251 protein-coding genes, 1 tRNA gene, 1 pseudogene and 3 riboswitches (1 of these 256 cut by a window edge) are annotated in these 230,686 nt (G+C 36.2%); of the genes and pseudogenes, 160 read left to right on the forward strand and 93 right to left on the reverse strand.

Annotated features, from left to right (window positions below):
- Positions 1-243 (reverse strand): helix-turn-helix domain-containing protein (locus LMF89_RS02935; protein ID WP_229533828.1); only part of this gene is annotated, 243 nt, incomplete at its 3' end.
- Positions 244-462: 219 nt separating this feature from the next.
- Between LMF89_RS02935 and LMF89_RS02940 the strand changes: the two genes are divergently transcribed.
- From LMF89_RS02940 to LMF89_RS03155, 44 genes and pseudogenes are all read left to right on the forward strand, one after another.
- Positions 463-903: a CD1247 N-terminal domain-containing protein gene (locus tag LMF89_RS02940; RefSeq protein WP_229533829.1), complete on the forward strand. Its 441-nt coding sequence runs from the start codon at positions 463-465 to the stop codon at positions 901-903.
- A 171-nt stretch (positions 904-1,074) separates the two neighbouring features.
- A complete protein-coding gene (gene spoIIIAA, locus LMF89_RS02945; protein ID WP_229533830.1) occupies positions 1,075-2,076 on the forward strand; it encodes a stage III sporulation protein AA in 1,002 nt (333 codons plus the stop codon).
- Complete coding sequence (gene spoIIIAB, locus LMF89_RS02950) at positions 2,070-2,588, forward strand: stage III sporulation protein SpoIIIAB (RefSeq protein WP_229533831.1); 519 nt, start codon at positions 2,070-2,072, stop codon at positions 2,586-2,588. The genes spoIIIAA and spoIIIAB overlap by 7 nt, the downstream gene beginning before the upstream one ends.
- A 64-nt stretch (positions 2,589-2,652) precedes the next feature.
- A complete protein-coding gene (gene spoIIIAC, locus LMF89_RS02955) occupies positions 2,653-2,850 on the forward strand; it encodes a stage III sporulation protein AC (RefSeq protein ID WP_007934040.1) in 198 nt (65 codons plus the stop codon).
- Positions 2,851-2,862: 12 nt separating this feature from the next.
- Complete coding sequence (gene spoIIIAD / locus LMF89_RS02960) at positions 2,863-3,249, forward strand: stage III sporulation protein AD (RefSeq protein WP_007934042.1); 387 nt, start codon at positions 2,863-2,865, stop codon at positions 3,247-3,249.
- A gap of 12 nt (positions 3,250-3,261) precedes the next feature.
- Entirely contained in the window at positions 3,262-4,422 is a 1,161-nt protein-coding gene (spoIIIAE, locus tag LMF89_RS02965; protein WP_229533832.1) for a stage III sporulation protein AE, read from the forward strand.
- Between the two features lie 19 nt (positions 4,423-4,441).
- Positions 4,442-5,038, forward strand: a complete 597-nt coding sequence (spoIIIAF, locus tag LMF89_RS02970; RefSeq protein WP_229534015.1) for a stage III sporulation protein AF — start codon at positions 4,442-4,444, stop codon at positions 5,036-5,038.
- Positions 5,039-5,051: 13 nt separating this feature from the next.
- The gene (locus LMF89_RS02975) at positions 5,052-5,657 is read left to right on the forward strand and encodes a SpoIIIAG-related protein (RefSeq protein ID WP_229533833.1); all 606 of its coding nucleotides are present in this window, start codon (positions 5,052-5,054) and stop codon (positions 5,655-5,657) included.
- 10 nt (positions 5,658-5,667) lie between these two features.
- Positions 5,668-6,198 carry a SpoIIIAH-like family protein gene (locus tag LMF89_RS02980; protein WP_007953480.1) on the forward strand — a complete coding sequence of 177 codons (531 nt, stop codon included), beginning with the start codon at positions 5,668-5,670 and terminating at the stop codon, positions 6,196-6,198.
- A gap of 125 nt (positions 6,199-6,323) precedes the next feature.
- The gene (locus LMF89_RS02985) at positions 6,324-6,725 is read left to right on the forward strand and encodes an Asp23/Gls24 family envelope stress response protein (protein WP_229533834.1); all 402 of its coding nucleotides are present in this window, start codon (positions 6,324-6,326) and stop codon (positions 6,723-6,725) included.
- 38 nt (positions 6,726-6,763) lie between these two features.
- Positions 6,764-7,303, forward strand: coding sequence for an alkaline shock response membrane anchor protein AmaP (gene amaP, locus LMF89_RS02990; protein WP_007953477.1), 540 nt, complete (start codon positions 6,764-6,766; stop codon positions 7,301-7,303).
- A gap of 41 nt (positions 7,304-7,344) precedes the next feature.
- On the forward strand, positions 7,345-7,575 hold the full coding sequence (locus LMF89_RS02995; RefSeq protein ID WP_007934055.1) for a DUF2273 domain-containing protein: 231 nt from the start codon (positions 7,345-7,347) through the stop codon (positions 7,573-7,575).
- An 83-nt stretch (positions 7,576-7,658) separates the two neighbouring features.
- Positions 7,659-8,063 (forward strand): transcription antitermination factor NusB, encoded by a 405-nt coding sequence (gene nusB / locus LMF89_RS03000; RefSeq protein ID WP_007934056.1) that lies wholly within the window; start codon positions 7,659-7,661, stop codon positions 8,061-8,063.
- A 142-nt stretch (positions 8,064-8,205) separates the two neighbouring features.
- Positions 8,206-8,343, forward strand: coding sequence for a hypothetical protein (locus LMF89_RS03005; protein WP_229533835.1), 138 nt, complete (start codon positions 8,206-8,208; stop codon positions 8,341-8,343).
- Between the two features lie 136 nt (positions 8,344-8,479).
- The gene (gene xseA, locus LMF89_RS03010) at positions 8,480-9,694 is read left to right on the forward strand and encodes an exodeoxyribonuclease VII large subunit (RefSeq protein WP_229533836.1); all 1,215 of its coding nucleotides are present in this window, start codon (positions 8,480-8,482) and stop codon (positions 9,692-9,694) included.
- Positions 9,681-9,947, forward strand: a complete 267-nt coding sequence (xseB, locus tag LMF89_RS03015; RefSeq protein WP_229533837.1) for an exodeoxyribonuclease VII small subunit — start codon at positions 9,681-9,683, stop codon at positions 9,945-9,947. Before xseA ends, xseB begins: the two co-directional genes overlap by 14 nt.
- Positions 9,941-10,819: a polyprenyl synthetase family protein gene (locus tag LMF89_RS03020; protein ID WP_229533838.1), complete on the forward strand. Its 879-nt coding sequence runs from the start codon at positions 9,941-9,943 to the stop codon at positions 10,817-10,819. Before xseB ends, LMF89_RS03020 begins: the two co-directional genes overlap by 7 nt.
- A gap of 10 nt (positions 10,820-10,829) precedes the next feature.
- A complete protein-coding gene (locus LMF89_RS03025) occupies positions 10,830-11,288 on the forward strand; it encodes a divergent PAP2 family protein (RefSeq protein ID WP_229533839.1) in 459 nt (152 codons plus the stop codon).
- Positions 11,289-11,361: 73 nt separating this feature from the next.
- On the forward strand, positions 11,362-13,245 hold the full coding sequence (gene dxs / locus LMF89_RS03030; protein WP_229533840.1) for a 1-deoxy-D-xylulose-5-phosphate synthase: 1,884 nt from the start codon (positions 11,362-11,364) through the stop codon (positions 13,243-13,245).
- 5 nt (positions 13,246-13,250) lie between these two features.
- A complete protein-coding gene (locus LMF89_RS03035; protein WP_229533841.1) occupies positions 13,251-14,063 on the forward strand; it encodes a TlyA family RNA methyltransferase in 813 nt (270 codons plus the stop codon).
- Positions 14,064-14,182: 119 nt separating this feature from the next.
- Positions 14,183-15,052 carry an NAD(+)/NADH kinase gene (locus tag LMF89_RS03040; RefSeq protein WP_229533842.1) on the forward strand — a complete coding sequence of 290 codons (870 nt, stop codon included), beginning with the start codon at positions 14,183-14,185 and terminating at the stop codon, positions 15,050-15,052.
- Positions 15,039-15,632 (forward strand): tRNA 5-(aminomethyl)-2-thiouridylate-methyltransferase MnmM, encoded by a 594-nt coding sequence (gene mnmM / locus LMF89_RS03045; RefSeq protein ID WP_229533843.1) that lies wholly within the window; start codon positions 15,039-15,041, stop codon positions 15,630-15,632. The genes LMF89_RS03040 and mnmM overlap by 14 nt, the downstream gene beginning before the upstream one ends.
- Positions 15,610-16,062 carry an arginine repressor gene (gene argR, locus LMF89_RS03050; protein WP_007934069.1) on the forward strand — a complete coding sequence of 151 codons (453 nt, stop codon included), beginning with the start codon at positions 15,610-15,612 and terminating at the stop codon, positions 16,060-16,062. The genes mnmM and argR overlap by 23 nt, the downstream gene beginning before the upstream one ends.
- Before the next feature lie 18 nt (positions 16,063-16,080).
- On the forward strand, positions 16,081-17,796 hold the full coding sequence (recN, locus tag LMF89_RS03055; protein ID WP_229533844.1) for a DNA repair protein RecN: 1,716 nt from the start codon (positions 16,081-16,083) through the stop codon (positions 17,794-17,796).
- A 237-nt stretch (positions 17,797-18,033) separates the two neighbouring features.
- Positions 18,034-19,392 carry a SpoIVB peptidase gene (gene spoIVB / locus LMF89_RS03060; RefSeq protein ID WP_229533845.1) on the forward strand — a complete coding sequence of 453 codons (1,359 nt, stop codon included), beginning with the start codon at positions 18,034-18,036 and terminating at the stop codon, positions 19,390-19,392.
- A gap of 321 nt (positions 19,393-19,713) precedes the next feature.
- Positions 19,714-20,484 carry a sporulation transcription factor Spo0A gene (gene spo0A / locus LMF89_RS03065; RefSeq protein ID WP_007934073.1) on the forward strand — a complete coding sequence of 257 codons (771 nt, stop codon included), beginning with the start codon at positions 19,714-19,716 and terminating at the stop codon, positions 20,482-20,484.
- A gap of 278 nt (positions 20,485-20,762) precedes the next feature.
- Positions 20,763-21,290: an NUDIX hydrolase gene (locus tag LMF89_RS03070; protein WP_229533846.1), complete on the forward strand. Its 528-nt coding sequence runs from the start codon at positions 20,763-20,765 to the stop codon at positions 21,288-21,290.
- Positions 21,291-21,509: 219 nt separating this feature from the next.
- Positions 21,510-22,151 (forward strand): stage II sporulation protein M, encoded by a 642-nt coding sequence (gene spoIIM / locus LMF89_RS03075; protein ID WP_229533847.1) that lies wholly within the window; start codon positions 21,510-21,512, stop codon positions 22,149-22,151.
- Positions 22,152-22,664: 513 nt separating this feature from the next.
- Positions 22,665-23,552 carry a site-specific tyrosine recombinase XerD gene (gene xerD / locus LMF89_RS03080; protein ID WP_007934077.1) on the forward strand — a complete coding sequence of 296 codons (888 nt, stop codon included), beginning with the start codon at positions 22,665-22,667 and terminating at the stop codon, positions 23,550-23,552.
- 334 nt (positions 23,553-23,886) lie between these two features.
- A pseudogene (gene deoA, locus LMF89_RS03085) lies at positions 23,887-24,240 on the forward strand (pyrimidine-nucleoside phosphorylase); the annotation flags it as partial.
- 44 nt (positions 24,241-24,284) lie between these two features.
- Positions 24,285-24,794 (forward strand): hypothetical protein, encoded by a 510-nt coding sequence (locus LMF89_RS03090; protein ID WP_229533849.1) that lies wholly within the window; start codon positions 24,285-24,287, stop codon positions 24,792-24,794.
- A gap of 91 nt (positions 24,795-24,885) precedes the next feature.
- Positions 24,886-26,061: a D-alanyl-D-alanine carboxypeptidase family protein gene (locus LMF89_RS03095; protein ID WP_229533850.1), complete on the forward strand. Its 1,176-nt coding sequence runs from the start codon at positions 24,886-24,888 to the stop codon at positions 26,059-26,061.
- Positions 26,062-26,183: 122 nt separating this feature from the next.
- Positions 26,184-26,519: an anti-sigma F factor antagonist gene (spoIIAA, locus tag LMF89_RS03100; RefSeq protein WP_007953444.1), complete on the forward strand. Its 336-nt coding sequence runs from the start codon at positions 26,184-26,186 to the stop codon at positions 26,517-26,519.
- 10 nt (positions 26,520-26,529) lie between these two features.
- Positions 26,530-26,961, forward strand: a complete 432-nt coding sequence (gene spoIIAB / locus LMF89_RS03105) for an anti-sigma F factor (RefSeq protein WP_007953442.1) — start codon at positions 26,530-26,532, stop codon at positions 26,959-26,961.
- Between the two features lie 10 nt (positions 26,962-26,971).
- Complete coding sequence (sigF, locus tag LMF89_RS03110; RefSeq protein WP_229533851.1) at positions 26,972-27,703, forward strand: RNA polymerase sporulation sigma factor SigF; 732 nt, start codon at positions 26,972-26,974, stop codon at positions 27,701-27,703.
- A 55-nt stretch (positions 27,704-27,758) separates the two neighbouring features.
- Positions 27,759-27,923, forward strand: coding sequence for a hypothetical protein (locus tag LMF89_RS03115; RefSeq protein WP_229533852.1), 165 nt, complete (start codon positions 27,759-27,761; stop codon positions 27,921-27,923).
- 108 nt (positions 27,924-28,031) lie between these two features.
- Positions 28,032-28,232: a dodecin family protein gene (locus LMF89_RS03120; RefSeq protein ID WP_229533853.1), complete on the forward strand. Its 201-nt coding sequence runs from the start codon at positions 28,032-28,034 to the stop codon at positions 28,230-28,232.
- A 162-nt stretch (positions 28,233-28,394) separates the two neighbouring features.
- On the forward strand, positions 28,395-28,871 hold the full coding sequence (gene spoVAC / locus LMF89_RS03125; protein WP_229533854.1) for a stage V sporulation protein AC: 477 nt from the start codon (positions 28,395-28,397) through the stop codon (positions 28,869-28,871).
- Between the two features lie 12 nt (positions 28,872-28,883).
- Positions 28,884-29,891: a stage V sporulation protein AD gene (gene spoVAD / locus LMF89_RS03130; protein ID WP_229533855.1), complete on the forward strand. Its 1,008-nt coding sequence runs from the start codon at positions 28,884-28,886 to the stop codon at positions 29,889-29,891.
- A 41-nt stretch (positions 29,892-29,932) separates the two neighbouring features.
- Entirely contained in the window at positions 29,933-30,280 is a 348-nt protein-coding gene (gene spoVAE, locus LMF89_RS03135; protein ID WP_071882488.1) for a stage V sporulation protein AE, read from the forward strand.
- Positions 30,280-30,672 (forward strand): hypothetical protein, encoded by a 393-nt coding sequence (locus LMF89_RS03140; protein ID WP_229533856.1) that lies wholly within the window; start codon positions 30,280-30,282, stop codon positions 30,670-30,672. Before spoVAE ends, LMF89_RS03140 begins: the two co-directional genes overlap by 1 nt.
- Positions 30,673-30,682: 10 nt before the next feature.
- Entirely contained in the window at positions 30,683-31,339 is a 657-nt protein-coding gene (locus LMF89_RS03145) for a hypothetical protein (protein ID WP_229533857.1), read from the forward strand.
- 1 nt (position 31,340) lies between these two features.
- Positions 31,341-31,946 carry a stage V sporulation protein SpoVABEA gene (spoVAEA, locus tag LMF89_RS03150; protein WP_229533858.1) on the forward strand — a complete coding sequence of 202 codons (606 nt, stop codon included), beginning with the start codon at positions 31,341-31,343 and terminating at the stop codon, positions 31,944-31,946.
- Positions 31,924-33,417 (forward strand): spore germination protein, encoded by a 1,494-nt coding sequence (locus tag LMF89_RS03155; RefSeq protein ID WP_007953420.1) that lies wholly within the window; start codon positions 31,924-31,926, stop codon positions 33,415-33,417. The genes spoVAEA and LMF89_RS03155 overlap by 23 nt, the downstream gene beginning before the upstream one ends.
- 26 nt (positions 33,418-33,443) lie before the next feature.
- Here LMF89_RS03155 and LMF89_RS03160 read toward each other — a convergent pair whose 3' ends face one another.
- A complete protein-coding gene (locus tag LMF89_RS03160; RefSeq protein WP_229533859.1) occupies positions 33,444-34,187 on the reverse strand; it encodes a DUF4363 family protein in 744 nt (247 codons plus the stop codon).
- A 229-nt stretch (positions 34,188-34,416) separates the two neighbouring features.
- On the opposite strand from LMF89_RS03160, the gene LMF89_RS03165 reads away from it, so the two are divergent.
- The 6 genes from LMF89_RS03165 (at position 34,417) to ytfJ (ending at position 38,493) form a co-directional block, all read left to right on the forward strand.
- Positions 34,417-35,037, forward strand: coding sequence for a site-2 protease family protein (locus tag LMF89_RS03165; RefSeq protein WP_007953418.1), 621 nt, complete (start codon positions 34,417-34,419; stop codon positions 35,035-35,037).
- A gap of 18 nt (positions 35,038-35,055) precedes the next feature.
- The gene (gene trpS / locus LMF89_RS03170; protein ID WP_007953417.1) at positions 35,056-36,045 is read left to right on the forward strand and encodes a tryptophan--tRNA ligase; all 990 of its coding nucleotides are present in this window, start codon (positions 35,056-35,058) and stop codon (positions 36,043-36,045) included.
- Between the two features lie 2 nt (positions 36,046-36,047).
- Entirely contained in the window at positions 36,048-36,755 is a 708-nt protein-coding gene (locus LMF89_RS03175) for a segregation and condensation protein A (RefSeq protein ID WP_229533860.1), read from the forward strand.
- 8 nt (positions 36,756-36,763) lie between these two features.
- The gene (scpB, locus tag LMF89_RS03180) at positions 36,764-37,279 is read left to right on the forward strand and encodes an SMC-Scp complex subunit ScpB (protein WP_007953412.1); all 516 of its coding nucleotides are present in this window, start codon (positions 36,764-36,766) and stop codon (positions 37,277-37,279) included.
- Between the two features lie 99 nt (positions 37,280-37,378).
- On the forward strand, positions 37,379-38,029 hold the full coding sequence (locus LMF89_RS03185) for a DUF2953 domain-containing protein (protein WP_229533861.1): 651 nt from the start codon (positions 37,379-37,381) through the stop codon (positions 38,027-38,029).
- A gap of 17 nt (positions 38,030-38,046) precedes the next feature.
- Positions 38,047-38,493 carry a GerW family sporulation protein gene (ytfJ, locus tag LMF89_RS03190; protein WP_007953408.1) on the forward strand — a complete coding sequence of 149 codons (447 nt, stop codon included), beginning with the start codon at positions 38,047-38,049 and terminating at the stop codon, positions 38,491-38,493.
- A gap of 114 nt (positions 38,494-38,607) precedes the next feature.
- Here ytfJ and LMF89_RS03195 read toward each other — a convergent pair whose 3' ends face one another.
- Positions 38,608-38,796: a hypothetical protein gene (locus LMF89_RS03195; protein ID WP_007953406.1), complete on the reverse strand. Its 189-nt coding sequence runs from the start codon at positions 38,794-38,796 to the stop codon at positions 38,608-38,610.
- Between the two features lie 207 nt (positions 38,797-39,003).
- Here LMF89_RS03195 and LMF89_RS03200 point away from each other — a divergent pair, with 207 nt between their 5' ends.
- From LMF89_RS03200 to LMF89_RS03315, 24 genes are all read left to right on the forward strand, one after another.
- Positions 39,004-40,155 carry a D-alanyl-D-alanine carboxypeptidase family protein gene (locus LMF89_RS03200; protein WP_229533862.1) on the forward strand — a complete coding sequence of 384 codons (1,152 nt, stop codon included), beginning with the start codon at positions 39,004-39,006 and terminating at the stop codon, positions 40,153-40,155.
- Positions 40,156-40,252: 97 nt separating this feature from the next.
- Positions 40,253-40,846, forward strand: a complete 594-nt coding sequence (locus LMF89_RS03205; RefSeq protein WP_229533863.1) for a nucleoside recognition domain-containing protein — start codon at positions 40,253-40,255, stop codon at positions 40,844-40,846.
- A 5-nt stretch (positions 40,847-40,851) separates the two neighbouring features.
- A complete protein-coding gene (locus tag LMF89_RS03210; RefSeq protein WP_229533864.1) occupies positions 40,852-41,388 on the forward strand; it encodes a spore maturation protein in 537 nt (178 codons plus the stop codon).
- A 151-nt stretch (positions 41,389-41,539) separates the two neighbouring features.
- Positions 41,540-42,820 (forward strand): FAD-dependent oxidoreductase, encoded by a 1,281-nt coding sequence (locus tag LMF89_RS03215; protein ID WP_229533865.1) that lies wholly within the window; start codon positions 41,540-41,542, stop codon positions 42,818-42,820.
- Between the two features lie 12 nt (positions 42,821-42,832).
- Positions 42,833-43,801 (forward strand): hypothetical protein, encoded by a 969-nt coding sequence (locus tag LMF89_RS03220; RefSeq protein WP_229533866.1) that lies wholly within the window; start codon positions 42,833-42,835, stop codon positions 43,799-43,801.
- A 19-nt stretch (positions 43,802-43,820) separates the two neighbouring features.
- Positions 43,821-44,543 carry a pseudouridine synthase gene (locus LMF89_RS03225; protein WP_229534016.1) on the forward strand — a complete coding sequence of 241 codons (723 nt, stop codon included), beginning with the start codon at positions 43,821-43,823 and terminating at the stop codon, positions 44,541-44,543.
- A gap of 70 nt (positions 44,544-44,613) precedes the next feature.
- Positions 44,614-45,858, forward strand: a complete 1,245-nt coding sequence (locus LMF89_RS03230) for a BaiN/RdsA family NAD(P)/FAD-dependent oxidoreductase (protein ID WP_229533867.1) — start codon at positions 44,614-44,616, stop codon at positions 45,856-45,858.
- A 135-nt stretch (positions 45,859-45,993) separates the two neighbouring features.
- A complete protein-coding gene (locus LMF89_RS03235; protein WP_229533868.1) occupies positions 45,994-46,524 on the forward strand; it encodes a DUF5359 family protein in 531 nt (176 codons plus the stop codon).
- A 114-nt stretch (positions 46,525-46,638) separates the two neighbouring features.
- The gene (aroA, locus tag LMF89_RS03240) at positions 46,639-47,940 is read left to right on the forward strand and encodes a 3-phosphoshikimate 1-carboxyvinyltransferase (protein ID WP_229533869.1); all 1,302 of its coding nucleotides are present in this window, start codon (positions 46,639-46,641) and stop codon (positions 47,938-47,940) included.
- 28 nt (positions 47,941-47,968) lie between these two features.
- A complete protein-coding gene (gene cmk, locus LMF89_RS03245) occupies positions 47,969-48,643 on the forward strand; it encodes a (d)CMP kinase (RefSeq protein WP_229533870.1) in 675 nt (224 codons plus the stop codon).
- A 1-nt stretch (position 48,644) separates the two neighbouring features.
- On the forward strand, positions 48,645-49,235 hold the full coding sequence (locus LMF89_RS03250) for a lysophospholipid acyltransferase family protein (protein WP_229534017.1): 591 nt from the start codon (positions 48,645-48,647) through the stop codon (positions 49,233-49,235).
- 145 nt (positions 49,236-49,380) lie between these two features.
- A complete protein-coding gene (locus tag LMF89_RS03255) occupies positions 49,381-51,348 on the forward strand; it encodes a bifunctional 4-hydroxy-3-methylbut-2-enyl diphosphate reductase/30S ribosomal protein S1 (RefSeq protein ID WP_229533871.1) in 1,968 nt (655 codons plus the stop codon).
- A gap of 12 nt (positions 51,349-51,360) precedes the next feature.
- Complete coding sequence (gene fni, locus LMF89_RS03260; RefSeq protein ID WP_229533872.1) at positions 51,361-52,425, forward strand: type 2 isopentenyl-diphosphate Delta-isomerase; 1,065 nt, start codon at positions 51,361-51,363, stop codon at positions 52,423-52,425.
- 75 nt (positions 52,426-52,500) lie between these two features.
- Positions 52,501-53,256 carry a DUF1614 domain-containing protein gene (locus LMF89_RS03265; protein WP_007953379.1) on the forward strand — a complete coding sequence of 252 codons (756 nt, stop codon included), beginning with the start codon at positions 52,501-52,503 and terminating at the stop codon, positions 53,254-53,256.
- Positions 53,249-54,409 (forward strand): stage II sporulation protein P, encoded by a 1,161-nt coding sequence (spoIIP, locus tag LMF89_RS03270; RefSeq protein WP_229533873.1) that lies wholly within the window; start codon positions 53,249-53,251, stop codon positions 54,407-54,409. Before LMF89_RS03265 ends, spoIIP begins: the two co-directional genes overlap by 8 nt.
- Before the next feature lie 221 nt (positions 54,410-54,630).
- Complete coding sequence (locus tag LMF89_RS03275) at positions 54,631-55,938, forward strand: DUF512 domain-containing protein (protein ID WP_229533874.1); 1,308 nt, start codon at positions 54,631-54,633, stop codon at positions 55,936-55,938.
- A 4-nt stretch (positions 55,939-55,942) separates the two neighbouring features.
- Positions 55,943-56,479, forward strand: coding sequence for a cob(I)yrinic acid a,c-diamide adenosyltransferase (locus LMF89_RS03280; protein ID WP_007953375.1), 537 nt, complete (start codon positions 55,943-55,945; stop codon positions 56,477-56,479).
- 37 nt (positions 56,480-56,516) lie between these two features.
- Entirely contained in the window at positions 56,517-57,839 is a 1,323-nt protein-coding gene (gene der / locus LMF89_RS03285; protein ID WP_007953374.1) for a ribosome biogenesis GTPase Der, read from the forward strand.
- A gap of 26 nt (positions 57,840-57,865) precedes the next feature.
- A complete protein-coding gene (plsY, locus tag LMF89_RS03290) occupies positions 57,866-58,480 on the forward strand; it encodes a glycerol-3-phosphate 1-O-acyltransferase PlsY (protein ID WP_229533875.1) in 615 nt (204 codons plus the stop codon).
- 233 nt (positions 58,481-58,713) lie between these two features.
- Positions 58,714-60,192, forward strand: a complete 1,479-nt coding sequence (gene spoIVA / locus LMF89_RS03295; protein WP_007953372.1) for a stage IV sporulation protein A — start codon at positions 58,714-58,716, stop codon at positions 60,190-60,192.
- A 174-nt stretch (positions 60,193-60,366) separates the two neighbouring features.
- Positions 60,367-60,813: an ACT domain-containing protein gene (locus LMF89_RS03300; protein WP_007934159.1), complete on the forward strand. Its 447-nt coding sequence runs from the start codon at positions 60,367-60,369 to the stop codon at positions 60,811-60,813.
- A gap of 17 nt (positions 60,814-60,830) precedes the next feature.
- Entirely contained in the window at positions 60,831-62,126 is a 1,296-nt protein-coding gene (locus tag LMF89_RS03305; protein ID WP_229533876.1) for a homoserine dehydrogenase, read from the forward strand.
- Between the two features lie 31 nt (positions 62,127-62,157).
- Complete coding sequence (gene thrB / locus LMF89_RS03310) at positions 62,158-63,066, forward strand: homoserine kinase (protein WP_229533877.1); 909 nt, start codon at positions 62,158-62,160, stop codon at positions 63,064-63,066.
- Positions 63,067-63,113: 47 nt separating this feature from the next.
- A tRNA-Pro gene (locus LMF89_RS03315) sits at positions 63,114-63,190 on the forward strand.
- Positions 63,191-64,015: 825 nt separating this feature from the next.
- On the opposite strand, the gene LMF89_RS03320 is transcribed toward LMF89_RS03315, so the two are convergent.
- The gene (locus tag LMF89_RS03320) at positions 64,016-64,159 is read right to left on the reverse strand and encodes a hypothetical protein (RefSeq protein WP_158453459.1); all 144 of its coding nucleotides are present in this window, start codon (positions 64,157-64,159) and stop codon (positions 64,016-64,018) included.
- Positions 64,160-64,403: 244 nt separating this feature from the next.
- On the opposite strand from LMF89_RS03320, the gene LMF89_RS03325 reads away from it, so the two are divergent.
- From LMF89_RS03325 to LMF89_RS03660, 68 genes are all read left to right on the forward strand, one after another.
- A complete protein-coding gene (locus LMF89_RS03325) occupies positions 64,404-64,601 on the forward strand; it encodes a hypothetical protein (RefSeq protein ID WP_229533878.1) in 198 nt (65 codons plus the stop codon).
- Positions 64,602-65,035: 434 nt separating this feature from the next.
- Positions 65,036-66,037 carry an HD-GYP domain-containing protein gene (locus tag LMF89_RS03330; protein WP_229533879.1) on the forward strand — a complete coding sequence of 334 codons (1,002 nt, stop codon included), beginning with the start codon at positions 65,036-65,038 and terminating at the stop codon, positions 66,035-66,037.
- Between the two features lie 149 nt (positions 66,038-66,186).
- Complete coding sequence (gene larB / locus LMF89_RS03335) at positions 66,187-66,939, forward strand: nickel pincer cofactor biosynthesis protein LarB (protein WP_229533880.1); 753 nt, start codon at positions 66,187-66,189, stop codon at positions 66,937-66,939.
- Positions 66,940-66,943: 4 nt separating this feature from the next.
- Positions 66,944-68,158, forward strand: coding sequence for a nickel pincer cofactor biosynthesis protein LarC (gene larC, locus LMF89_RS03340; protein WP_229533881.1), 1,215 nt, complete (start codon positions 66,944-66,946; stop codon positions 68,156-68,158).
- A gap of 154 nt (positions 68,159-68,312) precedes the next feature.
- Entirely contained in the window at positions 68,313-68,993 is a 681-nt protein-coding gene (queC, locus tag LMF89_RS03345; RefSeq protein WP_007956342.1) for a 7-cyano-7-deazaguanine synthase QueC, read from the forward strand.
- A 3-nt stretch (positions 68,994-68,996) separates the two neighbouring features.
- Positions 68,997-69,785, forward strand: coding sequence for a GTP cyclohydrolase FolE2 (folE2, locus tag LMF89_RS03350; protein WP_007956344.1), 789 nt, complete (start codon positions 68,997-68,999; stop codon positions 69,783-69,785).
- A gap of 139 nt (positions 69,786-69,924) precedes the next feature.
- Positions 69,925-70,779 (forward strand): ChbG/HpnK family deacetylase, encoded by an 855-nt coding sequence (locus LMF89_RS03355; protein ID WP_229533882.1) that lies wholly within the window; start codon positions 69,925-69,927, stop codon positions 70,777-70,779.
- Positions 70,772-71,752, forward strand: coding sequence for a lysylphosphatidylglycerol synthase transmembrane domain-containing protein (locus LMF89_RS03360; protein WP_229533883.1), 981 nt, complete (start codon positions 70,772-70,774; stop codon positions 71,750-71,752). Before LMF89_RS03355 ends, LMF89_RS03360 begins: the two co-directional genes overlap by 8 nt.
- Before the next feature lie 16 nt (positions 71,753-71,768).
- Positions 71,769-72,680, forward strand: a complete 912-nt coding sequence (locus LMF89_RS03365) for an NAD-dependent epimerase/dehydratase family protein (RefSeq protein ID WP_229533884.1) — start codon at positions 71,769-71,771, stop codon at positions 72,678-72,680.
- A 136-nt stretch (positions 72,681-72,816) separates the two neighbouring features.
- Positions 72,817-74,358 carry an ArnT family glycosyltransferase gene (locus LMF89_RS03370; protein ID WP_229533885.1) on the forward strand — a complete coding sequence of 514 codons (1,542 nt, stop codon included), beginning with the start codon at positions 72,817-72,819 and terminating at the stop codon, positions 74,356-74,358.
- Between the two features lie 137 nt (positions 74,359-74,495).
- Positions 74,496-74,670: riboswitch (cobalamin riboswitch) on the forward strand.
- A gap of 81 nt (positions 74,671-74,751) precedes the next feature.
- On the forward strand, positions 74,752-75,852 hold the full coding sequence (gene cbiD, locus LMF89_RS03375) for a cobalt-precorrin-5B (C(1))-methyltransferase CbiD (protein ID WP_229533886.1): 1,101 nt from the start codon (positions 74,752-74,754) through the stop codon (positions 75,850-75,852).
- On the forward strand, positions 75,837-76,463 hold the full coding sequence (gene cbiE, locus LMF89_RS03380; RefSeq protein WP_229533887.1) for a precorrin-6y C5,15-methyltransferase (decarboxylating) subunit CbiE: 627 nt from the start codon (positions 75,837-75,839) through the stop codon (positions 76,461-76,463). The genes cbiD and cbiE overlap by 16 nt, the downstream gene beginning before the upstream one ends.
- Positions 76,460-77,041 (forward strand): precorrin-6Y C5,15-methyltransferase (decarboxylating) subunit CbiT, encoded by a 582-nt coding sequence (gene cbiT, locus LMF89_RS03385; RefSeq protein ID WP_229533888.1) that lies wholly within the window; start codon positions 76,460-76,462, stop codon positions 77,039-77,041. The genes cbiE and cbiT overlap by 4 nt, the downstream gene beginning before the upstream one ends.
- Before the next feature lie 42 nt (positions 77,042-77,083).
- Positions 77,084-77,839 (forward strand): precorrin-4 C(11)-methyltransferase, encoded by a 756-nt coding sequence (gene cobM, locus LMF89_RS03390; RefSeq protein ID WP_007956366.1) that lies wholly within the window; start codon positions 77,084-77,086, stop codon positions 77,837-77,839.
- Complete coding sequence (locus LMF89_RS03395; RefSeq protein WP_229533889.1) at positions 77,836-78,897, forward strand: cobalt-precorrin 5A hydrolase; 1,062 nt, start codon at positions 77,836-77,838, stop codon at positions 78,895-78,897. Before cobM ends, LMF89_RS03395 begins: the two co-directional genes overlap by 4 nt.
- A 26-nt stretch (positions 78,898-78,923) precedes the next feature.
- Positions 78,924-79,622: a precorrin-3B C(17)-methyltransferase gene (gene cobJ, locus LMF89_RS03400; RefSeq protein ID WP_007956371.1), complete on the forward strand. Its 699-nt coding sequence runs from the start codon at positions 78,924-78,926 to the stop codon at positions 79,620-79,622.
- Positions 79,619-80,392 (forward strand): cobalt-precorrin-6A reductase, encoded by a 774-nt coding sequence (locus tag LMF89_RS03405; protein ID WP_229533890.1) that lies wholly within the window; start codon positions 79,619-79,621, stop codon positions 80,390-80,392. Before cobJ ends, LMF89_RS03405 begins: the two co-directional genes overlap by 4 nt.
- Positions 80,380-81,006, forward strand: a complete 627-nt coding sequence (locus LMF89_RS03410; RefSeq protein ID WP_229533891.1) for a precorrin-8X methylmutase — start codon at positions 80,380-80,382, stop codon at positions 81,004-81,006. Before LMF89_RS03405 ends, LMF89_RS03410 begins: the two co-directional genes overlap by 13 nt.
- A gap of 36 nt (positions 81,007-81,042) precedes the next feature.
- Entirely contained in the window at positions 81,043-82,434 is a 1,392-nt protein-coding gene (locus LMF89_RS03415; RefSeq protein WP_229533892.1) for a cobyrinic acid a,c-diamide synthase CobB, read from the forward strand.
- Between the two features lie 23 nt (positions 82,435-82,457).
- Positions 82,458-83,039, forward strand: coding sequence for a bifunctional adenosylcobinamide kinase/adenosylcobinamide-phosphate guanylyltransferase (cobU, locus tag LMF89_RS03420; protein ID WP_229533893.1), 582 nt, complete (start codon positions 82,458-82,460; stop codon positions 83,037-83,039).
- Positions 83,032-84,552, forward strand: a complete 1,521-nt coding sequence (locus tag LMF89_RS03425) for a cobyric acid synthase (RefSeq protein WP_229533894.1) — start codon at positions 83,032-83,034, stop codon at positions 84,550-84,552. The genes cobU and LMF89_RS03425 overlap by 8 nt, the downstream gene beginning before the upstream one ends.
- Positions 84,552-85,502 carry an adenosylcobinamide-phosphate synthase CbiB gene (cbiB, locus tag LMF89_RS03430; RefSeq protein ID WP_229533895.1) on the forward strand — a complete coding sequence of 317 codons (951 nt, stop codon included), beginning with the start codon at positions 84,552-84,554 and terminating at the stop codon, positions 85,500-85,502. Before LMF89_RS03425 ends, cbiB begins: the two co-directional genes overlap by 1 nt.
- Before the next feature lie 65 nt (positions 85,503-85,567).
- Positions 85,568-86,314: an adenosylcobinamide-GDP ribazoletransferase gene (cobS, locus tag LMF89_RS03435; protein ID WP_229533896.1), complete on the forward strand. Its 747-nt coding sequence runs from the start codon at positions 85,568-85,570 to the stop codon at positions 86,312-86,314.
- Positions 86,315-86,382: 68 nt separating this feature from the next.
- The gene (locus LMF89_RS03440) at positions 86,383-87,279 is read left to right on the forward strand and encodes a GHMP family kinase ATP-binding protein (RefSeq protein ID WP_229533897.1); all 897 of its coding nucleotides are present in this window, start codon (positions 86,383-86,385) and stop codon (positions 87,277-87,279) included.
- Positions 87,257-88,354 (forward strand): threonine-phosphate decarboxylase CobD, encoded by a 1,098-nt coding sequence (cobD, locus tag LMF89_RS03445; protein WP_229533898.1) that lies wholly within the window; start codon positions 87,257-87,259, stop codon positions 88,352-88,354. Before LMF89_RS03440 ends, cobD begins: the two co-directional genes overlap by 23 nt.
- Positions 88,354-88,974, forward strand: a complete 621-nt coding sequence (locus tag LMF89_RS03450; protein WP_229533899.1) for a histidine phosphatase family protein — start codon at positions 88,354-88,356, stop codon at positions 88,972-88,974. Before cobD ends, LMF89_RS03450 begins: the two co-directional genes overlap by 1 nt.
- A 230-nt stretch (positions 88,975-89,204) precedes the next feature.
- Positions 89,205-92,870, forward strand: a complete 3,666-nt coding sequence (locus tag LMF89_RS03455) for a PolC-type DNA polymerase III (RefSeq protein ID WP_229533900.1) — start codon at positions 89,205-89,207, stop codon at positions 92,868-92,870.
- A gap of 250 nt (positions 92,871-93,120) precedes the next feature.
- A complete protein-coding gene (gene rimP / locus LMF89_RS03460) occupies positions 93,121-93,579 on the forward strand; it encodes a ribosome maturation factor RimP (protein WP_007956390.1) in 459 nt (152 codons plus the stop codon).
- A gap of 28 nt (positions 93,580-93,607) precedes the next feature.
- Positions 93,608-94,645: a transcription termination factor NusA gene (gene nusA, locus LMF89_RS03465; RefSeq protein ID WP_007956392.1), complete on the forward strand. Its 1,038-nt coding sequence runs from the start codon at positions 93,608-93,610 to the stop codon at positions 94,643-94,645.
- 9 nt (positions 94,646-94,654) lie between these two features.
- Entirely contained in the window at positions 94,655-94,921 is a 267-nt protein-coding gene (gene rnpM / locus LMF89_RS03470; RefSeq protein ID WP_007956394.1) for an RNase P modulator RnpM, read from the forward strand.
- Positions 94,918-95,226: a L7Ae/L30e/S12e/Gadd45 family ribosomal protein gene (locus LMF89_RS03475; RefSeq protein ID WP_007956395.1), complete on the forward strand. Its 309-nt coding sequence runs from the start codon at positions 94,918-94,920 to the stop codon at positions 95,224-95,226. The genes rnpM and LMF89_RS03475 overlap by 4 nt, the downstream gene beginning before the upstream one ends.
- Before the next feature lie 42 nt (positions 95,227-95,268).
- On the forward strand, positions 95,269-97,833 hold the full coding sequence (gene infB / locus LMF89_RS03480) for a translation initiation factor IF-2 (RefSeq protein WP_229533901.1): 2,565 nt from the start codon (positions 95,269-95,271) through the stop codon (positions 97,831-97,833).
- Between the two features lie 15 nt (positions 97,834-97,848).
- Positions 97,849-98,205 carry a 30S ribosome-binding factor RbfA gene (gene rbfA, locus LMF89_RS03485; protein ID WP_229533902.1) on the forward strand — a complete coding sequence of 119 codons (357 nt, stop codon included), beginning with the start codon at positions 97,849-97,851 and terminating at the stop codon, positions 98,203-98,205.
- Between the two features lie 3 nt (positions 98,206-98,208).
- Positions 98,209-99,162 carry a DHH family phosphoesterase gene (locus LMF89_RS03490; protein WP_229533903.1) on the forward strand — a complete coding sequence of 318 codons (954 nt, stop codon included), beginning with the start codon at positions 98,209-98,211 and terminating at the stop codon, positions 99,160-99,162.
- Entirely contained in the window at positions 99,159-100,037 is an 879-nt protein-coding gene (truB, locus tag LMF89_RS03495; protein WP_229533904.1) for a tRNA pseudouridine(55) synthase TruB, read from the forward strand. Before LMF89_RS03490 ends, truB begins: the two co-directional genes overlap by 4 nt.
- Before the next feature lie 85 nt (positions 100,038-100,122).
- On the forward strand, positions 100,123-101,058 hold the full coding sequence (locus LMF89_RS03500) for a bifunctional riboflavin kinase/FAD synthetase (protein WP_229533905.1): 936 nt from the start codon (positions 100,123-100,125) through the stop codon (positions 101,056-101,058).
- 154 nt (positions 101,059-101,212) lie between these two features.
- A complete protein-coding gene (rpsO, locus tag LMF89_RS03505; RefSeq protein ID WP_007934234.1) occupies positions 101,213-101,479 on the forward strand; it encodes a 30S ribosomal protein S15 in 267 nt (88 codons plus the stop codon).
- Between the two features lie 156 nt (positions 101,480-101,635).
- Entirely contained in the window at positions 101,636-103,729 is a 2,094-nt protein-coding gene (locus LMF89_RS03510; RefSeq protein WP_007956406.1) for a polyribonucleotide nucleotidyltransferase, read from the forward strand.
- A gap of 115 nt (positions 103,730-103,844) precedes the next feature.
- Positions 103,845-104,561 (forward strand): polysaccharide deacetylase family protein, encoded by a 717-nt coding sequence (locus LMF89_RS03515; RefSeq protein WP_229533906.1) that lies wholly within the window; start codon positions 103,845-103,847, stop codon positions 104,559-104,561.
- Between the two features lie 114 nt (positions 104,562-104,675).
- Positions 104,676-105,911: a glycosyl hydrolase family 18 protein gene (locus LMF89_RS03520; RefSeq protein ID WP_229533907.1), complete on the forward strand. Its 1,236-nt coding sequence runs from the start codon at positions 104,676-104,678 to the stop codon at positions 105,909-105,911.
- 22 nt (positions 105,912-105,933) lie between these two features.
- Positions 105,934-106,803, forward strand: a complete 870-nt coding sequence (locus tag LMF89_RS03525) for an N-acetylmuramoyl-L-alanine amidase family protein (RefSeq protein ID WP_229533908.1) — start codon at positions 105,934-105,936, stop codon at positions 106,801-106,803.
- 230 nt (positions 106,804-107,033) lie between these two features.
- Entirely contained in the window at positions 107,034-108,287 is a 1,254-nt protein-coding gene (locus LMF89_RS03530) for a M16 family metallopeptidase (protein WP_229533909.1), read from the forward strand.
- The gene (gene dut / locus LMF89_RS03535; protein ID WP_007956411.1) at positions 108,268-108,720 is read left to right on the forward strand and encodes a dUTP diphosphatase; all 453 of its coding nucleotides are present in this window, start codon (positions 108,268-108,270) and stop codon (positions 108,718-108,720) included. Before LMF89_RS03530 ends, dut begins: the two co-directional genes overlap by 20 nt.
- A gap of 111 nt (positions 108,721-108,831) precedes the next feature.
- A complete protein-coding gene (locus tag LMF89_RS03540) occupies positions 108,832-109,152 on the forward strand; it encodes a hypothetical protein (RefSeq protein WP_007956412.1) in 321 nt (106 codons plus the stop codon).
- Between the two features lie 4 nt (positions 109,153-109,156).
- Positions 109,157-109,438: a YlmC/YmxH family sporulation protein gene (locus LMF89_RS03545; RefSeq protein WP_007956413.1), complete on the forward strand. Its 282-nt coding sequence runs from the start codon at positions 109,157-109,159 to the stop codon at positions 109,436-109,438.
- 65 nt (positions 109,439-109,503) lie between these two features.
- Positions 109,504-110,118 (forward strand): general stress protein, encoded by a 615-nt coding sequence (locus LMF89_RS03550; RefSeq protein ID WP_229533910.1) that lies wholly within the window; start codon positions 109,504-109,506, stop codon positions 110,116-110,118.
- A gap of 104 nt (positions 110,119-110,222) precedes the next feature.
- A riboswitch (Lysine riboswitch) is annotated at positions 110,223-110,400 on the forward strand.
- Between the two features lie 163 nt (positions 110,401-110,563).
- Complete coding sequence (dapB, locus tag LMF89_RS03555; protein ID WP_007956425.1) at positions 110,564-111,358, forward strand: 4-hydroxy-tetrahydrodipicolinate reductase; 795 nt, start codon at positions 110,564-110,566, stop codon at positions 111,356-111,358.
- 182 nt (positions 111,359-111,540) lie between these two features.
- Complete coding sequence (locus LMF89_RS03560; RefSeq protein ID WP_229533911.1) at positions 111,541-112,572, forward strand: aspartate-semialdehyde dehydrogenase; 1,032 nt, start codon at positions 111,541-111,543, stop codon at positions 112,570-112,572.
- A gap of 10 nt (positions 112,573-112,582) precedes the next feature.
- Positions 112,583-113,803, forward strand: coding sequence for an aspartate kinase (gene dapG, locus LMF89_RS03565; RefSeq protein ID WP_229533912.1), 1,221 nt, complete (start codon positions 112,583-112,585; stop codon positions 113,801-113,803).
- A gap of 19 nt (positions 113,804-113,822) precedes the next feature.
- Positions 113,823-114,704: a 4-hydroxy-tetrahydrodipicolinate synthase gene (gene dapA / locus LMF89_RS03570; RefSeq protein WP_229533913.1), complete on the forward strand. Its 882-nt coding sequence runs from the start codon at positions 113,823-113,825 to the stop codon at positions 114,702-114,704.
- 236 nt (positions 114,705-114,940) lie between these two features.
- A complete protein-coding gene (locus LMF89_RS03575) occupies positions 114,941-116,605 on the forward strand; it encodes a ribonuclease J (protein WP_007956434.1) in 1,665 nt (554 codons plus the stop codon).
- A 138-nt stretch (positions 116,606-116,743) separates the two neighbouring features.
- Positions 116,744-117,517 (forward strand): ClpP family protease, encoded by a 774-nt coding sequence (locus tag LMF89_RS03580; protein WP_007934257.1) that lies wholly within the window; start codon positions 116,744-116,746, stop codon positions 117,515-117,517.
- Positions 117,514-117,741 (forward strand): YlzJ-like family protein, encoded by a 228-nt coding sequence (locus tag LMF89_RS03585; RefSeq protein ID WP_229533914.1) that lies wholly within the window; start codon positions 117,514-117,516, stop codon positions 117,739-117,741. The genes LMF89_RS03580 and LMF89_RS03585 overlap by 4 nt, the downstream gene beginning before the upstream one ends.
- A gap of 344 nt (positions 117,742-118,085) precedes the next feature.
- Positions 118,086-118,826 (forward strand): helix-turn-helix domain-containing protein, encoded by a 741-nt coding sequence (locus tag LMF89_RS03590; protein ID WP_229533915.1) that lies wholly within the window; start codon positions 118,086-118,088, stop codon positions 118,824-118,826.
- Positions 118,827-119,017: 191 nt separating this feature from the next.
- Positions 119,018-120,937 (forward strand): YgiQ family radical SAM protein, encoded by a 1,920-nt coding sequence (locus LMF89_RS03595; RefSeq protein ID WP_229533916.1) that lies wholly within the window; start codon positions 119,018-119,020, stop codon positions 120,935-120,937.
- A 226-nt stretch (positions 120,938-121,163) separates the two neighbouring features.
- Positions 121,164-122,201: an extracellular solute-binding protein gene (locus LMF89_RS03600; RefSeq protein WP_229533917.1), complete on the forward strand. Its 1,038-nt coding sequence runs from the start codon at positions 121,164-121,166 to the stop codon at positions 122,199-122,201.
- A gap of 31 nt (positions 122,202-122,232) precedes the next feature.
- Positions 122,233-123,567 (forward strand): 30S ribosomal protein S12 methylthiotransferase RimO, encoded by a 1,335-nt coding sequence (gene rimO / locus LMF89_RS03605; RefSeq protein ID WP_229533918.1) that lies wholly within the window; start codon positions 122,233-122,235, stop codon positions 123,565-123,567.
- 85 nt (positions 123,568-123,652) lie between these two features.
- Positions 123,653-124,894: a competence/damage-inducible protein A gene (locus tag LMF89_RS03610; protein WP_007956450.1), complete on the forward strand. Its 1,242-nt coding sequence runs from the start codon at positions 123,653-123,655 to the stop codon at positions 124,892-124,894.
- A gap of 31 nt (positions 124,895-124,925) precedes the next feature.
- A complete protein-coding gene (locus LMF89_RS03615; protein ID WP_007956452.1) occupies positions 124,926-126,506 on the forward strand; it encodes a DEAD/DEAH box helicase in 1,581 nt (526 codons plus the stop codon).
- A 263-nt stretch (positions 126,507-126,769) separates the two neighbouring features.
- On the forward strand, positions 126,770-127,822 hold the full coding sequence (gene recA, locus LMF89_RS03620) for a recombinase RecA (RefSeq protein ID WP_007956458.1): 1,053 nt from the start codon (positions 126,770-126,772) through the stop codon (positions 127,820-127,822).
- On the forward strand, positions 127,815-128,270 hold the full coding sequence (locus LMF89_RS03625) for a regulatory protein RecX (RefSeq protein WP_007956459.1): 456 nt from the start codon (positions 127,815-127,817) through the stop codon (positions 128,268-128,270). Before recA ends, LMF89_RS03625 begins: the two co-directional genes overlap by 8 nt.
- 318 nt (positions 128,271-128,588) lie before the next feature.
- On the forward strand, positions 128,589-130,112 hold the full coding sequence (gene rny / locus LMF89_RS03630) for a ribonuclease Y (RefSeq protein WP_071524645.1): 1,524 nt from the start codon (positions 128,589-128,591) through the stop codon (positions 130,110-130,112).
- Positions 130,113-130,254: 142 nt separating this feature from the next.
- Positions 130,255-130,773 carry a hypothetical protein gene (locus tag LMF89_RS03635; protein ID WP_007956461.1) on the forward strand — a complete coding sequence of 173 codons (519 nt, stop codon included), beginning with the start codon at positions 130,255-130,257 and terminating at the stop codon, positions 130,771-130,773.
- Positions 130,774-130,815: 42 nt separating this feature from the next.
- Entirely contained in the window at positions 130,816-131,601 is a 786-nt protein-coding gene (locus LMF89_RS03640; RefSeq protein ID WP_229533919.1) for a TIGR00282 family metallophosphoesterase, read from the forward strand.
- Positions 131,602-131,710: 109 nt separating this feature from the next.
- A complete protein-coding gene (locus LMF89_RS03645) occupies positions 131,711-131,971 on the forward strand; it encodes a stage V sporulation protein S (RefSeq protein WP_007934279.1) in 261 nt (86 codons plus the stop codon).
- A gap of 106 nt (positions 131,972-132,077) precedes the next feature.
- On the forward strand, positions 132,078-133,577 hold the full coding sequence (locus LMF89_RS03650; RefSeq protein WP_229533920.1) for a leucyl aminopeptidase: 1,500 nt from the start codon (positions 132,078-132,080) through the stop codon (positions 133,575-133,577).
- Positions 133,574-134,413 (forward strand): PHP domain-containing protein, encoded by an 840-nt coding sequence (locus tag LMF89_RS03655; RefSeq protein ID WP_229533921.1) that lies wholly within the window; start codon positions 133,574-133,576, stop codon positions 134,411-134,413. The genes LMF89_RS03650 and LMF89_RS03655 overlap by 4 nt, the downstream gene beginning before the upstream one ends.
- Before the next feature lie 221 nt (positions 134,414-134,634).
- Complete coding sequence (locus LMF89_RS03660) at positions 134,635-135,459, forward strand: Asp23/Gls24 family envelope stress response protein (RefSeq protein ID WP_229533922.1); 825 nt, start codon at positions 134,635-134,637, stop codon at positions 135,457-135,459.
- Between the two features lie 9 nt (positions 135,460-135,468).
- Here the strand turns inward: LMF89_RS03660 and LMF89_RS03665 are convergent, their stop codons facing one another.
- Together LMF89_RS03665 and LMF89_RS03670 are read right to left on the reverse strand one after the other, a co-directional pair.
- Positions 135,469-135,882, reverse strand: a complete 414-nt coding sequence (locus tag LMF89_RS03665; RefSeq protein ID WP_229533923.1) for a DUF6173 family protein — start codon at positions 135,880-135,882, stop codon at positions 135,469-135,471.
- Positions 135,883-136,002: 120 nt separating this feature from the next.
- Positions 136,003-136,974 (reverse strand): site-specific integrase, encoded by a 972-nt coding sequence (locus LMF89_RS03670; protein ID WP_229533924.1) that lies wholly within the window; start codon positions 136,972-136,974, stop codon positions 136,003-136,005.
- Positions 136,975-137,162: 188 nt separating this feature from the next.
- On the opposite strand from LMF89_RS03670, the gene LMF89_RS03675 reads away from it, so the two are divergent.
- From LMF89_RS03675 to LMF89_RS03685, 3 genes are all read left to right on the forward strand, one after another.
- Positions 137,163-137,402, forward strand: coding sequence for an AbrB/MazE/SpoVT family DNA-binding domain-containing protein (locus LMF89_RS03675; RefSeq protein WP_229533925.1), 240 nt, complete (start codon positions 137,163-137,165; stop codon positions 137,400-137,402).
- 39 nt (positions 137,403-137,441) lie between these two features.
- Positions 137,442-137,825 carry a PIN domain-containing protein gene (locus tag LMF89_RS03680; protein ID WP_229533926.1) on the forward strand — a complete coding sequence of 128 codons (384 nt, stop codon included), beginning with the start codon at positions 137,442-137,444 and terminating at the stop codon, positions 137,823-137,825.
- A 149-nt stretch (positions 137,826-137,974) separates the two neighbouring features.
- Positions 137,975-138,148, forward strand: coding sequence for a hypothetical protein (locus LMF89_RS03685; protein WP_007956479.1), 174 nt, complete (start codon positions 137,975-137,977; stop codon positions 138,146-138,148).
- A gap of 92 nt (positions 138,149-138,240) precedes the next feature.
- Here LMF89_RS03685 and LMF89_RS03690 read toward each other — a convergent pair whose 3' ends face one another.
- Positions 138,241-138,549, reverse strand: a complete 309-nt coding sequence (locus LMF89_RS03690) for a LysM peptidoglycan-binding domain-containing protein (protein ID WP_229533927.1) — start codon at positions 138,547-138,549, stop codon at positions 138,241-138,243.
- 192 nt (positions 138,550-138,741) lie between these two features.
- Between LMF89_RS03690 and lexA the strand changes: the two genes are divergently transcribed.
- Positions 138,742-139,362, forward strand: coding sequence for a transcriptional repressor LexA (gene lexA / locus LMF89_RS03695; RefSeq protein ID WP_229533928.1), 621 nt, complete (start codon positions 138,742-138,744; stop codon positions 139,360-139,362).
- Between the two features lie 79 nt (positions 139,363-139,441).
- Here the strand turns inward: lexA and LMF89_RS03700 are convergent, their stop codons facing one another.
- The 15 genes from LMF89_RS03700 to LMF89_RS03770 form a co-directional block, all read right to left on the reverse strand.
- Positions 139,442-140,689, reverse strand: coding sequence for a methionine gamma-lyase family protein (locus LMF89_RS03700; protein ID WP_229533929.1), 1,248 nt, complete (start codon positions 140,687-140,689; stop codon positions 139,442-139,444).
- Positions 140,686-142,485, reverse strand: a complete 1,800-nt coding sequence (gene hflX, locus LMF89_RS03705; protein ID WP_229533930.1) for a GTPase HflX — start codon at positions 142,483-142,485, stop codon at positions 140,686-140,688. Before hflX ends, LMF89_RS03700 begins: the two co-directional genes overlap by 4 nt.
- Before the next feature lie 241 nt (positions 142,486-142,726).
- On the reverse strand, positions 142,727-144,103 hold the full coding sequence (locus tag LMF89_RS03710; protein WP_229533931.1) for a VanW family protein: 1,377 nt from the start codon (positions 144,101-144,103) through the stop codon (positions 142,727-142,729).
- 124 nt (positions 144,104-144,227) lie between these two features.
- The gene (locus LMF89_RS03715) at positions 144,228-145,001 is read right to left on the reverse strand and encodes a PRC-barrel domain-containing protein (RefSeq protein ID WP_229533932.1); all 774 of its coding nucleotides are present in this window, start codon (positions 144,999-145,001) and stop codon (positions 144,228-144,230) included.
- A 262-nt stretch (positions 145,002-145,263) separates the two neighbouring features.
- Positions 145,264-145,352: riboswitch (cyclic di-GMP riboswitch) on the reverse strand.
- A gap of 98 nt (positions 145,353-145,450) precedes the next feature.
- The gene (locus tag LMF89_RS03720; RefSeq protein ID WP_229533933.1) at positions 145,451-146,524 is read right to left on the reverse strand and encodes a tetratricopeptide repeat protein; all 1,074 of its coding nucleotides are present in this window, start codon (positions 146,522-146,524) and stop codon (positions 145,451-145,453) included.
- Between the two features lie 136 nt (positions 146,525-146,660).
- Positions 146,661-146,879: a hypothetical protein gene (locus LMF89_RS03725; protein ID WP_007956494.1), complete on the reverse strand. Its 219-nt coding sequence runs from the start codon at positions 146,877-146,879 to the stop codon at positions 146,661-146,663.
- Positions 146,879-147,460 (reverse strand): UbiA prenyltransferase family protein, encoded by a 582-nt coding sequence (locus LMF89_RS03730; RefSeq protein ID WP_229533934.1) that lies wholly within the window; start codon positions 147,458-147,460, stop codon positions 146,879-146,881. The genes LMF89_RS03725 and LMF89_RS03730 overlap by 1 nt, the downstream gene beginning before the upstream one ends.
- Positions 147,441-148,046: a GTPase domain-containing protein gene (locus LMF89_RS03735; protein WP_007956496.1), complete on the reverse strand. Its 606-nt coding sequence runs from the start codon at positions 148,044-148,046 to the stop codon at positions 147,441-147,443. Before LMF89_RS03735 ends, LMF89_RS03730 begins: the two co-directional genes overlap by 20 nt.
- Complete coding sequence (locus tag LMF89_RS03740) at positions 148,043-148,516, reverse strand: AAA family ATPase (protein WP_229533935.1); 474 nt, start codon at positions 148,514-148,516, stop codon at positions 148,043-148,045. The genes LMF89_RS03735 and LMF89_RS03740 overlap by 4 nt, the downstream gene beginning before the upstream one ends.
- 703 nt (positions 148,517-149,219) lie before the next feature.
- Complete coding sequence (locus tag LMF89_RS03745; RefSeq protein WP_229533936.1) at positions 149,220-149,579, reverse strand: NUDIX domain-containing protein; 360 nt, start codon at positions 149,577-149,579, stop codon at positions 149,220-149,222.
- A gap of 652 nt (positions 149,580-150,231) precedes the next feature.
- Entirely contained in the window at positions 150,232-150,621 is a 390-nt protein-coding gene (locus LMF89_RS03750) for a hypothetical protein (RefSeq protein WP_229533937.1), read from the reverse strand.
- 163 nt (positions 150,622-150,784) lie between these two features.
- Positions 150,785-151,000, reverse strand: a complete 216-nt coding sequence (locus tag LMF89_RS03755) for a LysM peptidoglycan-binding domain-containing protein (RefSeq protein ID WP_007956499.1) — start codon at positions 150,998-151,000, stop codon at positions 150,785-150,787.
- A gap of 397 nt (positions 151,001-151,397) precedes the next feature.
- The gene (locus tag LMF89_RS03760; RefSeq protein ID WP_229533938.1) at positions 151,398-151,724 is read right to left on the reverse strand and encodes a hypothetical protein; all 327 of its coding nucleotides are present in this window, start codon (positions 151,722-151,724) and stop codon (positions 151,398-151,400) included.
- Positions 151,725-152,150: 426 nt separating this feature from the next.
- Positions 152,151-152,351 carry a P-loop NTPase family protein gene (locus LMF89_RS03765; RefSeq protein ID WP_229533939.1) on the reverse strand — a complete coding sequence of 67 codons (201 nt, stop codon included), beginning with the start codon at positions 152,349-152,351 and terminating at the stop codon, positions 152,151-152,153.
- Between the two features lie 588 nt (positions 152,352-152,939).
- Positions 152,940-153,113 (reverse strand): hypothetical protein, encoded by a 174-nt coding sequence (locus LMF89_RS03770; RefSeq protein ID WP_200897017.1) that lies wholly within the window; start codon positions 153,111-153,113, stop codon positions 152,940-152,942.
- Positions 153,114-153,464: 351 nt separating this feature from the next.
- Here LMF89_RS03770 and LMF89_RS26135 point away from each other — a divergent pair, with 351 nt between their 5' ends.
- The 4 genes from LMF89_RS26135 to LMF89_RS03790 all read left to right on the forward strand — a co-directional run bounded on the left by LMF89_RS26135 (position 153,465) and on the right by LMF89_RS03790 (position 155,598).
- Positions 153,465-153,650, forward strand: coding sequence for an ImmA/IrrE family metallo-endopeptidase (locus LMF89_RS26135; RefSeq protein WP_369412557.1), 186 nt, complete (start codon positions 153,465-153,467; stop codon positions 153,648-153,650).
- Positions 153,574-153,774: a hypothetical protein gene (locus LMF89_RS03780; protein ID WP_229533940.1), complete on the forward strand. Its 201-nt coding sequence runs from the start codon at positions 153,574-153,576 to the stop codon at positions 153,772-153,774. Before LMF89_RS26135 ends, LMF89_RS03780 begins: the two co-directional genes overlap by 77 nt.
- Positions 153,775-153,794: 20 nt before the next feature.
- A complete protein-coding gene (locus LMF89_RS03785; RefSeq protein WP_229533941.1) occupies positions 153,795-154,898 on the forward strand; it encodes an SAP domain-containing protein in 1,104 nt (367 codons plus the stop codon).
- Positions 154,899-155,199: 301 nt separating this feature from the next.
- Complete coding sequence (locus tag LMF89_RS03790; protein WP_229533942.1) at positions 155,200-155,598, forward strand: hypothetical protein; 399 nt, start codon at positions 155,200-155,202, stop codon at positions 155,596-155,598.
- 616 nt (positions 155,599-156,214) lie between these two features.
- Here the strand turns inward: LMF89_RS03790 and LMF89_RS03795 are convergent.
- The 3 genes from LMF89_RS03795 to LMF89_RS25640 form a co-directional block, all read right to left on the reverse strand.
- On the reverse strand, positions 156,215-156,487 hold the full coding sequence (locus LMF89_RS03795; RefSeq protein ID WP_229533943.1) for a hypothetical protein: 273 nt from the start codon (positions 156,485-156,487) through the stop codon (positions 156,215-156,217).
- Positions 156,488-156,559: 72 nt separating this feature from the next.
- The gene (locus LMF89_RS03800; protein WP_229533944.1) at positions 156,560-156,916 is read right to left on the reverse strand and encodes an ATP-binding protein; all 357 of its coding nucleotides are present in this window, start codon (positions 156,914-156,916) and stop codon (positions 156,560-156,562) included.
- Between the two features lie 109 nt (positions 156,917-157,025).
- Positions 157,026-157,157 carry a hypothetical protein gene (locus LMF89_RS25640; protein WP_255710914.1) on the reverse strand — a complete coding sequence of 44 codons (132 nt, stop codon included), beginning with the start codon at positions 157,155-157,157 and terminating at the stop codon, positions 157,026-157,028.
- Positions 157,158-157,989: 832 nt separating this feature from the next.
- Between LMF89_RS25640 and LMF89_RS03805 the strand changes: the two genes are divergently transcribed.
- Positions 157,990-159,519, forward strand: a complete 1,530-nt coding sequence (locus tag LMF89_RS03805; protein WP_229533945.1) for a recombinase family protein — start codon at positions 157,990-157,992, stop codon at positions 159,517-159,519.
- Positions 159,520-159,564: 45 nt separating this feature from the next.
- Here the strand turns inward: LMF89_RS03805 and LMF89_RS03810 are convergent, their stop codons facing one another.
- The 7 genes from LMF89_RS03810 to miaB form a co-directional block, all read right to left on the reverse strand.
- The gene (locus LMF89_RS03810; RefSeq protein ID WP_229533946.1) at positions 159,565-160,128 is read right to left on the reverse strand and encodes an AAA family ATPase; all 564 of its coding nucleotides are present in this window, start codon (positions 160,126-160,128) and stop codon (positions 159,565-159,567) included.
- A 97-nt stretch (positions 160,129-160,225) separates the two neighbouring features.
- Positions 160,226-160,492, reverse strand: coding sequence for an RNA chaperone Hfq (gene hfq / locus LMF89_RS03815; protein ID WP_007956510.1), 267 nt, complete (start codon positions 160,490-160,492; stop codon positions 160,226-160,228).
- A 25-nt stretch (positions 160,493-160,517) separates the two neighbouring features.
- On the reverse strand, positions 160,518-161,471 hold the full coding sequence (miaA, locus tag LMF89_RS03820) for a tRNA (adenosine(37)-N6)-dimethylallyltransferase MiaA (protein WP_229533947.1): 954 nt from the start codon (positions 161,469-161,471) through the stop codon (positions 160,518-160,520).
- 3 nt (positions 161,472-161,474) lie between these two features.
- The gene (locus LMF89_RS03825) at positions 161,475-162,260 is read right to left on the reverse strand and encodes a class I SAM-dependent methyltransferase (protein ID WP_229533948.1); all 786 of its coding nucleotides are present in this window, start codon (positions 162,258-162,260) and stop codon (positions 161,475-161,477) included.
- 83 nt (positions 162,261-162,343) lie between these two features.
- Positions 162,344-164,161 carry a DNA mismatch repair endonuclease MutL gene (gene mutL / locus LMF89_RS03830; RefSeq protein ID WP_229533949.1) on the reverse strand — a complete coding sequence of 606 codons (1,818 nt, stop codon included), beginning with the start codon at positions 164,159-164,161 and terminating at the stop codon, positions 162,344-162,346.
- Positions 164,158-166,752 carry a DNA mismatch repair protein MutS gene (mutS, locus tag LMF89_RS03835; protein ID WP_229533950.1) on the reverse strand — a complete coding sequence of 865 codons (2,595 nt, stop codon included), beginning with the start codon at positions 166,750-166,752 and terminating at the stop codon, positions 164,158-164,160. Before mutS ends, mutL begins: the two co-directional genes overlap by 4 nt.
- Positions 166,753-166,818: 66 nt before the next feature.
- The gene (miaB, locus tag LMF89_RS03840) at positions 166,819-168,195 is read right to left on the reverse strand and encodes a tRNA (N6-isopentenyl adenosine(37)-C2)-methylthiotransferase MiaB (protein WP_229533951.1); all 1,377 of its coding nucleotides are present in this window, start codon (positions 168,193-168,195) and stop codon (positions 166,819-166,821) included.
- 440 nt (positions 168,196-168,635) lie between these two features.
- Here miaB and LMF89_RS03845 point away from each other — a divergent pair, with 440 nt between their 5' ends.
- Together LMF89_RS03845 and LMF89_RS25645 are read left to right on the forward strand one after the other, a co-directional pair.
- A complete protein-coding gene (locus LMF89_RS03845; RefSeq protein ID WP_229533952.1) occupies positions 168,636-168,977 on the forward strand; it encodes a hypothetical protein in 342 nt (113 codons plus the stop codon).
- Between the two features lie 150 nt (positions 168,978-169,127).
- Positions 169,128-169,250, forward strand: a complete 123-nt coding sequence (locus tag LMF89_RS25645) for a hypothetical protein (protein WP_255710916.1) — start codon at positions 169,128-169,130, stop codon at positions 169,248-169,250.
- Between the two features lie 181 nt (positions 169,251-169,431).
- Here LMF89_RS25645 and LMF89_RS03850 read toward each other — a convergent pair whose 3' ends face one another.
- From LMF89_RS03850 to LMF89_RS03945, 20 genes are all read right to left on the reverse strand, one after another.
- The gene (locus tag LMF89_RS03850; protein WP_229533953.1) at positions 169,432-170,358 is read right to left on the reverse strand and encodes a patatin-like phospholipase family protein; all 927 of its coding nucleotides are present in this window, start codon (positions 170,356-170,358) and stop codon (positions 169,432-169,434) included.
- 175 nt (positions 170,359-170,533) lie between these two features.
- Positions 170,534-171,811 carry a sensor histidine kinase gene (locus LMF89_RS03855; RefSeq protein WP_229533954.1) on the reverse strand — a complete coding sequence of 426 codons (1,278 nt, stop codon included), beginning with the start codon at positions 171,809-171,811 and terminating at the stop codon, positions 170,534-170,536.
- A complete protein-coding gene (locus LMF89_RS03860) occupies positions 171,811-172,482 on the reverse strand; it encodes a response regulator transcription factor (protein ID WP_229533955.1) in 672 nt (223 codons plus the stop codon). Before LMF89_RS03860 ends, LMF89_RS03855 begins: the two co-directional genes overlap by 1 nt.
- Positions 172,483-173,046: 564 nt before the next feature.
- Positions 173,047-173,622 (reverse strand): phosphate propanoyltransferase, encoded by a 576-nt coding sequence (gene pduL, locus LMF89_RS03865; protein ID WP_229533956.1) that lies wholly within the window; start codon positions 173,620-173,622, stop codon positions 173,047-173,049.
- 77 nt (positions 173,623-173,699) lie between these two features.
- Positions 173,700-174,047 (reverse strand): ASCH domain-containing protein, encoded by a 348-nt coding sequence (locus LMF89_RS03870; protein WP_036681013.1) that lies wholly within the window; start codon positions 174,045-174,047, stop codon positions 173,700-173,702.
- Positions 174,048-174,326: 279 nt separating this feature from the next.
- The gene (locus tag LMF89_RS03875) at positions 174,327-175,616 is read right to left on the reverse strand and encodes an amidohydrolase (RefSeq protein ID WP_229533957.1); all 1,290 of its coding nucleotides are present in this window, start codon (positions 175,614-175,616) and stop codon (positions 174,327-174,329) included.
- Between the two features lie 143 nt (positions 175,617-175,759).
- Complete coding sequence (locus LMF89_RS03880) at positions 175,760-177,001, reverse strand: adenosylhomocysteinase (protein WP_229533958.1); 1,242 nt, start codon at positions 176,999-177,001, stop codon at positions 175,760-175,762.
- 1 nt (position 177,002) lies between these two features.
- Complete coding sequence (gene mtnA / locus LMF89_RS03885; RefSeq protein ID WP_229533959.1) at positions 177,003-178,052, reverse strand: S-methyl-5-thioribose-1-phosphate isomerase; 1,050 nt, start codon at positions 178,050-178,052, stop codon at positions 177,003-177,005.
- A gap of 15 nt (positions 178,053-178,067) precedes the next feature.
- Complete coding sequence (gene mtnP / locus LMF89_RS03890; protein WP_369412556.1) at positions 178,068-178,877, reverse strand: S-methyl-5'-thioadenosine phosphorylase; 810 nt, start codon at positions 178,875-178,877, stop codon at positions 178,068-178,070.
- 70 nt (positions 178,878-178,947) lie between these two features.
- Positions 178,948-179,223 carry an HAD-IA family hydrolase gene (locus LMF89_RS03895; RefSeq protein ID WP_369412558.1) on the reverse strand — a complete coding sequence of 92 codons (276 nt, stop codon included), beginning with the start codon at positions 179,221-179,223 and terminating at the stop codon, positions 178,948-178,950.
- Complete coding sequence (locus tag LMF89_RS03900; RefSeq protein ID WP_229533961.1) at positions 179,174-179,587, reverse strand: HAD hydrolase-like protein; 414 nt, start codon at positions 179,585-179,587, stop codon at positions 179,174-179,176. Before LMF89_RS03900 ends, LMF89_RS03895 begins: the two co-directional genes overlap by 50 nt.
- A gap of 83 nt (positions 179,588-179,670) precedes the next feature.
- Positions 179,671-180,084 (reverse strand): TIGR04086 family membrane protein, encoded by a 414-nt coding sequence (locus LMF89_RS03905; protein WP_007934368.1) that lies wholly within the window; start codon positions 180,082-180,084, stop codon positions 179,671-179,673.
- Between the two features lie 139 nt (positions 180,085-180,223).
- Positions 180,224-180,979, reverse strand: coding sequence for a 5'/3'-nucleotidase SurE (surE, locus tag LMF89_RS03910; RefSeq protein ID WP_229533962.1), 756 nt, complete (start codon positions 180,977-180,979; stop codon positions 180,224-180,226).
- Between the two features lie 13 nt (positions 180,980-180,992).
- The gene (locus LMF89_RS03915; RefSeq protein WP_229533963.1) at positions 180,993-181,730 is read right to left on the reverse strand and encodes a 7-carboxy-7-deazaguanine synthase QueE; all 738 of its coding nucleotides are present in this window, start codon (positions 181,728-181,730) and stop codon (positions 180,993-180,995) included.
- On the reverse strand, positions 181,730-182,107 hold the full coding sequence (gene queD, locus LMF89_RS03920) for a 6-carboxytetrahydropterin synthase QueD (RefSeq protein ID WP_229533964.1): 378 nt from the start codon (positions 182,105-182,107) through the stop codon (positions 181,730-181,732). Before queD ends, LMF89_RS03915 begins: the two co-directional genes overlap by 1 nt.
- Positions 182,108-182,189: 82 nt before the next feature.
- Positions 182,190-183,473, reverse strand: coding sequence for a glycosyltransferase family 2 protein (locus LMF89_RS03925; RefSeq protein WP_007956583.1), 1,284 nt, complete (start codon positions 183,471-183,473; stop codon positions 182,190-182,192).
- Between the two features lie 208 nt (positions 183,474-183,681).
- Positions 183,682-184,359, reverse strand: a complete 678-nt coding sequence (pssA, locus tag LMF89_RS03930; protein WP_007956585.1) for a CDP-diacylglycerol--serine O-phosphatidyltransferase — start codon at positions 184,357-184,359, stop codon at positions 183,682-183,684.
- A complete protein-coding gene (locus LMF89_RS03935) occupies positions 184,356-184,994 on the reverse strand; it encodes a phosphatidylserine decarboxylase family protein (RefSeq protein WP_007956586.1) in 639 nt (212 codons plus the stop codon). Before LMF89_RS03935 ends, pssA begins: the two co-directional genes overlap by 4 nt.
- 50 nt (positions 184,995-185,044) lie before the next feature.
- The gene (locus LMF89_RS03940; RefSeq protein ID WP_007956587.1) at positions 185,045-185,770 is read right to left on the reverse strand and encodes a WecB/TagA/CpsF family glycosyltransferase; all 726 of its coding nucleotides are present in this window, start codon (positions 185,768-185,770) and stop codon (positions 185,045-185,047) included.
- A gap of 69 nt (positions 185,771-185,839) precedes the next feature.
- Positions 185,840-187,813, reverse strand: a complete 1,974-nt coding sequence (locus tag LMF89_RS03945) for a transglycosylase domain-containing protein (protein ID WP_229533965.1) — start codon at positions 187,811-187,813, stop codon at positions 185,840-185,842.
- A 143-nt stretch (positions 187,814-187,956) separates the two neighbouring features.
- Here LMF89_RS03945 and LMF89_RS03950 point away from each other — a divergent pair, with 143 nt between their 5' ends.
- Positions 187,957-188,856 carry a polysaccharide deacetylase family protein gene (locus LMF89_RS03950; protein WP_229533966.1) on the forward strand — a complete coding sequence of 300 codons (900 nt, stop codon included), beginning with the start codon at positions 187,957-187,959 and terminating at the stop codon, positions 188,854-188,856.
- A gap of 31 nt (positions 188,857-188,887) precedes the next feature.
- Here LMF89_RS03950 and guaB read toward each other — a convergent pair whose 3' ends face one another.
- From guaB to LMF89_RS03980, 6 genes are all read right to left on the reverse strand, one after another.
- Positions 188,888-190,342, reverse strand: coding sequence for an IMP dehydrogenase (gene guaB / locus LMF89_RS03955; protein WP_229533967.1), 1,455 nt, complete (start codon positions 190,340-190,342; stop codon positions 188,888-188,890).
- A gap of 224 nt (positions 190,343-190,566) precedes the next feature.
- Positions 190,567-190,752: a 2-hydroxymuconate tautomerase gene (gene thmT, locus LMF89_RS03960; protein ID WP_007934389.1), complete on the reverse strand. Its 186-nt coding sequence runs from the start codon at positions 190,750-190,752 to the stop codon at positions 190,567-190,569.
- A gap of 95 nt (positions 190,753-190,847) precedes the next feature.
- Positions 190,848-191,513: a TVP38/TMEM64 family protein gene (locus tag LMF89_RS03965; RefSeq protein ID WP_229533968.1), complete on the reverse strand. Its 666-nt coding sequence runs from the start codon at positions 191,511-191,513 to the stop codon at positions 190,848-190,850.
- Positions 191,514-191,696: 183 nt separating this feature from the next.
- Entirely contained in the window at positions 191,697-191,915 is a 219-nt protein-coding gene (locus LMF89_RS03970; protein WP_229533969.1) for a hypothetical protein, read from the reverse strand.
- 177 nt (positions 191,916-192,092) lie between these two features.
- On the reverse strand, positions 192,093-194,141 hold the full coding sequence (gene recG, locus LMF89_RS03975; RefSeq protein ID WP_255710921.1) for an ATP-dependent DNA helicase RecG: 2,049 nt from the start codon (positions 194,139-194,141) through the stop codon (positions 192,093-192,095).
- Positions 194,142-194,218: 77 nt separating this feature from the next.
- The gene (locus LMF89_RS03980) at positions 194,219-194,416 is read right to left on the reverse strand and encodes a DUF1858 domain-containing protein (RefSeq protein ID WP_229533971.1); all 198 of its coding nucleotides are present in this window, start codon (positions 194,414-194,416) and stop codon (positions 194,219-194,221) included.
- Positions 194,417-194,606: 190 nt separating this feature from the next.
- Here LMF89_RS03980 and rpmB point away from each other — a divergent pair, with 190 nt between their 5' ends.
- A complete protein-coding gene (gene rpmB / locus LMF89_RS03985) occupies positions 194,607-194,798 on the forward strand; it encodes a 50S ribosomal protein L28 (protein ID WP_007934404.1) in 192 nt (63 codons plus the stop codon).
- A gap of 242 nt (positions 194,799-195,040) precedes the next feature.
- Here rpmB and LMF89_RS03990 read toward each other — a convergent pair whose 3' ends face one another.
- The 22 genes from LMF89_RS03990 to LMF89_RS04095 form a co-directional block, all read right to left on the reverse strand.
- Positions 195,041-198,148, reverse strand: coding sequence for an efflux RND transporter permease subunit (locus tag LMF89_RS03990; RefSeq protein WP_229533972.1), 3,108 nt, complete (start codon positions 198,146-198,148; stop codon positions 195,041-195,043).
- A complete protein-coding gene (locus LMF89_RS03995; RefSeq protein ID WP_229533973.1) occupies positions 198,149-199,279 on the reverse strand; it encodes an efflux RND transporter periplasmic adaptor subunit in 1,131 nt (376 codons plus the stop codon).
- Positions 199,280-199,346: 67 nt separating this feature from the next.
- Positions 199,347-200,447, reverse strand: coding sequence for a 3-dehydroquinate synthase (aroB, locus tag LMF89_RS04000; protein WP_229533974.1), 1,101 nt, complete (start codon positions 200,445-200,447; stop codon positions 199,347-199,349).
- Positions 200,434-200,964 (reverse strand): shikimate kinase, encoded by a 531-nt coding sequence (locus LMF89_RS04005; protein WP_007956605.1) that lies wholly within the window; start codon positions 200,962-200,964, stop codon positions 200,434-200,436. Before LMF89_RS04005 ends, aroB begins: the two co-directional genes overlap by 14 nt.
- 272 nt (positions 200,965-201,236) lie before the next feature.
- On the reverse strand, positions 201,237-201,821 hold the full coding sequence (locus LMF89_RS04010; RefSeq protein ID WP_229533975.1) for a type IV pilus inner membrane component PilO: 585 nt from the start codon (positions 201,819-201,821) through the stop codon (positions 201,237-201,239).
- Positions 201,818-202,354: a PilN domain-containing protein gene (locus LMF89_RS04015; RefSeq protein WP_007956608.1), complete on the reverse strand. Its 537-nt coding sequence runs from the start codon at positions 202,352-202,354 to the stop codon at positions 201,818-201,820. Before LMF89_RS04015 ends, LMF89_RS04010 begins: the two co-directional genes overlap by 4 nt.
- Positions 202,351-203,418: a type IV pilus assembly protein PilM gene (gene pilM, locus LMF89_RS04020; RefSeq protein ID WP_229533976.1), complete on the reverse strand. Its 1,068-nt coding sequence runs from the start codon at positions 203,416-203,418 to the stop codon at positions 202,351-202,353. The genes LMF89_RS04015 and pilM overlap by 4 nt, the downstream gene beginning before the upstream one ends.
- A gap of 17 nt (positions 203,419-203,435) precedes the next feature.
- Entirely contained in the window at positions 203,436-203,699 is a 264-nt protein-coding gene (locus LMF89_RS04025; RefSeq protein WP_229534019.1) for a late competence development ComFB family protein, read from the reverse strand.
- A 14-nt stretch (positions 203,700-203,713) separates the two neighbouring features.
- Complete coding sequence (locus LMF89_RS04030) at positions 203,714-204,166, reverse strand: pilus assembly PilX N-terminal domain-containing protein (RefSeq protein ID WP_007956611.1); 453 nt, start codon at positions 204,164-204,166, stop codon at positions 203,714-203,716.
- 18 nt (positions 204,167-204,184) lie between these two features.
- On the reverse strand, positions 204,185-204,694 hold the full coding sequence (locus LMF89_RS04035) for a PilW family protein (RefSeq protein WP_229533977.1): 510 nt from the start codon (positions 204,692-204,694) through the stop codon (positions 204,185-204,187).
- Positions 204,695-204,721: 27 nt separating this feature from the next.
- The gene (locus LMF89_RS04040) at positions 204,722-205,126 is read right to left on the reverse strand and encodes a hypothetical protein (protein WP_229533978.1); all 405 of its coding nucleotides are present in this window, start codon (positions 205,124-205,126) and stop codon (positions 204,722-204,724) included.
- A 10-nt stretch (positions 205,127-205,136) separates the two neighbouring features.
- Entirely contained in the window at positions 205,137-205,598 is a 462-nt protein-coding gene (locus tag LMF89_RS04045) for a prepilin-type N-terminal cleavage/methylation domain-containing protein (protein ID WP_229533979.1), read from the reverse strand.
- Positions 205,599-205,607: 9 nt separating this feature from the next.
- Complete coding sequence (locus LMF89_RS04050; protein WP_229533980.1) at positions 205,608-206,351, reverse strand: prepilin peptidase; 744 nt, start codon at positions 206,349-206,351, stop codon at positions 205,608-205,610.
- A 64-nt stretch (positions 206,352-206,415) separates the two neighbouring features.
- Positions 206,416-206,814, reverse strand: a complete 399-nt coding sequence (locus LMF89_RS04055) for a type II secretion system protein (protein WP_229533981.1) — start codon at positions 206,812-206,814, stop codon at positions 206,416-206,418.
- Positions 206,815-206,863: 49 nt separating this feature from the next.
- Positions 206,864-208,084 (reverse strand): type II secretion system F family protein, encoded by a 1,221-nt coding sequence (locus LMF89_RS04060; protein WP_229533982.1) that lies wholly within the window; start codon positions 208,082-208,084, stop codon positions 206,864-206,866.
- Between the two features lie 25 nt (positions 208,085-208,109).
- Positions 208,110-209,159 carry a type IV pilus twitching motility protein PilT gene (locus LMF89_RS04065; RefSeq protein ID WP_229533983.1) on the reverse strand — a complete coding sequence of 350 codons (1,050 nt, stop codon included), beginning with the start codon at positions 209,157-209,159 and terminating at the stop codon, positions 208,110-208,112.
- A complete protein-coding gene (locus LMF89_RS04070; protein ID WP_229533984.1) occupies positions 209,159-210,700 on the reverse strand; it encodes a GspE/PulE family protein in 1,542 nt (513 codons plus the stop codon). The genes LMF89_RS04065 and LMF89_RS04070 overlap by 1 nt, the downstream gene beginning before the upstream one ends.
- A gap of 231 nt (positions 210,701-210,931) precedes the next feature.
- Positions 210,932-212,155 (reverse strand): type II secretion system protein GspD, encoded by a 1,224-nt coding sequence (locus tag LMF89_RS04075; protein ID WP_229533985.1) that lies wholly within the window; start codon positions 212,153-212,155, stop codon positions 210,932-210,934.
- Complete coding sequence (locus LMF89_RS04080) at positions 212,155-212,712, reverse strand: pilus assembly protein PilP (RefSeq protein ID WP_229533986.1); 558 nt, start codon at positions 212,710-212,712, stop codon at positions 212,155-212,157. The genes LMF89_RS04075 and LMF89_RS04080 overlap by 1 nt, the downstream gene beginning before the upstream one ends.
- Before the next feature lie 194 nt (positions 212,713-212,906).
- On the reverse strand, positions 212,907-213,752 hold the full coding sequence (locus LMF89_RS04085; RefSeq protein WP_229533987.1) for a shikimate dehydrogenase: 846 nt from the start codon (positions 213,750-213,752) through the stop codon (positions 212,907-212,909).
- 15 nt (positions 213,753-213,767) lie between these two features.
- Positions 213,768-214,304 (reverse strand): YqeG family HAD IIIA-type phosphatase, encoded by a 537-nt coding sequence (locus LMF89_RS04090; protein ID WP_229533988.1) that lies wholly within the window; start codon positions 214,302-214,304, stop codon positions 213,768-213,770.
- 46 nt (positions 214,305-214,350) lie between these two features.
- A complete protein-coding gene (locus tag LMF89_RS04095) occupies positions 214,351-214,836 on the reverse strand; it encodes a magnesium chelatase subunit ChlI family protein (RefSeq protein WP_229533989.1) in 486 nt (161 codons plus the stop codon).
- Between LMF89_RS04095 and LMF89_RS04100 the strand changes: the two genes are divergently transcribed.
- Positions 214,827-215,282 carry a helix-turn-helix domain-containing protein gene (locus tag LMF89_RS04100; RefSeq protein WP_229533990.1) on the forward strand — a complete coding sequence of 152 codons (456 nt, stop codon included), beginning with the start codon at positions 214,827-214,829 and terminating at the stop codon, positions 215,280-215,282. The two genes, LMF89_RS04095 and LMF89_RS04100, sit on opposite strands and share 10 nt — an antisense overlap.
- Before the next feature lie 71 nt (positions 215,283-215,353).
- On the opposite strand, the gene LMF89_RS04105 is transcribed toward LMF89_RS04100, so the two are convergent.
- Complete coding sequence (locus LMF89_RS04105) at positions 215,354-215,812, reverse strand: CRISPR-associated protein Cas4 (protein WP_229533991.1); 459 nt, start codon at positions 215,810-215,812, stop codon at positions 215,354-215,356.
- 2 nt (positions 215,813-215,814) lie between these two features.
- Complete coding sequence (locus tag LMF89_RS04110; RefSeq protein WP_229533992.1) at positions 215,815-216,201, reverse strand: CFI-box-CTERM domain-containing protein; 387 nt, start codon at positions 216,199-216,201, stop codon at positions 215,815-215,817.
- A 329-nt stretch (positions 216,202-216,530) separates the two neighbouring features.
- Between LMF89_RS04110 and LMF89_RS04115 the strand changes: the two genes are divergently transcribed.
- On the forward strand, positions 216,531-216,959 hold the full coding sequence (locus tag LMF89_RS04115; RefSeq protein WP_229533993.1) for a TP0624 family protein: 429 nt from the start codon (positions 216,531-216,533) through the stop codon (positions 216,957-216,959).
- A 218-nt stretch (positions 216,960-217,177) separates the two neighbouring features.
- Here the strand turns inward: LMF89_RS04115 and LMF89_RS04120 are convergent, their stop codons facing one another.
- Positions 217,178-217,417, reverse strand: coding sequence for a hypothetical protein (locus LMF89_RS04120; RefSeq protein WP_229533994.1), 240 nt, complete (start codon positions 217,415-217,417; stop codon positions 217,178-217,180).
- A gap of 380 nt (positions 217,418-217,797) precedes the next feature.
- On the opposite strand from LMF89_RS04120, the gene LMF89_RS04125 reads away from it, so the two are divergent.
- Together LMF89_RS04125 and LMF89_RS04130 are read left to right on the forward strand one after the other, a co-directional pair.
- Positions 217,798-218,262, forward strand: coding sequence for a phosphoglycerate mutase family protein (locus LMF89_RS04125; RefSeq protein ID WP_229533995.1), 465 nt, complete (start codon positions 217,798-217,800; stop codon positions 218,260-218,262).
- 23 nt (positions 218,263-218,285) lie between these two features.
- A complete protein-coding gene (locus LMF89_RS04130) occupies positions 218,286-220,328 on the forward strand; it encodes a hypothetical protein (protein WP_229533996.1) in 2,043 nt (680 codons plus the stop codon).
- Positions 220,329-220,687: 359 nt separating this feature from the next.
- On the opposite strand, the gene LMF89_RS04135 is transcribed toward LMF89_RS04130, so the two are convergent.
- The 8 genes from LMF89_RS04135 to LMF89_RS04170 all read right to left on the reverse strand — a co-directional run bounded on the left by LMF89_RS04135 (position 220,688) and on the right by LMF89_RS04170 (position 228,005).
- Positions 220,688-221,635, reverse strand: coding sequence for a hypothetical protein (locus LMF89_RS04135; RefSeq protein WP_229533997.1), 948 nt, complete (start codon positions 221,633-221,635; stop codon positions 220,688-220,690).
- 293 nt (positions 221,636-221,928) lie between these two features.
- A complete protein-coding gene (locus tag LMF89_RS04140) occupies positions 221,929-223,230 on the reverse strand; it encodes a hypothetical protein (RefSeq protein ID WP_229533998.1) in 1,302 nt (433 codons plus the stop codon).
- Between the two features lie 313 nt (positions 223,231-223,543).
- Positions 223,544-224,107: a gp53-like domain-containing protein gene (locus LMF89_RS04145; protein ID WP_229533999.1), complete on the reverse strand. Its 564-nt coding sequence runs from the start codon at positions 224,105-224,107 to the stop codon at positions 223,544-223,546.
- A gap of 854 nt (positions 224,108-224,961) precedes the next feature.
- Positions 224,962-225,462: a hypothetical protein gene (locus LMF89_RS04150; protein WP_229534000.1), complete on the reverse strand. Its 501-nt coding sequence runs from the start codon at positions 225,460-225,462 to the stop codon at positions 224,962-224,964.
- A 745-nt stretch (positions 225,463-226,207) separates the two neighbouring features.
- The gene (locus LMF89_RS04155) at positions 226,208-226,771 is read right to left on the reverse strand and encodes a YfgM family protein (protein ID WP_229534001.1); all 564 of its coding nucleotides are present in this window, start codon (positions 226,769-226,771) and stop codon (positions 226,208-226,210) included.
- Position 226,772: 1 nt separating this feature from the next.
- Positions 226,773-227,351: an N-acetylmuramoyl-L-alanine amidase family protein gene (locus LMF89_RS04160; protein WP_229534002.1), complete on the reverse strand. Its 579-nt coding sequence runs from the start codon at positions 227,349-227,351 to the stop codon at positions 226,773-226,775.
- A gap of 2 nt (positions 227,352-227,353) precedes the next feature.
- Entirely contained in the window at positions 227,354-227,692 is a 339-nt protein-coding gene (locus LMF89_RS04165) for a hypothetical protein (RefSeq protein ID WP_229534003.1), read from the reverse strand.
- 1 nt (position 227,693) lies between these two features.
- A complete protein-coding gene (locus LMF89_RS04170) occupies positions 227,694-228,005 on the reverse strand; it encodes a hemolysin XhlA family protein (protein ID WP_229534004.1) in 312 nt (103 codons plus the stop codon).
- 488 nt (positions 228,006-228,493) lie between these two features.
- On the opposite strand from LMF89_RS04170, the gene LMF89_RS04175 reads away from it, so the two are divergent.
- On the forward strand, positions 228,494-229,159 hold the full coding sequence (locus LMF89_RS04175) for a class I SAM-dependent methyltransferase (RefSeq protein WP_229534005.1): 666 nt from the start codon (positions 228,494-228,496) through the stop codon (positions 229,157-229,159).
- Positions 229,160-229,185: 26 nt separating this feature from the next.
- Here the strand turns inward: LMF89_RS04175 and LMF89_RS04180 are convergent, their stop codons facing one another.
- On the reverse strand, positions 229,186-230,262 hold the full coding sequence (locus LMF89_RS04180; RefSeq protein WP_229534006.1) for a hypothetical protein: 1,077 nt from the start codon (positions 230,260-230,262) through the stop codon (positions 229,186-229,188).
- Positions 230,263-230,265: 3 nt separating this feature from the next.
- On the reverse strand, positions 230,266-230,686 hold the 3' portion of the coding sequence (locus LMF89_RS04185; protein ID WP_229534007.1) for a putative phage tail protein. It continues 197 nt past the right edge of the window; 421 of the gene's 618 nt are visible here — the last part of the coding sequence; the start codon falls outside the window, past its right edge; it ends in the stop codon at positions 230,266-230,268.

Raw genomic sequence — 230,686 nt, forward strand, 5'->3', positions numbered from 1 at the left:
TCCTTTTCCACTCAGATAGTCATTAACCGCATTCATCTTTAACGTTTTTGAATAACTTCGGTTCTTGGTTTGATTAAGCAATCCGATAGGACCTTCTGCTTTATATATTCGCACCCATCTCTGCACACTTTGGTAGGCTACGTTTGCAATTCTTCCCGCTTGTCTAATGCCAATTTTGCCATTCAGGTATCGTTCAACAATTTTTACTTTTTCTACTGGATCAATCTTACTTTTTCTAGACATAGAAATACCCCCATACAGGACTTTTATATTTCAGTGTCCTATATAGGGGTAGCATATCAAAGAATACAGTTTCTTTTTTAATTCAAGAGAGTAATTATTTGTATAAAAATAATTTTAAAGAAGCAATATGATAGTTTAAAACAGCAAGAATGAACTATTTAAAAAATGGGTATAATGACAATATCGTAATAACTATACTTTAGAGGGGGCTTTATGTCTATGGGAAATATTAAAGAACGAGTAGCTTATTTACAAGGATTAACACAAGGGCTTAATGTCAATGAGCGTTCGGCTGAAGGGAAGTTGTTAATAAATATTATAGATGTCCTTGATGATATGGCAGAAGAATTTAATAATATTCAAATGGTACAAGAGGATTTAGAAACATATGTAGAAAGTATGGATGATGATTTAACAGATTTAGAAGATGAAGTTTATGAAGACATTGATAACGAAGAATTAGTGGAAGTTCAATGTCCCTCCTGCCATGAAACAGTTAGCTTTGAATCTAGCTTATTAGAATCTGATGATGATCTGGAAGTTTCATGTCCTCATTGCGGTGACATCGTATATGATAGCACTTTAGAAATTGAAGTCAGTGATAATGGTAATAGACAAGTTAATTCTGATTTTAGATATGGCATTCATCCAGGAATTTGATATTAAAACGTACACATAGTTTTCGGCGATGTAGCAAGAAGGACAAACCTTCTTGCTTCTTACTTTTTAATTATACCAACAAAAAAAAAATCTCGAATATCGAGATTTTTTTTATTGTTGGTATAATTTTCTTTTCGCACCATATCTATGTAAAGAAAGGAAGTAGTAGATATGACTGATAATAAAAATATTTTGATCAAAAAGATATTAGAACAATCAATTTATCCAGTTTTACCTGAACAGTTAATTTCCATGATTAGTGCCGTATCTCTAGAGCACCTGAGGGATTTGACGGAAATCCGTTTACGAATTAATCAACCCTTATTACTTGTTTTGGGAAATCAGGATATTACGGTAAATCCCATGGGAAAAGTTGTTGTGAATTATAATGAAGCATACTTATGTAATCAAGATGATATTCAAAGAACATTGCAGCTTATGAGTAAAAATTCATTATATGCTTTTGAGCATCAACTAAAAATGGGCTTCTTAACAATTGATGGTGGACATAGAATCGGATTGACAGGACAAGCAATTATTGATGCTGGGGAGGTCAAAACACTAAGAAGTATCAATGGTCTTAATATTCGTTTAGCAAGAGAAGTAAAAGGCTGTGCTGATCAAATTATACCCTATATTATTACAAAAGAAGGACAGGTTTTAAATACTTTAATTATTTCGCCGCCTCGTTGCGGCAAAACAACTATTTTGCGAGATTTAATTCGGCAAATTAGTATGGGATCTAATATATATAAAGGTTTACCGGTGGGGGTTGTTGACGAGCGCTCAGAGATAGCAGCCTGCAAAAGTGGCATTAGTACAGTTGATTTGGGCATCAGAACAGATGTACTTGACAATTGTCCCAAAGCAATGGGCATGCTTATGTTAATTCGTTCCATGTCACCTGCGGTTGTAGCTACTGATGAATTAGGAAGAGCCGAGGACATACATGCTGTACGTGAAGCTTTGAATGCTGGTGTAAGTGTAGTAACAACAGTTCATGGTAAAGACCTTAGCGAATTATTACATAGGCCCTACGTCGGAGAGCTGCTAGAAAATAAGTATTTTCATCGATATATTCTGCTAAGTGATGACCCTCGCGTTGGTACAATTAAGAAAATTATAGATAGTAACAATAATAAAATCTTATGGGAAGGAGCAAAAAAATGTTGAAATTGATAGGCAGCCTTTTAGTTTTGCTCGTAAGTTCATATATTGGATTTAAAATGGCATCTCGTTGTCAAGAAAGGCCTCGTCAACTCAGACAAATCATAACTTGTGTTGGATCATTGAGATCCCATATAATTTATTCCTGTTTACCTTTACATGAAGCTATCGCAAATTCTACGAATGGTATATACGGACCAGTAGCTGAATTTTTTCAACAGGTTGCTAATTTATTAGAAAAGAATGCTTCCCTTACACCTCAAGAAATTATTAAAAAAGTGTTAAGCGAGATGGAAGGAAGTCTGATTTTAAAAAGACCAGAAATTGAAGTACTCTATGTTTTAGGGGGAAATCTAGGCGTTATGAACTGTAAGGAACAAGAAAAATATCTGTCTTTAGTCATTGAGCAATTAGAACGATTTGAAAATGAGGCAACACGATTACGGGATCTCAATACAAAGATGTATAGATATTTGGGCATATGTGGAGGATTAGCGATTGTAATTATTCTGGTTTGATATAAATATTTCCATTAAAAAGATCTGCAAATTACATATATCGTGAGTGTGAAGGGGGAGGAAAATGGGCCTGGATATATTATTTAAAATTGCTGGTGTTGGAATTCTGGTTTCTGTTTTTCATACAGCACTAAAGCAGGCAGGTAAAGAAGATATGGCACATTTATGTACTTTGGCTGGATTTACTGTAGTATTGCTTTGGGTTGTACAATTATTGGGCAAGTTATTCAACACTGTACAGGATGTTTTTAAGCTATTTTAAGGGGTGCAGGGTGTGGAAATTATTCAAATAGTTGGGTTGGGGTTTATTGTAACCCTACTTATCTTAATCATTAAGCGAGAAAAGCCTGAAATTGCTGTGCAGTTAAGTTTAACCTTAGCAAGTATTATTTTTCTGCTAATACTTACTAAAATAACAGTTGTGTTAAATTTATTTCGTGATATGGCGGAAAAGGCTAATATTAGTCAAATGTATTTAAATACTATTTTAAAGATTATTGGCATTGCCTATATTACAGAATTTGGTGCTCAGGTTTGTCGAGATGCGGGCGAAGGAGCCGTAGCAGGTAAGATTGAATTTGCTGGTAAAGTAATGGTGATGGTAATGGCCATTCCGATTATCGCTTTAGTAATGGATACTATTGTGAGATTGATTCCATAAGGTGGTATATAAATGAAAATCTGCGTATTAATTATAATCTTGTTGCTGGTCAATACCATAACTGTTATGGCTGTTCCACTAAGTAGTTCTGAAATTGAGCAACAATTACTAGAAACCATATCCACTGATCATGTGAATCAATTTATTAGCAAAGTGAATCAAGAACTCAATGGCGATATACCGTTATTAACAAGTGACACTATTCACACAATAGCTACAAATGGCATACATGTCAGTTGGCAAAGCATGTGGCAAGCACTGGTTCATAATTTCTTTCGTGAAGTTACGTTGAATACTCATTTGATGGGAAAACTATTATTTTTGGCTGTATTGTGTGCCGTGTTAAAAAATTTACAAAATTCATTCGAACAATCAAGTATATCTATATTATCGTATAGTGTTTGCTTTATTTTTATGTCATCGATTGCACTTACTGCATTTTATAATGCTTTAAAATTAGCTAGCCAAACAGTAGAATATATGGTTGGATTTATGGAATCCTTATTACCTCTTCTAATTTCCCTATTGGCAGGCGTAGGAGCTTTAACTTCTGCGAGTTTATTTACACCGTTAATGTTATTTGTCATAAGTAGCATGAGTGTGATTGTAAAAGACATCGTTTTACCACTGTTATTTCTAACAGCTGCTCTTGAATGCCTAAATTATTTATCAGATACATATCGTCTAAGTAATCTATCCGGCGTTTTAAAGCAGTTAAGTATGATTGTTCTTGGTTTTTCTATGGTAATTTTTATTGGTATTATTACCATTCAAGGTGCAGCAGGCAGCATTGCTGATGGTCTTGCTCTACGGACAGCCAAGTTTGCAACGGCAACCTTTATTCCAGTTGTGGGAAAGATGTTTGCTGATACTGTGGAACTCGTTATGGGGGCCTCTTTATTATTAAAAAATGCTGTTGGAATTTTTGGCGTTATCGTAGTATTTATGATTTGTGTCTTTCCTATTATTAAATTATTATCTTTAATCTTAGTTATAAAAATTTCTGGTGCACTAGTACAACCTTTAGGCGACGAAAAAATGGCAAAATGTCTTGATGCAATGGGAAATAATTTGTTACTGGTTTTTGGTGCAGTATTAACAGTTGCGCTAATGTTCTTTTTAGCAATTACTATGATTATTGCTGCAGGTAGTGCAGCTATGATGCTAAGGTAGGTGTGTTTTATTGCTTACAATGTTAACGGATTGGATTAAAAATATTATTTTTGTTGTATTATTTGCTTCATTTCTCGAATTACTGTTACCAAGCAGTAGTATGCAACGCTTTGTAAGAGTAATTATGGGGTTATTTATAATGTTGGCAATATTGAATCCAATCATTGGTGCAGTGCAGCACTTGACCTCCAAAGATCAACTCCCTACTTTTGCTGCAACTTCTGGAGACTTGAATGTCATAACAAATGAAGTAAACCATGTTACTAATGATCGCAACGCTTTATCACTTGAACTATATAAGAAAGAATTAAGTCAACAAATTAGAATTTTAGTTATGGCGATAGATGGCGTGGCTGATGCGAATGTAGTGGTAGAGATTAAGAAGGACAATGCGAGTACGTTAGCAATGGGGGTTAACCATATTATCGTATATGTTAAGCCTGGTATATCTACTAAAAGTGAAAAAATAGTAAGTATAGCAAAGGTTAAGATTGATAAGGAATTTAATAAAACAGAAGAAACACATACAGATTTAAAGCAAAGAATTACAGACATGATCATGGAACTATATCAGATTCCAAAAGAAAAGGTAGAAATAAAAATGTTGTATTCATAAAGGAGTGTTGACCATGAGTAGTATGGAAAGCTTTCTCACTTATACTAAAAAAATATGGCCTAAACAATTATTAAAAGATGGGGTTATAAACACACGTTTAATTTGGCTAGGGCTTCTAGGAGTGATCTTATTGGTGATGGGAGGAGTGATTGATCGTCAAACCGTAAATCCTAGTCCAAAGGTTAGCAATGAACCTTTAAAAGTCCCTGCAGCAGCTAATCTTAGTTATGAAGAAGCTGTAGAGGGAAAGCTAACACATACGTTGTCTCAAGTAAAGGGTGCTGGAACCGTTGTTGTTAATATAACTTGGGAAAATAGTACCACTCAGGAACATGCCAGAAATATAACCAAGGAAAGCAAAATCATTCAAGAAAAAGATACTGCAGGAGGAGTGCGTAGTACGACTGAAACAAAAGAAAGTACACAAATTCTAGTCAGTAAAGAAAACAATATGGACCGTCCAGTTCTTGTTAGAGAAATTAAGCCAATGATAAAAGGAGTGCTGGTTATTGCTGATGGTGCATATGATTCAAATATAAAGGCTATTTTAACAAAGGCAGTTGAAGCAGGCCTCGGTATTCCTTCTTACAAAATTACCGTATTAGCTCAAAAAAAGTGAGGAACATATTATGAAAATATTTACCTTCCACAAAAAAAATAGATATGTTGTATTTGCTGCTGTATTAATGGTTAGTATAGTTATAATGATGGTAATAGCCAATATTGAATCAATGCTGCAAGCAAAGGTTAATCATTCTAATGCTATGCAAGTTGCGACTATGAGCGTTGCGGATCCTCTTATACCAGCTAGCAGCCCTGATTTTTTTATCGAATATCGATTAGAAAGAGATAAAATTCGTAGTGAACGCTCGGATTTATTACGAGAAAGTATTAAAAATGCCAAAACGGATGATAGCAGAAACCAAGCACAAGATACTGTCTTGAAAATGATTGCAGAAAAACAAAAGGAAGCGGAAATGGAGAGTCTAATCAAATCCCGTGGCTTTACAGATGCTTTAGTATTCGTAAGAGAAAATTCAGTAAGCGCAGTTATAAAAACCACTTCACTTTCTCATGAAGAAGTTATTCAAATAGCTGATGTCATTACAAGGATATCAGGTGTAAAAGCCGAAAATATATCAATTAGTGCTAAACCTTAACATAAGTTTGAAATTTATTTTGTCCTAAATTGTAAAGAAGGAAAATATTTGTTATAATAATATAGTTATAGAAAAGTTATTACCTGTCATATGGTATTATAATTTTTTGGAATGGGGGGTTGTTAGTGGATAAACGAGATGACAATGAAAAGTTTGAAAACAACGATGTTGGGTCAATTCGAATTGCTGATGAAGTTGTAGGTATTATTGCTGGCATGGCAGCTACTGAAGTTTCTGGTGTAGCTGGAATGAGCGCTGGTTTAGTAGGCGGCATTGCAGAAATGCTTGGTAAAAAAAACTTAGCAAAAGGTGTTAAAGTAGAGGTTGGCGAGCGTGAAGCCGCAGTGGATTTATACATAATTGTAGAATATGGTGTACGTATACCTGATATAGCATTAAGAGTGCAGGAAAATGTAAAACGCGGTATTGAATCTATGACAGGATTAGATGTTGTAGAAGTAAACGTTCATGTTCAAGGTGTTGGATTTGGTCAAGACGGTAAAGAAGAAGATCTTCGTGTGCGTTAAAAGATATGTTGTAGCAGCCGCCTAGAAAGGAGTAAGGTATGGGAATTTTTGATCGTATCATCTTATCTATTTACACATTGTTGTTGGCACTTTTATCATTGGGCGTAGTGTTGCTATCTGTACGCCTTATTTCTTTGGAATGGGTTTGGACAGGCATTTTACATATTAACGGCCGATGGGAAGCCGGTTTGCTGGGGATGGTGTTTTTCTTGGTGAGTCTTCGATTATTATTGGCAGGAATTCGTACTCGCCGTGTAAAAGATACGATTGTACATCATACAGATATGGGTGATGTACATATATCTCTTGAGGCCATAAAAAATTTAGTCGAAAAAACTGCGAGACACACGCGTGGTGTACGTGGAGTGAAAGTTCGCGTTAACCATGATGGACAAGGATTAAAGGTTGTCTTAAAAGCTGTAATCAGTCCAGAAAATAATGTACCAAATGTTTCAGAAGAATTGCAAAAGAAAGTACATGAATATATAAAGAATACAGTTGGAGTTCAACTAGTTGATGTCCAAATAATAGTTGAGAATATATCTAATGATTTTAAGAGTAAACAGCGTGTAGAATAATACAATATAACCATGTTCTAGTAAAAGAAAGGAGCAGGAATATGAAAACCGAATTACTAGCAGAAATATGGCAGCATCATAGCGGTAAGATTACAGGAATGTCTATAGGACTATTGGTTGGTGTATTTATTCTTGTATTTGGTTTTTTCAATACTATGTTTGTAATGATATGTATGATGGCCGGTTATATTGTCGGTAAGCGGATTGATGAGAAAGAGGATATTATGGATATATTAGGAAGGTTATTACCTCCTGGATATCATCGACAATAGAGTTTATAAATAGAATAGACGAATCACATAATTTAAATATGATAGGAATACTTTAGAGTGAAGCAATAGAAAAGAGGTAATTTATGAGTCGTAGAAAAGCCCGGGAAATGGCACTTCAGACTTTATTTCAATTAGATTATAATAGTAAGGGTAAAGATGAAGCATTAGAAATCGTACTAAGTGAATATAGTAATATAGCTGAAAATACCAAAGAATACGCAGAAAATCTCGTTAGTGGTACTCAAGCACATATAACAGAAATTGATACTCTTATTGGTGAAATATCAAATGAATGGAAAATCGATCGTATGCCTGGAATTGATCGAAATATTGCTAGAATAGCCATTTACGAAATGCGTTTTGGAAATGAGGCACTACCGCCTAATGTAGTTATTAATGAAGCTGTTGAATTAGCCAAATTGTTTGGTACAGAGGAATCCAGCCGTTTTGTTAATGGCATCTTAGGGTCTTTAGTGAAGAAAAAGTAACAAAAGTGGCTTATATATAGTTCTACTTGCCCTTAAGATATTAGTTTTTTGTAGACAATTACTGATCTTGGTTAATGGTACCATTCTATATTCCTTTGCATATGATACATAAAAAAATCATATGTGAAGGGAGGCTTTTATCTTGGGGTATATATTATTAGGAGCAACAATTGGTGCAATGATAGGCTATCTCATTCCTCCAGGGAGCTTTTTCTGGTTTATATTAGGTGCAGCTAGTGGATATATAGCACGTCCATATATCGATCAGCGCCGATATTGAAGGAGACTACCCAGACTTTTGTCTGGTTTTTTTTGTACTCTTGTTATATGATAAAGAAGACTTAATTTATGCAGTGTTCCTATCTTTCATCAAAATATTTAAAGCAATAAATTACATTTTCAAGCAAAGGTGATTTATGAATATCTTTAGTGTAAGTGAAATTACAAAATATATAAAACAACTTTTTGAATATGATTCTAAAGTTAGTTCTGTATTCATACGTGGAGAAATATCAAACTTTAAGAAACATTACTCTGGCCATTGCTATTTTACGTTAAAAGATAGCAATGCCACAATTAAAACCGTAATGTTTAAAAGTCGCGCCCAATTTTTAAAATTCGAACCTAAAGATGGTATGAAAATAATTGTTGGGGGACAAATAACAGTATTTGAGCGAGATGGGCAATATCAGTTATATGCGAATCAATTAGTACCTGACGGCATTGGAGAGTTAAGCTTGGCTTATGCTCAGCTTAAAGAAAAACTCGAAAATGAAGGCTTATTTGCTGATGCGCTAAAAAAAGACTTGCCTGTATTGCCTAAAGTTGTAGGTATTCTTACCTCAGCTACAGGCGCAGTAATAAAAGATATTATGATCGTAGCAAAGCGGCGGCATCCAGGAATTTTATTGAAACTTTATCCTGTGCAGGTACAAGGACCAGAGGCGCCTATGCAGATTGTACATGGAATTGAAGTCTTTAATGAGTTGAATAACGTAGACGTTATTATTGTCGGGCGTGGTGGTGGCTCTATTGAAGAATTATGGGCATTTAATGATGAAAGAGTGGTACGGGCCATTGTTGCATCACAGATTCCTATTGTATCAGCCGTAGGTCATCAAACGGATTATACTTTGGCAGATTTTGCTGCTGACCGCAGAGCAGCTACTCCATCCCAGGCGGCAGAATTTGTTGTACCAGATGTTAGAGAATTGTATAAATATGTATCAACCTTGCATAATATGTTAGAAAGTAATATACGTAATGTATTACAACATCATTTCAGACGACTTGAACAATCTACTCTGAATAGAGTTTTTACCTATCCTTATGAAGTGTTAGCAGATCGGCAGCAAACCTTAGACAATTGTATGCAACGCTTAGAGCAGGCAATAAAGGTAATTGTTCGAGATAAAAAACATACGTTTACGATTACTGCAGAAAAATTAGCGATGCTTAATCCTCTGGCTGTATTAGCGAGAGGTTATAGTATTGTACATACTTTAGATGGTCAGGTGGTTAAAAACACTGCTGCATTGCAACCCGGCCAAACGATTGAGATTATGTTAAATCGAGGAAGGGTAGAAGCTGAGATAATTCATATACAGGAGGAGCATCATGGTAAGAGCTAAGAAAAAGGAAGACCAGTATGAAATTAGTTTTGAACAAGCTTTAGAAAAGCTAGAGGCTATTGTTAAACAATTAGAAAAAGGTGAATTGCCTTTAAATGAGTCTTTAGAACATTTTGCTGAAGGTATAAACTTATCAAAAAATTGTTTGCAGAAATTAAATTTTGCGGAACAGCAAATTGATAAAATTTTATCAGAAGAAAAGGGGAAAATAATAGAAAGGCCTCTACAATTACAGGAGGACGGTTCATGTTAAAACAATATTGTCAAGAAAAAGGTAAGATTGTTGACCATGCATTGGCTGCATTTGTTCCTAGTGAAAATGTATATCCACCAAAGATTTTTGAAGCGATGCGCTACAGTTTATTTGCTGGTGGCAAACGATTGCGTCCCATTCTACTTATGGCTGCTGCTGATTCCATAGGTGGAAAAGGTAGTGATTATCTAAATGTAGCTTGTGGCTTAGAGATGATTCATACTTATTCTTTAATTCACGATGATTTACCAGCAATGGATGATGATGATTATCGGCGGGGAAAATTGACCAGTCATAAAGTTTTTGGTGAGGGCATGGCAATTTTAGCTGGTGATGGATTATTAACTGCAGCCTTCACGGTTATGCTTGCTCAACCTGGAGTTCAAGCAGATGTGTTAATAAAAGTAGTTGGAGAAATCAGTAATGCAGCTGGTGCTTTGGGGATGATTGGAGGACAAGTAATCGATTTATCTTCCGAGGGAGAAAAAATTGACATTGATACTCTCAGTTATATGCACCAAGCGAAAACGGGAGCTTTATTTAAAGCGGCTGTAAGAGCCGGAGCGCAATTAGCCGGTGGAGAAGAGTGGCAGGTTGCATCATTAACCGAATATGCTAAGCAGTATGGTCTGGCTTTTCAGATTACAGATGATATTTTGGATGTGACAGGAACGCAGGAGAAAATTGGTAAACCTGTTGGAAGTGACGTTAAAAATCATAAAGCAACCTATGTTACCTTATATTCTTTAGGTGAGGCTCAAGATATGGCAAATCAAGCTGTAACCAATGCTCTACAAGCATTAAAACAGTTCGGCCAGGAAGCAGATATTCTAAGAGAGTTGGTAAGGGCTTTATTAACACGCGATAATTGAGGTGTTTGTTGTGGCAGATTTCATTGTTATCCTTGGACAAAATATTATATTGGCCACCGCTTTGTCTGCTTGGTTTTGTGCTCAGATACTCAAGACTTTGACTTCTTATTGGAAACATGGTGCCTTAAATTTTGAACGTTTAGTTGGAGCTGGCGGAATGCCTAGCTCTCACACAGCATTGGTTATGAGTTTGGCCTGGGCTGTAGGACTTCATGATGGTTTTACATCTTCCTTATTTGCGGTAACCATTGTATTAGCAAGTATTGTAATGTATGATGCCGCTGGAGTACGTAGAGCTGCAGGAAAACAAGCCAAAGTGATAAATAAATTAGTACGTGAACTCCGAGCAGAGCATACGATTCGTGATATTCGATTAAAAGAATTATTAGGACACACTCCACTAGAAGTATTAGCAGGTGCTATACTGGGAATTTCAATAGCCTACGGTTTTAAGAATTTCGTAGGTTAATTACTGCAATAGTAAGAAAAATAATATTGTAAATTCATAAATTGTGGATTACGGGGAACGGGGGTTGTTATATTTGAAGACAATACTTGAGGCCATTAACAAGCCCCAAGATTTAAAAAAATTATCACATGAACAGATCAAGTTGCTGGCAGAGGAAATACGCCATTTTCTAATATGTTCTGTTTCAAAAACAGGAGGACATTTAGCGCCAAATTTAGGCGTCGTGGAATTAACTCTTGCGATACATAAAGTATTTAATAGTCCGATTGATAAGATCGTCTGGGATGTTGGGCATCAGTCCTATGTACATAAGGTTTTAACAGGCAGACGAGATGGATTCGCGACTTTACGCCAATTTGGCGGTATTAGTGGCTTTCCGAAAATTAGTGAGAGTGTACATGATTTCTTTGGCACAGGACATTCAAGTACTTCTATATCTGCTGCTTTGGGAATGGCGCTTGCCAGAGATATTGCAGATGATAAGGAACATATACTGGCCGTTATCGGTGATGGCTCACTAACTGGAGGACAGGCATATGAGGCATTGAACCATGCTGGTCATACAGGTACTAATATGATCGTTATTCTTAATGATAATGAAATGTCAATTGCTAAAAATGTGGGCGCTATGTCAGAATATTTGTCCAAAATACGAACAGAACCTAAATATACAAAAATAAAGCAAGACATCGAATTCTTATTGCGCCGCATCCCTGCAATTGGTGAAAGTGTAGCAAAAACAGTAGAACGTGTTAAAGATAGTTTACGCTATCTATTAGTCCCTGGTGTTCTTTTTGAAGAATTAGGATTTAATTATATCGGTCCCATTGATGGACATAATTTTGAACTATTAAGTGAAGTACTAGAAAAAGCTAAAAAAATGCAGGGACCAATACTCATTCATGTTCTTACTTGCAAAGGAAAGGGATATAAACCTGCCGAATGTAATCCTGATAAATTTCATGGTGTTGGTCCCTATTGCATTGAATCTGGCGAAGTTATAAAAAATGGGAATACACCAACCTATACTGCTATTTTTGGCGAGACACTACTTCATTTAGCCAAACAGGATAAGCGGATTGTTGCAATAACAGCTGCAATGCCAGAAGGAACGGGACTTAAAAAATTTGCAGCTGAGTTTCCCAAACGTTTCTTTGATGTAGGTATTGCGGAACAAAATGCTGTTACTATGGCAGCGGGTATGGCTACCAAAGGAATGAGACCAGTTGTAGCCTTGTATTCTACCTTTGCTCAAAGGGCATATGATCAAATCTTACATGATATTTGCTTGCAGAAGCTTCCTGTATTATTTGCTTTGGATCGTGCTGGAATCGTAGGTGAGGATGGGCCGACACATCATGGATTATTTGATTATAGCTATCTACGGCATATTCCTAATCTAACAATTATGGCACCTAAAGATGAAAATGAGTTACGGCATATGGTATTCACCGCACTTAATACGAATGGACCCGTAGCGATTCGTTATCCTAGGGGAAGTGGATTAGGCGTACCGATCGATCAATCATTGCAACAACTTACAATTGGCGTTGCAGATGAAGTGAAAAATGGCACAAATGTAGCATTTTTAGCGGTTGGTTCTATGGTTGAGACCTGTATAGAAGCAAGAGAAATTTTAGCTTCAGAAGGTATATTGGCAAGTGTTATAAATGCTAGATTTATAAAGCCGCTAGATGAACAGATGATAAGAAAGGTGTGTAAAAATTTTGTAATCATCATTACAGTTGAAGAAAATGTTTTAGCTGGTGGTTTTGGCTCTAGTGTATTGGAATACATACATGATCAAAACATTGGTGGTGTAAATGTTTTACGGCTAGGATTCCCAGATCAGTTTATAGAACAAGGTGCACGCAAGCAAATTTTAGCAAAATATGGATTACATGCAGCCGGCATTGCTTCTACTGCAAAATCATATGTCCAAAAAATTAAGGTGTGATGCTAATGGGTAAAATCAATAAAGAACGATTAGATGTTTTACTACTACATAAAGGCCTAGTTTCCAGTCGGGAAAGAGCTAAATCCTATATCATGGCAGGCTTAGTTTTTGTTGATGGACAAAAGATAGATAAAGCAGGCACTTTAGTACCCGTTGAAAGTAAGATACTGATCACAGGAGATAATATTGGCTATGTTAGCCGAGGTGGCTTGAAGCTTGCCAAAGCTTTGGAGTATTTCAATATAAATCTTAAAGACAAGATTATGGCTGATATTGGTGCTTCTACGGGCGGATTTACAGACTGTGCCTTGAAGAATGGTATTCAGAAAGTTTATGCTGTTGATGTTGGTTATGGACAATTAGCCTGGTCCCTTCGAACGGATAGTCGAGTCATTAACATGGAGCGTACTAATATCCGAAATGTGACCTTAGAGCAGTTAGGAGAAACCTTAGACTTTGTTTCAATTGATGTAGCATTTATATCTTTAACTAAAGTACTGCCGGTTATCAAACCGTTATTGTCTTCAGATGGTACCGTTGTCGCTTTGATTAAACCACAATTTGAAGCTGGACGTGAAAAAGTTGGCAAAAAAGGAGTCGTTAAAGACCCTTTAGTGCATAAGGAAGTTATTTTTAATATTATTGAGCATGCATGTACTGTTGGTTTTATGCCTCTTGGTCTTACTTATTCTCCTGTAAAAGGACCTGAAGGAAACATAGAATATCTTGTTTACCTATCAAATTTTCCAGCAGATATAAACGTTACGCTTGAGACGATTGAAGAGGTTGTAAAAGAAGCTCATGCTAATGCAGTATAAAATTTAAAATATAACAGAGGAATTGACCATTTATAGGTGAATTCTATAATAGAGATACATTAGGGCAGGCGATTTTATATCACCTGCCTATGGTGTACTTAATTAATGGGGGATTGCTTGTGTTGACAGTAGGTCTATTTCCTAATATTAATAAACAAAGTGTTGTCACCGTACTAATCCAAGTGATACAGCATTTGCAAAAACGCAATGTGCAGATAGTATTACTTAAAGATGTTGCGGAGAAAATTGGCTATCCAGAATTAGGCTGTAGCCAGCAAGACATGATAAAAAAAATAACTGTAGGCTTAACGATAGGTGGAGATGGGACGTTATTAAACACCGCAAGAGAAATCTCTGCTATGGGTATACCTCTTTGTGGAGTTAATATGGGCAGGCTTGGATTCTTAACAGAGATAGAACTTCCTGATTTGAATGCATCATTAGATAAGCTTATTGATAGAAAGTATCAAATTGAAGAGCACTTAATGTTAGATGCAATGATTCTTCGCCAAAATAGACTCATTCATGTATCATCTGCTCTTAATGATGTTGTTATAAGTAAAAGTGGTGTCTCACGCATGATTAAGTTTAATGTATCTCTAGATAATGTACTAACCGCAAATTATGCTGCTGATGGCTTAATTATTGCTACAGCTACTGGCTCTACAGGATATTCTTTATCCGCTGGCGGTCCAATCATTAATCCATTATTAAAAGTTATGGTGTTAACACCTATTTGTTCTCATACATTGCATGTTAGACCATTAGTTGTTTCTGAAAAAGAGGAAATTAAAGTTGAGATGACAGGAAACCAAGAAGATGTCGTTCTAACTATTGATGGGCAAACAGTATATAGTTTAATCGCAAATGATACAGTACTAATAAAGCAATCTCCTTTTAGTGCTCAATTTATACGTTTGAATAACAGAAGTTATTATGAGACCTTACGGATAAAATTGTGGCGGAGTGAGAAAAATGCAAACCTTTAATGCTATAAAATTGGCACAACAGTTATTAAGTGATAAAGTAAATAGGGCCAAATTTTTAGTAGATACTACAGCTGGTAATGGAAAAGACTCTTTATTCCTAGCACAAAACTCACCTATAGATGCGATGGTTTGGAGTTTTGATGTTCAACAAGCAGCAATTATAAAAACAAAAGAATTATTGTCGAAATATAGTTTAGATGATAAAGTAAAATTGATAATAGACAGTCATGCAAATATAGATCAGTATTTTAATAGAAGAATTGATGTAGCTATGTTTAATCTTGGGTATTTACCTAACGCTCAGCACAAGATTACAACGCAATGTCAATCTACAATAGCGGCTTTACAAAAAATACTAGGCTTACTCTCTACAGGAGGGGTAATTTCTATCATAGCTTACTCTGGTCATCAGGAAGGATATCTGGAAAACAAAGCAGTACAGGAATTACTTACATCATTGCCTTCAAATATCTTTACGGTTGGCTGTTGGTCAATGATAAATCATAGTAATAACCCACCAATATTATATATAGTTGAAAAAATGAGGGGGGAAGCATATGAAAGTACGGCGCCACAGTAAGATTAAAGAAATTATTGAAGATAATGTGATTGAAACCCAAGAAGAATTAGCTGTCGCATTACGTAAACAAGAAATTGAAGTCACTCAGGCTACGGTATCGAGGGATATTAAAGAATTAATGCTTATTAAGGTGCCTGCAGGTGATGGACGTTATCGCTATGCTTTTCCTGTAGAACAAAATGCTGCATTTTTGCAACCTCGTATGGAACGTATTTTCCAGGACTCTGTTGTTGATATCGACTATAGTGAAAATATTATTGTTATAAAAACCTTGCCTGGAACTGCTCAAGCAGTCGCTGCGGCCATTGATAATACAAAATGGCCTGATATTATTGGTACAGTAGCCGGTGATGATAATATTTTGGTTGTTGTTAAACCGACTGATGCTGTACCTAAGGTAATTGCAAAATTGCAGACATTATCACAGTAGTGTTAGGAGCGAATTAATGTGTTAAAATCATTGACTGTTACTAATTTTGCATTAATTGAACAAGCCGTGGTGGAATTTGATGAAGGGTTAAATATACTAACTGGAGAAACAGGCGCAGGAAAATCGATCCTAATTGATGCTTTAAGTATCATTTTAGGAAATCGAGCTTCTGTTGATTCGATTCGAACAGGCTGTGATTTCTTTAGAGTTGAGGCAGTATTTGATATTTCTAAATTAACTTCTATTTATAAAATAATCGATGAGCAAGGCATTACTCTTGAAGATGATGCAGTAGTAATTATTAGCCGTCGTTTCTCTAGACAAGGTAAAAATAGCATTTTAATTAATGGCTGTCATGTTACCGTAAATACATTGCGACAGATTGGTGAAAAACTTGTTGATATGCATGGTCAACATGAAAATCAAGCCTTATTACGCCCAGAATCTTATTTATTCCTACTAGATGCTTTTGATGAAAAAATTAAAATAGAATTGGAAGAGTATCGTCAAATATATCAAAGGTGGCTTGAAGTAATAAAGCAGCAAGCAGTACTTGAACAAAACTCTCGAGAAAGAGCTCAACGCATTGATATGTTAAGTTGGCAAACCAAAGAAATAGCGTTAGCCCAATTAAAACCCGGTGAAGATGAGGAGATTGAGCGGCAAATCCCCGTATTGGCAAATGTTGAGAAAATTACAACTGCAGTCAATCGGTCCTATATTTTATTGGAACAAGGTACTGCTGGAGTACAAGGTATTTTACCAGCTTTGGCTGAAGTGAAGCATGAATTAGAAGTGATTGCCCGTTATGATAATCGCATACAGGAACAGTTAACTGCTGTAAGTGATGCGTTATATCAATTAGAAGAAAGCTGCACCGATTTACGTGTATATGGTGATGAAATTGATTTTGATCCTCATAAATTAGTTACATTACAAGAACGTATGGATGTAATTTATAAATTAAAGAAAAAATATGGAACAACCATTATAGAAATATTGCAATATTACGAAAAATCTCTTGCTGAGCTGGAAGATATACATAATTATGATCAGACAATCGCTAACTTAAATCAACAACAAAAGACTTTAGAAGAGAAGCTAAATTCTTACTGCGAAAAACTTCATGCTCTAAGGAAGCAATCATCTAAGATATTATCAGAGCAGATCAGTAAACATTTAGCGGATTTAGGAATGACAAATGCGACATTTGATATTAAAGTCATACCTCGTCCAGATTTTACTTTTCATGGTGCTGATGAAGTAAGTTTCTTATTTTCTGCCAACCTTGGTGAGCAAACTAAACCGCTATATAAAATTGCGTCTGGTGGAGAACTTTCCCGCATTGCTCTAGCAATAAAAACAGTTTGTGCATATCGTGATGCTGTTGGTATTATGGTCTTTGATGAAATTGATGCAGGAATTGGCGGACAAGCTGGACATATGGTAGCCGAAAAGGTAGCTAAAGTAGCTTGTGCCAGACAAGTATTGTGCATTACTCATTTGCCTCAGATTGCTTGTATGGCTGATCGCCATGTGTATATAAAGAAACAAATTGAGGGTGAGAGGACAAATACAATCATTACGGTTCTCACAAAAGAGGAGCAATTATTGGAATTAACGCGAATGATTTCAGGCAATGAGATTACACCAATTGCATTGGAAAATGCGAATCAAATATTTAAATCTGCATTGATAAAAAAAGAAAAATGGAAAAATAAAGCGCAAGCATAAGCTTGGGCTTTATTTTTCGCTGAATTAGCTGAAAATCAGATTTCAAGAGATTATACGCTGTTAATTGAGAATAATCGCTTTAAAAAACGGGAATGTTTAAAGTTAGAAGAGAAAGTGATAAGTAATAATTTGATAATTTGCTGTAAATTCCAGACCTTTTCAAAATGCGTAACTTGAAAGATAACTGAATTTCTTATGATAAATTTAGCACTAGATGAAAAGGGGGAATGCAAAAACATGAGGAATAGTAAGTGTCGTTCCTTCATGGGAATATGTATTGCAGCGTTAATTATTGCATTTAGTTTTTCACCACAATTTCGTACTGTTTATGGATTACCGCCTCATATGCGCATTATTGAAGGAGAAGTCGCGTTATTTAATGTTAATTTTCCCTTAACCCTCACGATTCATCCAGATTTAGAAAAAAATATCAAAGAAGAATCTCCTTTATCAAAGTATGCATTGTCAAGGTCAGTCTTTTTAGAAAGTTTAAAGCTAGGAAAATCTACTGTTGAGTTTAAGCTTTTAGGTATAATACCCATACGAACCGTACAAGTGGATGTACTGCCGCCCATTGAATTAGTACCTGGAGGGCATTCTATCGGTGTTGTGTTGCATTCTCGCGGAGTCATTATCGTTGGACATTCTCCAGTTCCAATTGGTAATGAAGAATATGTAACTCCAGCTAAGGATGCAGGTATTAATATTGGTGATGTTATTATGAGTATTAATGGTATTTCCGTTCAAAGCGATAGCCAAGTAGCCGAAATTATTGATAGCAGTGGTAAGGAAAAAGAACAACTCGATATTTTATTGAAACGTGGAGAAGAACAAATTCATATTAACTTAGCACCAATATTATGTAATGATACCAAAAGATATAGAATTGGCTTATTTGTACGTGATAGTGCAGCTGGAGTTGGAACATTATCGTTTTATGATCCCAAATCCCATGCTTATGGTGCTTTAGGGCATATAATTACAGATAGTGATACTAATCAGCCCATTGACTGTGAACAAGGAAAGATCGTATCTGCATCAGTATCGGGAATACAGCATAGTAAACGTGGTCAACCAGGAGAAAAGATCGGCATTTTTATAAACGAAGATCATTTGTTAGGTAATATTGATAAAAACACAAAATTTGGAATATACGGAAAATTAGTTGACGAAGTTCCAAATGAGCTTTATTCTGAAGCAATACCAGTAGCTTCTATGAATCAAATTCAAACAGGTTATGCAGAAATATTGACTGTAGTAGATGGACAAACCATTAAACGTTTTAGTATTGATATCCAGAAAGTGAACTTACAAGAAGCTCCAGAAGGTAAAGGACTCGTTATTAAAGTGACGGATCCTGTATTATTAGAAAAAACAGGTGGAATCGTGCAAGGCATGAGTGGCAGTCCAATTATTCAAAATGGTAAGTTAGTAGGTGCAGTGACTCATGTATTTGTCCATGATCCAACTAGAGGATATGGATGTTTTATTGAATGGATGTTAATTGAAAGTGGAATCGTACCTAAAGCAGGGAAACAATCTGCCAGAAAACTTTTTACGTTTTCTGGTTTTTTCTTTTATAATGAGACTGTGTAATATATAGCTTTATTATTAAAAAATAAATCGAGAAATATGCAATGATCGTAATTTTGATCGAACTGGACGAATTTTGATGCGTAAAGGGAGTAAATAATTATTTAAGAACTTTTCACATCTGCTATTTTTTATAGAATTAATTTCGATTTTTAACAGAAATTTGATACATAATGATTTTTTCTGTAAAATTTCATAAAAAATGTAAATTTCTATCAATAAATAATAAAATATAAATGTATTTTTTTTCCAAAAGAGGAAGGGATTTATATAGCTTTGTCGAACAGTTATTATTATAGAAAATAGCAGGGAGAGGATTATAACGTGATTAAAGAAACAATTAAAGTAGCTATTGCTGATGACAACCGAGAGTTTGTTGGAATTGTTCAGGAATATCTTACTCAACAGGTGGATTTTCAATTGGTTGGCATAGCATATAATGGGGAACAAATCTTATCAATAATTGAGGAGAAAAGTCCTGATGTGGTAATTTTAGATATTATAATGCCGCATCTTGATGGTATCGGTGTGTTAGAACGTCTTAATACATTATCAGCTAAGCGTCCTAAAATAATTATGCTTACCGCATTTGGTCAGGAAAGTATCACTCAGCGTGTAGTAGAGCTGGGCGCTGATTATTATATATTAAAGCCATTTAATATGGATGTACTGGCCAGTAGAATCAGACAATTAGCTACTACGATTACGGCTCAACGTCCAGTAGTAGCTCAAGCTATAAAAGCTCGGCCTATAGACGTAGAGGTCACTAATATCATTCGTGAAATTGGTATCCCCGCCCATATTAAAGGTTATCAATATTTACGTGATGCAATCATGATGATAATAACAGAAATTGATTTATTGGGAGCTGTAACCAAAGTACTCTATCCTATGATTGCTGAGAAATATGCTACTACACCTAGTCGGGTAGAAAGAGCTATTAGGCATGCCATTGAAGTAGCGTGGAGCCGTGGTAATATGGACATGATTAACCGTTTATTTGGCTATACTGTTAAACTTGAAAAAGGAAAACCAACAAATTCTGAATTTATGGCGATGATTGCTGATAAATTGAGAATGGAGATGCGAGTATAAGTTCTTTAAGTCTGAAAATTTAATTTTTACAAATTTGTAACTGTAAAGCTCTATAAAACTGGTTAAACTAGTTTATAGAGCTTTTTTAGCAAGGTATGCAAATGAGTAGTAGTTTTATAATAATGCAGGACTTTTGCAAAGAAAACTGAATAAATATTGTTAAGATCTCTGATGACTAATTTGAGCATACAACACTAGAGATCGTGTGTAAAAATTCTTTCTTAGTACAAATATATGTAATTAGCACTAAACTATGTCAATTTATTGGGGGAATGATTATGAGTAACTTAATAGAGAAATCCTTAGTTTCAAAAGTAGTTTTTAAAGGTAATTTACTTAATGTATTCTCTGATCAAGTAGAATTGCCAAATGGTAAAAAAGCATCACGAGAATATATTAAACACCCAGGAGCAGTTGCAGTTGTGCCAATTACACAAGAAGGAAATATTGTATTAGTTAGGCAATACCGTTATCCGATTGGAAAGTTGCTATTGGAAGTACCTGCTGGGAAATTAGATAAGGGTGAACAACCTGATGAATGTGCATTGCGAGAGTTGGAAGAAGAAACGGGTTATGTAGCTAAGAATATAAAGAAGATCGCATCCATTTATACAACTCCCGGTTTTACTGACGAAATAATACATCTTTATCGTGCTGAAGATTTGATATTATCTAAGCCATCTCCAGATGAAGATGAGTTCTTAGATGTAGAAATCTATACCAAAGAAGAAATAAAACAGATGATTGCCGATGGAAGAATCAATGATGCGAAAAGCATGCTGGCATTATTATTAGCAGGAATATAATTAAAAGTTGCTTTACAGATTGGCAATTCTTTTAGACTAAAATTCAGTTGTTTTTTAAACTTAACTGAATTTTAGTCTTTTTTGTGATAAGGAAGAAAGAATATAATCTTACTCATATTTGACGCATCAATATTGTAGAAGAGAGTATGTGGACAAATATGGTATAAAGTTTGCTGCCTTATCATATATCATAACAGAACAAACAGGGAGGACGGTTGCATGCTAGCTTATTTTCGTCAAAACTTTAGTGTTTATTTAAAAGCAAATATAGTTGCGTATTTCTTTATGATTCTTATATTGGTCATTGGGATAGTAATAGGCGCATTAGCTGTAAAAATACTTCCTGATGACCAAAAGGGCGAGCTTATTAATTATCTTCATATGTTCTTTACCGGATTATCGCAAGGAAATGATGATGCTTCCTCCAATAATATGATAGGCATGGTCATGTTTAATAATGTCAAAACGGTTGTATTAATGTGGATATTAGGATTTACTATCATTGGCATCCCCTTTGTTCTATTCATTTTATTTACGCGAGGTTTTATTATTGGATTTACCGTAGGATTTCTAGTAAATGAATATGTTATGAGAGGATTGTTATTTGCTTTTGCTTCGATATTACCCCACAATCTCTTCGCAGTTCCAGCCATACTAGTATTAGGGGTATCTGCCACAACATTCTCACTCATGCTAGTACGCCGCAAAACCTATGACAAAATTAATATATGGTATGAAGCGGTGCGATATTCTATGGTGTGCATAATGGTATTGGCTGTCATGTTGGTTGCAGCTTTACTAGAAGTATATATTTCACCAGTATTTATGAAATTAGCTGCAACGTTCTTAACAAAACACTAACAGCTGAGTCATAGAAGCAAACTCGTTATTAACCATCATTTTAGTTTCAATAATGATGAGGACTGTAAAATTTACAGTCCTCATTTTATTTATAGTTGAATAAACCAGATAGATAGTGAATAAGCATAATATTAAGTTAAGCTAATTAGGAGGTGGTAAGAAAATGGTAATTAACTTTTCAGGACACAACATAATAAAAAAATGTAAATTATATACTAAAATCATAATTCTGTTAATTATAGTTTTCTATATTTTACCTAAGTTATTAAGTATTTTATGGTATTTAAGTCCTCCAGAAGAGAAAATACGCCAAGAGCATCTGATTGAGAAGCCAATGAGGGTAAGTGAGGACCTTATAAAATCAATGTAACGGGAGTTGACAAAAAAATATATTCCAATAGATGGATTTTGTTAATATTAGACAGGAAAAGTAAATATTATGTGGAATAAAGGAATTAGAAAGAAAAAGATTTTCGTGAGCATTATTGCAAAAGTAAAAAAAGGGTGGTAAAAATGGAAGGTTATGTTAATGAGTTTATTAACTATCTTGCAGTTGAACGAGGTTTAGCGCAAAATACGCTAGAATCATATGGACGTGATTTACATCAATTCCAAATGTATTTACAAAACGGTAACATGGAAATTTTGAAGGACTCAAATCGCACTACCATCCTCAGTTATTTAAGTAGTCTTCAATCGAAAGGTCGGGCAGTTTCCACGATCTCACGTAACCTTGCTGCCATAAAATCCTTTTATCAATATTTGGTACGTGAGCGTTATTTAGAAAAGGATCCTGCTGCTAATCTTGAGTCGCCTAAACTTGAGAAGAAGTTGCCAAAAGTCCTTAGTATTACAGAGGTTGAAGAACTTCTAAAACAACCGAGTGGTTTTTTACCTACAGGACTAAGGGATAAAGCAATGTTAGAACTTTTATATGCAACAGGAATTCGAGTATCAGAGTTAATCTCTTTAAATATTTCAGATGTTAATTTAGATATGGGATATATAAAATGTTATGGTAAAGGCGCAAAAGAGCGGATCGTACCCTTAGGGTCCATAGCTGCTAAATGTGTGCAAGATTATATCGGTAAGGGACGTTCTAAATTAATACGTACATATGAAGAGGCTGCTCTCTTTGTCAATCATCATGGAAATCGACTTACGAGACAAGGTTTTTGGAAAATAATTAAGAAATATGCGCAAGAAGCTGATATTAATAAGGCAATTACTCCCCATACGTTACGTCATTCTTTTGCAACACATTTATTAGAAAATGGTGCTGATTTACGATCGGTACAAGAAATGCTTGGTCATGCCGATATTTCTACCACACAGATTTATACTCATGTTACTAAAAACCGTTTAAAAGAAGTGTATGATAAAACGCATCCGCGAGCATAATAGTTGGCAACCAAACGATTTGATCATGTTCAATGCATGATTGCTATAGCAATTGACAGTAGGAGTTGGTGCCTTGTCTAATGCAGCGTACTATAGGAATTTTGATGTAGATACGCCAGAAACAATTACTGGCTGTAAAGGAGTTCTTTCGTCTATATGGAAAAATAGGATTAGGGCTCGATCCATTAAATTCATTCTTGAGCAAAAGCCTTTTTACAAAAAAAAGATGTCTAGCTATCCCTCTTCCTGTTTATCCAGATGAATGATTTTAAATTACGATAAAAGCTTTTATGTAGTTCACGTCGAGCACATGCTTCAAGTTTAGTATTTGCACATTTTTTTAGATGTCATTACAAAAAAGCGTGATGGCCTTATACTTACAGATTTGGAAATTAAGTATTTGATCCATGCCTACACCAATAATGAAATACCTGACTATCAGATGGCGGCATGGCTAATGGCAGTCTTTTTTAAAGGGATGACCATGGAAGAAACGGCATCCTTAACTATGGCTATGTCAGGTAATATGATTGATTTGAGTGCTGTATCCGGCATTAAAGTAGATAAGCATAGTACGGGTGGTGTTGCCGATGCTACGACCTTAGTTTTAGCGCCTTTAGTGGCTGCAGCCGGAGTCCCTGTTGCAAAAATGTCTGGACGCGGATTAGGTTTTACAGGTGGAACCATTGGTTAAGGCATGTATGCCTATTTTTAGGGGCTCAAGTGCTGAATATGGCAGGCCTTGAATCAGATGTGAAAGTTGGTTATGAAACATTAAATGCGTTAATAAAAAATAAAGCGGCACTACATAAATTTAAAGAATTTATAATTGCCCAAGGTGGAAATGTGGATGTTGTCAGCAACCCAAAAGCATTGCCACAAGCAAAAATAGAAACTAAGGTGATCTGCTCTGAGGAAGGCTACATACAAAAAATTGATGCTGCAAAACTTGGTTATTGTGCTATGAGACTAGGAGCAGGCCGTGAATATAAAGGACAAGAAATTGATTTATCTGCTGGTATCATGCTGAAGAAACGCGTAGGCGATCGTATTGAAAAAGGTCAACGCCTTTGTACAATTTATGCCAATAATGAAGCAAAAGTAAAAGAAGTACAATCATTATTGGTAGATGCAATAAAAATTGATAATAAGCAAGTACCAAAAACAAACCTAATTTTAGGCGTAGTTGATCATATGGCTTTAAAGCTACATAAATTAATAAATAGTTATCAAAAAGACTAGTTTAGCTAGTCTTTTTTTTATTGTTAATTTCCAGTGTAATTGCTTTTTATCTTGGAGAAGCTAAAAAAAAGATGAAAGGAGTGTTTTAAATATGTTTCGATTCATCCAATCTAAAATAGTAATGATTCTTATGTGCCTACTGGTGTTATTGAGTACTTGTAATCCCATCTTACAAGCAGCTGAAAACAAGAAAGTATCAGGTGCAGGACTAGAGACAATTGCGCAATCGGCTGTTTTAATGGATGGCAATGGGACTGTTTTATTCGAAAAAGATTCACATAAACGTTTACCTCCAGCAAGTGTGACAAAATCAATGACGTTGTTATTAGCAGTAGAAGCTGTTGAACAAGGAAGGGTGAATTTAACAGACCGAGTATCCATTACAGAAAATGCTTGGCACCAAGGTGGCTCGCAGATATGGCTAGAACCTGGCGAACAGCTGACTTTGCATGAATTAATGATTGCTATGGCTGTAGTTAGTGCCAATGATGCTGCAGTTGCTGTTATGGAACACATCTATGGCAGTCAAGCAGCTGCTGTAGAAGCTATGAATCAGCGCAGTACTGCTTTAGGCCTTAAGGATACTCATTTTGCAAATGTAAATGGTTTACCAACTCCAGATCATTATATGAGTGCCTTTGATACAGCATTAATTGCTAAAGAGGCAGTGAAACATCCTTTCTATATGGAACTATGTAGTATTAAAGAATATTGGTTGCGAGATGGGAAAAATTGGCTAGTAAATACGAACAAATTATTATGGTGGTATAAAGGTGCTGACGGATTAAAGACAGGTTGGACGCAAGAAGCTCAATATTGCTTTGCTGGTACAGCAAAACGTGATGGATTACGATTGATTTCTGTAGTTTTTGCTACACCTGAGCCAAGATCACATTTAAGAGAAAGTATGAAGCTGCTTGACTGGGGATTTGCTAATTTCGCAGCAATGCCAATTATCAATTCAGGTGCAGTAGTAGAACGAGTAAAAGTAAGTAAAGGAATGGAAAAGGAACTCCAATTAGTAGCTTCTGAAGATTTAACATTATTATTAAGCAAGGGAGAAAATAAGAATTTACAAAAGCAAGTAGTTACTGATCCAACTATAACGGCTCCAATCGTGCAAGGCCAGAAATGTGGGGAATTATTAGTATTGCGAGATGGTAAAGAAATCGGCAAAGTCGATTTAGTGGCAGAAAAAAATATTGAAAAAGCAAGTTTAATGAAGACATTGCAAAATATGTTTACTAATTTATTTTCTATAACATAATTCAACATAGTAGATTTAAAATAAAAAAAGCGGAAATTATTCCGCTTTTTTTATTTTCAGGCAGGAAAAATTTTCCTATTGAAGAATATTAGTAGCAGAGTCACAAAGAGGAGGAAAATATATTGAATATAGTCACTTCACTGAAACGAGGTGTTTTGTTAGTAAGAGTCGAAGGGGAGTTGGACATGCATGTTGCTACTGAGTTTAGAGAAACCGTAGATCATGCATTAGAATTAAGCGGGGTAAAACACGTTTTGTTTAATTTAGAAGCGGTAAAGTTTATTGATAGTTCTGGTTTAGGTGTTTTATTAGGACGTTACAAAAAAATTAGTGGTTTAGGTGGTATTATGTCTGCCACTCAGATTCAGCCACAAGTATTACAGATTTTTGAATTATCTGGGCTCTTAAAGATTATTAAACTATACCATTCTGAAAAAGAAGCACTAGAATGCTTATGAGGAGGGCATCATGGCAATAAAAAATCAGATTACTATGAGTATTCGAAGTCTTAGCGAAAACGTTGGTATTGCCAGGGTGAGTACTGCTGCTTTTGCAGCTCAGGTGGATTTTACTTTAAATGAGATCGAGGAAATAAAGGTTGCTGTATCAGAAGCAGTTTCCAACGCTGTCATACATGGATATGAATACCAAGATGGAGAAATCCAAATCAAGATGACTTTATATGAGGATCAATTAGAGTATATTATTGTAGATCATGGCAAAGGTATCGCTGATATTGCATTAGCACGTCAGCCGTCCTATTCTAGTGATCCAGAACGTATGGGTTTAGGCTTTGCTTTTATGGAGTCTTTCATGGATGAACTTTATATTGAGTCGGAAGTTAATAAGGGAACACTAGTGAGAATGGTGAAAAAAACTTTGCTTAAGACAGAGCATTAGGTGGGATACCATGCTTGAAGATGAAGAAATCAAAAATTTACTACATAAAGCACAAGCTGGTGATCAAATTGCTAAGGAATATATTTTAGAGAATAATATCAATTTGGTACGAAGTGTGGTGCATCGCTTTACAAACCGCGGCTATGAATGGGACGATTTATTTCAATTAGGCTGTATCGGTTTGGTCAAAGCAATTGAACGTTTTGACACTAAATTTAGTGTTAAGTTTTCAACTTATGCAGTGCCAATGATTATTGGAGAAATCCGACGATTTATCCGAGATGATAATCCAGTGAAAGTTAGCCGCCCAGTAAAAGAATTGGCATATAAAGTGCACCGTACTCAAGAAAGATTGCAGGGCTTATTAGGACGAGATCCAACCATAACGGAAATTGCAAAGGAGCTGAGCCTAGCACCGCAAGAAGTCGTGGCTGCTTTAGAAGCAATTCAGACACCGACATCCTTATATGCTAATGTTTTTCATGATGATGGTGATCCAATACTGTTGTTGGATCAAATGAAGTATTGTGAGGAAGAAGATAGCGCTTACTTTGAAAAATTAGCATTAAAAGAAATTGTATTACGTCTACCAGAAAAAGAGCGTCTTGTAATTCATTTACGTTTCTTTGCTGATAAAACCCAAGCAGAAGTAGCCCAAATAATAGGATTATCTCAAGTACAAATATCTAGAATTGAAAAACAAGCTTTAAAACTCATGAAAGAATTTATGCAGACCTCATAAACAGAGGTCTTATTTTTTTATAAAATAGGCATAATAAGATAAAGAGGTGGTAATTATGTCTGGCAAAAGAAAATATATTATTTGGGCTGTGATTGTCGCTCTAAGTAGCAGCATATTTACTTGGCTATTTCTTTATAGTAATTTTCCCCAGCGCTCGCCAATGGGAGCAAAGCAAGTTTTCTATTTGAATAAGGTAGAATCAATTGACTTAACATGTTGATAAAGATTCTATCTAAAAAGATCAAGTAGTCGCTACGCAATGAGTATAATACCAATCGTTATGCGCAAACTATTGGAGAATCCTATAATTAATCAAGGAGGTAATGGCATGGTTGTAAAAGTAATTGAGTTAGTTGGCACATCTAGCCATAACTGGACAGATGCAGTAGACAACGCGGTAATGGAAGCTTCTAGATCGATTGATGATATACTAGGCGTCGAAGTAACTAACTTTACTGCTAATATTGACAATGGACATATTGCAGAATACAAAGCTGATGTAAAAGTTGCATTTAAAGTGAGTCATTAAAGTATGATCACAAAAGAAAGAGTACCCTTTGTGGTGCTCTTTTTTATAAATAAAGTTTTCTTTTTGAAAAATGCATATTTCAGATTTGAGTGGTCAAAATAAGAAAAGGCTAAGGTATGCATTGTTTTAAGTAAGAATTATAATTTTACAAAGGGTGACAATATGCCTAATGAAATGAATAAGAAACAACAAGAGATTAAAGAAAAAATGCAGCAACAAAAATATCAAAGTAAGGTAGATAATGTTACGCCCACCCCCCCGTTACTTAAGAATATTTGCTGGGCCTTTGTCGTTGGTGGACTTATTTGTACTTTAGGGCAATTATTTACAGATTATTTCTTGGGGCTAGGTTTACCAAAAAAAGAGGCTTCTGCTTGTGCGACAGCTGTATTAGTCTTTTTAGGAGCGTTTTTTACAGGGATTGGTGTTTATGATGACTTAGGCAAGCGAGCTGGGGCAGGTTCAATTGTCCCTATAACAGGATTTGCAAACTCCATTGTAGCGCCAGCTATGGAGTTTAAACGTGAAGGCTATGTATTTGGTGTTGGAGCTAAAATGTTTGTTATTGCCGGACCGGTATTAGTATATGGAATGGTAACTGCATTTATAATTGGCTTAATCTATTGGATCAGACAATAGGAGGTAGATTAAATGAATAAAAAACAAGGTATGCAAAGTGTTGTTTTTACAAATCCTCCAATCATAACGAGCACAGCAAATATTGTTGGCCCTATGGAAGGAAAAGGGTTATTACAAGGATACTTTGATTATATTATGCCGGATAACCTAAATGGTTTGGCTAGTTGGGAGCAATGTGAATCGTATTTGATGGAATATGCGATAAAAAAAGCGATAGAAAAAGAAAGTAGCACGATGGAAGAGGTTGACTGTGTCTTTGCTGGTGATTTGCTGAATCAGTTAATGAGTACTCATTTTGCAATGAAAAATTTAAAAAGACCATTCTTAGGCTTATATGGAGCATGCTCTACTATGGTAGAAGGCATGCTGTTAAGTGCTACATTACTAGATGGGGGATTTTTTAATAAAATTGTAGCGGCTGCTTCTAGCCATCATGATGCTGCAGAGCGACAATATCGTTTTCCTAATGAAATGGGTGTACAACGGCCGCCTGGAGCTCAATGGACAGTAACAGGATCGGGAGCTGTAGTTGTTTCTACCTCGGGTAGTGGTCCGCGTATTACTACAGGAACAATTGGTAAGATTGTTGATTATGGTATAAAAGATCCGAATGCAATGGGACCAGCTATGGCACCAGCTGCAGTTGATACCATATGGCAACATCTTCAGGATATTGGAAGAACGCCAGCTTATTATGACATGATCTTTACTGGAGATTTAGGAAGTGTAGGAAGAGATTTAGTCATACAGCTGCTGCAAGAAAAAGGAGTAGATATTTCCAATAACTATCAAGATTGTGGCTGTATGGTTTATAAGGAGAATCAAGATGCTCATGCAGGTGCTAGTGGATGCGCCAGCTCCGCAATCGTGTTATGTGGGTACATTTATAAAAGATTACTACAGGATAAATTGAAAAAAATACTTTTCTTGGGAACAGGTAGTTTACATAGTACAACATCTTATCAACAAAAGGAATCGATTCCTTGTATTGCCCATGCTGTATCAATAGAAATACCATAAACATTTATAAAAAGGAGGGGTTTATCACGTCTTTGTATATAATGGTATTTGTTGTGGGAGGAGGTTTATGTGTGATTGGACAATTACTAATGGATTTAACTCCCTTAACACCTGCTCATGTTTTAGTTTTATTTGTGGTATTAGGGGGAATACTAAGCGGTGTAGGTTTATATCAGCCTTTAGTAGATATTGCAGGTGCTGGTGCAACAGTTCCTTTATTAGGCTTTGGTCATGCTTTGGTAGCAGGGACAATTGAAGATATTAATAGCTTTGGCTTTCTCGGAATTTTTAGTGGTGCTTTAAAAGCAACAGCAACCGGAATCATGGCTGCCGTAGTCTTTGGCTTCTTCATGTCAGTATTATTTAATCCTAAAGGCAAGGGTGGCTGATGTTAATTATCGATTTTATTGGTATAGTCGCCACAATTTGTCTAATTGGCATACGTTACCCCCATTATGTTTTACTTGCGATTAGCTTGCATGAACTAGGGGAGATTGTAATGGCAGTTCTTTTTAATGGACAAATTGATACCATTGTAGCAGCTGGTGCTTTTGGGACAATTGCAGTTAGTAATTATAATACAAGTCTAATAGGAACTTTATTACTTTTTAGCGGATCTTTAGCTAATTACATTGCAAGTTCCCTTGCAGGAGGTATTGCTTTTGAACCTACATCTCGCTTGTTGAATCCGCTGAGTACTCTTAAGTATCCTTTTGCAGTAGTTAATTTTCGTTTATTTGTTTTAGCATGTTTAATTAGTCTATGGAAGATTTTTGTGTGAGGTGAAAAAGATGGAGAGAAGAACTGCACGACGTTCTATGCATTATGGAAGAACAATTGAGGAACGACCAATAAAAGATGATAACGACTATAAGAATAATGGTGATACAAATAACTTAATTGCAGATATGGCTCAAGGATTTATCCAAGCTCAAACTAAAGTGGATAGTGGTAATGATAAAGAAATTATTTCCTTATTAGAAAAGCTTAATAGTAATTTAGAGGAAATGAAAAGTTCAAATGATGATAGTAAAAAAAATACTTCTTCTGATGCTGGAAAGAATACTGATGGTTCTCTAAGTAAAAAACTTCTTCAAGCAAAACTATCTGAACAACTGTTACAAAGTGGCAGCACCGAACAAGGGGATAAGGAGTTATTACAAGAATTAAAAACCTTGGTAAGTACAATGCTGCAAGGCAAGAGCAATAGTGAGGACAATTCTTCAAATCCACAAACTGATGACACTAAAAAATCTGATATGAAACAGCAGCAACAGGATTCTATGGCTGTTCAGACTGTTAGTCAGGTCTTAGCCCAAACACAATACGAATTGGCTAACGAACTAGAAACTAGTTTGCAAAAACTTAAAGAAGTCATTAGTAAAAGTGAAAAAGTGGCGACAAATATTAGCCATTTATTAAGTAAAGAAACTAAAAAAAAATCATGAGGTGAAAATATTGTCCGAAAAAATACGAGTAATCTTAGTTACAGATGGCGATAGAGTTGCACAACATGTAGTGGAGGATATTGCTATATCCTTAGGTCTTCGTTGTATATCAGCATCAGGCGGTAATCCCACTCCAATTAGTGGAAAAGAAATCGTAAAATTGCTAAAAACAGTTCATCATGATCCCGTACTTGTTATGTTCGATGACCGGGGAAGTCGTCACAAAGGTAACGGAGAAGTTGCAATGGAATATGTTGCTTCCCACCCTGATATTGAAGTATTGGGTGCAGTCGCTGTTGCATCGAATACTACGGGTATAGTTGGAATTGCAGCTGATGAGTGCATAACCAGTAGTGGTGATATCGTAAATCATTCGGTCGATAAAAACGGTGTTTGCAAGAAGACACATGAAAAAAAATCTATTATTACTGGCGATACCGTAGATGTACTAAATTATGTAGACATACCTTTTATTGTCGGCGTGGGAGATATTGGGAAGATGGACAGAGCGGATGATATTGGGCGGGGTGCGCCTATTACACGTAAAGCAATTGAAGAGATCTTAAAACGGAGTGGTATTGAATATGGAAGAACAAAAGAAAATTGAGAAAGATATCGATCATAATATTAATTATCTAAAAGATTTTTTAGGAGTAGGAGAAAGTTTTGATATTATTTTTCGTGAATATAAAATAGGTCGCAAACGAGCAGCATCTTTTTCCATTAATGCAATGACGAATGATATACTCCTTACTAATGTTATTCAGGATATGCTTACCCTACATCCTGATGAGTTAACAATTAATACACTGCAGAAGCTATTTTATACTAGAGTTACTCATTCACAGGTAAAATTAATGGGCAATATGAATGACGCAGTTACGAGCTTGTTATCAGGTGAATTATTGTTCTTAGTAGATGGCGAAGAAGAACTAATCATTATTGATGCTCGCTCATATCCAGCTAGAATGCCTAGTGAATCTACAATTGAAAAAGTGACGAGGGGTTCGAGAGATTCTTTCGTTGAAACATTAGTTTTTAACACGGCTTTAATTAGAAGACGTCTTCGTGATCCACAGTTGCGGTTTGAAATTGTTAAAATAGGAACTCGCTCACAAGGTGATATTGCAGTCGCATATATTAAAGACGTAACGGATCCTAAATTAGTTGATATCGTGAAAGAACGGCTAAATAACATTAATATTGATGGCATACCCATGGCAGAAAAAGCAATCGAAGAATTTATCGTAGGTGGAAGTAAATGGAATCCTTTACCTAAGGTGCGTTATACAGAGCGTCCAGATGTAGCAGCTGTTCATTTATTAGAAGGTCATGTCTGCTTAGTGATTGACACTTCACCTAATATTATGATTTTACCTACAACATTCTGGCATCATGTACAACACGTCGAAGAATTTCATCAACATGTTGTTGTTGGTTCCTACCTTCGTATGGTACGATTATTAGGAGTTTTTTTATCCTTATTGTTGCCACCATTATGGTTGGCATTGGTATTACAACGTCATTTGCTGCCTGAATCTTTGGCCTTTCTTGGTCCCCGAGATCCAGGAATTATTCCTCTTGGATTTCAGTTCATTCTAGCAGAGCTAGGGGTAGAATTGGTGCGTATGGCTACTGTACATGTACCATCGGCCCAGTCTACGGCTCTTGGTTTTATAGGTGCTTTTATGATAGGTGAGTTTGCTACTAAAGTAGGGTTATTCGGTAATGAAATCATCTTTTACACTGCAGTAGCAGCTGTTGGCGCTTTTGCTACACCAAGTATAGAATTTGCTATGGCAATACGATTCTTCCGAGCGATATTATTAATATTAGTTATCTTTTTTAAATTGCCAGGCTTATTAGTTGGCTTACTTGGTATTTTCATTGTTATCGCTACTACAAAATCTTTTGGTATTCCTTATTTGTGGCCTCTATTACCCTTTAATCTTGGAGGTATGAAAGACGTATTATTACGTTTGCCGTTACCGAGCAAAATATTACGTCCTGCTGCATTAAAACCGCAAGATAAAGATCGTTTAGACAATGAAGGTGAAGAAAATAAGAATGGTAAATAATAAATCCTCGCAGATGCGAGGATTTATTATTTACCATGGTAGTACTCTCTTATGATTCCCATACTCGCATTAATATTGGCTATTTGCTCTTCGGCTGCTCCTTTATTTTCTGCTTCAACAGCATCTTTCAATTGTTTGACAGCCGAATGGGTTTTTGTTATTTCACTAAGTATACCGACTTTTTCCATGCTCGGTTTAGCCTGCCCCCAAGCTCCTTCTAACTCTTTCATTTTTGCTTTTGCTTTATCCCAGTCTTTTTCTTGTACATAGAAGCTAACATTTCGAATGGTGTTGCCAATTGCGACAATATCCGATAACGGAGATAATTTATATGATTTTCCTACATCGCTAACACTTGCCATAAATTTAATAAGACTTTCATAGGAAGCACTACTGCTTTGTTTATTGATATCTGTTTCTAATGTTGTGAGTGCCTCATCGGCATCTTTAATTCCTTTTTTATTGCCAGCTAAATCTTTAATTTGCGGCCATAGGGTTTGCAATGTAGCAACACCACGCTCTGCTTGTACCCAGTCTTTTTTATTGATTCCTTGAAAAATGACACCAGCAGTAGCTTCCAAATCATAGAGCTCTTTAGGAGGCGATTCGAATCGTTGACTGATAGGTGGATTTGATTTTGTTTCCACAGGGCTGCCAGCAGGTCCTATTTCAGGTTTCTTTAGTGGAGTAAACATGTTACAACCACTTACTAATAAAGTAAGGCTAATAACACTAACTAACTTTAAAGTTGAATAATTTGAATATGTCAATGTAGCTCCTCCTTTTGATAATAGCATCTGCTAGTAGCATCTTATTTATTCTAGAAATATAATAAAACAACACTTCATATCTAATGCAATATCGTGAGAAACTTAAGTATAATCTAGTTAGAACTTCTTCATTTTAGTTAATATTTTGCTTTAGCTAAAATTTTCTAGTATAATGAGGTTACTATTTGCTGTTTTACGGTCAATGATATTAGCTTAAGGAGGAACACTAGTGTTTGGTTTTGATGAAAATATGATATTTAGAATTCCGGCATTGCTTATTGCATTAACCATACATGAATATGCTCATGCCAGAGTGGCGGTTTGGATGGGAGATAATACTCCTAAAATGATGGGACGATTAACATTAAATCCAATTTCTCATCTTGATCCTTTTGGGCTTATTATGTTATGGTTGTTTAAGTTTGGTTGGGCTAAGCCTGTACCAATTAATCCTAACAATTTTGATAATTGGCGAAAGGGAACTCTCTTAGTTGCTATAGCAGGACCAGTTTCAAATGTAATTATGGCTTTGATGGCTGCGATTCTTTATGCTATTTTAGCTAAGATGCAGCTGTTATCCACTGGATTAGCTATGGTGTTAAACTTCACATATAGCTATAATATCATTTTTGCAGTATTTAATATGATTCCATTGCCTCCTTTGGATGGTTCAAAGGTTTTGATGAATATATTGCCGGCACGTCAAGCATATATGTTAGAAAAAATTGAACCGTATGCACCATTTATTTTATTGGCATTAGTTTATTTTAATGTAATTCATGTTTTTATAACACCTTTTTATAATGCCATTAGTTTTTTTATTAATCAAATCGTGAAGATAATTCTTTAATCAGGAGGAAATTTAAAAATGACCAAAGGACGAATTTTTAGCGGCATGCAGCCATCAGGTAAATTTCATTTAGGAAATTATATGGGAGCTTTGGAAAATTGGGTAAAATTACAGCATGAATATGAATGCTTTTTCAGTATAGTAGATTGGCATGCACTTACATCTTCTTATGAAGATACTAGCAAAATACCTGAACGCATTCATGAAATGGCCTTAGATTGGTTAAGTGCTGGTTTAGATCCCGAAAGGAATGTTATTTTTGTACAATCTCATGTAAAAGAACATGCAGAGTTACATTTATTATTATCAATGATGACTCCATTATCTTGGTTAGAACGTGTACCAACTTATAAAGATAAATTGCAACAATTAGGAATTCAAGGCAAGGATATTAACACCTATGGTTTTTTAGGATATCCAGAGTTAATGACAGCTGATATTATTTTATATAAAGCTGACACCATTCCTGTAGGGGAAGATCAACTTCCACATTTAGAATTATCACGGGAAATTGTAAGAAGGTTTAATAACTTATATCAACCTATATTTCCTGAACCAAAACCAAGTTTAAGTAAATCTGCTATATTACCTGGTATTGATGGCAGAAAGATGAGCAAATCCTATGGGAATGAAATTCCCTTTGCTGCGAGTCCAGATGAACTTCGAGCCAGAATTCGTCTAATGATAACAGACCCCAATCGGGTAAAGCGTACAGATTTAGGTAATCCTGATGTATGCACAGTGTATACATTTCATAAAACTTTTAATGCAGAACAATCTAATGAAATTGCTCAGTCCTGTCGTCAGGCAACGATTGGCTGCGTCGATTGCAAGAAATGTTTAGCAGAAAAAATGGTTAATAGCTTAGCTGATATACATGTGCGTCGTCAGGAACTGGAAAAAAATCCAGGGCGGGTTAAAGAAATTTTAGTGTTTGGTGGTGAAAGAGCAAGAACCGTTGCTGCCAAGACAATGGACGAAGTTCGCCAAGCTATGAATCTTGCTTAGCTATGCCAGATTATAAAATTAAACTAGAAATTTTTGAAGGTCCAATGGATTTATTAATGCACCTAATTGAAAAAAATCAAATTGATATTTATGATATACCGATTGCAGTGGTAACAGAACAATACATGACCTATCTTAAAGCATTAGAGGAGTTTAACATTGATATTGCCAGTGGGTTCTTACTTATGGCAGCAACTTTATTGCAGATAAAGTCCCGTATGTTGTTGCCGCGTCCTTCGCAAATTGTAGAATTAACGGAGGAAGAAGATCCTCGCCAGGAATTGGTTGACAGGCTGTTAGAGTATCGAAAATTTAAGGATATGTCGGTAGTAATGGAAGAAATGCTAAAGCAAAGAGAACATTTTTTTACTCGTTTGCCAGAAGAATTTCCTATAAAGATTCCGTTGCCTTCGGGGTTAAATATTAATGATTTAGTGGTAGCTTTTGCAGCCGTATGGGAAAGTAGTATTGATGATTACGAATTAGTGTCTCGTGAAGAATTTAGTATCCAAGATAAGATGTATGATATTATTCATCTATTATATAAATATAAAGGTACAATTGAGTTTCATCAGACGTTAATTCGCAAGGGTACCAAATCTGAAGTAATAGCAGCTTTCTTAGCGTTATTAGAATTGGTAAAATTGCAAAGAGTGCTCATTTCCCAACAAGGACGGTTTTCGACGATTTACATTACATTGAAAGAGTGAATAGCAAAATGTTTTATTTAAAGTATAAGAAACATATAGAAGCTTTACTTTTTGTTAGCGGCGACCCTATTACGATACATAAAATAGCTCAAATCCTTGAGATACCTGAAGAGCATATTCTATCATTAATAGAGGAACTGATCCAGGATATGGCTGAAGAGCATCGGGGACTGACGATTATAAAAGTTGCTGCTGGTTATCAGTTATGTACTAAACCTGAATTATCAACAACTTTAGAAAAATTAGGACAAGTTCAAGATAATAAATTGTCTGCTGCCGCCATGGAAACATTATCGATTATCGCTTTTAAGCAGCCAATTACAAAGATTGAAATTGAAAATATTCGTGGTGTGAAAATTGATCGAGTTCTTGCTACACTAAATGAGCGACAAATGATAAAGGAAATTGGACGAAAAGAGACGATTGGACGACCGATTTTGTATGGAACAACTGAAAATTTCTTGAAGTGTTTTGGTCTGAATGGTCTACAGGACTTACCTCCTTTAGCTGAACTTCTACCATAATATGCAGCCTTAGGGCTGCTTTTTTTTGCATAGATTGAGATCATTAGGCTAACAATAAAAATATAGTAAGAGAAATAAATGATAAAAAGAGGCAGTACTATGGAATTTGGATTAACGTTTATCGTGGCAACGTTAATAATCGTTTTTCTAATTTCTTTTAGCAAGATTTATATAGAAGTAACATATAAACGAAATGACGAGAACGATTATGTAGCAGTAAATGTTTATGCATTAAAAAAGCTAATCTCCTATACGATGCAAGTTCCTATGGTTAGAATTGTAGAAAAATCAGGTGAGTTTAAGTTGGAATCCACCGTAAGGACTGCAGTCAGTCAGGAAAAGACCGATCCCCTCCGAGATGAAAAAATGATAAAAAAAACTGATCAGCTAGTTAAGAAACACCCTCGAAAAATAAAATATACCATTCAAAAGTTTCATCATTATACAAAAAAATATTGTAAAATAATTGAAAAATTATTAAAATTGGTAGTTTGTGAAAAACTGTATTGGAAAACAAAGTTTGGATCAGAAGATGCAGCCTTGACAGGTGCTCTAGTCGGATTATTATGGGCTTTTAAGACATTGTTAATGAATCAATTAAAAAGAAGAATTTTTTCAATTGGGACGTTAGATATTGAGGTTAAGCCAATTTTTGGATCTAATCAATTTGAGATAGACTTTCAATGTATATTCAGTATAAGACTTGGCAATGTTATAAAAGCATTCAGAAGTATATATAACATTAAATAGTAAAGGGGAAATAGAAAGTGTCTGACCATCCAATTCAAGGTTTAATGAAAACTGCTATGGAAAGTATTAAAGATATGGTAGATGTGAATACAATTGTTGGAGATGCAGTTGAAACTCCTGATGGTACTGTGATCCTGCCCATTTCTCGAGTTTCCTTCGGCTTTGCGGCAGGCGGAGGCAATTGTGAACCTGATGAAATAGGTCAGGGTCAATCTCAAAAAAATTATGCTTTTGGTGGCGGCAGCGGTGCAGGTGTGAGTGTCAAACCAGTAGGTTTTTTAGTGTGTTCGCCTGTGCATGGTGTTCGTTTTATGCCAGTAGAGGGAAATCTAATTTACGATAGAATAATAGATTTAGTACCTAAAGTGTTAAGTAAGCTTCAAGATATGTTAGATGGCAGTAAAAAGGATACAACTGATGATATGGATGAGCTGGCAAAAACAGCTGAAACCCAGAATAGTTAGGTATTAAAAAATTGTTGAATCAAAAGATGCTAATAAAAGAAGAAAGTGCTATACTTATGGTATGTAAAAGCCGCACATAATTGTGCGGCTTTTTACATATAATGTAATACTGGGTTAATGTAATTGGTCTAGCTGCTCTTTTATTTGAGTAGCTTGCAATGCTTCTGCCTCAGCAAAATGACTATACATTTTAGAAACGTTAGCGTTGTTGATTTGCTTAGCGAAACTTTGATAATCCCGTACCAGCTCTTGTTTGTGCGTTAAAGTATTACGCAGCGTTGTTGCTATATCTAATGATTCCATATAACTTCACCTCCTAAGATTTAATAGGATAGGAAGCAGATTAGTAAAAATCATAGCTTATTGCTACGTTTTCTATGCTCCTTAGGTAGTATTATTTCCGGTACTACTTGTAATAATGTATCTTTATTTTGACGAGTTGTCAGAAGATCGTTATAATATAAAAGTATTGTTCTAAAACCAGCACACCTAAGAAAGGGATAATTAGTCATGATTAAAAAAAAGAAGATTGGCATATCGACAGTTGTTTTAATGCTTTTTATAACAACAAGTACAGTTTTTGCAGCGGCCAATTATCCAAATGTCACAGCAAAATCAGCTATTGTAATGGATGCAGCTACAGGAAAAGTTATCTACAGTAAAGCAGCTAAAGAACGACGTTACCCTGCGAGTACAACTAAAATGATGAGTTTAATTGTAGCTCTTGAGCATGGTAACCTTGATGATGTAATTACTGCAAGTCCTAATGCAGCGAGTACAGAAGGCTCAACTTTGTGGTTAACACAGGGAGAGCAGATGACGATGACTGATCTATTATATGGCATTATGCTTATCTCAGGTAATGATGCTACTGTAGCTGTTGCTGAACATGTATCAGGAAGTGTACAGAAATTTGCTGAATTAATGACAGAGAAGGCACATGCTATTGGTGCCAGGGATACTAATTTTACTAACTCTAGCGGTTTACCTGATCCTAACCATTACACCACTGCTCATGATCTAGCTAGAATTGCGGCATATGGTTATAAAAATCCATTGTTTACACAAATTGTGAGCACAGAACATAAAATCCTTCCTCCTACTGTCAAGGGAGATATTCGTGATTTGTATAATGAAAATAAAATGCTTTGGTTTTATGAAGGGGGCAATGGTGTAAAAACAGGTTATACAGATGCTGCTGGTCGTTGCTTGGTTTCAGGCGCAAAACGCGATAATATACAACTTATTGCGGTGGTTTTAGATAGTGAAACCATGTGGGATGATTCCAAAACTCTATTAGATTTTGCATTTAGTCAGTTAAAGCCAGAAACAGTATTTAATCAAGGTGATATATTAAAAACCACGAGGGTAGCAAATGGTAAATCTGAACTTCTGAAATTAGTTGCAAATACAAGCATCATCCTTCCAGTTTCAGAAAAAGATAAAGATGAATTTAGTACAGTCATTGATGCTCCAATGATCTTAGAAGCACCGATAACAAAAGGACAGAAACTGGGTGTGGCAAGAGTTTTCTATAATAATACTGAAGTGGCCGTGGTTGATTTAGTAGCAGACGAGAGTGTTGAACGAAAATCTTTTTTTGGTACATTAGTTGCTTCAGCTTGGAATATTGTAACGTTTTTTCTTAAAAATTTTGCTTAAAAGTGAGACTAAGTTCTCACTTTTTTCTTTTTTAAAACTCGGCATGTATTTGTTCTAGTGATAAGACATACAACATACCCTCATAGGGGGTGTGTATATGATTAATTTAATCTGGTTATTTTTAATGGTAACGGGTATACTTTATGCCGGTTGGCAGGGAAGAATAGAAGTGGTAACCCAAGGAGCGATTAGTGCTGCAGAAGGAGCTGTAGGCCTATCATTTAAGTTAATTGGAGTTATGTGCCTGTGGTTGGGGGTTATGAAAATTGCTGAATTAGCAGGTATCATACGATTTTTTTCAAGAATATTAAGTCCACTAATTTGTTTCTTATTTCCTAGTGTACCTAAAAATCATCCTGCTATGGGAGCAATCATCATGGTTCTTAGTGCAAATATGCTAGGTTTGGGAAATGCAGTAACTCCTCTTGGTATAAAAGCGATGCAAGAATTGCAGAGCATTAATAAAGAAAAAGAAAAAGCTTCTGATGCAATGTGTACGCTATTAGCATTATGTACAGCTGGATTTACGTTGGTGCCTGCGACTATTATTGCAATTCGATCCGCTGCTGGATCAATCAATCCTACAGAAATTGTTGGTGCCACCCTAATTGTAAGTTTGGGGGCCACAATGAGTGTGATCATCGCAGATCGTCTTTGCCGAATGTATTATCAGATTCGTGTGAGGAGGTAAACAATATGTTTAGCCTGCTTACCGAGCAGTTATCTCTTTGGGTAATACCTATTATTTTACTTCTGGTTCCTATCGTTGGCTATTTTCGCCGTGTTAAAGTATATGAAGCTTTTGTCGAAGGAGCATCAGAAGGATTTCATACTGCCATTCGTATTATGCCATTTTTGGTGGCAATGATGGTAGCTATAAATATCTTTCGGTTATCAGGGGCCATGGATGTATGGGTTGATGCTCTAAAACCAATATTAGAGTTTTATGGCGTACCAGCAGAATTGGTTCCTTTAGCGATTATGCGTCCTTTATCAGGTACAGGAGCTTTAGGGATAACCACGGAAATATTAAACACTCATGGACCTGATTCTATGCTTGGACGTATTGCTTCTACTGTTTTAGGAAGTACGGATACAACTTTTTATATTTTAACAGTTTATTTTGGGGCTATTGGTATAACGAAACCGCGCTATTCTGTATTTGTAGGTTTATTAGGCGATTTAATTGGTTTTGTAGGTTCTATCTACATCTGTACAAAATTATTTGATTAATTATTTTAGAAAACCACTCTCACTAACAATATAATGACATTAGATTAGGTGATTTTATAAATCGCCTATTTTTTATTTACCTATCGAGTGGCACTTAGTAAGGGCGAGAATAGACTGTAGTGTGATAGCAGAATGATATGGAGGGATGTTTATGCTAAAAGTGGTCGTGGTTGGAGGGGGATGGGCAGGTTGTGCCGCAGCACTATCAGCATCTAAAGCTGGGGCACAAGTACTGTTATTAGAGCGTACTGATTCACTACTGGGCACTGGCTTAGTAGGAGGTATATTTCGTAATAATGGAAGGCATACTGCAGCAGAAGAAGCTATTGCAATGGGGGGCGGGGATATTTTTGTTGCAATGGATGCAAATGCAAGACATAAAGGTATTTCATTTCCTGGCCATAATCATGCTTCCACTTATGATGTAACAACAATGGAACCTTTAGTAAAAAAGATTCTACAAAATTATGGAATTGAGATTAAAACAAATACAAGGGTAGTCGATGTGTTAAAACATGGAAAAAGAATACATACATTGATTATAGATGGTGGGATTGAAATAAAGGGTGATGTATTTGTAGATGCAACTGGTACTGCGGGATCTATGGGAAATTGCCTTACCTATGGTAATGGGTGTGCTATGTGCGTAATGCGTTGTCCATCATTTGGTCCTCGCGTTAGTGTTACGGCTAAGGCAGAGATAAAAGAACTAATGGGAAGAAAATCAGATGGATCCTTTGGTGCAATGAGTGGGTCGTGTAAATTATGCAAAGAATCTCTTAGTATCGAAATCAAAGATTCTTTAGATCGGGATGGTGTTGTAGTATTACCGTTACCAGAAAGATTACAGAAAAGTAGTTCATTAGGTAAAAAGGCTTGTACTCAATATGCTTTAAATGAATATGCCGTTAATTTAGTACTGCTAGATACTGGGCATGCCAAATTAATGACGCCATATTTTCCCTTGGAAGATTTAAGAAGCATTCCAGGCTTAGAAAAAGCGCGCTATGAAGATCCTTATGCTGGTAGCATGGGGAATTCTATACGATATTTAGGAATTGCACCATGTACAAATTCATTGAAGGTTGAGGGGTTGGACAATCTATTTTGCTGCGGTGAAAAATCAGCAATTCTTGTAGGGCATACAGAAGCAGTAGTAACAGGCTTGCTTGCAGGAAATAATGCGGTTCGGCACTGCTTAGATATGAAATATTTAGAATTGCCAACCTCAATAGCTTCTGGTGATTTTATTGCTTTTGTACATGAACAGATGAAATTAGAAGCAGGCCTAAGTATACGGTATACCTTCTCTGGATCTGTATATTTTGAGCGAATGAAGACGTTATCTTTATATTCCATGAATCGAACTGAGATACACGATAGAGTAGCTCAGGCTGGATTTAAAGATATTTATAGCGTTTGCCTAGTATAAGGAGGTATAAATATGGATAGAAATATCTCCCAATGTATTGATATTAATTCAAAATATTGCCCTTGTTTGTTAGCTGAAGCAAATCAATGTACTTTTTGCAGTCATTTAAAAGGAGAGGCAACTTGTAATTGTAATTGGGCGGGTGTATGTATATTATATGAGAAACATTGGCAGTATAAAAAAATACAGCAATGTGAAGAAAGTATAGCAACAAGGATGGAGGAAGAGGTTTCCTTTACCGTAAAAGAACAGATTAGCGATAATACATATAGACTGGAAATGCAAGTGAGTAATACATTTGCAGAACCTTTAATGAAAATTGGTTCTTTTGTATTCTTAAAAAGACCTAATGATCCCGCCTTTTTTTACTTTCCTGTTAATATTATGAGTGTGCAAGGAAATATGTTAGACGTAGTCATTGAGGCGATTGGACCGAAATCAATTAGGATCATAGCAGAAAATAATGATAAATTAGTAGTGCGTGGACCTTATTGGAATGGAGTTTTAGGTCAACCCTGGATTGACAATCTTACTTATGGTAAGATAATATTAGTAGCTGGTGGTATTGGGCAAGCTCCTGCGCTGCCCCTCGCAGTTAATTTGAAAAAAAATAATAATCAAATTACAGCGGTTTTGGCTCCTGGAAAAGTAGGAAAGATTTTTATAAAAGAACAACTAACTGAATTAGGTGTGACAGTACATATCGTGTCTTCCTTACGTAAAAATGGCCTCTCTATGTTGAAAGAGGGGTTATATCAAAAACCTGATTTAGTGGTAAGCGCTGGTCCTGATAATCAGCATTACGCAATTATTAGAACCATGCAAGCGGCAGGTGTTAATATACCTATGGTGGCTACGAATAATGCGACTATGTGCTGTGGCGAAGGTATTTGTGGTAGCTGCATAAAAAAGGTGCAGGGCAATACAGAAATTAGACTGTGTAAGCAACAAATTGATTTTTCAAAAATTGTTGAAGATTAATTATTAAAAGGAGTTTATGATGTTAGAACGTTTGCAGAAAATTATCAGCCAAGCTGGAATTGCTTCCAGAAGAGAATCGGAGAAAATTATACAGCAAGGTCGGGTATCGGTAAATGGTAAAGTAGTTACCGAGTTAGGTACTAAAGTCATTCCTGGTAAAGATCGGGTTGCCGTGGATGGTAAACTTATTGCAGGAGAAAAACTGGTATATATTTTACTATATAAGCCAAAAGGAATCCTAACCACATTAAAAGATCCCCAAGATCGTAAAACGGTGGCATCATTGGTCACTGACATCACACAGCGTATTTACCCTGTAGGTAGACTTGATTATAACACGGAAGGCTTACTGCTACTAACTAATGATGGTGCACTAACCAATGCTCTAATTCATCCTAGCAAAAAAATTGATAAAACATATATTGCCAAAGTTGCTGGTAGACCTTCTCAAGAAAAAATTGATTTACTGCGAATTGGTATTCGATTAGAAGATGGTGTGACAGCTCCTGCGATAATTGATGAAATGGAATTTGATCGAGAAAGAAATCTAACCAGTTTGAGAATTACCATTCATGAGGGAAAGAATCGTCAAATTCGCCGTATGTTTGAAGCTATTGGCTCTGATGTAAAACAACTCAAACGGGTTAAATTTGCTTTTTTAACACTAGAAGGGTTACGCCGAGGAGGGTATAGGCATTTATTGCCTCAAGAAGTGGAAGCATTACAGAACATTAATAAATGAGTGTGCGAGCCCTTATTGTGTAATATAATAAGGGTTTTTTGTTTTACTAAAAAATGAAAAAGGTGATAAGATGAAGAACATTATTGTAGTTGGCGGTGGTGCTGCCGGTATGATGGCTGCAGTTAGTGCTAGTCAAAATGGTGGTAAAGTCATTGTTTTGGAAAAAATGGCTTCTTTAGGCAGAAAATTATCAATTACTGGTAAAGGTAGATGTAATATTACTAATATTGCTGAAAAAGAGATTATTATTAAAAACATTCCAGGAAATGGAGCTTTTATTTATAGCTCTTTACATAAGTTTGGTAACCAAGATATTATAGATTTTTTACATCATTATGGTGTTATGACTAAAATAGAAAGAGGTGGGCGGGTTTTTCCGGTTAGTGATCAGGCCAAAGATGTAGTAGGTGCCTTTTTAAGGGCCTTTAAAGATCTAAATATTGAAGTAGTAACGGGGCAGCAGGTAAAAAGAATCCTTACACATAATGGCAAGGTAACAGGAGTGCTTGCTAATAATAATGTGAAATATGATGCCGAAGCTGTAATTGTGGCCACAGGTGGTTCTTCTTATCCGGGAACCGGTTCTTCTGGTGATGGGTATCGTATGAGTGAGGTCGTTGGACATACTATTATTCCATTAAAACCATCATTAGTGCCACTGGAAGTAGGAGAAGATTGGATTCGTGAATTACAAGGGCTTTCCTTAAAAAATGTCTCAGCTAGTGTCATCTTCGCAGGAAAAAAAGTAGCGGAGGATTTTGGCGAGATGTTATTTACTCATTATGGTTTATCTGGTCCCATTATTTTGTCATTAAGCAAAAAGGTAGCTGAACTATTGAATCATCATCCTAATGAAGAAATACTGATGGAAATTAACTTAAAGCCGGCCTTATCAGCAGAAATACTTGACAAGCGCATCCAACGAGATTTTGAAAAATTTGCTCGTAAGCAATTAAAAAATTCTCTTGGTGAGTTATTGCCAGCCAAATTAATTAATGTTGTTATCGATTTGGCTCATCTTGATCCTGATAAATTTGTACATCAAATTACTAAAAGTGAACGTGTACGTTTGCAAGAGCAGATTACTAAATTAACTTTTACGATAACAGCGACACGACCAGTTAGTGAGGCAATTGTTACAGCAGGCGGGGTCTATGTAAAGGAGATAAATCCTAAAACAATGGAATCAAAAATTGTAGAAGGATTATTTTTTGCTGGTGAAGTAATTGATATTGATGGTTATACTGGTGGTTTTAATTTACAAGCTGCCTTTTCTACTGGTTATGTAGCAGGTTACAATGCAGCCGAGATATGATTACATAAGGGGTTCTATCTTCTATAGGGGAAGCCTGTGATAATTATATCCAGAAATACGAGTTGGGCAAGGTATGTACGGTATAAAATAGCGCATAATATAGGCTAAATGACAAAAAAGCAGGTGGCATCTTTCGTGGATAAATCAAAAGACAATTGGATGATACGTAGCGAAGCTATTTTATTACGCATCATAGTTATTTGTATGATGATATTAGTTTTATCCCAACTATTGTTGTTTAAAGAAGAAACACGATCTTACTTATCAAAAGTTGACAAAATGGAAGGTGAACAACTTAATACTGCTATGCCTTTATACGCAGATACCCCCTTGCAAATTAAAGAAGAAACTACCGCCGTTAAAAATTATCAAAGTATGTTGCGAAAAAGTAAAGTTATTCTTCTCCATATGGTAAAACCATCTGAAAATGCAAAGGTTTATGTGGTTGTAAATGGAAAAAGAGCCAGTGATTTTATTAAAGGAAATAGTAAAGTTACCGTGTATGATGGTGATTATCTTGAGATTGATGCTACTGAATTAGAACAGCCAATCCAATTTATTATTAAAATTCCGGAAAAAGATTTACTTTCTCCCGTAGATGGTTTAATAGTAGAAGGAAGTAAGGGCATTTTGACTATTGGCAAAATAAAATTTAAGAATGAATAGTAAAAAGGATAATGGCTTTTTTCGGTGAATTATAAATAAATAAATATGTTTTTCATAACTAATCGAAAACTCTATTTTATTATTTTGTTACCTAAAATATGGAGGAGAATTTATATGTTAGAGAATATAACGATAAGTCCCAAAGGTGGTTTATCTGGTAGTATAAACATTCCAGGAGATAAATCCATTTCTCATCGAAGTGTTATGTTTGCAGCACTTGCATCTACACCTGTAATTATAAAAAACTTTTTATATGCAGAAGATTGTTTATCAACGGTTAGTTGTATGCAAAAATTAGGTGCTAAAATCGAAAAAGATGAAGAGAATAATTTGCATGTATTGGGTCAAGGACTATACGGTCTGAAAGAGCCCGAAGATATTCTTGATGCTGGAAATTCTGGAACCACATTACGCTTATTGTCAGGTATTTTAATTGGACAACCTTTCTTTAGTGTGTTGACCGGTGATGCCTCTTTACGCAGCAGACCTATGGCTAGGGTTGTAACTCCTCTGACGATGATGGGTGGGGAAATCACCGGACGCCAAGATACAAAATACGTACCCATTTCAATTGTTAAAAGTAAAAAAAAGAAAATTAATGGTATAGAATATACTATGCCAATGGCTAGTGCACAGGTAAAATCGGCGATCTTGTTGGCAACCTTATTTGCGAGCAGCCCTAGTACCATTACCGAACCCTATGTATCTCGTGATCACACTGAGCTGATGTTGGAAACTTTTGGAGTAAAGGTAGCGAGACAGGGAACGAGTGTAAGTATTAACCCTGCATCCCAATTACATGCGCCAGGTGAAATAAACGTACCTGGAGATATAAGTTCAGCAGCCTTTTGGTTAGTAGGGGCAACCATCATTCCTGATAGTCATTTAACTCTTATAAATGTCGGAATAAACCCGACACGTACAGGAATCCTGGATGTTCTTAAAGAAATGGGCGCAAATATTTCAATCGAAAATCAACGTTTTAGTGGTGCAGAACTTGTAGCTGATCTTGTTGTAAAATCTGCGAAATTAAAAGGTACCACAATTGATGGCGCAATTATTCCAAGATTGATTGATGAAATACCGATCTTGTCTGTTGCAGCATTATTTGCAGACGGAAAAACGATTATTCGTGGTGCAGAAGAATTAAGAGTAAAAGAAACAGATCGACTAAAGGCAGTCGCCAGCGAATTAGGAAAAATGGGAGCTATTATGACGGAAACAGATGATGGTCTAATTATTGATGGCCCTCAAAAGATGCAATTTGCTAATTGTGACTCTTATCATGATCACCGAATAGCAATGGCACTCGCTATAGCAGGTGCTGCATCTTTGGGAGTAAACATTCATAAGCATAATTGTGCTAATATTTCTTATCCTAATTTTTTTGCAACTTTAGATAGTATTAGAAAATAATATTTGGATTTTGTATATGGGGGCAGTTATGAAAAAGTTAATTATTGCTATAGATGGTCCTGCAGGAGCAGGAAAGAGTACTGTAGCCCAAATTCTAGCTCACCGTCTTCATTATAATTATATTGATACTGGAGCTATGTATCGTGGAATTGCCTGGAAAACAATAAAAAGTGACGTTTTAAATGATGCATTAGCCATCGGAAACATCGCTCAGGATATTAATATTCGATTATATTATGTTGATGGTAAAACCACAGTATTCGTTGACGGTTGTGATGTCACTGCTGAAATTCGTACACCTGAAGTTTCTCGTGTCGTATCAGAAATTGCTCAAATTAAATCAGTGCGCGATGCTATGCTCAAATTACAACGCGAGATGGCAGGCTGTGGCGGAGTTGTTATGGATGGTCGTGATATTGGTACTCATGTATTACCTAATGCAGATGTAAAGATATTTCTAACGGCATCAATTAAAGAGCGGGCAGAGCGTCGTTGGCGAGAGTTAACGGAAAAGGGCTTTAAGGTAAATCTAGAAGAACTTGAACAAGAAATTATGGCTCGCGATAAAAATGATTCTGAACGTGAATTCGCTCCTTTAATACAAGCGTCAGATGCTGTGTTAATTGATACTACCACTCTTTCCATACAAGAAGCAGTGGCGGCAATCACAAAACTTTGTGAGGAGAGAAAAGGCCTTGTATAGTGTGATTAGAGTTTTTTTGCATTATTTTTTTAAAATCTTTTTTCGCTGCAGAATCATCGGAATTGAAAATATTCCAGTGGCAGGAGGGGCTATTATAGCCTCTAATCATGTGAGTCTCTTTGATCCACCCGTTGTAGGAACTGCTTTTACAAGATCAATTCATTTTATGGCTAAAGAAGAGTTATTTGCTGTACCGTTTATTGGATGGATTTTAAAGAATTTAAACGCCTTTCCCGTACGACGCGCTACAGCTGATCGTACTGCCATTAGGCATGCTATCAATTTATTAGAAAATGGGGAGTTGCTTGGTCTTTTCCCAGAAGGAACACGTAGTCTAACTGGTAAATTGGGTAAACCTGAAACTGGTCTTGCAATGATCGCCTTGAAAGCTGGTGTGCCAATTATACCCACTGCGGTTATTGGTACAAATAAAGTATGGAAAGAGGGGCAGTTATTTCCTCGCTTCATTGTTAAATTTGGCAATCCTATTATTGTAAATCAGGGAAAAGCTGATAAAGAAACGATGGAAAACCTCAGTACTAAAATCATGCAAGAAATTTCTTTGTTGTTAGAGGAGAAGGTAAACTTTTAAGATAGTTTACCTTCTTTTTATCCGATGATCAATCACCTTGACTTTAAATATATCCTTTTTTATTTTTCACATCAAAATAAAAGGAATAATTATTATTTATAGGGAATATCACTATAAGTAATTTACAATCTATAGGAGGTAACGTATGAAGATAATTGCGGCTGAACACCAAGGTTTTTGTTATGGTGTTAAACGCGCAGTGGCAATGGCTCAAGAATGTATAGGTATGGAAGGCAATATACATACTTTGGGACCCATTATTCATAATCCACAAGTAGTTAAGCGCTTTTCAGATAAAGGTATTGAAGTAGTAAACGACTTATCTTCTGTTGATGATGAAAGTACAGTGATTATACGTTCTCATGGAGTAGGTCCTGACATATATGCGAAAGCCCAGACTAAAAAGTTAACGGTTGTTGATGCTACTTGTCCCCATGTGAAAAAAGCACAACAAGCAGCTTATGAGTTATTACAGGATGGTTTTGCTGTAGTAATCGTTGGTGAGAAACACCATCCAGAAGTAAAGAGTATTTTAGAATGGTCAAACAACCAGGGAATCGTAGTCGAAACAGTCGAAGAAGCAATGCAGTTACCTCTTATACCGAAATTAGGTGTAGTGGTACAAACTACTTTTTCTGGAGAAGTTTTTCAAACTATAGTTAATGTATTGCAAACGAAATGCAACGAAATGCAAATTCGTCGCACAATCTGCACTGCAACTGATCTTAGACAACAATCAGCATTAGATATCGCAGCAAAAGTAGATGTAATGTTGGTAATTGGTGGTAAAAATAGTGCAAATACTTCAAGGCTAGCTCAATTATGTCATGATGCTGGTAGCCGGGTATATCACATAGAAACAGCTGCGGAGTTGAGAGTTGAAGATTTTTCTGGGGTAGAAACTGTTGGAATTACAGCAGGTGCATCCACTCCAGATTGGTTAATAGAGGAGGTTTATCAAAAAATGCAAGAATTCAATCAATTGTTAGACAATGAAGTAATCAAACTTGAACAAGGCAGTATTGTCAAGGGTAAAATCGTAGGTATTCGTAAAGATGAGGTTTTTGTTGACATTGGCTATAAAGGAGAAGGAAGCATATCCTTAGCTGAATTAGCATATCCAGCACCAGAGAATGCCGCAGAAGTAGTAAGCGAGGGGCAAATCATTGACGTGCTTGTATTAGATTTAGAGAGCAATGATGGTATAAAACTGTCTAAGGTAAAAGCTGATGCAATAGTAGCATGGGACGTATTAGAAGAAGCCTTAGAGAATAAAAAACAAGTTGAAGCTAAGGTTTTGGAAGTTGTAAATGGTGGTTTAAAGGTTTCTGTTTTGGGAATTCATGGTTTTGTTCCTGCGTCTCAAGTAGAATTACGCTTTGTAGAAGATTTATCACCTTTTAAAGGCCAAACATTAACTTTTCAACCGATTGAAGTTGATCGTATAAAAAAACGAGTAATTTTGTCTCGTAAGGTTATATTGCAAGAACAGCGCCGCATCCTTGAAGAAGAAACCTTTTCAAAGTTAGCCGTGGGACAAATTGTATCAGGAACGGTACGACGTATTGTTGATTTTGGTGCCTTTATTGATATCGGTGGTATCGATGGGTTAGTGCATATCTCAGATTTGTCATGGCATCGTGTAAAAAGCCCTCAGGAAATTGTAGCTCTAGGAGATCAGGTAAAGGTACTCATTTTAAAAATTGATAATGAGGCAAAGAAGATCTCCCTTAGCTTAAAAGAAGTTGGGCGTGATCCATGGCTGGACTTAATCGAACAATATTCAGTAGGTGCAATTGTAAAAGGGAAAGTTACTAAGATTACTAAATTTGGAGCATTTGTAGAATTAGTTCCAGGAATAGAAGGTCTGGTTCATATGTCAGAACTATCCGATGAGAGAATCAATAAGGTCGAGGATGTCGTAGCAATTGGACAGGAAGTAACTGTAAAAATACTGGAGATTAGTAAAGAAAATAAACGTATTTCTCTTAGTATTAACAAAGCGCAACAGGATGCTGAGCGGGTAGAATATCAATCGTATTTGGATAAGCAAGAAGGAACCGGATCGACAATTGGTGATAAACTCGGACACCTATTTAAGAAATTTGAGTAGGGAGATGACAGGGTGCGCCAATCACGTAAATTAGATCATTTAAAATATTCATTAGCATTACATGATGGACCTAATGCTAGCGGATTTACCGACATTTCTTTAATACACAATTGCCTTCCTAATTTATCCTGGAATGATATTGATGTTTCATCTTCGCTGGCTGGTATATCCCTTGCCCATCCTCTTATTATTAATGCAATCACTGGTGGAGCTAATGATGTTACAGAAATTAATGAGCGCATTGCTGATTTTGCCAGTTTGACCAATACAGCAATGGCAATTGGTTCTCAATATGCGGCCTTGGAGCATTCTGAAGTGCAGCACTCTTACAAAGTTGTTCGTAAAAAAAATCCTCATGGAGTAATTTTCGCAAATTTAGGTGCATATGTTACTCCACAGCAAGCTCAGATGGCAATAGATATGATTGATGCCCAAGGCATTCAGATTCATTTAAATGTTGCTCAAGAAATGATGATGACTGAAGGAGATCGAGATTTTACAGGATATCTGACAAATATCACTAACATTGTTAATAAAGTGAAGGTTCCTGTAATCGTTAAAGAAGTTGGCTGCGGAATTGCCAAGGAACAGGCAAAATTATTATCCGAAACTGGCATTAAGGCAATTGATGTTGGTGGTACTGGTGGGACAAACTTTCTAGCAATTGAAGCTGCTCGTCGTCAGTTAGATGTTAATCAAGAAACTTTATCTTGGGGAATTCCTACGGTTATAAGTGCTGTTGAAACTATGTCAGTATTGCCTAAACAAATGGATATGATGGTTTCTGGTGGAATACGTACTTCTCTAGATGTGGTGAAATCTCTTGCATTAGGCGGTGTTGCTACAGGTATGGCAACACCAATAGTAAGAATGTTATGTGAGAAAAATGTAGATTCTGCTGTTAATTGGTTTCAAGAGTTTTTGCATGAGATTCATTGTTATATGCTGCTGTTGGGAGCTGCCAATGTAAGAGAGCTAGAATGTGTTCCTCTAATTATTTCTGGCTATAGTAAAGATTGGCTGATAACTAGGGAAATTGACATAAGTAAATATGCTGTTAATAGAAAGCATGGCTGATGCCATGCTTTTTTTGTATGTTTTGCTTCTTAAAGGGGCAAGATAAACCATAAAATATAGTAGAGGTGAATAAATATGAATATGCCAATAGGAATGATTATGCTATTGGTTGTTGGTGTTTTGGTTTATTTTGGTGTAGCCCATAGAATTCTAGATAGAATGCGCTTAACCGATAAACAGGCTTTACTTTTTATCGGTGCAGTAATTGTAGGTAGTTTTATTGATATTCCTATTATGAGCACTCCCGTTGAAGTAAGTATTAATGTTGGGGGAGCCTTATTGCCAGCTTTATTAGCCATTTGGCTAATTTTTAAAGCCGATGAAACGGCAGAAAGAGTACGAGCTATACTGGCAGCTATTTTAGTAGCTGTAGCTGTATCCCTAGGGTCTCGCTATTTACCCTATGAGCCAGAAAATATGTTTTTAGATCCTAAAATTATATATGGCATATCTGCAGGTCTAATTGCCTATTTAGCTGGTCGTTCTAGGCGAAGTGCTTTTGTAGGTGGAGTATTGGGCATTGTCTTAAGCGATATTGTCCATATGGTTACGATTATAGGACTAGGTATACCTGGCACAACGGATATTGGCGGTGCAGGTGCTTTTGACGTAGTTATGATTGCAGGAATTATAGCAGTGATGGTTGCAGAATTAGTTGGAGAAACTAGAGAGAAGATGCAAGGTGGTCCAATGCTTGGCAGGTATCGACCAGAAGGATTATACGAATTTAGCAAAGAGCTTTCCCATAATAATCGAAAAGGTAAAATTCATAAACAAAATGAAAAGCTTGAAAGTAAGGAAGAAAAGGATAGAGGTGAAGATCATGAATAAACTGTGGGGGGCAGTTATAGCACTATTATTGGTATTCTGCATAACCATGCAAGGGTATACACATGAGCGAACAGATGGGGGATATTATACTTTAGTCGATGAAAATGGTAATACCGTTTATATAACAGGCTGGGGCGTCGACGTAGGTGATCAGTTTCTTACTGAGAACAATAAACGTTATGAAGTAATTAGCATCTCAGGAGATATTGCCCATAGTAAATTTTTAGGTAATGTCAACCTAAGTAAATACGCTAATCCAGAAAAAAATATTTTTTTTAGTATACTGCACCCGTCTATAGCATGGGCTGAAGCCAGTGGTAAAGTTGCTGTTTATCATACTCACTCTGATGAATCCTATGTACCTACCGACGGCAAAGATAGTATCTTAGGAGCTGGCGGTATTTACAAAGTAGGAAATGCTTTTACGAGTGCCTTACAAGGTAAGGGATTAGAAGTTTTTCATTCCGAAGCTAAACATGATCCTCATGATAATATGGCTTATGAGCGTTCTCGTCGTACAGTTACAGAACTCTTGAAAAAACAACCAGATGCTATTTTCGACATCCACCGTGATGCAGCTCCACCAGAAGTCTATAAGGGTAATATCGATGGTAAAGACATTACTAAGTTGCAATTAGTTGTTGGAAAATATGGACCTACGGGAAAACAAATTGAAGATTATGCTTTACAAATTAAAGCAAATTCAGACACACAACACCCAGGTTTAATTAAAGGTATTTTCTTTGCTAAAGGCGGCGATTATAACCAAGATTTACACCCCCGTTCTATGTTATTAGAAGTCGGCTCGGAGACCAATGATCGTGAATCTGCCGAAAGAGGTGTTGCCTTGTTTGCGGATGTCATACCAACAATCCTAGGTAGAACCTCCGCTTCTCCTAGTAATTCAGAAGGGGCAGCTGGAGTAGGTACAGAGCAAACAGGACCTTCAGGTGCAAGTAAAGCAATTGGTTGGATTGTAGGTTTTTTGGTTGTTGGTGTTGTTGCCTTTTTGTTTTTGAGTACAGGCAGTATGAAAGAAGCAAAAGGAAAACTGAAACAGTTTACTACAACAGAGTTTGCTAATTTCTTAGGACCTAAATCAAAAGATAAAAAAGATAATATTAAGCCGAATCATGAAAAAGAAAAAGAATAAATAGGAAAGAAATACTTTTTTCATAATATAAATAGTATTTCTTTGCAATTTATAGTATGATATAGAATGCAATAGGGATTTTATAATATGAATGCATTATAAAATCATTCTTTAAAAAGGATCTAAATAATGTTTATTTAGAGTGATGCTCTTCCATCACTCTTTCTTTTATTGCAGGAAATATAGAAAAAAAAAGGAATATAGCATGAGAGGTGACGTTGATGGCATATAGTGGTATTATTTCAAAGGTTATGCCAGAAAGTATTGCAGATGAAATAGGCTTGGAACAGGGTGATCGTCTGCTTGCTGTTGATGGAGAAAATATTCGAGATCTTATTGGTTTGAGCTTTGCTTTAGCGGATGAGTGTATAGAACTTTTGATTGAAAAGAAAAATGGAGAACAAGAAGTTTTTGAAATAGAAAAAGAATACGACGAAGATTTAGGCATTGAGTTTGAAAGCGCAGTTTTTGATGGTGTTCGTCGATGCGCCAATAAATGTATATTTTGTTTCGTGGATCAAATGGCACCTGGTATGAGAGAAAGTTTATACGTAAAAGATGATGACTATCGTCTATCTTTTTTATATGGTAATTTTGTTACTCTAACGAATCTTGGGCCTCGCGATATTAAGAGAATTAGCCAGCTTCACTTATCACCTTTATATATATCAGTCCATACTACAAATGGTATGCTACGTGAAAGAATGTTAAATAATAAAGTTGCAGGTAACATTATGGAGCAATTACATACGTTAATTGACAATGGTGTTGAAATGCATACGCAGATCGTATTGTGCCCGAATATTAATGATGGTGACGAGCTGGAAAGAACAATCGGTGAGTTATATGCATTACATCCAAATATACTATCAATGGCAATCGTCCCTGTTGGATTGAGTCGTTTTCGAGATAATTGTTATGAGTTAGAAACTTTTACACCAGAGAAAGCCCTTACTGTTGTTGAGAAGATAAATAGCTGGCAAGAAAAATGCCGGAAAGAGAATGGAACATCTTTTGTCTATTTATCAGATGAATTTTATCTTGCAGCGAATCAGCCTATCCCGGATTATGAGATGTACGATGGTTTTCCTCAGCTTGAAAATGGAATTGGTCTTGTGCGAAACTTCCTATTTGAATGGCAGGAAGAACCAATAGTAGCGCAAGGATATTCTGAGCCTCATTATCTGGATGTGGTATGTGGCGTATCAGCCAAAAAAATCCTAGGACCATTATTAAAAGATATTACCATTCCCAATTTAACAATTCGTGTTTTGTCCGTTGAAAACATATTCTTTGGTACTGACATAACTGTAAGCGGTTTACTGACGGGGCAAGATATAATTAGAACTTTGACAGCAAATGAGGGAAAACGAACAGGCGTCATCATACCTGGAGCAGCATTAAAAAAAGGTGAGACTGTCTTTTTAGATAATATGACTTGTGAGCAATTAGAAGATCACATAGCAGTTCCTGTACGTGCAGCCTATGGTGCTAAGGATTTAAGAGAATTATTACAAGCCTGGAGGTAATTTCGTGGCTAATTTAGGATTAGTGCAAGTATATACTGGTGATGGAAAAGGGAAAACTACTGCTAGTTTAGGTTTAGCATTCAGAGCCTGTGGACACGGTTTTCAAGTTTGTATGATTCAATTCATGAAAGATAATACAGAATATGGTGAATTTAAGTCTAGTATCAATTTACCTGGTTTTACGTTGCTTCAGGTTGGTCGCAATGATTTTGTAAATTTGGAAAACCCCGAAGAGATTGATAAAAAATTAGCCCAAGATGGATGGAATAAAGCAAAGAATGCTATAGCTTCTGGTAAATATGACATCGTTATTCTCGATGAAATCAATGTAGCAATAGCATGTAAAATACTAGATGTACATTCTATAGTCAGTTTTTTAACTGAAGATCGTATGGTATTACCAAAAATTCCGGAAATTATTTTAACAGGCAGATATGCGCCGCCTGAAATTATTAACATTGCTCATTTAGTAACAGAAATGAAGGAAATTCGTCATAATTATTCAACTGGAATGGAATCACGCCAAGGTATTGAATTTTAATTTATAAAAAATATATAAATACGTATAGGAGATAAATATGAGTAAACCAATTTTAGCTATTGTTGGACGCCCTAATGTGGGTAAATCTACGTTATTTAATTATATTGGACAGAAAAGAGTATCCATCGTTGAAAACATCCCAGGCGTTACCCGAGATCGGATTTATCTTGATGCAGAGTGGCTTGACCGTGAATTTACGATGATTGATACCGGTGGCATTGAAATAGAATCTAGCGACAAAATGTTAACTGCAATGCGATATCAAGCGAAATTAGCAATTGACGAGGCAGATGCGATTTTATTTATCGTAGATGGAAAGGTTGGTTTAACTTCAGCCGATGAAGAAGTTGCTATTATTCTGCGTAATACTCGTAAGCCAGTGATCGTAGCCGTAAATAAAGTTGATAACATGCAAAAAGCAAATGAAATATATGAGTTTTATAATTTGGGACTTGGTGATCCAATTGCCATTTCTGCTGCAAATGCTCTAAATATTGGTGATTTGCTGGATGAGGTTGTTAAACGTTTGCCTAATGATGAAGTTGTGGAAGAGGATAATGAAACAATTAAAGTTGCGGTTATTGGTCGTCCTAATGTAGGAAAATCTTCATTGGTAAATCGATTAGTTGGTGAAGAACGAGTAATTGTAAGCGATGTAGCAGGTACCACTCGCGATGCGATTGACACTCACTTTACAAAAGATGATACATCTTTCGTTTTAATTGATACGGCTGGAATGCGACGTAAAGCTAAAGTCGAGCTTCCTGTTGAAAGATACAGTGTCATGAGAGCATTGCGAGCGGTGGATCGTTCTGATGTGGTTTTAATTGTGATTGATGCTGTAGATGGTGTTACAGAGCAGGATAAAAAAATCGCAGGCTATGCCCATGATGCAGGTAAGGCTTCTGTTATTATCGTGAATAAATGGGATCTGCTTGAGAAAGACGGCAAAACGTCTCTAAGATATACGGAGAATATTCGTACGGAATTAGCCTTTATGCAATATTCACCCGTACTATTCATTTCAGCTCTTACGAATCAAAGAGTTTCTCGTGTTACTGAATTGATAAAATTTGTAGCAGAGCAGCATACCATGCGTATCGCTACCAGTGTTTTAAATCAAGTCATTGAAGATGCAGTTTCAATTAATCCTCCGCCGTCACAGTTTGGCAGACGCTTAAAAATCTATTTTACTACTCAGCCTAATGTAAAACCTCCAACATTTGTTCTTTTTGTTAATGAACCCGAAATAATGCATTTTTCCTATTTGCGCTTCTTAGAGAATCGGCTTCGAGAAAGCTTTGGTTTTGAAGGAACACCACTAAAACTTGTGGTGCGTGGACGTAAAGAGGAAGAATAATATGATGGGGAGAAGATAGTGATATAATGAATTATTTACTTATCGCTGTACTTGGTTATTTGATTGGTTCTATTCCAAACGGATTGCTTATTGGAAAAAACATATATAATGTGGATTTACGACAATTTGGCAGTAAAAATATTGGAGCCACAAATGCATTTCGAACGTTAGGTCTATGGCCGGCTTTTTGGGTATTTTTTACTGATGCAGCCAAAGGAGTTATTGCAGTATATGCAAGTGATTTTTTTATAGGCACGCCAATCGCATTATTAACGGGCGGCATCGCTGCTATTATTGGTCATAATTGGTCAGTGTTTTTGAGATTTACAGGTGGACGCGGCGTTGCCACGGGTTTAGGTGTCATAGCTGTATTAGTTCCTCAAATTACTGCAATCATATTTTTAATATGGGCAATTATAGTATATATTACTCGTTATGTATCATTGGCATCCATTGTATCTGCTGTATTAGTACCAATCTTCATGTGGCTTTGGGGTGAAAAAATTGAATTCTTATATTTTGGTATTCTTGCCGCCTTGTTTGTCGTCGGCAGGCATAAGCCAAATATTGAAAGGCTATTGAAAGGTACAGAATTAAAAATTAAAGTAGGTAGTATGAGTGTTAATTCTAAAGAAAAATAAAGTAAGAAAAAAGACTGGGCTTAGGCTCAGTCTTTTTTCTTACTTTGTAATAATATTGCTGGCATGTCATATATTTATAATGATTAATTGACTACTATTTAGTTAATTTTAAAATACTATTTCATTTCATTTCATTCGATTCTTATTTTTTCATTAAGGGAGGGATGGTTTGCGAGTGTAGAATATACGCTAGTATTTTCCATAAAGCATAGCTGTAGGGAGGGAAACGGTAAATGGAAAAATTCGATTTATTTCGGGATATTGCCGAACGCACTGGTGGTGATATTTACATTGGTGTTGTAGGTCCAGTCAGAACAGGAAAATCAACGTTTATTAAACGATTCATGGAAACGATGGTTTTACCTAACATGATTGATCCATATGAGAAAGAAAGAGCTAAGGATGAACTGCCACAAAGTGCCGCTGGCAAAACAATTATGACAACGGAGCCTAAATTTATTCCAAATGAAGCTGTTGAAATTAGTGTTAAAGATAATATAAATGTTAGAGTCAGAATGGTTGATTGCGTGGGCTATACTGTCGATGGTGCATTAGGATATGAAGAGCAAGATGGTCCCCGTATGGTACTTACACCTTGGTTTGATCATGAAATTCCATTTCAAGAGGCCGCAGAAGTTGGTACAAAGAAAGTAATTGATGAACATTCTACAATTGGTTTAGTAATTACTACTGATGGCAGTGTAACAGACTTACCCCGCGAAAAATATGTACCTGCTGAAGAGAGAGTTATTAACGAATTAAAAGCATTAGAAAAACCATTCTTAGTCATATTAAATACATGCCGGCCAACTTCAAAAGAAACCCGTGAATTAGTAGCAAAGTTAGAAAATGAATATGATGTTCCTGTTGTACCTGTTGATTGTATTCAACTTAACCAAGATGATATTTATGCTATTCTACAAGAAGTTTTATATGAATTTCCAGTAAAAGAAGTAAATATTTCTTTGCCGAAATGGATTGAAGAATTGGAAACTGATCATTGGCTTAGAGAAAAATTTGATGGTGCAGTACGCGAAGTAGTCCAATATGTAAGAAGACTTAGAGATATTGATCGAGCCATTGATGATTTATCAGGTTATGATTTTATTGCAGATGTAATTTTGCACGATATGGACCTTGGAAATGGGATTGCAGTAATTGAGATTACAGCCAGAACTGATTTATTCTATCAAGTATTAGAAGAATTGACAGGCTTTACTATTTCAGGTGAACACCATTTATTGCGTCTAATGCAAGACTTATCTGTTGCAAAGCGTGAGTATGATAAAATAGCAAGTGCGTTAGAGCAAGTTAATTTAACTGGATATGGCATTGTATCACCACAGCTAGATGAAATGGTCCTAGAGGAACCAGAAATTATAAAAACGGGGAATCGCTTTGGTGTGAGATTAAAAGCATCTGCACCGTCATTACATATTATTAGAACAGATGTTCAGGCTGAAATATCACCTATTATTGGTAGCGAAAAACAAAGCGAAGAACTCGTTCAATATCTCATGAGAGAATTTGAAGGAGAACCAGAAAAAATATGGCGGACAAATTTATTTGGTAAATCACTAAATGCTTTAGTACGGGAAGGCATTCAAAATAAACTTGCTGGTATGCCAGAAAATACACAGGTAAAATTACGTGATACTCTACAAAAAGTTGTAAATGATGGGAGTGGCGGATTAATATGTATCATTTTTTAAATAAAACTTATAAAAAACAAAAGCGATAGCTAAGAAATTGATAAAAAATGGTCAATCTGTACAGATTGACCATTTTTTTTATTAATAATACTTGTTTTTTGTAGTGTAGTAGTGCTATACTGTCTACTGAGAATAGATTATTATCCGCATGAGTAATACTAAGGGGGTATAGTAGTGATAGGACAAAAATCTGTATTTTTTCTAGTTCGTGAAGAAATATTACCTGAAGCGATAAAAAAGACAATTAAAGTAAAAGATATGTTAAAACGTGGTGAAGCACGTACAATTAATGAGGCTGTAGAAAAAATGGAATTGAGTCGCAGTGCTTACTATAAATATAAAGATTATGTCTTTCCTTTTTACGAAGCAAGTAAAGAAAAAATAGTAACATTAGCACTTTTGCTTGAACATAAACAAGGTGTTCTATCAAGGGTGTTAAATACAATTGCCAATGAACGTGGCAGTGTGCTAACGATTAACCAAGGTATACCTCTTCAAGGTGTAGCCAATGCTACTATTTCTATTGAAACAGCTGAATTAGTAATTGATTTAGAAGCTTTACTAGATAAAGTAAGAATGGTTGAAGGCGTTAAACGCTTAGAAGTGTTAGGTCAAGCTTAAAAAGGAGCGAAACAATAATGAGAAAGACAATTACTATCGGTTTACTTGGCATGGGAACTGTCGGAACTAGCGTTGTTAAAATACTTACCGAAAATGCTAATGATATTTCACAAAAGGTTGGCATACCTGTAAATATAAAAAAAATAATGGTCCGTCAACTTGATAAAACTAGAAATATAGATGTCGATGCTGAATTTACCACTACAATTGATGATATTATTAATGACCCAGATATTGATATTATAGTGGAAGTCATGGGTGGCATGAATCCTACTAAGGACTATATTGTTCAAGCATTAATCGCTGGTAAACATGTAGTAACTGCCAATAAAGATGTTGTAGCAAAATACGGTCAGGAAATATTTGAAGCTGCTGATAAGAGTAAGGTAGACTTCTTATTTGAAGCCAGCGTTGCTGGAGGAATTCCTATTATTCGCCCTTTAAAGCAATGTTTGGCAGCAAACAAAATTAGCGAAGTTATGGGAATCATTAATGGTACAACAAATTACATGCTCACTAAAATGGCAAATGAAGGTCTGGATTTTAATAGTGTCTTATCCGAAGCTCAGGCTAAGGGATACGCTGAAGCTGACCCTACTGCTGATGTAGGAGGGTTTGATGCTGCTCGCAAAATTGCAATACTAGCTTCGATTGCCTTCGGTAGCAGAGTATCTATCGATGATGTTTACATTGAGGGTATTACTACTATTTCCACAGAAGATATTACTTATGCAAAAGAACTTGGATATGTAATTAAATTACTGGCAATTGCTAAAGATGATGAGCGTGGTATTGATGTACGTGTACACCCAGCCTTTATCCCTGCAAAGCACCCGTTAGCTTCAGTTCACGATGTTTTTAACGCTATTTATATTAAAGGTGATGCGGTAGGAGAAACTATGTTTTATGGACGCGGTGCTGGCGGCATGCCTACAGCTAGTGCTGTAGTATCTGATATTATTGATGTAGCTCGTAATATTACCCATAATGCCAACAGCCGTATTCTTTGTACTTGTTTTTCGCAAAAAAGTTTTTGCCCTGTACAAAATACAGAATCACCTTATTATATTCGATTACTAGTGGCAGATAAGCCTGGTGTATTAGCTGCAATCGCTGGTGCTTTTGGCGCACAGCAAGTAAGTTTACACTCTGTAATTCAAAAACGAAAAGTAAATAACTCTTCTGAACTGGTATTGATTACTTACCAAGTATCTGATGCTAATCTACGATTGGCTATTAATACAATTTCCGGCATGTCAGTAGTAAATAAAGTAAGTAATGTAATTCGAGTAGAAGCAGAAGACTTTGCATAATACTCCACGATAATGAGATGGGAGATACTATATGTCGATTACAGTTAAAGTTCGTGTGCCAGGAACTACTGCTAATTGTGGACCTGGTTTTGACACGGTGGGCATAGCTTGTACTATTTATAGTGAGCTCGAATTATCTTTAAGTGATGAAGGAACTTTAAGGATTGAGATAGAAGGTGAAGGTAAAGGGCGTATTCCAACTGATAGGAATAATATTATTTACCAAGCTGTGCAGGTAGTGTTAGATAAAGTAGGAAAGCCCTATCAAGGAATATACCTTAAGTTATATAATAAAATTCCTCTAGCCCGTGGTTTAGGCAGTAGCGCTGCTGCTATTGTAGGTGGACTTATAGCAGCAAATCAAGCAACGGGGAATACATTAACTCAAGAAGAGATATTCTCCATGGCTACTATAATAGAAGGCCATCCAGATAATGTAGCACCTGCAATTTTTGGAGGAATTACCATAAGTGTAATGCAAGGTAATCAACCTGTCTATTTACGTTTTATGCCTGGAAAAAAGCTCAATATGGTAGTAGCAATCCCTGAGTTTAATTTATCTACGCATACAGCACGTCAGGTATTACCAGATACAATAACAATGAAAGATGCCGTCTTTAATATTAGCAGGGTGGCGTTGTTAATTGGAGCATTGTGTAAAGGAGAATTTCATCATTTGCAATATGCACTTGAAGATAAAGTTCATCAACCTTATAGGCTGCAGCTTGTTCCTGGTATGCAGCAGGTATTTGATGCAGCTGTAGCTAAAGGTGCGTATGGTGCAGCTTTAAGCGGTGCTGGCCCTTGTTTAATTGCCTTTACAGAGTCTAATTGCGATAGAATAGGTATGGCTATGGTTCAAGCTTTCGCTAAGTGTGACGTAAAAGCCGAATATATTACGCTTAGCATTGACACTGAGGGCGCAAAAGTTATTGAATGAATTTATTGACATACTACCTAAAAAAGGGTACAATAAATTCTGTCAGTCGGGGCGTGGCTCAGTTTGGTAGAGCGCTACCTTGGGGTGGTAGAGGCCGTGAGTTCGAATCTCGCCGCTCCGACCAGCACAACATAGTAAATTTAAGGGTTCGCATTTTTTTGCGAACCCTTTGTTTATGTAAAAGTGTTTCTGAGGGATTTTTACGTAAACAAATTAAAGAATGTTTATATATGAAGGGATAGACTTAATCGTGAAGGATCATTATGATGATGTGATTGGTGAGGTCAATTTACTGGTTATTAGGTTCATCCTGATTTTCCTTGTTTAGCGGTTTACGGATTGCAGGCTGCACATTAGGCATAGATACTAATCCATGCTGTCCTTCTTCCCCATATCTGGTATCCGTAGTGCAGTAGTAATGAATAATATTTGTGAGTAAGATAAATAAACTTCCCAAACACCACGTTGAACAAATAAATCAATCAGGAAAAAGATCAAGATAAAATCTAAAATGATATTTGTGGTAATGAACAGCCAGAAACGTCCATAAGTATATTTGAAAATCTAAATTGTGCCGATAAGATAAGCACCATAAAGAAATATTGGCAAATTTACAAGAGGGAAAAAGGGTTCTTTTACTGCCCACCAATGTAGGGTAATACCAGCCTCAAAAATAAAAGCGAGAGTAAGCATGCAGAATAAAGAAACAGGCATATCGCCTTAAATCTTTTTTCCTTAGTAATAGGGTAGATAACCAAGATAGTATTAAACTCGCCCAGATTAAAGTTTGATTACTCATATATACCATCTCCAACTAAGCGGATGATATAAGTATGCTTGATATTAGCTAATTATGTATGACGACGGGCTAGTGGCTAGATAAATACATTCCTTACACGAGGAATAAGGCAATAAAAATAGGTGACAAATATCACCTATTTTTATTGCCTTATAATTTCTTATGTAGTAATATATCGATTGTCTTCAGATTCTTCAAGGCTTGTTGTTGCTTATCCCATTCATTCGTGCGATCCGGATAGAAATTTTTACTCCACTTGACAGCCCAATCAATAGTGCGATTAAAACGTCTCAAAATATCGCCTCATTTTAAATTATTTTTGTGGATATTTTTAGTATAGCTTTGTGAAACTAATAAAGTCTATTGGTAAGATATGGACAGATGCTATGCCTTCCGCATTGTCTGGTCATATTTAGTTATTCTTCTAGGTTGTTTCTATAAAAGTTAAGTTGTCCTAGAAGTGATTAACTTTGCAGGGAATCATGTCCTTTTGCAGAAATATAAAATTAAGAATTTAGTAAAAAAGGGAGCTGTATACATGGAAGCCGAAATTACTCAATTTTGGTGTGGTAATAATTTGAAAGAACATATTATAATGTCAAATGGTGAATTTATTTTAACAGATGCAAAAATAAGAAAAGTTGCTAATCTTGGAAAAACCATAAGAGATGCTAAACGAAAAATTGAAGAACTTGGTAAAAATAATAATTTTCTAGACTTTTGCAGACAAGATTAATTATCTTATAGATAATTTTCTTTTATCAGATTTTTAGAGTAACTATTAGGGGTAACTAATAAGATAGTTAGAAAATGAAAAGTCAGAGAAATTTTTGAGAAATAGACAATTTGTATTATGAAACGCCCTGGAATTGATCGCTTAGCTTTCTAAAGTTAATTTCACGTTTAATATTTCCTGAGGAAAAATGTAATTCCAATAAAATGTATACTTGATTATGTGATCCTATGCCTTCCTTTTTGCGAGGATGTCACAACATTTATTTTAGAACCATATAATATTATATCCAATATTTTCTTTAGATCTAGAAGGGAAATGTTAAATTTGTGTAGAATTATCATAAAGCAAGCTGGGTTTACTACATAAGGAGAACATGCCCTGGATAGGAGGTAACAAAAATTCAGCAAATGTTGTTAAATGATGTCAAGGAAAATATGATTTTAGCACAAGATATAGTCGATAGATATGGTAGGACACTCGTAACAGCAGGTATGCCATTAAAGCAGGAATTAATCAATTTACTTAAAAAGCATGAAATCTTTTCTATTTCTGTGCGTGATGATAAAACTAGTAATTATGAAATTAGTAAAGCACATGATTTAATCAATATGGATACTAGGTTAAAATTAATTTCAAATGTTGAAGATGCTTTTAACAGCACTGATGGTTTAGTTCGACATTTAACACAATTGCAGAATTATGTAAATGATATTGTATCTACATTAGCGAAAAATAAAAATGTTCTCATGTATTTAGATAACGTTAATTCTACAAGTGATTATTTAATTATGCATAGCGTTAACGTGGGTCTGTTTTCTATTATTATCGGTATTGCGATGGATTTACCTTATGATGAATTATGCCTTTTAGGTATGGGTGGATTGTTGCATGATTTTGGAAAAACTAGAATTACAAAATATATTTTGGATAAGCAAGGTCAATTAACACCAGAAGAGTTTAACGAAATTAAAGAACACGCTGCTCTCGGCTATAATATTCTTAAAATAGATACTTACCTAGATTACCGTGTTACATTTATGGCATTGCAGCACCATGAACGCTGCAATGGCAGTGGATATCCCTGGGGAATTTCAGGGCTTCAGATACATCCATTAGCACGAGTTGTAGCTGTTGCAGATGTTTATGATGCGTTAACTACAAATCGAGTATACCGCTCACGCCTGAGCTCTTTTGAGGCAATGGAAATTATCAATAAAGGCAATGAGATTCATTTTGATTCAACTGTAATAAAAGCATTTAATCGTATTGCTATTCCTTATCAAATTGATAGTAATGTCAAACTTACGAATGGTATAGAAGGTAAAGTTCTTAGACTTAACAGTAGTAATTTAGCACGACCATTAATTACTACTCCAGCTGGCATAGTAAATCTATTACACGAACCAGATATTGCTATTATTGCTACAAGTTACTAAAAACTTGGCTAAGGCCAAGTTTTTAGTATTATATATTTATAAAATAGAAAACTAATCTATAAAAAGTATATATTTAGAAAAAGTGATATAATAGAAAGCAATCTTATCAATATTCGATTGAACTAAAACTATTAATTAAGGAGACAAGCATGGATATTAATAATTTACGCAATGTATTGCAAGACTTTCAAGCAAGTCGTTTATCTTTAGATGAAGCAATAGATAAGCTTAAAATTTTACCATATGAAGACTTAGAATTTGTAAAAATTGATCACCATCGTATGATCAGGCAAGGGTTCCCTGAAGTGATTTTTTGTCAAGGGAAAACCGCAGAACAAGTAGCGACAATTATGAAAAGTTTAGCTGTACATAATCATAGTATATTAGCTACTCGGGCAACTGAGGCTATGTATGCAGTGGTAAAGGTCGTACTGCCAGAAGCACAGTTCTACGAAATACCTAAAATAATTTATGTTAAACGTGATACGATAGAACCTGATAGTCAACGATTTGTTCTCGTTATGTCTGCGGGTACAAGTGACATACCTGTTGCTGAAGAGGCCGCTGTTACAGCAGAAATCATGGGAAATAAAGTAGAGCGCGTTTATGATGTTGGCGTTGCTGGTATTCATCGATTATTTGCGCATCAAGATATTATTCAAAATGCTAATGTAATTATTGTAGCTGCAGGTATGGAAGGCGCCTTGGCTAGTGTCGTTGGAGGTATGGTTGCTAAACCAGTAATTGCATTGCCTACCAGTATCGGTTACGGTGCTAGTTTTAATGGCTTAGCAGCTTTATTAAGTATGTTAAATAGCTGTGCAGCTGGAATATCTGTGGTAAATATTGACAATGGGTTTGGAGCAGGACGATTAGCGAGTATTATTAATAAAATGAGGTGATATCATGAAAACCCTTTATTTAGATTGTTTCTCCGGCATTAGTGGTAACATGTTATTAGGAGCATTATTACATGTAGGATTACCAGAGGAAGTATTAAGAAAAAATTTATCACTCTTACCTGTTCATGGTTATGATTTAATCGTTACAGAAGTAAACAAATGTGGTATTAGTGCCATTTATGTAGACGTGAAACTCAATGATGACCATCATCATCATGACGATCATGACCATCATCGTCATCTATCAGATGTCTTTCAGATCATTGATGATTCTCGATTATCCCCTAAAGTTAAAGCTGATAGTAAGAAAATTTTCTTATTATTAGCTCAAGCAGAGGCTAAGGTACATGGTGTAGGTGTAGAAGAAATTCACTTTCACGAAGTAGGAGCTGTTGATGCAATTGTTGATATTGTAGGTACAGCGATTGGTTTAGATTATTTAGGAATTCAGGCTATTTATACTTCTGCATTACAAGTTGGCAAGGGCTTTGTAAAATGCGCTCATGGGCTAATGCCAATTCCAGCACCAGCTACTGCAGAGTTATTAAAGAACATCCCATACTATAGCGGAGAAACGAGTAAGGAATTAGTAACACCTACAGGAGCGGCTGTAATTGCAGCACTAAGTACAGGACATGGAAATATGCCAGCTAACTTTCTTAGTAAAACAATTGGTTATGGAGCAGGAACATGGGATTTAGAAATTCCTAATGTGCTAAGAATGCATGTAGGCGAAATAAAAGAAGAAAGTGTGATAGCAAAAACTTTTGTTGTGGAGGCCAATATTGATGATTTAAATCCTCAGATTTATCCATATGTTATGGATAAATTGCTTAAAATGGGTGTTTTTGATGTTTGGCTCACCCCAATTATTATGAAAAAAAATCGTTCTGCCACGATGTTGTCTGTGTTAGTAAATGATTCATTATTGGATCAAGTTATTGCGCTTATCTTTGAGCAAACATCTACTATTGGATTGCGATATTATGCAACCGAAAGAAAAATCGCGATGCGGGAAATGATCGATGTGAAACTACCTTGGGGTAAGGTCAAAGTGAAAGTAAGCGCATATGAAGGAAAAATATGCAGCATAACTCCTGAATATGAAGATTGTAAAATCATAGCAGACGAATATAAAATTCCTCTGAAAAAAGTACAGCAAGCTGCTTTAGAAACAGCATCTATTATTATCAAAGGAGATGCGATTCCAGAAACTTAACTCTCTCTTTATGTGAGGAGCCCTTTGGGAAGAAAGTCCTTCTTGCTACTTCCTTGTGTTGGGATAAGTATAGAGTATCTTGACCATCGGATAAAATAACTATAGTGTATAAGTATTTGAATAAAAATATACAAACTTAGGAGTGTTTCATAGCGTGAAAGCAGTTGTATTATTGTCAGGTGGATTAGATTCTACAGTATGCATGGCCGTAGCCCATAGTAAAGGTTATGAGCTTTTTCCTATCAGCTTTAATTATAATCAGCGTCATGCTCGTGAATTAGAAAGCGCTGAAAGCGTAGCTCAATATTATAATGTTACTAAACATATTATTATTGAAACCAACATGAATGTAATCGGCGGCAGTGCTTTAACCGATGAGCAATTGACTGTACCTACTGGTAATATCGATAGCCATCAAATTCCTGTAACTTATGTGCCTGCTAGGAATTTGATTTTTTTAAGCTATGCTTTGGGTTATGCAGAGGTAATGGGAGCGGACAAGATTTTTATTGGTGTGAATGCTCTTGATTATTCAGGTTATCCTGATTGTCGCCCTGAATTTATCAATCTCTTTCAGCAAGTTGCCGATTATAGTACAAAAGCTGGGGTACAGGATCATCGAAAAATAGTAATAGAAACTCCCTTATTGCAATTAACTAAGAAAGATATTGTTTTGTTGGGAAAGAACTTAGATGCTCCTCTTCAATTTACTACCAGTTGCTATAATGGAGAGTCAGTTGCCTGTGGAGAATGTGATAGTTGCCTTTTGCGTTTAAAAGGTTTTGCTGAAGCAGGTACAATAGATCCTATTATTTATAGAACTAGGAGTGAATAAGATTTGAAAGACGTTCAAAATATCTCCGACGATCGTGGCATCGCAATTCAAAATGTAGGTGTTAGCGATGTACGCTTGCCGTTTCTTATAAAGACGAAGGCAGATTCTCTTCAGTCTGTTTTAGCAACGATAAGCCTTACTGTTAATTTACCAAAAGAATATAAAGGTACTCATATGAGCCGCTTCATCGAAATTTTGAGTGAGTGGAGTCAAAAGCCTGTCTCTTACCGAGAAATGGAATTGATCTTAATGGATACTGTCAATAAACTTGATGCTGAGCATGCACAAATGGATATTTATTTTAAATACTTCATTGAAAAAACTGCTCCTATTAGCGGCCTTAAAAGTATGCTTGATGTTGATTGCCTGTTTTCAGCTCAGCTAACCAAAGGCAAACCATTAGATTTTATCTTAGGTGTTGATGTTCCTTTTACCTCCTTATGTCCTTGCAGTAAAGAGATTTCAGCATATGGTGCACATAACCAGCGGGGATTGATGAAAGTAAAAATCAAAAATACAAATGGACAGTTTATTTGGATTGAGGATTTGGTGGCTTTAATGGAGGCAGAAGGAAGCTGCCCAATTTATCCTTTATTAAAGCGTGAGGATGAGAAGTACGTAACAGAGCATGCTTATGAAAATGCAAAATTCGTTGAAGATGTCTTAAGGGATTTGGTTTTATCTTTACGCCAGCAAAAATCAATTCGATGGTTTGAAGTACAATGTGAAAATTACGAGTCTATTCATAATCACAGTGCTTATGCCAAACATGTTGAACATCTGAAAGCTTAATACAAATACAGGAGCCTAATCTAGGCTCCTTCCTCTTTGTGCTTGAACTTTTATATAAATTTATTCAAGCACAAATTGCCATATCTCCTTATACGTGCTACCATATATAGTTGAGGTGTATAATAAGGAGTTGTTCTCTATGCGACAATTAATCATAAATGCTGATGATTTTGGCATTAACGAAATGGTAAACCTAGGCATTATTCAAGGATATGTAAATGGTATCATTACCAGTACAACCATTATGCCCTCAGGTAGTGCTTTTGATCATGCTATAACGCTAGCTTCAGTTAATAAAGAATTAGGAATTGGTATACACTTAACATTAGTAGGTGAAACACCACTTTGTGATCCTCAGACGATACCCTCTTTAGTAAATAATGAAGGATGTTTATCACTTCATTACCCTGAGTTCTTACGACGCTATTGTTTAGGAAAAATAAAACTCAATGATATTCATAAAGAACTTACTGCTCAGGTACAAAAAGTAATGGACTCTGGAATAGCGGTTACTCATCTGGATAGTCATCAACATATGCATATTGTACCTGGGATCATTGATGTTACAATTGACATTGCTAAAAGTTTTGACATAAAAAAAATACGTATTCCCGCTGAGCCTTTTTCATTTTTAGGTGGTTATCCATTCCAAACAGCACGAATTATAGCACGTGGCGGTCTAACCTTTTTAGCTGAAATAGCACGGCGGAAGATACAAAAGCAAGGATTTGTTGCCCCTGAACATTTTTTTGGAATGTTAGCTGGAGGAAATATGCATGAGGAATATTTATTACGCATATTAACCTCTTTACCAGAAGGCACCTCAGAAATTATGATTCACCCAGGAACGAACGATTCGATTTTACAAAAAATGTATAACTGGAATTATCACTGGCAAGCTGAATTAAATTCAGTAACCAGTTCAAAAATCTCTCAACATATCATAGACCACCATATACAATTAATTTCATTTAGGGAGTTAGAACATGATTAAGTTTTATCAACGGCTGATTCTCTTATTACTGTTCGTAGGTAGTATTTCCAGTATTGTAATCTATTTTACTGTTGATATTCATACCTTACGCCACCTTGATAGTTTTCAGCCTTGGTCTTTAGTTTTAGCTTTTGTTTTCTTAATAATTGGTTTATACTTTGATGGAATTCGTCTTATGCATCTTGTATCCATTTCAGGGGAAAAGATTCGCCTGATTGAAGCTGTTCATGTTGTCTTTGGGAATTATTTTTTGGCTCTCCTAACGCCTGGAGCTGCAGGCGGTGCAGTGGCGCAGGTCATGTTTTTGCGAAAAGCAGGAGTACCTACTGGTAAAGCGACTGTATTAATAGTTGTTAGAACATTGTTATCTATTATTTTTTTAGTGCTTTGCCTGCCAGTTATTTTTTATTATGATCCAGGGATTATGCCAGGTCTTTCAGATGATATCCTTACGATTGGTTTTGCCTCACTTATTGCCATTATTCTTGGTTTGATCTGGTTATTTCGTACTAGTTTGCCTTACTATTGGTTAGTGACACTTACAAAGAAATTTAGTCATCGTAATCGTCGTCGGATTTTTCTTCTCTATCGTGACGTTAGAGGTGCTGTATTCATGCTATCATCTTCCCCCTTAAGCATGGGGAAAGTATTTATTGAATCAGCTATCAGTTTACTAGCTTTATATAGTGTTGTACCAATATTGTTTATGGGAATGGGCATAACAGTTAATATTCCCCAAATTATGGGGAGGATGATTTTATTAAACATTTTACTATACTTTGCTCCTACACCAGGAGGATCTGGTATTGCTGAAGGCGGTTTTGTCCTTTTATTTAGTAGCTTTCTGCCATCAGGAACTGTAGGAATAGTAGCTGTAGCCTGGCGAATTATTGTCGAGTATCTACCTTTTGTTATTGGTTTATATTTTACGATTAGAGTGTTTGGACATAAATTTTTTAGCCAATCATATTAAATAGGAGGAATGTAGAGTGAAAGTATTAGTAACTGGCGGAGCTGGTTTTATCGGCTCACATGTTGTTGATAAATTAATACAAGAAAAATGTCAGGTAGTGATTATTGATAATTTGAGTACTGGATTAAGGGAAAACATCAATCCGGCCGCTACTTTTATTCAGTTAGATATTCGTAGTGATGAAATTTTTACTATATTTATGACTGAAAAATTTGATTTTGTAATTCATCTTGCTGCTCAGACTATGGTACATAAATCTTTAGAAATGCCAGACTATGATTGTGATATAAATATATTAGGTACTGTGAATATTTTAGAAGCGTGCCGAAAAATGAATGTAAAGCGTATTGTTTTTTCTTCTACAGCCGCAGTATACGGTAATGTAACAACACTACCTGTAGTGGAAACAAGTCAAAAAGCACCTACTTCTTTTTATGGGTTGAGCAAGTTCACTTGTGAAAATTATTTGTCATTATACAAGGAAGTCTACGGTCTTGATTATATGATATTACGGTATGCCAATGTATACGGAGAGCGTCAAGGTGATGGGGGCGAGGGTGGTGTTATTAGTATTTTCGCTCGCAAGATTCGTCAAGATCAACCAGTATTGATTTTTGGTGACGGCAGCCAGACAAGAGATTTTATTTACGTCGGAGATGTCGCCAATGCTAATTATCAATCATTATTAGTCGATCATGCTAACAAAATATGCAATATTAGTACGCAAACAGAAACAAGTGTTAATATGTTAATCGATTATATGGGAAATGTCGCTGGCAAGGTGGTAACGAGAAACTATAATGAAAAACGTGAAGGTGATATTTATAAATCTTCTTTATCAAATGCTATAGCACGAAAAAATTTAGACTGGCAACCACATATGATACTTTTAGAGGGATTAGCTAAAACATATCGCTCTCTTATCTAGATCTTAAAATTTTCTTTAGGATATATTATTATTAACACGCAAATAAATGACCAGCGTTGTTATATAATAATATATCCATTACTCTTATAAACCTTACTCGTCTTAATTAATTCAACTTTCGGAGGTTGCAGACCAAATGTTTAAAAAGTTAGGAACTGGTTTTTGGCTGGTGGCTATAATTACAATATTAATAGTATTTTTTAATTTGGGCGGAGTCCCTTTGTTAGATCCTGATGAACCTGTATATGCAGAAACACCTAAAGAAATGTTTAGCTTTAATGAATTTCTTTCTCCTCGTATTTATGGGGAGTATTGGTATGATAAGCCTCCCATGTATTATTGGTTAGTAGCTGCATCTTATAAACTTTTTGGTATGAATGAATTTGCCGCTCGCTTTCCATCTGCGATATTAGCTGTTGCTTGTACATTACTAGTCTATCAATCGGGTCGGCGCTTATTTAATGAACGAGCCGGTGTTGCGGGAGCGTTAGTATTAGCTACCAGTATTGAATTCTTTTATTTGGGAAAGGCTGCCGTAACTGATATTACTTTACTTTTTTTTCTTTCTGCTTCTTTATTGGCTTTTATAGAGAAAAAATATTATATTACCTATCTATTCGCTGGGTTAGCTACATTAACGAAAGGACCTATTGGATTATTATTTCCTGGAGGAATTATCTTTTTTTATTTACTTGCTACACGTAACTGGGCACTATTAAAAAGTATGAAAATATTCTCAGGATTGTTGATCTATGCTGCAATAGCTACACCTTGGTATATCTTGATGTATAATATTCACGGAAGTATCTTTGTCGATACTTTCCTTGGTTTTCATAATATTACAAGGTTCACGTCTCCAGAGCATCCTGAGGGTGTACTCTGGTATTATTATGTTCCAGTTCTTATTCTGGGTTTCTTTCCCTGGACAGGGATCATGATTCAATCCATATGGGATTCTCTAACGAAAAGTACATACGATTTTTCAACGCTATTATTTCTAAATATATGGTCATTGTTTATTTTTGCCTTTTTTACTATTTCCCAAACAAAGCTGGTATCCTATATTTTACCTATGTACCCACCATTAGCCATGATTGTTGGTTGGTATATCGATCGTCTTTGGACATCACATGGTAAAATTCATTTTACAAGCTGGTCTATAGGTTTAAGTATAGTAACAATATTATTTATAGGGATTATGTTCATCGGGCTTAAAGCTATGCCGATATTGGCAAATGGCATATATATATCCGCCATAATCTTTGCTTTAATGTCTTCCTTGGTAGCATATTTTGCATGGAAAAACGATATCCTTCGCGCTTTTTGGACTAAAATCATATCGATGGCTTTATTTTCCATGGTTCTAACTGCTATACTTTTTCCCATTGCAGCGCCTATGCTCACAACTAAAAATATTGCTCAAGAATTTAACCGTCAGTACGATGGCAAATCTCCAGTGTATGTGGTAAAATTCTTACGTCCTGGTTTTGCTTTCTACACCAACGCTTATGGCAAAGAGATCGTACTAGGCACCGATTTTAATAAGTTGATTCAAGAAAGCCAGCGTTCCTATTTTCTAATCAGACAATCTGAATATGATCGTTTAACAGTTACAAACCGACAATCTATTATCATTTTATCCTGCATTAGTGACAAAATGTTGTTGCTAAAAGAGTGATCCTAAAAATGTGGTCGAAAAATGTTCTCTACTATCAAAATAAAGTTAACTTTTATATTTAATCAAAGAATAGCAGGAAATTTTTATTTGCTAGTGGAATACATACAACATAGAAGTTTAGAATATAACAATAATTTAATAGCTCTATGGGAATAGGTGCTTACGCTTAAAAGGGAAGACTGGTTAGAAGCCAGCGCGGTCCCGCCACTGTATTGGGGAATGCAACTAAGATACACCACTGGGGAATCCCCGGGAAGGTTTAGGTGTGTAATGAGCCAGAGTCAGGAGACCTACCTATTCTAACACACCATTATGACCTACGAAGGATAGGCAGGTGGTAGAATAAATTATTCAATTGGTTTATTGTACCCCCTGTCTGCAGGGGGATTTATTTTGTCAAAAAAGATGAAATCTGGAATTACTACAGGTACTTGTGCAGCTGCTGCCACTAAAGCAGCCTTATTAGCATGGAAAGGTGAATTACCTAAAATGGTTGATGTTGCGTCACCGCAGGGACATATGATTCAAGTGAAAATTGCAACGAGTCAGCGTCTAAGTTCTGGTGGAAAAGCCAGTGTAATAAAAGATGCTGGTGATGATCCCGACGTAACACATGGCACAACTATATCTGCCGAAATAGAAATTAATACTGCGAATGAAATAATCCTACAAGCTGGTATAGGAGTCGGTATTGTAACAAAGCCAGGTCTATCTGTAGCAGTTGGACAACCTGCAATTAATCCTGGTCCCCGCAAGATGATTATGCAGGCCATACAAGATGTATTACCTGCTGGGCATGGCGTAACGGTTACCATTTCGATACCTGAAGGTGAAAAATTAGCAAAGCGTACTTTAAATTCTACTTTAGGCATTATCGGCGGTTTATCTATTATAGGTACTACAGGCATTGTTGAGCCAATGTCAGAGGAAGCCTTTAAAAATTCGTTGTCACCGCAAATATCAATGGTGAGAGCCTTAGGGTATGACGAAGTAGTCTTTGCCCCCGGGAAAATTGGCCAGGATATTGCTATTAACCAATATCATCTGCCAACAGAAACAGTAATCCAAACTAGTAATTTTATAGGACATATGTTAGAAAGTGCTGTGCAATATGGTATGAAACAAGTATTAATTTTTGGGCACTTAGGAAAGCTCGTAAAAGTAGCTGCTGGAATTTTTCATACTCATAACCGTGTAGCTGATGCTCGCTTTGAAACTTTAGCCGCCTACATGGCTGCCCTTGGTGCTCCACAGCAAGCTATACAAGAAATATTAACGTGCAATACTACAGAAGCCGCTATGCCCATAATTGCACAATTTAAATTAAATGATGTTTATCGTGTAATTGCTGAAAGAGTCAGCATTCGGGCTGAACGATATGTATTTGGTGATTTAAAAGTAGGTACCGCAATGATCACTCTGCAAGGTGATTTATTGGCGGTTGATGATACGGCACGAGAAATTGGAGGCAAGTTAGGATGGAACATAAAATAATAGTTGTAGGAATAGGACCAGGTTCACCTGATTACATCTTGCCAGTGGCTAGCCGCATCATTGCAGATGCAAAGGTGATAGCAGGCAGTAAGCGTGCTCTTGCAACTTTTGCTCCTGATCATGTGATTACTAAGGTAATTGACAATGACCTAAAAGGGGTATTAACATTTATCGCTACCTCCCTAATGGATAACGATGTAGTTGTAATGGTTTCCGGTGATCCTGGCTTTTATAGTTTTTTAGCTACCCTTAAAACCAAATTTTCCTCGGCACAGATTACGGTTATTCCTGGTATTAGTTCGATGCAGTTAGCTTTTGCCAGGATCACTGAAATTTGGCAGGATGCAGTTTTGATTAGTATGCATGGACGACAAGCCAAAGATATTGATCTGAATTATGATCCTGAAAAAAAGCTTGGCATATTAACTGATTTTGAACAAAATCCTTTATATATTGCAAACGTACTCCTTGAGCATGGTTGGCCATTACATTCAAAGGTATGGTTATGTGCTAATTTATCTTATGAAAATGAAAAAATTAAACACTTAACATTAGGTGAAATCAAAGAAGTCGATGGATTTACTCATTGTGTAATGGTGGTGACAATATGACATATTTTCCAGGTATTAGCGATGATGAATTTCTGCGGGGCGACATACCAATGACGAAGCAGGAAGTTCGTATCTTAGTTCTGAATAAAGCTAAGATACGCCCCACCGATATTATTATAGATATTGGTGCAGGTACTGGATCTCTTTCAATTGAAGCTGCACTTCAGGCTCCCCAAGGTACTGTATATGCTATAGAGCGTCATCCAGAAGGAGTTGATTTAATTCGTGCTAATGCTGTAAAATTTGGTGCGGCTAATGTTGAAGTCATTTCTGGAACTGCTCCAACAGCATTACAGAACATTCCAAAGGCTGATGCAATTTTTATTGGAGGCAGCGGTGGTCATTTACAGGAAATCTTAAAGCAAAGTAATTATTTATTAAAATCAAATGGACGATTAGTAATTACGGCAATTACCGTTGAAACTTTATATGAAGCCTTACATACTATGCAAGCTAAACCTGAATTTACCGTAGAAGCTTTCGGTATGCAAGTAACACGTATAAAACATATTAAAACAAGTAATATGCTGCAAGCTTTAAATCCAATCTATCTTATTACATCCACTAAGAATATCTAACTCTATTCGTTAGAGAATTTTAATTAATCAGGAGGTTCATTCATGCATGTATCATTTGTAGGAGCAGGTCCGGGGGACCCTGAGCTTATTACTGTAAAAGGACAACGCTTATTAGGTGAGGCAGATGTTATTATTTATGCAGGTTCGTTAGTAAACCCAGCCTTGCTGTCGCTAGCAAAGCAGGGAGCCTCTATTTATAATAGTGCCTCTATGACTTTGGATCAAGTTATAGAAGTTATGGAGAAGGCCACAGAACGTGGCCAAAAAACGGTTCGATTACATACTGGAGATCCAAGTATTTATGGGGCTATTCAAGAGCAAATGGATGCTCTAGATAAGAAGAATATTTCTTATGAAGTGATACCTGGCGTCAGTTCTTTCTTGGCAACTGCCGCAGCTTTACAACGTGAATATACGTTACCTGATGTCTCGCAAACGGTTATCATTACACGTCTTGAGGGCCGTACACCAGTACCCGAAAAAGAAAAACTAGCTTTATTGGCCAGTCATAATGCTACTATGTGTATCTTTTTGAGTGTACATATGATAGACAGCGTTATGAAAGAATTAATAGATGGTGGTTATCATCAAGATACTCCAGTAGCAATCGTGCAAAAAGCATCGTGGCCTGATCAAAAAATCTTTAGAGGTACAGTTTCTACAATTGGAAAAATTATCACTGATGCGAAGATTGATCGCACAGCGATGATTGTTGTAGGGCGCTGTTTAGACAGTCAATATGCACTTTCTAGATTATATGCTCCCGAATTTGGACATATGTACCGAGATGCAAAATGAAGTTAGCAATCATTTCCGTAACAAACCAGGGCGCATTACTGGGTAATGCATTAGCAGAAAAACTAGCTAAACTTGGAAAGAAAGCGGATGTTTTTGCTAAAACAGGACGCAATCCACTGAAATCAATATCCTATGATTTATTAAGCAAGCTAATCGGTGATATATTTTCTAAATATGATGGATTTGTGTTTATAATGGCAACAGGTATTGTGGTAAGAGTGATAGCTCCCTATATTTCTGATAAACGTGTTGATCCAGCTATTGTGGTTATGGGGGATAATGGAAAGCACGTAATTAGTTTATTGGCAGGACATATTGGTGGAGCCAATGAACTTGCTCACTTAATTGCAGAGATTTCAGATGCTGAGCCTGTCATTACCACAGCTACCGATCTTGCACAAAAACCAGCAGCAGATATGTTGGCCGTAAAACTGAATTTAAAGCTAGAACCATTTACACAATTAAAAACAATTAATTCTGCTATTGTCAATAATGATACTGTCAAGTTTTTCTTAGATAAAACATTGATCAATCAAAATCTATATGATCAAGAATCAGCAAAACAAGGTGTTATTTTTAAAGATTTATCTCAATTACCTAATGAAGAATATGATGCCGCTGTTATTATTACTGATCAATTATTGCCCATCAACAAGAATCAATTATATTTACGTCCCTTGACTCTTGCAGTTGGTATAGGTTGCAGACGCAATACTAGCAGGGAAGAAATCTTAGCAGCAATGAAAGATGCTTGTACTCAAATTGGACGTAGTATAAACAGCATTTCGATTATTGGCAGTACGATTGTAAAACAGGATGAAGAAGGATTATTATCAGTCATTCAACAGTTGAATGTACCCAGTATTTTCTTCGTTAACGAGCAATTGCAGGAGTGTATTGAAACATATCAATTAGAAGAATCAAATTTTGTCAAAAAAGAGATAGGAGTGGGAAATGTATGTGCAGCAGCAGCAATCTTAGCGGGACAGTCGAACAAACTTCTTCTTCCAAAGACCAAGTACAAGAATGTAACGGTGGCCATTGCCCCGGTCAAATAGCAGTAATTGGAATAGGACCAGGCAGTTTGCTTGACATGAGTCCTAGAGCCAGAGAAAGTATTGAAAATGCGGATGTAATCGTGGGTTATAATACCTATGTTCAATTAGTTTCTGAATTATTAACTAATAAAAAAATTATTGGCACTGGTATGATGCAAGAAATTGAACGCTGTCAAAGTGCTGTTGATCAAGCCTTAGCAGGAAAAAAGGTTGCGGTTATTTCTAGCGGCGACCCAGGTGTATATGGTATGGCCGGTCTGGTTTTAGAATTAGCCATGAAATACGAAGCAGATATTCGCCCAGAAGTAATTATCATACCAGGAATAAGTGCTGTGGGAGCTTCTGCTGCCGTATTAGGAGCACCTCTCATGCATGATTTTGCTGTAATTAGCTTAAGCGATCTATTAACTCCTTGGGATGTTATTAGAAAGCGGGTAGAAATGGCAGCAGCAGGAGATTTTGTTATTGCCCTATATAATCCGAAAAGTAAACGTCGTACCAGCCAAATTAGAGAAGTGCGAGAAATTGTATTAAAACATCGAACAGCAGGCACTCCTGTAGGAATTGTCCATCATGCCACTAGGGAAGGCGAAAATATGGTCATATCGAATCTTAATGACTTTACCAAAGAATTCATCGATATGTTTTCTTTGGTAATTATCGGAAATAGTCAAACCTATGTACAAGAAAATCGTATGATTACACCTCGTGGATACAAGTTATGATTTTAGTTCTTGGGGGAACAAAAGATGGACGGGAGCTGGCAGCCTTAATAACCGAAAAGGGATACCCAGTCGTAGTATCAGTTTTTAGTGATTATGGTCGTGATTTGATACAACTTGATAAAGAATTAGTGCATACTGGTCCTCTAGATACAGATGGGTTTATTTCTTTTATCGGCATGAATCATATTCATTTAATTGTAGATGCTAGCCACCCGTATGCCATTAATGTTTCCCAAAATGCAATGAAAGCCTGTCAATCTACTGGCATATCCTATGTTAGGTATGAACGTCCTAAGGCCCCTTTGCCAGCATATCATGGTCTACATGTTGTCCATGATTATGATGAAGCTGCAAAAATGGCATCCGTCTTAGGCAAGGTTGTCTTTCTCACCACTGGCAGTCGCCACCTCAAACTCTTTAAAAACACAAGCTGCCTACAAAATCACAGGTTAATTGCCCGTGTATTACCCGAACCAAGTGTATTAACAGAGTGCCTATCTTTAGGCTTTAAACCGAAAGATATCGTAGCAATGCAAGGTCCTTTTTCTCATAATCTGAATATCGCATTATTTCAAGAATATAACACCGAGGTAATTATAACAAAAAATAGTGGACAAATTGGCGGTAGCGATACTAAAATTACTGCTGCCATGTCACTAAATCTGCCTTTAGTAATGATCGATAGACCAGTTATTCCATATCATAATGTAGTATATGATATAGAAGATGTAATAAAGTTTATTGGGGGGGTACACAAGTGCACTATATAACAGAACCTATGGCTATAGAAGAGCGCAGTATGGAAATCATTGCTCCTTATTTGGCTGAACTAAATTTGACACACGAAGAAGTAAAGGTTTTTTCACGTATCATTCACGCAGCGGGTGACCCGGAATATTCGAAAGTTATTGAAATTCATAAAGATGCTATTCAGGCAGGATGTGCTGCATTAGAGGCCGGATGCAATATTTTCTGTGATGTGGAAATGGTGCGTACTGGCATAAATAAGCGTCGTTTGGCAGACAATGGCGGAACTGTCCATTGTTTGATTAGTGATGAAAAGGTCGCATCTACAGCAAAAGAGCTTGGTATAACCCGATCAATGGTAGCTATGCGTACGTTCGGTGAACGTTTGCACGGCTCGATTGTAGCTATCGGAAATGCACCAACTGCTTTATTTGAAGTACTTAATTTGATGAAGGAAACAACAATCAGGCCTGCCCTTATTATTGGCGTTCCTGTAGGCTTTGTTGGTGCCAGTGAATCCAAGGACTTTTTAGCCGAAACCTCACCTGTTCCATATATTACAGTCAGGGGTAACAAAGGTGGTAGTCCAATCGCTGCTGCAATCACAAATGCTCTATTGTATATGCATAAAAGATAAAAATACCCGACAACGTACTAAGAAGGGAGGGGAACTATGTCCCACTTTAAGATCCCACGTATCATTATTGCCGGTACAAATAGCGGCGTGGGGAAAACCACGATTGTTACAGGAATTTTAGCGGCTTTAAAGCAAAAAGGTCTTACTGTTCAATCTTATAAAGTAGGACCTGACTATATTGATCCAGGATATCATCAATTAGCAAGTGGAAAAGTCGCACATAACTTAGATACTTGGTTAATCCCGACCGATAAGTTAGTACCTATTTTTGCTAAAACAGCTCTTGATAATGATATCGTTATTATTGAAGGAGTAATGGGCTTATATGATGGAGGCCGTACAGGTATAAGCAGCACAGCAGCTATAGCAAAACTGCTCGAGGCTCCCGTCATTTTAGTGATTGATGCAAAATCTATCGGTGAAAGTGCGGCAGCCATTGCACTAGGCTTTAAAATGTATGACCAATCGGTTAATTTGGCAGGAGTCATCATTAACCGATTGGGTTCAAAAAATCATCAGAATATGATCTGTGAAGCCTTAGAAAAAATAAAGATCCCCGTGTTAGGTTGTATTTATCGTAATGAAGCCTTACATATGCCAGAAAGACATTTAGGCTTAACTCCAGTTACAGAACATGACGCTCATGGTATGATGAGTCAATTGCAAGAGCAAATTTCTGCTCAAGTTGATCTAGAAGAACTTTTGAAAATCGCATATCAGTCCTCAATCTTAAATACAAAATCAGAAAAGACAACTACTTTTCATCACTCACCACTACATGTACGTATTGGTGTCGCACAAGATGAAGCTTTTTCTTTTTACTATCCAGAAAGTCTTGATCTTCTAAAAGTTTTGGGAGCAGAAATTATCCCCTTTAGTCCGATCAAAGATAGTACACTTCCTCCAGTTGATGGTTTGATATTTGGCGGTGGATTTCCCGAAATGTTTGTCAATGAATTAACTAAGAATACAAGCATGCATGAATCCATTCGGCAAGCCTGCAAAGAAGGTATGCCTCTTTATGCTGAATGTGGTGGTTTTATGTATTTGACTAAAACGATTATTGATTTTAAAGGGCAAGAATATGATATGGTGGGAGTAATACCAGCCAAATGCAATATGCAATCTAAATTGCAAACGGTGGGTTACGTAGAAGCAACTGCGTTGACTGATAGTGTCTTATGTGCTGCAGGAGATGTCTTGCGAGGTCATGAGTTTCATTTTTCACAGATGACTCATGACGATATTCATGAACCATTTCCCTGGGCTTTTGAGTTTAAGAAAACGCGTACAGGAGCAGTTTATTCTGGTGGCTATGCTGAGAAAAACATAGTTGCATCTTATCTACATATGCATTTTGCTGGCAATGAGCAGAATGCCCTTCGTTTTCTTACTAAATGTATGGAGTTTAAGCAAGGAAGAAAATAACGATCCTTGGGAGATTGATATAAATGCAAGGAAAAATTGTACTTATTACAGGTGGTACCAGAAGTGGGAAAAGTGTTTTTGCTGAGCAATATGCCGCTGCACAATCCGATCAAGTAGCGTATATTGCTACTGCTCATATTTATGATCAAGAAATGCAAAGTCGCGTAAATCTGCACCGTAAACGTCGGCCAGATACGTGGCAAACATTTGAAGCACCATATCATGCTGACCAAATATTCCTGGAGGCCGCTAAAAAGGCGGATGTTATCTTATTCGACTGCTTGACATTATATACGAGTAATTTGTTATTATCAGATAGTACGCCCGCTAATCGAGAAGAAAGGTATCAATACATCATGGAAGAAATTGATAAATTATTGTATTCTTCTCGTGAAAGTCAAGCTACAGTAGTATTTGTTACAAACGAAGTAGGTATGAGTATTGTGCCAGAAAATGCGCTGGCGCGTGAATATCGAGATGTCGCAGGTATGGTTAATCAAAAGATAGCTGCCGGATCAGATGAAGTATACTTGGTCATTTGTGGTTTGCCTGTCGAATTAAAAAAAATAGCTTTGCAGATTACTAAGGAGGTGCATCATGGCTAAAACCATTATGCTACAAGGAACAAGCTCACATGTGGGAAAAAGCATAATAACAACCGCTTTATGCCGCATCTTCTTGCAAGATGGACAAAAGGTAGTACCCTTTAAAGCACAAAACATGGCTTTAAATTCATATGTAACTAAAACAGGTGGCGAAATGGGCCGAGCTCAAGTTGCTCAGGCAGAAGCTGCTGGTTTGGAACCTGTAGTAGAAATGAATCCAGTTTTATTAAAACCAACGGGTAATTCTTGTTCACAGGTTGTTTTAATGGGTAAGGCTATCGGCAATATGACAGCTAAAGAGTATCATACTGGTTACAGTCTCAAGGCATTAGGTGTTATTAAAGAGTGCTTGGACCATTTAGGTACTGAATTTGATGTTATCGTAATTGAAGGAGCTGGCAGCCCAGCAGAAGTAAATCTAAAAGCAAATGACATTGTGAATATGCGCATTGCAAAAATGCTGACAGCACCCGTACTATTAATTGCTGACATTGATCGTGGAGGCGCTTTGGCATCTGTTGTTGGCACCTTGGAATTATTAGATCCTGACGAACGTGATTTAGTTAAGGGGATTATTATTAATAAGTTTCGTGGCGATATCGATCTATTAAAACCAGCTTTAGAATTTTTAGAAGAAAAAACGGGGAAACCTGTAGTAGGTGTAGTACCACATCTTGATCAATTAGGCATTGACGATGAAGATTCAGTATCTCTTGATGATAAACAAATAATGAGTACCCGCGAACTTGAGATCGTAGTCATTAGAACACCTAAAATATCTAACTTTACAGATTTTGCGGCCTTTGCCAGCGAAATAGATGTTAATGTTCGTTATATTAAACAAGGCGAATCCATTGGTAAACCTGATCTTATACTATTACCAGGAAGCAAAAATACGATTGAAGATTTATTATATATACGCCAACAAGGATATGAAGAACAAATCCTTGAATTAGTAAACTCAGGTACACCTCTGATTGGTATTTGCGGTGGGTATCAGATGTTAGGGAAAAAAATAGCAGACCCCGAACATACGGAGTCGAATTTAGATAGTATTGCAGGTATTGGTCTGTTAGATATTGCCACAACATTTACACCTAGTAAAGTAACTCACCAAGTAACTGCTAGCTGTAATAATAATGGTTTCTTAGACGTAAAATTTAGCTGCGAGCATTTGACAGGATATGAAATTCACATGGGACGTACTGAGTTTTTGGATAATCTCCAAAACGCCTTTACGATCACTAGTCGATCAGACCAGCCACTAATATCTGTTGATGGGGTGGTACGTTCGGATGGCTTAGTCATGGGAACTTATATTCATGGTATTTTTGATAATGATGAATATCGCCGTAACCTACTGAATGCCTTAAGAATACGTAAAGGTTTAGCTCCTATTGAATCAGTGAATGACACTCATACCCGAAAAGAAAATAGTTATAATCGTTTAGCAGATACAGTGAGGAATAGCCTTAATATGGAATTAATTTATACACTTCTGGGTTCAAAATAATGGAGCAATATTTGCCCCTAGTTGCTATATTAATTGATACGTTTCTCGGTGACCCTCGTTCCTCTCTGCATCCTGTAGTAATGATTGGTAATTGTATTGCTTTTTGGGAAAGAAAGTTATTAAACCCTCGATATTCCCATACATTAAAAAAAATAACTGGTATGCTACTTGTAATCTTAGTTTTAGGGATAACTTATAGTATTACTTGGTGGATATTAAAACTCTTATCTCAAATTCATCCCTGGGCCGAATTCCTTGGAGGAGCTCTTTTGTTGAGCCTTACAATTACACCTAATAGTTTAGCTAAGGCAGGAAATGAAATTTACCATTACTTAGTATCTGGTGATTTAAAACAAGCTCGATTTAAAGTAGGCTGGATTGTTGGACGAGATACAGATAAACTTACTGTTCCAGAAATTACAAGAGCAACAGTAGAAACCATCGCAGAAAATATTGTTGATGGCGTTATTTCACCCCTCTTTTATTTTATAGTTGGTGGAGTTCCATTAGCGTTTTTATATCGAGCAGTAAATACTCTGGACTCTATGGTAGGATACAAGAACGATAAATATAAGGATTTCGGCATGTGCGCAGCTCGTGTTGATGATCTCTTTAATTATATTCCAGCGCGTTTAACAGCGCTCTTCATTTTGCTAGCTATAATTGTGCTGCGCTTTAATTTTATCGGAGCAAGTAAGGCAATTTGGAAAGATGCAAAAAAACATCCCAGTCCTAATAGTGGACTATCAGAAGCAGCTGTCGCTGGCGCGCTAGGTATCCGCTTAGGTGGTTTAAATTTTTATGGGGGAATCGCTTCACAACGTGCTTATATGGGAGAAGCAAAATTTCCCCTAATTCCAATTCATATCAAACAGACAATTCATATCATGTACATAACAACGGCTTTTTTTATTGCGATTTTATTCATCTATTCTAAGCTGATGGTATAATATTTTTAAAGCAGTGCTAAAAATGACAATGTTGGAGGATAGCGTACTTACGCTATAGAATAAAAATGAATAATTTTATAACCGGATTACAGTTTTTAACGCGAATTCAAGTTGCTAAACAATCGGAATGGTCACCTGAAAGCTTTGGTCGAAGTGTCAAATATTTCCCCTTAATAGGTGCTATCCTTGGGATTATTCTCGTGCTAGTACATCATGTATTGGCTGAATTCCTCCCTTATATTGGGATGTATCTACCACCCCATATATTAGCAATTTTTTTGATCATTTCTAATGTTTTACTTACTGGTGGTCTAACTTGTGATGGTTTCATGGATACTATGGATGGCATTTTTTCTGGTCGATCTAAAGACAGAATGTTAGAAATAATGAAAGACAGCAGAATTGGAGCTAATGGTGTGATGGCTTTTGTATTGCTTGCCATACTAAAGTGGTCACTCATTATGGACATTCCTCCCCAAGGGCTTCCTACAGCCTTATTTATGATGCCATTATTAGGCCGATTTGCAATGGTCGTTGGAATCACTGTATTTCCCTATGCTCGCCCTGATGGTATCGGTAAAGCTTTTGCTCAATATGCAGGTAAATACACTTTGTGTATTGCCACTGTACTCACCTTACTATTTGTAATACCTTTGGGTAAACAGGCTATTGTGAGCCTATTTGCTGTGATTGTTGTTACTCTACTATTTTCTAATTATGTAAAAAAACTAATCGGTGGTTTGACTGGTGATATCTATGGTGCGATTACTGAAATAACCGAAATAGTTTTGCTCCTCGTATTTTTGTACTAATTAGTAGATATTGTAAATTTTCAAATGTAATCTGCACTAAAATAATAACTTCATTGGAGAACAATTGTATGAGGATAACAGTCAAAGCTCCTGGGTCTTGTGGTGAATTAGCACAAGGTACAATTGCTGGAAGAAACTTTTTGATTACTTGTCCTATTGATCTATATTCTGAAGTTACAGTAAAACCATGTGAGGGTACGGCATCATTGAATGTTGGTAATAAGGTTATGTCCGCTATCGAGAAAACACTCCATTATTTACAAATTACTGATAACTTTTATGTCAATCTAAGGTCAGAATTACCAATTGGTAAAGGGATGGCTTCCAGCAGTGCAGATATTAGTGCCACTTGCCAAAGTATTGCTTTAAGTACCGGAAAAATTTTATCGCCTGATGAAATAGCAGATATTGCTTTATCGATAGAACCTACCGATGGTATATTTTATCCGGGTATTGTATTATTTGACCATATACAAGGACATATTCGTCAGTGCTTAGGAAATGCAATTCCAATGTATATTGCAATTTTTGATGTTGGAGGAGAAATAGATACCCTTTACTTTAATCAACGCAATGACTTAGAAAAATTAAACCAAGCTAAAGAGTTACAAGTACAAGAGGCCATGAATTTAATTGTTAAAGGACTTACTACAAATGATCTCTCTCTTCTCGGTAAAGGAGCTACCCTTAGTGCATTAGCGAATCAGAAAATATTGTTTAAACCCTATTTAGAAGAAATGATCAGCATTAGTTTATCCTGGGGAGCAGTGGGAGTAAATATTGCTCACAGCGGTACTGTGGTTGGAGTCCTATTTCCGCCAAATCAACTGCAGCACTGCTCGCCTTGTATCGAAGAGATCAATAGGCACTGTAATGGTGTTAAATTTTTGCGTATTGTAAAATTTATTTCTGGTGGATTAATGAAACAAGAAGGTGATAGTAATGAGTGGAATCAATGCTTTTGAACATGGTGGTAATTTGTATGCTAAAATACGAGAGACAGGTGGCGGTTCCTCTGAAATATTAGATTTTAGTGCTAATATTAATCCCTTAGGTATCTCAGATAAAATTCGACAAACATTACATGAGTCTCTAGAATCCATTATCCATTATCCTGATGCGCAAGGTTATGCTTTAAAGAATGCAATCAACCAACATTATCGAGTAGACTCTGCATCAATAACAATAGGTAATGGAGCGGTAGAGCTGATGTATATTTTATGTCATATGCTAGCCCCCAAACGAGTATTAGTAACTGCACCAACGTTTAGTGAATACGAACGTGCAGCAAGAGCTAGTGGAGCAAATATCGAATATTTTTATCTTGATGAGCGAGATAGTTTTGAGATTGATATAGAAAAACTAATGAAACGATTCACTGATATTGATGTAATATTTATCTGCAATCCTAATAATCCAACTGGTACCTTATTGACAAATAAACAGCTAGAAAAGCTATTAGAAGTCGCTAAAATACAGAATACCTATGTAGTCATTGATGAGTCATTTATCGACTTTTTACCCAATGCAGATACTTACACTTGTCGTCATTTATTAACGCAATATGAAAACCTTATCATTTTGCATTCACTTACCAAGTTTTACGCCATACCAGGGCTACGACTTGGTTTTAGTCTAGCCAGCCCTAGAATTACCATAATGTTACACGCAGGAAAAGATCCTTGGAATGTTAATACTTTGGCACAAAATGCTGGTGTTGTTGCATTATCCGATAATGATTATCAACAACTAAGCCAAGACTATGTTGCAGAAGCAAAAATAGAGTTATATAATAACTTATTAGCAATAAAAAATTTAAAACCATACTTACCATCTGTTAATTTCATTTTAATAAATATTAAAGAGACAGCTATGACAGCAAAGCAATTACGGAACGTTATGGAAAAGCATAATATTTTAATTCGTGATTGCAGTAATTACCCAGGATTATCTTCAGAATACATCCGGGTAGCTGTAAAACATAAGGAACAAAATCGTATTTTAATCGATACATTGAAAAGGCTATTAGGAGGAATTTAATGACAAAAGTGATTTTAGTCCGTCATGGACAAACACAGTGGAACTTAGAAATGAAATATCAAGGACATTGTGATGTAGCTTTAACCGAAGAAGGCATACGACAAGCTAATTTGGCAGCAAATAGTCTAGCAGAAGAATCCATTTCTGCTGTATATGCTAGTGATTTATGCCGTGCTTTTACAACCGCTGAATGCATTGCAAAAAAGCATCAACTACAGGTTAAAACTATACCTGAATTTAGGGAAATTAATTTTGGCAAATGGGAAGGACTAACCTACGCTGCTATCAATAATCAGTGGTCAGATCTGATGACTAAGCTTCTCACTCATCCTGATGAAATTGAGATCCCAGAGGGTGAAACCTTTAGAGCAGTAAAAGAAAGATCTACCATTGCCTTAACAAAATTGGTAGAAAAGCATCCAGATCAAACGATTGTTGTTGTTTCTCATGGAGGAACCATACGTACTATTTTATGTACAGTGCTTAATATTCATTTGAACTATCTCTGGAATATAAAACAAGATAATACCGCGATTAATATACTTGAGTATTATGACAATCAAGTATTGGTTTCATTAGTAAATGGTACGCATCATTTAAAGGTTGGTTCAATAGAATAGCAATGTTATTTAAACCTATACCCCTTGCTAGTAGAGAAAGTATACACAAAAAGAATTAGGATTTCTTTTTGTGTATACTTTCTGCTGATATATACTAAGTCTTCAATTACACTCTCTATTTTATAAAAACTATGTTAAAATAAAAGAATGACAAAATATCAAAATTCTCTTATTCCTTATTAAAGCTTATATTTCTAAAGAGTGTTTGATCACGAAAGAGGTTTGTGACAATGTATAGTTATTGTATTATACCTGATAATCCTGAAAATTTCTTGTCTTTCCTTTCACAATTACCAATGAAGGCTGAAGATAAAGAACTAATTAAATATTGTAAAATTACCAAGGTTGAAGTTCATACTACGCTAAGTACTTGGGATATATTTATAACGGTACCAAAAGAATTATCCAAAAACATGTTAATAGTAGCGGAAGAAAAATTCTGTACTGATTGTGGCTTAAAAAAAGTAAATTTTATTCAACGTATTAGAGTATTAGAAGATTATTTAGTGCATAATTGGTTAGATTTTGTTGCTCGAATCTCGAATAATATACATTCTGTTAAACATTTACTTACAAATGCTAAGTGGAACTTTGATGGTCAAACATTAACGATTGAAACCGTCGGTGATTTAGCTGCTGAAATCTTTTCCACCCATGGAACTATACAAAATATGCAATCCTTTATATTGGCTGAGTTTAATCGAAACTGCACCGTCAAATGTATCACTACAGCTATTACTGAAATCACTCGCCACGAAGACTTATTAACTCCTGAATATTTAGAAGCATTAACCGAACATAAATCACCGAGTGAGGCAAAGGCCGACAATCCCATTATTTTTGGCAGAAATATTAAAGCTGATCCAGTGCCTATGAGTAGTATTCAAGATGAAGCTCGTAATATTGTAGTAGAGGGTCAACTGGTAAATTTTGAGTTGCGCGAATTGCGTTCAGGAAGACAGCTCTTAACTTTTGATATGGGTGATTTAACAGATGGTCTTAGTGGCAAAGTATTCTTTGAAGATAAAGATAAAGAACAGTTTGCTAAAGTCTCTGCAGTTTTGAAAAAAGGGATGACAGTAAAAGCGAAAGGTACTGTTCAATTTGATAAATACAGCAATGAATTAGTTCTCTATGCTGACAGTATGTGCAAGGTTAATATTGTCACACGCATGGATAATGCTCCAACAACACGAATTGAATTACATGCTCATACACGCATGAGTAATATGGATGCTATGGTATCAGCCAAAGATCTTATCAAGACTGCTGCTAACTGGGGCCACTCTGCGGTTGCAATTACTGATCACGGTGTAGTCCAAGCATTCCCAGAAGCTCACGAAGCCGCCCTCAAAGCAGGCATTAAAGTAATTTACGGTATGGAAGGCTACCTAGTTGACGAAGATCTAAAGAAAGCTCGTCACATTATTATATTGGCCCAAAATAGCATTGGTTTGCGAAATTTATATCGTTTAGTTTCATTATCCCACATAAAATATTTATATAGAACACCTCGTGTTCCTCGCAAAATACTAATGGAGTATCGAGAAGGTTTATTATTAGGATCAGCCTGTGAAGCAGGCGAGTTGATTCAAGCTATACTGCGTGGAGAAAATGACGAGGAATTACTTAGAATTGCTGAGTTTTATGATTATTTGGAAATCCAGCCTATCGGCAATAATTCTTTCTTAATCCGAGAAGGGATGGTCGCAAATGAAGAGGGGTTAAGACAAATTAATCGCAAAGTCTGCGAAATTGGTGCTAAGCTTAATAAACTTGTGGTAGCAACCTGCGATGTACATTTCTTAAACCCCGAAGACGAAGTATATCGACGAATCATGATGGCTGGTAAAGGCTTTAGTGATGCTGATCAACAACCGCCCTTGTATTTTCGTACTACAGAAGAAATGATGAATGAATTTGTATATCTTGGCAATGACAAGGCCTATGAAGTCGTTGTAGAAAATCCACGACGTATTAACGAGCTAATTGAAATAATTAAACCGATTCCTGATGAGCTTTACTCACCACAAATTCCTGGTGCTGAAGATCAGATCCGATCGATGTCCTATCATAAGGCAGAACAATTATATGGCAATCCATTGCCACCAGTGGTAGCAGAGCGATTAAAATATGAATTGGATGCCATTATTAATAACGGTTTTGCTGTTTTGTATCTTATTGCTCATAAATTAGTAAAGAAATCATTAGACGATGGCTATCTGGTAGGTTCAAGAGGTTCTGTTGGCTCTTCTTTTGTTGCCACTATGACAGATATAACGGAAGTTAACCCTTTGCCTCCACACTGGAGCTGCCCGAGCTGTAAATATAGTGAATTTGTTACGGATGGCAGCTATGGAGGCGGATTTGACTTGCCTGACAAAATTTGTCCACAATGCAATACTCCTACGGTAAAAAATGGCCATGATATTCCATTTGCTGTTTTTATGGGTTTTCATGGTGACAAGGTTCCTGATATTGATTTAAACTTTTCTGGACATTATCAGCCTACTGCTCATAAATATACAGAAGAATTATTTGGCAAGGACAATGTATTTCGTGCGGGAACGATTGCTACTGTAGCAGATAAAACAGCATACGGTTATGTGAAAAATTATTTTACTGATAAAGGAATTACCCCACGCAATGCTTACATTAATGCTTTGATTAATGGCTGCACTGGAGTAAAGCGAACTACTGGACAACATCCAGGGGGTATTATGGTTGTACCAAGGGATATGGATGTTCATCATTTTACGCCCATACAGCACCCTGCCGACGATAAGACTTCTGGAACAATTACCACTCATTTTGATTATCATTCCATTAGTAGCCGTTTAGTTAAGCTTGATATTCTCGGTCATGACGATCCAACGGTTATTCGAATGTTAGAAGACCTAACTGGGATTGATGCGCAAACGATCTCACTAGATGATACGGAAACGATGAGCTTATTTTCCTCAACTACTGCATTAAATTTAACACCTGCACAATTAGGTAGTACTGTTGGAACATTTGGCATTCCCGAATTTGGAACAAAATTTGTGCGACAAATGTTAGACGACACCAAACCCAAAACATTTAGTGAATTAGTACGGATTAGTGGTTTCTCCCATGGAACAGATGTATGGTTAAATAATGCTCAAGACTTGATTAAAGCAGGTACAGCCAAATTATCTGAAGCTATTTCAGCCCGTGATGATATTATGATGTACCTTATTCACAAAGGTGTTGATCCTTCTTTGGCCTTCAAAACTATGGAGGGTGTACGTAAAGGAAAAGGCATAAAGCCGGAGGATGTCACAAAATTGCGTGAGAAGAATGTACCAGAGTGGTATATTGAATCTTGCCAAAAAATTAAATATATGTTTCCAAAAGCCCATGCAGTTGCTTATGTTATGATGGCCTTTCGTATAGCGTATTGCAAAGTTCATCACCCTTTAGCTTTTTATGCTTCTTATTTTACGGTAAGAGGTACTGATTTTGATGCAGAACTTGTGTTACAGGGAGAGGTTGTATTACGAAATAAGTTAAATGAATTTGAATCAAAAGGAAATAACATAACTGTTAAAGAAAAGGGACTCGTTACTATTATTGAAATGGCTTTGGAAATGTATTTGCGTGGTTTTACTTTTCAAAGAGTTGACCTATATAAATCTGATGCAACTAAGTTCTTAGTTGTAGATAATGGACTCTTACCGCCCTTATCCTCCTTACAAGGTGTGGGAGAAAATGCAGCGCATAATATTGCCCTTACACGTAAAGGAATTCCCTATTCATCTATGGAAGACCTAAGGAATCGAGCACGTCTATCAAAAACAGTAGTGGATATATTAAAAACCCACGGTTGCCTCACTGACTTACCTGAATCGGATCAAATGATGCTTTTCGGATAATGAATAACAACTAATTAATGCGAAACCGATTCTAAATTCCTTGTTTAAAACAAAATGTTATTGTAAATGCCACTATATAATGATATACTAAGTGGTAGTATAAATGTTTTTTTTGCGCTGAAAGAGTGGGTATAATACCCACTCTTTCAGCTTAGTGGTTATTTTAGCCTACCAAATATAGGGTATAAGCTTACATATTTTTAGGCAAGACTAAGATAATAGAAAAATATACTTAGGTAGGAGGTTTTGTATGTCAAAAGAGCATATTGAGAATTTGATAGAGAATATTGTTCAAAATATTGTTGCTAACAGTCTAATTGAATTAGTAGATGTAGAATATATCAAAGAACGCGAATGGTATCTTCGCATCTTTTTAGATAAAGAAGGCGGTATTGAGATTGAAGACTGCCATTGGGTAAGTGAGCAGCTTGAAGCAAAATTGGAAGAACTTGACCCCATTAAAGAAAGTTACTATTTAGAAGTTTCTTCGCCAGGACTGGATCGTGCACTAAGAAAAGATAGGGATTTTGTCCGTCACATTGGCGATAAAATTGAAATTACTACATTTGCACCAATTAATGGTCAGAAACGTACTGTAGGTACATTAAACAACTTAAATAATGGTAATATCAGCATTGATATTGATGGTGTTGAAATGATCATTCCACGCAATCAAACTTCACAAGTTAGGTTATTTGTTGATTTTTAATACGCAAAATTGAATAGGAGGAATTTAGGTGAACGCAGAATTTATGCAGGCTTTTGAACAATTAGGCAAGGAAAAGGGAATTGCCCCTGAAGTCTTGTTTGAGGCAATAGAAGCAGCACTTATCTCAGCTTACAAAAGAAACTTTAGCTCAGCTCAAAATGTACGGGTATCATTAGAGCGAACAACAGGTGAAATTCATGTTTATGCCCGTAAAGCAGTTGTTGAGGTAGTAACCGATTCACGTCTGGAAATCGATCTCACTGAGGCAAGATTATTAGATATACGCTATGATTTAGAAGATATTGTCGAGGTCGAAGTTACACCGAAAAATTTTGGCCGAATTGCAGCTCAAACAGCCAAGCAGGTAGTAGTGCAACGTATTCGGGAAGCGGAACGTGGCATTATTTATGATGAATTTTCAAATAGAGAAAGTGATATTCTAACTGGTATTGTTCAACGTATTGAACAAAAAAATGTTTTTATTGATCTTGGCAAAGCAGAAGCTATTTTAGCTCCTTCTGAACAAATTGCAGGGGAAGTCTATAAACATGGTGATCGATTAAAAACGTACATAATTGAAGTGAAGAAAACAACGAAAGGACCTCAAATATTAGTATCCCGGACACATCCAGGATTATTAAAACGATTATTTGAATTAGAGGTTCCAGAAATTCACGATGGAATTGTTGAAATAAAGTCTGTGGCTAGAGAACCAGGTTTACGTTCGAAATTCGCAGTATATTCACGTGATGAAAATGTTGATCCGGTAGGCGCCTGTGTTGGTCATAAAGGCATGCGTGTACAATCAATCGTTAATGAACTAAAAGGTGAAAAGGTTGATATTGTAAAATGGAATACTGATCCTGCTAAATATATCGCTAATGCATTAAGCCCAGCTAAGGTAGTCAGTGTAGAAATTAATGAAGTTGAGAAAATATCGAGAGTGGTAGTGCCTGATTATCAATTATCGTTAGCAATTGGTAAAGAAGGTCAAAATGCTCGTCTAGCTGCAAAACTTACTGGTTGGAAAATTGATATTAAAAGCGAATCTCAAGTTGGTTCTTAGGAGGATTTTATGGTTATACAGAAAAAAACTCCTCAACGTATGTGTGTTGGTTGTCAAGAAATGAAAAATAAAAAAGAGTTATTACGAATTGTCCGCACTCCTGATGATGATGTTATTTTAGATACAACTGGTAAAAAATCAGGAAGAGGCGCATATCTTTGCTGTAATGAACAATGCTTGGCAAAAGCGTTTAAAGAAAAAAGATTAGAACGAGCATTAAAAAGAGTAGTCAATCCTGAAATATATGAACAATTACGATCTGGTATTATAACATGATCAAAGAAGAAAAGATAATTTCATTACTCGGTTTAGCACAAAAAGCAGGGAAAATTTCTTCAGGAGAATTATCTGTTGAAAAGGCAATAAAATCGGGTAAAGCTAAACTTCTTATCATTGCCATAGACTGCTCGGATGCTACAAAAAAAAGTTATAATGATATGGCTGCCTATTATGAAGTTGATCTTTATGAAATATTTTCAAAAGAGCAATTAGGACAATGTATCGGAAAAGTATATCGTGCTGCATTAGCAATAACAGATACTGGATTTACAAATGCAGTTAAAAAATTACTCAATAGTTAAGTAATACAATTCACTATTGAAAAAGAAAATGGGGGTAGATGAATGTCCAAATATAGAATATATGAATTAGCCAAAGATTTTAATACAACAAGTAAAGTTATTATTGATATTTTAAACCGTAACAATATGGAAGCAAAAAATCATATGAGTAGTGTGGATGATGATGCCAAGAATGTTATTACCCGGACCTTTGCGCATAAAATAACTTCCACACCTACATCAGGAACCTCAACTATTGAAAATAAACCAAGAACTCAAGAACAACCAACGCAAACAACACGTTCTATTGGAAGCGATGGTAGGCAACAACCGTTGAGTAATAGTGGGGAACAGCGTCCTGCTTCTAATCCTCAACCACAACGTTCTTGGCAAAATCAATCTAACCAAAACAGACCTCAACAAAATCAGCAACGTCCGCCACAGGTGCCTTTCCAAGGGCAACGTCCACCACAACAAAATACCCAGAATCAACAACGTCCACCGCAAGCACCTTTCCAAGGACAACGACCACCACAAAATACCCAGAATCAACAACGTCCACCGCAAGCACCTTTCCAAGGACAACGTCCACCACAAAATACCCAGAATCAACAACGTCCACCGCAGGCACCTTTCCAAGGACAACGTCCACCACAACAAAATTTTCAACCAAGGAATGCAGGAACCCAACAACCTCCTGTACAATCTAGACCTGCTGCTCCTCCTAATAAATTTCAATCAAATAACAACCGCTCTACTAACAATAATAACGCCCAACGAAACCAAGGGGGAGGAAATTTCAATAGACGGCCGCAAGCAAATCGCGGTTTCCAATCCCGTGGTGCCGCACCAGCTGTTAAAATTGAACCACCAAAACCTAAAAGCGTTAAATTAGGTGAGTCTATCACAGTTAAAGAACTGTCGAGCAAATTGTGTCGTGATGTTGGTGAAGTAATCAAAAAACTTATGATGCTTGGTGTTATGGCTACGATAAATCAAGATCTTGATTTTGAAACGGCTTCATTGTTAGCAACAGAATTTGGAGTTGAAGTACTAGAATTACCACCTGAAGAAGACCCCACTGAAATTGCGGAAATTGAAGATGATCCTTCCAGCCTTGTTCTTAGACCACCAGTGGTTACCGTTATGGGACATGTCGATCATGGTAAAACCTCTTTATTAGATTCTATCAGGCAAACACATGTAACTTCTCAAGAAGCTGGTGGAATTACGCAACATATTGGTGCATATAAAGTAACTTGCCAAGGTAAAAAAATTGTTTTTCTCGATACTCCTGGACATGAGGCTTTTACAGCGATGCGAGCTCGCGGAGCACAGGTAACGGATATTGCAATTTTAGTAGTAGCGGCAGATGATGGGGTCATGCCACAAACTATTGAAGCTATCAATCATGCTAAGTCTGCTAATGTTCCCATCATCGTAGCGATTAATAAAATGGATCGTCCTGGTGCGAACCCTGATCGAATCAAGCAACAGCTATCTGATTACGGTCTTGTTGCTGAGGACTGGGGCGGCGAAGCCATCATGGTACCAGTTTCTGCACAGAAGAAAACTGGTATAAATGAGCTTTTGGAAATGATATTATTAGTAGCGGAGATGCAAGAAATTAAAGCAAATCCGAATCGTCAAGCCTATGGTACAATTATTGAAGCAAAGCTTGATAAAGGACGCGGTCCAGTCGCTACTGTATTAGTGCAAAAAGGAACTCTGCATATCGGTGACACTATTATTGCTGGAATTGCCTATGGTAAAGTTCGAGCTATGGTAAATGATCGTGGTGAGAAAGTGAAAAAAGCTGAACCTTCTACTCCTGTAGAGGTACTTGGCTTGGCTGATGTACCACAAGCAGGTGATGTTCTGGTTGCAGTAGATGAAAAAATAGCAAGAGCGGTAGCAGAAAAACGTATTGCTAAACGACGTACAGATGAATTAATGCAATCACAAAAAGTTTCACTTGATGATTTATTTAAACAAATTCAAGATGGAAATATCCAAGATCTTAATATTGTTATTAAAGCCGATGTTCAGGGCTCTGTTGAAGCATTACGTCAGTCATTGCTAGCCTTAAATGCTAATAACAAAGAAGTAAGAGTGAACATTGTGCATGCTGGAGTAGGTGCTATTAATGAATCTGACGTAATGTTAGCTTCTGCTGCTAATGCATTAATTATAGGATTTAATGTCCGTCCAGATGGTAATGCCCGTAAAGCTGGCGAATCTGAAAAGATAGACATTAGACTATATCGTGTCATTTATGAAGCATTACATGATGTGGAAGCTGCTATGACAGGTATGCTGGCACCAGAATACAAAGAAGCACTTCAAGGTCGTGTAGAAATACGTCAGTTATTTACAATTTCAAAGGTTGTTATTGCTGGTGCTTATGTATTAGAAGGAAAAATACTCAATTCGTCTCAAGTCCGTGTAATCCGTAATGGCATTGTGATTCATGAAGGTGAATTAGAATCCTTACGACGCTTCAAAGATGATGTAAAAGAAGTAGCTGCAGGCTATGAATGTGGTATTACAATTGATAAATTCCGTGATATTAAAGAAGGCGATATCATTGAAGCTTTCACTATGGAAGAAATAAAACCTAAAGGTTAAAGGCGGAGGATATATATGAGCCAGCTCCGAGTTGAAAAAGTTCAGGAGTTTATAAAGCAAGAAATCAGTAAAATTATTTTAACCGAATTAAAAGATCCACGCGTCGGTTTTGCGACTATTACTCAAGTTGAGGCAACTGGTGATTTGCGTAGTGCAAAGATCTATGTTAGCTTAATGGGCAGTGATGAGCAAAAAGCTGATACTTGGAAAGGATTGCAAAGTTCTTTAGGCTACATGCGCAGCGAAATTGGTAAGCGTATTCGAATGAGAATCACTCCTGAATTATCGTTGCACCTTGATGAGTCCTTAGATTATAGCGCTCATATTCAAGAATTATTAATTAAAATCAAGCAGGAAGAGAGCAATCAATAAATTATGGATTTTTCACTTAAGCAGATTGCTGAACTTTTACAAAATAGCAGCACTATTATTATTACTGCTCATGTTCATCCAGATGGTGACTGTTTGGGATCTATGTTGGCGCTAAATGAATATCTTACCGCACGAGGAAAGAGTGTAAAAATGGTGCTTGATGATGAAGTACCTGCATTATATAATTTTCTTCCTGGCTATGAAACGATTGGTAAACCAACAACTAAAGTAATTAGTGCTGATTTATTAGTAGTACTTGATGCCAGTGATATTGAACGTATTGGTAAAGTGAACGAGCATGTAAATGCCCCCATCTTAAATATTGATCATCATATTTCTAATACTAAGTTTGCTGACTTTTGGTATATCAATAGTCAATCAGCAGCAACTGGAGAAATCATTTTAGAATTGCTATACTTATTAAATGCAAAAATGACTCCTACAATAGCAACCTGTTTGTACACTGCTATAGCTACTGACTGTGGTTTTTTCCGTTATGCGAATACATCAGTGCAAACCATGCGTTACGCTGCTGATTTGATGGAATACGGAGCTAATCCAAATTCTATATCAGAATATATGGAAACCAAGCCACTCGAAAGTATTTTAACTTTAGCAAAAGTATTAGAAACGCTTGAACTGCATCATCATGGTAAAATTGCTACGATAACTGTATCACCAGATACTCTTGATAATTTGGATAGTACTGAAGGCTTTATCAATTATCCTCGGATTATTGAAGGTGTTGAAATTGCTATCATGTTTAAAATCATGAATGAAGATACTATCAGAATTAGTTTCCGTTCAAAAACAGTAGATGTAAGTCGCCTAGCATTTTCCTTTGGCGGTGGTGGACATATACGTGCAGCTGGTTGTGCTATCATAGGTAAAATTGAAGACGTTAAGAAAAGAGTCCTTGATTCTGCCATAAAACAATTAGCAGAGACACTGCTATGACTAGTGGTTTGATAAACGTTCTAAAACCACCTGGCATGACCTCACACGATGTTGTTTCTTTCATTCGCAGAACCTATCATCTAAAGCGTGTAGGTCATGCTGGTACTTTAGATCCCGCAGCGTCGGGTGTTCTGCCAGTTGCATTAGGATCAGCTACACGATTACTTGAGTATATGACAGATACTGATAAAAGTTACCGTGTTGAACTCACTATTGGCTATGAAACGGATACTGGTGATGATACTGGTACGATTCTAAATAATGCTGTTTGTGCTATGCCTGTTAAATCAGAAATTGAAAAGGTATTATCATCATTTATTGGTACGATTGAACAAATTCCTCCTATGTACTCAGCTATAAAAATACAAGGGAAAAAATTATATGAATTAGCAAGGGCCGGTATAACAGTAGAACGCCAGCCACGCATTATTACGATTCATAATATAACTTTATTACATATAGATGACACACGCATCCTATTTGATGTAACCTGCTCCAAAGGAACATATATTCGATCTTTATGTTCTGATATAGGACAAAAAATAAATTGTCCTGTTGTTATGTCTTTTCTAGTGCGTACTCGTGTAGGAGATTTTTCTTTAGAGAATTCTTTTACATTACAAGAAATTGAAAGCAATTCTCCCATTGCTCTTCTACCTCTAGATTATGCTCTTGGATATATGCCTAAGGTAATACTGACTCCAGAAATAGTACAGGCATTTCAATATGGCCAAAGTATTATAAATTCTACTCTTACTGTTTCTAAACAAACATTCTTGCGAATATATGATCAAGAACATTCATTTATTGGAATCGGGCAAATAAATACTGATGCTGCAGTGATTACGCCAATAAAAGTAATCAAATTAGAATAATCAAAATGAAATCTATCTAAAGAGCTTTCTAATCGAGTTCCATAGATAGATTTTCTGATATTATTGTTATTGTGTGGTGGAATATATGGAAGTATTAAATCAAATGACAACTTTAAAAGATCAGTATCCTAGAATTACAGTTGCCTTAGGAACTTTTGACGGCGTACATATTGGTCATCAAAAAGTAATTTCTCGTTCTGTAGAGTCAGCCAAGCAACTAGATGGAACAAGTGTCGTTTTCACTTTTAGTAATCATCCTTTATCCATTATTGCTCCTGAAAGATGCCCTTTACAAATCATTACGCAAGATGACAAAGTTGAATTAATTGAAAAATTGGGTGTAAATATTTTATTAAATATCCCTTTTACTGCAGAGTTTCTGAAATTATCAGCATCTCAATTTATTCGTTTATTATTAGACCAATTAAATCCAAAGCATATTCTAATCGGTCCAAACTATTTTTTTGGATATAAGCGTTGTGGTACTCCCGAACTTTTACAAAAATCCGGGCTACAATATGGGTTCACAACAGAAATTAACCCCACAGTATACGTAGATGATGTTATGGTTAGCAGTACATTAATTCGCCAAATGATTACAGCAGGTCAAGTGGACCAGGCAGCAACTCTTTTAGGTAGACCAGTAACGCTAAAGGGTAGGGTCATCCACGGTGCTAAGCGAGGTCGCTTATTAGGCTATCCAACAATTAATCTAGGAATTGCCTCAGGCCTTGCTGTCCCTCAGAATGGGGTATATGCTGTTGAACTTATTATCCAAGATGATCAATATAATGGGATCGCCAATGTTGGCACGAATCCTACCTTTCATGATATAGGACGTCGTATTGAAGTTCACATTCTGGATTTTTCTGGAGATTTATATGGAGAAGCTGTTACCGTAAGATTCTTGAATCATATTCGAAATGAACAAACCTTCTCCAATTCTGAAGAACTTAAGTCACAAATCGCAAAAGACATCGTGGCTGCCCAAAAATATTATCAAACTTCTCAGGGAAAATAGTACTTATTATTTACAATTGCATTGATTTATGATAAACTATATTTTGTTGATGTTTGACGAAAGTCTTCATTGAAAGTAACCATAGCGAGGATATTCGATTCTCCAACGATTGTCTTGGCTAATGGGGATCATTTATAAAAAGGAGGTGCCCATTTTGTTAACACCAGAATTAAAACAATCTCTGATTGAAAAATACCGTACGCATGAAGCTGATACTGGATCACCAGAAGTGCAAATAGCTATTTTAACTGAACGTATCAACTACTTAACAAATCATTTAAAAGAGCATAAAAAAGACCATCATTCTAGACGCGGTCTTTTAAAAATGGTTGGTCAGCGTAGAGGATTATTGAACTATGTACGCAACAACGATATCGAGCGTTATCGTTCTATTCTTGAGAAATTGAATCTTAGAAAGTAACAAGTGGGGACTTGGCACAAGCCAAGTCTTTTCTTTTTATTGCAAGAAGTATTTTTTTATAGATTAACTGTTAATAATAAAGGAAATACTAAAAAAAATGTCGAAGTGTTAATCTTTGGTAGAGAGAGTAAGGGTTACAGAGGAGGAATGCCATATATGTATAAAATCGAAATGCAACTTGGAGATAGACCCCTGATTATAGAATCAGGCAGAATGGCCAAACAAGCTGGTGGATCAGTGTTCGTCAGATATGGAGATACTGCAGTATTAGTAACTGCTACAGCATCAGCAGAACCAAGGGATGGTATTGATTTTTTCCCACTGACAGTTGATTATGAAGAAAAATTATATTCGGTAGGTAAAATTCCGGGTGGCTTTATTAAACGTGAGGGACGTCCTAGTGAATCCTCTATTCTTGCAAGCCGTTTGATCGATAGACCCATTCGACCATTATTTGCTAGCGGTTTTCGCAATGATGTACAAATCGTAGCGACCGTATTATCAGTCGACCAGGATAATTCACCAGAAATACCAGCGATGATCGGCGCATCATGTGCTTTATCAATTTCAGATATTCCATTTAACGGACCAATTGGCGGCGTCAGAGTTGGTTTGATTAATAATGAATTCATTACGAATCCAACTGTTGAGCAGCAAAAATTAAGTGAACTTAATTTAGTCGTCGCAGGTACAAAAGATGCTGTACTTATGGTAGAAGCCAATGCTAACGAATTAAGCGAAGATACTATCTTACAAGCAATTAGCTTTGGACATGACATCATTCGTAATCTAATTGCTATCCAAGAAAAAATGATTGTTGAAATTGGTAAACCTAAACGTGAAATAAAACTATATGAAATACCTGCTGAGATCAGTAGTGCCATACGTGATTATGCTACAGAAAAACTTACAACGGCAGTTAGAAATTCTGATAAATTAACCCGAGAAGAAAATATAAAACAAGCTAAGAAGCAAGTTGCAGAACATTTCGAGGCTATATATCCTGATAATGGTAAAGACATTCAAAATATGATGCAAAAAATTATTAAAGAAGCAGTTCGTAGAATGATAACTGTTGATAAAATACGTCCAGATGGTCGTCAATTAGAAGAAGTACGACCTATTAGTTGTGACATTGGTTTGTTAGCACGTACACATGGTTCTGCCTTATTTACTCGTGGACAAACCCAAGCATTAACGATCACAACTCTTGGTGCAATGGGAGACGAACAAATACTTGATGGCTTAGGTGTCGAAGAATCGAAACGTTATATGCATCATTATAATTTCCCATCATTTAGCGTTGGTGAAACAAGACCATCAAGAGGACCAGGACGAAGAGAAATTGGTCATGGTGCCTTAGCAGAGCGTGCATTAGTTCCAGTTATTCCTTCAGAAATTGAATTTCCTTATACAATTCGCTTGGTTTCGGAAATTTTAGAATCAAATGGTTCTAGTTCCATGGCTAGTGTCTGCGGCAGTACCTTATCTCTTCTTGATGCAGGTGTACCGATCAAACGCCCAGTATCTGGAGTTGCTATGGGTTTAGTTAAAGAGGGAGAAGATTTTTCTATACTAACTGATATTCAGGGCTTAGAAGATGCATTAGGCGACATGGATTTTAAAGTTGCTGGTACAACATCTGGCATTACAGCCATTCAAATGGATATTAAAATTGCTGGTATTACAGAAGAAATCTTATCTGCAGCGCTTTCTCAAGCTCATCGCGGCAGAATGCACATCATGAGTAAAATTGTAGAAGTGATTCAGGAACCTAGGGCTGAGTTGTCGCCTTTTGCTCCTCGTATTATTACAATGGAAATTCATCCAGATAAGATTCGAGATGTAATTGGACCTGGTGGTAAAACAATTAAAAAAATTATCGAAGAAACTGGTGTTAAAATTGACATTGAAGATGACGGGAAAGTATTTATTGCTGCTGTAGATATGGAAGCAGGACAAAAAGCTGTAAAAATCATTGAAACGCTGGTTAGAGAAGTAGAAGTAGGCAGCTCTTATACGGGCAAAGTTACACGTTTAATGAATTTTGGTGCTTTTGTCGAGATTCTCCCAGGTAAAGAAGGACTTGTCCACATCTCTCAATTAGCTCGTGAACGAGTGGAAAAGGTAGAAGATGTTGTAAAAGTTGGAGACGAAATTCTAGTTAAAGTTACAGAAGTCGATCGCCAAGGACGTATTAACCTTTCACGTAAAGAGCTTTTACCTGTGGAATCTGAAAAAAAAGAATAATATAAATAAAATTTTTTAAACATAAACCACTTGGTTTATGTTTTTTTGTTTCATAAAATCACTTCTTAATTAATAGATTAAATAAAGAATAGTATGAAGTTAGAGGTGATTCCCTTTGAAATGGTGTTTTGTTATTCGAATTCAACAATGGTATGTGCTGTTTTCTGCTGGAGTTTTTTTTGCCATTATTATTTTGTCAGGATTATTGCAACCCATTTTTAATAATACACAACCTGTAAATAAGCCAGTTCCTATCTTTCATGGTAACTCGGCGACACCGAAAGTTGCTTTTGCCTGCAATGTTTTTTGGGGTGAAGAATATCTGCCTGCTATGCTAAGCACCCTTAATGAAAATAATATAAAAATAACATTTTTTATCGGTGGTAGCTGGGGAAAACGATTCCCTGCTATAGTTACAGAACTAGCAACTCAAGGACATGAATTAGGTAATCACACTTACAGTCATCCACACCCGAACACTATCAGTAAAGAGAAAAATAAAGAACAAATATTGCGGACTGAAGAACTGGTGAAAGAGCTTACCACTATAAAAACATCACTATATGCGCCACCCTATGGTGAATATAATGATACTGTATTATCAGCAGCCAACGAACTTGGATATACAACCATTATGTGGAGTATTGACACCATTGACTGGCAGCGTCCTCCAACGGAAATTATCATTAATAGGGTTATGAAAAAGCTACATAATGGAGCAATTATTCTTATCCATCCTACAGAAGTTACAAGCAAAGCTTTACCAGAGTTAATTCAGCAAATCCAAGGAAAAGGTTATACGATATCAACAGTATCTGATATCATTAAATAATAAAACAGGCATACAATTGCCTGTTTTTGTTATTGCTACCTACTTTTATTTGTGTTATCATGTTTACATAACTATGAACAACTTCATATTGTAATACTTCTTGGAGGTTGATACATGAAAAAATATAATCGATCCATCTCATGGCTTCTCATTTTTATGATGACATTTACATTTATGCTCCCTATAACATCATCAGCATATGCATCTTCCTTTACTGATATGTTACAATCGGCGATTACTGCTAACTCTACCACTCCTAAGGAAGCGCCCTCCGGGAATGGCTTAGTGGACATGCTGCTTGGTATAATGGGAAACTTTTTTGGGGATATACTGACTCTTCCACAAGATATCCAAAAAAAGATTAAATTCCCTTCAGGAATAAATACTAGCTCTCCTAAAGAACTGATCGGCTTTTACGCTGAATGGTGGGCAACTGATACCGCTTCTTTTAATTCCCTGTATAAGAATACCGACGTAATTAAAACGATTGCTCCTTTTTGGGCTACTTTAGAAGAAGATGGTACACTTACAGATCGTGGTGGTAATGACCATGAGTCTGTAATTGATTTTGCTCATAAAAATAATGTATCTGTATTGCTATTAGTAAATAATGCTAAACAACAAGACAGTCAATCATCCATTCATAAGATTTTAGCTACTCCTTCATTACGAGAAAAAGCTATAAATAGTTTAGAATCTTATATAAAAAAATATAAGCTGGACGGTATAAATGTGGACTTCGAAATGGTTGATGCCCAAGATCGAGAGAACCTATCTACTTTTATGCAAGAACTCTCGGCACGTCTTAAACCTCAAGGATACATTATATCAATTGACGTATTCCCTAAACAAGATGAATCAAACGATGTATCAATTGCATATGATTATGCACAATTAGCCAAGTATGCCGATAAGATCATTCTTATGACTTATGATAATCATGGTACTTGGAGTGATGCTGGACCAATCGCTGATGTCGATTGGGTAGAAAAGAATCTAAAATATGCATTGAAATTTATCCCTAAAAATAAACTGTATATTGGACTAGCAGCTTACGGTTATGACTGGTCCAGTAAGGGTGTAGAAAGCCTAGAACATAAGGCTATCACAAAACTAATGCAAGATTTTAATCGTTCTGCTGTATGGGATACTTCTTCTAAATCTCCTCATTTTGATTACACGGATTCAAATGGAATAAAGCACCAAGTTTGGTTTGAAAATAGCGAAAGTCTTAAATATAAAATTGATTTAGTTACCAAGTATGACATCGCTGGTGCTGCAATGTGGAAACTAGGGGAAGAAGATCCTAATGCTTGGAACGTATTAAGAAATGTATTTTCGAAAAAATAACTTACTTTATGGAGGTATTAGAGTGCATAAAAATAAATTATTAACTTATAGTATTTTATGCTTACTTTTAATTAGCATAATAGTACCGATTCCAACAACACATGCTGCCTCCTTTGATTCTGTGGTTAATACTCTTGCAGCTAATACCTTAGAGACAAGCAGTACGCAAACAGGTAATGGATTTTTCCAGCAAATATTCGATTTAGTGTTTAATAAGATTCTGGGACCAGTATTCAATATTTTTGGTGGTAGCAGCAGTACATCCAGTCCATCGAAGAATAATCCTGTTAATGTAAAACCCTTACCACCAACAAATAGTAATACGGCTTTAAAAAATAAGATTATTGTAGTCGACCCTGGACATGGTGGTAGTAACCCTGGGGCAGTCGCCAATAATACGAAAGAAGCTGATAACAATTTATCCGTAGCCTTAAAATTACGTGATAAATTAGTACAAGCTGGTGCTAAAGTAATCATGACTCGTGAAACGGATCGGACAGTTGCGCCTGAAGGCAGCTCTTTGAGTAAAGAGCTGGAGGCTAGAGTTTCTCTGGCTAACTCTAACCAAGCAGATGTATTCGTCAGCATCCATTCCAATTCTAATTCTGATCCTAATATTAAAGGTGCCATGACTTTCTACCCTACGGGAAAATCATCTACACTGGCATCTGCTGTGGAAAATGCTATGGTCGTGCAAACTGGTGCAATTGATAAAGGAACATCTTCTGCTAATTTCCACGTTCTACGTAACACTTTTATGCCAAGTACTTTAGTTGAAATGGGATTCGTATCCAATAAAGAAGAAGCAGCTCAACTAAACAGTGATTCTTATCGTAATAAATTAGCACAGGGGATTTTTACAGGAATTGCAAATTATTTTAATAAGAATTAAAAAATGATAGTTTTTATTAATTCTTATGTACAAACTGCTCTAAGATGATGCTTCCTAGAATTGAATAAAAAAATGATTAAATTGTAACTAGTATTCAGATAGTATTTAAACTTTATCTGAGTACTAGTCCTTTTATTCTCTAGTGATTTTCTCGCAAATTCTAAGAATCGTGCAGGAATTATTCGATTACAGCCGGAAGTTAATTATATATTGAGTTAAAGGAGTATTATATGTATTGTAAATCATTATTACCAAATGGTATTCGAGTCGTATCAGAAGCTATTCCTTATGTCAAATCCGTTACTCTAGGAATATGGATAGGCACTGGCTCACGTTTTGAAGAAAAATACAATCATGGGATTTCTCACTTTATTGAACATATGGTTTTCAAAGGAACTGAAAATCGTTCTGCCAAGGATATAGCCGAGACAGTCGATGGGGTAGGAGGGCAAATCAATGCATTCACTACTAAAGAACATACTTGTTACTATATAAAAGTCCTTGATACTCATCTAGAATTAGCTCTTGCGATCCTCAGTGATATGCTGCGATCATCCATTTTTACCGAAGAAGATATCAAGCATGAAAAAGAAGTCGTACTAGAAGAAATTTGCATGTATGAAGATACACCTGATGAATTAGTCCACGATCTACATCATAATAATGTTTGGGCCGAGCATGCCTTAGGACATAACATTATTGGAACCACTCCATCTGTTGAAAGCTTTAATAAGAATATGATTCTAGAATACTATCAAAGTTTTTATACTCCTGATAATATTGTTATTGCCGGAGCTGGAAATTTAAGCCATGAACGACTTGAAGCCTTAGTAGAGTACTATTTTGGCAATATGATTGGCCAAAGAAAGTCTCTGAGTTCTACTGCGCCAAACCTAATACCTGCCCAAATTATACAATCTAAAAATATTGAGCAAGTACATATTTGTCTTGGAACTACCAGTGTACCTCAAACATCGCCGGATATCTATACCATGCATATATTAAACACCATAGTAGGTGGTGGTATAAGTTCACGTTTATTTCAATCAATTAGAGAAGAACAGGGGCTCGCCTACTCAATCTATTCTTATCAAACTAACTATAGTGATGCCGGATTATTTACTATTTATGCTGGAACAAGACCTAGTAATGCTTCTCAAGTAATAGAACTAATAATCGATAATATAAATACACTAAGAAACGTGGGTATTAATGCTGTTGAACTTGCAAAAACCAAAGAGCAGTTAAAGGGGAGTTTATTATTAAGTCTTGAAAGTTCCAGCAGCCGCATGTTTAGAATCGGTAAAATGGAATTAACATTAAATAGCTTTATCACTCTTGATGAAGTAGTTGCCAAAATTGATAAGGTAACTTTAGAAAATTTACACAATATCATACATACATTATTGATTCCAGATAGGTTTGCTTTTACAGTATTAGGACCAGTAAATGAGGAGATATACAATGCAATTAAGAGGTTTTAAATTTATTTCTAGTTATGAAAAGAATGATATGCGATTACCTACTAGAAAAACCCAATATAGTGCAGGATATGATATAGCTGCAGCTGAAGATGTATTATTAGCCCCAGCTAGTATTACCCTAGTACCGACAGGAATAAAAGCATATATGCAATCAGATGAATATCTTGGCATACATATCCGTTCAGGCTTATCGATTAAAAACAAATTAAGTTTAGTAAATGGTCAAGGTATCATTGATGCTGACTATTTCAATAATAGTGACAATGAAGGGCATATCTTCATCGCAATCTTTAATCATAGCTCCCAGAGCATTCCTATAAATAAAGGGACTAGAATCGCACAAGGAATTTTTTATAAATATTTATTAGCGGATCATGATGAAAATAACTTGTTTATTACTAGAACAGGTGGTTTCGGTAGTACAGGTCAATAATATGTTAAAAAGTTCTATGGAAGAGTTATGTATACTTTCCATAGAACTTTTTTAACATATTATTGACTTTAAGATCATATTATTAAAGTAGAAGGCATCGGGAGGTTCATCATGTATTCCTGGAGCATTTTACTAGGATTTTCTTTACTATTAGTCTTATCTTTACTGGAACGAATAAAATATTTTCGTCAAACAGATAATGCAGGTGACGTAAAAAGTTCCCCTTTATCATTAGCAATTCAAGAGCTCATCGCAGTTGCTGGCGGCGTATATTTATCATTATTGATGTTAATATCTTTTTTAAAATTAGATGTTCCTCAAAAAATACTGCTTTTTCAAATGTGGATAGACCCAATAGCCTGCATAGCCATTCTATTATCCATTATTCAACCTTTCTTTATAAGACTTTTTTGCAAAAATAATAAGGGGTGATAAAATGCGTTTAAGCAATCTATCTGGAAAGGAAGTTATAAATTTAAGTGATGGAGCTCGCTTAGGAATCATTGAAGAATGTGAGTTAACATTCGATCATAAATCAGGACAAATACTCACAATCGTACTTCCCAAAAAAAATGGATTATTTAGTTTTTTTAATGATATAAAATCTTCTACTATTCCTTGGCAAACAATAAAACGTATTGGCGATGAAGTAATTATTGTCGATATAAATAATGCTTATACTAATTTTAGCCGAGAACGTCATGAAAATACATATTAATGATTATCATGGAGACACTAACGTTAAATTGCATGATATGCATTTAATGTTAGGAGGTTTTACTCATGAAAAATCAAACCAATAATCAAGTATCGAATGAAGGAAATGAAAGTTCACTAGTAAACAGTTATAGTGCAGAAAATGCGAGTGCTACTACTATGGCAGCGCCGCCAGCTAACAACAATACCGCAAATGCACAACAAGCCAATCAAACTGTTATTGGTGTATTTGAATCAAGAGCTAGAGCTGAAAATGCTGTGAACACGCTACGAAAACAAGGCTTTACTACTGAAGAAATTAATATTGTTTCTAAAAAACAAAAGAATCAAGATCAAGATGGAACCTATGATGATGATATTACTGATGGCACATTAACAGGCGGTACTTTAGGTGGAATTGGTGGCTTACTTATGGGAGCAGGAGCCTTAATGCTTCCCGGCATTGGTCCAATTATCGCAGTAGGTCCTATTACTGCTGCTGTAGGAGGAGCAATCGCAGGTGGTATTGCAGGAGGATTGATTGATTGGGGTATTCCTGCCGAAGCAAGCCATCGTTATGAACAAGAAGTTGCCGGTGGGAGTATTCTGGCAATTATCCGCACGGATACAACCAAAGTCAGTTCTGCAGCACAAATCCTACGACAAAATGGTGCTAAAGATGTAGAGAATCATAGTAAATAAAATATATGAATGGAGAAATACCATTTTTTTCTCCACTCATATATTGACACCCCTATAGGCACTAGTATACAATGTATGTAATTCAATAGACTTCATCCTGCGCGGGATGGAATAGAGGTGCAGACAACAAGAGTACTTTCAGGGAGATTGGTCTTTATGATCTGAAAGAAAAGGGTTGTTTGCCGAAGTGCAAAAGACGCCAAATCTTTTGTGCTGGTCTTTCATTTAATAGATGTAAGACTGTCACTAGAATTAATCTTCTAGTGGAGTGCTATCTTATCTAAGGCGTGGGAAAACATTTTTATTTGTTTTCTCACCATCCTTATACTGTCTTACCTACTATTGACAGCCGATGAGATTTTACTCATCGGCTATTATTTTTGTCTTCATTATTAACATTCAACACTTTGAATGAATACATTGCTACTATTAGGAGGTGCACAAGATGATTAAAGTGATAGTTTGCGGAGCTTACGGTAAAATGGGGCGTGAAGTACTCAAAGCCATACATAACGATACTCAATTAAGTATCGTAGGTGCTGTGGATACTAAATCTGACTTTGCTGATATTGGTGATTTAATCGGCGCAGGAAAAACGGGTATTTTCGTAGGTAATGATTTGCAAACCGTTATTAACGAAACAAAACCACAAGTAATGGTTGATTTCACAAGGCCAGAAGTAGTATTAAATAATATCCACATCGCCATTAATAATGGAATCTGTCCTGTTGTGGGAACTACTGGTTTATCAGAAGAAAATATAGAAGAGATTAGAAAATTATGCATAGAAACTAAAGTAAATGCATTAATTTCTCCGAATTTTTCAATTGGGGCGATCTTAATGATGAAGCTGGCACAAGATGCCGCCAAATTTTTCCCGCATGTGGAAATTATTGAATTACATCATGATCAAAAACTTGACGCACCATCTGGAACTGCCTTGCATACTGCAGAGCTAATAGCTAAAAAGCGCGGTTTCTTACACCAAGGACACCCTGATGAGTTTGAAAAGCTCGCTGGCGCACGTGGTGGGGACTTCTCAGGTATCAGAATGCATAGCGTTCGTCTTCCTGGCTACGTAGCTCATCAAGAAGTTATTTTTGGTGGACTTGGCCAGACCTTAACGATTCGCCATGATTCTATATCACGAGAGTCGTTTATGCCAGGAGTTTTACTAGCGTGCAAACACGTACTTAATGCAAATGGTCTCGTCTTAGGACTTGAAGAAATTTTGAAATAATCCCTTGTATCCTTAAAATATAGCTTATGAAATATGAATAGCCCCAAATAATAGTATAATAATTATTAAATTAATAGCATTTTTTGCACTAAATTAAGCATTCTAAGCAAGAATTATAGTAAAAAATATGAATATAATTAAGTATATAGAATCTTATGAGAAAACAAAAGGGAGCGATATATATGAAAAAATATAATGTAGCAATACTCGGAGCTACTGGAGCAGTTGGTCAGGAGTTTTTGGATTTAATCGAAGAGCGTAATTTCCCATATGACAATTTAAAACTGCTTGCCTCCAAACGGTCGGCCGGTAAAATTATTAACTTTATGGGAAAAGATTTCACTGTAGAAGAAGCTACTGACGACTCTTTTAAGAATATAGACATCGCTCTATTTGCTGGTGGATCTGCCAGCACAAAGTTTGCACCTGCTGCAGTAAAATATGGTGCAGTAGTCATTGATAATTCCAGCGCTTTTAGAATGGATCCTACAGTACCATTAGTTGTGCCAGAAGTGAATCCAGAAGCTATACAACAGCATAAAGGAATTATTGCAAATCCAAATTGTTCTACCATTATTATGGCAATGGCTTTAAAACCACTATATGATCAGGCAAAAATTAAGCGAGTAGTGGTATCCACATATCAAGCAGTCTCTGGTGCTGGTAAAGAAGCTATTGATGAATTAGATAACCAGGTGCAAGCGATTGTTGAAAATCGTCCTGTAGAAGCCAATATTTTACCAAGTTCCAGCTTACCAAAACATTACCAGATTGCCTTTAATGTCATTCCACACATTGATGTATTTGTGGAAGGTGATTACACAAAAGAAGAAATGAAAATGGTACATGAAACACATAAAATATTCAATGATTATACAATGGGAATTACAGCAACTACTGTAAGAGTGCCTATTTATCGTAGCCATTCAGAGTCAATAAATATAGAATTTGAAAAAGAAGTCTCAGTTGATCAAGCAAAAGAACTTTTGGCTGCATTCCCCGGGGTCATTTTACAAGATAATCCTGCAGAAATGTTGTATCCAATGCCATTATTCACTTCAAACCAAAATGAAGTCTTTGTTGGTAGAATTAGAAAAGATAATTCCATTCAAAATGCCCTTAATTTATGGGTTGTCGGCGATCAAATACGTAAAGGTGCTGCTTTAAATGCTTTACAAATTGCCGAGTATATGATTGAGCATAACTTAATTTGAGGTGTAAACAATGGGGATAATAGTTCAAAAATTTGGTGGTACATCAGTTGCAACTCCTGAGGCTAGAAAGTTAGTAGTAGAAAAAATAAAAGCTGCTGTTACTAACGAATTGAGTCCTGTCGTTGTCGTCTCTGCTATGGGACGCAAAGGAGAATGCTATGCAACCGATACTTTTATTGAATTAGCACGAAAAGCATATAAGGATATAGCTAGCCGCGAACTTGATCAGATCTTATACTGTGGCGAAATGATCTCCGCCGTTATTATGACTGGCACACTACAAGCTGCTGGACTTGATGCTATTATGCTTACAGGTGGGCAAGCTGGCATTATAACTGATAATAATTTCAATAACGCTCGTATTTTAAAAGTAGATCCTTCTCGCATATGCAACTTAATTAAGATGGGTAAAATTCCTGTAGTATGCGGTTTTCAAGGTATCACTATTGATGATGAATTTACTACATTAGGTCGTGGAGGTAGTGACACTACTGCGGCTGCTTTGGGATCTGCTCTCGATGCTGAATTGATAGAGATTTATACAGATGTAGATGGTATTATGACTGCCGATCCTAGAATTGTAAGTACAGCAAAAATTCTCGACTGTATTACCTATGGAGAAGTCTGTCAATTAGCTCACCAAGGTGCTAAAGTTATTCATCCTCGCGCTGTAGAAATTGCTATGCAGAAAAGTATTCCTCTAGTGGTAAAGTCAACATTTTCCAATGAACCTGGTACACTTATAACTAGCATTACTAACGAAGATACAGCTGACACATATGTTGCTGATCGTGTTGCTACAGGTGTAACCTTTATATCTAATATTGCCCAAATCAAAATTAATTTACATGATTCTTTAAATAATATTGCAAGCTTTAATATCTTCAAATCTATGGCGGACAATGGAATCAGTGTAGATTTGATTAATGTTCATCCTGGGCAAATCATGTTTACAATAGCAGAAGATCTTGCAGATAAAGCAACTGCTCAACTTCAAGAATTTGGTTGCGATGTGCACACAACTCTTGACTGTGCTAAAGTTTCAGTTGTAGGTGGGGGAATTAATGGTGTCCCAGGTGTGATGGCTAGTTTTATAGAGGCCCTGTCTCTGAATGACATCCCAATATTACAAACAGTAGACTCTCATACATCAATCTCCGTTTTAATAAAGAAATCATTTGTACAATCAGCCGTTACAGCATTACATGAAAAGTTTAATTTATCATGTTAATAAGGAGAAAAAGATTACTATGAAGACTTTTGGACGGATTTTAACAGCCATGGTAACCCCATTTAATGATGATTTTAGCGTCAATTATGATGCGGCAGCCACCCTTGCAAAATATTTAGTTGCAAATGGTTCAGATGGTTTAGTAGTTGCTGGTAGCACTGGTGAATCAGCAACATTAGATAAAGAGGAAAAGCTCAAACTATTTTCCACGGTACTTGATGCTGTTGGTGATAAAGCTACCGTGATTGCTGGTACTGGTTCAAACGATACTATGGCTTCCGTAAAGTTAACGCAAGAAGCAGAGAAATTAGGTGTACATGGCACTATGCTCGTAGGTCCCTACTACAATAAACCGCCGCAAGAAGGGTTTTATCAACATTTCAAAACCATTGCTGACAGTACTAGTTTACCGCTAATCATATATAATGTTCCTGGACGCACTAGTTCTAATATTTTACCTGGAACGATAGCGCGTTTAGCAGAACTTAAAAACATTGTTGCTGTTAAAGAAGCCAGCGGAAATCTTGAGCAAGTTGCAGAAATTGTTCGAACGACTCCTAATGAGTTTATGGTATACAGTGGTGATGATAGCCTTACATTACCAATTCTATCTGTCGGTGGCGTTGGTATTATTAGTGTGGCAGCTCATATTGTAGGAAATCGTATGCAAGAAATGATTACAGCTTTTGTTAGTAATAATATTGCTAAAGCTCAAGCCATACAATCCGAGTTAATACCATTTTTTAGACTGATGTTTATTACAACCAATCCAATACCAGTAAAAACAGCCGTAAATCTAATTGGGCAAAATGGCGGTACTTTTAGGCTGCCTTTAATACCACCGACAAGTAATGAATTAGAACAAATAAAAAACTATCTGCATAAAATAAATCGTATATAAGGATAAGAACCTCATTCATTTTTTGGGTGAGGTTCTTATCTTTTATCAAGAGAATCCTACATATAATACCTTCAAAAGAAGCATCGTATATTGCAAATGCACTTTAAAATAAGCTATAATTACAATAAGTGAATGAACGGGCCGGTTTTTAGCTCATTTTCTAATGAACGGCAAATACCTAGAAATAATGGTTTGTTTTTCTTGCTTTATAAAAATAACTGGAGGTGTGATTTTTTTTGGTAAAAACACAACAAAAAATTCAAATTATCCCTTTAGGCGGATTGGGAGAAATTGGCAAGAACATGACTGTAGTTCGTTATGGAGACGATATTATTGTCATTGATGCTGGTCTAATGTTTCCGGAAGATGATATGCTCGGAATTGACTTAGTGATTCCAGATATATCGTATCTACTAGAAAATCGCGATTTAGTACGGGGGATAATACTTACTCATGGCCATGAAGATCATATTGGTGCATTACCATATGTTCTGAAGCAACTTAACGTACCTGTCTACGGTACAAGGCTAACATTGGGAATACTTGAAGGCAGATTAAAAGAAAATAATGTTCCATTAACTAATTTAATTTCTGTCAAAGCAGGTGACCAAATTGAAGTTGGACCTTTTAAAATTGGTTTTATTCGCATTAGTCACAGTATTGCAGATGCTGTAGCCCTTTCCATTAAAACTCCCGTTGGTACGATTGTACATACTGGAGATTTTAAATTTGACCAAACTCCAGTTGATGGTAAGGTTACGGATTTTCATAAATTGGCAGAATTGGGTGATCAGGGAGTACTCGTTATGCTTGCAGACAGTACGAATGCTGAGCACCCAGGATATACGATGAGTGAAAAATCAGTTGGCGTTACATTTGATGAGATGTTCTATAGTGCTAATGGACGAATCATCATTGCGAGTTTTTCTTCCAATGTACATCGCGTGCAACAAGCTATTGATACTGCCTGTAAATATAATCGTAAGGTAGCAGTCTTGGGGCGTAGTATGATTAATGTGGTTACGATTTCATCCGAATTAGGCTATCTTAATATTCCAGAAGGTGTACTCATTGATATTGATCAAATTAATAATTATCCAGCATCAGGCGTGGTTATCATCACAACCGGCAGTCAAGGTGAACCTATGTCAGCATTAACTAGAATGGCAATGTCTGACCATCGTAAAGTTGATATCGTACCTGGTGACACCATTATTATTTCTGCCACGCCAATTCCGGGTAATGAAAAGTTAGTATCTCGTACTATTGACTATTTATTACGGCAGGGTGCAGAAGTGCTTTATGAGAGAACTTCTGGTATTCATGTTTCAGGACACGCTAGCCAGGAAGAATTAAAAATGATGCACAATTTAATTCGTCCTAAATTTTTCATTCCAGTACATGGTGAATATCGTCATTTAGTTAAGCATTCAAAGTTAGCCCAAGAGCTTGGCATGGCTAAAGATCATATTTTCATTGCTGAGAATGGGCAGGTACTAGAGTTTACTTCTGAAAAAGGCAGTGTTACAGGAAAAGTATCTTCTGGCATTGTGTTAATTGATGGATTAGGTGTTGGCGATGTCGGCAATATTGTACTACGAGATCGCCGACAGCTTTCCCAAGAGGGGATTTTGATTGTTGTTATTACAATGGACAAGCAAGGCGGCTGTGTTGTCGCAGGTCCCGATATTGTATCTCGTGGTTTTGTTTATGTGAGGGAATCCGAGCAATTAATGGATGAAGCTAAGAACAAAGTAAGACAAACACTGGATAAATGCGAATCGAACAATGTTACCGAATGGGCTATGATTAAATCAAGCGTTCGTGATACATTGGGTAAATATTTATATGAAAAAACACGTCGTCGTCCTATGATATTACCAATTATTATGGAAGTCTAAAAATATAATTTGTTATTATCAAGAATGGTTTATGCTGATTTTACAATAGCATAAACCATTTTTTGTGTAAAGCTGTATGAAAGTTTATACATAGCTAATACTATAAAGAATAAAAAGTACTATATTGGAGGTAATACAATGTTAGAAAATGATAACCCAACTATAGAGCCACCTGGAATAAATCCGGAAAACCCTAAACCACCAATTGAGCACACAAAAAAAACGGTGACAGCTCGAAAAACTGACACCGTAGATAATATTCAAGAATTAGGTGCTACTGAAATTCCTACAGCTAAAACCAACATACATGTCATGACAATTATCGGACAAGTAGAAGGACATATGATATTACCACCACAAAACAAAACTACTAAATATGAACATATTATGCCCCAGCTAGTAGCCATTGAACAAAATTCTGATATTGAAGGCTTATTGCTGCTTTTAAATACAGTTGGTGGTGATGTAGAAGCAGGATTAGCAATCGCAGAAATGATCGCTAGTATGTCCAAACCTTCTGTTTCTATCGTACTTGGTGGTGGGCATAGTATTGGTGTGCCGATTGCCGTATCTGCAACTTATTCTTATATTGTAGAAAGTGCTACTATGACAATTCATCCCATACGGCTTACAGGATTGGTTATCGGTGCCCCTAGTTCTTTTGATTATCTAGAAAAAATGCAAGATAGGGTTAATAAGTTTGTTGTAGATCATTCTAATGTTTCTGAAAGAAAGTGGAAAGAGCTGCTATTTAAAACAGGGGAGCTATCTCGTGATATTGGAACATCCGTCATTGGTAGAGACGCTGTATCGTATGGTATCATCAACGAAATAGGAGGATTATCCCATGCACAAACAAAACTAAATGAATTAATTAAAATACAAAAAGAAACTAAGGGGTTGAAGCAATGACTTTCTGGAGTATATTACCAGAAGAATTAGTTTTTAGTACAAATAACTTTCTAGATAGCCCACCTCTTTATGAAGAAATCCAATGCAATAACATAAAGTTACTAGTCGAGAAAATAGGTCCTACTCAATGTAAGGTCAGCCGCTTATTAACAACAAACCCCCAAGATTACCTACATCCAGACATACAACCAGGAAAGATTTTAACATATAAGCCCATTTTATAAAACTTTATATTTAAAATAACGTAGTACAAAAGACCGCTACAAGATACCTTAACCTTGGCGGTCTTTTCTGCTCTATATTCAATACAACAAAACGTACCTTATGCTGACATAAAAACACAAAATTCTATCATTTAATATCTAAAATTCTTTTTATTTTTGACTATTTACGCAAAATAAAAAGAAACTTTGAAAAATACTCATATAAATGGTAAAATATATCTATTGTTAAGGTGGAGAAGTCTGGAACTGAGAATACTAACATAAAAATTCTAAGTCTATAGCTAATTAAAACTAAAATTCTTAAATTTATTAACTACATAGAGAAGTAAAAGGAGGTATCTTGAGTGCAAACAATTGGTGAAATTTTGCGTAGTGAGCGGGAAAAAAAAGGACTATCGGTTAAAGAAATTGAAATTGCCACCAGTATAAGGACTGTATATATAACAGCTATTGAGGAAGGTAATTATGATATTATACCAGGTGAAGTATACCTAAAAGGATTTATTCGTAATTATGCTAACTTTTTAGGTCTGGATGGTCAACAAATTGTTGATTTATATCGTCAATCTCAAAATCCTACAACAGTAGCTGAAGAAATGAATAAAATGGATGCACCTCTAAAAGAAAAACCAATGAAAAAGCCGAATACAACTCATTCTAGTAAATGGTTGGCAATTGGTGCAGTGGCAATATGTGTAGCTGGTGGTGCATGGTGGCTTCAAAATAGTTCAAGTTCATCGCAAGAACCTAAGATAGACAAGCAGATGCAACAACCTTCTCCAATAATACCAAGCCAAGAAATAAAAGAGCAGGTAGCGATTCCTCCTACTCCAGCTTCAATAAAACCAGTAGTTATTATTGCAAAATATACTGATCAGTGCTGGACATCAGTGACTGCTGATAATAAAATAATTTATGAGGGAACTCCACAAGCTGGTGAAGCGCTTACTTGGGAAGCAGAAAAAAATATTACAATAAAAGCTGGTAATGCTGGTGGAATTGATATAGTATATAATGGACAATCGTTGGGGAAGCTGGGAACAAAAGGTGAAGTACTTGTCAAAACATTTGCCGCCAATAGATAAACGCATTTTACAACTATACTGAAGAAAAGACTAACGTTGTTGTTTAATTTGAAAGCTTGGCATGAGCCAAGTCTTTTCTTATTTTACGTTATGCATTATTTTTTCCGTTTTGAAAATAATACAAGAATATTCTTCAATTATACATTCTTTCTCTAGAGTGTGTGATGATTATGCATAGGGGAAATATAATTATGAAAAATGACTTTTTACCAATTTCTAAAGAAGATATGATTAAACGAGGATGGGATCGACTAGATTTTTTATTTGTTAGCGGTGATGCTTATATAGATCACCCCAGTTTCGGACCTGCCATTCTTTGCCGTTTATTAGAAAAATATGGATATCGGGTGGGTATTATCTCTCAACCAGACTGGCGTTCAACATTAGATTTTAAAAAAATGGGAAAACCTCGTTTAGGCGTATTAGTATCCGCTGGAAATTTGGATTCGATGTTGAATAAATTTACTGCTGCCAAAAAATTTCGTAGTACAGATAATTATTCACCTGGTGGAAAAGCAGGTTGCCGTCCTGACAGGGCCACCATTGTTTATTGCAACCGAATTCGGGAAGTCTGGAAAGACATACCGATTATTATTGGAGGCATTGAAGCAAGTCTCAGGAGATTTGCTCATTATGATTACTGGTCAAATAGTATACGGCGCTCTATTTTAATTGATAGCAGAGCTGACATTTTAATATATGGTATGGGTGAAAAACAATTAAAAGAAATTGCTGAGCAATTACAACAAGGATTCAAGATCTCCGATATTCGTAACGTACAGGGTACTTGTTATAAGACTGATTCCATTGAACATTTATGGAATTATATTGAAACTCCTGGCTACGATGATGTAAATACAAACAAACAAGCCTTTAGCCAGGCATTCAAAATTCAATACCAAGAGCAGGATGCTATCCGCGGTAAAACGATTGTACAGAATCATGGTGAATTTTCTATCGTACAAAATGCGCCTGCTTTGCCGCTAACTACAGAAGAGATGGATGAGATCTATGATCTTCCTTATCAACGCACCTATCATCCAATTTACGAAAAATCTGGTGGAGTGCCAGCAATTCAAGAAGTAAAATTTAGTTTGGTCAGCCATCGTGGCTGTTTTGGCGGGTGTTCATTTTGTGCAATTGTTTCTCATCAAGGACGTATTATTCAAAGCAGGAGTCACGAATCTATTTTAAATGAAGCTAAGATAATCATTGCTATGCCTGATTTTAAAGGTTATATTCACGATATCGGTGGTCCTACTGCTAACTTTCGCATACAATCCTGTCAAAAACAATCTGAGCGCGGTACTTGTAAAGCGAAGCAATGCTTAGCTCCAACCCCTTGCAAAGAATTAATGACGAACCATACTGATTACTTAACATTATTACGCACATTACGAGCTTTGCCAGGTGTAAAAAAAGTTTTTATTCGTTCTGGACTACGTTACGATTATTTAATGGCAGATCCGAGCAACGAAGAATTTTTACGTGAACTATGTGAGCATCATATTAGTGGTCAACTTAAAGTAGCACCAGAGCACATTTCGCCTAAAGTTACTAATTTAATGGGAAAATCAGGAAAAGATGTTTATTTAAAATTCATGCAGGCTTATAAGCGTGTAAATGAAAGAATAGGAAAAGAACAATACCTAGTTCCTTACTTTATGTCTAGCCATCCTGGATCTGGGCTTAAAGAAGCGATTGAATTAGCAGAGTTCATCCGCGATCTGAATTATCGACCAGAACAAGTACAAGATTTTATTCCAACTCCAGGCAGCTTATCTACTTGTATTTACTATACCGGTATCAACCCATTTACAAATGAAAAAGTGTATGTAGCTAAAGATATACATGAAAAGAAAATGCAACGAGGGTTAATGCAATACCGTGATCCTAAAAATTATTATTTAGTATACGAAGCACTGACGAAGGCTAATCGTCAGGATCTTATTGGCTATGGACCGAAGTGCCTCATTCGTCCACCACACAATGCAAATCATAAACAACATAGTACTACCACAAGTAAAAATAATAGTAGTAGAAACATACACAAAAAAACCACTACACAGCTTAAGAATAACGCTAAGAAACATTCTAGGAGTCGCTCGTAATGCGAGTAGAGGCAACTATAATTTGTTATAGCTGCTTCTACTTTTCTTTCATTCATCCCTGCTCACATAAGTCCATTATTTTCAGATAATACTAAGACAGAAGAAATGTAAACGACTTAAAATAGCATTACAATATGTTTTGTTTACACTTTATAGAAATTTGACTTGCATACCGAACCAATAAGAGGTATAGTATTATTGGTCTAATTTGTACTGGAGGTAGAATATGCGTCGTTATCTGCCAATTTTATTAATCTCCTTCTTTGTACTAGTTACTATAGTCACTGGGAGTACATCCCTCCAAGGTTATGCTGATGAACAAAACCCTGAGAATAATATTAAAAGTATTAATGTTTATACTACGTTGCCAATAGAGCAATTATCAATATTAGCTCAGGAATATGAAAAAACGCAAAAAGTACGTGTAAACCTTGTGCCTCTTTCAGAAGCAAATTTACTAACAAAGATTAGAGTAGAAATGGCTGCGCCTAATGCTGACATTATAATTGCCAACAGTGCACTTTTAGAACAGATCCAAAAAATAAATGTACTAAAACCATATGCTTCTGAACAAACAGATATTATACCAGAACGATTTAAGGAAGAAAACGGTTATTGGACAGGTATCTGGTATGATCCTATGGTTTTTGCAGCGAATCGTGATTTCTTAAATACCCTTCCTAAAGTACCGAGTAAGTGGAGTGATCTCACTCAAGATAGTAAATATCGTATTGGTATAACTGATTTCTTAGCAGCAGAAGCTTCTGCTAATTTATTTTATACTTTAGTATCTGCAACTGGAGAGTCTGAAGCATTTTCTTATCTAAAAAAGCTTCATCCCCAAATTGTTCAATATGCTAAATTTCTATCTACCCCTGTACGCATGGCTGGAATGGGTGAGGTAGATATTGCCATTGCGACTCAGAGCGAAACAATACGTTATATGAATGACAAATTTCCTATAACATTATTATATCCGGAAGATGGTACCTCTTTTATATTAACTGGATCTGCATTAGTTACAGGCGCAAAAAATGAAACAGAAGCTAAGCAATTTATGGATTGGTTGCTACAAGATGCTGCCCACAGTATTTTGTATACAAGCAGTTTTTATTTGATTCCTACAAATCCAGAAACACTCATTTATAAATATTACGACACAAAACACATTAGGCTTTTGGATAAAAAAGAAACCTTTTCAATTGAACAAAAAAGTCAACTACTTGATAAATGGGTAACTACAGTGCGGCTCGCTCCAAAATAAAAATCTTATCTATAATCTAGGAGGAACATTCATGTTAAAAGCCGGGTTTATAAGCCTGGGATGTGCTAAAAATCTGGTAGACACAGAAGTTATGCTAGGACTATTAGCCACCAATGATATTAAAATAACTGATAATCCCCATGAAGCTGATATTCTTATCATCAATACATGTAGTTTTATCGATTCAGCAAAAGAAGAATCGATATCCACTATTCTTCAAATGGCTGATTATAAAAAACATGGTAATTGTAAATGTTTAATTGTGGCTGGATGCCTTGGTCAGCGCTATCAACAAGAGTTGCTAGATGAACTGCCAGAGGTTGATGCCATTGTTGGAACAGGAGCTTGGCATCGCATTATTGAAGCTATCAATGATATTCTTGTTGATCATAAACGTGTATTATTGGTAGGAGAAACAGATACACTTTATGATGAAACCATGCCACGCATAAGCACAACACCATTCTATAGCGCTTATGTTAAGATTGCTGAAGGATGTAGTAACTGTTGTTCTTACTGTGTTATTCCTAAGGTAAGAGGTTCTTTCCGCAGCAGAACAATGGAATCAATTATAGCTGAAGTGAAAAACCTTGTAGCTACTGGTGTTAAAGAAATCAATTTGATTGCACAAGATACAACTAGCTATGGGCGTGATTTATATGAATCACCCAAATTGACTGATCTTTTAAAAGAGTTAGTTAAAATTGATGGACTTATGTGGGTACGATTATTATATTGCTATCCTAAATATTTTTCAAATGAACTAATTGAGTTAATCGCCACTGAATCAAAAATTTGCAAATACATTGACTTGCCTTTACAGCATGCTAATGATGATATTTTAAAAGCAATGTTGCGGCAAGATGGTCGTAAAGATATAGAAAATCTTTTAACCACTTTACGTGCAAGGATTCCTGGTATTACGATTCGCACATCTTTTATTGTAGGTTTTCCAGGTGAAACAGAAGAACATTTCGAAGATTTGAAACAATTTATAATGGAACAGAAATTTGATAGAGTAGGAGTCTTCACCTATTCACAAGAAGACGATACCATTGCAGCAAATCTTCCTCAACAGCTCTCTGATGAGATTAAGCAAGAGCGTTATCATAGCCTTATGACATTGCAATGTCAAATATCTGAACAGCTTAATCAGGAATTAGAAGGTACAGTTTTGGATGTATTAATCGAACAAGTTAATACCAACGAGTCAGAGATTGTTGTCTCTGGGCGCTCCTATCGTGAAGCACCTGATGTAGATGGACAAATTTATGTTGAAAAAGCAATGGAATGTAAACCAGGAGATGTCATTAAAGCAAGAATTGTTCAAGGATTTACCTATGATGTTGTTGCAGAAAAATTATAAAGATGCCTGCTAAAGAATAATAATTTAGAAATATTTGTTTAAAATAATTACTATACACTATTCAATGTCTAGGGAGTGATTTTGTATGATCGTAGAAATAGTGGCTACTGGTACAGAACTACTTTTGGGTCAGATTATAAATACCAATGCACCTTTTTTATCAGAAAAACTTAATGAATTAGGATTTGATGTTTTATATCATTCTACTGTTGGTGACAACAGAGTACGCATGACACAGGTTTTCAATAATGCGTTAGAACGATCAGATATCATTATAACCTCTGGTGGCTTAGGACCTACTCAGGGCGACATTACAAAAGAAGTAACTGCAAACCTATTAAATCGACCTCTATTTTTACATGAAGAAAGTGTAGCTCACATGACAGATCTTCTTGCCAAACGTAACCGTTCTATGACTGAAAGTAACTTGCGACAAGCTATGATTCCGAAAGGAGCTCTTGTATTAAAAAATGAAAATGGCACAGCTCCTGGTGTGATCGTAGAACATAATAATAAAATAATTATTCATTTACCTGGACCTCCTCACGAATTAAAATCTATGTTTGAACAAGCAGTGGTTCCATATCTTAAAAGTCATTTTAATTCACAAGGGGCAATTGTATCTAGAGTATTACATACTTATGGAATAGGTGAATCCTCGCTAGAAGAAAAAATCAAAGGATTTATTTTATCCCAGTCTAATCCAACAATTGCATTGTTGGCAAGACAAGGTGAAATTATTGTTCGCCTTACTGCTAAAGGCGCTAGCAAAAATGAAGCCCAAAAATTAATTGATAAATTAGAAAAACAACTTAGGCAAAACATTGCCGATTACATTTGGGGTCTAGATAATGATACTCTCGAAGCAAATATTGGGGAAATTTTAACTAAGAAACAGTTAACTGTTGCATTAGCCGAATCATGTACAGGCGGGCTGGTTACCAGTCGCATTACCGACATTTCTGGTAGTTCAGATTACCTTATAGGTTCTATAGTTTGTTACACCAATCGAATTAAAACTGATTTTGTTGATGTAACACCGCAAATTATTACTGAACTTGGTGCGGTAAGCCAAGAGACAGCATGTCTTATGGCTGCTGGCATTCGTAAAAAATTTGCTGCTAGTATTGGATTAGGGATTACCGGCATAGCTGGCCCAACTGGCGCTACTCCAACAAAACCTGTTGGTACGGTATTTATTGCAATTGATGGTCCTGCTGGTATACAATGCCAACATCATACATTTAATGGTCAGCGTACTGACATTAAATATCGTATATCACAAGCCGCTTTACATATGCTAAGACAGTATACATTATCGTTATAATATAAATAAATAAAAACTAGGGGGCTATACATTGAACGATACTCAATTATTTGGTACTATTCCATTAAGCAAAAAACTACTTTCAGCAATTGCTGAAATGGGTTTTGAAGAACCCTCACCGATTCAAAACCAAACCATTCCTCTTGTACTTGAAGGTCACGACGTTATTGGACAGGCACAAACAGGTACAGGTAAAACCGCTGCATTTGGTATACCTGCTATAGAAAAAATTGCTGATAGTCGTCAAATACAAGTATTGGTGCTTACTCCAACTCGTGAACTTGCAATTCAAGTATCAGAAGAGCTGGCAAAGATAGGTAAGTTCAAAAGAATAAAAACCTTACCTATTTATGGTGGACAACCAATTGACCGACAAATTAAGGCTCTACGTATGGGCGTACATGTTGTAATTGGTACTCCAGGTAGACTTTTAGATCACATTCGCCGGAAAACAATAAAACTTGACGCTGTAAAAACACTTATTCTTGACGAAGCTGATGAAATGCTTGATATGGGCTTTGTTGAAGATATTGAAACCATTATGCAAGAAGTTCCTGTTGAAGGAAGACAAACACTCTTATTTTCTGCTACTATGCCAGGACCAATTGCTACTTTAGCAAGAAAATACATGAATAATCCCAAAACGATTTCTATCAATAGAGAGCAGCTTACAGTACCTCTTATTGACCAAATTTATTATGAAACACGAGAAAAATTAGAAGCATTATGTCGCGTTTTAGATGTAGAGACAACAGGTAAATCGATTATCTTTTGCCGTACTAAAAGAGGTGTAGATGACTTGGTTGTATCACTACAAGGACGCGGCTATATGGCTGATGGTTTACACGGTGATCTAAGTCAAGCACAACGTGATAGAGTTATGAAAAAATTCCGTGATGGAAAACTTGAATTATTAATAGCCACAGATGTTGCTGCTCGCGGTATAGATATTGATGATATCACACATGTCTTCAATTACGATATTCCTCAAGATAATGAAGCGTATGTACATCGCATTGGACGTACAGGACGTGCTGGTAAAAAAGGTGTGGCAATCACCTTTATTAATCCTCGTGAATACCGCCAACTTAAACTGATTGAGAAACTAACTAAATCACGTATTGTACGCAAGCAACTACCTTCAGCTGCTGACATTTTAGATCGTCAACGGGAAATCATTAAGAATCGTTTAGTGCAAACAATTGAACAGGGAAAGTTTGAAGTCTATCAGGACATTATTGTGGATTTAGCCGCTGATTATGACCCAATAGAGATTGCTGCTGCTGCTTTAAAACTTGCGCAAGAAGGATTTAAAGAAAAGTTTATCGTTGAAGAAGAAAAACCTGACTTTACTAACACTGGCGCTGAAGCAGGTATGGTACGTTTGTTTATTAATGCTGGTAGAGCACAGAAAATCCGCCCTGAAGATATTGTACGCACGATAGCAGAGGGAGCCGACATCTCTGGAAATACAATTGGTGTAATCAATATTTATGAAAAATTTACTTTTGTAGAAGTACCAATGGATGTAGCAGAGCGTGTTATCGCTGTACTACATAAAAGCTCGATTAAAGGATATAAGATTAATGTTGAGCCTGCTAAAAGCAGATAATCAAGCTACAATTTATTCGTAAAATCTAGCTTTTTAAAACGTAATAAAAGGGGACTGCATAGTCCTCTTTTATTATGCATTTCTTTATATATTCGTCTGTTTTCATCTAAATTCTTTTACGCTAGTTATTTTGCATTTAACCTGCAGACAATTATTAATGCTAATCTTCCTTAACTTAGAAGGTAATCCATCATAAATTTATGACTATTGACATTACGAACAAATGTTTGTACAATGATATTTATAAGGGGGATGATAAATACATGGAGAAATCAACAACATCAGATAAATTACAAGCATTAGAAAGTGCTGTACGCAAAATTGAAAAAGATTTTGGCAAAGGCTCTATTATGAAATTGGGTGAAGCTGCTGCCAGGATGAATGTCGAAGTTATTCCAACAGGTGCATTACCACTTGATATTGCCCTTGGCATTGGCGGCGTACCTAGAGGTAGAATGATAGAAGTATACGGCCCTGAATCATCTGGTAAAACAACCGTTGCCTTGCATATGATAGCCGAAACCCAAAAGTCTGGTGGATTAGCAGCATTTATTGATGCTGAGCATGCCCTAGACCCTGGATATGCTAAAAATCTTGGTGTTGATATTGATAATTTGCTCATCTCACAGCCGGATAATGGTGAACAAGCTTTAGAAATCTGTGAAGCTCTAGTAAGAAGTAATGCGATTGACATGATCATAATTGATTCAGTTGCCGCTTTAGTACCCAAAGCGGAAATTGATGGCGAAATGGGTGATTCTCATGTGGGTTTACATGCGCGGCTGATGTCACAAGCATTACGTAAATTAACCGGTATTATTAGTAAATCACGTACAATCGTTGTGTTTATTAATCAAATTCGTGAAAAAGTAGGCGTTATGTTTGGTAACCCAGAAACAACTACTGGCGGACGTGCTCTAAAATTCTATTCTACAATAAGGCTAGAGGTAAGAAGAGCTGAGAGTCTTAAACAAGGTAATGATATTATCGGTAACCGTACTAAAGTAAAGGTTGTTAAAAATAAAGTTGCTCCACCATTTAAGCAAGCTGAGTTTGATATTATGTATGGTGAAGGAATCTCCCACGAAGGATGTTTAGTCGATATTGGAACTTCATTTGAAGTTATCAATAAAAGTGGAGCATGGTATTCCTATAAAGATACTCGCCTTGGACAAGGACGAGAGAATGTAAAGGAATTCTTTAAACAAAATCCCGACATTGCAGATGAAATCGACAAGAAGATTCGAGAATTGCTATTGGTCGGCAAAGTACAAGCGGTTGTGGCCGACCCTTTGGATGATTCATCCCTTGAATAATCATAATGATATCTGGCAATACTCATTACACTTAGTAACTCGCCGTTCCTATAGTGAAAAAGAACTACAGCAGAAATTAGAATATAAGGATTATAACTGCGATGCCATTGAAAAGGTTCTTGGCCGTCTAAAAGAGTATGGTTACATCAATGATATTAAACTTGCAAATCATTTATTTCATAAATACTTAGAAACAAATAAATATAGTACCAAGCAGATTCTTTACAAATTAAAGCTACGTGGTTTACCAGATGCAATTTTATCTGAAATGGCAAAGGATTTCGATGATATTGAAGAGTGGAAATCCGCGCTTAAAATAGTTACTGCCCGTTTTAAAAGCTTCGATACGACTACAAAAGAAAAGATTTATCGCTATTTAGCCTCTAGAGGTTTTTCAGCGACTAGCATTCATAAAGTCTTACAAACTATTTATCACTGTGATAAATAAGTTGTAAACATAAAATGATTTGGCATTAGCCAAATCATTTTATGTTTATTACAACTTATCATGAGATATAAACTATTCTCAAAGTTATTTGGTTTTCCTTTAAACTCAACTAAGAGACATAAGGGATAACTTGACACTACTTTGAAAAACATTTACAATTGAATTAATCAATTGTGTAGGCAATTGTCATACTTATCCAATAAAAATCAGTTACTGTAGGGGAGTAATTGCGAAATGCTTTAAAAGCTGATTCACGATTCTCAGCTTTACCCTTAAAACACGGAAATAAAAGGAGGTGTAAGGATTATATTTGAATTTATTTTAACTACTGCACTTGTTGCGTTCTTCAGCTTTGGCATAGGCTATTGGATACGCAAAAAAACTGCTGAAGCAAAAATAATCTCAGCTGAAGAAGCTGCGAAAAAAATAATCGTTGAGGCAGAGCGTTCAAGTGAAGCTAAGAAAAAAGAAGCATTGGTGGAAGCAAAAGAGGATATTCATAAACTTAGGAATGAATTAGAACGAGAAACTAAAGAACGTCGTTCTGAGCTCCAACGTTTAGAAAGACGCTTAATGCAGAAAGAGGAAAATCTTGACAGGAAAGTTGACTCTCTTGAGAAAAAAGAGGAGATTATCAGTCATAAAGAAGCTGAATTAGATAAAAGTCAAGAAATAATTAATACTTTATATGCCAAACAGTTAGCTGAATTAGAAAGACTTTCGGGGTTAACATCTGAAGAAGCTCGTAATTTATTATTAGCGAATGCTCGAGAAGAAATTAAACTTGAAACAGCAATGATGATTAAAGAATTAGAACAACAAGCAAAAGAAGAGGCTGACAAAAAGGCACGTAACATCATCTCTTTAGCAATCCAGCGATGTGCTGCAGATCATGTTGCAGAAACTACTGTTTCAGTTGTAGCATTACCTAATGATGAGATGAAAGGTCGCATTATCGGACGTGAAGGACGTAATATTAGAACCTTAGAAACCCTTACTGGTATTGATCTTATTATTGATGATACTCCCGAAGCCGTTATCTTGTCTGGCTTTGATCCGATACGTAGAGAAGTCGCTAGAATTGCTCTAGAGAAATTAATTGCTGACGGAAGAATTCATCCCGCGCGTATTGAAGAAATGGTTGAGAAGGCACAGAAAGAAGTGGAGCAACGAATTAAAGAAGCTGGCGAACAGGCCACCTTTGAAACTGGTGTTCATGGACTTCATCCAGAAATTATTAAACTTCTTGGTCGTTTAAAATATCGCACCAGTTATGGGCAAAATGTACTTAAACATTCTATCGAAGTCGCCCATTTAGCGGGCGTCATGGCTGCTGAGTTAGGTGTAGATGTGATGCTAGCAAAACGAGCAGGTCTTTTACACGATCTTGGTAAAGCAGTCAATCATGAGATGGAAGGATCCCATGTTGAATTAGGCATGACTTTAGCAAAAAAGTATCGTGAATCACCTGAAGTGGTGAATGCGATTGGTGCTCATCATGGTGATGAAGAACCAATCACAGTACAGGCAGTATTAGTTGCTGCTGCTGATGCTATTTCTGCAGCTAGACCTGGTGCTCGTCGTGAAAGTCTTGAAAGTTACCTAAAACGATTAACACGATTAGAAGAAATAGCAGAATCTTTCGAAGGCGTAGAAAAATCATTTGCTATTCAAGCCGGTCGTGAAATTCGTATTATGGTTAAACCAGATAAAATTGATGATCTAGCATCTGTTAGATTATCAAGAGATATTGTCAAAAAAATTGAAAATGATCTTGAATATCCAGGACAAATAAAAGTAACTGTAATTCGTGAAACACGTGCTGTTGATTACGCAAAATAAATATGAAGAATATAAAAACGACCTTGGTTAAGGTCGTTTTTATATTCTTCCATATATTTAAAAAAGGAGTTCTCGTCATCCTTAGAGAATAACATAGATCATACTAACATTTTTATCATACTATTTGGACGGTGATTTTTTTATGCCTAAATACAAACAATATGATGAGCAAGTTTCTGATGGTGTCAATTTATTGATTTCTATTCTTGTTCGTTACCCTGAAATTGGAAGAATTGGTTTTGATCCACAAAGTAATTCTCTAAAGCTAACATTTTTGTTGTCTACTATACCATCAAACCTCGACTTCTCCAATATTAAAAACTTATTATTAAATAGTCTAATTGCCTATACTACATTAGAAGATGTATCCTTAAGCACTTTTGATGTACAATTAGATACTTATGATCAAGTTGCCATGTTAAGCATCTTCAGAGATGTACATACTATCTCTAAAGGTGAAATTGCTTTGTTAATTGCATTATTGCGAGGTAAATTCAAGAACCACCTCATCACAGACTTCAATGACTCTTTATTAGAAGAAGATCTGCTGATTCAAGAAGAAGTTATTGAAGATATGCTAACAAATATAAAAAAACATCATACAGAAAATAGATTAATCGGTATTCGTGAAGACGGCAGGGTTTTGGTCTTTAACAAATAGCCACAACGGCATAATCTGTTTCTCATATGGAGGGTAAACAAATTGAATGTTATGATGATCGGTGATATTTGTGGTCAACCTGGTAGACGTACAGCAGCTCATTATATTCCTCTATTAAAAAAGAAATATAACCTCGACTTAATTATTGCTAATGGTGAGAATTCAGCTGGTGGTGTAGGAATTACAGCGCATGTCTTAGAAGAATTATTAGAACTGGGTATTGATTGCATTACAACTGGTAATCATGTTTGGGATAAAAAAGAAGTCTTCAATTTTATTGATACTGAAAAGCGATTAATTCGTCCTGCAAATTATCCCCCAGGCACACCGGGCAAAGGTTATCATATTCTTTCTATGAATAATTACAAGATTGCTGTCATTAATCTTTTAGGTAGAGTGTTTATGCCTCCTATCGATTGTCCATTTCGCACCGCTGATCAGATTCTATCCGAAATTAAAGATCGATGCGAAATTATTATTATCGATTTTCATGCTGAGGCCACTTCCGAAAAATTAGCTTTAGGATATTATTTAGATGGTCAAGTATCATGCATTGTAGGAACGCATACACATATCCAAACTGCAGATGAACGCATCTTACCAGAGGGAACCGCTTTTATTTCAGACATTGGTATGGTAGGAAGCTGGAATTCGATTTTAGGTGTTGATAAAGAACCTGTAATACAAAAATTCTTAACGGGCTTACCAACTAAATTTACTGTAGCATCTGGTAGCGAGACAATCTTCTGTGCGGTAATTATTAAAATTGACCCTTCTACTAATAAAATTAGTGAGATTATTCGAATACAAGAAAATTTAAAATTTTAAAATTATTTATTTTAGATAAAAAAAGGAATTTTTTGGGTTAGCAACGAATACTGATATAATAAGGACTTTATCATTTGCTTTTCTAACTTAAAGGAGGGTACTAAAAAACATGGAAGTCTTGAAAGTATCAGCAAAATCTAACCCGAATTCTGTAGCAGGTGCATTGGCCGGAGTGCTAAGAGAGCGTGGTGGCGCTGAAATGCAAGCCATCGGTGCAGGAGCACTTAACCAGGCAGTAAAAGCAGTAGCAATTGCAAGAGGATTTGTAGCACCACATGGTGTTGATCTTATTTGCATCCCTGCCTTTACAGATATTTTAATTGATGGTGAAGAACGAACCGCGATGAAGCTAATAGTCCAACCAAGATAAATAATTAAAACCTGTTCTTTAGAGCAGGTTTTAGCTATTTTATTTGGGTATAATAATAACATATGATACACTTATATTTATTATGATAAGATAAAGGAGCCTAACGATGAAAATAGCTGTAACAGATAAGTCAATCGTTCAAACATCATGTAATACTTTAATTGTTAGCTTATACAAAAATACAAAAGAAACAACTCCAATTGTGAATATACTTGATCAAGCGTTATCAGGTTATCTTAGTTCAATAATTTTAGCTCAGCCTAATTGTAGCGAATTTGGAGAAATTACTATTATCTATACTTTAGGAGTAATTGAGGCTAAACATATCATGCTAGTGGGCATGGGGGATAAAGAAGATTTAACAACCGATAAAATTCGCTCATCAGCAGCAATTGCTATACGTGCAGCAAAAAAGATTCATTCTTTATCAATTGCTTTTATTCCTTCTGATTTACTCACACGTACAAATGATCTTCAAACAATTGCACAAGCCATCGTAGAAGGTGCGTTGCTAGGATCTTATCAATTTAATTATTATAAAACAAAAAACACTGATGTGCCTCTTAAAGATCTATTTCTGATTGAAAATGATCAAAATAATACAGCATTACTACATAAAGGTATTCATATTGCATCAATTATAGGACCAAGCGTCAACCTTGCCCGTGATTTAGTAAATCATCCATCTCAATACATGACGCCAAGAAAAATGGCATTACATGCAAAAGAGATCGCTCAAGAAAATAAGCTTGAATTATTAATATTAGAAAAAGAAGATATGATTTGTGAGAAAATGCACGCATTACTATCAGTCTCCCAAGGTAGTATCCAGCTACCTAAATTGATTATCTTAAAATATATGGGAGACACCAATAGCAAGCATCTTACAGCATTTGTGGGAAAAGGTGTTACTTTTGATAGTGGTGGAATCTCCATAAAGCCAAGTTTAAATATGGGGGAAATGAAAGATGATATGGCTGGAGGAGCTGCAGTCTTAGGAGCAATGGCTGCCATTGGGCAGTTAAAACCGAAAGTCAATATTCTAGGTATTATTCCTTGTGTTGAAAATATGCCCTCAGGTCAGGCTTATAAACCCGGGGACGTGATTTGTTCGATGAGTGGTAAAACCATCGAAATTATTTCTACAGATGCTGAAGGAAGACTAATTCTCGCTGATGCTATTACCTATGCGAATAAACTGGGAGCTACTCAAATCATTGATATAGCAACGTTAACCGGTGCTTGCGTGGTGGCCTTAGGGAGCGTGACCTCTGGACTCATAACGAATGATGTTAATTTCTGTCGGCAAGTTCTACAGGCAGCAGCTGATACGGGAGAAAAAATGTGGGAACTTCCAAATTTCAGTGAATATAAAAAGGATATACAAAGCAATATTGCTGATCTGAAGAATTCTGGCGGTCGTATGGCAGGAGCCATTACCGCTGGTCTATTTATTGAAGAATTCGTTGAAAATAAGCCATGGGTACATATTGATATTGCCGGTACCGCAAATATCGAGAAAGAAGATGGCTACAACCTTAAAGGTGGTACTGGCGTAGGAACAAGAACCTTAATACAATTAGCACAGAATATGAGCCAATTATGACAGCTGATTTACATATTCATACTACAGCTTCTGATGGACGATTTACCCCCGAAAACATTTTAAAATATGCTATTGATGCTAGACTATCTTACATTGCCATTACTGATCATGATACTGTAAACGGCTTACTAGAGCTCTACGAAGGGTCTAAAGATAAGATTAATACAATTTCCCTAATTCCCGGAATTGAATTCAGCACCGATTTGCCCGAAAATGAAGTTCATATTCTAGGGTATCATATTGATATTTATAATGTAGAGCTGCGCAAGCAATTAGATATTTTAGTTGCTCATCGTCATGAACGTACCAAGCAAATCATTAATAAACTTAAGCAATTAGGTTATACGATTGATTATTTACGTGTATTAGAACTAGCAGAGCATGCTACTTCTATCGGTAGACCACATATTGCTAGGGCATTAATAGAAAAGGGGTATTTTTCTACAGTATCTGAAGTCTTTACTACCTTGCTGGATAAGAATGGATCTGCTTATGTACCCCACTATAAGCTAACACCATTACAAGTCATCGCTTTAATAAAAAGAGCTGGTGGCATTTCAGTCTTGGCCCATCCTGGCTTAGTTGGTAACGATACCATTATTCTAGAATTAATTCATCATGGTCTTTTAGGTCTAGAGGTTTATCATCCTACCCACGACCAAGTACAAACTCAGAAATACTTAGATATGGCAAAACAATATCAATTATTGGTAACAGGTGGATCAGATTTTCACGCCGTCCCTACTCGATTTCCCCCTAAATTAGGCTTGTTTACAATCCCTGCAAATTTAGCTAAGAAACTAAGTGAGTACAAACTAAAAAATCGCGTATACTGACTCGAATTGCAAAAAAATATTCCTAGTCACAAGATAGGGTGACTAGGAATATCCCACATTTATTTATCTTCGTTATTATGATGTAAAAGAATAAATTATCTTCAAAATAATATTGCAAAATATTTTTTCTTGACAACATCTCGAAAGATGTTTATTTTTATTTATGAACCCTTGTATCAATATATAATATAAATATAATATAAAAAGTAGGAGGCTGCCCGATGGATATCATCGCATTAGTGGGGCCAAGCGGAACTGGAAAAAGTCACCGAGCATTAATTGTAGCACATGAACATCATATTGATACAATTATTGATGATGGTTTACTAATTAAGGATAGTAAAATTATCGCCGGTCATTCTGCCAAAAAAGAAGCTAGTAAAATAATGGCCGTAAAACGAGCAATTTTTATGGAAGCCGATCATGCTCAAGAAGTTAGGGAAGCTATCCAAAAGGTGAAACCAACCCGTATTTTAGTATTAGGCACTTCAATAAATATGGTAGAAAAAATTGTTCATGTATTAGAATTACCAGAAATACAACAAATTATTATGATCGAAGATATTGCTACAGCCGTGGAAATTGCTAAGGCCAGAGAAAGTAGATTAAAAGAAGGCAAGCATATAATCCCTGTACCAACAATTGAGCTAAAACCACATTTTTCAGGCTATTTGATTGATCCATTAGAAATCTTTTTTAAAAAGCCTAAAAAACGAAGGCATAAAATTGGTGAAAAATCAATTGTACGCCCAACCTTTAGTTATTATGGAAAGTTGCTCATCTCAGATGCTGCAATAGCTACAATTGTCGGATATGTGGCTACAATTGATCCGGAAATTCCCACCACAGGTCAAATCAATATTAAAAACTCTCACGACAAAGAAACGGGAATTTCGATTCAACTAGATATTACTGTCCGATACGGTAATTCTCTCAAGACCATTGCACACGAAGCTCAAAAACGCATTAAGAGTATGGTAGAGCATATGACTGGATTATTAGTAAAAGAAGTAAATGTTTCTGTCAAACGGCTTAGTTTAGAATAAAAGTCATTTTCATCTCTCACCTTTTATTCTGGGAAAAAAGTAAGCTGGATAACCTTCTTGATTGCGGAATAACTCTGAACAAAAACCAATTGGACGCTTTGGCTCTTCTGGATTTTTACGTTGTACGGCGGTGAGTAAGAAACTAATTTGATTGACATGTTGAACTAATTGAATGGCAGATCCATCCGGCGTTTCACCATAAAAACAAATCAGTTTTGGGTTAAAATAGCCAATATTATGTACTGTAAATTGCACCGTTTGACCAAAGTTTACTAGCTTAATGCCAACTTCATGTTCCTGGTTAAGCCCTTTATCAAACTCATCCATATAGTGACTTAGTTGTTTAAAAAAATCACTAGCGAGTTCCAAGCTTTCTCCCTCTTTTATTACATCTTCACTAACATTTCTTTCTGAAGGATTCATTTTATTGTACCACCCCCTTAATCATTATATGGATCACATAACTCCAACATGCTATCAAATATAAAAAAATAAGAGTGTTTTATTCAAACACTCTTATTTTATATATTTTGATAGCTATATCTATAGCCCTAACTTTGCTGAAGCATTATTTTTAAAAAGATTCTGCTTTCTAATATATTCTCTCACCATCTCAACACTCCGATGGCCCGTTTGCCTCATGATGTCATCTAAAGATGCCCCATTAGCAGATGCTTCTGTAGCAAAACCAGCACGCAGACTATGCCCGGAATATTCCCCTGCTGGAAGTCCAATTTTCTGCACATACTCTTTTACAATCCTAGCTACCGAATGGGATGATGCTAATCTTTTTTTTGATACTTGACCATATTTATTGATTTGACGAAAAAGCGCTCCCTCTTTGATTTGTGCCGCTTCAATCCAATCTTGTAAAATGCGAACCGGACAAGTATCTGGATTAGAACCGTAGGCAATTCCCTTTTCCATCCCTGCGCCTTCCTGATCTGTTTTCGATTTACGGAGGATAACTCGAATTCCTTCTCTCGTAAAGCGAACATCTTCAATATTTAAGGAGACTAACTCAGATCGACGAAAGGCTCCGGAAAATCCAATTAATAGTAACGCACAATCACGAAGATCTCTTATGTCATCTTTTTTCTCGCAAAAATGCTGTATATCTTCAGCCAATATAGGATTTTTCTTATTGCGCATAATACCTAATTCACGTTTAATACCCTTCATCGTATCTGTTACAATTTTAGCCGTCGTTGGGGAATCATAACCCGCAGTGGCATGTGCTTGGCTAATCGTACTCTTCTTACGCGCTATTGTACTAGGTCTCTTATTTTCTGCAAACAAGTAGGATAAATATGCCACAACTGTTTCCGATTCCGCCGGCAACGATACTACCTTATTTATCTTACACCAATCGGAAAACTCCTTCCAATCCGAAAAGTATGCTTTCCTGGTATTTTCCGCCTTGGAGTTTATAATTAATTTTTTCCCTTGTTTTATGTATGAGTTGTACAATTCAGAAGAAATTTCTTTATTTTCTTCAATTATAATATTATTCATATTTTTCTCCTTTTTACCACTTCTCAATATACGATAATCTTAAATTATCGTATATTGAGTTTCTACTTAATTTTATCTTACTAATAAGGAGTCGTCAATGATTTTTTAGTAATTCACTTGAGATTTCTTATTATTTGTAGTAAAATTATAAAATCCTAATTTTACTACAAATACGAAAGAAGTGATGTATGATGAATTATTCTTGCAAAGTTAACTCTAAGGGACAAATAACAATTCCGTCGCAAATCAGAAAAATATTAGCAATTCAAGAAGATGACGTATTGCTTGCGAAAAAAACAGAGGAAGGAACTATTGTATTAAAAGGTGGAAGAAGCGTCAATATCGATAAAGATACGGATGGATTATTAAGAGCTCTCGAAGAAACATTCGCTGCCATGAAAAAGAGGGAGGAGAGCACGGAAGCTTGAATGATTTTAAAGACTTAAAAGATATGGAGGTTACTTAATATGAATCAAATTCTCATGGATGTATCGATTTTAAAGTCTCATCTAAACGGCTGTAAAGCTACTATTGATTTTTTACGTACAGTAGCGCAGAGTAATGCTCCTTTGCCCGCCATCTCCGTAATTACAGAGATGGAGCTTCATATGATTCCTCAAATCGACCCTACAGTAATTGCCAAGCTTCTCACTACCACGAAAATTTTCCCTTTATCTTCTTCCATTGCTCAAAAAGCAGGGAACCTAAAAATACAATATCCTGAAACGACTACCGAGCATGCAATTGTCGCTGCTACTGCTTTAGAAAATGGCTTTCCTCTTGTCACCTTTGATGTCAAAGCATATAGGATGATTCCAGGATTAATTATTTTTAATATACCAGAGGAGTAAGCATGTATAAAAATATGGTTATTCCTCTTGATTTAGAATATAAAACCTCTTTATAATCTTTAATAAGTTTTGCATAATAACTGAGGAAGAATAATAAAATACATCAATGAATAATCTTATAATTCTGAATTTCAGGAGGGTATTTATTTATGCATAAACAATTATGGTGTGAGCATGTAGAAAAAGTTGCAAAGTATATCACTGTAGAATATCATTTTGGAAATGAAACGAAGAAGCTACGAATACAATCGTGGCTTTGTCCGGAATGCGGAGTGCACGGCGCTAATTCAGAAGTTATTTTTCCCATTACGATAAGTAGATAACGGTTCCTTCTGTTAAAATAAACTGACAACTTAACATAAGTTGATTCTGCAATGATTCTGTAAAGAGAAACAAACTAAGTACATGACTGCACTTAGTTTGTTTCTCTTGCTAATCTAATGTTATCTGATGCAACAGGTATTTTCAAAAGCTGCCCAGGAAATATTTGTGTGTTATTGTCTAATCGGTTCAATTGCTTAATTGCTGCAATCAAATGACGAATATCATCTTTATCTGTAACATATCTTGCAGATATAGTCCATAACGAATCTCCTTTATTAACATCAACAATCTGATATGTGGCACACGCTAAATATTTATTAGAAAACTCAAAATTAGTATCGTATAAAAATATAGACGTAATTACCAATACCATAATCCAAACAGTATCTAATTTATGCACTGTACGAACCTCCAAACATATGTTTGTTTTTCTGTTTTTATTTTAACACAGTACATATGTTCGGTCAAGAGTAAAAATAGATAAAAACGAACAAACGTTTGCGATTTTCATTAATTATTGTTATAATGATAATAATATTGAAATTATAAACATTATAACAATAATGTTTATTTTGATTTAGGAGATGAAGTTGTGGATAAAGAAGATTTATTAACATCTAGGCAAAGCCAGATTTTAACCTATATTAAAAACACATTACGCGCAAAGGGCTATCCCCCCTCAGTAAGAGAGATTGGCAAAGCCGTTGGCTTAAGCTCTAGTTCTACTGTGCATAGTCATTTGGCAAAAATCGAAGAAATGGGTTTTATACGCCGTGATCCTACTAAACCTCGAACGATTGAGGTATTAGGAGAAACACCATGGAAGCAGGAAACATTTGTTTCAGTACCATTAGTTGGTCGTGTTACCGCAGGGCAACCGATTTTAGCTATTGAAAACATTGAAGAGACATATGCACTTCCCAAAAATTTAATTGGTAATAACGAGAACATCTTTATGCTTACAGTCCAAGGAAATAGCATGATCAATGCAGGTATTTTAGATGGCGACTATGTTTTAGTTAATAAACAGAAAACCGCTAATAATAATGACATTGTAGTTGCTTTACTTGATAATGAAGAAGCTACTGTAAAACGCTTTTTTAAAGAGAAAGAGTTCATACGACTACAGCCCGAAAATGACAGTATGTCTCCTATTTATTCTCGCAATGTATCAATCTTAGGTAAAGTAGTTGGTATTTTCCGCAGTATGTAACAATGTAGGTAGCGATATAGAACATAAGCCAAAGGCAACGACTTATTTATATAGGTAGTTGCCTTTGGCTTATTTCTATTCAATTTTTTATTTTTAATATTTCAGCAGCAGCTCCCATAGTCCCAACTATAGCATGTTCCAAGGTTAATCCACCTTGTAAATAGACGATGTACGGTGGACGCAAAGGACCATCAGCACTTAACTCAATGGATGCACCTTGCACAAAGGTACCTGCAGCCATAATAATCGCATCCTGGTACCCCGGCATCGCACTAGGCTCCGGTCGTACATGAGCATCTACCGGAGAATACTTTTGGATCCCCTGACAAAATGCTATTAATTTTTCTGGAGAGTCAAGTTGAATCGCTTGAATAATATCGCTACGTTCTTCATTAGGAAGAGGCAATGTCTTATAACCTAATAATGAAAAAAATACAGAAGCAAATATAGCTCCCTTAACAGCTTGGGCTGTAGTATGTGGCGCCATAAACATTCCTTGGAATAAAAGACGATTATCAACAAGTGACGCACCTAACTCACTTCCAATACCTGGCGCAGTCATTCGATAAGCTGTTTGTTCAACCAATTCTTTTTTTCCGACTATATAACCGCCTGTTGGAGCAATACCACCCCCAGGATTCTTAATCAATGAACCTGCCATAATATCAGCACCAACAGCAGTTGGTTCTAAGATATCAACAAACTCACCATAGCAATTGTCAACAAAACATATACATTCAGGATCAATCTTCTTTACGTTAGCACATAATTCCTTGATGTCATGTATCGTTAAAGGTGCTCGCATACTATATCCTCGCGACCTTTGAATCAAAACCATTTTAGTATTAGATTTCATAGCTCTAGCAATATTCTTTATATCTACTCCACTATCACTCATAGGAAGCTCTGAATAACCGATATCAAATTCTTTTAAAGAACCAGGCGAGGAACAAGTATGTCCAATAACGGTTTGCATGGTATCATAAGGCGCTCCTGTAAGGGATAACAGTTCATGTCCAGGACGCAGTAAACCAAAAAGCACAGTAGCCAATGCATGGGTTCCAGATACAAATTGAGTACGCACTAATGCTTTTTCTGCTCCACAGATGTCAGCCCAAACCTCTTCTAGCTTCTCTCGTCCAGCATCGTTATAGGCATAACCTGAGGTAGTACGAAAGTGATAATCAGATACTCTGTGGTTACGAAATATTTCTAGAACTCTAGTAGTATTTTTTTCGGATATTTCATCCACTCGAGCAAATAAAGAGGATGCCTGCTGTAATGCTTGTTTACGTATTTTTAGTATTTCTTCACTAAATTTAGTCATTCTTGTTCTACTCCTATAGTATATCGATTAAAATAATTAGTTTGGTCTGGAGACAGTGAAATACTTACATAGATACCATCTTCACGATACTCCGTAGAATGAACATTTGATATATCATATAGCTTGGCTATTACATTACTTTCGTCATAAGGTATCAACAAATGCATTTCAATGGTTTTCTGCTTTATAGTATTTTCAATTAATAATAATAGTCCTTCAATACCATGACCATGCAAAGCAGAAATCATAACGCTATTTTCTGTTTTTAAAAGAGCACTTACGCTATTCGGATCTTCTATTTTATCTACCTTATTAAAAATTGTAATTAATTGTTTTATATCTACATTCAATTCGTGTAAAACCTGAAAAACAGCATGGCTTTGTTCTTGGTATTGAGGATGACTAAAATCAACAACATGCAGAAGAATATCAGCTTGTACAACCTCCTCTAAGGTAGCACGAAAAGCAGCAATTAATTGGTGCGGCAGCTTTTGTATAAAGCCAACTGTATCAGTAATTAAGGCTTGCTGGCCATTTGCTAACGTAATGTTCCTAGTTGTTGGATCAAGCGTTGCAAATAACTTATCCTCGACCAACACTTCCGATGCTGTAAGCAGGTTAAGTAAGGTTGATTTTCCTGCATTTGTATAGCCAACTAAAGCGATCGTAGGAATACGAGTAGTTTCTCTACGTTTACGATGCAAATTACGCTGTTTTTTTATATATTCAATTTGTCTTGTGATATCATTTACGCGTTCTCTGATTCGACGTCTATCGACTTCAAGCTTGGTTTCGCCAGGACCTCTAGTACCAATACCACCGCCTAACCGAGATAATACTAATCCTTGTCCACCTAATCTTGGTAAATTATAGCGAAGCTGGGCTAATTCAACCTGCAATTTCCCTTCATGAGATCGAGCACGCTGTGCAAAAATATCTAGAATTAGCGCCGTACGATCTAAAACTTTAATACCCAAGGCTTTCTCAAGATTGCGTTGTTGTGCAGGTGATAACTCATCATCAAAAATAATGAGATTTGCATTCTTTTCCTGACGCAGCAAGCTAATCTCCTGCACTTTCCCACGTCCAATAAATAAAGCTGAATCTGGGCGATCCCTCTTTTGCCACGTCATGCCTAATACTTCTGCACCAGCCGTCTCTGCTAATTGAGCCAATTCCTTTAATGAGTCAGTAATTCGCCACTTTCCTTGCCTCTCCAGCCCAACCAATAGAGCTCTTTCAGTTTCTGCAATAGCACTCGTTTTAGTATTTAAATCGAGTTGGCGCTCAATTTGTGCAGTTAAATATGTAATATCCAGCTCTATAAATTCCTCCATGGACAAAGGACCAATCATTTGAGTATTAAATTGATCATTTTCAATATTGGTAATAATACCAAAGCTTGCTTGTGTCGTCTCATCTTTGCGCCCCAGTGCAGCCATTAGATCAAAGCGCATTTCCTTTAATGAAGCTATGTCTACCCCACTAAGTTCTGTTTCCCCACTAGGATGAGTATGGATACAGCGAATACCACTTAATCGATTGGCAGAACGTCGCCCATCAATTTCGGGCAATGTTACGGTATAGACATCGCCAACTGCTACACAAGTAACTTGTCCTTTTCTGGTAATATATACAACAAGTTCACGCTTTAGATCATCTGTCAAATCGATTAAATTTTGAGCTAATTCACTTGTTATGACTTGCCCAAAGGGAATAGTAAATTCATATAATTCTTCAAGCCTATTAATAATACTTTTTCGTATACCACTGACCTCTCCATATATAGTTGTCAATTATTTCACACTCCTTCGGTCCTATTCCATTTTGCTAGCTCGATTAAGATAACTAATCGTCTAGTAATTCACTGTTTTTTGTGGGACACTACTGATTATACTACATATTACCACAGACAAATAGGAAAAGGTATCTCTCCTAGCTTTCTTATTATTAATAGCTCCTTTTGTTGTTATGCACCAAATATAATAAAAAGTAATGCCTTCCGCTTGCTAAACAGAAGGTATTACTTTTTATTCATTACTTGGTTAACTGACTCGATAACATTTTAGTACCAATCCGCACTATTTTATCTTCCGCCTTAAATTCATCATAAGCCAAATGCTCTCGTTTAACTTCTTGTCCATTAGCAAATACAATCCTATAGGTCGTAATCTGAAAGCCTTTTTCTCCTGCGTACTCTACTACTTGGCTTCCTAATTCAAGAGCGGGATCTTGCTTAATAATCGTATTAGGTTCTAACACTTTTTTATTCTTACTGATAATCCGTATATCTGAAAGAGAAGGATTATTTTTTCCAAAAATTTGGACGATAATCTCCCTGTCTAGAATCTCTGTCGTAATATAAATATTAGAATCTGTTGTATTTTTAAATTTAAAATCCAAAAGGTTATCTGCAACAGCAGCATCTTGCCCTAAAGGGACATAGGCTGGCGGGCGAAAATGTGATGTTCGTTCTTCAATACTCATATTCGCTAATAACGCTGCGTTATATAAAGTACTACTTACTTGACATACACCTCCACCCCAATCCAAAACTAGTTTACCATCAACAAGAACAGGAGCTTCCTTGTAACCATTTTCCGATAGACGTTCCCCTACATTTTTATTGAAAGAAAAAACTTCATCTGGACAAACTAAAATGTGATTCACATTCTTAGCAGCAAGGCTAATATTTTTAGAACGATTTTCATTATAAGGATCAAACTCTGTGGTGTATATAGAAAGTAAACTATCAACTTCAGCTAAATCCTTCAATGAAATTTTAGGAGTTATTTCATTAACCGTTAATTCAAGAGTAAAAGGAATACAAGTATGTATAATAGCATTTAAATCAAGCCAGGTTTTTTCTAAATCAACTTTATGACCATTTTTTTCAGGCTGAATATTAACATTCGAATTTTGATATATCAGTGAAGCATCTTCTGGGTTACTATTGATAGAATCTGCAATTCTATTAAGAATTGCTTCTAACTTAACATGATTATAATGTAAAGACAACGGAATCGTATATCCATAATTTACAGCTATAAATTTTTCTTGTAAACGTTTAGCTATATTGCCAAGACGACCTATATTATAAGCTTGCTGCACAAGATCATCTGCATTGATTTCTAGATCAATGTCATTTGCATTAATCGGCCATTTTTGCGTCTTATACGTTAAATAATTTGGTGAATTAGCTATTTGATTTTTGATATTTATAATAATTTCACTTTTTGCTTCATCAATTGATAGTCCCCCCACAGGAATATCGCCTATAAAAACACCTTCATAGATACTATCACTGACATCAAACGCTGTAGTGGTGGCAATGAATCCAGTTAAGCTAAATAATATAATAATGCTAAGAAAAAGCATTATATTTTTAGCACGATGATTTATTGTAATTTTCATAGTTAGTAACTCCATTCCAATTATTCGATTAGCTAGCAAGAGAGCAAATCCCCGCCAATAGCGGGGATTTGTTCGTAACATGATAATAAAAACCACCATAATTGGAGAGATATCGATTTTTATTTTATTGAATATTCATTGTTAATTCTACAAAACTACCCGTTAGTTTTGCTTTTTGCAACACTTCCTCAGTAATTTCACCACCTTCCTCTACGATTAACATACCATTATCAGTTTCAATACGGCGACTAGCTTTTTTACCAAGTAAGTATTTACGATTTTTTTCGTCAAACTTTCTAGCAGAATCATCATTAGCAGCTACCTTTACATCTTCTGGTTCTTTAACTTGAATAACAGGTGGTTTCACTTCAGAAGCTACAGAAGTGCTTACTGGAGGTATTGCAATATTAGTAGTTGTTGATCTTTCTGCTACCGTTTCATGATCATCTGAAACAAAAAGCACGTCTTTACCAAAAGTTAAAATTTGCTTTGCCTCAATGCTCGTAGTTCCACCATTAAGATCCTCTATTTCACAAGATACAATTTTCCCTGAATTATCAACAAAAAACTCCGTTACTTTACCTTGAATTCGACCATTTTTAGTCAGCACTTTAGTCCCAATAATTTTTAGATCAGCCACAATTAGCTTCTCAACTTCCGGTGCATCTGTTAACGTTAATATTGCATCACTATTCTCTATCGTTATTGCGTATTCTCCTAACCCAGTAGCAGCTGCCAAAGGCAAAAATTTAGCCCCCCAATACCATTTGGAATCATCAATTAGTATCGTTACAGATCCATCTGCAGGATTAATAAGAAGACTTTTAACTGTTCCAAGCTCTGTACCCTCAACGATGCTAATAACTGGCAATCCAATAATTTCAACACTTTTTTTCATGAATAGCGCCCCTTAATTATCATTTAATATCCTCTTATCATTCATCGAAGCAGTTAGTCAATTTCTTAACCTTATTTATAGCACTCTTCCCACTTCGCCAAGAGCATTTTACCTCTGTATTCTTACCAATCGTTCTAAATTTCCCGCTATTAGTATCTCTATTGATTGACTATAATTTACTAATCTAGTCGCTAATTTAGAAAAATACATAAAAAATAGCACCTACCTATAATGCACTGTGCTAATTACAATTCTTAATTGAATCGGCAACCTGGCAATCATAGGATATATATATCCCTTAGACCCATAGCTTTGCGTCCCCACCTTTGGATGAGTTTGCTAAATATTCATTTTGTTTAATTCTATATAATATGAAATATAACGTCAACAGAAGTTCATCATTTATTTTTACACATCCCAATTGTGCTATTTAGAAGTATATTGTAGATTTACGTAGAATTTCGCCACTCGCGAAATTCAGAATCAATTTCTTTTAGTACGGTCCCCGGAATATTCTTAAAAGAAATATCCCCTAAGCGATTCTGAAGTAAAATATTCTTTACTATACGTAAATAGGCAATTGTTTTAATGAATTCCAAATCAAACATAGTGTTTTTTTGTACTCCTGGAAGCTTTCTGCCCTCACAAAAAACGTGAATTGCTTCATTATATTGACCACTATTTTTTAATATAGTGCCGATTTCCATTACCAAAAATGGTGCCGCTTCACTATTCGGATATAAAATCAAAGCTTGGCGAAAAACCTTAAGGGCTTGAATGAAATTGCGCTGTTCTTTATATATAAATGCAGAATCAATTAAACCGTCTAAATCCTTTGAAGAAGAGTCAAACACATTAATGGGCACCTGTAATTCATCTTCAACTTGTACCATCTCACTTTTCTCCTCTAACTCCACATTCTGATTTTCATCTTTCAGCTCATAGACCTCTTCTAGCTCTTCATTCTTGTCTATTAGTTTGACAATTTGTTTCTCTGATGTGGAAGCAGGATCTAGCTGGTCTACTATATGTATGTCAGAAACTGCTATATCAACAGATAACACTTCAGTTTCTAAAGCCATTACATTATTAGCATCATCTTCCTTTGGCATCACAGACCTTACAGAAGAGCTAGCTACAATAGGTATTGGTACGGCTGCAGCTATTATGATTTCTGGTTTTTCCCATAACACTCCATATTCTGAAGATTCAGCTTCCTTTATTATATTTTTTGTCTCAGACTCTCCTTTATTTTCTTCAGAATACATTTTAAATTTTTCATTATACTGTGCAATGCTAAATGCAAAGACGACTGTAGTGATTGTTAATATGCCTACAGTTCCTACTACACCAACAAATCCAATAATAATACGTGGCAGAATAATATTGACTAAAAGCGCACAACACACACATAAAATAAGAGGTTTTACATTCAGCTGAATATTTAATAGCTTATTCGTTAACACGTATATAAGATATGCAGAAATGACTATGGATAATGACGTAATTATGATATATTGCATCAAACCCCACCATAAATAAATTATTTGAAAATCAACATTCTAATTGTGAAAATTTTGTAGAATAATGTGATATGTCCTTATATTATATACTCATCTTATAAATTCCTCTTTTTGCTATCAATAATTACTAAGAATTTCAAATACGTCGACCTTGCTGTCCACTTATTTTGGAAATAATACGTTTCTTTCTAGGTTCATGACATAAGATACAATAGCCTTTTTCCAACGATTGTTGTCTTAATAATAAAGGAACGCTTACTAAGCTTTGCTGATTGACAGATAGCATCCCATCGCGTTTACCCCATATGTATCCACTTAACAGCGCAATTACCATGATTATTCCTGTCCATAACATTATAATCTCCCTTTCTGATAATACAATATTGTACTATAGAATACAACGGCGCCCAAAAACACTGCAGGAAATATTTCCTCGTTAATTAGCCAAGAAATTAATAAAGTTAATAGAAATAATAAAAAACACTCAACTCTACCAAGGCGGTGAGCCCAATTACGGTGCCCGATTAACTCATCTCTAGAATCATCTATACAATCGTCTATTAATTGTATTGATATAACAAAAAAAATTGAGAATAAGATCATCTTCCATCCTAAAAGGAAAACACCCACTATAAATATTAGAATTGACTCTTGAAATCCATTGAGCCGGCTCGGAAAATGACTTTTTAGATCATGAAACATACCAATTATGTAACTAGCAAGAAATAGGGAAATACTTATCGGAGTATTTAGGCTTGCTGCCAAAGCCATCGATACCATACCATATAGCATACTGCCTTTTCCTAGCGCGGTTGCGAAATTCTTTTCAGATTTATCCATATCTTGATCTAAATAATCATCAGCTAATTTAATTGCAATGGCAGAAAGTATCACAGAAAACATTATACTGATAAATTCACACATTGCGGGCAACACAGGTCTTCACCTCTTTTAAACCTTGGCTTAGCAATGCTGATATCGGAATAATCGTAGCTTTGGGAAATATAGAAGATAGCTGAGTAAGGTTCTCTTTAGCAAAAGGTATATCTACCTTATTTGCCAATATTGCATATGAATTACGAAATAAACCATAATTATATATCTCGCGATCGATAGTGCTAGGGTTATTTATATATTCTTTAGTGATATAGGATAAATCAATAACATGAAAAATAAAATCTGCACAGCGCATTAAACCAATTGTCTGCGCCATGCCACGACGAATTTTCTCTTCTTGATGTATTTTTTCTCCAATCCCACAAGTATCTGTAAGTTTGAAATTTACTGTTGTTTTTCCAAGAGTAATTTTAAGTATTAATGATTGTAAGGATTTTGTTTTATGCATTGTACTACTACAAAGCTCTTTCTTCGCATCTTCAATAGAAAAATGTCGGCATGTGATTAAATCATCGTATGTACGGAAGGTCACATCTACTGTTTTTATTCCAATATAAGAGGCAAAATTGAGAGTAAACATTGTTTTACCCGAATTTGGCCTGCCAACTACAGTAAGCTCCCTCACTCCTTTACCTCCTTTAAATCAACAGGTTCAATTAATATTAGTTCTTGTCGAGTAATGCTCGTTTTTGACATTAATCTAACAGCTTGATGACGAATTGCTCTTTCAATCAGATTACGAACAGTCCGAGCATTGCCAAAATTGTCATTATTACTACTGTGTTGTAGTAATAGTTTTAATAATAATGTTTTAGTATCTGCCGGTAAGGTATATTGCCGCTTGGCACATAGTTGTTCTGCTATATGTAAAAGCTCTTGTTGGTTATAGTCTGGAAAATCGATATGTATTGGAAAACGAGACCGCAAACCCGGATTGGTCTGTAAGAAAAATTCCATTTCTTTTTGATAGCCGGCTAAAATTAAAATTAGTTCCTCTTTATGATCTTCCATTGATTTTACAAAGACATATATATAAAGACCTGTAAAATAGATACTTTCCTTCATTAATATGTAAATATGTGTATAGCAAACCAACTCCCTAAGCACATGAGCCTAAGGAGTTATTCTCATTTTCGTTCCATGAACCATTTACTGCTGAATTCCTCTGCATCTTCACAGAAACATATCGATCACCGCCATGCTGACCATAACCAGCAGACCATTCCCAATTGGATAATATTAAATAAAGCCGTCCTGCCCGGAGGCAAGACGGCAATGATTCTACATTGAGAGTTCCATAACTTCAAAGCGAATGATCTTTTCAAACAGCAAATATTCTTTTCTGTTTTTGAACTCACCCACATTATATCTCTTATCGAAAACATCAGAAAACTACCCGTACCAACTATACTACACCACTCAATAAATTTACTAATTTCATCATGGGGTAATTGATACTCTCGTTCAGTCGTCTACCAATTACTGATAGACGACTCTTTCTATTTTATTTTCATAAATAAATTTATCCATTATTATCAAATAAATTTACTTACAGGTAATAGCATATGCCAACACCATCAGCTTTAAAAGGTGCATCCTGACATAAAAGGAAGTCAGTTTGGACTTCCCTTTATGTACTGATAAGAATAATGTAACTCAAAATATATCTAATCAAATATTGTTAAAAATTTATCATTTGATTTAGACTTAAAGCACATCTCGATTTGTTTTCTTGTGTTTCTCTCTAAAGATAGTGGAGGTAAATCTACTAACGAAAAGAAACCGCTTTCTTCAGTTTCTATATTTTTTCAAAAATACCATCTATCAACTCACAAAGTACGAATATCTTGTATATTCCATAAGCAGATACGGGTTCATTATGTTTATTTTTGTCTAATACTGCTATTAATCTTTTGGGAACCACATTTAATCCTGCTTCTTCTTTTGCTTCCTTTATTATATTTTCTTTAATAGCTAAATTTAATTCTGCCCAACCACCAGGCATCGACCAACAACCATCGACACTTTCTTTAACTAACAATATCTTATTTTCTTTAAAGATAGCCCCTCTTATGTCTATTTTAGGTGTTTGATATCCTATTTCATTGCAGAATAAGTCCTTTATTTTTTCATTGCTTATCCCAGTATATTCACTCAATATCTCTACTGATAATATTCATCTTTTACCTCTTTTCAATATAATTATTTTTATTAGTAGCACAGACATATAACCTATCTTTAACTAACTTCAGAATAGTCTTATCTTTACATTTAGCTTGTACCAGATGAGTTGTGTCGCGCGTACATGCGTTGTCTTGGTTGTAGGCGCAATCTGTATGACATTTCATTTTTGACACCTCTTATGTCGCATTTGAATAAAATAGATTAATCGGAGAAAATCAATTAAAGATTGGAGGAATAACAAGAAAGTACAAGCTTCTTGTATTAATGTTTCTTACATTTACTAAAGGTATTCTAAAGATATACCAAAGGTAATTTCTAATCGTAAAATTAGCAACAGCCATCTATCTATCTATATTTCATCCGGTGACCGTTTATCTTTACATGATACTCACCTCTTCTGTTTAGCTATCATACAATATATTAATCGACGATAAAGGAGGAGTACTTATGGGTCTAGGTTTTGGAGGCGGTCGCAATGGCTTCGGCGGTTCCGGCTGTATTATTATTATAATTATTATTTTATTATTTTTCTGCTGCGATAACGATTGTTCTTCTAGTTGTTAATTTCTCTAAACTAATCCGCCAAACAGTTTCTTCTTGCAACCACGTTTCCACCAAAACGTGGTTTATTTTTTTTGCATTATTAAAGCGCCCCGTAGGGCGCTGGCAACGATAATATCAACAGCAGTCATGATTACATTGATGACACTTACAGTCATGATGAAAATCATGACTACACCATGGGCACTTATGACAATCTTTGTGACATTTGTTATGACATTTAGGACACTCACATTCATCATGCCAACCACAGTCATGATGAAAGTCATGATCACACCATGGGCACTTATGACAATCTTTGTGACATTTCTTGTGACATTTAGGACACTCGCATTCATCATGGAAGTCATGATCACACTTAGGGCATTTATGCCAATCTTTCTCACACTCATGATGACATTTTGGACATTGGTGATGTATCTCAATGTGGCACTTACAATCGCGATCGGATTCAAAGCTATTCATTTTATCACCTCTTTTTCACATTATTCTATATATAATATGTAAAATTAAGTGAAATGGCTCCAATTATTTGATCAAAAAAACAAATACGTATCATTAGATCTTCCATTTCGAAAAGCTGTCAAGATGATCTATTTCTTACTATAAAACTTCATTTCACATCCACCGATTAATTTCTAAAACTACCCCCTCCCACACATCACTCTCACCAATCACGTCATAATTCAGCTCCCTAATTCCCTCACGAAACTCCGCAACCTGACGCGGATCATCCCCTTGGCAATACTGTTCAGCGATAGACTGCAGTGTGTCACCAGAGTTCACTGTATACTGCATTGCCACTACAGCTAACATCAGAATAAACTGCTTCATTCTCAACGCCATCTCCTCTTAGCTTCTGCTCTTAAATCAGTTACTTCATGAATTCACTCTGATAGCTCTACATTACTAGGCATGCATAATACATTCATGACAGTGAGGAAGAATTCAGATTTAATTAAAAATTAACTACGCTTACTCCTTCCGCGTATATCCTATGCCTTAATTGGCAATAATATGATTGTGCACATTTTCTCTTCCAACAGGTGACCATAACAATGGAGCCTGTACATATTCTCCTGGGTCAAGACCATCAACGGAGCAGGTCTTGTTCTTTTTTTTATCTAACCAATCAATTGACATGAATCTTTGTAATCACGGCCAATATTCTTGATATTTCTTAGATCAGGCACCATGTTTAATTCCCTCGATTTCAGGGTGATAGGACTGTTCACTGGTGTCTCGGCTTACTCCATTCAATATCTGCCAGGCCAGGCACATGCATGGCGACAACTTCCTGCATATCGATAGCCACAAATTCGTCTTCTACGAACTTGGTACAAATGCTTCGTGAAAATCGGTTTGGACGCTTAATTTCTTCCATGAAATATTCAGTCATATGCTCATTATGATATTGCTCCGCCATCTTAACAGCCTTATCGATCTGGCTGCGTACCTCTGGATTAACAGCAGTCTTCTTTTCTTTACGATGCTGGCAATGAGAGCAAGTATTCTTTACATCATCCGTTAACCGACCACAATGCACACATGGTCCCACAATCATCCCTCCCTAGTGGGAAAGTGAAGTTATTATTATATGAACATTCCAATATTTCCCAGAAAATAAAAGTGCGATGATGATCTTATTCAGGCTATATCAAGCCTCTACTTACAACTACATTCAGCCATTGCACCAGTTGGCTTCGACTTATCGACTGGTACAAATCCATCCCATGGCATTCTTGGCAATCTGGCGAGAAAACAGGAGCATAATATCTATGATATTTTTTCTCCCCTCTAATTTAATAGGAATCATTTTATTACCTTCCGCATATGCTGTTCTATCTTGACTTTTACAGGAGGTAAATAATTGATAGATTATGTCACTTTAGATAAGGTGCTGGGCACCTTATCTTTTATTACCCCGTTTCTACTTTATGGTGGAATGCTCTTCGTTTTAGCAGTAAATAAAAGCGTATCTGAGCTATGCCACCAATACTTCCACGGACTCATCCTCCGGCTTAAAGAATATCTTTTGGTCAAAGACTTCCTGAACGGCCTTAACACGACTAATGACAAGCACTACACCAAATCGACTAGCAACCCGCTTCACCGCATCAATAACCATCGGTAAAAACTCATCTGATTGACTCCCAAAGCCCTCATCAATCGTAAGCCAGTCCACCTTTAACCAGCGTGACGAGCCAGCAGTTCAGCTAAAGCAAAGCGAATAGCAAAATCTATACGAAGCTGCTCACCGCTATTATACGTCTTATAGACCTAACCAACCCAATCACCAACGATGATATTTAAGGTCTCTGCCATACCACTCCGGCTCTTCTAACGCCAGCAAGTCTTCTTTTAAGTGCACAGCCTCAGTTTGCAAATTGGTCTGTTGATCTCTGAGTCTGCAGTACCGTAACTTGTTGTTGCACCTGCTCATATTCAGCTACCTTGACCAAAATAGTATCTTTTTGAAGTAAGAGCTTATTAGCCGTATCAAAACGCCCCTGCTGCCGATCACGCCTCCGAATTTACCACCTGTACCCTAACATGGTACAATAAATAGTGAAAATTTTTATCTAACCCTTTAAAGTCACTTGCGCGCCAACGCAAGTGACTTTTTCTTTTCACCCCACTCAGCCTGTCCTATAAGACGGGCTCTTTTTCTACCATAGCAGCAAAGCAATAATAGCTATCCATCTATATGTAACCAGCTTTTTTCGCTCACCATATCACCGCCTGTCCACTTTTTTTACAGCCGGAGCACCGGCTATTTGCTTCCAAATACTTCGTGGTAAACTCTAAGTTGAGCCTTTGCTAAAATCCGATTGTAATTCTTCAGCGCTTCTTGGGTTGGTTGATTTAGCATCCTCCAATGCACTTTTATTTCTTTTAGTTTTTCTGGCGATATTTTAGATCGATTGGTCTTTTGGGTACTTTCCAAAATTTTCGCCTCCTATTCAAATCGTTGCCTGATACAGTTTATGCTGAATATGATTGTCCGCTTTACAATTGTTTTTGTTTTCAATAATTGCTTCACTTGCTTTGGATTGCTTCATTTAGCAGAATTACATCTCTTTTAAGCAATCCACTCCTTTTAATATTCCTTGCTAAAATCTTTTTTTGCTTTAAGAATCTTCCTATACCATCATTTTTTTACAATTTAATACAGGGTTTTTCTTCCTGTTATAGAATAATTTTAGTTAACAACTATAAATCGAAAGGATGTGTTTGTTAATGCAGGATTTCAAATTAGAACGGAATGAGCTTGCAGACTACTAAAAATTGAAATTAGATTAACTTCTCTGCCTTTACATATTCACGGTTTTTATGCGTTCTTCGACGCAAATTTATTGTAATTAATAGTGATCTAGAGCTATATAAGCAACGGCAAACGTATGCTCATGAATCAAGACATGCCCTACTCCACAAAGGCTGGGGCGAACATATCTTCTTCTCCCCTGGTCGCTTTGGAGCGTGAGGTTAATGAGTTTGCTTGGCAGCTATTATTTGATGAGGGGGCTTGTCGTTTCAAATATGACAATGATCTTGGTCGATATGTTAGGGAGGAAGGGATTGTGGAGTTGGTTAGTTATAGGAATTAATAATAAAGGAGATGCGCGACATGGGATTATTTGATTTCGTTAGAAGGGCTTTTACATCAACTAAAGATCTAGAAAATAATAAACCCTCGGGCAAAATATTGAATAAAAGGCAAAGAAGAGACATCATTGAATTATCAGATAAAGAAATCGAGAAATTTAAAAAAGAAGCATATGAAAAAGCTATGAAACGCTCAGATGAGTTTTCTAAAATACATAGCAATAAAACTAAAGCCATAAATATAAACAACATTAGCAATTCAAAAAAGGACTACTCACCTCTTACTCCTTACGAAATACTTTTTTTAGATTATATAAATAGTAAAAGTATTAGAGATCCGAACATCGCGGGATATTGGACTCATGAATACAATTTAGATTATCAAGCTGTAATTGAAAAACTATTTAATAATGGATATTTACAAGAATCTGATTATAAATTTAATATGACTAAATGTAAGCTCCCGGAATTAAAGTGCTATTTAAAGGATAAGGGATTAAATGTCACAGGAAAAAAGGAAGCTTTGATCACCCGGATAATAAATGAATCTCCTGAAGAAGATTCTGCTGCATACTTTAATAATTCTCTTTTTGAGTGTACCGATAAGGCAATTGAGATATTAGCAGACAATCAGCATATTATGTATTCTCACAGACATCGAAATGATATAGGTATATCCGTTAGGAATGCCGATAATTTTAAAAAAGAGAATCCCCTATTAAATCATTATCAGCTATTTTTAGAAATGCTCACTAAAAGACTACATGAATACGAGCAATCGAAAAGCTGGGGTCTCTATAGAAATAACATCCTTGGCATGTCTATCGTCTACGGTGATATGAAAGATCATGCAAAAGAATTAGAATTATTGCTGGAAGTTTGTTATAGAGATTTAAGTGGCCTTATGGATTCTGGTTCTGTTTCTGAAAAAATGAGCTTTTTAGCCCCTGGGGTTGTAGCTCGTGTAGTTGCTATCAAGAAAGAGTCAGCTCTCAGTGAACAGTCACTTTGGGATCTATTTATAGACACCATCTCTAAAATCAATTTGGAAAATAGTTTATATACTGCTGAGCATAGCTACAACTTATTGATGAAGGAAATCCGTAAATTAGGGTGTGAGATGTAAAAAAGTAACTCAAAACAATATTTCTTTGCCTCATTGAATGCGATGCTAGTTTGTGAGGAATTTTTTGAGTTTGGTTCAGTTATAGACTTCGGAAAGAAAAAGGGTGAAAAAGTAGACTATGCAGTATTGAAGAATAATAAATTTATTATGTTTATCGAAGCTAAGCCTGTCGGTAGTAGGCTTGATAATCACAATGTTAAAATTATGCCGCTATTTTAACTCTACTCTGAATTAAAATTGGCTATTATAACAGATGGTGTTAAATATAATTTTTTTTTTGGATGTGAAACAACTAAACATAATGGATACTACTCCATTCTTTCAAATTGATTTTTCTTCAATCACAAAAGCAGATATACAAACACTATCACACTTTAGAAAAAAACTTATTGAAAACAATGTTATTACTAAACTAGCAGAGGACTTATCCTCTGTAATTTCAATACAAGAAGTGTTGAGAAATTTATTCAATGACCCTTCTGACGAGTTTATCAGACTGATTATCAAGCAAACTGGTAAAATACGATTAACAAATGGAGCCATTGAAAGATACCGTCCATTGGTAAAGGAATCCCTACTATCAACATTATCTGAAATTTTTAATGAGGTTAGTAAAGAAGCATTGCAGCCTACTACAGCAAAGACTATAAAAATGTCCCTAAGCCAACCCACTCTATTGAACCATTGTCCTGCCAAGTAGTTCCAGAACAACATGTAGTAATAACGAAAGAGCAATTAAGGCAAGAAATGTATGACATCGAGCAGCGTGTCTTTGCTCGTATTGAAAAGATTTTACAGGATAATAAACATGACATATCAATGCTTAGTTTTAAATTGTTACCTGATGAGCTTGTTTTGAATTTTAACAACTATGATTTTTTAAGGTTTAAATCCAGCGACCAATGCCATTTCAGCTCCTATCTTGATGCTTCTGTAACCAATGAACTATGTCCTTAATATAAGATCTCAAGTAAAGGTGAGTCTAGCGTAGTAACGTTTAATTCTCCTGCTGATATCGGGCAATTGGCGCAGTTTTATAGCGAGCTTAGAACTTAGTTTAGAAAATAATTCTTGCTTACAATGACAATTATGATCTAGTCTGAAAAAAGAAATAAGCACAGCCTTACTCCATTAGTTAAATGGCAGGCTGTGCCTTTGTGTATAAACGGTGGAATTGTCATGAAGCGTTTACAAAGGTTTGACCAGTGGTCAATCCTATCAAAACATTTGGCAATATCTGCATCTAAGATGTATTTGGGCTGATGTACTATACCAATAAAGACGGCTTGTATGGCATGTACTGCAGTCGGTCCTAACTAAGTGATTCTCGTAACTGTGCCTGGTAGCCAGCTTACATCAATATTGATCAATTCTTTTGTTAATTCAACCATGTTCATAACATGATAGCCAACTAATTTTCCTCCATCATATGCCCCTATGACGCTATTCGGGATTTTTAGCTTTTCGTAAATCAATTCGTCATTATTAAGATTAAGTAAGTCAGGTCTAGTTAAATGCTCGGCAATAACTTTTTGTAAATCCATAATCTGCCTAAAATGAGTTTGGTTCAAAGAACAAATGTAGTTCATTAGTTTACACCTCTCTTTATATAATCTAATTAGAGTATATAAAAAAAGGGAGAAATTAACTAATAATAGAAATTATGCAATTGCAAATGAAACATAAAAAATCGTTCCATGCGTGCTAGTAACAAATTCGATGCGTGCATTATGACGTTGGGCAATGCTATAGCATATTGCAAGACCAAGTCCTGTTCCATTATCTTTTATGGTGATAAAAGGAATTCCGATCTTATCGATAACATGTTGACTGATGCCGGCTCCTTCATCTTTGATGGCTAACACTCGCACCAGGATAAAATATCCTCCATTTTCTCTGGCAATACCAATAGCATCCATATATTGTTGAGTTTTATAGTAAGATACGAGCGATTGGTAGTGGCTTATGTCAAGTTCCGTTGGCGATACAATCACACGGTTATCAATTGTTTCTATCAATCGTTTCGTGCTATCTTCACGGCATAAAACGTCGATTGCATAGTAAGCGGGATTGATTATATCATTAGAAATTGTTGAATCAACATTATCAATCTGTTGATCAGACAATTTAATAAAATTGTTTTTTTACATCATCTTTAATAAATTCAACAATACTCACACTGCTGATCATATAAGGACAAATAAAAGCGATGAATACTCCAATAACAAGTTTCTTTTTTAATGTATTGATTCGAAACATTTTCCGCAACCTCCATGATTAGTAGCAATGTACTAAATCAAGAAACGTAATTTTATATGTTCTAACGCCCCCTCATATGTCGATGCCCTTGCACCTACTTAATCTTCACTAAAAATGATAGAGCCATTGATAGAGCGGCAACTACTTTAAAGTGAGTTATGGCTACTTTCTCTATTTAATTTGCTAATTCCTGCTAAAAATTTACATTATAGTATTGATTCTTAAGAAAAGGAATATATAGCGGTTGAATGCTGTCATGGGTGCTTGAAGTATAGAGAGTCCGTTGTCGAGAGATTGCGAGAGATCTGTGGCAATTGAGCAAAGGTCAGTGTGAGTTGTGTAATGCTTACAGGTAGACGAAAGTCTGCGTATAGGTATGTAAGATCGGTATTGGCTGTAGAGTAGATCATTACTGGTTCTTTTATGCTAACAGATTAACCATAAAGCACTGCTCACGGGGGCAAACCTTAACTGGTATAGTCAACACCACAATTTACTATTTTTAATGCTAGTTGCTCAATTTCTACGAAAGATCATTTCTTCCTTTAATTCTACAAATATAAATGCCAATATTGTAATATCGTGGTAAAATACTATTGTTCTATTATTAATTAAAAGTGATGGTACCAAAATAAAAGCAACAATTTAATCGACAACTATTTATTAAAAACATCTCTCTTTGTATCAAGCAATGACATTATTGAACAAACTTAAGCCACGCTGCTCTCTGATTGTTTTTAATTATTATAGGTTAGTAACTATAACAATCTCATCTATTTCTTGTAATTACATATTAGACTTTATCAACCTCGTTACGGATAGGAGGCTATATATGATTGCAGCACTTTATATACGTGTATCTACAACAGATCAAGCAGAGAAAGGATATTCTCTTGAGACTCAGTTGTCGGAAAATCGCCAGAAGGCAAGTGAATTGGGGGCAACAGCTTTCGTTGAGTTTATTGACGATGGTTATAGTGGGGAGTATATTGATCGCCCTGCCCTCACCCAACTGCGTGATGGATTAGAAAGAAGAGAATTTGATATAGTTGTTATATACGACCCTGATCGTTTGGCCAGAAACCTAGCTCACCAACTCATTATTACGGATGAAATAGAAAAATCCGGAGCAAAACTACTGTTTGTCTCCGTTACCTTTGAAGCATCTCCTGAAGGAAAATTATTTTACTCCATGCGAGGCGCCATATCCGCCTATGAAAAAGAGAAAATCAAAGAACGTACAACCCGCGGTAAGAAGGGAAAGGCTCGCCAAGGTAAGCTTGTAAACAATGGGCGCTGTTTTGGATATGACTATGATAAAGCTAACAGTATGTATATTATAAATGAGGATCAAGCTGCTATTATACGTCAAATATTTGATTTGTGTATAAAAGACAAAATGGGTACCGCCCTGATCAGCAAAGAATTGAACCGTGAAGGTATCCCCGCTCCCCGTGGTAATCGTTGGATTGTCTCCAGCATACACCGCATACTTACGAATACAGCCTATAGAGGCGTTATTTATAGTATGAAGTACAAATCTACCAAGACAGGTTTTAACACTCGTACAATTGAGACTCGACCGGAATCTGAATGGATACCCATCAAAGTACCTGCTATTGTCGATGAAATCACCTGGCACTCTGCGCAAAAGCAACTGCAATCGAATAAGGATTTAGCAAAAAGAAATTTAAAAAATGATTATCTTCTAAATGGTCTAGTCTGCTGTGCACGCTGTGGGAGAAAAATGACTATCAAACATTCGGGGAATAGCAATAATCCGGTCAGCTATTATACTTGCTTAACGCAAGTTAGCACATCCTATATGTACTTAGAAAATGATAAATGTACAGCCAGACGTATCCCTGCTGTTATACTAGATGAATTGGTATGGGATAAGTTACATGAGTTGGCAGAAAACCCCGAACTAATTGATCAATACGCACAAGATATTGGCAATCCTATTGCAACAGCAAAGATTAAAAACACTTTGGTAAAACTAAAAGATACTGAGAAAAAAATAAGCACTCAAAAGGAAACCATTATGCGATGGTTTCGGCAACAAATTATTAATGGCAGTGATGCCGAAAAACAGTTAGATGAGATTAACAAGCAACTTATTGACATTGAGGTTACAACAAAACGCTTGAATGATGAATTGAATTTTCTTACATCTCAAACTAGCCCCGCAGATATTGCAATGAATCTTAATAAATACTTTAAAGATACTCAGTATTACTCTGAGGAAGAACGAAAGATTGCTATGCGTGCTGTACTCGATAAAGTAAATGTTGAACGAATTGACACTACCTATGCCAAGAATAGCAAGCCTGAATTTACGATTGATTTGAAGTTTTTATAAAAACCCACGGTACCATATTGTATATGCATTTATTCCTTTAGGTCATTACATACTGGTTCTTACCAATACATCAATAGATTCTTTACCAAAATCTTTTTCACCGCCCCGGGCTAAGGAGTATGCTTCGTCAATAAATAAGATGCCGCCATATGCTTTCTTTAATTGTTCTCGAGTTTTTTGGGCTGTATGCCCAATGTATTCTCCAACCAAATCAGCTCTCTCAACCTCAATAAGATGACCACGTTGTAATACTCCAATCTCACGAAATATTTGCCCAAGGAGCCTAGCCACGGTGGTTTTTCCTGTACCTGGATTTCCCTTAAAGATCATATGTAGTACTAATGGTTCCGTATTTAATTTTTCCTGTACGCGTCGACGCTGAATTTCAATAAATGCGTAAATCTCTCTTACTAATTTTTTCACTTCTGACAATCCTATTAAATGGTCTAATTCATATAAGATTTCTTCTATTCGCTTTTGCCGATTATCGATTTTAGTATGATGAGCAGTTATATTATCTAACTCTCGCAAAGACTTAAATGCCTGAGTCGGTGAAATTTCGCCATTTCCAACAGCTGCAAAAACATCTTGTGGATAAACATAGGTCATTTAAATCACCCCACCCTATGGTTATAGATGATATACATTATACGCAACATGCAACAAACGGTGATAAAAAAATTCTAGGCAAATGCCTAGAATTTTTTTATAGTGATTTATCTGATTTATTATCTTCTTTTTTTTCATGAGAAGTTGATGATAGCGGTCTCAGAGGCGTAATCGTCGATATGGCATGTTTATATACCAATTGCTGTTTACCATCATTTTCTATAATTACAGTAAAGTTATCAAATCCTTTAACGACACCTCTCAATTGGAAACCGTTAATAAGATAAATAATTACAGGCAGATTGTTTTCTTTGCGGATTTGGTTTAGAAAACTATCTTGTAAGTTAATAGCTTTATTTAGCATAGTTAAACCCCTCCGATTTTTATTTTTATCTTAATGATTCGATTCTAAGGTTACGTTTTCCTGCAATTTCTTTGTAAATAGTTTCCATCATCTCATTTGTTGTATCGAAAATTTTTACATCAAACCAGATAATATATGGCATTTTCCGATACCAAGTTAATTGACGTTTGGCAAAATTCCTTGTAGCTTGTTTAATACTGCCAATCGCCGTAGCTAAATCGATTTCTTTTTGCAAGTACTTAACGATTTCTTTATAACCAATACCTTGCATCGCCTGGCAGTTAGCTGGTATACCACTGTTTAACAATTTTTCTACTTCATTTACCAAGCCTTGAGACATCATCAAATCGACTCGTTGATTAATCCTTTCATATAATAACTTTCGCTCCATTGTAAGCCCAATAACAACAGCATCATATAAAAGTCTATGCTGCTCCATTAGCTTATTTTGGGATACGGTTTCACCACTAAGATAATAGATTTCTAAAGCACGAATGATACGGCGTAAATCATTAGGATGCAAACGTGCAGCTGTATCTGGGGATACTGCTGCTAATCGATCATGAAGATATTGATTCCCATGTTTTTTTGCTAAATCATCTAATTGTATACGTAATTTCTCATCACTAGGCGTGGGATTAAATTGATAGCCTTCCAATAAGGCTTTTACATACAACCCAGTACCACCTGCTAAAATAGGTATTACTCCTTTTTGATTTATATTCGTAATATGTTGGCTGGCAAGCGCTGTGAAATCAACTACACTAAAATCTGCCTGGGGTTCCAAAATGTCTATTAGATGATGAGTTATATTAGATCGTTCATCACTAGAAGGCTTAGCAGTTCCAATATTCATTTCTTTATAAACCAACATCGAATCACCAGAGATAATCTCAGTATTCAACATTTTTGCAAGCTCAATGCTCACTTTCGTTTTACCTACAGCAGTTGGTCCTATGACAGCAATCAGCTTTTCCATAATTTAGTTCTCCACCTTAATAACACCATATTGAATACTACTATATTTTCCACCGTAAATAGTAGTAATGCCTAAACGATCAAACTCATTATTGCGAGACGCTTCTTTAATAACTACCCTTTTTCTTGCTACTCGACAGGCTTCTGCAAAAGTACTTTCTGCTATGGGACTATTATCAGCTAAATAGCGCAAAGGTTTTAAGTTTGAACTGCTATAAATCGGCTGACGAAACATAGGATCAAAAAATACGACATCAAAGCTATTATCAGGCAAATTAATAAGAACGTCATGGCAATGTTTACTTTTCACTTGAATACGACGTAATGCCTTGGTAATATCTTCTTTCTCATGGGTAAAATGTTGTAAACCATAACTTGCGACAAAGGCAAGAATAGGTGAAGCTTCAATACCAATGACCTTCCCTGTCGGACCAACAATAAAACTGGCCACAATTGCATCCGTAGCTAATCCTAATGTACAATCTAACACTGACATACCTGCAGATAATGACATAGCTGTTATCATATGGTCATTTTTACCATTTTTTAGATTTTCTATTCGCAATTCAGCCATATTTAAATGAAAAAAATACTCACCGCCTAGTGTATGGACAATTGGACCATTTTTCGTAATGACAACTATATTTTCCACTTGATAGTTGTTTTTTAGTGCGGTAATTGAATAACGATCCCGAGAGATTAAAGGAACTTGTAATGTTTTCGCTATTTCTTGTGCTAATTCTTCTATTGCGCAGGAAGGGGATTGTATTGTTGTCACTAGTAAGTCCATTCCATCACCTATTATCTAATACAAATATTTTGATCTTAATTTATAACAAAGTATCTTTAATGTATAGTCAAGTTGCTTAGAATTTATGTACGTTTAAACATTTTATATAAGTCTTTAGGAGTAAAACGTATCATTGCAGGCCGCCCATGAGGACAAGTATAGGGCAAATGGGTATTACACAATTCCCCAATTAAAGCTTGCATTTGCCGCATATTCAGTGTTTCCCCAGCCTTAATCGCAGCACGGCAAGATGCTATTTGCAGGCAGTGATGACGTAATTCCTGTGGATTAGGATCATGCATATTTTGAATATATTCTAATATTTGCCTAATCGACGCCTCGGTTTCTGACAATGGAATATCACTAGGTAATTCAGATAAACGCATGGTATTAGGTCCGGCTAATTCTAGCGTGAATCCTAATTTGTAGAAAGTATCATGATATTCTGAAATAATATTAATTTCAGTAGTATCAAAATCCAAAAATAAAGGTACTAGTAATTGTTGTGAAGGAATACGCTCTGTGTGTTGACTCATTTTATCATAAAGGATACGTTCATGGGCTGCATGTTGATCAATAATGTACAAACCATCAGGACCTTTACTGATAATAAAGCAATCATCGACTTGTCCTAGAGGATATAACGTAAACTGAGAATCCTCTGTAATTCTTGATATCACATTAGGAGCTGGTGTATCGAAGAACATCATTTCTTCCTTCTCTAATGTATCTCGCACTACATTTAGGGGAAGCGGAGTTTCTTGCCAAGAACTTACTATAGGAACAGAAGCAGCATTATAAGGCTTTTTGTAGTCATTATTCGTATATGAATTCGAAGCAGAATGAGAATAAGAGCTGGGGTTAGGTTTAAACTCAACCGTAGCTGCCAGTTGATCAGGAGCATGCGGTGCAGACAAAACCTCTATGACAGCCTTATATACAGCTCTAAAAATTTTTTGTTCATCACTGAATTTAACTTCACTTTTCTGCGGATGAACATTGACATCAATCGTATCTGTGGGAACGCTAAGATTTAAAACAGCCAAAGGATATCCGCTCTTAGGTAATAAAGAATGATACGCATTATCCAGAGCTTTCGCTATTGAACGACTATTGATCACTCTTGCATTAACAATAACAGTTTGCCACTGACGACTACTTTTTAGCAAGGTCGGTTTAGATAAATAACCGGATATTTTTATGTTATCAATTGTATTTTCATAATGAACTGGCAACAAATCAGGAGCAATTTTTTGTCCATATATATTAGTTAATGTGTCCTGTAACTGATTATTACCAGGAGTAGAAAGAACCAATCGATTATTATTAATCAACTTAAAGGCAATGTTAGGATTGGCTAACGCAATTTTCGTTAAAATATCATGAATATGAGAGCTTTCAGTAGAGGGCGTTTTTAAGAACTTCTTGCGAGCAGGAGTATTAAAGAATAAGTCTTTAACGACAATACTTGTACCTACACTTCCACCTGCTTCTCGGATGTCAGTGGTAATTCCTCCTACCACCTCTACATACGTTGCCAATGATTGATTATCATGAAGACGGGTGGTCAAAGAAAACTTAGACACTGCTGCAATACTAGGGAGAGCCTCGCCACGAAATCCTAATGAGGTGATTGTTGCTAAATCTTCCGCTGCACTAATTTTACTCGTAGCATGACGTAAAATAGCAAGTTGTGCATCCTCAGAACTCATACCAATACCATCATCAGTTATTCGAATAAAACCAATACCGCCTTCAGCAATTTCAATTTCGATATTTTTGCTTTGTGCATCAATAGAATTTTCAACAAGTTCTTTAACAATAGAAGATGGGCGTTCAACCACTTCTCCTGCAGCAATTTTATTCGCTGTATTTTCATCTAAGACATGAATAAAGCTCATAATTTACCAGACTCCTGTTTTGCCTGATTTTGTAATTGATAGAGAATATTGATCGCTTCAATGGGAGTAATTGTTGTAATGTCTATTGCTAATAATTCATCTACCGTCGATGACGTGAATAGGGATATGGGAGTGGTGGCAGCAGCAGATTCCGCTACAGAAAGAGAAAGATTTTGTGATTGTACATGATTTTGTTCCAATTCTACTAACAGTTCTTGCGCTCGTTTAATTACCTTTTGTGGTAAGCCTGCTAACTGGGCTACATGTATACCATAGCTTTTATCTGCGCCACCAGGGATTATGCGGCGTAAAAAAACTACATCGCTCCCTCTCTCTTTTACTGCGACGGAATAATTTTTAACGGTTTTATGATAATCAGCTAGTTCTGTAAGCTCATGATAATGAGTCGCAAATAATGTTTTAGCTTTAATACGTTCTTTGATGTATTCAATTACAGCGCGAGCAATACTCATCCCATCAAAGGTACTCGTTCCTCGTCCAATTTCATCTAAAATAATTAAGCTTTGTGATGTAGCATGCTTTAGTATTTGTGCAACTTCATTCATTTCTACCATAAATGTACTTTGTCCGGTTGATAAATCATCACTGGCTCCTACTCTGGTAAAAATTCGGTCAACAGGGCTAATAATCGCTTCTCGGGCGGGAATAAAGCTACCGATTTGTGCCATAAGTACAAGTAATGCGACTTGGCGCATATAAGTGGATTTACCTGCCATATTAGGACCAGTAATAATCATGATTTCATTACTATGATGGTTTAGTTCACTATCATTAGGAACAAATAATTCCCGTTTTAACAGTCGCTCCACAATCGGGTGACGACCATCTTTAATAGTGATTTCTCTTGTTTGGGTTATTGTAGGTCTAATATAATTATGACGAAAAGCAACTTCACTTAAACTAATAATAGCATCAAGCTGCGCTAATTGTCTGGCTGTTTCTTGAATTTCTTTAATATATACTTTAATATGATCCCGTATTTTAGAAAACAGATGATATTCAATCGTAACAATTTTTTCTTGAGCACCGAGAATCTTAGACTCAAATTCTTTTAACTCAGGCGTAATGTAGCGTTCCGCATTTGCTAGGGTTTGTTTTCGAACATAGCTAAGTGGAACAGAAGCAGTATGAGAATGAGTAACCTCAATATAATAGCCAAAAACTTTATTATATCCGACTTTGAGAGACTTAATACCGGTGTTTTCTCTTTCTCTCGTTTCAATATCCTGCACAAATTGTTTACTGTCTCGCGCTATCGTATGTAATTCATCTAATTCTAGATCATAGCCTCGTTTAATTAAGCCACCCTCACGCACAGAGAATGGTGGATTATCTACAATAGCAGTATCAACTAAGGTAACAAGATCGACATGAGTATGCAGATAAAAGTGTAAATTACTTAAAAAGATCGTATTGGTTTTTTGTAGCTGCTCTTTGATCGTAGGTAATACCACTAATGAGGATTTTAAGGCAATTAAATCACGAGCGCTTGCAGTACCTACTTCAATACGAGTTAAAATTCGTTCAAGATCATAAATATTAGCTAATGTTTCATGGATGGTTTGACGCAATGTGGGTTTTTCTAAAAGTTCTGCAATAGAGTCTTGTCGCTGTATAATATGAGTTGTATTCATTAATGGGTATTCCAACCACTTTTTGAGCAAACGGCCACCCATTGCCGTTTTTGTATAATCTAACACATAAAGCAGGGTATCTTTTTTACCCCCATCTCTTACGTTGCGTGTCACCTCCAAATTACGCATACTGGTCGAATCAATTGTCAAATATTCAAATGCATTATAATTTATAAGCCGATTGATATGTGACAAATCGGTTTTTACCGTCTGGTGTAAATAATATAATAAACAACCAATGGCAGCAAGAGCCACGTCTTGTTGAGGCAAATCATCCATCATAAAATGCTGCTTTGGTAAATCGCTAACTAGCTTTAGATTATCAATTGCTAACGTTGTATGAGTACAATGAGATATGCGATTACTAATAAAAGTATTTAACTTTTCGATGTTTTCAATTTTGCTTGCTAATACTAACTCCGTAGGCATTAATCGAAATAATTGATCGTATAATGCTGTTAATCGCTGAGAGCCTAAAAAGGTTGCCCAGAGACATTCACCTGTTGAAATATCGGCAGCAGCAAGAATTAGCTCTTCCTCTTCTTCATATAACACTGCCAGATAGTTATTATTATTATCTGGTAAAAGATTTTCGGCAATTATGGTACCCGGAGTAATAATTTTGATAACCTCACGCTTAACGATCCCCTTGGCTTGCTTTGGATCTTCGACTTGTTCACAAATGGCTACTTTATAGCCTTTGCTAATCAACTTCGCAATATAAGTATCTGCTGCATGATAAGGTATACCACACATAGGAACACGTTGTCCGCCATCTCTTGCTGTAAGTGTAATTTCTAATTCACGTGATGCCAGCTCTGCATCCGTAAAAAACATCTCATAAAAATCTCCCATACGAAAAAATAAAATTTCATTTTCATGCTTACTTTTAATCTCCAAATATTGTTCCATCATAGGGGTATACTTTATCGTCATAGGTGTTCGCCTCTCTTCCTTGGTGTAGTCGAGATTATAAAAAAGGATGTCGTTATATAAATAATGTTAATCAATTAGTTTTCCCTTTAATATCCAGGTTTGTGCAGTTGTAATTTTAATATTTGCAAGCTGACCAACTTCCTCTGTTCCTTGCTTGTCCCATAGAACTATCTTATTAGTGGTGGTACGCCCCATAAGCCTGTTCTCATCTCTTTGACTAGGACCCTCCACTATAACAGTTACTACAGTATCTGTAAATTGTTGATTAATTTCTAAACTTATATCATTCTGTACATCCATTAATTTTTGCAGTCTTTCTTTTTTGACTACCAAAGGTACTTGATCAGCCATTGTAGCTGCTGGTGTACCAGAACGTTTGGAATACAAAAATGTATAGGAAGCATCAAAGCGAATTTCTTTAAGAAATTCAAGAGTTTCTTGAAATAATTCATCAGTTTCACCAGGAAAACCTACAATAATATCAGTAGTAAGACTCGCATGAGGAATAGCTTTGCGAATTTTTCTAACTAGCTCACGATAATAGTCAGTTGTATAGCCTCTATTCATCATTTTTAAAATGGTATCACTACCTGACTGAACAGGTAAATGAAAATGATCACAGATTTTTTTACTATTTAAAATCGTATCAATTACCTTATCGTTTATATCGCGTGGATGAGATGTCATATAGCGAACACGTTCAATGGTTTCCACTTGATCAACGGCCTTAAGTAAATCAGCAAAATCACCATATTCTTTTGTATCATTGCCATAGGAATTAACATTTTGTCCTAATAATGTAATCTCTTTAAATCCGTCTAGTCCTAATTGATAAATTTCCTCTATAATATCATGTAAAGGGCGGCTCCGTTCACGTCCCCTCACATAAGGTACAATACAATATGTACAAAAATTATTGCAACCATACATAATAGGTACCCACGCTGAAATTTTTCCGCGACGTATCGTAGGTACGTCAGGTGCTAAACGTTCGGCTTGATCCCAAACCGCTAAAACGCGATCTTTTGATTCCTCAAACTCTTTTACAATCTCTACTAACTGATGCACGTTGTGAGTACCAATAATTAAATCGATATGTGGAGCTTTTTTAAATAACTTTTCTTTATCCTTTTGAGCCATGCAACCTGCAATGGCAATAATGAGATTCGGATTGCTTACTTTTAAATTTTTTAGTTCTCCGATTTTACCATAGATTTTTTTCTCAGCGCTTTCTCGTACACAGCAAGTATTAATTAAAATAAAACTGGCGTCCTCTAGACTCTCAGTATATTCATAACCAATACTTTTAAGTTGACCAGCTAATCGCTCAGAGTCATGATGGTTCATTTGGCAACCATAAGTATACGTAGTAAAATATTTTATATTGGAATCCTTCACTTCATTTGATGGTATTTCTACATTATATTGATCTGGTTTTGACATATATATCAACTCCCATAAATTCTACATTATTCTTCAATATTATAGCTTAAATGAATCAGTTTATCAAACAAGCTTAAGATGATACGATCAACTTTTAATAAAAAAAACTAGCTCAATTATGAATGGCTAGTTTTTTCTCCTACTTATTATATTTTCATTATTACTTTGCTAAAAGTTTGAACTATTAAAATTTAGCAATGATCTTAATTGATTTGATAATAAGTATTGCTATCAATGTTATATTTTAATCGTCTTGATTTCCTTTTCCACTAATTCCATCACTCTTTTTCCAGACATGGTTTCATTTTAATATATTGTTACAGTTCAGCACTCATTTATTCGTTAAATTTTTTGTATTTTAATAAAAGATAATGAACAATAACTTACTATGTCACCTTTACTATAATCCACGAATAGTATACAGCAGGTGATTATTATATATGACTAAAATGAATGAAGGAGCAGAGACAATGAAATATCCAAAAGGAAAGGGTTTTGATCTTACTGGTGGCTTAATTGTAACGGTAGTACTCGAAGAATACTCTTTAACTGGAACATTTCTAGGCGAAATAGAAAACCGCCATTGTAAGGAACCAACTTATGTTAGTGTGCAGGAGGATTCCGAATTTATTCTATTACAATTAACGTGTCCAGTTGATGTAATAAATGGACCGGAATTCCCCGTAGGTACAATTATCGCTGTTAATGTTGAACAAATTTTATTTATTGCTCCTGGCGGTATCTGCGATACAGATGCTACCACCATTACTTCTAGCAATTAAATCTGAATTATAGTTAAAGCCTAAATCCAACAAATGAGTTGGAATTAGGCTTTTAACTATAATTAACTAAATCTTCCCATGTTTTTTTAGAATAATATACGTTGAATTTAATAAAAAACCTTGGGAAAACTAAATCAGGAGGTGATAATTATGGGTGAAAAGCATCCTGATCGTACGAATGAATGGAGTAAACAACAACAAGCATTGAAAAATATGAAAACCACTACCATATCATCTAAAGATTCCAAAGAAGAAAAAAAAGCTCATCAATAAGCAACATTCATCTCTATATTTGTCTGCAATATGTAGTATTTTTTAAGAATGTATTTACTTGTATTGGCTGCTCTATCAGAGCAGCTATTTTCATTATCGCTATACTTAATTTCACTGATGAAAATCATAAAAAGACCGCCTAATAAAAAAGCGGTAATTAATAACTACTATAGGTTTATGATTAATTATTCAATAAGGCTTTTATCAATGATAATTTATCTTTTGCAGCTTGTTCTCCTTGACCTATACATAGCAAAGCTTGTTTCGTATCTTTAAATTTTGTTTCAAAAGTATTAGGGCGAATAATAATATCAGCATATTGCTCTGCTTTAAGTAAGGTTACTTCCCGCCCCATTATTTCAATACATTGTATTAATATTTCCCCTACAGTCTTAATATCATAGTTAAACTGACCATCATAGCCTAAATCCACTCCGATTACTATATCAGCCCCCATATGACGCAAAATATCAGTTGGCAAATTATTTTTAACTGCCCCATCTACTAATGTCATACTTCGATATTTCTTTGGAAAGAATATTCCTGGTATTGAAATACTTGCACGAACAGCTTCTGTTAATGAGGTATTATGATAATATCTTGCATTTAAAATACCACGGCGATCAAAGACTGGAGTAGTAAAGAATATAGTATCTGCAGAATGTAAATCAACAGCCGTAATGGCAATTGGAATCTGGGTATCTCTTACAGTCTTATTCTGCCATAAATGATAAAAATATTGTTCTACCTTTTCCCCTTTTATAAAACCAGTAGGTAATACAGACCAAAAACGAAACGTACCATTAAACAACCATTTCATACCGTGCTTGAAGAGATCGCCGACAGTAACATTTAAGTCAATTAGCTCATCCATTTTAATATTTTGTATCATATTCTGCATTTGTTGTGGAGTATAGCCACAAGCATACATACTAGCAATGATCGCACCTGCGCTGGTCCCGCTAATCATATCAATCGGAATGTTATGTTCAACTAATACTTTTAGTACTCCTATGTGTGCCATACCTCGAATGCCACCGCCACTCAAGGCTACTCCTACCTTTTGTTTTCTATTATTTAACTTGTATTCATTACTTTTGTCAGTCATAACATCACCTCATATACACACTTACTATATTCTATGAATAGCAGATGCAATACGGTGTCACATAATATGTAAAAAACTAACCCTATGGTGTATTTTTTTCACTTAATATATTATACAAATTCGTTAATACAGTAAGATATTTACAAAAAAATCCACAGTAATAAACCTCCGGGTTTTACTGTGGTAAGATGATTATAAATGTTGATCCTTTCCCCATCTGACTCTCTATTTTCACACTTCCTCCATGAGCTAATACAATCCATTTTGCAATGGACAACCCTAATCCAGTTCCACCAATTTCTCTTGAACGAGTTTTATCAACACGATAAAATCGTTCAAAGATGAGCTCTTGATCTTCAGCAGGAATTCCCATTCCAGAATCTTTTATTATGATCTTAATATCAGGTACTTTTGTAGAAAATTCCAATCCAACAGATACCTTTCCTTGAGGTGGAGTATATTTTATTGCATTATCTAACAGAATTAAAAGCAGTTGGCGAATACGTTCCTTATCCGCCAAAATTACTTTTTCTATTTGGTTTTCAAAACTGAGTTGGATGTTTTTTTCATTAGCTAAAGGCTGTAATGAGCGTAAAACTTGTTCAATAATATTCATTAAGTTAAATTTTTCTTTCAGAATCATAGTTGCCTCGGCATCACTTCGTGCTAAAGTTAACATATCACTAACAGTCTTAGACATTTTCTTTATCTCATCTTTCATATCAGCCAATACTATCTCAGCAAAAGGGGATATTTTGCTCTCCTTATCTCTTTGTATGGCTTCTACAGAGGCCATGAATATACTTAATGGTGTCCGAAGTTCATGAGATGCATCTGCAACAAATTCCCGCTGGCGATCATAAGACTTCTTTATGGGAATAATGGCACGACCTGCCATCATATAACCTCCTCCTGAGGCAAGAAAAAGAAAGAGTAGAGATATAATTGTCAAAATGAGAAAAACATTCTTTAATACTTGATAAAATGCAGTAACATCTCGTCCTACATATATCTTTCCTAAATGCTCTTCGCCATACATTACCGGAAGAGACGCCATCATAACGATTGCCCTATTATTATGTACGTCTGGCATCAATAGCACTACATCTCCATCTTCGACATCCCATGTATTAATTTTTTCCACAATACGATCCCGAAATATAGAGGAAGCTTCTGCTGCGTTAGCAAGCTTTCCATCATTGCCAAATGCATAGAAAAACATTCTTCCTCCCCGATATTCATCTTGAGGCGTTTGCCGCAGTAATTCCTGGTGCTGCAAAAACAAAGAATGCTCCTGAGCCTCTTCTTCCGCAAAAAGAAGCAATTCCTGCTTTTCTTCTGAATAAACAGCCCATGTTAACCCAATATAGGTAAATCCTACAAAAGTCAGCAGAAAAAAAACCATAATTCCTGAATATAAAAAAGTAAGATGTTTTCTAATTCTACTAAACACTATTCCTCCAACCTATATCCAACTCCCCGAACAGTATGAATAAATGTCTTACCATCAGGCGGGTCTATCTTCTTTCGTAAAAGCCGGACATAGGCATCCAAATTATTTGATGTTACCTCAGATTCAAGTCCCCACACGCGATCTAATATGACCTCACGAGGAACTACTTGACCTCTATTTTGAATAAGCAAATCCAACATTTGAAACTCTCTTCCAGAAAGACAAATTTCCCTTGAATCATACTTCATAATTTTGGTGGTCCTATTGAAAATAAGCTTTCCAATTATAACAATATCCTCTATCAGTTTATTATTACTGCGTCGTAAAAGGGCACGAATTCGAGCCATTAGTTCAGAAAATTCAAAGGGTTTAACAAGATAATCATCAGCCCCTGTATCAAGACCTGAAACCCGATCTTCTACTGCATCCTTAGCCGTTAACATTAAAATGATTCCTTGATATCCATGCTTTCTTAATCGATCACATACACTGAGCCCACTTTCTCCAGGCATCATCCAATCTAGAATAATAATGTCATAAGAAGAATAAACTGCATACTCAAATGCCGCTTCGCCTTCCACTACCCAGTCTATTTTCGCTCCTTCTCTTTCAAACATATGTTTGATTAATCTACCAAGGCGAAGATCATCTTCAGCAAGTAAAATTTGCATCCTCTTTTATCCCTTCCTATTTGATAGGGCTCTACTTAAACCTCTATCGTCGAATGATTCTTTTTTGTAGAAAATAATTTTTTTAAATGTATTTTCTACATTACTGAATTAGAAATTGTTGCGCAAAAAGGTGCTAAATCATTTTTAGGCATAGTGTACTTAGCTAACTAACTTTGGTTAGTATCTACTTTAGACTCTATTTTATCATAATCTGCCCAGTATAAAAACAAAAGATATGCTATAAAATTCAATATGTTCCTTTTATAATCATAGTACATACAACATTGTTGCTATGTTTTGTTATCAGATCTAGTGTCAGCGATTATGGAAGTACTGTCACTGATAAAAATATAAAAGAGAGGATAGTATTTCTATTATAAACAGCATAACAAAAGGCGCTAGTTTGTCATCCGTATTGTTTAAAACAATTATAAAACTTCATTCTGAAAGAAAGCTGAAATTTAACGCTTTTTGTTAATCTGGTACACTGTTTGATCGTTTATAAATGCCAAAAGACTTGATCAACGTTTTCTAGAAAGTTGATCAAGTCTTTTCTTTTATTTACTACTTAATTATTTCAACTGTACAGCCATTTTTGCACATTGCTGCATTTGCTTCATCAGTGTCAATATGCATCTCCAAGCGGAAGTTTTCATGAACTCTTATTAATACATTATCAAAAGTCAAACCTCTTTCGCCGTCACAACGCACTTTGACAATTTCATTATCCTGTACACCAAATTTTTGAGCATCATCAATGCTCATATGGATATGGCGCCCTGCAGCAATAACACCCTCTTCAAGAGTCACTGTACCTTTAGGTCCAACAACAGTAATGCCGGCAGAGCCCTTTGTATCTCCTGACTCACGAACTGGAATGCCTATTTTAAGCTTTAAAGCATCTGTAAGAGCTATTTCCACCTGAGTTTGCTTACGCACAGGTCCTAAAATTCGAACATTTTTAAAAGAAGATTTCTCTGTAACCAAATCCACTGTTTCATTAGCAGCAAACTGCCCTACCTGTAATAAGTCTTTCTTAATAGTGAGCTGATACCCTTCTCCATATAAAATATCCAAATCTGCTTGGGATACATGGATATGTCTTGCTGAAATACCTACTGGAACTTTTGTTTCTAACATGCTATAAACACTCCTCAAAAATAAATATATTTATAATATAGTTTATATTATACGCATAAAAAATTTCGGTAGAATACTTATTCAATAATTTCTGAAAAATACACTACAGTCACAGTATCACTTAATGTAAATGTCTTATCATAGATACTTTGTAAAAAGACCATCAAATCATCAACATTCGTAATTTCAGGATTCTCTCCTTGTAAATCTTCTTTTGTTAATTGAGATATGGGTTTAACTAAAACTCGATCAATAACAGCGGTATATATTTTCTTCTTTTGAGCAAAGCGTTTTCCAACTGTTACCCATATAATATCACCCTCATTGTATTTATGAGTTTTATCTCCGCGGCGAATGGTGCAAGTCTTACGCCTACAGATTAATTGGCTATGATAATTGGATGAATAAAAATTTAAAGCACGCATCATTCATACCTCCTTAAAATAACTAATCCATTCCTGTTAGAATTATGTATTCGTGATATTTGGCTTTAAATCCTCTTTAAATCCTTTTGATTCGATTTAACTTATGAAAGAAAACTATGTTTTAAAACTTTTATTTGACTAGTACAGCATCAACTTTAAAACTATAAATATAGCGGCGAGGGGATATTTAGTAAAACAAGGAGAAGGAATGAAGCATACCGGACGTATTCCGATTGACACCAGCACAGGCTTACGAAAAATACCCCGACACACACAGGATTAGGGTTGATGCTGAACTAGGTGCCTGCCACGTCTATCAGCCTCATACATGAGCCGCTCTTCATCAATGGTCGTTAAACATTTGTTATCTAATAGAATTTTACCATCCACCATTACTGTATGAACATCCCCAGCTCCAGCAGAATATGCTAGTAGTGATACCCTATCATGACGTGGATACCAGTGAGGAGCATGCATATTAAATAATGTAATGTCGGCTTTAAGCCCAGGTGCAATCCTACCCGCTACATTGCCAAGCCCCAAAGCCTGAGCACCATTAGCTGTAGCCATGCTTACTGCAGTATTAGCAGGTATCAATAATGGATCCAGAGCATGAACCTTATGTAACATAGCTGCTAATCTTAGTTCCTCCAGCATATCTAAATTATTATTACTAGCAGCACCGTCGGTACCTAACCCTACGCATAACCCCGCTTTCAACATAGCAGGTACAGGAGCAACGCCACTTGCTAATTTCATATTACTTCCAGGATTATGAGCAACTCTAACATTTGCCTCTTTCATAAGAAGTATATCTGCATCCGATACATGCACACAATGAGCAGCTAATACGCCACATTCAAGTACGCCCAGATCTTTCATTAATTCAATTGGCGATTTTCCATGCTTTTTTTTACATTCAACTACTTCTCCGAATGTTTCAGATAAGTGGATGTGAATTTCTGCTCCTAAACGTTGTGCCAGATTCGCCACTCGCTTCAAATATTCCGGCGGACAAGTATAAGGCGCATGAGGTCCAAGCATTACAGTAATACGACCATCAGCAGCATTATGATATTGTCGGAAAAAATCTTCACTTTCTATCAATGCTTGTTCACCATTTGGTGCTACTCCTGCCATACCTCTAGCTAATACAGCTCTTATACCACTTTCAGCTACAGCTTCAGCTACTTGAGGCATGTGAAAATACATATCGGAAAAAGTAGTAGTACCTGATTTTATCATTTCTGCAATTGCTAATGATGTACCCCAGTACACATCTTCAGCAACTAAATTTCCCTCAGCTGGCCAAATCTTATTCTGCAACCAATCCATTAGTACCATATCATCAGCATAGCTACGAAAAAGCGTCATAGCTGCGTGTGTATGTGTATTAACTAAACCAGGTATTGCCAATTTATTTGTGCAATCGATCACCTTGTCAGCGTGCCACTCAGCTGATATTTCACCAAGCTGATGAATTAAGGTACCTTCTACTGCAATATCAGCTGACTTAACAATACCATCTGCACCTAATACTTCAGCATTTTTCAATAAAATTTTTGCCATTCTATCTTCCTCCCTTTTTGGCGCTGCCAATAATACTCTTCATAAAAACGGTGCTATACTTATGTATAGCACAAGCATACTCCACTTGTAAGACTTCCGTTTTTATTTAGCAATATTGAACCATCTAGAAAACACTCTTAGATTTAAGCTTGTCCTAAATAAGCTTTCTGTTCATTTGATAAGGCATCGATTGACATACCCAAAGCATGTAATTTAAGTCTAGCAACTTCAGAATTAACTTCATCAGGTAAATTATATACTTCATTTTTCATTTCCTTATGATTTTCTAAAATATGCAATACCGCCAACGCCTGCATAGCAAAGGATAAATCCATAATTTCAGTAGGATGTCCATCGCCAGCGGCAAGATTAACCAAACGTCCTTCAGCTAATAAATAGATCTTGCGATCATCTTTCATAACAAATACTTCAATATTTTTACGCACTGTCCGTCGAGAAACTGCTAATTCTGCAAGTTCATCTTTATTAATTTCAAGATCAAAATGACCTGCATTAGCCAAAACGGCTCCAGACTTCATAGCAGTAATATGTTCACCACGAATAACATTTTTGCAACCTGTTAAAGTCACAAAAATATCACCATACTTTGCAGCTTCCGCCATGGTCATCACCCTAAAGCCATCATATACGGCTTCAATGGCTTTTATAGGATCAATTTCTGTAACGATTACATTTGCACCCAATCCTTTAGCACGCATTGCTACACCTTTGCCGCACCAGCCGTATCCAGCAACTACAACGGTTTTACCTGTGACAGTAAGGTTAGTCGTGCGCATAATACCATCCCAGGTTGATTGACCTGTACCATATCGATTATCAAATAAATACTTACAATATGCGTCATTTACGGCTACCATAGGGAACATCAAACGTCCTTCAGCTGCTAAGGATTTTAAACGTATAACACCGGTTGTAGTCTCTTCAGATCCTCCCAAGATATTAGATAGTAACTCACTTCGCTCACCATGAAGCAACGATACTAAATCGCCCCCATCATCAACAATGATATCCGGCTTAGTATCTAAAGCTTTATGTAAAAACTTCTCGTACTCTTCATTTGTGGTATTATACCAGGCAAAAACCTTAATGCCTTCTTCCACTAAAGCGGCCGCTACATCATCTTGAGTCGATAATGGATTACTTCCAGTTACAGCAACATTTGCTCCTGCATTTCTTAGAACTAAGGCTAAATAAGCCGTCTTAGCTTCTAGATGCATAGTTATAACTACATTCTTACCACTTAAAGGTTTATTCTTTGACAGATCCTCATTTAATACGTTCAACACAGGCATAAATTCTTTAACCCAATTAATTTTATCATGACCTTGTGATGCCAATTTTATATCGCGAATAATTGATTCCATTTTACAGCACTCCTTTAATTTTTTGTTGTAATGCAATAATTGCCTCATGATAAGGTTGTTCCAGTACACCATATTCCGTTATAATTGTTGAAATTAAGGAATTAGGTGTGACATCAAATGCAGGATTAAAAACTTCTACACCTTCTGGCGCTGTCAGAACTCCAGCAAACTGGGCTACCTCATCGGCATGTCTTTCTTCAATCGGAATATCCAGACCACTGTCCATAGTAAAATCAAAAGTAGAAACAGGGGCAGCCACATAAAAAGGTATATTATGTTCTTTGGCTAATACTGCCACACTATAAGTGCCAATTTTATTCGCCACATCACCATTTAAAGTAATTCTATCGGCTCCAACGATAACAGCCTGTACCATATCTTTTTTCATAACCCAGCCTGCCATATTATCTGTAATTAGAGTAACTGGAATATTTTCCTGCATCAATTCCCATGCTGTCAAACGAGCACCCTGAAGCAATGGCCTAGTTTCATCAGCAAATACCCGGGTAATCTTCCCTTCAGAGAAGGCTTGGCGAATTACTCCTAAAGCGGTCCCAAAACCAGCAGTCGCCAAGGCTCCAGCATTGCAATGGGTAAGAATCGATATGGGCTCATTAAATAACTGAGCACCATATTGAGAAATCTTATGATTCATAGCGCAATCTTCACTGGCAATGGAAATAGCCTCTTTTTCTAAATCCTTTACCAAATCAATAATATCTTTGTCACGATTCGCTTTATGAATAATAGACATCATTCTCTCAATTGCCCAAAACAGATTTACAGCAGTAGGTCTGGTCTGTCGTAATTCCTCGGCCACCCTCTCGATACTGGTCCCAAAGTCAGAATCATTACAAAGTTCCTTCGCTCCAAGAACCAAGCCAAATGCAGCCGCAGCACCAATAGCAGGAGCTCCGCGGACTTCTAACCTTTTTATTGCTTGCGCTACTCTTTGAAAGTTATGACATTCAATAAATTCAATACGATTAGGCAACAGGGTTTGGTCTAATAACCATAGCGTACTATTTTTCCACTCTATTGTCTGCAACAAATTTATCACCTCTCTTTATAATTTAAAACCACCATATTCTTTTAAAGCTTGTTGGCAGCTACAGTCAGCTTCAAAATCAATACATTTAATAGTATTCATAAGGACTTTTTTTAGCTTTTCTGTATTCGCATTCATAACGTGAAACACTTCACCATAGGTTAAAGGCTGGGATGAAATACCTGCTGCATAGTTTGTTACCATAGCAATAGTCGCATAGCACATCTCAGCTTCACGAGCCAATACCACTTCCGGCACATTAGTCATCCCCACCAAATGCCCACCAAACTTAGCGAACATACGAATTTCAGCTGGTGTTTCAAACCGTGGTCCTTCGGTACAAACATACGTTCCATAATTATGAACCACAATGCCATTCTCTTGAGCAACTGCTAATATTTTTTTTCTTAAAGCAGAGCAATAAGGCGTTGTTAAATCCACATGAACTACTTTTCTTTTTCCACCTTCATAAAATGTACTTTTCCTATTTTTAGTAAAGTCAATGAATTGATCGATTAAAACAAAATCCCCTAACTTCATATCTAAATTCAAAGAGCCTACCGCAGCCGTTGCTAAAATTATTTTAACACCAATTTTTTTCATAGCCCAAATATTGGCTTGATAATTGATTAAATGTGGCGCAATCGAATGCTTGCTGCCATGTCGGGGAATAAAAGCGATACTCTTTCCTGCAAAATCACCAACTTTATAAGACACTGAGCCATAAGGCGTTAGGACTTCATCTTGCTGTACATTTTCTAAGATATTAGGATCATATACTCCAGTACCACCAATAATTCCTATATGTATCATATTCTCACCAACCATTTCAATATAGCTTGCTACTATTTCTTCTATTGTACTATATAGTAGGCTTCACAACAAACTACTAAATTTATTAAACACCACAAATAGTTAATAACTCATGCATATTCTCTAAAGTAAAGTCTGGCGTCTCATGTAAAATCATCTCCCATGATACGCGAGTCCAACGAACAGCGGCTGTCTTTACACCAGCTTGTTTAGCATTGATTAAATCAAACGGACTATCACCTACCATTAAGCATTCTTCAAGTTTTATCTCTAATTGAAGTAAAGCTTTCTGAATTGGTTCCGGATGAGGCTTATGATTTTGACACTGATCTGCACCAATAATTACCGGAAAATAGTTGATCTAAATTAAATAATGTTAGTCCATGCAACGTTGTTTTCTTTGTCTTTGAAGTAACGATAGCCGTTATAATACCGGCTTCATGCAATGCTCGAATGGTTTTTGCTACACCGCTAAAGATTTTAGTCATTTGATCATGATGAACTAGGCTATATTCTCGATAAGTCTGAATTAACTCCTCAACTTGATCTGGTCCATAATGTTCCATTGCACTCCTTAGTGTTTTTCCAAAAAACGCATGGATCTCCAGAGAAGTAAGCTTGCTATTATAATGTTTTTGAAAGGTATGTCTAAATGCGCTGATAATTAGATCTGAGGTATCAAGAATTGTACCATCTAGATCAAATAAAACTGCTTTATATATCAATCAAGCACAATTTATATTCGTATACACGAAAAGAAAAAGAGGCTCAAAGCCTCACGAAAATACATCTTAGATTTTACAAACGATTACAAATTTACACCAACTAAACCGCCTAGTATTCCTACCGCAATTCCAGCCATAAATTTGTTAGCTAATACAAATAGCGAAATGGACTCTTGGCTAATTTCCATACCAATACCTACAGAAAGTAAAACATAGATGATCCCAATCACAACACCTATGATTAATCCTCTAGACTCGGCCTGCTGGGTAGCATATACACTACCAATAAAAATACTAACCATAGTTACCCCAACCATAACGTATTGCATGTAATAATCAATGTATGTATTTTCGGTCACTAAGCTAATAATGGATAAAAAGAAGGTGCAAACCAATGAAACGATTATACTGACAAAAAAGCCTTTTCCTATCAACATAGCTGTTCCCGGTCCCTTGGGCGTAGTATTAAAACGTGTCTTACCAATACGTTTAGACACAGAATTCCCCTCCCTCAAGTAGGTATTACTAGGATTGCTATTGTAAAATATGCAGTATAAAAGTAAATAATACCAATATTTATATATTTATTTATAATATTTCGATTTTGTTGCTAAGCTAATCACCATATCCTATCTATTATAACTTCCAACTTTTTAGTGTTTCCATAATCCCATAATTAGTCAGATCAAAATGAATGGGAGTAACTGAGATTTTGGACTTATTGATCGCAACAATATCGCTATCCGCATCATTTACATTCTCTACAACTTCTCCTCCCATCCAATAATATGTTCGTCCTCTAGGATCAAGGCGAGGCTCAAAAACATTTGCATACTGCCTTACTCCTAGCTTGGTAATCGCTACCCCATCAATCTGCTCTGCAGAAAGAGCAGGTACATTTACATTTAACAAGGTATTAGAAGGTAATGAGCGTTGAAAGATATCTTGCAGTAACTTTGCTGTAAATTCAGCCGCAGGCTTAAAATCGGAGGATTTCCAAGAGTCCAGTGAAACAGCCACTGATGGTATCCCATGCAAAGATCCTTCGATTGCAGCGCTTACTGTTCCTGAATACAATACATCAGTGCCCAAATTAGGTCCATGATTAATTCCAGACACCACAAAATCAGGTGTTGCACTGACTAAAGTTTCTAAGGCAATTTTCACACAATCAGCAGGGGTACCTCCAATACGCCAACCACAAAGCCGAGAATCACTAGCACAATATTTATCTACTCGTATAGGGCTATGTACCGTAATAGCCTGACTAGCAGCACTTCGCTCGGCATCAGGTGCAACCACCACTACTTCCCCTATTTTCAAAAGTTCTTGCCAAAGAACCTGAATACCAGTCGCATCAATTCCATCATCATTGGTTAATAAAATACGCAAACTGATTCCTCCCTTATAATTGTCCCATAAATTTATGAGTTTGCGGAATGACCCGTACATCTGTAAGGAAAATAAGGGCCTGCTCTTGCCATAACAACATCATATCCGGAGTAACGCCCTCACAATCATGAATGGGAGTCACTGGTTGTATGATTAAGGGAATCTTTTGATCAATTGCCGCAATTAACTCTACCGCTTTTTGAAATTCGATTCTATTCGTTTTACCTGTAACTACTATCTTTACAAAAGTATTGCACGCATTAGCTATGGAAAGAAATTGCCTATGTTGTTGCCACACATCTTGATGAATAATGCTAGGCAACTTAATATCCATACTGACTATATGAATATGAGGTAATACCAATTTTAATTTTTCTGGCAATGTACCGTTCGTCTCTAAATAGATACTTCCTTTGATGTGCGGTAGAAGTTGAGCTATGCCTTCAGCTTGGCATAAAGGTTCTCCGCCTGTAAAACTAACTGAATGATGGGGTACTATCAATAAATTATTAATATAATTCGACAGATCTACAATTGAGATTGGATTTTTTGTCTTCTTAAAATCGCGCTTTCCAGCAGTCATTTCAATTTGACCTTCCATGGCATTTGTTCTTGATGAAGGGGTATCACAAAAATCACACTCTAAATTACAGCCAGCCAAACGTACAAAGACTTGACGATAACCAACAAATTCTCCCTCACCTTGAATAGAAGAAAAAACTTCAACAATATTGAGCTTATGAGACACCATTATGCCTCCTGGCTATATGCGGCTGCAGAATTAGACGATTCCCATATTCTGATAGAGCGCAATTTAACATTCTCATTAAAGATCGGTGTTTTAGCTAATTCTTCATATATATATTTGGCAAGGTTTTCTGCTGTAGGATTTATCCTGCAAAAGGGTTCAATTTCATTGAGATAATAATGATCTAAATTCACCATAATACCATTTATCGCCGCTTTCAAATCAACAAAATCAACTAACATTCCTAAATCGTTTAATTGCGAACCATATATATTTACTTGTACTTTCCAATTATGTCCATGCAATCGATTACACTTTCCTGGGTAATTTCGAATACAATGAGCAGCTTCAAAATTCACCGCAATTGTCAACTCAAACATACCTAACCCCCTATGCTTCCTAATAATAAAAACTCTTATCATGTATTATTTTGTGAAAAAAGATGAGTATAATACTCATCTTTTATTTAACAGCTTGCTTACTTAAAAAATCTTCCTTACTAAATTCATTTTTTTGTGTCAACAATACATCTTTATAACTAATACTACGAGTATGCTGTGTATGACTCCACTCTCGGTCATTACGATGGAAGAAGCCTAAAATAGTAATCGGTATCCAGCTATAAACAAACAATGGATAGAAAATTAAGTACCACCATGACTTCCCTTTAGCACCAATCATCCCTAAGATCATCACTGGGAATAGATATTGTCCAACACCTATCGCTGTCATAACCTCAACGGGTAATATTTTATTTATAATATTAGTATAAAAGGGGACAATGGTATAGATATAACTCATTAACACAAAACTTGTTGATAAGATTAAAAAATATGGTTGAAATAGATGCAATACACCATCTAAAATTCTAATATCACGTTGTTTAATCCCCTCATACAACATGCTGGGGATATATCGGCCTGCTATATCAAAATGTCCTTGTGCCCATCGTTTACGCTGACGCCATGACTGTTCAAAGGTTAAAGGTTTTTCATCGTATACAATAGCATCATGAGCCCAAGTGGTGGGGATACCTTTTAATAATACCTTCATCGTAAATTCCATATCTTCAGTAAGACAAGTTGCTCCCCAACCAAACTTTCGCAGCACATCTGTCGATATACACATACCAGTGCCACCAAGGACACTTGACAATCCTATATTATATTTAGCGAGATGCCAAATATGATTTACAACCCAGAAAGAAATAGCAAACGTACCAGCAACCCATGTATCATGAGGGTTTTTAGAATCCAAATATCCCTGAATCACTTTCTCACCTTTACATAAGCGATTATTCATTTCTAAAAGAAAATTTTGATCCACCAAATTATCTGCATCAAATATTACTACACTATCATAATTACGCTCTAGTTTAAATAGTTTTGCAAACATCCATTCCATAGCATAACCCTTACCGCGCTGTTCTAAGCAAAAACGTTCATAAACAATTGCACCCGCTCCGCGAGCAATTTCTGCCGTATTATCCTTACAATTATCTGCCACTACAAAAATATCATATAACTCACGAGGATACTTCAAAACGTGGAGATTTTCTACCAATTGACCTATTACTTGTTCCTCATTATGCGCCGCTACAATAACAGCAAAGCTATTTTGAGGTGTCATAATTTTCTTCTCTTTTCTGCGCCAAATACCAAAAAAAGCAATAATAAAATAATATAAAGTAAAGAATACAATAATAAGCTGTAATGGAATCATAATATAGTCAAAAATATAATTCATGGATTTTTCTCCTTTAAAAGCCTGTTTTTTTAAAGTATATTTAAATATACTTCAACTTAAAACACACATAACATTCTAATTCTAACTTCACTAAATTGTCAAGATATTCGTTATTTAAACACATTCATTAACGCATGATATCTTTTAAAATTACAAAAAAATAAGCATCCAATGATCAGGATACAATTATTTTTCTTACCACTACTTACTACGTAGTGGTTTTATAATCAAATAATCCAAAAACAGTATTTAAGATCCCAAATAAAGCATATGCAAAGAATGGCGTAAATAGGACAGCATCTTTGGTCATGAAGAGTATATAGCCAGCAACTAGTATTGTTATAATTACAGGAATAATCCTAATTTTTTCACCTTTTCCTTTAAAATCAGGATATTTAATAGTACTAACCATCAAATATGCAAAAACGATAACTAAGATTGGAAATATCCAACCAACTGGTTTAATTCCAAGCATAACAAAAGTAGCAACAACACAGCCAGCAGCAGGAATGGGCAATCCCATAAAATAGCCTTTTACTGTAGTGGTATTGACATTGAAACGAGCTAAGCGCAATGCTCCACAAGTTGCGAAAAATGCAGCTATAAGAGATCCTATAATGCCAAAATCTTTTAATAAAAAGGCGTAAGCCAAAATCGCAGGTGCTACACCAAATGATGCTAAATCACACAATGAATCCAATTCCTTACCAAACTCACTACTTACATTTAAATATCTAGCAACTCTACCATCTAACCCATCACTAATCATCGCTGCGACTATAAATATCGCTGCTTGATAAAATTCATTATGGAAGGTAGAAATAATCGCACACATGCCTAATACTAAATTTAATGCTGTTAACGCATTGGGAATAACGCTTCTCATTGCAACAACCTCCCTATAACGGTCTCGCCACCCTTAACTTTGTCCCCTTTTTTGACTACTATTTCCACTGTTTTAGGTACAATAATTTCAGTACAGGATGCAAATTTAATCATACCATATCGCTCACCTTTTTGCAGGATACTTCCAAGAGTTACCCATGAAACGATACGCCGCGCTAAAATACCAGCTATTTGTGTTACCAATACTTTCATTTTATCATTTTCTATACCTATAGAATGACGTTCATTTTCACAGCCTACAGTCTTCTTATATGCGGGTCGAAAGCGACCACAAGTATATTGTTGAAATTTTATCTCACCAGCAATAGGACTACGGTTAAGATGTACATCAAAAACCGATAAAAATATTGTCACTTTAAGACCGACTTGGTTGAGAAATTGATCATCATAAACTTCGCAAACGCTCATAACTTTTCCATCAGCAGGTGACAAAATTAATCTGTCATCATTGGGAATGTTTCTCTTAGGATTACGAAAAAAGAAAGTAATAAATCCCATTAAAACAACTGGAATAATACTCCAATATGGATTAACAGTCACATAAACAAGAATTGTAATGATAGCAAGAATAACTATAAATATGTAACCTTCTTTTACTATCGGCGCTTTAACCATTTATCCACCTCATCTACAAACAATTATCTAAAAGTATAAATTGTTTCCTTCTATTTTTTTGTAGTCATTATTTTTATCACAAAATGTGGCAAAGCTAGCATGCGAATGGCACGTTTCGGCTCTGACAACAAGCGAAATAGCCATTCTAAATTACTACGCTGCATCCATAATGGGGCTCGCTTTACAACTCCGGCCATTACATCAAATGTTCCACCTACGCCGATGGATACGGGAACTTTTAATTCTTCTTTATATTCTTCCAGCCATTTTTCTTGTCTTGGCACACCCAAGGCTACTAATAAAATATCTGGCTGGCAAGCTTTTATGTCATTTACAATTTCAGATTCATTTTGTTTTGTAAAGAAGCCATTGCGTGTACCGACAATTTGTACACCAGGATAACGCTCTTCAGCTATTTTTTTAGCCTTCTCTGCAATACCTGGTGCTCCGCCAAACAAATAAATCTTATATTTTTCGCTCATGGCTTCTATTAATAAATTTTGTACTAAATCATATCCTGCTACACGCTCGGGCATGGCATCACCTTGATAACGTGCAGCCCATACAACTCCTGCACCATCAGGTACAACTAAATCTGCATTATTAATAATACGTGCTAATTGTTCATCCTTATTAGCCATCATTATTATTTCCGGGTTCGGGGTAACTACTAAATGAGATTTCTTCTGTAGAATAAATTGTTTTACAGCCTCAACCGCTTCTTTCATAGTCACAACATCAATCATCACATTTAAAACAGCTATTCTATTGCGCACTATACATAGAGTCTCCTTACTATTTAGAAATCTAATCTTTTAAATTATCTAATACATTGTATCACACTATTAGAAGCTGGGCAATCGTGGTAATGGAAGTTTCCACCATGGTGACTTTTTCTCTTTTCTACCTGGCTGCTCTGCTTTTTCATTTGTTGTATCTTTGGAACGCATTCGATTGTCGGCAACAGTCGGTTCCGTACCTTTAATAAAAGCGCTATACTCGATCTCTGGACATCCTTGAGTAGCTAGTTTGCCAGAATCAGCACAAATAGGTACACTCGTTATTATATTGGGAGGAACAAAAAAGTCACTGGGACTAACGCCAGTTAGCACGTTTGACATCATTTTCCCCCATAAGCCTGCCACTTCGGCACCTGAGATTCCTACAGGTGTTCGATTATCATTTCCTACATAAATACCAACTAATAACTCAGGTGTATAGCCCATAAACCAAGCTGTTTCATATCCATCAGTTGTTCCTGTTTTTCCTGCTGCTATCCGTCCAATATTAGCAGGCGTACCTGTACCACTTTCGATTACTCCCTGCATCATATTTGTTATAATGTATGCAACTTCGCGACTTAATACAGATTGCTGTTTTAAGTGTGCTTCTTCTAATACTTGATTATTTTCATCCACCACTTTTAAAATGGCAATAGGTTGAGATACGATTCCCCCATTTGCAAAGGCGGTATAAGCCGTAGCCATATCAAACAAACTTACGCCTTGTGTTAATCCCCCCAGAGCAGTAGCTAAATTATCGTCTTGGGGAACCAAGGTCGTAATGCCCATACTTTTCGCCAAACTAAGAACATTATCGATACCAACTTGCTGACCAAGTTTTACTGCAGCTACATTGACTGATAAGCGGATCGCTTTTTTAAGGGTGACTGGCCCACGGAATTTTTTATCATAATTTTGTGGTGCATATCCAGCAATATTAATTGGCTGATCAAGAATAATAGAATTAGCCGTCAATCCCTGACCAAGAGCAGTAGCATATACAAAAGGTTTAAATGCAGAACCCGGTTGACGCACCTCAACCACTGTTCTATTTAATTGACTTTCTTCATAATTACGCCCGCCTACCATAGCTTTAATATAGCCTGTCCGAGGATCAAGAGCGAGTACAGCACCTTGATACTGACCTAACACTGCTTCAGCCCCTTGCTGAACTTTACTATCCATCGTTGTATATACTTTTAAGCCGCCTTTATATACTCGATTAGCACCATAACGCCCTACTAATTCATTCGCTATATAATCAATAAAATAGGATGCTTGTATTACACGTTTCTTTTTTCCAACTAATACTATAGGTTCTTTTTGTGCTAATTCAAATTGTTTTTGCGTAATATAGCCTTCTTTTATCATACCTGCCAACACCGTAGTTCTACGCTCCATAGCGGCATTCATATCAACATATGGAGAGTAAATATTGGGACCACGCGGCAATCCTGCTAATAATGCACTTTCTGCTAAAGTTAGTTCACTAGCATGTTTACCAAAATACACCTGTGAAGAAGCTTCTACTCCATACGCACCTTCACCAAAGTATACTTGATTTAAATACGCTTGTAAGATTTCTTGCTTTGAAAATTTACGTTCAATAATGATCGCCCAGAAAAATTCTTTTGCTTTTCGTGTAAAGGTACGTTCCTGGGTTAAAAACATATTTTTCGCCAACTGCTGTGTTAAGGTACTCCCTCCCTCTACTAGACTACCTGAACGCAGATTAACCCACATGGCACGAATGATACCGATGGGGTCTATACCAAAATGATTGTAAAATCGACTATCTTCATTTGCAATGATAGCTTGTTGTATATAAGGTGACATATTATTGATGGACACTACAACCCGATTTTCTTCAAATAATTTAGAAATAAGTTGTCCGTTCACATCAAATACTTGTGTTGCTGCAACTAATTGCAAGTTATCCAAGTTATCAACTTGCGGCATAAAAAAAGCATAACTACTATTAACAAACAAACTTACAATGATGATAACAATGATACTAATAATACATAATTGCCGCATTCCATCACACTCCTTATTAGCTTTAGTATTCCAAAGCATATTAAACTTTACCCGCAGGAATACATACTTTAATGTCGAATATGCAGGTAATAGTAAGAAATTCACTTAAATATTTTGTAAAAATAACATCTCAGGAGACGACTATGCTAAAAAACTATGGTTTGTTAAGCATTATTGGTATCATTTTTCTAATTGCTCTTATTTTTCTTACATCCTCTCCTCTTTCCTTTGCAGTGCCAAATATCGAAGAAGCGCCATCAATCCCCGCTACAACACAGCTTTTGGAAAAGGGACCACAGCCTGATGTATACTATTTCACTGAAGTGAATGACGTTATTCCGACCAATAATAAACCGGAATATGACATATTTACAGTCCAGGAACGAAAAGAACGTCAATTAGCAGCGGAATTAACTAGTATTGAACCTTATTACGGAAATAAGACAATCTATTTAACTTTTGACGATGGTCCTGCCCCAGAAAACACCCCTTTAATTCTTGCAATTCTACAAGAAAATAACATTAAAGCTACGTTTTTTGTAGTAGGAACTGAAGTAAGCAAGTATCCTGAGCTTGTAAAACAAATCTATGCAGCAGGACACGCTATAGGCAATCATACTTATAATCATATTTATCGTGAACTCTATCAGTCGCCTGCCACTTATATAGAGCAGCTACAACATAACGATGAATTAATCAAAAATATTCTTAATGTACGTCCTCGAATTTCTCGCGCCCCAGGTGGAACAATAGGACACTTTACTACAGAATATTGGAAGAGGTTAAAGACCGAAGGCTATATTGAAGTAGGATGGAATATTAGCTCTGGCGACGCTTCAAATGCTAAAGCCGATGCCCTAATCCAAAACATCATAAGCCAAACAAATAAAAATACTTTTTTATGGAGCCACGCTATCCTTCTAATGCATGATGGTAGAGGACATAGCGAAACAGTAAAAGCCTTGCCTTCGATTATTAAATTTTATAAAGAGCAAGGTTTCGAATTTCGTGTTATTAATAAAGCAACACCGCCTGCTTGGTAAGCACAGCGGTGTTGTTTTTTGTTTTGTCTATTTATAAACTATAATTAGGTGATTCCTTAGTAATACTGATATCATGAGGATGGCTTTCTTTCAATCCAGCTGCTGTAATACGAATAAAGCGCGTGTTATTAATTAATTCCTCAATATTGTGAACTCCACAATATCCCATACCAGCTCTTAATCCACCTAATAATTGGAATGCAGTATCGGCTAATGTACCTTTATACGGTACACGTCCTACAATTCCTTCTGGCACTAGTTTGTCCATATTTTCTTGAAAATAACGATCTTTACTGCCTTGGGCCATAGCGTCTAATGACCCCATCCCACGATATACCTTATAGCTACGCCCTTGATAAATAACTGTTTCACCAGGACTTTCTTCTGTACCAGCAAACAGATTACCTAGCATAACAACACTGGCACCAGCAGCAATCGCTTTTACAATATCCCCAGAGTATTTAACACCACCATCGGCAATAATCGGAATATTATGCTCTCGGGCGACCTTTGCACAATTGTATACAGCCGTAATTTGCGGCACACCAATACCAGCAACAACACGAGTAGTACAAATCGATCCAGGACCAATCCCCACTTTTACAGCATCAACACCAGCTTCAATTAGATCTCGAGTAGCTTCTGCAGTAGCCACATTACCTGCAATCAAATCGACTTCAGGATACATCTGTTTGATCTTTTTAACAGCTTCAATTACGCCTTGAGAATGTCCATGGGCAGTATCTACTACGATTACATCCACTTTTGCTGCAACAATGGCTTCAACGCGTTGCAGCATATCTTCCCCTACACCGATGGCAGCACCTACTAGTAGCCTGCCTCTTTTATCTTTCGCAGAATTAGGATATTTTTGAGCTTTTTCAATATCCTTAATGGTAATCAAGCCTTTCAAATTACCGTCTGCATCTACTAATGGCAATTTTTCAATCCTATGTTTATGTAATAACGCTTTTGCACCTTCTAAGGAAGTTCCCACTGAGGCTGTAATAAGATGTTCCGTAGTCATACAATCATGCAACTTTCTTGTCAGATCTGTTTCAAAACGTAAATCTCTGTTGGTTAAAATGCCAACCAGCTTATTATTTTCAGTGACAGGAACGCCTGATATATGATATTTTTCCATCAAATTTTGTGCATCCTGCAACGTATTTTCAGGTGATAAAAAAATAGGATCTACAATTATTCCGTGCTCAGAGCGCTTTACTTTATCAATCTCACCTGCTTGTTGCTCAATAGACATATTCTTATGAATAACACCAATTCCACCTTCACGGGCGATAGCAATGGCCATCCGCGCTTCTGTTACAGTATCCATCCCAGCACTGATGATAGGAAGATTCAGCTTAATATTTTTAGTTAAATAGGTACTAACATCAACATCTTTAGGTAAAACATCTGATTTTGCAGGTACTAACAAAACGTCATCAAAAGTTAAACCTTCTTGCATAAACTTATTTTCAAACATAAATTACTCCTTTCATATCAATAGAACAAGTTATTTCAACTATAATAACATACTTAAAGTTCCCTAATCCACTCTTTTTTATGTAATTGTGTAATAAACTATGGAAATCTTATACTTTATATAGTGTTATAACAACCTTCTATAGCAAAGATTCATAAAAAATATATAAAAAGATCTTCATTACATCATTAATGAAGATCTTTAGAATTTAAAGAATTTGTTCCTTATTTATCGAGCATTAATGTCCCAGCTTTAGCGATATGCTGTTTAGCAGCTTCTCTAATAACAATTGTTACTGCTTCAGCAGGACAATTAGCTGTTTGCGTTATTGCTTCCGTAACCCTCTTCACCATTTCACGCTTTTGCTCTGTAGTGCGTCCTTCAATCAGATCAATCTGTACAATTGGCATAAAATCATCCCCCTAATTATTATGTATGTTTTATTCGCCATATATAACAATATCCCTGCCAATTCATTTTACTTAAAATGAATACTCAGCTCATTTTATCCTTTATTCCGTTTATACCACCACAACCCTACATATACAACAATAACAAGTAGAATTACCAAGAGTAAGCGTGTCAGGTTTTCTCCAGCAAAGACTATGTCATGACCAATGAGGACTTTAATAATAACCGGTGGTAGTTTACCAATAATCGTTGCTAAAAAGAAGTCCTTAAAACTCATTCTACTAATAGCTGCTACAGCAGTAATAATACCTGAAGGTGCCAACGGCAATAATCGCGCTATTAACAAAGCTTTAAAGCCGTTGGTGGCACTATAATCATCCACTTGCTGTAAATATCTACTATTCGCTATCCATCCTGCTACTAACTGACGAAAGAAATAGCGGGCAAAAATAAACATACATATCGCGCCAATAACTTCTCCACCCCATGAAATGACAGTTCCCCAAAATAAGCCATACATAATACCAGATGCCCCTGATAAAATCATAAAAGGGAAGACAATGGTAAATGTCATAATAATAAATAAAAGGATCGTTATGAGTACCGACCAGGGACCAAAGCTTCGCAGATATTCTGCCAAAGCAATAATATCTCCATGTTTAAGTATACTGTATGAATGCTGAAAAAATTCCGGTTGCCATAGATAAATCGCTCCAAATAAAACAATAATGAACAACCACCCAAAAAACCTGATCATCATACCCCTCCATACTACAGAACAATAACCTCTCCAATACTGTACTATACTAAAAATCCTATAAAAAGGCAACCTGAAAGGTCATTAAATGTTAACTAATGACCAAACCGCCCTAAGACTCCCTTGCCCAAACTGGAGTTTTAGAACGGTTACGTTCTGGTAAATACAATTAAAATTCAAACGAAACTAACTTTCTAACAAAGTGTTAGTCTTCTTACTTTCATGCTGATAAATAACGCATTCACCACCAAACCAATTGACACAATCGCTACAGCGCCTGACAAAATCATTGGGTGATACATTTAGTAATGAATATCCGTATCCCATAGCATTAATAATATGTTCAAATTCTAAACATTCACTGGCAATACCTCTTAATTGCTGTTCACTACAGGTAGATTTCATATTACCATCACCTCTATTATTAATCTTTAATAATAGTGTGTACTCAAAATGCAAGAAAATACTTTATAAATATTTTATAACTTTTATGCATAAAAAGAATCTATGTGTGGCACAATGATAATGTAAATTTTCTCCTCTCCCATAATTGGCGGCCATATGGTCGTCTTTTTTTTGCATTCAACTAGAAAATATCATACTAAATTCCTTACCAAATCGTGCTTGTAAAGCAGGACGCAACATGTCAAAAGATTCAGGTCTAGCTACTGTTTTTTCCGCTGCCTGACGCGCCTCTAAAAAAACATCTATATCATTTATAATATCTGCAATTTTAAAATCCGGTAGACCATGCTGCCTTATACCAAAAAATTGTCCTGGACCACGAATTTTCAAATCTTCTTCCGCTAGCAGAAAACCATCGTTCGTCTTTGCTATAATTGAAAGTCGTTCTTGGGTTTCTGGTTTTTTATTATCAGAAAGTAAAATACAATAGGACTGATGGTCACCTCTTCCAATTCGTCCTCGTAGTTGATGTAATTGGGCTAAACCAAAACGTTCAGCATTCTCAATGATCATAACTGTAGCATTGGTCACATTTACTCCAACCTCAATTACCGTCGTAGCTACTAAGACTTTTATCTCACCACGATAAAATCTATCCATTACTAAGTCCTTCTCAACAGACTTCATTCTTCCATGGACTAAACCACAGGAAATATTCACTAGCTCCGTCTCCAGCAATTCATCATATAACTCTACAGCAGATTGAGCATTTACTTTCTCCGATTCTTCTACTAAAGGACAAACCACATACGCTTGGCGTCCACTATTGACTTCCTTTTCAATAAAATCATATACTAACTGACGCCTATCAGATCCCCGAACATATGTTTTTATTATTTTACGTCCAGGAGGTAATTGTTTTATAGTAGACACATCAAGATCACCATACACTGTTAGAGCCATTGTACGTGGTATCGGTGTAGCTGTCATAACCAAGACATCAGGCATATTGCCTTTTTCCTGTAATTTTGCTCGTTGTCGAACTCCAAAGCGATGTTGTTCATCTGTAATTACTAAACCTAAATATTGAAATTCAACAGATTCTTGAATTAATGCATGAGTACCTATCACTACATCCACTAAACCAGACTTAATTTCTGCTACAACTTGTTCATGAGTGCGCTTTGGCAGCTTGCCAGTCAGTATTTTTACTCGAATACCTAATGGTAAAAATAAATCTGATAACGTAGTATAATGCTGTTCAGCCAATATTTCCGTAGGAACCATCATAGCTCCTTGATAACCATTTTCGACCGTTTTCGCTAAGGCCAATGCCGCAATCACAGTCTTACCTGATCCCACATCTCCTTGAAGCAACCGTTGCATAGGTTTTGCATCTTCCATATCAAGTGCAATCTCTAATAATACTTTTTGCTGATCCTCTGTGAGGCTAAATGGTAACTGTTCTCTGACTTGTTTAACGAGGCGTCCGTCTGGTCCATGTTTTATACCAATAGTATTACTCCTGTTTTGTTTTTTGATATATAATAATCCACATTGCAATAAATATAACTCCTCAAATACTAATCTTCTTCTCGCCTGTTTTAGCACATCCATATTCAGAGGGAAATGGATGTTTTCAAAGGCAGTCTTACGATCTAATAATGAAAATTGATCTATTATGATAGGAGGCAGTATTTCAGCTGTCGTATTATATTCCGTTAAAATCTGACGTATTAGGTTTCGCAAAAATCTTTGAGTAATACTTTCATTAGCAGCATATATAGGTGTAATATAACCAGCTTCCAGCGTATCCACATCTGTGATCATCTCAATCTCTGGATTTTGGATTTCCACTTGATATATTTTTTTCACCTTACCTGTAACAAGAATATCTGCTCCAAGTCTGTATATCTTTTTTCGGTGAGGTTGATTAAACCACACCAATTGAACGGTTCCTGTAGAATCGCCTACTGTAATTTTAGTTATCTGAAGACCTCGGCGAGGTTTACTCTCTGCACAATTCATCATTCTAGCTTTAAAGTTCTCTACTTGTCCATCGGTTAAGTTATTTATCATCTTAAGCTGACTACGGTCTTCATAACGTCGAGGATAATGTTCTAACAAATCTCCAATTGTGAAAATCCCTAATTTCGTCAATAAATTTGCTTTTTTAGGGCCCACGCCTTTAATGTATTGTATATTATCTTTTCTGAAATTTTCCAAACTTATCACCTTCATACATCGTACTAAGCATTATTAGCTGCAATCAAAGCAATAGAAAATAGGCAAAATTGCTTTGCCTATTTTCTATCGCACAATTCATTTAATTCTTTCAAAAGTGCCTCAACATCAATATTGTGCATCTTAGCACCATTCTCAATTGTTTCTGTGGCTGCTCCCATGCATCCAATACATCCCATACCATGTTTGGCAAAAACTTCACGTACCAAGGGATGAGATCGGAGCAACTCATTTATTGATGTCTCCTTCGTAATCATTCTGTACGCCTCCTATCTCTACCATTTTTATTATTCGTTTTTACTTCAATATTAATAATAAAAACTCCTGCAACAGTATTTTAAGATAAAGAATTCTACTTATGCCTTGCATTTAGTACGTAGGTTATGCTAAAATATTGATGTTATGGTAATGAGGATATCTTGTCCCTCATCAAAGGAGGTGGAATACATGGCAAATCTTTGTGAAATCTGCAGTAAAAGTCAAACTACTGGCTCTAATGTCAGCCACTCTCATTTAAAAACGAAACGCACTTGGAAACCTAACATTCAACGAGTTAAAGCGGTTGTGAATGGTGAAACTAAAAGAGTTAACACTTGTACTCGTTGCTTACGTTCTGGAAAAGTTCAACGTGCTATCTAATTTAAATGTAAAAGTCATTATAGATTATAACTAAAGCACATCAACTTGAAACTAGACACTTCTTAGTTTCAAGCTGTAAAAAAAGCAAAGCACCCCTATCAATATGATTTATTTCGTATTAATAGGGGTGCTTTTAAGTATGAAAGCGAGCATCAGAAAAATCAAAGGGCACTTTATGCTGCGCATAAAATGCTCTTTGATTTACGTTCCTCAATTTACTTAACGATACCTTTTAAAATGCATTAAGCTTTTGAGTTTATAACTTTATCTGACTTAGACTTACGTGCTTGGGACGATTGCTGTATTTCATCAATTAAAAAATATACTAATGGTACAATAATGAGAGTTAAAAATGTAGACGTAACTAATCCACCAATTAAAACAACCCCCATTGATGAACGTAATTCTGCCCCTGCCCCTAGACCCAATGCAACAGGCATCATGCCAAAAATCATAGCCATGGTGGTCATAAGAATAGGTCTTAATCTCAAAACCCCAGCTTCAACTAAAGCATCCATAATTGACATACCATTTTTTTGTAAGTGTATGGTGTTATCAATTAATAAAATAGCATTTTTCGTAACAAGACCCATTAACATGATAACACCAATTAAAGACATCATATTAATCGTTTTTCCTGAAATTAAAAGACCTAAGATTGCCCCAACTAATGAAAAAGGTAATGAAAGCATAATTGTTAAGGGATGGACAAAACTCTCAAATTCTGCTGCTAATACCATATAAATTAGAATGACAGCTAATAGTAATGCTTTGCCAATCTCTTTAAAAGAATCCTGCATCATTTGAGCTTGACCAACAAATTTATAAGTATAACCCAATGGCAAGTTTAAATCAGGAATTAGTTCTTTAACTTTATTAAGTACCTCACCTGTTGATGCACCTACTGTGTTGGCATAAACAATAACCTGACGCTGACGAGATTCACGGTCAATTTGCGTAGGACCTGAAGAGAATTTTACATCAGCAATATCGCCAAGCCGCACAAAAGTACCTGTTTTGGATGATATCCTTAAATTAGAAACATCTTGTATACTTAAACGACTAGCAGGCTGTAATTGCACACGAATATCATAATCACTATCCGCAACATTATATTGATTTTTAGTCGTCTTTCCTAAAAATGCGATTTGGATTACATCCCCTGCAATGGTACTGTCAATTCCAATATCAGCAGCTTTTATAGCATCTAATTTTATTTGGACCTCTGGTTCTGATTGATCGCTGGAAATATCTACATCCGTTGTACCTGGAATTTGCTTAATCGCTTCTGCTAGATCATAAGCGCTACGATTTAGCACTTCCAACTCTGGTCCTCTCAGACCAACCTGCACTGGGCGCGAATCACCTCTACCTAAACCTTGGCTGGATTGTACTGCAACTTTCAGGTTTTTTACGTTGCGAAAAGCAACTCTAAGTTGATCCATAATTTGAGACATAGACCGCGAGCGCTTATCACTATCAATTAATCGCACACCAATACTTACTTTATTTACTTGTCGATTAGCACCAATTAAAACAAAGGCAGATTCAAGCTCAGGGATGGCTAGTACTTGCTTTTCTATTGGTTCTACTAACTCTTTCATCTTATCCATTGATGTACCAGAAGTAGCGGTAAGTATTACATTAAACTCACCCGAATCATAGGTAGGCTGAAACTCGACACCAATAAAAGGTAGTAAAAGAGCATTAAGAAATAAGGATAATATCGCAAATGCAACCAATTTTTTAGGACGTTTTAATGACCATTGGAGAATGGATCTATAATTATCTCGCAAGGTTAAGAATCCCTCTTCCCATTTATCAAGAATCTTTTGTAGCCAAGTCCAATTACCTTGTAGCTTTTGGTTCTCTCCATGATTATTTTTCAGCCAATAAGCTGCTAATGTCGGGGTTAAGGTAAAAGCCACAAATAATGAGAAAGCTACAGCAAAAGCTACGGTAATACCAAATTGCTTAAAGAATTGACCAATAATTTCGCCCATATTACCCACAGGTACAAATACGGCTAAAATAGATAATGTCGTGGCTACGACTGCTAAAGAAATCTCATTGGTACCAAGCATAGCCGCATCCATAGGAGACAAGCCTTCTTCCATATGTCGAAAGATATTTTCAATAACTACAATGGCATCATCAATTAAAATACCCACTGCTAGACTAAGTCCCATGAGAGACATATTATTTAGGGTAAACCCCATCACTTTCAGCGCAAAGAAAGTAGCAATAATCGATGTAGGGATTGCAATGGCACCTATTAATGTCGCACGAGTATTTTGTAAAAACAAAAATGTGATTACAACTGCTAAAAATCCGCCAAAAATTAAGGAGACCATAACATCTTCGACACTACTTCGAATATACTTTGAGCTATCACGAACGATCGAAACTTTTATGTCGGGCGGCAGTAAATTAGTCTTTATATGCTCCATACTTTTTATTACTCGCTCTGCGACATCTACAGTATTCGTACCTGACTGTTTCTGCACAGCAATAATTACACTTGGCGTACCGTTTGTACGTGCGTATACACGTTCTTCTGCCCAACCATCTTCAATCGTAACAACATCTTTTAAGGGAATCAGGCGCCCCTGCTGATTTGCTACAATGGTATTTTTGATATCATCAATACTTTTATATTTTCCCATGGTACGTACTGTTAGCTCAGTACCTTTTTCATTTACCTTACCACCAGGTGTATTTAGATTTTGATCATTAATCGCATCGCGTATTTGCTGAAATGATATGTTATAGGATTCTATTTTTTTAGGATCAATATAAATTTGAATTTCACGATCTGTTGCGCCAAAAACATCAACTTGAGCAACTCCATCCATTCGTTGTAATTCATCTTTAACAACATCAATGGCAAGTTTACGAATTTCTCCACGGCTGCGTGTATCAGATGCTAAACTAAAATATACAATTGATTGTGCTGTAATATCAAAACGTTGTACCACTGGCTCATCAATTTGATCAGGAAGTCTCTTCCGTACTCCTGCTACTTTTTCTCTGACTTCATTGGCAGCTAATTTCGGATTTGTACCAAATTCAAATTCTAATGTAACTTGAGAAGCACCCTCCCGGGAAACAGAAGATAAAGATTTTATTCCAGAAACAGAACTAACAGCATCTTCAATGGGCTTGGTTATTAGACTTTCTATTTCCTCTGGTGATGCACCAGTATAGGTAATGGTGACATTGACAATGGGATATTCAACATCAGGATTTAAATCAATACCTAAAGATGGATAAGCACCTAACCCAAACACTACAAGCAGCATAACGATCATAGTGGTAAATACAGGTCTTTTAATAAAAGTGCCAATCATTTATTTCTCACCCTCTTTACCACTAGAAGCATTCACCGTAGAGCCATCTTTCAATTTATTTTGCCCGTCAATGACGATACATTCACCATCAGCTAAACCTTCCAAAACCTCAGCCCAGCCTTCACCAACATACCCTAATTTTAACATGCGTTGCTGTACTTTGTTTTCTGCAGTAAGGACATAAATTGTTTTTTGATCTTCACGCATTACTAATGCACGCTCAGGCACGACCAAAGCATTTTTATGTATCGATCCTGGAATTATGATTTTACTAAACATGCCTGATTTTAATATCCCGTTATTTGGAATAGTGATTTCAGCAGTAAATGTTCGTGCAGGCAATGTGGCGGCAGGAGAAATGCGCGTAATGACACCCGAAAATTCTTGATCTTGTAAAGCGTTGACTTTGATTATTACTGGTAAACCTATGGTGATTTCATTAAGCTGTGATTCACCAATTGTGGCTTTTCCTAATAGGGATGAAACATCAGCTATGCTTATGACTTGAGAGCCAGCTTTCACATATGAGCCAGCCTGTAAGTATCTTTTTATAATAATGCCGCCGCGTGGTGCAATAATATTTGCATTATCCAATCTAGCTTGAAGCAATACTAAATTTCCTTGCGCAGAGCGAACTTGTCCCAGCGTTAAATCTCTTTTTGTCCGGGCACTATCTAATGCTTGCGCTGCCACTGCCCCCTGCTTAGCAAGCTCTTGAGCGCGGGATAAATCTAGCTCGGCTTGTTCTAAACTTGCTTGACTAGATAATAAATTACCTTCTGCTTGCATGACTTGGGCCGATAATTCATTGGTATCTAGAGTGCCAATAACCATACCGGCAGTTACAACATCTCCTTCATTAACATATAATTTATCAATTCTACCATCGACTTTGGGAGAAATATCTGCATTCCACAATGGTTCGAGATTAGCAGAAAAACTTAGCATAGGAATAATATCGCGCCTACTAACCACATCAATCTCCACCGCTATACCACGCCCTTGAGATAATTTTGCAGCACGCTCTTTATTGGCTAAAATATTGTCATAAATACGATAGGAAATCACACCGAATAGCGCGAGTACAACGAAACCTATCAGAATAATACTTTTTTTCTTACTTGCATTCACTACTCTAAACCTCCATGAAATTTGCACATTCCTATGCTTCATTCGATTTGTAAGAATATATTTATATCTAAGATAGAGTATTTGACTGAGTGATTTCTGCTAATGCCAGTTTTACAATATTCTCTGGCACTTGATTACATAAATTTACCTCGCCAATATCATTGAGTAAAACCCACGTAATTTTATTATCTAGCACCTTTTTATCTCTATATAACAGTTTAAATAAGTCCTCAATCCCACATTCGGGTGCATATACTGGTAAATTGAATTGCAGCAGAATATGCTTTAGAACATCAACCGTTGCTTTACTGCACATACCTAGGTGATTACTAATAAGTGCTGCTCCATACATACCAATAGCAACTGCTTCACCATGATTATATACACTAAAATTAGTATCAGCCTCAATTGCATGACCAATGGTATGTCCAAAATTTAGAATAGCCCGTATCGAACTCTCACATTCATCTTGCTCTACCACCCACGCCTTAATCTCACATGATCTACGCACAATTTCGGTTAATACATCAGGTCTTTTATCTAAAATCTGCCGAGAATGATCACAAAGATAGGTAAAGAACTTTTTATCAGCAATCATACCGTATTTTATAACCTCTGCTAAACCAGTATATAGCTCACGGTTTGGCAATGTACTTAAAAAATTAATATCGATCAGTACCATGCGAGGCTGATAAAAAGCACCAATTAAATTTTTTCCCATAGGATGATTAACAGCAACCTTCCCGCCCACACTGGAATCTACTTGAGCTAATAATGAGGTTGGTATTTGTATAAAAGGTACGCCTCTTAAATATGTAGCTGCTACAAAACCCGATAAATCACCAATTACGCCACCACCTAATGCAACAATGGCACAATTACGGTCAAGTTCTAAGGTAATTGCTTTTGTATACAACTCCATTGCCACATCTAGGTTTTTAGAATGCTCTCCAGGCGGCACACAATATAACTCTGCAATAAAGCCATCTTTTATTAGTAGCTCTACCATTTGAATGCCATATAGATTCCCAACAGCAGTATCAGAAATCACTAGTATTTTTTTATTTACTTTCATAGTCTGCATAAAGTTACCGATTAAATTACTAGTGGAGACATCAATATGAATATTATAACTTCTCTTCTCTAAATTAACTTTAACGTTTACCACGTAAGTAACCTCCTTGTCGTAAAAAAAACATAATTTCGTTAATAACCTGTTGTAGTGATTTACTATTGGTATTGATACTATAGTCTGCATTATAGTATAGTTCGGCTCTTTCTTTAAGTAATTTATTTACGATTTTCTCACGCTGATCAAAATCATCTAATAATGGACGCGTATTGCGTCGACTTGTTCGCTCTAAGATGGTTTCAACAGAAGCAGTGAGAGTGATGATAACACCGTTCCGTTTTAAATTGTTCATATTTTCAAGGGATAATACTACACCACCGCCTGTTGCAATTACAGCGTTATTATAACGAGACAATTTGGCAATAATCATTTTTTCTTGTTGTCGAAAATAGAGTTCGCCATATACTTCAAAGATTTCACGAATACTGAGATTATTTTCATATTCAATTTTTTTATCACTATCAAAAAATGGTCGCCCCAAACGATTAGCCAACAATCTGCCAACGGTTGTTTTCCCAGTTCCCATAAAGCCTATCAATACAATATTTTTCATGGCTATTACCGAGAAGCTCTTTGGCAATATACATCTACTGTAGCATGTAAATCAGTGAAACTACGTTTAGAGGGTTTAACTATGGGAATCACGTCAGCCATCTGGACTCACCTCATTAAAATACTAAAAAATAAACATGCAGTACGGTTATTAATGTTGCGCTTCTTCCCATTTCGCTATTAATAACAGCACCGCATGTACTACTTTTCAAGGCTTATTATATAATATTTTACTATATAATTGTAAATATCTAAAGTTAATTGTAATTTTTTTTATTTATCAGTAGTTTTACTATTTTTGTTAGTTAAAAAAGGTACACCGAAACTATAAATCTTTGCTGATAATTTAGTTTCTAAGCTATTTTTATTAGGTAGCATGACAATCGTAGTCACATTAGTAAAACGAGATTTATTTTCAAATTTATTTATAAATTGCATAGATTCTATAAAACCACCAATTAGAGATAGTTCTATCTCATATTCTCGATAACCGTCTTTATTCATAATTTTAGTTGGTTTCAGATAATTAAGTTGTATACCGCATTCTTTTGAAAGTTCTTCAACTTGCACTAGAAAAGAACTACTCTCAGGGTTGTCAGGAAGAATTCTATCAATCTGCATTAATTTTTGATCTAATTCAAGTATGTATTGTTCTGGATTAGGATGAATGAGCAGGAAATCTTCAATGATTTTTACCTGTTGACGCTCTGTGTAAAATCGGATTGTTAATTGATCAATACTATCCCATTGAGGCAACAATAAGGACGAATAAACTAACCAATTTACTGCTATCATACCCACAGTCACTAAAGATAGTTTATGCTTAACCGCCATCTTATTCCATGACAAAGAAATCATTGTTGCATCCCCTTAGGTTTTACTGTTATTTCAAATATAAGAAGCGATGCAGCTGTATCAATTTCAACTTTGACCAAAGTCGGATCAAGGAAGAAAGGATCCTTTTCCATATTTTCTATAAATTCAGCAACAACAGAATAGGTTGTTGCTGCTCCTTTCATTTCTAATAGACCTTTTTCAGATTTACTCAGATTAGTAAACCACAGTTGCTGCGGCATTATCGCTACGATGCGTTGAATCAAAGTATACAAAGGTTGACGTTCATTCGTTAAAAGTGCTGCAATTTTATTTTTTGTGTCAATTAATTGCAGCTTATCATTGCTCTTTTGCATGATCTCCAATGTTGGTTGCAATAATTCATATTGGTTACGAGTTGCTTGCAGTTCTTTTTCTATTCTCAAAATCTTACATACATTATACGTATATATACTACTATAGATTAATACCAATAAAATACTAAAGATGAAAATCAACTTATCAATTGACCATTTAGGTTGGCGTTCAACAAAAGGTAAGAGATTGATAGGATTCACTTTCCACCTCCACGTAAGGACAAGCCAATTGCGACACCCAATTGAGGGGCTATTTTTTGCAGATACGATTTATCAAAGGACTTTGGGATTTTTAATTTAACGAATGGATCATGCATAAAAACAGGTAGATCTAGTGGTTTACTCAAATAGGAGGCCAAATTCTTTATTTGAGATCCGCCACCAGTGAGATAGATTTTATCAATAGACATCATTTTATTTTGCAGTTGATAGTATTCAACAGTTCGTCGTACATCTCTGAGAAATTCATCGAAGAATAATTCTAATTGTTGCTTTGTTTCATTACGCTCTTTGGAAGAGTCAAAACTAAATAAATCGATATGCTTTTTCTTTAATTGCTCTGCTTCATAAGATGAAATTCTCTGTATTTGCATTATAACTTCAGTCATGCGTTGACCGCCTAAAGGAATATTACGAATGATGACAGGGATACCTTTTTGAAATACGGTAATTTGAGATAATAGTTCACCAATGTCAATAATCATAGCATTTTCTGCGTCAGTAAAAGTACGATATAAAGCCAAGGGCTCCACATCGATAGCGACTGGTATAAGACCTACATTTTTGACAATGCTGGTAATCGTATTAATAAATTCATGAGGTGCTGCCACTAATAATACCTTTATTTCTGATTCAATATCACCTTTACCCATTATTGAAAAATCAAAATAAAAACTGTTGGGTGGATAAGGGATATATTTTTCCAGCTCCCATTTAATGGCTTCCTGCAACTCTTCTTTTGTCATTACTGGAAGGATCAATTCGCGAGCAAGCATCCCGCGACCGCCAACAGCTATAATGGCATGTTTGCTTGATATATGAGTCTTTGCAAGCAATTGAATAAGGATATCGGTTAATCCTTTACTATTAAAAACTTGTCCATCTTCAATAATTTTAGGAGGCAACATTTCGATACCTAAACTTTTTAGTACAGGTTGATCCTTGTTCCAAGAAATTTCTACAATTTTAATAGCACCTGTTCCTATATCAATTCCAACTACATCCCGCATTCCTTTTAATAAGAACTTTTGGATTCTCTTCCACATGAAAATCACCTATTTTCTTAATGATGAGGAGATTTCTTTACAATTTTAATTGCTTGAGTAATAGCAGAAACGATATCAACATGAAACTGTTGATCCAATGAATCTATTTTAGAATATGTTGTACCTGAAGATGTTGCAACACAACGTGTAGGCAGAGAATTTAGGGCTAATGCAGCGATGTCATATCGACAGCGCTCACAATTACACGTTGTACGATTGGCCTTTATAACGATATCCAGTTTTTCCATTACTAATTTTTCCATATAATTTTTAATTTCCATAGTAGCCACTTTCCTTAATCATCCCAAATAACCTCAAGCGGATCTTCTTTTCCTGCCGGCAATCGTATTTGCGTGCTTATTTGGCGCTTTGCCTTGTTAACACTCCCGATGGATGTGACCACTCTTAGATTCTCATCAGTCGTTGTTGGTTTGACTGTGGTTGTAACAGTACAACTGGCAAAAGTAGATCCATTTTCATCAATAACATACGTTGTTACATTTTTTTGAGCTTTAGTTTCAATAACAAAATCTGGATCTGTCTTAAGCTGAACAATTGCCCATTGTATTCCTCCTTCAGCTACATACTGTGCAGCAACACCATCACGATGATTCGCTGCTATTTCTATGTCTATTTTACTTAATACCATAAGACCAATCCCCATTATCCCTAATAACATCATAGCAATCAGCGCTAGTACGGCAGCCAAACCACGCTCATTTCTCACGATATATAGCAAGGTAAACATCCCCTTTCCCATAATGGGTCACTGTAAATTTAAAGGATAACAGGCTGTCCGAAGCAACTTTCTTTCCCCAGTACTCTCATTAGTGACTTCTAAAGTTACCAGTACAGCCTTGCTATTTCCACGCTGAAGAAACTGCAGGTTTGTCACAAGATTTTCTGTTATTGGACTGCTAGAAATACCACCAGGAGGAATTGTCTTTGTCTTATCTATAATAACATATAATGTTTTGGAATGAAGTCCTTCGCCTAATTGTAAGGTTCTAATTTCTCCGTTTACCTTTGTTACTACTAAAGATGAAGTATTCTTTAAGGTAATTTGTTGAGCATATCGTATTTCCTTAACAATAGAATCCATCGCAATGCGCGCTGTTTGATTGAGATGACTTTGCTGCTTACCAAATACCCAAACTTTTAAAGAACCGGAAAATAAACCTACGATACCAGAAAGCAAACATAGTATTAAAGCCATACCAATTACCAGTTCTATTAAAGTCAGTCCATGTTGCGCTACAAAGTATTTTCTCTTCATTGATTCACCTTCAATATAAGAACGACTTTAGTTCATCTTGGAATATAAAGTCACAAGCTGGATACTATAATCTTTTTGTCGTTCTTGCCAAGTAACAATTACTGTTACTTGCACAAGATGACTACCGCGCGTGGATGGCACAGCATAGGTTGTCAGCTCGTAGTCTGCCGGAGGAGGAAACCTCTCATCTTCCCAAGGTATTGTGCAAGGTAACTGCAACTCTGCCCAATATACTGGAGACTTATTTTTTAATAACTCTAATTGTTTCTGTGCTACATTCGTGGCTAGTGTATAATCCCCTGCGATTTCTTCCAATTGTAATGCTTGGGTAAACAACATAGAAATACAAAGTAACGCGACACTAATAATAAAAAGTCCCAGCGTTACATCAGCTAAAACAAAACCTTGATTTCCCTTCAGCCTTGACATCATAGATTACCTTCTATTCTTCAGGTTGTGTATTTATAAAATCGCTTATACGGACACGTCCAGTAATCGGTGCAAGGATAACATATTTCCATCGTTTTAATTTCTTACTCCGTATAGAAATGGTTTGTGCGCCAGTTTTCGGTGCTCCACTCTGTGCAAATGAAATGTAAGAATGGCTGCCGGAAAGAGTCACCGATTCTGGAAATATAACATTCTTTATTCTGGTAGTATTTGCAGTAACGTAATAGCCATAAGGTGTAGTATTATAAAAGAACATTGCATACGCAGTTGTATCTACCCCAGCGTTAATTGAAATTTGTTGCAGCCAGCGAATATCAGCTGCCAATTGACAAGATGTACTCTCTAGCTCTTGTTTCTCTAATGATTGTCCCAGGGTTGGTATTGTCACACTCGCAAAAATACTAAGGATAGCAATACATACTAGAAGTTCAATTAAGGTAACACCTCGTTGCATATGTCCACCTCAATATAGCTTTTCTATATACCAAATAATTATTTCACTGCCATATAACATAATAGCAAAGGCACTAAGAGCTATAAAAGGGCCAAAGGGAATAAAATCTTTACGGCTTTTTAATTTGAAAAGCACTAACAGCAAACCACCTATTCCACCACATACAAAGGATAGTAGTAACGCAAGTAATAAACATTTCCAGCTTAGCCACATACCAAGAGCTGCAGCAAACTTGATATCACCATCTCCCATTCCACCACGACTGACAAGTGCAATTAGAAGTAGCAATCCACTCCCAAGTAAACTAGCTAGCAGCATATCCCAAAAGTCCAAACTATTCGTCCAAAAATTTATAACAATACCAGTTCCAGAGAACCATAGGAGAACTTTATCTAATATCAGCTGGTGATCGTAGTCAATGAACGTAATGATAAGTAAAAAGGCTGTAAATACAATGGCTTTAATAAACAGAAAAGATAATCCATGTATTTGAAAACACAAGACAAATAAAATAGCCGTTACTATCTCTACTAAAAGATAGCGTGAGGAAAACGTAACTTTGCAATATCGGCAGCTACCTCGTAATAACAGATAACTAATTACTGGGATTAAATCCCATGTCTTAAGATGTGTACCGCAAGTGCTGCAGTGGGACGGCGGAAAGATAATGGATTGATTTTGTGGTAAACGGTAGATGCAAACATTGAGAAAGCTGCCAATAAGAAGACCTAGGAAGATTACTATTATAAACACTGTATTTCTCCCTTATATCTGAATCGAACCAAGAAGATAACATATAGCGGTTATTTATGATTTGTTACCATATATCAGTGGAAGTATAATCTGAGCTGCCAGGGGATTTTCTTGTTGTACCATTTGAGGATACACCAGTTAATTTATAATCATCACCACTCCCTTTCGTATAAATCAAATCAGCAGCGATAGCTTGTGCATCTTTAGGCCACACATTAATGTAAGTTACTATATCTGCTTTAGTAGCTGGATACATATTATTATTTGCACGATACAATATAAGAGCACTATCAACCGTGCGAAGATCAGCTTTGAGCCTTCCATCTCTTGCCGCCGCAGTTGAAGCAGTAAGTTTCGGCATCGCGATAGCTGTCAAAACTCCAATAATAGCAATTACAACCATCAATTCGATTAATGTAAATCCCTTTTGAGCTCTCGTTTTCTTCTTTAATTTGATAAACATATAATTACCTCTTTTATGCTTATATTCTACTAAAGTCCATCATAAGCAGTTATAGGTTCCCAGGATTCGTTATAATATCAAATATCGGTATCATAATGGATATCACAATCAAGCCAATGACTACTCCTAAAGTCCCAATAATAACAGGTTCAATAATACTGCTTAAACGACCAACTACATCATCTACATCACTTTCATAGAAATCGGCGATCTTTTCGAGCATCTTGTCCAATGCACCACTTTCTTCACCGATGGAAATCATCTGAATGACCATAGGAGTAAACACTTTGCTTTGTGCTAAAGTAGATGCTAGCGCCATCCCTTCTTTGATACCAGCTTGTGCTTGTTCTAAAACTTCCATCATACTAAGATTGCCGGTAGTCTTTTTCACAACGTCTAAGGCAGTTATAATCGGCACACCACCATGAAGCAAAGTGCTTAAGGTACGGCTGAAGCGGGCAATACCAATTTTACGAGATAACATGCCAACTACAGGAATTTTTAGTATCAACTTATCAATCATTTTTCTGGATGATTCTCGTTGATATGCAACCTTTATCCCATATGTTCCCACTACAATAAAAGCGATCAAAAATAGAGCATAATTATGCAGAGTATTACTAGTCGCCAGTAATATGCGTGTAAGTAATGGTAACTCCATTTTTAAATTATCAAACATTTGTACAAAAGTCGGTAAAACAAAGGTTACAATAAAAATAACAGATACACTTGCCATAACACTGACTACTGCCGGATAGGTCAGAGCTGATTTAATCTTCTCATTCAATTTATGTTCTTTTTCAAAGTGATTGGCTAAACGATTGAGTACATCATCTAGTAACCCGCCCACTTCTCCAACTTCTACCATATTAACCATAAGAATAGGAAATATGGAAGGATAATCACCTAAAGAACGGGATAATGTTTCTCCTTCCTTGACTTTTTTATAGACATTTTGTAACGCTTTTTTCATTCGTAGATTATTTGTTTGTGCAATGAGAACATCAAGAGAAGCTATTAACGGTAAACCTGCATCGATCATAGTGGCAAATAAACGACAAAGAATCGAAATCTCTTTTAAACTGCTACTTCTTAAGTGATCAATAAGGTTATTATATAAACTTGCACCACCTTCTTCCTTAATCTGAGTAATAAAATAGCCTTTTTCTCGGATATGAGCTGCCACTGCCGATTCGCTTTCAGCCAAAATACTACCGATTAGTACTTGTCCATTACGGTCTTTAGCTCTATATCCAAAAATTTTCGCCATTTATGCTCTCCTACTTTCCATTTGTTTAATTATTGGCGAAACGAGCGAAGTTCTCTTCATCTATGACGCGCATTATAGCTTCACCATACGAGATGATTCCACGACGATATAAATCCCGTAAAGCAATGTCCATCGTTTGCATACCAAACTTTGCGCCTGTTTGAATGAAGGAAGTCAGTTGATGGGTCTTTCCTTCACGAATCATATTACGCACTGCAGGAGTAGCTACCAGGATTTCTAAAGCAGCTACTCTGCCAATCTGATCCATTCGAGGTAATAACTGCTGAGCAATAATTCCCTGCAGGGTAACGGACAGCTGTATACGAATTTGCTGCTGTTGATGTGAAGGAAAAGCATCAATAATGCGATCTATGGTTTGAACAGCACTGCCAGTATGTAAAGTAGCAAAGACTAAGTGCCCTGTTTCTGCTGCCGTAATGGCTGTAGCAATGGTTTCCGAATCACGCATTTCTCCTACCAAAATAACATCAGGATCTTCTCTTAAAGCAGCTCTGAGAGCAACAGTAAACGATTTGGTATCAGTATTGATTTCCCGCTGATTGACAATTGACTTGTTATGCTTATGTAAAAATTCAATAGGATCTTCTAGTGTAAGAATATGACAGAATCGTTCCTGGTTAATCAGATTAATCATTGCCGCCAAAGTTGTTGATTTACCACTACCTGTGGGACCGGTAACTAGAACTAAACCTCTAGCCTGACATGCAAGAGTTCTTATAACACTAGGATGTCCCAGCTCTTCTAATGTAGGTATATTTTCATCTATAACGCGAATCACAATAGCCACTGAACCACGTTGGTGAAAAGCATTGACTCGAAAACGGCTAAGGCCGGGAACTGCAAAGGAAAAGTCAATTTCACCATGCTCATTAAAATATTGCTGTTGCTCCGGCGTTGTAATGGCTTTAAACAATCTTTCTGTATTTTTTACGTTTAGTAGCTGATGATTAGTAGGTACAAGTTGACCATCAATTCTGAATATGGGTGGTGCGCCTACTGTAATGTGCAAGTCAGATGCTCGGCTATGTACAGCTTGACCCAATAGCTGATCCATCACAATTGTCCTCCACTAGCTTCAGCATATGCTACACGCATAATTTCTTTTACATCTGTCAAACCAGTACGTGCTTTTTCAATACCATCCTGACGCATGGTTATCATGCCTTGTGCAATAGCAATATTACAAATTTCATCACTAGAAGCTCTACGGTTAATAGCCTCTCTAATTTGAGAAGTTATGGGCATGACTTCATGAATTGCCATACGACCTTGATAGCCTGTATGATTACAATGAGCGCACCCGGCTCCTTGATGCAATCTAATAGGTACGTCAGGTTCAACACCTAAAAATAAACGTTCTAAGGCATCAGTAGAAGGTATGTAACTTTCTCGACACTTGGGACAAAGTGTTCTGACGAGTCGTTGTGCAACCACCCCTAGAACTGATGAAGCCACTAGAAAAGGTTCAACATCCATATCAAGTAAACGAGTAATTGTTCCTGCCGCATCATTTGTATGCAAAGTGCTAAAGACAAGATGACCAGTTAAAGCCGCTCTAATGGCAATATCAGCAGTTTCACTATCTCGTATCTCTCCCACTAATAAGACATTCGGGTCTTGCCGCAATGCAGACCGAAGTCCACTGGCAAAAGTTAAGCCTGCTTTTGGGTGAACTTGTACCTGATTGACTCCTCCTAAACGATACTCTACAGGATCTTCTAAAGTGATGATATTCTGACTTGGCGAATTCACTTGATTCAATGTAGAGTATAAAGTAGTCGTTTTACCAGAACCTGTAGGACCAGTGACTAGCACCATGCCATAAGATTGAGAATATATCTTGTGATAATTTTTACTATTTTCAGTAGAAAAACCAAGTTTATTAATATCCAAAATAACCGTCTGTTGATCTAACAAACGCATAACCACTTTTTCACCCATAATAGTAGGCAAGGTAGACACTCGAATATCAATATCACTCTCTGCTACTTTAATTTTAATTCGCCCATCTTGCGGTATGCGTTTTTCTGCAATATCCATATCACTAATAATCTTAATTCGAGCAACAATCGCGGGGTGAATCTCGCGGGGAAAGCTGCCGATCTCTCGTAGCATACCATCAATGCGAAAACGGACACGCAATGTTGTATCTTGAGGTTCAATATGTATATCACTAGCCATATCTTTAATTGCTTGATCCATAAGAGAATTAACTAATCCAATGATTGGAGCATCATCTGCTGTCTGGAGCTTTGCTGTTAGCCTTATATCTTCTGGGCGCATTTTATTAATGGCCTTTTCAACTAAGTCTTGTACACCGTAGCATTCTCTGATAGCTCGTAATATATCTTTTTCTGCAGCAATAACAGGCTCTACATCAAAACCTGAAACCATACGAATATCATCAATCGCATAAAAATTTGTTGGATCAGTCATTGCTAAAATAATCTTATTACCAGCAACTTTTACCGGAATCACTTGATGCCGCTCCGCTAATGTCGCTGGAATCAGTTCTGCTAGCTCTGGTTTAACGCAGATACTTGACAAATCAATCTGGGGTATACCTAATCGAGTTCTTAAGACTTCACATTTCATGCTTTTACACCGCCTCTTATAAAGAAAAGCAACTAAACTTCAAATACATTTATTAAAATTGTAAATGCATATTGCTAGCCAATTGCACTACTCAATCCAGGATCAAGTTTCCCAATATTATTGCGAATGTTTTCACATCTATTTTAATACTTATTCTTCTACATTTTACAATAAGTTCCTGCTAAACATATTATAAAACATCAAATTACAATCTATTTTCTGCTTTCTTTGTCATTTAACTAGTTTTGCTGTCAAAAAAATGATTACTTCCGTTTCTACTTTTGAATTATGTACACTTTTAAATAGCGTACCAATTAATGGTAGTTGGCTTAAGAAAGGTATGTTATTATTTGTTTTAGATTCTTCACTCCCAATGAGACCACCAATCACCATCGTCTCACCATCTTTCATGCAGACCGTACTTTCTACCTCACGGGTAGTAATACGGTAGTTCTTAATATCCGTTACTAAGCTAGGAGTACTAACCTCTGTATGTACTTTTGCTGTAATAGTTCCATCAGCAGTAATCGTAGGGGTATAGGTAAGTTTTATGCCCGTATCAATATATTCTACTGTAGTAGTCGTTTTCCCGTCTTCCATTCTCTCAGTAAGTACTGGAATATGATCACCAATTAAAATCCGAGCTTCATTTCCATTAATGGTAGTTACTTTAGGACTAGCTAAGATTTTAGCATTGCCATTACTAATGAGGGCATTAATTTTTGCTTGATAGTAAAATTCATAAGGATAGCCTTCAGGATTACGACCAAATTGAATAATCCCTTTTCCAGTATCACGCGTAACTTTACCTGGCTCAATTGTCGTTACACCATTTGCAATATTGACTTGTGCTGCACTATATTCTGCATATTGAGGTGTAACGTCCCATGACCAATCAATCCCTAGCTCTTCTGTCTTCGCTTTGTTAATAGCCACAACTTTAGCCTCGATAGTCACTTGCTGCTGCGGAATATCAAGATCTGTTAATAATATTTTAATGTGAGCACAACCTGTAGGCGAACCACTAAATATCAAACTATTTGATATCTCATCAATTTCAGCTTTTAATTTAAGACTATTCATAATAGGTTCCAATGTTTTTTTTATATCAACAGCACGAATATAACGCAACTTATATATCTCTGTTGTCCCCATATCCGCAGGTTCTATAATAAAGGACTCACCTATTTTTCGATAGGATAACCCCTTAGCTGACGTTATTAGAATTAGGGCATTCTCAAAAGTTGTACTCTTAAGTTTCATCGTAATATTACCTTTTATCGAGTCATCAATAATGATATCAACATTGCTAATAATAGCAAGTGTATGTAATATTACCCGCACATCTTCATCCACGAAACTAAGATCAATACTTTGCGGATCTGCCATAGCAATACTGCAGATTGTGATTGACAGTAACAATATCATTACGCAGAGATATGTCCTATATTTCATTATTTAGTGCCCTCCCCTTTTCTCGCTGGCTCTAACGACAGGAATATTTGACTATTACCACCTTTAAGAATAATAGAATCTTCTTGTATTGAAATAAGTTGATAGGTACCAATAAATTCATTTAGCTGATAAGCCTTGCTTTTATTATCCGATTGTATAACTGCAACGTGCTGATTATCTGTATTGATAATTCCAGTAAGTCTTATCTTCTCTTTTGGTTTAAGGAGAGTAATTGGATTTGCGGCTATCACAGATTCATTGTTAGATTTTGTAGGAGATATATTTTCTTTCTGCGTTTCAAAATTATCCGCGACGATAGAAGGAGGGGCAAAAGGATCACGTTTCAATTGACCATTATGTTGATGTCCAACTGACATAACTACTTTATCCGTATTTCTAACAATGGGTGTGGTAGTCTTATTAACAACACTAGGAGTAACCTGGATCTTTGAAGGCATAAAAAAAATTGTTGCAATTATGGCTGTCGCCCCAATTACAAATATTACCATTAGGCGCTGGTTTGCAGTAATTTTTTTTAATTGCTTTAATTTCTCCAAAGTTTCCCCACTCCTAATCCATTGATTATAAAGCAACTGCAATAATATTCCTGGAAAATTTACATGCCCAATTTATATGGCACAACAAAAGGCTCAGATCCTAGGACCTAAGCCTCAATGTCCTAATTAAGTATATTCTACTAATTTGGGAGCTTCTTGCTTTAGTGAGTTTAATGATTAATAAAAAGCAATACTTACAGATATTCTGTTAATGCGTTAGACATAATTTGTCGGGGACCTTGCTCACCTGTCCAAAGTTCAAAAGCCAAGGCACCTTGTTCAATTAGCATTCCCAAACCATTTATAGCTATATGACCGTGTTTTTTAGCAGAAAGTAACAGTTGAGTCTTGGATGGATTATAGATTAAATCGCAAACAGCAGCCTCTGGATTTAAGATCTCCCAAGGTATAGGCAACACTTCTGTATCATGAACTGGCATACCAATTGGAGTACTATTTATCAGAATATCGCATTCTTGCAACAAATTTTGAAAACCGAAATCCTCCCAATCATAAGCTTGTATATCTACATTTGTTGAGAAGAGTTTTACGAATTGCTGCGCTTTTTCAAGATTTCTTGCTCCAATTATAATTTTTTTTATCCCATGTTGAAAAAGACCACATGCAACGGCCCTCGCAGCCCCGCCAGCTCCTAGTATGACCGCTGTTTGTTCAGTAATTTTAATACCATTTGAAAGTATTGATTGGACAAACCCTTGAGCATCTGTATTATATCCAATCGATTTACCGTCTTTTATTACAACTGTATTTACAGCCCCAACTAGCTGGGCACTGAAATCAATTTCATCAAGATAGGACATTATCTCCACCTTATGAGGTATGGTAACATTTACACCCGTAAATTCCATTGCTTTTAAACCTGCAACGGCTTGAGCTAAATTCTCCGGATGAACAGGCAGTGGAATATATACATAATCAAGGTGAAGGGATTTAAAAGCTGCATTATGCATTATAGGTGATAAGGAATGTCCCAGGGGCCATCCTAATATACCTATTTTTTGGGTTTTACTCGTAATCATTGTACTAGCTCCATTTCAATAATTATTATTTTTAATAATCGCGCTTTTACTTATAAATCCTTTTGCCTTTAAAACTCGTACAGCTAATCGTTCCAAGCGCCGGGTAATTTTAGTACCAATAAATTCTTGTGCACTTAATGGACGAACCCAAATCGTAATTAAACCAATACGATTACCACCAAGTATGTCTGTAAATAATTGGTCACCGATCACCGCTACCTGATCCTGAGACAATTCCATAGCTGCTATTGCATGACGAAATCCTGATTTTGCTGGCTTATAGGCTCTAGAGACAAAAGGAACGTTAAAAATTTCAGCTATATCTTTTACTCTCTTACCCATATTGTTGGATAACAAACAAATTTTAAACCCTTCCTTTAGCAAAGCATTTACCCATTCAATAATCTCAGGTGACATCTGCTGCTGATCCCAGGGAATAATCGTATTATCTAAATCAAAAATAATTCCCTCAATTCCTAGTTCTTTTAATTGGTGGTACTCAAGATCATGTAAAGAATTTAAGATCATATGAGGACATAAAAGGTTATACAAAAATTTTTACCTCCAGATAAAAATGAGTATTCTCTTTATTAATTAGCTAAGAAAATTCTTGAATATTATTTCGAAAATGAATCGCTTCTGCGACGTGAATATCACTAATCTGTTCCGAATTAGCCAAATCAGCAATGGTACGTGCTACTTTTAATATACGATCATAGCCTCGAGCGCTAAGGTTCATTGCTTCAAACGCTTGTTTTAGCATAACTTGTGCATTGTGAGTCATATGACAAGTTGTTTTTACATGTCTATGGCCCATTTGGGCATTACAAAATATATTGTATTTCTGCAAGCGAGAATATTGTATAGCCCTTGCGGCAGTCACTCGCTGGCGAATGTCACTGGAAGACTCCGTTGGTATGCTAGTAGTCATTTCACTATATTCTAAACGTGGCACATGCACATGTATATCCATTCGATCTAATAAAGGTCCAGATATTTTCTTGCGGTAACGTTTAATATCGCCTGTACTACAAGTACAATCTTTTTTATTGTCTCCTAAGAATCCACACGGACATGCGTACACATCACAACCTAGATAATGCAGTATTTAATGGAAAAGTCGATCAGAATATAGAAATGACAATTGGTAACACCTCCAATAAGCGTATTAGATGGGCACGAATACAAAAAGGTTGGCTAATCAAGACTCTTGCTGCGAAGGTTGGGATTGATGCAGTTCATCTAAGCCAGCTAGAAGGAAAAACTACCGGTACGGCAGCGATGAAAACGTTACGTAAGTTGGCCACTAAACTTGAACAGCCAGTATGGTTTCTAGGTTGCTTTGAAAATATGCCAGAGGAAACCTTTTTTGAGAAGGTAGAAAAGGCTCGCTGCTATCATGGACATACTAAAGTCGAAATGGCTGAAGAGCTTGGAATACATGAACGTATTATTTTTAATTGGAAGAAGAAAGAACCTAGTCAAATTATTAAAGAGAAGGTTTTGTTATACTGTAAAATTCTTGATTGAGATTGTTTTTCCTTTACGCTATAGTATAAAACTAATCCCTTGGTAAGTCCAAACTTATCAGGGGATTCATTTTAGTTACACTCATGTTTGTGCGAACAATATCTACAGTAGTTTTTATTATTAGCAGCATAAGCGACCACCTCACCTCCTATCACATTCCAATATCGATAATACAAAGCAATAATTTCTTTTTCCTTCATTAAACATACCTTTTTCATATTTCTATTTTTAAAATGAATAAAACCATAATCAGCAACAGGCCTTTTTTGTGTTCTTTCAACCAATAACTTATATACGGATAGCTGAATAACCTCAGATTCATATACTTGCTGCTTCTCACGACTTTTGTAATCTCCAACTATCAAAGTACCATCACGAGTTTCCCATACTACATCCGGCTTACCGCACAAAGGTATCGGAACATTTATTTGCAAGGATTGCTCTAACATATATGGTGATAACTTGGGTTTTCGTCTTGAGCACAGCCACCAATAAAGAATAATAACTGCAACTAATATAAGGAATGACATGTCTACCTCCAGGATCTAATAAACCAGCGTAATGCTGCACGGATTGGAATCTTCAATACAGGGTACTTTTCAATTACGATAACTATGTGTGGCGATATATTATAATATAATGAAATAATCATTCGTCCAAGGCTGTAAGGTATTAGATGCATATCCCTAAATTGACACAAAATATTCGTTTCTATGGCATCAATACCAAAGACTGCTGTTGCAATAAAGCAGCGTTTATCTTTACCCGAAAGCTGGCGATTAAATTGTTCGTGCTCTCGGTTACCTCGTTTGATGAATTTTGCAGTAAGTGATGTATCTTCGCCATGATGGTGGTCAAGGTAGACTTGACGTTCGCATTTCCCCATCTTGGCGAGTTCTGTAACATTAGTTTGACGCATTTGGGACCTCCGAGAAAATAGTATGTCCTATTATATAGCATTATGGAGAGTTATGTAAAAAGAAGATCCTATATATTTTTCTTTTACGCTTATTTTACTATATATAAATGTAACAACATTGTTACAATCTTCTCACCTTTTAGCTCCTTCCTAACTAAATGCTAATAAGGTGGTTTTCAACGACGTGTGATATTAATATTACGATATGTAATTTAGGCTCATAATCTTGTAGCGTTGATTTTTTTGTAAAAGCAGTTAATTTTAAAGAGAAATCTAATAAAGAATCACGATATATCAGTATACTATAAAATAATAGGAGGACTTCTTTTATGAAAAAGACCATTTTGATTACATTTCTATTCTTACTAAGTATGGTTGGTGCTAGCTTCGCGGAGTCTGCAGGAACATCAGAACAAGGGAAACGTATTACGGGTATTGTTATTGATGCACGCGGAATGGGCTTAGAAACTGTGATGAGTCCTACAATTTATGATAAAAATGGACAAATAGTGAATAGTATAATTCCCGATGACTTAGGTTGGATTAGTAAAAATGGTACAGTTGATTATTATGATTCTATCAAAGAAGTGTTAGATGGTAAAAGCCGAGTCGGAGAGAACTACATTTTGATAAAGGCAATTGAAGTCAGAGACTTTAAAGCTAATCCAGTTATTTCTATAGACGATGCTAAAAAACTAAAAAGTCTGCCAGAATTTAACTACATCTTGAAAAAATCGAATATTATATTTATAAAATAGAAATTTTATAAGATTAATTAATATAAAAAAGACAGGATCCTGCTGTGGTTTGATATGCTCCCTTTAATACTTAGACAGAAAATTGATTGGTTTGAATTAGGCTATATGTGCGCGTTTGCTATAGTTACAATTTATATTGCATTGAGGACTGCAGAAATGTCTTAAAAAAACTATATACAAATAAATAACTCCCTAAGCAACTAAGCCTAGGGAGTTATTTATTTTCTTTCCATAAACCATTTGCCTTCATCATCAAATAAATGCACCTGCTTACCCATGATCTTACAGGTATATCGTATACCAACACCGCCACCTTTTAATGATGCAGCCTTGCGTATGTCAATTAGGCGATCCACTTCAAATACTCTGCCATCTTCCCATCTTATTGATAATGGACGGACATTGCCGTATGTATCATGTTTTGCTACGACTTCCACAAAGACCTTGCTATTACTCATTTTTAACTCCCCCGACAGAACATATGTTTGGTATAATTATAGGGTTATGGGAAGGGGAAATCAAGTAGCAGTTATTGGAAAAGAAAAACCGCCTCAGTTGGCGGCTAATATTTCTCCAGCATATTAAGTACTTGCCCAGCCATCGCTGGGCTGTTTTATTAATAATCTATGTTTTATTGCTCTAAACTAACTTGATAATACCCCTCACCTTTTTCAATTCCAATAAATTTTCTACCTGTATTTTTTGCAATTACCAATGTCATTGCCAATTCACAGAATGGCTCTTAAGATTCACATCTTGAATGAAATGCACTTTTTTTCAAATACTATTTTACATGGAATACCGTTTCATTATGATAATTTAGAAAGGAAGACTAAGTATGAGTAAAAAAACCATTACAATTATGCTAGTTCGACATGCAGAATATTTAACACATGATACCAATCAGCCATTAAGCCAGGCAGGGCATGAACGTGCAAAATTACTAGCTCGTATGATTGGAGAAGTTGGTATAACAGACATTTATTCTTCTGATTACTTACGAACTATTCAGACAGCAGGGCCACTAGCAGGAAAATTAGGACTTAAAATTAGTAATATTTCAGAACCAGACGAACTTGTCGAGCAGGTATTGTTAAAACAAGATGGTAAAAAAATATTTATCTGTGGGCATACCAATACTGTACCTGAGGTAATAAAGCAGCTTGGAGGTGCTCCTATAAACCCTATTCCCGATAGCGAGTTTGATAATATGTATATTCTTACTCATTATACACATAATGATAGTGAATATGCTTCTATAAATGTTGTTCACTTAAAATATGGTAGTTCACCGGAACAATAAAAAGAATCGGGGGAATTAATTTTATGAATCAACATAACTCAGAAAGGGATGCTACAATTAATAATTCTATCAGCGGCTTATGGACGCTTGAATCATCTACTGAACATTTTGGGAAAGATTATAATTCTTCCGCTTCATCTCTCCAAATAAAAGAAGAACTAAGGCTAGATATTGACGGAAACTACCCTCAAAAGGCTGCAAGCGGAACATGGAGACTTAATAACTTTTATGTACATTGGGTTGCCAAATTACAAGAAGTGGAATCTAATAGTTGGACAGGTCACATCTGGTATAAGGATGGAGATATATCGCAATTTCCTTATACATCCATCACCATTAAATTAGAAGGTATTACACAACAAACAGCCAAACTCATGTTTACAAGCGGTGACTCATTTACACATACTTCATACTATAAACGTCAATCACCTTATTTCCATCCAGTAGAGTTTGAGTATGATAGTGAAGATGGGGTCATGGCAGTCACCTCAATTCAAACTCATGCCCATCCTAATCATCCCCACTCATTACCAAATGAAACTTTATCAATTGAAACAGTGTACCGCCGTGCCGGATTTGATGTAGGTTTATCTTCAGGAGCAAGCACAATACCGATTTCAGAAGCAGGTCTAGATATTCGTTGGAGTGATGCTGAAATGCATGATGCAATGCAGCAACATTGGTCCGAATATTCGGAAAGCGCACGATGGGCTTTGTGGGTCTTCTTTGCTTCACTTCATGAGGATGGCCCGAGTTTGGGTGGTATCATGTTTGACAGTATTGGGTCACAACATCGTCAAGGAACTGCTATCTTTAATCGTTCTTTTATAACAAAAGCACCTGAAAGAGAAACTCATCCTGAAGCATGGGTACAACGGATGAAGTTTTGGACAGCATGTCATGAAATTGGTCATGGATTTAATCTTGCCCATTCATGGCAAAAAGCAATGGGAACACCATGGATGCCATTAGAAAATGAACCTGAAGCTCGTAGCTTTATGAATTATCCCTATAGTGTTCAAGGTGGAGAAAAAACATTTTTCGAAAACTTTGAATATAGATTTTCAAATGATGAACTCCTATTCTTACGCCACGCTCCTGAACGATTTGTAAAAATGGGAGATGCTGAATGGTTTGATCATCATGGTTTTGAACAACATAATGTTCTACAAAACTCTTCCTTTAAACTTGATATTAGAGTTAACCGCGAAACTACTCGATATGAATTTTTAGAACCTGTTGTAATTGAACTCAAGATGACTAATAACACAACGGAACCTCACATAATTAACAAGAATCTACTTTCTGATTTTACTAATATGACAGTAATAGTCAAAAAACACGGTAAAGTTGCCAAACAAATTCTTCCATATGTTCGTTATATACAACAACCTGAAAACATTGTTATTCCATCTGGACAATCTATTTATCAATCTCTATTTGTTTCTGTGGGAAAAGAAGGTTGGATTATTGCAGAACCTGGAGATTATTTAATTCAAGTTGCTTTACATCTAAAAAATGAGGATATCGTCTCTAAAGAATTGCGAATTCGAGTTGAGCCTCCAATGGATCGAGTTGAAGATTTTCTGGCGCAAGACTTATTCTCAGATGAAATTGGCCGAATTTTATATTTTGATGGTAGTCAATACTTTAAAAAAGGTAATGATGTATTGAGAACAATAACTGAACAAATCCCCCATCGAAAAGTATCTATTCATGCTCAAGTTGCCTTGTCATTACCAATGACAAAGTATTATAAAAAATTAGGAGCACGCAAAACAATTCAGATTTCACCACCAAAACTAGAAGAAGCAAAACAAATTCTCTTTCCTTCTTTAGTCGAACAGAGTTATGTTGCTGCTAATACATTAGGGCATATTGATTATAAATACTATATGGAACAATTTTCAAATGCAATAGCATTTCAATATGGACAGCCAACAGAGGCAGCTGTAATCCAAAAGAAATTATACCAAACGTTAACAGACCGTAATGTCAAAGCTGACGTACTTCAAGAAATAAAAGAGAAAGAAGAGAAATATGCATCAATGGCAAATAGACATTGAGTATATCCTCTTAGTAATATAAGTTCTAAGTCAGACAAAGTTAAATTTACAGCTTTTTATCAATTAATGCTGCATGGGTCGTCTACCTAATGAAATGAGACGACCCTTAATTTTTTGTATATATTTTAAAACTAAAATAGAAAAAATAACTTATCAGTTTTCCTCGTATACTTTACTTCCCATCCGGAGCTATTACCACCAAAATGGTGTTCCATAACTTACTGCAGTATCTTTGCTAAAATTACGCTGCAGCTCTACGGGTACATACCGATCACCACCATGCTGATCATAAGAGCAGACCATTCCGAGTTACGATAATTGTTATTGCCGTCCTACCCGGAGGCAAGACGGCAATAATTCTACTTTGTAAGTTCCACAACTTCAAAACTGATGATCTTTTCAAATATAAGGTATTCTTTGCTATTTTGTAAAACTTCAATTTTATTAAGCATATAACAATTAGAATCAGTATTTGCATGATCTTTTACCCAATTAATAAAACCATCAATTTCAGTAGTCGACAACTGATACTCCCGCTCGCTTGAATCGTTCATGGTAGCTCGTAACAGACCATGACTACTTGGAGCCTGTGGGGTTGCCGATGCTTCATTTGAATTAGCGCTTTCATTATTTGAACTATCAACTGCAGTTACTACGTAGTAATAAGTAATCCCATTAGTTACTGTGGTATCAAGATAGCTTGTACCAGGTACGTTAGTAGTAATTGTTGTATATGGACCACCTGCAGTGGTAGAGCGTTTTACATTGTAACCAGTTGCTTCAGTTACTGCAGTCCATGAAAGATTCACTTGAAAATTACTTGCGGTTGTAATTAGGTTCGTAGGTGCCGAAATATCAGGAGTAGGATTCGGATTATATGGTTCAATTGTCCCTGTAGCGTCTATGTCAATAGCATCCGCCCAGAAATATGTACCAGTCCCTTTGACTATTGATACTACATGTTCTTTTAAGTCTAAACCGGTTATCTCGAATACTAATGCACCATATGTCTTTGTACCTATTAATGTAAACGTATCAACCAATATATTATCCACATACACTTTATTGTCCGTGGGATAAGAGGTTGCCCATATTCTACTTATAATGCGTAACTTTGTACCTCTAAAATTAAAACTGTATGATGCCGTCGTAGCAGCGGTATATAAAGCACTACTGCCAGAGTTGCCTGCCTTCGAGTCTACAGTCCAAGATAAAAACTTTGGTAATGCAGTAAATAATGCGTCCGTTACTTCTATGCGTTGCCAATCAGCTTCAGGAGTCAATAGTTGTTGTCCTATATTTGCCATTTTACATTCCCCCATTTAAATAATATTTTAAAAGCCAATATAGCCAAGGATCTCTTCTTTTAAACGTGTGTATCCTGTATATCGGCTTTCACTAATACACATTCCGTAGTAACTATAAATTCAACTACCGAATGTAAATTTATTTCTCAATTATATGTTATAAAAGCCATAATTTAATGATGCAGTAAATTAATCTCTACACGCAAAAAGACCGCCCTACCAATTAAGGTAAGACGGCTACAGTTCTATTTCGTCAATTCCAGTACTTCGAAGTTTCGTTTTAAAATAACTTTTTAAGCAGTCCTCATGATGTATGCAAGCACATAATATGGCGGCATATTGTTGTGAGGTCGATTTCCACCTACGTTAGATACGTCTGATGGCCAAACGTAGTTATTATAAGGCGCATTATCTCCCATAGCTAGTCTTTGTTTTATTGGATCACCGCCACCGCCGTTAGTTACATCAAAGCCAATTTCATCAAAGTAGGGATTTTTATGACTATGAATAGGCATTTCATCAATGCTAATCGTATGCATTTCCTGTCCGCCAGTCTGCCCAATTAAGTATGATGCAGACGTTCCTAAAACAAATTTACCTCTTAAATCAGGAGTCCCATTCGAACCATTGCACAAAGCCCAACTTGTAGGAATGTCACTACCAGACCACATGATAATTCCGCCAATAGGTACGGACGTTGGAGTGGCAGGAATTTGATCAACAGTAGCAATGTCCTTTCCATTAATCTGAGTGATAACAATATCCGCTGTTCCATCAAAAGCCACATCATTGATAGTTCTTGCAGCTTCTAGTTTTGTAGCAGTAGCTGCATTACCAGTACAAGCAGTCGCAGTATCCGCGCTTGCTGCACTTGCTACCTTTCCGGTAACACCAATTGTTACTTCGTCGTTTTCTGTATCAGCAGTTAACTCAATATTAGTTCCCGCCTTTAATTCTATTGTATCTGTTTGACTGTCTGCCTGAATGGTTGTACCATTCACCACTACATTAGAAAAAGCATTTTTGCTCTTTAATACATCAATTTCCTCTTGCAAAGATTTATCAGCACTAGCGCGTGTGCTTGATTCAGCTTCGTCGGCATTAGTCCGTGCTGTTACTTCTGCATCAACATTGGACTGTAAAGCGGTATCACCATCGGTACGTGCCACAACCTCTTTGGTAAGCTGCTCTTGCAAATCTTTATCGGCAACAGCTCTACTATTAGCCTCAGCATCAATGCTAGTTTGTAGAGTATTATTAGCATTTGTCCTATCCGCAACTTCTTTAGAAATTTGATCTTGTAAATTCTGGTCTGCAGCAGTTCTAGCATTTGCTTCCACTTCAATATTGCCTTGCAACTTAGCGTCAGCATTTGTTCGCGCTAATACTTCTACATCAAGGTTAGCTTGTAGCTGTTCATCTGCTTCTTTTCGTGCAGTAACTTCTTTAGTTATTTGATTTTGCAAATCATCAATTACAGGAATAACGCTTGGGTCAAACTTGCCATCATTCCCCAGTTCGACCAGTTTTCCAATATCCTTTTTCCCTTCGGATATAACAACAACCTCTTCAGTACAATTAACCGTTTTGCTCATTCGAACAACAACCTCCAACATTTATTTTAAAGACCGATATAGCCAAGGACCTCTTATTCTAATTGTGTGTATCCTGTATATCGGCTTTCACTAATACACATTCCGTAGTAACTATAAATTAAACTACCAAATGCAAATTTATTTCTCATTCTTTATCCGTACATATACATCGGATTTTGGATAGGTATGAAATAAATAAAGCTACCTCACTATGAGCAATATAATAAGCTATCACCGTCCTACCAGATAAGGTAAGACGGTGATTAGCTTAAATCGTCTCCTAGCCGAAGCCGAGGACAAAAATATGATACTTTTAATACCCAATAGCAAACCAGTTAAATTTTGTCGTATTAGTAAACTTAACCGTACCATTACTATCACCACTAAAAGTTGTAGACGCTGATGTTAATGTTCCACATACCATTACAGGCACATATCCACTAGCACTATTAACTGATCCTGCAGCGGTAGCATATGCTTGCAAGCAAGCACTCGGAAAGGGTATTGGAAAGGTAACAGTTTTTCCTGCTACAGTCGTACCAGTAGCAGGTAGATTGGAACTTCCCCACTGAAAAATCAACCCATTACTTAGCTTTTGATAGCCGTCTGTAGAAAGTAAATGACCATCATCGTAACCAGCCTCTGCGGTGATAGTTATATCCTCCGAACCATCAAAGGACACTCCATTAATATTAACTGCAGTTGCCAATTTTGTAGCAGTCGCCGCATTTCCAGTACAACTTTCTGCAGTTGTTGCTGAATCCGCGGTAGTAGCAGTATTTGCGGCAACAATCTTGTCCTCCTTTAACGCTCTAAAATTTTCCCTGATTTCCTCAGGAGCAGTAGTATCTGCTGGTAAACTTGAATTGTAAGACATGTAAATTCCTCCTAATTTTTTTGAATCCGATATAGCCAAGGATCTCTTATTCTAATTGTGTGTATCCTGTATATCGGCTTTCACTAACATACATTCCGTAATAATCATAAATTAAACTACCTAATGTAAATTTATTCTTATTCTTTATCCGTACATGTAAGTTGAATTTGGGATAGGTATGAAATAAAAAAAAAGCTGCCTCACTCGTTTAAGAGTAAGGCAGCTTTCATGTGAATAATTTTTATTATATTGCGGTACCATCCCAGGGACGTTTTAAAAGATTAAAAATAACTTATCTGTTTTCCTTGTATAGTTTTTAGACTACCTATAAGGAATTGAAACTTCTGCAGGACGTTTTTGTCCTGTCCTTGCTGCTCGCATAATACAATGTAAAGCCCGCATTATACTGGCGGACTAACCTAAAAGTTATCTATGACAATCATCTTCTTTAGCCAATTCGCGAACTATTCGAAGGAACTCGCGTTCTATTCTTTCTATTTCTTCGACTTCAAGTTCTAATCTTTCTAATCTATTTCGTCATGGCAATCTCCGTGTGACATAAATTAATACCTCCTTATGCTAACATAATATGTTTCTGAGGTGTTAAAGGTGAAACTAACCAACACTTTTTCGATATTTTCAACCAAATAAAAAGCACCGCCTACCTAAGTAGACGGCTCTTTTGTTTGTGGATAGCTTTATTTTAATTAAGAAAATATTATCCTAACCCATTACCGCTAAAATGCTATTCTGCGCTATTTTCGGCTGCATTCTTAGTAAAAATTTCTTGCATGACACCCAAAGTATATTTTCCCATTTTAATGGAATGTTGCTTATAACATGAGACAATACAGCTAATTAGCTCTGATTACATAGCACTGGACACCTTCATATACATAACCATTACTTCCTTTACCAAGCTCATCAAAATTCGTGGTATAGAAGTGATCACCTGTTGAACTATTGTAGTACCGGTGCAAAGCTCTCGTCTGCGGATGGCGTGAACTATAAACATAACCTTCGATACCTTCGTACACATAAGAAGCATTCCCTTTACCAAGCTCATCGAAGCTTATAGTATAGAAGTGATCTCCGCTTGAGCTGTTCAAGTATCTAAGTAAGGGAACCGTACCCCGGTGACGAGAGGTGTATACATAGCACTGAACACCTTCATATACATAACCATTACTTCCTCTACCAAGCTCATCAAAATTCGTGGTATAAAAGTGATCACCTGTTGAGCTACTATAATACCGGTGCAAAGGCTCCATATTCGGATGATGCGAGGCATAAACATTTAAGCCTGGCAACAATAAAAACATACCTACCAGAATAAAAATAAAATTTTTCTTCATTATTCAACGTCCTTTCAGCGTAATTTACGAATGAGATTGTTCAAGAATAATTAGATTAAAAACTACTAATCTGCTTATCTATTTTTATGACGAATAGAAATTTTCAAGTTACATAAAATTAGCCATAAACATCATCATTAAAATCAATTGTTGGATGAACCAATTGCAATCCCAATTAAAAAAACGGTAATGCACGCATTTCATTTTCATGGCGTTTATTTCACACTTTTGTCGCTTGTGTCAACCGCAATCATTCTCATGGGAATGTTGGTACATGGTGATTGATCCATTACCATTATGTAGTGGCTAAGCTTCTATGACTGATGCGCTAAACCTATTTGCATCGTACCTAGCATTGTGAAGATGGTTACTTTTTCAACTAGATTTTACATAAGAAACCACTCCCCCTACTTTGTTATTTTAAGCATAACATGAGTATATGACAAAATTATGACTGAATAGAACCTTTAAATTTCCAGGGGATATTTCTTATATGATTGAAATATCTATCTTATACACAAGAGACCATGTGTCTGTATAAATATTGTGTGATCCATGTGTATTTAACATAAGTAATACAACTGAAAACGAAGCCAGTAGTGCGTCTACTTGTTAATTCTAGCTGCGATAACTGTACACCTCACTTTATATATTGCAATAGGCATAATTAAGTAAATTTTGCTACTGAGCATATAAAAAAACTGCCTTACTCATTTTATAGAGCAAAGCAGTTTTTTGGAGATTATTAACGTGTGAGCAAATATCCCCCTGCAGCAGTACCAAGTATCCATCCAATCCGCTCCTTCTTCCGAGCGGATTTTTCTTTATCTATTTCCTTTTTATTTACTGCAGCCTGCTTCTCTAGTTCCTGATTAGCAATTAATCTTGCTTGAGCATTTGCCATGTCGGTTACGTCTATTTTAGTAGTAGAAGATGTAGAAAATCTAAGCTCTCCATTCTCGCCTATTTTAACGTCAGGCTGTCCAGATACATTGGGAACCTCAACCTCTTGACCATTCACTATTGCAATAACCTTACCTTGACGTTCCACAAATTGCAGAATAGCCCCCTCCTGGCTAGGGGATTGTACGGCAACCTCTCTAATGGTCTCGGTTTTAGTATTTATGATTTGTGGGGGCAACGTAACAACTGTTTGCGTATTGGCTTTCTGAGCTTGCTCAATGATGTGTTGCTTCCACTCCTTGTATTCAGCATTACCAAAATAAAACAGGACTAGCAATACTGCTAGCCCCAAGATATATTTCCAGTTGTTTGCGATAAACGACTTGCTTGCATCTAGATTGATCATATTAATACCCTCCCACATAATCAGTGATGCCCCTAGCAATCGCCCTAGCATACCGATCTTGCCAAGTCGGATTTGCTAACAAGGCGTTTTCTTCTTCATTGGAGAGAAATGCAGTCTCGACCAAGCATGCTGGTGCATCGGTATAGACAAGTACATAAAATTTACTTTCCTTATCCGGATCGCCATCTGAGTAATCAGCTCGTCCTGCTCGATCAGGAAACTCACCAGCAACCTGGTTAAATATTTTTGTTGCTAGGATATCCCCCTGGGTCTGCCCTGGGGAAGTCCAAACCTCGTAACCTTGTGCCGATGAACTACCTGCACTATTGCAGTGCAGACTAACAAATAAGTCAGCTCCCCAAGAGTTTGATAAGTTAGTACGATAACTTAAGTCGTCAGTTTCTGGCTGCTCATCCTGGGTTCTGGTCAACAAAACTTCATACCCCACTGCTTGCAGGTACCGCTGGACCATAAAAGCCATTGATAAAACCACGTCTGATTCTCTGAGTCCTGTAAACGGTGATACTGCGCCAGGGTCTGTTAATCGCCCTGCGTGTCCTGGATCAATTACAATACGCATAATTATTCCCCCTCATGTAAATTTGGTGTATTGGTTGCTTTCTGCATTTTTCGTATGGCTGCTACCTCAGCATCGATGATCCAGCCGATCAGTGCACCAGGTACCAAAATGCGGCGCCACCCTAAAATGTCATTAATCTGCTGGATTGCTACCCTTCGTTTTTCAATATTCTCCATGTTGTCTGCAAACCGATCTAGCTCAAAAACAATACCTCGAATTGATTCTTTTAGCCTGCCATCTTTTAGTTTCGCAAATATCACGAACAGTCCCATAGCTAAAAGATTAGCCGCTAGGATTATCCCAGCGGCTACATAAGCAATTTGTAATTCTCTTGTAATCAATTTAATGCCCCCTATTTAAAACAAAATTTACCATAGTAAATACAACCCCAATTACGGTACCGACAATTGTGGCGATCAGTCCTGCAGAGGCCCGTATACCATCGATACGATGATGGGCCGATTTGCTACTTTCCGTCACGGCCACGATCGCTTTCCCTTGTTCCTTAATCTCATTCTGACACGTAGGACATGCTTGCAATAAAGAATCCTGTTTGGTTTCTACTCGGGTAATTCGTTCTAGCATCTCGCGTGATATTTTGGTCTGATCCCTGATATGATGCTCCAGCATCTGCTTTAACTCTCGTTCATCCATCCTCTCACCTCTTCATCAAAATAAAAAAATACTGACCAAACGTCAGCAAGGTTCACGGGATCGGTTCATATTTCACCTCATAAAAAATAGAGCCTCAAGGCTCCTACTTATTACGACCACAATCTCAATCTGTGCATAAATACAAAATCATGCTATAATTTTACATAATCGGAAATTATTATTATTTTAATAAAGGAACGGTGACTTTAATTGATAAATCAATGTCAAATTTGCGGTAATATAGAAAACAACTCCTTTCATATTGCGAATGAAATGCAATTAGGATTAATGGACGAATTCACGTACTTAGAATGTGGGAATTGCGGCTGCGTACAATTAATTAACATTCCTGCCGACTTTTCAAAATACTATCCAAAAGACTATATTTCTCTTATTGCATCTAAACCAAAAACAATATGGAAAAGATATAAATTACGCAAGAAAACATTACATTTTCTTAACTACCCTACATTAATTGGCAAATTATTATGCTAGGGAAAAATAAACCGAATTATATAACATGGGCTAAGAAAACACAGATTAATCCTTCGTCAAGGATACTTGATGTTGGATGTGGTATAGGAAACCGATTACGCGAAATGCTAGACGCTGGATTTACAAATTTAACTGGTGTTGATCCTAATATTAAACAGGACATTGTTTATGAAAATAAAGTTAAAATTTACAAATCAGAAATATTTGATATTAATGATAAGTTATTTGATTTAATTATGTTACATCATTCATTTGAACATATGTCGAATCCTGAGCAAGTTTTAAATAAAATATATGACCTTTTACCTCCTAATGGACATGCGCTTATTCGCATACCTGTTGCGTCAAGCTATGCATGGCGACATTATAATATTAATTGGGTGCAATTAGATGCACCTCGCCATTTATTTTTACACACTGTTAAAAGTATCGAATTGCTTGCTAAAAAAGCAAAGTTTACTATAAAGGATATAATATGGGATTCATCTGAATTCCAATTTACAGGTAGTGAAAGCTATACAAAAGGAGTTCCTTTAAATAAGCTTAAAAAATCAAATTTTTCACAAAATGAAATCCATCGATATCGTGAGAAGGCGCAAGAATTAAACCTAAAACATGATGGTGATCAGGCATGTTTTTATTTACAGAAGATAATTTAAATTAATAGAGGAGCTACTTGCTATGACTAATTACCAAATGCATAATAATCCGCTGATGCCAGATTTCCTGCCCCTTTATTATCCCACCTATCTTCTTTCACGCTAAAGCCTGAAATATTCTTACTGTCCTTTAAGACACGCCAAATATATGCGCTTTCTCCTATCCAGTCGGGCTGACTAATTATAACATTTTTACAAACCGTCGGAAATTGTACAGGAAAAGCGATCGCTGCACCTACAGTATGGCTCCCCATGGAGCCCAAATTGCCAGTAATTGTCCCCCATATTTCCATATCCCCATTCGACCACTTGCGCCAATAATAATTTACGCCACTGCCAGACGACACAATAGATGCTGCTGTTCCTGCAGTTGTCGTTATTGACAGGTTACCCGAACCATCAAAATTGCCAGCTCCTGTAACGGCTCCAGTTAATGCAATTTGTCTTGCACTCGCTAACTTTGTCGCAGTTCCTGCGTTGCCACTAACGCTAGTCTGCGCCGGATGCACATGCCCTTCTCTTGCAAATTTACCATTATCTGTACCGGCGTTGGCAGTTCCAGCAACAACCGGCGCAGCACTAGACGCCATAGCGTGACCGTAATTAGCAGCAGTTGATACTCCGTAAGTTGTCGCAGTTGATGCATGGGCAGTCGGCGTCATACTACTTGGCGCACCGTTTATATTAGAGTAAGCAATCTTTGGTCCTTGGCCGGTCGTCCCATTATGACTGTGACCGGACGTACCAAATAAGGTATTAATAGTGGCTAATGTAATTGCCGGTGCATCATACCAGTTTGTCGCACCAGTGATTGCCTTAATCCTCCCTGCAAGCCAGGACAGCAATTGCGTGATTGTCCCCGCATTAGCAGGTGACGCTAAAGCCTGGTTTACTGTTCTGCTGCCAATTGCAGTATCATCAGCAGCACCAGCTGCAAGTCCGGCATTAGTTATCTTTGGACCATTCCCGGCAGTTCCGTTGTGATTATGACCAGTTATACCAAGTTTTCCGTCGATAATATCCATATTCGCATTCAAATCTGTAATATCAACAACGTCAGTACCATCCGGTTTATTTAAATTCAAATTTGGTGTTTGTTGCATATTCTATCCTCCATAAGTTCGTATTTGGCTCCACGTACGTGTGCCTGCTTCATTCCAAATCAGTGGTTTAAGCATGTTCCATACCGTATAGGTGTAACTGATTTCATAGCCCAAATGCGCTGGCTTGATCTCATTCAACATAGCTAAAAATCCCGCCATGTTAGGCGGGATTCCCAAGACACCTATAAACTTTACTTCGAATCGATATTCTTCCGGATACTCAATCACATCTACCTCGCCACCGGAAAAGGCAATAGCAACACTCTTGATTCTCTCTTTGGTAGACGTGCCGGATCCTCTTAATTTGGCTTGAATGATTTCACGGCGGCGGACGTAGGAATTACTTCTGTCAGTAGCAAGCCCTAATTCATATTCCCAATAATCTAAGCCCCATGTGGCTGTCTTAATGAAAAACTGATCTAAT

Source organism: Pelosinus baikalensis (genome assembly GCF_020819555.1).
Classification (GTDB): Bacteria; Bacillota; Negativicutes; order DSM-13327; family DSM-13327; genus Pelosinus; species Pelosinus baikalensis.

Bases quoted from the DNA above. Each gene is read 5' to 3' on its own strand.
- LMF89_RS03185 (WP_229533861.1), top strand. From the start codon at position 37,379: ATGGAATTTGGATTAACGTTTATCGTGGCAACGTTAATAATCGTTTTT.
- LMF89_RS02995 (WP_007934055.1), top strand. From the start codon at position 7,345: ATGAAAACCGAATTACTAGCAGAAATATGGCAGCATCATAGCGGTAAG.
- pilM (WP_229533976.1), bottom strand. From the start codon at position 203,418: ATGTGGAAGAGAATCCAAAAGTTCTTATTAAAAGGAATGCGGGATGTA.
- LMF89_RS04025 (WP_229534019.1), bottom strand. From the start codon at position 203,699: ATGGAAATTAAAAATTATATGGAAAAATTAGTAATGGAAAAACTGGAT.
- rimP (WP_007956390.1), top strand. From the start codon at position 93,121: ATGTCAAAAGAGCATATTGAGAATTTGATAGAGAATATTGTTCAAAAT.
- LMF89_RS03530 (WP_229533909.1), top strand. From the start codon at position 107,034: ATGTATTGTAAATCATTATTACCAAATGGTATTCGAGTCGTATCAGAA.
- LMF89_RS03935 (WP_007956586.1), bottom strand. From the start codon at position 184,994: ATGGTTAAAGCGCCGATAGTAAAAGAAGGTTACATATTTATAGTTATT.
- cbiT (WP_229533888.1), top strand. From the start codon at position 76,460: ATGACATATTTTCCAGGTATTAGCGATGATGAATTTCTGCGGGGCGAC.
- LMF89_RS04085 (WP_229533987.1), bottom strand. From the start codon at position 213,752: ATGATTACGAGTAAAACCCAAAAAATAGGTATATTAGGATGGCCCCTG.
- LMF89_RS03600 (WP_229533917.1), top strand. From the start codon at position 121,164: ATGCGTCGTTATCTGCCAATTTTATTAATCTCCTTCTTTGTACTAGTT.
- LMF89_RS04010 (WP_229533975.1), bottom strand. From the start codon at position 201,821: ATGATTTCTTTGTCATGGAATAAGATGGCGGTTAAGCATAAACTATCT.
- spoIVB (WP_229533845.1), top strand. From the start codon at position 18,034: ATGAGGAATAGTAAGTGTCGTTCCTTCATGGGAATATGTATTGCAGCG.
- LMF89_RS03805 (WP_229533945.1), top strand. From the start codon at position 157,990: ATGATTGCAGCACTTTATATACGTGTATCTACAACAGATCAAGCAGAG.
- xseA (WP_229533836.1), top strand. From the start codon at position 8,480: ATGAATATCTTTAGTGTAAGTGAAATTACAAAATATATAAAACAACTT.
- LMF89_RS03720 (WP_229533933.1), bottom strand. From the start codon at position 146,524: ATGCAATATATCATAATTACGTCATTATCCATAGTCATTTCTGCATAT.
- LMF89_RS03610 (WP_007956450.1), top strand. From the start codon at position 123,653: ATGATCGTAGAAATAGTGGCTACTGGTACAGAACTACTTTTGGGTCAG.
- LMF89_RS03450 (WP_229533899.1), top strand. From the start codon at position 88,354: ATGACAAAAGTGATTTTAGTCCGTCATGGACAAACACAGTGGAACTTA.
- LMF89_RS03070 (WP_229533846.1), top strand. From the start codon at position 20,763: ATGAGTAACTTAATAGAGAAATCCTTAGTTTCAAAAGTAGTTTTTAAA.
- LMF89_RS03195 (WP_007953406.1), bottom strand. From the start codon at position 38,796: ATGGAATCATTAGATATAGCAACAACGCTGCGTAATACTTTAACGCAC.
- LMF89_RS03500 (WP_229533905.1), top strand. From the start codon at position 100,123: ATGGAAGTATTAAATCAAATGACAACTTTAAAAGATCAGTATCCTAGA.
- LMF89_RS04110 (WP_229533992.1), bottom strand. From the start codon at position 216,201: ATGCGTCAAACTAATGTTACAGAACTCGCCAAGATGGGGAAATGCGAA.
- LMF89_RS04065 (WP_229533983.1), bottom strand. From the start codon at position 209,159: ATGGATCAGCTATTGGGTCAAGCTGTACATAGCCGAGCATCTGACTTG.
- LMF89_RS04175 (WP_229534005.1), top strand. From the start codon at position 228,494: ATGCTAGGGAAAAATAAACCGAATTATATAACATGGGCTAAGAAAACA.
- spoIIM (WP_229533847.1), top strand. From the start codon at position 21,510: ATGCTAGCTTATTTTCGTCAAAACTTTAGTGTTTATTTAAAAGCAAAT.
- LMF89_RS04040 (WP_229533978.1), bottom strand. From the start codon at position 205,126: ATGATGTCAAGGCTGAAGGGAAATCAAGGTTTTGTTTTAGCTGATGTA.
- rbfA (WP_229533902.1), top strand. From the start codon at position 97,849: ATGAGCCAGCTCCGAGTTGAAAAAGTTCAGGAGTTTATAAAGCAAGAA.
- LMF89_RS03660 (WP_229533922.1), top strand. From the start codon at position 134,635: ATGGATATCATCGCATTAGTGGGGCCAAGCGGAACTGGAAAAAGTCAC.
- LMF89_RS03980 (WP_229533971.1), bottom strand. From the start codon at position 194,416: ATGATTACGAAGGAGACATCAATAAATGAGTTGCTCCGATCTCATCCC.
- LMF89_RS04060 (WP_229533982.1), bottom strand. From the start codon at position 208,084: ATGGCGAAAATTTTTGGATATAGAGCTAAAGACCGTAATGGACAAGTA.
- LMF89_RS03965 (WP_229533968.1), bottom strand. From the start codon at position 191,513: ATGATGATCAGGTTTTTTGGGTGGTTGTTCATTATTGTTTTATTTGGA.
- spoVAC (WP_229533854.1), top strand. From the start codon at position 28,395: ATGCCTAATGAAATGAATAAGAAACAACAAGAGATTAAAGAAAAAATG.
- spoIIAB (WP_007953442.1), top strand. From the start codon at position 26,530: ATGGCAATAAAAAATCAGATTACTATGAGTATTCGAAGTCTTAGCGAA.
- spoIIIAF (WP_229534015.1), top strand. From the start codon at position 4,442: ATGTTAACGGATTGGATTAAAAATATTATTTTTGTTGTATTATTTGCT.
- LMF89_RS03330 (WP_229533879.1), top strand. From the start codon at position 65,036: ATGATTTTAGCACAAGATATAGTCGATAGATATGGTAGGACACTCGTA.
- LMF89_RS03215 (WP_229533865.1), top strand. From the start codon at position 41,540: ATGCTAAAAGTGGTCGTGGTTGGAGGGGGATGGGCAGGTTGTGCCGCA.
- LMF89_RS03210 (WP_229533864.1), top strand. From the start codon at position 40,852: ATGTTTAGCCTGCTTACCGAGCAGTTATCTCTTTGGGTAATACCTATT.
- LMF89_RS02980 (WP_007953480.1), top strand. From the start codon at position 5,668: ATGAAAATATTTACCTTCCACAAAAAAAATAGATATGTTGTATTTGCT.
- LMF89_RS03825 (WP_229533948.1), bottom strand. From the start codon at position 162,260: ATGGACTTACTAGTGACAACAATACAATCCCCTTCCTGCGCAATAGAA.
- mtnP (WP_369412556.1), bottom strand. From the start codon at position 178,877: ATGGTTGGTGAGAATATGATACATATAGGAATTATTGGTGGTACTGGA.
- LMF89_RS03360 (WP_229533883.1), top strand. From the start codon at position 70,772: ATGATTAAGTTTTATCAACGGCTGATTCTCTTATTACTGTTCGTAGGT.
- dapA (WP_229533913.1), top strand. From the start codon at position 113,823: ATGAAGACTTTTGGACGGATTTTAACAGCCATGGTAACCCCATTTAAT.
- LMF89_RS03945 (WP_229533965.1), bottom strand. From the start codon at position 187,813: ATGCGGCAATTATGTATTATTAGTATCATTGTTATCATCATTGTAAGT.
- spoVAE (WP_071882488.1), top strand. From the start codon at position 29,933: ATGGTATTTGTTGTGGGAGGAGGTTTATGTGTGATTGGACAATTACTA.
- LMF89_RS03580 (WP_007934257.1), top strand. From the start codon at position 116,744: ATGTTAGAAAATGATAACCCAACTATAGAGCCACCTGGAATAAATCCG.
- LMF89_RS03200 (WP_229533862.1), top strand. From the start codon at position 39,004: ATGATTAAAAAAAAGAAGATTGGCATATCGACAGTTGTTTTAATGCTT.
- cobM (WP_007956366.1), top strand. From the start codon at position 77,084: ATGCATGTATCATTTGTAGGAGCAGGTCCGGGGGACCCTGAGCTTATT.
- dut (WP_007956411.1), top strand. From the start codon at position 108,268: ATGCAATTAAGAGGTTTTAAATTTATTTCTAGTTATGAAAAGAATGAT.
- LMF89_RS04105 (WP_229533991.1), bottom strand. From the start codon at position 215,812: ATGTCATTCCTTATATTAGTTGCAGTTATTATTCTTTATTGGTGGCTG.
- LMF89_RS04125 (WP_229533995.1), top strand. From the start codon at position 217,798: ATGAGTAAAAAAACCATTACAATTATGCTAGTTCGACATGCAGAATAT.
- larC (WP_229533881.1), top strand. From the start codon at position 66,944: ATGAAAACCCTTTATTTAGATTGTTTCTCCGGCATTAGTGGTAACATG.
- LMF89_RS04130 (WP_229533996.1), top strand. From the start codon at position 218,286: ATGAATCAACATAACTCAGAAAGGGATGCTACAATTAATAATTCTATC.
- scpB (WP_007953412.1), top strand. From the start codon at position 36,764: ATGTTTTATTTAAAGTATAAGAAACATATAGAAGCTTTACTTTTTGTT.
- LMF89_RS03395 (WP_229533889.1), top strand. From the start codon at position 77,836: ATGAAGTTAGCAATCATTTCCGTAACAAACCAGGGCGCATTACTGGGT.
- LMF89_RS03725 (WP_007956494.1), bottom strand. From the start codon at position 146,879: ATGTTATGGACAGGAATAATCATGGTAATTGCGCTGTTAAGTGGATAC.
- LMF89_RS03710 (WP_229533931.1), bottom strand. From the start codon at position 144,103: ATGAAAATTACAATAAATCATCGTGCTAAAAATATAATGCTTTTTCTT.
- LMF89_RS04030 (WP_007956611.1), bottom strand. From the start codon at position 204,166: ATGTTTACCTTGCTATATATCGTGAGAAATGAGCGTGGTTTGGCTGCC.
- rimO (WP_229533918.1), top strand. From the start codon at position 122,233: ATGTTAAAAGCCGGGTTTATAAGCCTGGGATGTGCTAAAAATCTGGTA.
- LMF89_RS03845 (WP_229533952.1), top strand. From the start codon at position 168,636: ATGACTAAAATGAATGAAGGAGCAGAGACAATGAAATATCCAAAAGGA.
- LMF89_RS03675 (WP_229533925.1), top strand. From the start codon at position 137,163: ATGATGAATTATTCTTGCAAAGTTAACTCTAAGGGACAAATAACAATT.
- pduL (WP_229533956.1), bottom strand. From the start codon at position 173,622: ATGTTAGAAACAAAAGTTCCAGTAGGTATTTCAGCAAGACATATCCAT.
- LMF89_RS03455 (WP_229533900.1), top strand. From the start codon at position 89,205: ATGTATAGTTATTGTATTATACCTGATAATCCTGAAAATTTCTTGTCT.
- hfq (WP_007956510.1), bottom strand. From the start codon at position 160,492: ATGCTAAATAAAGCTATTAACTTACAAGATAGTTTTCTAAACCAAATC.
- LMF89_RS03545 (WP_007956413.1), top strand. From the start codon at position 109,157: ATGCGTTTAAGCAATCTATCTGGAAAGGAAGTTATAAATTTAAGTGAT.
- queD (WP_229533964.1), bottom strand. From the start codon at position 182,107: ATGTTTGAGTTGACAATTGCGGTGAATTTTGAAGCTGCTCATTGTATT.
- LMF89_RS04070 (WP_229533984.1), bottom strand. From the start codon at position 210,700: ATGAAATGTGAAGTCTTAAGAACTCGATTAGGTATACCCCAGATTGAT.
- LMF89_RS03275 (WP_229533874.1), top strand. From the start codon at position 54,631: ATGGCATATAGTGGTATTATTTCAAAGGTTATGCCAGAAAGTATTGCA.
- spoIVA (WP_007953372.1), top strand. From the start codon at position 58,714: ATGGAAAAATTCGATTTATTTCGGGATATTGCCGAACGCACTGGTGGT.
- rpmB (WP_007934404.1), top strand. From the start codon at position 194,607: ATGGCAAATCTTTGTGAAATCTGCAGTAAAAGTCAAACTACTGGCTCT.
- xerD (WP_007934077.1), top strand. From the start codon at position 22,665: ATGGAAGGTTATGTTAATGAGTTTATTAACTATCTTGCAGTTGAACGA.
- LMF89_RS04170 (WP_229534004.1), bottom strand. From the start codon at position 228,005: ATGGATGAACGAGAGTTAAAGCAGATGCTGGAGCATCATATCAGGGAT.
- LMF89_RS04045 (WP_229533979.1), bottom strand. From the start codon at position 205,598: ATGCAACGAGGTGTTACCTTAATTGAACTTCTAGTATGTATTGCTATC.
- LMF89_RS03645 (WP_007934279.1), top strand. From the start codon at position 131,711: ATGGAAGTCTTGAAAGTATCAGCAAAATCTAACCCGAATTCTGTAGCA.
- LMF89_RS03685 (WP_007956479.1), top strand. From the start codon at position 137,975: ATGCATAAACAATTATGGTGTGAGCATGTAGAAAAAGTTGCAAAGTAT.
- LMF89_RS03175 (WP_229533860.1), top strand. From the start codon at position 36,048: ATGCCAGATTATAAAATTAAACTAGAAATTTTTGAAGGTCCAATGGAT.
- mutS (WP_229533950.1), bottom strand. From the start codon at position 166,752: ATGACGATAAAGTATACCCCTATGATGGAACAATATTTGGAGATTAAA.
- sigF (WP_229533851.1), top strand. From the start codon at position 26,972: ATGCTTGAAGATGAAGAAATCAAAAATTTACTACATAAAGCACAAGCT.
- LMF89_RS03665 (WP_229533923.1), bottom strand. From the start codon at position 135,882: ATGAATCCTTCAGAAAGAAATGTTAGTGAAGATGTAATAAAAGAGGGA.
- LMF89_RS04115 (WP_229533993.1), top strand. From the start codon at position 216,531: ATGAAAAAGACCATTTTGATTACATTTCTATTCTTACTAAGTATGGTT.
- LMF89_RS04005 (WP_007956605.1), bottom strand. From the start codon at position 200,964: ATGAAAAATATTGTATTGATAGGCTTTATGGGAACTGGGAAAACAACC.
- LMF89_RS02940 (WP_229533829.1), top strand. From the start codon at position 463: ATGGGAAATATTAAAGAACGAGTAGCTTATTTACAAGGATTAACACAA.
- LMF89_RS03325 (WP_229533878.1), top strand. From the start codon at position 64,404: ATGGAAGCCGAAATTACTCAATTTTGGTGTGGTAATAATTTGAAAGAA.
- LMF89_RS04120 (WP_229533994.1), bottom strand. From the start codon at position 217,417: ATGAGTAATAGCAAGGTCTTTGTGGAAGTCGTAGCAAAACATGATACA.
- LMF89_RS03870 (WP_036681013.1), bottom strand. From the start codon at position 174,047: ATGCGTGCTTTAAATTTTTATTCATCCAATTATCATAGCCAATTAATC.
- LMF89_RS03680 (WP_229533926.1), top strand. From the start codon at position 137,442: ATGAATCAAATTCTCATGGATGTATCGATTTTAAAGTCTCATCTAAAC.
- LMF89_RS03785 (WP_229533941.1), top strand. From the start codon at position 153,795: ATGGGATTATTTGATTTCGTTAGAAGGGCTTTTACATCAACTAAAGAT.
- guaB (WP_229533967.1), bottom strand. From the start codon at position 190,342: ATGTTTGAAAATAAGTTTATGCAAGAAGGTTTAACTTTTGATGACGTT.
- LMF89_RS03405 (WP_229533890.1), top strand. From the start codon at position 79,619: ATGATTTTAGTTCTTGGGGGAACAAAAGATGGACGGGAGCTGGCAGCC.
- spoIIIAC (WP_007934040.1), top strand. From the start codon at position 2,653: ATGGGCCTGGATATATTATTTAAAATTGCTGGTGTTGGAATTCTGGTT.
- LMF89_RS03440 (WP_229533897.1), top strand. From the start codon at position 86,383: ATGAGGATAACAGTCAAAGCTCCTGGGTCTTGTGGTGAATTAGCACAA.
- LMF89_RS03795 (WP_229533943.1), bottom strand. From the start codon at position 156,487: ATGAACTACATTTGTTCTTTGAACCAAACTCATTTTAGGCAGATTATG.
- LMF89_RS03700 (WP_229533929.1), bottom strand. From the start codon at position 140,689: ATGACTAAATTTAGTGAAGAAATACTAAAAATACGTAAACAAGCATTA.
- LMF89_RS04180 (WP_229534006.1), bottom strand. From the start codon at position 230,262: ATGCAACAAACACCAAATTTGAATTTAAATAAACCGGATGGTACTGAC.
- LMF89_RS03875 (WP_229533957.1), bottom strand. From the start codon at position 175,616: ATGGCAAAAATTTTATTGAAAAATGCTGAAGTATTAGGTGCAGATGGT.
- LMF89_RS03095 (WP_229533850.1), top strand. From the start codon at position 24,886: ATGTTTCGATTCATCCAATCTAAAATAGTAATGATTCTTATGTGCCTA.
- LMF89_RS03670 (WP_229533924.1), bottom strand. From the start codon at position 136,974: ATGAATAATATTATAATTGAAGAAAATAAAGAAATTTCTTCTGAATTG.
- LMF89_RS03915 (WP_229533963.1), bottom strand. From the start codon at position 181,730: ATGGTGTCTCATAAGCTCAATATTGTTGAAGTTTTTTCTTCTATTCAA.
- LMF89_RS03850 (WP_229533953.1), bottom strand. From the start codon at position 170,358: ATGACTGACAAAAGTAATGAATACAAGTTAAATAATAGAAAACAAAAG.
- spoIIIAE (WP_229533832.1), top strand. From the start codon at position 3,262: ATGAAAATCTGCGTATTAATTATAATCTTGTTGCTGGTCAATACCATA.
- truB (WP_229533904.1), top strand. From the start codon at position 99,159: ATGACTAGTGGTTTGATAAACGTTCTAAAACCACCTGGCATGACCTCA.
- cobU (WP_229533893.1), top strand. From the start codon at position 82,458: ATGCAAGGAAAAATTGTACTTATTACAGGTGGTACCAGAAGTGGGAAA.
- LMF89_RS03425 (WP_229533894.1), top strand. From the start codon at position 83,032: ATGGCTAAAACCATTATGCTACAAGGAACAAGCTCACATGTGGGAAAA.
- LMF89_RS03595 (WP_229533916.1), top strand. From the start codon at position 119,018: ATGAAAAATGACTTTTTACCAATTTCTAAAGAAGATATGATTAAACGA.
- LMF89_RS03950 (WP_229533966.1), top strand. From the start codon at position 187,957: ATGCTAAAAAACTATGGTTTGTTAAGCATTATTGGTATCATTTTTCTA.
- mnmM (WP_229533843.1), top strand. From the start codon at position 15,039: ATGCAAACCTTTAATGCTATAAAATTGGCACAACAGTTATTAAGTGAT.
- nusB (WP_007934056.1), top strand. From the start codon at position 7,659: ATGAGTCGTAGAAAAGCCCGGGAAATGGCACTTCAGACTTTATTTCAA.
- LMF89_RS03925 (WP_007956583.1), bottom strand. From the start codon at position 183,473: ATGAATTATATTTTTGACTATATTATGATTCCATTACAGCTTATTATT.
- LMF89_RS04145 (WP_229533999.1), bottom strand. From the start codon at position 224,107: ATGTCTTACAATTCAAGTTTACCAGCAGATACTACTGCTCCTGAGGAA.
- LMF89_RS03810 (WP_229533946.1), bottom strand. From the start codon at position 160,128: ATGACCTATGTTTATCCACAAGATGTTTTTGCAGCTGTTGGAAATGGC.
- LMF89_RS03475 (WP_007956395.1), top strand. From the start codon at position 94,918: ATGATCAAAGAAGAAAAGATAATTTCATTACTCGGTTTAGCACAAAAA.
- LMF89_RS03560 (WP_229533911.1), top strand. From the start codon at position 111,541: ATGAAAAAATATAATGTAGCAATACTCGGAGCTACTGGAGCAGTTGGT.
- amaP (WP_007953477.1), top strand. From the start codon at position 6,764: ATGGGAATTTTTGATCGTATCATCTTATCTATTTACACATTGTTGTTG.
- thmT (WP_007934389.1), bottom strand. From the start codon at position 190,752: ATGCCAATTGTACAGATTGATCTGATTGAAGGACGCACTACAGAGCAA.
- LMF89_RS03880 (WP_229533958.1), bottom strand. From the start codon at position 177,001: ATGGAATCAATTATTCGCGATATAAAATTGGCATCACAAGGTCATGAT.
- LMF89_RS03155 (WP_007953420.1), top strand. From the start codon at position 31,924: ATGGAAGAACAAAAGAAAATTGAGAAAGATATCGATCATAATATTAAT.
- argR (WP_007934069.1), top strand. From the start codon at position 15,610: ATGAAAGTACGGCGCCACAGTAAGATTAAAGAAATTATTGAAGATAAT.
- LMF89_RS03585 (WP_229533914.1), top strand. From the start codon at position 117,514: ATGACTTTCTGGAGTATATTACCAGAAGAATTAGTTTTTAGTACAAAT.
- LMF89_RS03120 (WP_229533853.1), top strand. From the start codon at position 28,032: ATGGTTGTAAAAGTAATTGAGTTAGTTGGCACATCTAGCCATAACTGG.
- LMF89_RS03265 (WP_007953379.1), top strand. From the start codon at position 52,501: ATGAATATGCCAATAGGAATGATTATGCTATTGGTTGTTGGTGTTTTG.
- cobD (WP_229533898.1), top strand. From the start codon at position 87,257: ATGAGTGGAATCAATGCTTTTGAACATGGTGGTAATTTGTATGCTAAA.
- der (WP_007953374.1), top strand. From the start codon at position 56,517: ATGAGTAAACCAATTTTAGCTATTGTTGGACGCCCTAATGTGGGTAAA.
- miaB (WP_229533951.1), bottom strand. From the start codon at position 168,195: ATGTCAAAACCAGATCAATATAATGTAGAAATACCATCAAATGAAGTG.
- LMF89_RS03140 (WP_229533856.1), top strand. From the start codon at position 30,280: ATGTTAATTATCGATTTTATTGGTATAGTCGCCACAATTTGTCTAATT.
- cobS (WP_229533896.1), top strand. From the start codon at position 85,568: ATGAATAATTTTATAACCGGATTACAGTTTTTAACGCGAATTCAAGTT.
- recA (WP_007956458.1), top strand. From the start codon at position 126,770: ATGGAGAAATCAACAACATCAGATAAATTACAAGCATTAGAAAGTGCT.
- spoIIIAA (WP_229533830.1), top strand. From the start codon at position 1,075: ATGACTGATAATAAAAATATTTTGATCAAAAAGATATTAGAACAATCA.
- LMF89_RS03970 (WP_229533969.1), bottom strand. From the start codon at position 191,915: ATGAAATCTACCTGTAGTGAACAGCAATTAAGAGGTATTGCCAGTGAA.
- LMF89_RS03990 (WP_229533972.1), bottom strand. From the start codon at position 198,148: ATGATTGGCACTTTTATTAAAAGACCTGTATTTACCACTATGATCGTT.
- LMF89_RS03860 (WP_229533955.1), bottom strand. From the start codon at position 172,482: ATGCAAATTTTACTTGCTGAAGATGATCTTCGCCTTGGTAGATTAATC.
- LMF89_RS03635 (WP_007956461.1), top strand. From the start codon at position 130,255: ATGCCTAAATACAAACAATATGATGAGCAAGTTTCTGATGGTGTCAAT.
- LMF89_RS03790 (WP_229533942.1), top strand. From the start codon at position 155,200: ATGGATACTACTCCATTCTTTCAAATTGATTTTTCTTCAATCACAAAA.
- infB (WP_229533901.1), top strand. From the start codon at position 95,269: ATGTCCAAATATAGAATATATGAATTAGCCAAAGATTTTAATACAACA.
- LMF89_RS03715 (WP_229533932.1), bottom strand. From the start codon at position 145,001: ATGAAAAAAAGTGTTGAAATTATTGGATTGCCAGTTATTAGCATCGTT.
- spoVAD (WP_229533855.1), top strand. From the start codon at position 28,884: ATGAATAAAAAACAAGGTATGCAAAGTGTTGTTTTTACAAATCCTCCA.
- LMF89_RS04055 (WP_229533981.1), bottom strand. From the start codon at position 206,814: ATGTTTATCAAATTAAAGAAGAAAACGAGAGCTCAAAAGGGATTTACA.
- larB (WP_229533880.1), top strand. From the start codon at position 66,187: ATGGATATTAATAATTTACGCAATGTATTGCAAGACTTTCAAGCAAGT.
- LMF89_RS03205 (WP_229533863.1), top strand. From the start codon at position 40,253: ATGATTAATTTAATCTGGTTATTTTTAATGGTAACGGGTATACTTTAT.
- LMF89_RS03755 (WP_007956499.1), bottom strand. From the start codon at position 151,000: ATGAAGCAGTTTATTCTGATGTTAGCTGTAGTGGCAATGCAGTATACA.
- LMF89_RS03305 (WP_229533876.1), top strand. From the start codon at position 60,831: ATGAGAAAGACAATTACTATCGGTTTACTTGGCATGGGAACTGTCGGA.
- LMF89_RS03355 (WP_229533882.1), top strand. From the start codon at position 69,925: ATGCGACAATTAATCATAAATGCTGATGATTTTGGCATTAACGAAATG.
- LMF89_RS03115 (WP_229533852.1), top strand. From the start codon at position 27,759: ATGTCTGGCAAAAGAAAATATATTATTTGGGCTGTGATTGTCGCTCTA.
- LMF89_RS03520 (WP_229533907.1), top strand. From the start codon at position 104,676: ATGAAAAAATATAATCGATCCATCTCATGGCTTCTCATTTTTATGATG.
- LMF89_RS04150 (WP_229534000.1), bottom strand. From the start codon at position 225,462: ATGAAGAAAAATTTTATTTTTATTCTGGTAGGTATGTTTTTATTGTTG.
- LMF89_RS03145 (WP_229533857.1), top strand. From the start codon at position 30,683: ATGGAGAGAAGAACTGCACGACGTTCTATGCATTATGGAAGAACAATT.
- rnpM (WP_007956394.1), top strand. From the start codon at position 94,655: ATGGTTATACAGAAAAAAACTCCTCAACGTATGTGTGTTGGTTGTCAA.
- cbiB (WP_229533895.1), top strand. From the start codon at position 84,552: ATGGAGCAATATTTGCCCCTAGTTGCTATATTAATTGATACGTTTCTC.
- LMF89_RS03490 (WP_229533903.1), top strand. From the start codon at position 98,209: ATGGATTTTTCACTTAAGCAGATTGCTGAACTTTTACAAAATAGCAGC.
- LMF89_RS04160 (WP_229534002.1), bottom strand. From the start codon at position 227,351: ATGCGTATTGTAATTGATCCAGGACACGCAGGGCGATTAACAGACCCT.
- trpS (WP_007953417.1), top strand. From the start codon at position 35,056: ATGACCAAAGGACGAATTTTTAGCGGCATGCAGCCATCAGGTAAATTT.
- spoIIIAB (WP_229533831.1), top strand. From the start codon at position 2,070: ATGTTGAAATTGATAGGCAGCCTTTTAGTTTTGCTCGTAAGTTCATAT.
- LMF89_RS03510 (WP_007956406.1), top strand. From the start codon at position 101,636: ATGTATAAAATCGAAATGCAACTTGGAGATAGACCCCTGATTATAGAA.
- pssA (WP_007956585.1), bottom strand. From the start codon at position 184,359: ATGAGAAGCGTTATTCCCAATGCGTTAACAGCATTAAATTTAGTATTA.
- LMF89_RS03255 (WP_229533871.1), top strand. From the start codon at position 49,381: ATGAAGATAATTGCGGCTGAACACCAAGGTTTTTGTTATGGTGTTAAA.
- cmk (WP_229533870.1), top strand. From the start codon at position 47,969: ATGAAAAAGTTAATTATTGCTATAGATGGTCCTGCAGGAGCAGGAAAG.
- dapG (WP_229533912.1), top strand. From the start codon at position 112,583: ATGGGGATAATAGTTCAAAAATTTGGTGGTACATCAGTTGCAACTCCT.
- LMF89_RS03220 (WP_229533866.1), top strand. From the start codon at position 42,833: ATGGATAGAAATATCTCCCAATGTATTGATATTAATTCAAAATATTGC.
- spoIIP (WP_229533873.1), top strand. From the start codon at position 53,249: ATGAATAAACTGTGGGGGGCAGTTATAGCACTATTATTGGTATTCTGC.
- miaA (WP_229533947.1), bottom strand. From the start codon at position 161,471: ATGGAAAAGCTGATTGCTGTCATAGGACCAACTGCTGTAGGTAAAACG.
- LMF89_RS03035 (WP_229533841.1), top strand. From the start codon at position 13,251: ATGGGTAAAATCAATAAAGAACGATTAGATGTTTTACTACTACATAAA.
- LMF89_RS04100 (WP_229533990.1), top strand. From the start codon at position 214,827: ATGCGTACACATCACAACCTAGATAATGCAGTATTTAATGGAAAAGTC.
- LMF89_RS03540 (WP_007956412.1), top strand. From the start codon at position 108,832: ATGTATTCCTGGAGCATTTTACTAGGATTTTCTTTACTATTAGTCTTA.
- LMF89_RS03655 (WP_229533921.1), top strand. From the start codon at position 133,574: ATGACAGCTGATTTACATATTCATACTACAGCTTCTGATGGACGATTT.
- LMF89_RS03415 (WP_229533892.1), top strand. From the start codon at position 81,043: ATGTCCCACTTTAAGATCCCACGTATCATTATTGCCGGTACAAATAGC.
- xseB (WP_229533837.1), top strand. From the start codon at position 9,681: ATGGTAAGAGCTAAGAAAAAGGAAGACCAGTATGAAATTAGTTTTGAA.
- LMF89_RS04075 (WP_229533985.1), bottom strand. From the start codon at position 212,155: ATGAAATATAGGACATATCTCTGCGTAATGATATTGTTACTGTCAATC.
- LMF89_RS02975 (WP_229533833.1), top strand. From the start codon at position 5,052: ATGAGTAGTATGGAAAGCTTTCTCACTTATACTAAAAAAATATGGCCT.
- aroA (WP_229533869.1), top strand. From the start codon at position 46,639: ATGTTAGAGAATATAACGATAAGTCCCAAAGGTGGTTTATCTGGTAGT.
- LMF89_RS25640 (WP_255710914.1), bottom strand. From the start codon at position 157,157: ATGTTTCGAATCAATACATTAAAAAAGAAACTTGTTATTGGAGTATTC.
- LMF89_RS03090 (WP_229533849.1), top strand. From the start codon at position 24,285: ATGGCAGGCCTTGAATCAGATGTGAAAGTTGGTTATGAAACATTAAAT.
- LMF89_RS25645 (WP_255710916.1), top strand. From the start codon at position 169,128: ATGGGTGAAAAGCATCCTGATCGTACGAATGAATGGAGTAAACAACAA.
- LMF89_RS04135 (WP_229533997.1), bottom strand. From the start codon at position 221,635: ATGGCAAATATAGGACAACAACTATTGACTCCTGAAGCTGATTGGCAA.
- LMF89_RS04035 (WP_229533977.1), bottom strand. From the start codon at position 204,694: ATGAAGAGAAAATACTTTGTAGCGCAACATGGACTGACTTTAATAGAA.
- LMF89_RS03780 (WP_229533940.1), top strand. From the start codon at position 153,574: ATGAATCAAGACATGCCCTACTCCACAAAGGCTGGGGCGAACATATCT.
- LMF89_RS03550 (WP_229533910.1), top strand. From the start codon at position 109,504: ATGAAAAATCAAACCAATAATCAAGTATCGAATGAAGGAAATGAAAGT.
- LMF89_RS03225 (WP_229534016.1), top strand. From the start codon at position 43,821: ATGTTAGAACGTTTGCAGAAAATTATCAGCCAAGCTGGAATTGCTTCC.
- LMF89_RS03650 (WP_229533920.1), top strand. From the start codon at position 132,078: ATGAAAATAGCTGTAACAGATAAGTCAATCGTTCAAACATCATGTAAT.
- LMF89_RS04140 (WP_229533998.1), bottom strand. From the start codon at position 223,230: ATGAGCAAAACGGTTAATTGTACTGAAGAGGTTGTTGTTATATCCGAA.
- thrB (WP_229533877.1), top strand. From the start codon at position 62,158: ATGTCGATTACAGTTAAAGTTCGTGTGCCAGGAACTACTGCTAATTGT.
- mutL (WP_229533949.1), bottom strand. From the start codon at position 164,161: ATGAGCTTTATTCATGTCTTAGATGAAAATACAGCGAATAAAATTGCT.
- plsY (WP_229533875.1), top strand. From the start codon at position 57,866: ATGAATTATTTACTTATCGCTGTACTTGGTTATTTGATTGGTTCTATT.
- LMF89_RS04155 (WP_229534001.1), bottom strand. From the start codon at position 226,771: ATGATCAATCTAGATGCAAGCAAGTCGTTTATCGCAAACAACTGGAAA.
- LMF89_RS03230 (WP_229533867.1), top strand. From the start codon at position 44,614: ATGAAGAACATTATTGTAGTTGGCGGTGGTGCTGCCGGTATGATGGCT.
- dapB (WP_007956425.1), top strand. From the start codon at position 110,564: ATGATTAAAGTGATAGTTTGCGGAGCTTACGGTAAAATGGGGCGTGAA.
- LMF89_RS03020 (WP_229533838.1), top strand. From the start codon at position 9,941: ATGTTAAAACAATATTGTCAAGAAAAAGGTAAGATTGTTGACCATGCA.
- LMF89_RS03370 (WP_229533885.1), top strand. From the start codon at position 72,817: ATGTTTAAAAAGTTAGGAACTGGTTTTTGGCTGGTGGCTATAATTACA.
- cbiE (WP_229533887.1), top strand. From the start codon at position 75,837: ATGGAACATAAAATAATAGTTGTAGGAATAGGACCAGGTTCACCTGAT.